This window comes from Pantoea sp. GABEPS69, from assembly GCF_045780835.1.
In the GTDB taxonomy this organism is placed as follows: Bacteria; Pseudomonadota; Gammaproteobacteria; order Enterobacterales; family Enterobacteriaceae; genus Pantoea; species Pantoea septica.
This window is the reverse complement of sequence record NZ_CP118618.1, coordinates 849,468-1,080,153: the sequence shown is the minus strand read 5'-3', so window position 1 is coordinate 1,080,153 and position 230,686 is coordinate 849,468. Positions and strand designations below refer to the sequence as shown.

General features: G+C 59.3%; 205 protein-coding genes, 2 tRNA genes, 3 rRNA genes, 1 other RNA gene, 7 pseudogenes and 1 other annotated feature (2 of these 219 only partly in view). Of the genes and pseudogenes, 100 read left to right on the top strand and 118 right to left on the bottom strand.

Features of this window, described 5'->3' with window-relative positions:
* The 4 genes in view from PVE98_RS05090 to PVE98_RS05075 are tightly spaced (at most 2 nt apart) and all read right to left on the bottom strand, a layout consistent with a single transcriptional unit that may run on beyond the window.
* Positions 1–385 carry the 5' portion of a sugar phosphate isomerase/epimerase gene (locus PVE98_RS05090; RefSeq protein WP_096073595.1) on the bottom strand. The gene continues 425 nt to the left of window position 1, outside the view, so only the first 385 of its 810 coding nucleotides appear in the window; the start codon lies at positions 383–385; the stop codon falls past the left edge of the window.
* Positions 382–1,155 carry a triose-phosphate isomerase family protein gene (locus PVE98_RS05085; protein WP_033753747.1) on the bottom strand — a complete coding sequence of 258 codons (774 nt, stop codon included), beginning with the start codon at positions 1,153–1,155 and terminating at the stop codon, positions 382–384. The genes PVE98_RS05090 and PVE98_RS05085 overlap by 4 nt, the downstream gene beginning before the upstream one ends.
* Positions 1,152–2,897 (bottom strand): dihydroxyacetone kinase family protein, encoded by a 1,746-nt coding sequence (locus PVE98_RS05080; RefSeq protein WP_407568551.1) that lies wholly within the window; start codon positions 2,895–2,897, stop codon positions 1,152–1,154. Before PVE98_RS05080 ends, PVE98_RS05085 begins: the two co-directional genes overlap by 4 nt.
* A 2-nt stretch (positions 2,898–2,899) precedes the next feature.
* Positions 2,900–4,231, bottom strand: coding sequence for an MFS transporter (locus tag PVE98_RS05075; RefSeq protein ID WP_096073597.1), 1,332 nt, complete (start codon positions 4,229–4,231; stop codon positions 2,900–2,902).
* A gap of 394 nt (positions 4,232–4,625) precedes the next feature.
* Between PVE98_RS05075 and rpiB the strand changes: the two genes are divergently transcribed.
* The 4 genes from rpiB (at position 4,626) to ampH (ending at position 9,701) form a co-directional block, all read left to right on the top strand.
* Positions 4,626–5,090, top strand: coding sequence for a ribose 5-phosphate isomerase B (gene rpiB / locus PVE98_RS05070; RefSeq protein ID WP_033753755.1), 465 nt, complete (start codon positions 4,626–4,628; stop codon positions 5,088–5,090).
* Between the two features lie 276 nt (positions 5,091–5,366).
* The gene (gene tal / locus PVE98_RS05065) at positions 5,367–6,317 is read left to right on the top strand and encodes a transaldolase (RefSeq protein WP_033753764.1); all 951 of its coding nucleotides are present in this window, start codon (positions 5,367–5,369) and stop codon (positions 6,315–6,317) included.
* 67 nt (positions 6,318–6,384) lie between these two features.
* Positions 6,385–8,385: a transketolase gene (gene tkt / locus PVE98_RS05060; protein WP_096073598.1), complete on the top strand. Its 2,001-nt coding sequence runs from the start codon at positions 6,385–6,387 to the stop codon at positions 8,383–8,385.
* Positions 8,386–8,531: 146 nt separating this feature from the next.
* Complete coding sequence (gene ampH / locus PVE98_RS05055) at positions 8,532–9,701, top strand: D-alanyl-D-alanine-carboxypeptidase/endopeptidase AmpH (RefSeq protein WP_096073599.1); 1,170 nt, start codon at positions 8,532–8,534, stop codon at positions 9,699–9,701.
* On the opposite strand, the gene PVE98_RS05050 is transcribed toward ampH, so the two are convergent.
* The 4 genes from PVE98_RS05050 to PVE98_RS05035 all read right to left on the bottom strand — a co-directional run bounded on the left by PVE98_RS05050 (position 9,698) and on the right by PVE98_RS05035 (position 13,749).
* Positions 9,698–10,759: a DUF1176 domain-containing protein gene (locus PVE98_RS05050; RefSeq protein WP_033753772.1), complete on the bottom strand. Its 1,062-nt coding sequence runs from the start codon at positions 10,757–10,759 to the stop codon at positions 9,698–9,700. The two genes, ampH and PVE98_RS05050, sit on opposite strands and share 4 nt — an antisense overlap.
* A 243-nt stretch (positions 10,760–11,002) precedes the next feature.
* On the bottom strand, positions 11,003–11,581 hold the full coding sequence (gene nudK / locus PVE98_RS05045) for a GDP-mannose pyrophosphatase NudK (protein WP_033753774.1): 579 nt from the start codon (positions 11,579–11,581) through the stop codon (positions 11,003–11,005).
* Positions 11,582–11,708: 127 nt separating this feature from the next.
* Positions 11,709–13,202 (bottom strand): L-asparagine permease, encoded by a 1,494-nt coding sequence (gene ansP / locus PVE98_RS05040; protein ID WP_033753776.1) that lies wholly within the window; start codon positions 13,200–13,202, stop codon positions 11,709–11,711.
* 274 nt (positions 13,203–13,476) lie between these two features.
* On the bottom strand, positions 13,477–13,749 hold the full coding sequence (locus PVE98_RS05035) for a YdgH/BhsA/McbA-like domain containing protein (protein ID WP_033753779.1): 273 nt from the start codon (positions 13,747–13,749) through the stop codon (positions 13,477–13,479).
* A gap of 254 nt (positions 13,750–14,003) precedes the next feature.
* On the opposite strand from PVE98_RS05035, the gene narQ reads away from it, so the two are divergent.
* The 3 genes from narQ to acrD all read left to right on the top strand — a co-directional run bounded on the left by narQ (position 14,004) and on the right by acrD (position 19,689).
* Positions 14,004–15,692, top strand: a complete 1,689-nt coding sequence (gene narQ, locus PVE98_RS05030; protein WP_096073600.1) for a nitrate/nitrite two-component system sensor histidine kinase NarQ — start codon at positions 14,004–14,006, stop codon at positions 15,690–15,692.
* 77 nt (positions 15,693–15,769) lie between these two features.
* Entirely contained in the window at positions 15,770–16,402 is a 633-nt protein-coding gene (locus PVE98_RS05025) for a response regulator (protein ID WP_048783895.1), read from the top strand.
* Between the two features lie 170 nt (positions 16,403–16,572).
* Complete coding sequence (gene acrD / locus PVE98_RS05020; protein ID WP_096073601.1) at positions 16,573–19,689, top strand: multidrug efflux RND transporter permease AcrD; 3,117 nt, start codon at positions 16,573–16,575, stop codon at positions 19,687–19,689.
* A 97-nt stretch (positions 19,690–19,786) separates the two neighbouring features.
* On the opposite strand, the gene PVE98_RS05015 is transcribed toward acrD, so the two are convergent.
* Positions 19,787–19,834 carry a hypothetical protein gene (locus PVE98_RS05015; protein ID WP_224481767.1) on the bottom strand — a complete coding sequence of 16 codons (48 nt, stop codon included), beginning with the start codon at positions 19,832–19,834 and terminating at the stop codon, positions 19,787–19,789.
* A 396-nt stretch (positions 19,835–20,230) separates the two neighbouring features.
* Between PVE98_RS05015 and PVE98_RS05010 the strand changes: the two genes are divergently transcribed.
* From PVE98_RS05010 to PVE98_RS05000, 3 genes are read left to right on the top strand one after another with little or no spacing between them, the layout of a single operon-like run.
* Positions 20,231–20,599, top strand: a complete 369-nt coding sequence (locus PVE98_RS05010) for an ArsC family reductase (RefSeq protein WP_096073602.1) — start codon at positions 20,231–20,233, stop codon at positions 20,597–20,599.
* Position 20,600: 1 nt separating this feature from the next.
* A complete protein-coding gene (gene dapE, locus PVE98_RS05005; RefSeq protein WP_033753788.1) occupies positions 20,601–21,728 on the top strand; it encodes a succinyl-diaminopimelate desuccinylase in 1,128 nt (375 codons plus the stop codon).
* A 23-nt stretch (positions 21,729–21,751) separates the two neighbouring features.
* The gene (locus PVE98_RS05000; RefSeq protein ID WP_033753791.1) at positions 21,752–21,940 is read left to right on the top strand and encodes a YpfN family protein; all 189 of its coding nucleotides are present in this window, start codon (positions 21,752–21,754) and stop codon (positions 21,938–21,940) included.
* 57 nt (positions 21,941–21,997) lie between these two features.
* Here PVE98_RS05000 and ypfH read toward each other — a convergent pair whose 3' ends face one another.
* The 6 genes from ypfH to dapA form a co-directional block, all read right to left on the bottom strand.
* Positions 21,998–22,681: an esterase gene (gene ypfH / locus PVE98_RS04995; protein WP_033753793.1), complete on the bottom strand. Its 684-nt coding sequence runs from the start codon at positions 22,679–22,681 to the stop codon at positions 21,998–22,000.
* A 73-nt stretch (positions 22,682–22,754) separates the two neighbouring features.
* Positions 22,755–24,725 (bottom strand): tRNA(Met) cytidine acetyltransferase TmcA, encoded by a 1,971-nt coding sequence (locus PVE98_RS04990; RefSeq protein WP_096073603.1) that lies wholly within the window; start codon positions 24,723–24,725, stop codon positions 22,755–22,757.
* Positions 24,725–25,585: a neutral zinc metallopeptidase gene (locus PVE98_RS04985; protein ID WP_033753800.1), complete on the bottom strand. Its 861-nt coding sequence runs from the start codon at positions 25,583–25,585 to the stop codon at positions 24,725–24,727. Before PVE98_RS04985 ends, PVE98_RS04990 begins: the two co-directional genes overlap by 1 nt.
* 125 nt (positions 25,586–25,710) lie before the next feature.
* Positions 25,711–26,424 (bottom strand): phosphoribosylaminoimidazolesuccinocarboxamide synthase, encoded by a 714-nt coding sequence (gene purC, locus PVE98_RS04980; RefSeq protein ID WP_033753802.1) that lies wholly within the window; start codon positions 26,422–26,424, stop codon positions 25,711–25,713.
* 146 nt (positions 26,425–26,570) lie between these two features.
* Positions 26,571–27,602 (bottom strand): outer membrane protein assembly factor BamC, encoded by a 1,032-nt coding sequence (gene bamC, locus PVE98_RS04975; RefSeq protein WP_033753805.1) that lies wholly within the window; start codon positions 27,600–27,602, stop codon positions 26,571–26,573.
* A gap of 14 nt (positions 27,603–27,616) precedes the next feature.
* Positions 27,617–28,495 carry a 4-hydroxy-tetrahydrodipicolinate synthase gene (gene dapA, locus PVE98_RS04970; protein ID WP_033753807.1) on the bottom strand — a complete coding sequence of 293 codons (879 nt, stop codon included), beginning with the start codon at positions 28,493–28,495 and terminating at the stop codon, positions 27,617–27,619.
* A gap of 143 nt (positions 28,496–28,638) precedes the next feature.
* On the opposite strand from dapA, the gene PVE98_RS04965 reads away from it, so the two are divergent.
* Positions 28,639–29,217, top strand: a complete 579-nt coding sequence (locus tag PVE98_RS04965) for a glycine cleavage system transcriptional repressor (RefSeq protein WP_033753810.1) — start codon at positions 28,639–28,641, stop codon at positions 29,215–29,217.
* A 142-nt stretch (positions 29,218–29,359) separates the two neighbouring features.
* Positions 29,360–29,827 carry a thioredoxin-dependent thiol peroxidase gene (bcp, locus tag PVE98_RS04960; protein ID WP_033753813.1) on the top strand — a complete coding sequence of 156 codons (468 nt, stop codon included), beginning with the start codon at positions 29,360–29,362 and terminating at the stop codon, positions 29,825–29,827.
* A 43-nt stretch (positions 29,828–29,870) separates the two neighbouring features.
* On the opposite strand, the gene PVE98_RS04955 is transcribed toward bcp, so the two are convergent.
* The 9 genes from PVE98_RS04955 to PVE98_RS04915 form a co-directional block, all read right to left on the bottom strand.
* Entirely contained in the window at positions 29,871–31,451 is a 1,581-nt protein-coding gene (locus PVE98_RS04955; protein ID WP_096073606.1) for a diguanylate cyclase, read from the bottom strand.
* Positions 31,452–31,617: 166 nt separating this feature from the next.
* Positions 31,618–32,448 (bottom strand): phosphodiesterase, encoded by an 831-nt coding sequence (locus tag PVE98_RS04950; RefSeq protein WP_096073607.1) that lies wholly within the window; start codon positions 32,446–32,448, stop codon positions 31,618–31,620.
* A 10-nt stretch (positions 32,449–32,458) separates the two neighbouring features.
* On the bottom strand, positions 32,459–33,448 hold the full coding sequence (locus PVE98_RS04945) for an ABC transporter ATP-binding protein (RefSeq protein WP_096073608.1): 990 nt from the start codon (positions 33,446–33,448) through the stop codon (positions 32,459–32,461).
* Complete coding sequence (locus tag PVE98_RS04940; RefSeq protein ID WP_096073927.1) at positions 33,445–34,260, bottom strand: ABC transporter permease; 816 nt, start codon at positions 34,258–34,260, stop codon at positions 33,445–33,447. Before PVE98_RS04940 ends, PVE98_RS04945 begins: the two co-directional genes overlap by 4 nt.
* Entirely contained in the window at positions 34,260–35,129 is an 870-nt protein-coding gene (locus PVE98_RS04935) for an ABC transporter permease (protein ID WP_187143660.1), read from the bottom strand. The genes PVE98_RS04940 and PVE98_RS04935 overlap by 1 nt, the downstream gene beginning before the upstream one ends.
* The gene (locus PVE98_RS04930) at positions 35,129–36,151 is read right to left on the bottom strand and encodes an ABC transporter substrate-binding protein (protein WP_033753828.1); all 1,023 of its coding nucleotides are present in this window, start codon (positions 36,149–36,151) and stop codon (positions 35,129–35,131) included. Before PVE98_RS04930 ends, PVE98_RS04935 begins: the two co-directional genes overlap by 1 nt.
* On the bottom strand, positions 36,130–37,167 hold the full coding sequence (locus tag PVE98_RS04925; RefSeq protein ID WP_051905647.1) for a substrate-binding domain-containing protein: 1,038 nt from the start codon (positions 37,165–37,167) through the stop codon (positions 36,130–36,132). The genes PVE98_RS04930 and PVE98_RS04925 overlap by 22 nt, the downstream gene beginning before the upstream one ends.
* Before the next feature lie 128 nt (positions 37,168–37,295).
* Entirely contained in the window at positions 37,296–37,904 is a 609-nt protein-coding gene (locus PVE98_RS04920) for a DsrE family protein (protein WP_033753830.1), read from the bottom strand.
* A 34-nt stretch (positions 37,905–37,938) separates the two neighbouring features.
* On the bottom strand, positions 37,939–38,544 hold the full coding sequence (locus PVE98_RS04915) for a DsrE family protein (protein WP_033753833.1): 606 nt from the start codon (positions 38,542–38,544) through the stop codon (positions 37,939–37,941).
* A 735-nt stretch (positions 38,545–39,279) separates the two neighbouring features.
* On the opposite strand from PVE98_RS04915, the gene PVE98_RS04910 reads away from it, so the two are divergent.
* Both PVE98_RS04910 and arsC read left to right on the top strand, forming a co-directional pair.
* Positions 39,280–40,743, top strand: coding sequence for a M48 family metallopeptidase (locus tag PVE98_RS04910; protein ID WP_033753836.1), 1,464 nt, complete (start codon positions 39,280–39,282; stop codon positions 40,741–40,743).
* A 6-nt stretch (positions 40,744–40,749) separates the two neighbouring features.
* The gene (arsC, locus tag PVE98_RS04905) at positions 40,750–41,091 is read left to right on the top strand and encodes an arsenate reductase (glutaredoxin) (protein ID WP_033753839.1); all 342 of its coding nucleotides are present in this window, start codon (positions 40,750–40,752) and stop codon (positions 41,089–41,091) included.
* On the opposite strand, the gene hda is transcribed toward arsC, so the two are convergent.
* The 3 genes from hda to upp all read right to left on the bottom strand — a co-directional run bounded on the left by hda (position 41,088) and on the right by upp (position 43,855).
* A complete protein-coding gene (gene hda / locus PVE98_RS04900; protein ID WP_222707497.1) occupies positions 41,088–41,789 on the bottom strand; it encodes a DnaA inactivator Hda in 702 nt (233 codons plus the stop codon). The genes arsC and hda overlap by 4 nt on opposite strands.
* A gap of 91 nt (positions 41,790–41,880) precedes the next feature.
* The gene (uraA, locus tag PVE98_RS04895) at positions 41,881–43,164 is read right to left on the bottom strand and encodes a uracil permease (protein ID WP_333620585.1); all 1,284 of its coding nucleotides are present in this window, start codon (positions 43,162–43,164) and stop codon (positions 41,881–41,883) included.
* A 64-nt stretch (positions 43,165–43,228) separates the two neighbouring features.
* Entirely contained in the window at positions 43,229–43,855 is a 627-nt protein-coding gene (gene upp, locus PVE98_RS04890; protein WP_033753846.1) for a uracil phosphoribosyltransferase, read from the bottom strand.
* Positions 43,856–44,094: 239 nt separating this feature from the next.
* On the opposite strand from upp, the gene purM reads away from it, so the two are divergent.
* Both purM and purN read left to right on the top strand, forming a co-directional pair.
* Positions 44,095–45,135 carry a phosphoribosylformylglycinamidine cyclo-ligase gene (purM, locus tag PVE98_RS04885; RefSeq protein ID WP_333620584.1) on the top strand — a complete coding sequence of 347 codons (1,041 nt, stop codon included), beginning with the start codon at positions 44,095–44,097 and terminating at the stop codon, positions 45,133–45,135.
* Positions 45,132–45,770 carry a phosphoribosylglycinamide formyltransferase gene (gene purN, locus PVE98_RS04880; RefSeq protein WP_096073610.1) on the top strand — a complete coding sequence of 213 codons (639 nt, stop codon included), beginning with the start codon at positions 45,132–45,134 and terminating at the stop codon, positions 45,768–45,770. The genes purM and purN overlap by 4 nt, the downstream gene beginning before the upstream one ends.
* 258 nt (positions 45,771–46,028) lie before the next feature.
* On the opposite strand, the gene pstB is transcribed toward purN, so the two are convergent.
* The 3 genes from pstB to PVE98_RS04865 are packed head-to-tail and all read right to left on the bottom strand — an operon-like array spanning position 46,029 to position 50,530.
* Positions 46,029–46,796, bottom strand: coding sequence for a phosphate ABC transporter ATP-binding protein PstB (gene pstB / locus PVE98_RS04875; protein WP_096073611.1), 768 nt, complete (start codon positions 46,794–46,796; stop codon positions 46,029–46,031).
* Between the two features lie 12 nt (positions 46,797–46,808).
* Positions 46,809–48,449: a phosphate ABC transporter permease PstA gene (gene pstA / locus PVE98_RS04870; RefSeq protein WP_096073612.1), complete on the bottom strand. Its 1,641-nt coding sequence runs from the start codon at positions 48,447–48,449 to the stop codon at positions 46,809–46,811.
* A complete protein-coding gene (locus tag PVE98_RS04865; protein WP_313619568.1) occupies positions 48,446–50,530 on the bottom strand; it encodes an ABC transporter permease subunit in 2,085 nt (694 codons plus the stop codon). The genes pstA and PVE98_RS04865 overlap by 4 nt, the downstream gene beginning before the upstream one ends.
* Before the next feature lie 151 nt (positions 50,531–50,681).
* Between PVE98_RS04865 and ppk1 the strand changes: the two genes are divergently transcribed.
* The 5 genes from ppk1 to mgtE all read left to right on the top strand — a co-directional run bounded on the left by ppk1 (position 50,682) and on the right by mgtE (position 56,774).
* Entirely contained in the window at positions 50,682–52,742 is a 2,061-nt protein-coding gene (ppk1, locus tag PVE98_RS04860; protein ID WP_096073614.1) for a polyphosphate kinase 1, read from the top strand.
* Between the two features lie 3 nt (positions 52,743–52,745).
* Positions 52,746–54,272, top strand: a complete 1,527-nt coding sequence (gene ppx, locus PVE98_RS04855) for an exopolyphosphatase (RefSeq protein ID WP_033753865.1) — start codon at positions 52,746–52,748, stop codon at positions 54,270–54,272.
* 38 nt (positions 54,273–54,310) lie between these two features.
* On the top strand, positions 54,311–54,904 hold the full coding sequence (tehB, locus tag PVE98_RS04850; protein WP_048783936.1) for a tellurite resistance methyltransferase TehB: 594 nt from the start codon (positions 54,311–54,313) through the stop codon (positions 54,902–54,904).
* Between the two features lie 121 nt (positions 54,905–55,025).
* Entirely contained in the window at positions 55,026–55,217 is a 192-nt protein-coding gene (locus tag PVE98_RS04845; protein ID WP_033753871.1) for a YfgG family protein, read from the top strand.
* 123 nt (positions 55,218–55,340) lie between these two features.
* A complete protein-coding gene (gene mgtE, locus PVE98_RS04840) occupies positions 55,341–56,774 on the top strand; it encodes a magnesium transporter (RefSeq protein WP_033753873.1) in 1,434 nt (477 codons plus the stop codon).
* On the opposite strand, the gene PVE98_RS04835 is transcribed toward mgtE, so the two are convergent.
* Entirely contained in the window at positions 56,768–57,289 is a 522-nt protein-coding gene (locus PVE98_RS04835) for an AlpA family transcriptional regulator (RefSeq protein ID WP_096073617.1), read from the bottom strand. The two genes, mgtE and PVE98_RS04835, sit on opposite strands and share 7 nt — an antisense overlap.
* A 294-nt stretch (positions 57,290–57,583) precedes the next feature.
* Between PVE98_RS04835 and PVE98_RS04830 the strand changes: the two genes are divergently transcribed.
* The gene (locus PVE98_RS04830) at positions 57,584–57,763 is read left to right on the top strand and encodes a hypothetical protein (protein ID WP_033753879.1); all 180 of its coding nucleotides are present in this window, start codon (positions 57,584–57,586) and stop codon (positions 57,761–57,763) included.
* A 15-nt stretch (positions 57,764–57,778) separates the two neighbouring features.
* Here the strand turns inward: PVE98_RS04830 and PVE98_RS04825 are convergent, their stop codons facing one another.
* The 3 genes from PVE98_RS04825 to guaB form a co-directional block, all read right to left on the bottom strand.
* On the bottom strand, positions 57,779–58,561 hold the full coding sequence (locus PVE98_RS04825; protein WP_033753881.1) for a DUF3750 domain-containing protein: 783 nt from the start codon (positions 58,559–58,561) through the stop codon (positions 57,779–57,781).
* A gap of 99 nt (positions 58,562–58,660) precedes the next feature.
* Entirely contained in the window at positions 58,661–60,241 is a 1,581-nt protein-coding gene (gene guaA / locus PVE98_RS04820) for a glutamine-hydrolyzing GMP synthase (protein WP_033753883.1), read from the bottom strand.
* 72 nt (positions 60,242–60,313) lie between these two features.
* On the bottom strand, positions 60,314–61,780 hold the full coding sequence (gene guaB, locus PVE98_RS04815) for an IMP dehydrogenase (RefSeq protein WP_033753885.1): 1,467 nt from the start codon (positions 61,778–61,780) through the stop codon (positions 60,314–60,316).
* Between the two features lie 169 nt (positions 61,781–61,949).
* Here guaB and xseA point away from each other — a divergent pair, with 169 nt between their 5' ends.
* The 3 genes from xseA to PVE98_RS04800 are packed head-to-tail and all read left to right on the top strand — an operon-like array spanning position 61,950 to position 64,725.
* Positions 61,950–63,323: an exodeoxyribonuclease VII large subunit gene (xseA, locus tag PVE98_RS04810; protein WP_033753886.1), complete on the top strand. Its 1,374-nt coding sequence runs from the start codon at positions 61,950–61,952 to the stop codon at positions 63,321–63,323.
* A gap of 47 nt (positions 63,324–63,370) precedes the next feature.
* Positions 63,371–64,384, top strand: coding sequence for a M4 family metallopeptidase (locus tag PVE98_RS04805; RefSeq protein WP_033753888.1), 1,014 nt, complete (start codon positions 63,371–63,373; stop codon positions 64,382–64,384).
* Positions 64,381–64,725, top strand: coding sequence for a protealysin inhibitor emfourin (locus PVE98_RS04800; protein ID WP_033753890.1), 345 nt, complete (start codon positions 64,381–64,383; stop codon positions 64,723–64,725). Before PVE98_RS04805 ends, PVE98_RS04800 begins: the two co-directional genes overlap by 4 nt.
* Before the next feature lie 101 nt (positions 64,726–64,826).
* Here the strand turns inward: PVE98_RS04800 and PVE98_RS04795 are convergent.
* The 14 genes and pseudogenes from PVE98_RS04795 to PVE98_RS04730 form a co-directional block, all read right to left on the bottom strand.
* Positions 64,827–64,928: pseudogene (locus PVE98_RS04795) on the bottom strand (hypothetical protein); the annotation flags it as partial.
* A pseudogene (locus tag PVE98_RS04790) lies at positions 64,886–64,981 on the bottom strand (Hok/Gef family protein); the annotation flags it as partial. The pseudogenes PVE98_RS04795 and PVE98_RS04790, both read right to left, overlap by 43 nt.
* Before the next feature lie 320 nt (positions 64,982–65,301).
* The gene (locus PVE98_RS04785) at positions 65,302–67,734 is read right to left on the bottom strand and encodes a glucose/quinate/shikimate family membrane-bound PQQ-dependent dehydrogenase (protein WP_096073618.1); all 2,433 of its coding nucleotides are present in this window, start codon (positions 67,732–67,734) and stop codon (positions 65,302–65,304) included.
* A gap of 385 nt (positions 67,735–68,119) precedes the next feature.
* The gene (der, locus tag PVE98_RS04780) at positions 68,120–69,610 is read right to left on the bottom strand and encodes a ribosome biogenesis GTPase Der (protein ID WP_033753898.1); all 1,491 of its coding nucleotides are present in this window, start codon (positions 69,608–69,610) and stop codon (positions 68,120–68,122) included.
* 164 nt (positions 69,611–69,774) lie between these two features.
* Positions 69,775–70,956: an outer membrane protein assembly factor BamB gene (gene bamB / locus PVE98_RS04775; protein ID WP_033753901.1), complete on the bottom strand. Its 1,182-nt coding sequence runs from the start codon at positions 70,954–70,956 to the stop codon at positions 69,775–69,777.
* Positions 70,957–70,975: 19 nt separating this feature from the next.
* Positions 70,976–71,593 carry a YfgM family protein gene (locus tag PVE98_RS04770; protein WP_096073619.1) on the bottom strand — a complete coding sequence of 206 codons (618 nt, stop codon included), beginning with the start codon at positions 71,591–71,593 and terminating at the stop codon, positions 70,976–70,978.
* A gap of 39 nt (positions 71,594–71,632) precedes the next feature.
* On the bottom strand, positions 71,633–72,907 hold the full coding sequence (gene hisS / locus PVE98_RS04765; protein WP_033791828.1) for a histidine--tRNA ligase: 1,275 nt from the start codon (positions 72,905–72,907) through the stop codon (positions 71,633–71,635).
* Between the two features lie 101 nt (positions 72,908–73,008).
* On the bottom strand, positions 73,009–74,130 hold the full coding sequence (gene ispG, locus PVE98_RS04760; protein ID WP_033753912.1) for a flavodoxin-dependent (E)-4-hydroxy-3-methylbut-2-enyl-diphosphate synthase: 1,122 nt from the start codon (positions 74,128–74,130) through the stop codon (positions 73,009–73,011).
* Between the two features lie 37 nt (positions 74,131–74,167).
* Positions 74,168–75,169 carry a cytoskeleton protein RodZ gene (rodZ, locus tag PVE98_RS04755; protein WP_033753914.1) on the bottom strand — a complete coding sequence of 334 codons (1,002 nt, stop codon included), beginning with the start codon at positions 75,167–75,169 and terminating at the stop codon, positions 74,168–74,170.
* Positions 75,159–75,890 carry a type IV pilus biogenesis/stability protein PilW gene (gene pilW / locus PVE98_RS04750; protein WP_096073620.1) on the bottom strand — a complete coding sequence of 244 codons (732 nt, stop codon included), beginning with the start codon at positions 75,888–75,890 and terminating at the stop codon, positions 75,159–75,161. Before pilW ends, rodZ begins: the two co-directional genes overlap by 11 nt.
* Positions 75,891–75,973: 83 nt before the next feature.
* Positions 75,974–77,143, bottom strand: a complete 1,170-nt coding sequence (locus tag PVE98_RS04745) for a bifunctional tRNA (adenosine(37)-C2)-methyltransferase TrmG/ribosomal RNA large subunit methyltransferase RlmN (RefSeq protein WP_033753922.1) — start codon at positions 77,141–77,143, stop codon at positions 75,974–75,976.
* A 186-nt stretch (positions 77,144–77,329) separates the two neighbouring features.
* Positions 77,330–77,761, bottom strand: coding sequence for a nucleoside-diphosphate kinase (ndk, locus tag PVE98_RS04740; RefSeq protein ID WP_003848684.1), 432 nt, complete (start codon positions 77,759–77,761; stop codon positions 77,330–77,332).
* A 160-nt stretch (positions 77,762–77,921) separates the two neighbouring features.
* Positions 77,922–80,246: a peptidoglycan glycosyltransferase PbpC gene (gene pbpC / locus PVE98_RS04735; protein WP_407568550.1), complete on the bottom strand. Its 2,325-nt coding sequence runs from the start codon at positions 80,244–80,246 to the stop codon at positions 77,922–77,924.
* A gap of 3 nt (positions 80,247–80,249) precedes the next feature.
* Positions 80,250–85,136 carry an alpha-2-macroglobulin gene (locus PVE98_RS04730; protein ID WP_096073622.1) on the bottom strand — a complete coding sequence of 1,629 codons (4,887 nt, stop codon included), beginning with the start codon at positions 85,134–85,136 and terminating at the stop codon, positions 80,250–80,252.
* A gap of 141 nt (positions 85,137–85,277) precedes the next feature.
* Between PVE98_RS04730 and sseA the strand changes: the two genes are divergently transcribed.
* A complete protein-coding gene (gene sseA, locus PVE98_RS04725) occupies positions 85,278–86,117 on the top strand; it encodes a 3-mercaptopyruvate sulfurtransferase (protein WP_096073623.1) in 840 nt (279 codons plus the stop codon).
* Positions 86,118–86,145: 28 nt separating this feature from the next.
* On the opposite strand, the gene sseB is transcribed toward sseA, so the two are convergent.
* The 5 genes from sseB to trmJ form a co-directional block, all read right to left on the bottom strand.
* Complete coding sequence (sseB, locus tag PVE98_RS04720) at positions 86,146–86,910, bottom strand: enhanced serine sensitivity protein SseB (RefSeq protein ID WP_333621038.1); 765 nt, start codon at positions 86,908–86,910, stop codon at positions 86,146–86,148.
* A 48-nt stretch (positions 86,911–86,958) separates the two neighbouring features.
* Positions 86,959–88,245, bottom strand: coding sequence for an aminopeptidase PepB (gene pepB / locus PVE98_RS04715; RefSeq protein WP_096073624.1), 1,287 nt, complete (start codon positions 88,243–88,245; stop codon positions 86,959–86,961).
* Positions 88,246–88,400: 155 nt separating this feature from the next.
* Entirely contained in the window at positions 88,401–89,567 is a 1,167-nt protein-coding gene (locus tag PVE98_RS04710; RefSeq protein ID WP_096073625.1) for an IscS subfamily cysteine desulfurase, read from the bottom strand.
* A gap of 89 nt (positions 89,568–89,656) precedes the next feature.
* Positions 89,657–90,154, bottom strand: coding sequence for a Fe-S cluster assembly transcriptional regulator IscR (iscR, locus tag PVE98_RS04705; RefSeq protein ID WP_033753949.1), 498 nt, complete (start codon positions 90,152–90,154; stop codon positions 89,657–89,659).
* A gap of 108 nt (positions 90,155–90,262) precedes the next feature.
* Positions 90,263–91,000: a tRNA (cytosine(32)/uridine(32)-2'-O)-methyltransferase TrmJ gene (trmJ, locus tag PVE98_RS04700; RefSeq protein ID WP_033753951.1), complete on the bottom strand. Its 738-nt coding sequence runs from the start codon at positions 90,998–91,000 to the stop codon at positions 90,263–90,265.
* 122 nt (positions 91,001–91,122) lie between these two features.
* Here trmJ and suhB point away from each other — a divergent pair, with 122 nt between their 5' ends.
* A complete protein-coding gene (gene suhB, locus PVE98_RS04695; RefSeq protein ID WP_033753954.1) occupies positions 91,123–91,926 on the top strand; it encodes an inositol-1-monophosphatase in 804 nt (267 codons plus the stop codon).
* Between the two features lie 50 nt (positions 91,927–91,976).
* Here suhB and PVE98_RS04690 read toward each other — a convergent pair whose 3' ends face one another.
* From PVE98_RS04690 to PVE98_RS04680, 3 genes are all read right to left on the bottom strand, one after another.
* A complete protein-coding gene (locus tag PVE98_RS04690) occupies positions 91,977–92,990 on the bottom strand; it encodes a TIGR04086 family membrane protein (RefSeq protein ID WP_033753956.1) in 1,014 nt (337 codons plus the stop codon).
* Positions 92,991–93,203: 213 nt separating this feature from the next.
* Positions 93,204–94,187 carry a nickel/cobalt transporter gene (locus tag PVE98_RS04685; protein ID WP_096073626.1) on the bottom strand — a complete coding sequence of 328 codons (984 nt, stop codon included), beginning with the start codon at positions 94,185–94,187 and terminating at the stop codon, positions 93,204–93,206.
* Positions 94,178–94,777, bottom strand: coding sequence for a DUF1007 family protein (locus PVE98_RS04680; protein WP_369826202.1), 600 nt, complete (start codon positions 94,775–94,777; stop codon positions 94,178–94,180). The genes PVE98_RS04685 and PVE98_RS04680 overlap by 10 nt, the downstream gene beginning before the upstream one ends.
* Positions 94,778–94,961: 184 nt before the next feature.
* On the opposite strand from PVE98_RS04680, the gene csiE reads away from it, so the two are divergent.
* Entirely contained in the window at positions 94,962–96,230 is a 1,269-nt protein-coding gene (gene csiE / locus PVE98_RS04675) for a stationary phase inducible protein CsiE (protein ID WP_096073628.1), read from the top strand.
* Here csiE and PVE98_RS04670 read toward each other — a convergent pair.
* Both PVE98_RS04670 and glyA read right to left on the bottom strand, forming a co-directional pair.
* Positions 96,227–97,366 (bottom strand): 3-phenylpropionate MFS transporter, encoded by a 1,140-nt coding sequence (locus tag PVE98_RS04670; protein ID WP_096073629.1) that lies wholly within the window; start codon positions 97,364–97,366, stop codon positions 96,227–96,229. The two genes, csiE and PVE98_RS04670, sit on opposite strands and share 4 nt — an antisense overlap.
* Before the next feature lie 116 nt (positions 97,367–97,482).
* Positions 97,483–98,736, bottom strand: coding sequence for a serine hydroxymethyltransferase (gene glyA, locus PVE98_RS04665; RefSeq protein WP_033753967.1), 1,254 nt, complete (start codon positions 98,734–98,736; stop codon positions 97,483–97,485).
* A gap of 331 nt (positions 98,737–99,067) precedes the next feature.
* Here glyA and hmpA point away from each other — a divergent pair, with 331 nt between their 5' ends.
* Complete coding sequence (hmpA, locus tag PVE98_RS04660; RefSeq protein ID WP_096073630.1) at positions 99,068–100,252, top strand: NO-inducible flavohemoprotein; 1,185 nt, start codon at positions 99,068–99,070, stop codon at positions 100,250–100,252.
* Between the two features lie 56 nt (positions 100,253–100,308).
* On the opposite strand, the gene glnB is transcribed toward hmpA, so the two are convergent.
* The 5 genes from glnB to purL form a co-directional block, all read right to left on the bottom strand.
* Complete coding sequence (glnB, locus tag PVE98_RS04655) at positions 100,309–100,647, bottom strand: nitrogen regulatory protein P-II (RefSeq protein WP_033753971.1); 339 nt, start codon at positions 100,645–100,647, stop codon at positions 100,309–100,311.
* 148 nt (positions 100,648–100,795) lie between these two features.
* A complete protein-coding gene (glrR, locus tag PVE98_RS04650; RefSeq protein ID WP_096073631.1) occupies positions 100,796–102,130 on the bottom strand; it encodes a two-component system response regulator GlrR in 1,335 nt (444 codons plus the stop codon).
* A complete protein-coding gene (gene qseG, locus PVE98_RS04645; protein WP_096073632.1) occupies positions 102,130–102,798 on the bottom strand; it encodes a two-component system QseEF-associated lipoprotein QseG in 669 nt (222 codons plus the stop codon). Before qseG ends, glrR begins: the two co-directional genes overlap by 1 nt.
* A 3-nt stretch (positions 102,799–102,801) precedes the next feature.
* The gene (locus tag PVE98_RS04640; RefSeq protein ID WP_096073633.1) at positions 102,802–104,229 is read right to left on the bottom strand and encodes a HAMP domain-containing sensor histidine kinase; all 1,428 of its coding nucleotides are present in this window, start codon (positions 104,227–104,229) and stop codon (positions 102,802–102,804) included.
* Positions 104,230–104,793: 564 nt separating this feature from the next.
* A complete protein-coding gene (purL, locus tag PVE98_RS04635) occupies positions 104,794–108,684 on the bottom strand; it encodes a phosphoribosylformylglycinamidine synthase (protein ID WP_096073634.1) in 3,891 nt (1,296 codons plus the stop codon).
* A gap of 265 nt (positions 108,685–108,949) precedes the next feature.
* On the opposite strand from purL, the gene mltF reads away from it, so the two are divergent.
* Positions 108,950–110,407 (top strand): membrane-bound lytic murein transglycosylase MltF, encoded by a 1,458-nt coding sequence (gene mltF, locus PVE98_RS04630; RefSeq protein WP_033753984.1) that lies wholly within the window; start codon positions 108,950–108,952, stop codon positions 110,405–110,407.
* Positions 110,408–110,438: 31 nt separating this feature from the next.
* Here mltF and tadA read toward each other — a convergent pair whose 3' ends face one another.
* On the bottom strand, positions 110,439–110,936 hold the full coding sequence (gene tadA / locus PVE98_RS04625) for a tRNA adenosine(34) deaminase TadA (RefSeq protein ID WP_096073635.1): 498 nt from the start codon (positions 110,934–110,936) through the stop codon (positions 110,439–110,441).
* A 71-nt stretch (positions 110,937–111,007) separates the two neighbouring features.
* Positions 111,008–111,646 (bottom strand): phosphatidylglycerophosphatase C, encoded by a 639-nt coding sequence (gene yfhb, locus PVE98_RS04620; protein ID WP_033753991.1) that lies wholly within the window; start codon positions 111,644–111,646, stop codon positions 111,008–111,010.
* A 170-nt stretch (positions 111,647–111,816) separates the two neighbouring features.
* Here yfhb and PVE98_RS04615 point away from each other — a divergent pair, with 170 nt between their 5' ends.
* Entirely contained in the window at positions 111,817–112,656 is an 840-nt protein-coding gene (locus PVE98_RS04615) for a MurR/RpiR family transcriptional regulator (protein WP_033753994.1), read from the top strand.
* 50 nt (positions 112,657–112,706) lie between these two features.
* Entirely contained in the window at positions 112,707–112,955 is a 249-nt protein-coding gene (locus tag PVE98_RS04610; protein WP_033753997.1) for a YfhL family 4Fe-4S dicluster ferredoxin, read from the top strand.
* On the opposite strand, the gene acpS is transcribed toward PVE98_RS04610, so the two are convergent.
* From acpS to rpoE, 11 genes are all read right to left on the bottom strand, one after another.
* Entirely contained in the window at positions 112,952–113,332 is a 381-nt protein-coding gene (gene acpS, locus PVE98_RS04605) for a holo-ACP synthase (RefSeq protein ID WP_033754000.1), read from the bottom strand. The genes PVE98_RS04610 and acpS overlap by 4 nt on opposite strands.
* Positions 113,332–114,063: a pyridoxine 5'-phosphate synthase gene (gene pdxJ / locus PVE98_RS04600; protein WP_096073636.1), complete on the bottom strand. Its 732-nt coding sequence runs from the start codon at positions 114,061–114,063 to the stop codon at positions 113,332–113,334. The genes acpS and pdxJ overlap by 1 nt, the downstream gene beginning before the upstream one ends.
* Positions 114,064–114,129: 66 nt before the next feature.
* Positions 114,130–114,858, bottom strand: a complete 729-nt coding sequence (gene recO, locus PVE98_RS04595; protein WP_033754006.1) for a DNA repair protein RecO — start codon at positions 114,856–114,858, stop codon at positions 114,130–114,132.
* A 4-nt stretch (positions 114,859–114,862) separates the two neighbouring features.
* Positions 114,863–115,768 (bottom strand): GTPase Era, encoded by a 906-nt coding sequence (era, locus tag PVE98_RS04590; RefSeq protein ID WP_033791871.1) that lies wholly within the window; start codon positions 115,766–115,768, stop codon positions 114,863–114,865.
* A gap of 45 nt (positions 115,769–115,813) precedes the next feature.
* The gene (gene rnc / locus PVE98_RS04585; protein ID WP_033754012.1) at positions 115,814–116,494 is read right to left on the bottom strand and encodes a ribonuclease III; all 681 of its coding nucleotides are present in this window, start codon (positions 116,492–116,494) and stop codon (positions 115,814–115,816) included.
* A gap of 133 nt (positions 116,495–116,627) precedes the next feature.
* Entirely contained in the window at positions 116,628–117,602 is a 975-nt protein-coding gene (gene lepB, locus PVE98_RS04580) for a signal peptidase I (protein ID WP_096073637.1), read from the bottom strand.
* Positions 117,603–117,611: 9 nt separating this feature from the next.
* Positions 117,612–119,411, bottom strand: coding sequence for a translation elongation factor 4 (gene lepA / locus PVE98_RS04575; RefSeq protein WP_033754017.1), 1,800 nt, complete (start codon positions 119,409–119,411; stop codon positions 117,612–117,614).
* Positions 119,412–119,628: 217 nt separating this feature from the next.
* Entirely contained in the window at positions 119,629–120,093 is a 465-nt protein-coding gene (rseC, locus tag PVE98_RS04570) for a SoxR-reducing system protein RseC (protein ID WP_096073638.1), read from the bottom strand.
* Positions 120,090–121,046 (bottom strand): sigma-E factor regulatory protein RseB, encoded by a 957-nt coding sequence (rseB, locus tag PVE98_RS04565; protein ID WP_033754023.1) that lies wholly within the window; start codon positions 121,044–121,046, stop codon positions 120,090–120,092. The genes rseC and rseB overlap by 4 nt, the downstream gene beginning before the upstream one ends.
* Positions 121,046–121,699, bottom strand: coding sequence for an anti-sigma-E factor RseA (gene rseA, locus PVE98_RS04560; RefSeq protein ID WP_096073639.1), 654 nt, complete (start codon positions 121,697–121,699; stop codon positions 121,046–121,048). The genes rseB and rseA overlap by 1 nt, the downstream gene beginning before the upstream one ends.
* Positions 121,700–121,726: 27 nt before the next feature.
* On the bottom strand, positions 121,727–122,305 hold the full coding sequence (gene rpoE / locus PVE98_RS04555) for an RNA polymerase sigma factor RpoE (protein ID WP_010617748.1): 579 nt from the start codon (positions 122,303–122,305) through the stop codon (positions 121,727–121,729).
* 430 nt (positions 122,306–122,735) lie between these two features.
* On the opposite strand from rpoE, the gene nadB reads away from it, so the two are divergent.
* Entirely contained in the window at positions 122,736–124,358 is a 1,623-nt protein-coding gene (nadB, locus tag PVE98_RS04550; RefSeq protein ID WP_096073640.1) for an L-aspartate oxidase, read from the top strand.
* Here nadB and trmN read toward each other — a convergent pair.
* Positions 124,343–125,092: a tRNA(1)(Val) (adenine(37)-N(6))-methyltransferase TrmN gene (gene trmN, locus PVE98_RS04545; RefSeq protein ID WP_033754032.1), complete on the bottom strand. Its 750-nt coding sequence runs from the start codon at positions 125,090–125,092 to the stop codon at positions 124,343–124,345. The two genes, nadB and trmN, sit on opposite strands and share 16 nt — an antisense overlap.
* Before the next feature lie 155 nt (positions 125,093–125,247).
* On the opposite strand from trmN, the gene srmB reads away from it, so the two are divergent.
* The gene (gene srmB / locus PVE98_RS04540; protein ID WP_048786761.1) at positions 125,248–126,576 is read left to right on the top strand and encodes an ATP-dependent RNA helicase SrmB; all 1,329 of its coding nucleotides are present in this window, start codon (positions 125,248–125,250) and stop codon (positions 126,574–126,576) included.
* Between the two features lie 217 nt (positions 126,577–126,793).
* Here srmB and grcA read toward each other — a convergent pair whose 3' ends face one another.
* On the bottom strand, positions 126,794–127,177 hold the full coding sequence (gene grcA / locus PVE98_RS04535) for an autonomous glycyl radical cofactor GrcA (RefSeq protein ID WP_096073641.1): 384 nt from the start codon (positions 127,175–127,177) through the stop codon (positions 126,794–126,796).
* A 260-nt stretch (positions 127,178–127,437) separates the two neighbouring features.
* Here grcA and ung point away from each other — a divergent pair, with 260 nt between their 5' ends.
* Positions 127,438–128,121, top strand: a complete 684-nt coding sequence (ung, locus tag PVE98_RS04530; protein ID WP_096073642.1) for a uracil-DNA glycosylase — start codon at positions 127,438–127,440, stop codon at positions 128,119–128,121.
* 55 nt (positions 128,122–128,176) lie between these two features.
* Here ung and grpE read toward each other — a convergent pair whose 3' ends face one another.
* Positions 128,177–128,758: a nucleotide exchange factor GrpE gene (gene grpE, locus PVE98_RS04525; protein WP_033754166.1), complete on the bottom strand. Its 582-nt coding sequence runs from the start codon at positions 128,756–128,758 to the stop codon at positions 128,177–128,179.
* A 123-nt stretch (positions 128,759–128,881) separates the two neighbouring features.
* Here grpE and nadK point away from each other — a divergent pair, with 123 nt between their 5' ends.
* From nadK to bamE, 3 genes are all read left to right on the top strand, one after another.
* Positions 128,882–129,760 (top strand): NAD(+) kinase, encoded by an 879-nt coding sequence (nadK, locus tag PVE98_RS04520; RefSeq protein ID WP_033754042.1) that lies wholly within the window; start codon positions 128,882–128,884, stop codon positions 129,758–129,760.
* Positions 129,761–129,843: 83 nt separating this feature from the next.
* On the top strand, positions 129,844–131,505 hold the full coding sequence (gene recN, locus PVE98_RS04515; RefSeq protein WP_033754045.1) for a DNA repair protein RecN: 1,662 nt from the start codon (positions 129,844–129,846) through the stop codon (positions 131,503–131,505).
* A 196-nt stretch (positions 131,506–131,701) separates the two neighbouring features.
* A complete protein-coding gene (bamE, locus tag PVE98_RS04510) occupies positions 131,702–132,049 on the top strand; it encodes an outer membrane protein assembly factor BamE (RefSeq protein ID WP_096073643.1) in 348 nt (115 codons plus the stop codon).
* Positions 132,050–132,120: 71 nt separating this feature from the next.
* Here the strand turns inward: bamE and PVE98_RS04505 are convergent, their stop codons facing one another.
* Positions 132,121–132,414, bottom strand: coding sequence for an RnfH family protein (locus PVE98_RS04505; protein ID WP_033754051.1), 294 nt, complete (start codon positions 132,412–132,414; stop codon positions 132,121–132,123).
* The gene (locus tag PVE98_RS04500) at positions 132,407–132,841 is read right to left on the bottom strand and encodes a type II toxin-antitoxin system RatA family toxin (RefSeq protein WP_033754055.1); all 435 of its coding nucleotides are present in this window, start codon (positions 132,839–132,841) and stop codon (positions 132,407–132,409) included. Before PVE98_RS04500 ends, PVE98_RS04505 begins: the two co-directional genes overlap by 8 nt.
* Before the next feature lie 159 nt (positions 132,842–133,000).
* On the opposite strand from PVE98_RS04500, the gene smpB reads away from it, so the two are divergent.
* The 3 genes from smpB (at position 133,001) to PVE98_RS04485 (ending at position 134,835) form a co-directional block, all read left to right on the top strand.
* Positions 133,001–133,483, top strand: a complete 483-nt coding sequence (gene smpB, locus PVE98_RS04495) for an SsrA-binding protein SmpB (protein ID WP_033754058.1) — start codon at positions 133,001–133,003, stop codon at positions 133,481–133,483.
* 44 nt (positions 133,484–133,527) lie between these two features.
* Positions 133,528–133,891: a transfer-messenger RNA gene (gene ssrA, locus PVE98_RS04490) on the top strand.
* Positions 133,892–134,232: 341 nt separating this feature from the next.
* The gene (locus PVE98_RS04485; protein WP_096073656.1) at positions 134,233–134,835 is read left to right on the top strand and encodes a serine acetyltransferase; all 603 of its coding nucleotides are present in this window, start codon (positions 134,233–134,235) and stop codon (positions 134,833–134,835) included.
* A 299-nt stretch (positions 134,836–135,134) separates the two neighbouring features.
* Here PVE98_RS04485 and PVE98_RS04480 read toward each other — a convergent pair whose 3' ends face one another.
* The 3 genes and pseudogenes from PVE98_RS04480 to PVE98_RS04470 form a co-directional block, all read right to left on the bottom strand.
* Positions 135,135–135,572 (bottom strand): hypothetical protein, encoded by a 438-nt coding sequence (locus tag PVE98_RS04480; RefSeq protein ID WP_096073657.1) that lies wholly within the window; start codon positions 135,570–135,572, stop codon positions 135,135–135,137.
* A gap of 140 nt (positions 135,573–135,712) precedes the next feature.
* Positions 135,713–135,931, bottom strand: coding sequence for a hypothetical protein (locus PVE98_RS04475; RefSeq protein ID WP_127908390.1), 219 nt, complete (start codon positions 135,929–135,931; stop codon positions 135,713–135,715).
* Positions 135,932–136,287: 356 nt separating this feature from the next.
* Positions 136,288–136,683: pseudogene (locus PVE98_RS04470) on the bottom strand (VENN motif pre-toxin domain-containing protein); the annotation flags it as partial.
* 71 nt (positions 136,684–136,754) lie between these two features.
* Between PVE98_RS04470 and PVE98_RS04465 the strand changes: the two are divergent.
* Positions 136,755–136,889: pseudogene (locus tag PVE98_RS04465) on the top strand (SymE family type I addiction module toxin); the annotation flags it as partial.
* Positions 136,890–136,931: 42 nt separating this feature from the next.
* Here PVE98_RS04465 and PVE98_RS04460 read toward each other — a convergent pair.
* The 14 genes and pseudogenes from PVE98_RS04460 to mgtA form a co-directional block, all read right to left on the bottom strand.
* Entirely contained in the window at positions 136,932–137,405 is a 474-nt protein-coding gene (locus PVE98_RS04460) for a hypothetical protein (protein WP_313621221.1), read from the bottom strand.
* Between the two features lie 214 nt (positions 137,406–137,619).
* On the bottom strand, positions 137,620–138,063 hold the full coding sequence (locus PVE98_RS04455; RefSeq protein WP_313621223.1) for a hypothetical protein: 444 nt from the start codon (positions 138,061–138,063) through the stop codon (positions 137,620–137,622).
* A 304-nt stretch (positions 138,064–138,367) separates the two neighbouring features.
* Positions 138,368–138,547 carry a hypothetical protein gene (locus tag PVE98_RS04450; protein ID WP_333620570.1) on the bottom strand — a complete coding sequence of 60 codons (180 nt, stop codon included), beginning with the start codon at positions 138,545–138,547 and terminating at the stop codon, positions 138,368–138,370.
* Positions 138,548–138,982: 435 nt separating this feature from the next.
* Positions 138,983–140,548 (bottom strand): annotated as a pseudogene (locus tag PVE98_RS04445) (VENN motif pre-toxin domain-containing protein); the annotation flags it as partial.
* Positions 140,549–140,796: 248 nt separating this feature from the next.
* A complete protein-coding gene (gene imm45, locus PVE98_RS04440; RefSeq protein WP_096073662.1) occupies positions 140,797–141,108 on the bottom strand; it encodes an Imm45 family immunity protein in 312 nt (103 codons plus the stop codon).
* Positions 141,108–142,379: pseudogene (locus PVE98_RS04435) on the bottom strand (VENN motif pre-toxin domain-containing protein); the annotation flags it as partial. The gene imm45 and the pseudogene PVE98_RS04435, both read right to left, overlap by 1 nt.
* Before the next feature lie 249 nt (positions 142,380–142,628).
* Positions 142,629–142,877 carry a hypothetical protein gene (locus PVE98_RS04430; RefSeq protein ID WP_096073663.1) on the bottom strand — a complete coding sequence of 83 codons (249 nt, stop codon included), beginning with the start codon at positions 142,875–142,877 and terminating at the stop codon, positions 142,629–142,631.
* Positions 142,874–144,829: pseudogene (locus tag PVE98_RS04425) on the bottom strand (VENN motif pre-toxin domain-containing protein); the annotation flags it as partial. The gene PVE98_RS04430 and the pseudogene PVE98_RS04425, both read right to left, overlap by 4 nt.
* Positions 144,830–145,068: 239 nt before the next feature.
* The gene (locus tag PVE98_RS04420) at positions 145,069–145,485 is read right to left on the bottom strand and encodes an Imm63 family immunity protein (RefSeq protein WP_096073665.1); all 417 of its coding nucleotides are present in this window, start codon (positions 145,483–145,485) and stop codon (positions 145,069–145,071) included.
* Between the two features lies 1 nt (position 145,486).
* Positions 145,487–155,428 (bottom strand): hemagglutinin repeat-containing protein, encoded by a 9,942-nt coding sequence (locus PVE98_RS04415; protein ID WP_096073666.1) that lies wholly within the window; start codon positions 155,426–155,428, stop codon positions 145,487–145,489.
* Positions 155,429–155,440: 12 nt separating this feature from the next.
* On the bottom strand, positions 155,441–155,968 hold the full coding sequence (locus PVE98_RS04410) for a toxin-activating lysine-acyltransferase (RefSeq protein ID WP_096073667.1): 528 nt from the start codon (positions 155,966–155,968) through the stop codon (positions 155,441–155,443).
* 2 nt (positions 155,969–155,970) lie between these two features.
* Positions 155,971–157,665 carry a ShlB/FhaC/HecB family hemolysin secretion/activation protein gene (locus PVE98_RS04405; protein ID WP_096073668.1) on the bottom strand — a complete coding sequence of 565 codons (1,695 nt, stop codon included), beginning with the start codon at positions 157,663–157,665 and terminating at the stop codon, positions 155,971–155,973.
* Between the two features lie 272 nt (positions 157,666–157,937).
* Entirely contained in the window at positions 157,938–158,024 is an 87-nt protein-coding gene (gene mgtU / locus PVE98_RS04400; RefSeq protein WP_369826203.1) for a magnesium transporter protection protein MgtU, read from the bottom strand.
* Between the two features lie 10 nt (positions 158,025–158,034).
* The gene (mgtA, locus tag PVE98_RS04395; RefSeq protein ID WP_096073669.1) at positions 158,035–160,731 is read right to left on the bottom strand and encodes a magnesium-translocating P-type ATPase; all 2,697 of its coding nucleotides are present in this window, start codon (positions 160,729–160,731) and stop codon (positions 158,035–158,037) included.
* A gap of 210 nt (positions 160,732–160,941) precedes the next feature.
* On the opposite strand from mgtA, the gene PVE98_RS04390 reads away from it, so the two are divergent.
* The 7 genes from PVE98_RS04390 (at position 160,942) to speG (ending at position 166,911) form a co-directional block, all read left to right on the top strand.
* The gene (locus tag PVE98_RS04390; protein WP_187143662.1) at positions 160,942–161,082 is read left to right on the top strand and encodes a hypothetical protein; all 141 of its coding nucleotides are present in this window, start codon (positions 160,942–160,944) and stop codon (positions 161,080–161,082) included.
* A 255-nt stretch (positions 161,083–161,337) separates the two neighbouring features.
* Positions 161,338–162,906 carry an ABC transporter substrate-binding protein gene (locus tag PVE98_RS04385; RefSeq protein WP_033754075.1) on the top strand — a complete coding sequence of 523 codons (1,569 nt, stop codon included), beginning with the start codon at positions 161,338–161,340 and terminating at the stop codon, positions 162,904–162,906.
* The gene (locus tag PVE98_RS04380; RefSeq protein ID WP_096073670.1) at positions 162,906–163,958 is read left to right on the top strand and encodes an ABC transporter permease; all 1,053 of its coding nucleotides are present in this window, start codon (positions 162,906–162,908) and stop codon (positions 163,956–163,958) included. Before PVE98_RS04385 ends, PVE98_RS04380 begins: the two co-directional genes overlap by 1 nt.
* Positions 163,955–164,812, top strand: a complete 858-nt coding sequence (locus PVE98_RS04375; protein WP_033754079.1) for an ABC transporter permease — start codon at positions 163,955–163,957, stop codon at positions 164,810–164,812. The genes PVE98_RS04380 and PVE98_RS04375 overlap by 4 nt, the downstream gene beginning before the upstream one ends.
* A complete protein-coding gene (locus PVE98_RS04370) occupies positions 164,802–165,635 on the top strand; it encodes an ABC transporter ATP-binding protein (RefSeq protein WP_096073671.1) in 834 nt (277 codons plus the stop codon). Before PVE98_RS04375 ends, PVE98_RS04370 begins: the two co-directional genes overlap by 11 nt.
* The gene (locus PVE98_RS04365; protein WP_096073672.1) at positions 165,628–166,305 is read left to right on the top strand and encodes an ABC transporter ATP-binding protein; all 678 of its coding nucleotides are present in this window, start codon (positions 165,628–165,630) and stop codon (positions 166,303–166,305) included. The genes PVE98_RS04370 and PVE98_RS04365 overlap by 8 nt, the downstream gene beginning before the upstream one ends.
* A 60-nt stretch (positions 166,306–166,365) precedes the next feature.
* Positions 166,366–166,911: a spermidine N1-acetyltransferase gene (gene speG, locus PVE98_RS04360; protein WP_033754086.1), complete on the top strand. Its 546-nt coding sequence runs from the start codon at positions 166,366–166,368 to the stop codon at positions 166,909–166,911.
* Between the two features lie 6 nt (positions 166,912–166,917).
* Here speG and PVE98_RS04355 read toward each other — a convergent pair whose 3' ends face one another.
* From PVE98_RS04355 to PVE98_RS04340, 4 genes are all read right to left on the bottom strand, one after another.
* Positions 166,918–167,337, bottom strand: coding sequence for a hypothetical protein (locus PVE98_RS04355; RefSeq protein ID WP_033754089.1), 420 nt, complete (start codon positions 167,335–167,337; stop codon positions 166,918–166,920).
* An 85-nt stretch (positions 167,338–167,422) separates the two neighbouring features.
* Positions 167,423–168,358: a homocysteine S-methyltransferase gene (gene mmuM, locus PVE98_RS04350; protein WP_033754092.1), complete on the bottom strand. Its 936-nt coding sequence runs from the start codon at positions 168,356–168,358 to the stop codon at positions 167,423–167,425.
* Positions 168,348–169,754 carry an S-methylmethionine permease gene (gene mmuP, locus PVE98_RS04345; RefSeq protein ID WP_333621201.1) on the bottom strand — a complete coding sequence of 469 codons (1,407 nt, stop codon included), beginning with the start codon at positions 169,752–169,754 and terminating at the stop codon, positions 168,348–168,350. The genes mmuM and mmuP overlap by 11 nt, the downstream gene beginning before the upstream one ends.
* Before the next feature lie 135 nt (positions 169,755–169,889).
* Entirely contained in the window at positions 169,890–170,225 is a 336-nt protein-coding gene (locus PVE98_RS04340; protein ID WP_033754097.1) for a DUF2002 family protein, read from the bottom strand.
* 152 nt (positions 170,226–170,377) lie between these two features.
* Here PVE98_RS04340 and PVE98_RS04335 point away from each other — a divergent pair, with 152 nt between their 5' ends.
* The 12 genes from PVE98_RS04335 (at position 170,378) to emrB (ending at position 183,589) form a co-directional block, all read left to right on the top strand.
* Positions 170,378–170,695, top strand: a complete 318-nt coding sequence (locus PVE98_RS04335; protein WP_033754100.1) for a DUF883 family protein — start codon at positions 170,378–170,380, stop codon at positions 170,693–170,695.
* A 297-nt stretch (positions 170,696–170,992) separates the two neighbouring features.
* The gene (locus PVE98_RS04330; protein ID WP_033754102.1) at positions 170,993–171,235 is read left to right on the top strand and encodes a redoxin NrdH; all 243 of its coding nucleotides are present in this window, start codon (positions 170,993–170,995) and stop codon (positions 171,233–171,235) included.
* Positions 171,236–171,239: 4 nt separating this feature from the next.
* Entirely contained in the window at positions 171,240–171,653 is a 414-nt protein-coding gene (nrdI, locus tag PVE98_RS04325) for a class Ib ribonucleoside-diphosphate reductase assembly flavoprotein NrdI (protein WP_096073673.1), read from the top strand.
* On the top strand, positions 171,623–173,761 hold the full coding sequence (nrdE, locus tag PVE98_RS04320; RefSeq protein WP_407568549.1) for a class 1b ribonucleoside-diphosphate reductase subunit alpha: 2,139 nt from the start codon (positions 171,623–171,625) through the stop codon (positions 173,759–173,761). Before nrdI ends, nrdE begins: the two co-directional genes overlap by 31 nt.
* Positions 173,762–173,769: 8 nt before the next feature.
* Positions 173,770–174,729, top strand: a complete 960-nt coding sequence (gene nrdF / locus PVE98_RS04315) for a class 1b ribonucleoside-diphosphate reductase subunit beta (RefSeq protein ID WP_096073932.1) — start codon at positions 173,770–173,772, stop codon at positions 174,727–174,729.
* A 385-nt stretch (positions 174,730–175,114) separates the two neighbouring features.
* Positions 175,115–176,311 carry a glycine betaine/L-proline ABC transporter ATP-binding protein ProV gene (gene proV, locus PVE98_RS04310; RefSeq protein ID WP_096073675.1) on the top strand — a complete coding sequence of 399 codons (1,197 nt, stop codon included), beginning with the start codon at positions 175,115–175,117 and terminating at the stop codon, positions 176,309–176,311.
* A complete protein-coding gene (proW, locus tag PVE98_RS04305; RefSeq protein WP_096073676.1) occupies positions 176,308–177,462 on the top strand; it encodes a glycine betaine/L-proline ABC transporter permease ProW in 1,155 nt (384 codons plus the stop codon). The genes proV and proW overlap by 4 nt, the downstream gene beginning before the upstream one ends.
* A 59-nt stretch (positions 177,463–177,521) precedes the next feature.
* Positions 177,522–178,520, top strand: a complete 999-nt coding sequence (gene proX, locus PVE98_RS04300) for a glycine betaine/L-proline ABC transporter substrate-binding protein ProX (RefSeq protein ID WP_096073677.1) — start codon at positions 177,522–177,524, stop codon at positions 178,518–178,520.
* Between the two features lie 162 nt (positions 178,521–178,682).
* Positions 178,683–179,870 (top strand): MFS transporter, encoded by a 1,188-nt coding sequence (locus PVE98_RS04295; protein ID WP_096073678.1) that lies wholly within the window; start codon positions 178,683–178,685, stop codon positions 179,868–179,870.
* Positions 179,871–180,186: 316 nt separating this feature from the next.
* Positions 180,187–180,717, top strand: a complete 531-nt coding sequence (gene mprA, locus PVE98_RS04290) for a transcriptional repressor MprA (protein WP_033754123.1) — start codon at positions 180,187–180,189, stop codon at positions 180,715–180,717.
* Positions 180,718–180,864: 147 nt separating this feature from the next.
* A complete protein-coding gene (gene emrA, locus PVE98_RS04285; RefSeq protein WP_096073679.1) occupies positions 180,865–182,037 on the top strand; it encodes a multidrug efflux MFS transporter periplasmic adaptor subunit EmrA in 1,173 nt (390 codons plus the stop codon).
* Positions 182,038–182,053: 16 nt separating this feature from the next.
* The gene (emrB, locus tag PVE98_RS04280; RefSeq protein WP_033754128.1) at positions 182,054–183,589 is read left to right on the top strand and encodes a multidrug efflux MFS transporter permease subunit EmrB; all 1,536 of its coding nucleotides are present in this window, start codon (positions 182,054–182,056) and stop codon (positions 183,587–183,589) included.
* 106 nt (positions 183,590–183,695) lie between these two features.
* On the opposite strand, the gene PVE98_RS04275 is transcribed toward emrB, so the two are convergent.
* Entirely contained in the window at positions 183,696–184,847 is a 1,152-nt protein-coding gene (locus tag PVE98_RS04275; RefSeq protein WP_096073680.1) for a tRNA/rRNA methyltransferase, read from the bottom strand.
* Between the two features lie 160 nt (positions 184,848–185,007).
* Between PVE98_RS04275 and trxC the strand changes: the two genes are divergently transcribed.
* The 4 genes from trxC (at position 185,008) to pssA (ending at position 190,469) form a co-directional block, all read left to right on the top strand.
* Positions 185,008–185,427, top strand: a complete 420-nt coding sequence (trxC, locus tag PVE98_RS04270) for a thioredoxin TrxC (RefSeq protein WP_096073933.1) — start codon at positions 185,008–185,010, stop codon at positions 185,425–185,427.
* A gap of 103 nt (positions 185,428–185,530) precedes the next feature.
* On the top strand, positions 185,531–186,229 hold the full coding sequence (locus tag PVE98_RS04265; protein ID WP_033754134.1) for a tRNA-uridine aminocarboxypropyltransferase: 699 nt from the start codon (positions 185,531–185,533) through the stop codon (positions 186,227–186,229).
* A gap of 109 nt (positions 186,230–186,338) precedes the next feature.
* Positions 186,339–188,996 carry a bifunctional acetate--CoA ligase family protein/GNAT family N-acetyltransferase gene (locus PVE98_RS04260; protein WP_096073681.1) on the top strand — a complete coding sequence of 886 codons (2,658 nt, stop codon included), beginning with the start codon at positions 186,339–186,341 and terminating at the stop codon, positions 188,994–188,996.
* A 117-nt stretch (positions 188,997–189,113) separates the two neighbouring features.
* Positions 189,114–190,469 carry a CDP-diacylglycerol--serine O-phosphatidyltransferase gene (gene pssA, locus PVE98_RS04255; protein WP_096073682.1) on the top strand — a complete coding sequence of 452 codons (1,356 nt, stop codon included), beginning with the start codon at positions 189,114–189,116 and terminating at the stop codon, positions 190,467–190,469.
* Positions 190,470–190,531: 62 nt separating this feature from the next.
* On the opposite strand, the gene PVE98_RS04250 is transcribed toward pssA, so the two are convergent.
* The 9 genes from PVE98_RS04250 to rluD all read right to left on the bottom strand — a co-directional run bounded on the left by PVE98_RS04250 (position 190,532) and on the right by rluD (position 202,253).
* The gene (locus tag PVE98_RS04250; RefSeq protein WP_033754143.1) at positions 190,532–191,839 is read right to left on the bottom strand and encodes an MFS family transporter; all 1,308 of its coding nucleotides are present in this window, start codon (positions 191,837–191,839) and stop codon (positions 190,532–190,534) included.
* A gap of 208 nt (positions 191,840–192,047) precedes the next feature.
* A 5S ribosomal RNA gene (gene rrf, locus PVE98_RS04245) occupies positions 192,048–192,163 on the bottom strand.
* Positions 192,164–192,363: 200 nt separating this feature from the next.
* Positions 192,364–195,270 (bottom strand): 23S ribosomal RNA (locus PVE98_RS04240).
* Positions 195,271–195,465: 195 nt separating this feature from the next.
* A tRNA-Ala gene (locus PVE98_RS04235) sits at positions 195,466–195,541 on the bottom strand.
* Positions 195,542–195,684: 143 nt separating this feature from the next.
* Positions 195,685–195,761: transfer RNA gene (locus PVE98_RS04230), tRNA-Ile, on the bottom strand.
* A 72-nt stretch (positions 195,762–195,833) separates the two neighbouring features.
* Positions 195,834–197,375, bottom strand: a 16S ribosomal RNA gene (locus tag PVE98_RS04225).
* Together the 16S, 23S and 5S rRNA genes with 2 tRNA genes alongside form the textbook arrangement of a ribosomal RNA operon.
* A 473-nt stretch (positions 197,376–197,848) precedes the next feature.
* Positions 197,849–200,422: an ATP-dependent chaperone ClpB gene (gene clpB / locus PVE98_RS04220; protein WP_033751987.1), complete on the bottom strand. Its 2,574-nt coding sequence runs from the start codon at positions 200,420–200,422 to the stop codon at positions 197,849–197,851.
* Positions 200,423–200,547: 125 nt separating this feature from the next.
* Positions 200,548–201,276 carry a purine nucleoside phosphorylase YfiH gene (yfiH, locus tag PVE98_RS04215; RefSeq protein WP_096073683.1) on the bottom strand — a complete coding sequence of 243 codons (729 nt, stop codon included), beginning with the start codon at positions 201,274–201,276 and terminating at the stop codon, positions 200,548–200,550.
* Positions 201,273–202,253: a 23S rRNA pseudouridine(1911/1915/1917) synthase RluD gene (gene rluD, locus PVE98_RS04210; protein WP_033751993.1), complete on the bottom strand. Its 981-nt coding sequence runs from the start codon at positions 202,251–202,253 to the stop codon at positions 201,273–201,275. The genes yfiH and rluD overlap by 4 nt, the downstream gene beginning before the upstream one ends.
* 131 nt (positions 202,254–202,384) lie before the next feature.
* On the opposite strand from rluD, the gene bamD reads away from it, so the two are divergent.
* The 4 genes from bamD (at position 202,385) to pheA (ending at position 205,130) form a co-directional block, all read left to right on the top strand.
* Positions 202,385–203,119: an outer membrane protein assembly factor BamD gene (gene bamD, locus PVE98_RS04205; RefSeq protein WP_096073934.1), complete on the top strand. Its 735-nt coding sequence runs from the start codon at positions 202,385–202,387 to the stop codon at positions 203,117–203,119.
* Between the two features lie 272 nt (positions 203,120–203,391).
* A complete protein-coding gene (raiA, locus tag PVE98_RS04200) occupies positions 203,392–203,718 on the top strand; it encodes a ribosome-associated translation inhibitor RaiA (RefSeq protein ID WP_033751998.1) in 327 nt (108 codons plus the stop codon).
* A gap of 98 nt (positions 203,719–203,816) precedes the next feature.
* Positions 203,817–203,941: a sequence feature (Phe leader region), on the top strand.
* Positions 203,818–203,865: a pheA operon leader peptide PheL gene (gene pheL / locus PVE98_RS04195; protein ID WP_100279143.1), complete on the top strand. Its 48-nt coding sequence runs from the start codon at positions 203,818–203,820 to the stop codon at positions 203,863–203,865. (Overlaps the previous feature by 48 nt.)
* Before the next feature lie 22 nt (positions 203,942–203,963).
* A complete protein-coding gene (pheA, locus tag PVE98_RS04190; RefSeq protein WP_033752000.1) occupies positions 203,964–205,130 on the top strand; it encodes a bifunctional chorismate mutase/prephenate dehydratase in 1,167 nt (388 codons plus the stop codon).
* Between the two features lie 67 nt (positions 205,131–205,197).
* On the opposite strand, the gene tyrA is transcribed toward pheA, so the two are convergent.
* On the bottom strand, positions 205,198–206,319 hold the full coding sequence (tyrA, locus tag PVE98_RS04185) for a bifunctional chorismate mutase/prephenate dehydrogenase (protein ID WP_033752002.1): 1,122 nt from the start codon (positions 206,317–206,319) through the stop codon (positions 205,198–205,200).
* Between the two features lie 6 nt (positions 206,320–206,325).
* Complete coding sequence (locus tag PVE98_RS04180) at positions 206,326–207,405, bottom strand: 3-deoxy-7-phosphoheptulonate synthase (protein WP_033752005.1); 1,080 nt, start codon at positions 207,403–207,405, stop codon at positions 206,326–206,328.
* Positions 207,406–207,692: 287 nt separating this feature from the next.
* Between PVE98_RS04180 and PVE98_RS04175 the strand changes: the two genes are divergently transcribed.
* The gene (locus PVE98_RS04175; RefSeq protein WP_333620493.1) at positions 207,693–208,232 is read left to right on the top strand and encodes a GNAT family N-acetyltransferase; all 540 of its coding nucleotides are present in this window, start codon (positions 207,693–207,695) and stop codon (positions 208,230–208,232) included.
* A gap of 181 nt (positions 208,233–208,413) precedes the next feature.
* Here PVE98_RS04175 and PVE98_RS04170 read toward each other — a convergent pair whose 3' ends face one another.
* Together PVE98_RS04170 and PVE98_RS04165 are read right to left on the bottom strand one after the other, a co-directional pair.
* Positions 208,414–209,445 carry a tyrosine-type recombinase/integrase gene (locus PVE98_RS04170; RefSeq protein ID WP_333620494.1) on the bottom strand — a complete coding sequence of 344 codons (1,032 nt, stop codon included), beginning with the start codon at positions 209,443–209,445 and terminating at the stop codon, positions 208,414–208,416.
* A gap of 258 nt (positions 209,446–209,703) precedes the next feature.
* The gene (locus tag PVE98_RS04165) at positions 209,704–210,543 is read right to left on the bottom strand and encodes a phage repressor protein CI (protein ID WP_312060157.1); all 840 of its coding nucleotides are present in this window, start codon (positions 210,541–210,543) and stop codon (positions 209,704–209,706) included.
* 128 nt (positions 210,544–210,671) lie between these two features.
* Here PVE98_RS04165 and PVE98_RS04160 point away from each other — a divergent pair, with 128 nt between their 5' ends.
* From PVE98_RS04160 to PVE98_RS04100, 13 genes are all read left to right on the top strand, one after another.
* Entirely contained in the window at positions 210,672–210,896 is a 225-nt protein-coding gene (locus PVE98_RS04160; RefSeq protein ID WP_225322654.1) for a helix-turn-helix domain-containing protein, read from the top strand.
* Between the two features lie 35 nt (positions 210,897–210,931).
* Positions 210,932–211,441 (top strand): phage regulatory CII family protein, encoded by a 510-nt coding sequence (locus PVE98_RS04155; RefSeq protein ID WP_333620495.1) that lies wholly within the window; start codon positions 210,932–210,934, stop codon positions 211,439–211,441.
* A gap of 9 nt (positions 211,442–211,450) precedes the next feature.
* Positions 211,451–211,654: a phage filamentation protein Fil family protein gene (locus PVE98_RS04150; RefSeq protein ID WP_333620496.1), complete on the top strand. Its 204-nt coding sequence runs from the start codon at positions 211,451–211,453 to the stop codon at positions 211,652–211,654.
* Positions 211,591–211,932: a DUF5347 family protein gene (locus PVE98_RS04145; protein WP_033755116.1), complete on the top strand. Its 342-nt coding sequence runs from the start codon at positions 211,591–211,593 to the stop codon at positions 211,930–211,932. Before PVE98_RS04150 ends, PVE98_RS04145 begins: the two co-directional genes overlap by 64 nt.
* A gap of 69 nt (positions 211,933–212,001) precedes the next feature.
* Entirely contained in the window at positions 212,002–212,229 is a 228-nt protein-coding gene (locus PVE98_RS04140; protein WP_333620497.1) for a DUF2732 family protein, read from the top strand.
* Entirely contained in the window at positions 212,229–212,456 is a 228-nt protein-coding gene (locus PVE98_RS04135) for a TraR/DksA family transcriptional regulator (protein WP_225322650.1), read from the top strand. Before PVE98_RS04140 ends, PVE98_RS04135 begins: the two co-directional genes overlap by 1 nt.
* The gene (locus tag PVE98_RS04130) at positions 212,453–213,316 is read left to right on the top strand and encodes a DNA adenine methylase (protein ID WP_333620498.1); all 864 of its coding nucleotides are present in this window, start codon (positions 212,453–212,455) and stop codon (positions 213,314–213,316) included. Before PVE98_RS04135 ends, PVE98_RS04130 begins: the two co-directional genes overlap by 4 nt.
* The gene (locus PVE98_RS04125) at positions 213,313–215,562 is read left to right on the top strand and encodes a replication endonuclease (protein WP_407568548.1); all 2,250 of its coding nucleotides are present in this window, start codon (positions 213,313–213,315) and stop codon (positions 215,560–215,562) included. The genes PVE98_RS04130 and PVE98_RS04125 overlap by 4 nt, the downstream gene beginning before the upstream one ends.
* A 199-nt stretch (positions 215,563–215,761) precedes the next feature.
* Complete coding sequence (locus tag PVE98_RS04120) at positions 215,762–215,947, top strand: hypothetical protein (RefSeq protein ID WP_069728934.1); 186 nt, start codon at positions 215,762–215,764, stop codon at positions 215,945–215,947.
* A 10-nt stretch (positions 215,948–215,957) separates the two neighbouring features.
* Entirely contained in the window at positions 215,958–216,191 is a 234-nt protein-coding gene (locus PVE98_RS04115; RefSeq protein WP_333620500.1) for a DinI-like family protein, read from the top strand.
* Positions 216,192–216,264: 73 nt separating this feature from the next.
* Positions 216,265–216,528: a hypothetical protein gene (locus PVE98_RS04110; RefSeq protein ID WP_333620501.1), complete on the top strand. Its 264-nt coding sequence runs from the start codon at positions 216,265–216,267 to the stop codon at positions 216,526–216,528.
* 511 nt (positions 216,529–217,039) lie between these two features.
* Positions 217,040–217,579 carry a hypothetical protein gene (locus PVE98_RS04105; protein WP_312157315.1) on the top strand — a complete coding sequence of 180 codons (540 nt, stop codon included), beginning with the start codon at positions 217,040–217,042 and terminating at the stop codon, positions 217,577–217,579.
* A 78-nt stretch (positions 217,580–217,657) separates the two neighbouring features.
* Positions 217,658–217,837 (top strand): hypothetical protein, encoded by a 180-nt coding sequence (locus PVE98_RS04100; RefSeq protein ID WP_333620502.1) that lies wholly within the window; start codon positions 217,658–217,660, stop codon positions 217,835–217,837.
* 53 nt (positions 217,838–217,890) lie between these two features.
* On the opposite strand, the gene PVE98_RS04095 is transcribed toward PVE98_RS04100, so the two are convergent.
* Positions 217,891–218,925: a phage portal protein gene (locus tag PVE98_RS04095; RefSeq protein WP_333620503.1), complete on the bottom strand. Its 1,035-nt coding sequence runs from the start codon at positions 218,923–218,925 to the stop codon at positions 217,891–217,893.
* Positions 218,925–220,691, bottom strand: coding sequence for a terminase ATPase subunit family protein (locus PVE98_RS04090; protein WP_407568547.1), 1,767 nt, complete (start codon positions 220,689–220,691; stop codon positions 218,925–218,927). The genes PVE98_RS04095 and PVE98_RS04090 overlap by 1 nt, the downstream gene beginning before the upstream one ends.
* A 143-nt stretch (positions 220,692–220,834) precedes the next feature.
* On the opposite strand from PVE98_RS04090, the gene PVE98_RS04085 reads away from it, so the two are divergent.
* The 17 genes from PVE98_RS04085 to PVE98_RS04005 form a co-directional block, all read left to right on the top strand.
* Entirely contained in the window at positions 220,835–221,689 is an 855-nt protein-coding gene (locus PVE98_RS04085; RefSeq protein ID WP_333620505.1) for a GPO family capsid scaffolding protein, read from the top strand.
* 15 nt (positions 221,690–221,704) lie between these two features.
* A complete protein-coding gene (locus PVE98_RS04080) occupies positions 221,705–222,766 on the top strand; it encodes a phage major capsid protein, P2 family (RefSeq protein WP_333620506.1) in 1,062 nt (353 codons plus the stop codon).
* A 3-nt stretch (positions 222,767–222,769) separates the two neighbouring features.
* The gene (locus tag PVE98_RS04075) at positions 222,770–223,420 is read left to right on the top strand and encodes a terminase endonuclease subunit (protein WP_333620507.1); all 651 of its coding nucleotides are present in this window, start codon (positions 222,770–222,772) and stop codon (positions 223,418–223,420) included.
* Positions 223,421–223,520: 100 nt separating this feature from the next.
* Positions 223,521–223,985 carry a head completion/stabilization protein gene (locus tag PVE98_RS04070; RefSeq protein ID WP_069728924.1) on the top strand — a complete coding sequence of 155 codons (465 nt, stop codon included), beginning with the start codon at positions 223,521–223,523 and terminating at the stop codon, positions 223,983–223,985.
* A complete protein-coding gene (locus PVE98_RS04065) occupies positions 223,985–224,188 on the top strand; it encodes a tail protein X (RefSeq protein ID WP_103794608.1) in 204 nt (67 codons plus the stop codon). Before PVE98_RS04070 ends, PVE98_RS04065 begins: the two co-directional genes overlap by 1 nt.
* A gap of 3 nt (positions 224,189–224,191) precedes the next feature.
* A complete protein-coding gene (locus PVE98_RS04060) occupies positions 224,192–224,404 on the top strand; it encodes a hypothetical protein (RefSeq protein WP_333620508.1) in 213 nt (70 codons plus the stop codon).
* On the top strand, positions 224,385–224,900 hold the full coding sequence (locus tag PVE98_RS04055) for a lysozyme (RefSeq protein ID WP_333620509.1): 516 nt from the start codon (positions 224,385–224,387) through the stop codon (positions 224,898–224,900). The genes PVE98_RS04060 and PVE98_RS04055 overlap by 20 nt, the downstream gene beginning before the upstream one ends.
* Positions 224,897–225,331 carry an Rz-like lysis system protein LysB gene (gene lysB / locus PVE98_RS04050; protein ID WP_333620510.1) on the top strand — a complete coding sequence of 145 codons (435 nt, stop codon included), beginning with the start codon at positions 224,897–224,899 and terminating at the stop codon, positions 225,329–225,331. Before PVE98_RS04055 ends, lysB begins: the two co-directional genes overlap by 4 nt.
* Positions 225,225–225,464 carry an Rz1-like lysis system protein LysC gene (lysC, locus tag PVE98_RS04045; protein ID WP_239315417.1) on the top strand — a complete coding sequence of 80 codons (240 nt, stop codon included), beginning with the start codon at positions 225,225–225,227 and terminating at the stop codon, positions 225,462–225,464. The genes lysB and lysC overlap by 107 nt, the downstream gene beginning before the upstream one ends.
* A complete protein-coding gene (locus PVE98_RS04040; RefSeq protein WP_333620511.1) occupies positions 225,427–225,858 on the top strand; it encodes a phage tail protein in 432 nt (143 codons plus the stop codon). Before lysC ends, PVE98_RS04040 begins: the two co-directional genes overlap by 38 nt.
* Positions 225,851–226,309 carry a phage virion morphogenesis protein gene (locus PVE98_RS04035; protein WP_333620512.1) on the top strand — a complete coding sequence of 153 codons (459 nt, stop codon included), beginning with the start codon at positions 225,851–225,853 and terminating at the stop codon, positions 226,307–226,309. The genes PVE98_RS04040 and PVE98_RS04035 overlap by 8 nt, the downstream gene beginning before the upstream one ends.
* Positions 226,310–226,382: 73 nt before the next feature.
* The gene (locus PVE98_RS04030; protein WP_333620513.1) at positions 226,383–227,606 is read left to right on the top strand and encodes a DUF262 domain-containing protein; all 1,224 of its coding nucleotides are present in this window, start codon (positions 226,383–226,385) and stop codon (positions 227,604–227,606) included.
* A 6-nt stretch (positions 227,607–227,612) separates the two neighbouring features.
* A complete protein-coding gene (locus PVE98_RS04025) occupies positions 227,613–228,410 on the top strand; it encodes a HEPN domain-containing protein (protein ID WP_333620514.1) in 798 nt (265 codons plus the stop codon).
* 80 nt (positions 228,411–228,490) lie between these two features.
* Positions 228,491–229,069 carry a phage baseplate assembly protein V gene (locus PVE98_RS04020; RefSeq protein WP_407568546.1) on the top strand — a complete coding sequence of 193 codons (579 nt, stop codon included), beginning with the start codon at positions 228,491–228,493 and terminating at the stop codon, positions 229,067–229,069.
* Complete coding sequence (locus PVE98_RS04015; RefSeq protein WP_333620516.1) at positions 229,066–229,422, top strand: GPW/gp25 family protein; 357 nt, start codon at positions 229,066–229,068, stop codon at positions 229,420–229,422. Before PVE98_RS04020 ends, PVE98_RS04015 begins: the two co-directional genes overlap by 4 nt.
* A complete protein-coding gene (locus PVE98_RS04010) occupies positions 229,409–230,323 on the top strand; it encodes a baseplate J/gp47 family protein (RefSeq protein WP_333620517.1) in 915 nt (304 codons plus the stop codon). The genes PVE98_RS04015 and PVE98_RS04010 overlap by 14 nt, the downstream gene beginning before the upstream one ends.
* A protein-coding gene (locus PVE98_RS04005) for a phage tail protein I (RefSeq protein ID WP_407568545.1) crosses the window boundary here: on the top strand, positions 230,320–230,686 show its 5' portion. It continues 245 nt past the right edge of the window; only the first 367 of its 612 coding nucleotides appear in the window; its start codon is at positions 230,320–230,322; its stop codon lies off the right edge, out of view. Before PVE98_RS04010 ends, PVE98_RS04005 begins: the two co-directional genes overlap by 4 nt.

The following is a 230,686-nucleotide window of genomic DNA, read 5'->3' as shown; positions in this document are numbered from 1 at the left end:
CCTGCTGACGTTCGAAAGCGGGCAGCACATCGGCGATAAGCTGCTGCGCCTCGGCAGGCGACGGACGATGGCTGGCGGTAAAACACATCGAGCGGATGACTTTCGCCTCCAGCAGCGACGCCATATGCAGATAGCGCTGCAGATGGTCAGTGGCGAGGCCGCGCGTGCCCAGCTCCAGCGTGATGCCGAGGGCGTCGGCCTGCTGCTTCAGGGCACACAATTGCGCGTCGCTCCAGCTTTCAATCGCCGGGTAGTCGCAAATCTGAAACACCGGCACGTCGAGGTCGGCGGTCTGCTGCAGCATTTGCGCCAGCGTCAGCGGCTGTGGCGCGCGATCCGACAGGCGCCAGAAAAAGGCGTAGGTGCTTAATCCAATCCGGCTCATACGCTCTCCCTCGCCAGCAGCGCGTCGGCTTCATCAACTATCTGCGCCAGCGCGGCGGGATCGTGGGCGAAGCGGCCGAGAAACAGGCCGTCGACGCTCTCTTCCAGCCGGCTCAGCAGGCCAGGGCCGGCGCTGCCGCCGTAGATCACCTGCAGCGTGATGCCTGGCGGCAGCGGCTGCTGGCGCAAGGCGCGGCACACCGCGCGAATATGGCCTTCCGGCGCGGGCTGCGGCGCGCCGATCGCCCACTGCGGCTCGTAGGCGAGCAGCAGGCTACCGTGCAGCGACTGCGCCTCGGCCAGCGCGCGCCTGAGCTGGATGGCGCACGCCTCTGCCGCCGCGTCGGGCGTATCCTGCTGCGCCTCGCCGATGCACAACACAGGCGTCAGCTGGGACTGCAACGCCAGCGCGACTTTTGCAGAGATCTGCGCATCGCTTTCCGCAAAGTGACGTCGGCGTTCCGCATGGCCAATCTCCGCCAGCGTTCCGCCCAGCTCCTGCACCATGCTGGCGCTCACCTCGCCGGTCCAGGCGCCGCTGGCGGCGGGCGCGATATTTTGCGCGCCGACGCGCACCGGCGTATCGGCAAACAGCGCTTTTACCGCCGGCAGCGTCGGAAAAGCGGGCAGTACAAACAGGCCGACGCGCCCGTCGCGCACCGCAGGATGCTGGCGCGCAATCTGCGCGACCGCACGGCACCATGCCAGCGTCTGCGCGTAGCTGAAATACATTTTCAGGCTGGTTCCCAGCCAGATAGCGGGCTGCGTCATACCGAGGCTCCCTGCGGCTGGATTGCGCGCAGACGCTCTGCCACCGTGGCGACAATCAGCGCCAGCGACACCGTGCCGGCGTCCGGCGTGCCCAGGCTTTTCTCCGCCAGCGGACGGGCGCGGCCCATCTTCGGCAGCAGCTGTGCGGTAGCCTGCGCGGCGGCCTGCGCTGTTTCCGCCGCCAGCTGCCAGGCGTCAGGCAGCGCCTCCCCGCGCGCGACCGCCGCGCTCAGGCTGTCGCTGAACGGCACCAGCACATCGACCATGGTTTTGTCGCCGGGTTGGGCTTTGCCAAAGTGCATAATCCCCTCTTTGGCCTGTTTCACCCCTTCGGCGACGCGCTGCGCGTCGGGTTTGCTTTCGTCGCCGAGCGCGGTGCCGATGGCGGTCAGCGCCACGCCCCACAGCGCGCCCGAGGTGCCGCCCGCCTTATCTGCCCAGGCTTCGGCGGCCTGACACAGCAGCGTGCCCGCCCCCGCGCCCTGCGCCGCAGCGTCACGCGCCTGCGCCAGCGCGCCCAGCACGCCGCGCTCCATGCCGATGCCGTGATCACCGTCGCCGGCAACGGCGTCGATGCGCCCCAGCTGTTCAGCATTGCGCTGTATCACGGCAGCAATGGCGTCGAGTATCGCCAGCACGCGCTGCGCGCTCTGCTGCGACGCGACGCTGGCGGCGGGGATGGCGTTCTGCGTCGCCTGCTGACACTCGCTGGCCTCCAGCGGTTCGGCGACGATCACGCTGCCTTTGCGAAAGGCCGGTGCGTTGGCCGGCGCGCGCCAGCACTCTTCCAGCGCCTCATCCAGCCACATCAGCGTCAGCGATGCGCCTGCCATATTGAAGCTGGTGACGAATTCGCCCACTTCGGGCTCGACAATCTCCAGCTGCTGTTCGCGCAGCAGCTGCGCCACGCGGCGATAGACCACGAACAGCTCTTCATATTTCACCGATCCTAGCCCGTTGAGGATCGCCGCCACGCGCGTGCCTGGCTGCAGTTTGACGCCCGGCGGCAACTCGCTCAGCAGGTTGTCGACGAAAATTTCCGCCAGCACGTCGGCGCGCGGCACGTCGCTTTCGCTGATGCCTGGCTCGCCGTGAATACCCATGCCGAGCGCCATGCGTCCGGCGTCGATGCGGAACAGCGGCTGCGTCGCCCCAGGCAAGGTACAGCCGGAAAATGCGACGCCAAAAGAACGCGTGCGCTGGTTGGCATGACGCGCCAGCGCGGCCACCTGCGCCAGACTGTGGCCCGCTTCGGCCGCGGCGCTGGCGACTTTGAATACGGTTAAATCGCCTGCGACGCCGCGGCGCTTTTCAATCTCTTCCAGACTGGCGCTGGAGATATCGTCGGTGACCGTCACCACTTCGCAGGCGATGCCTTCGGCCCTCAGACGCTCGCACGCCTGACCGAAATGCAGCACGTCACCGGCGTAGTTGCCAAAGGTGAGCAGCACGCCGCCGCCGTTGTGCGCCGCGCGCGCCACGTTAACGATTTGCTGCGCCGAGGGCGAAGCGAACAGATTGCCCATGGCGGCGCCGTGCGCCATGCCCTGGCCTACCAGTCCGGCGAAAGCAGGATAGTGGCCAGAGCCGCCGCCCACCACCACCGCCACCGTGCCGGGCTGGCTGCGCGTGCTGCGCACCACGCCGCCGGGCACCTGACGGACTTTATCCGCGTTGGCCGCGACAAAACCTTCGATCAGCTCCGCCGCAAAGGCAGAGGGCTGGTTATAGAGATACGTCATGATTAATGCTCCTGAGCAAGTGAGGAGGCCAGCGGTTCAGCGCGGCGGCGGTTCAGCAGCAGCATCAGCAGGGCTGACAGCAGCATAAAGCCGCCCACCACCATCATCGGCAGCGTGTAACTTTGCGTGGCGTCGTGCAGCGCGCCGGTGATGTAGCCCGCCGAAAAGCCCGCCACGTTGCCGAGCGTATTGATCAGGGCGATGGCGGCGGCGGCCGAGGCGCCGGAGAGAAACTGCGTCGGCAGGGTCCAGAAGTTGGGCAGCGCGGCAAAGATAGAGCTGGCGGTAACGGCGATAACCAGCATGGTGCTGAGCGGCGAGTTCATATAGAGCGCCAGCGGCACGCTGATGCCGCCCGCTAGCGCAGGCAGCGCGATATGCCAGGTTTTACAGCCGCGGCGCGAGGCGTCACGCGACCAGAAAAACATCACTACGGCCGCCACCAGATAGGGCGCGCCGGTGATCAGCCCTTTTTGCATCACGTTAAAGGTGGTGCCGAACTGCTGCTGAAAGCCGCCGATGATGGTCGGCAGGAAAAAGGCGAGCGCGTAAAGGCCATAGATAAAGCCGAAGTAGATCAGGCAGAGCAGCCAGACGCGGCCGTTGCCCAGCACGGTGCGCACGCCAGGATGCGCGTTTTGCTTGGCGGCGTGCTCGCTCTCCAGCTCGCGCGTCAGCCACTGTTCCTCTTCGCCAGTAAGCCAGCGCGCGTCGCGCGGCGCATCCACCAGCCAAAATAACGTCACAACGCCGATCAGGATGGCGGGCACCGATACGCCGATAAACATCAGACGCCAGCCCTCCATGCCAAACAGGCCGTGCTGCTCGATCATGCCTGCCGCCAGCGGCGCGCCGAATACCACGGTCAGCGGCTGGGCCAGGTAGAACAGCGAAAGGATTTTGCTGCGATGGCGTGCTGGCACCCACAGGCTGAGATAGAGGATCGCGCCGGGAAAGAAGCCCGCCTCCGCAATGCCAAGCAGCAGGCGCAGCGTATAAAGGCCCTCGACGCTGCTTACCCAGGCGAACAGCAGCGACACCACGCCCCAGCTCACCATAATGCGCGCCAGCCATTTACGCGCGCCGAAGCGGTGCAGCGCAAGATTGCTCGGCACCTCCAGCAGGATATAGCCAATAAAAAAGATGCCCGAGGCGAGCCCAAACTGCGCGGCGCTCAGCCCCAGATCCTGCGTCATGCCGTTCGGCCCGGCGAAGGAAATGGCAGTACGGTCGAGAAAGTTGATAAAGAACATCAGCGCCACGAACGGCACCAGTCGCCAGGAGATTTTGCGAATGGTGGACTGTTCGATCTGCGCCTGCGTCTGTTGCGTCATGTTACGCCTCCACAGCGCGACGAAGCGCGCTGGTTTCCTGGTAAGCGCGCCGCAGGGCGCGCAGTCGGGTCGGTAAGTGTCATGGCGGTCACCTCGAAGGATCTTATTGTTGCTGCCTGCCTGAACAAATGAACACTAAACGATTAAATGAACATCTCTCAAGCGCAGTTTGCAAAAATGTGATCGCTCTCAAATGAAACGTTTTTCCACAACATTTAAGAAAAATGCCCGATAAGGTGCCGTTTTACAGCGGTTAACGGCGCGTCGCCCTCGCCTGAGCCGCCAAAAACAAATGAAACAAACTTGAACATATGAACATAAGTGTGGCAGGCTGAAATCGAGCATCACTTTCTGCCCGGCTTGCGGGCCCTGTTAAATACCTGGAGAGAACCGGATGAGCACCATTGCGATTGGCGCCGATGACGCGGCGCTGGAACTGAAAAACCTGATCAAACGCCACCTTGAATCGCTGCACTACGAAGTGGTGGATTACAGCAACGACGCGCGCCAGGACCTGCCAATTTATCCCGATATCGCCTGGAGCCTGGCGAACGCCATCAGCGACGGCAAGTTCGCCCGCGGCATTCTGGTGTGCGGCACCGGTATCGGTATGGCGATCGTCGCCAACAAGGTGCCGGGCATTCGCGCGGCGCAGTGCCACGACACCTACTCCGCCGAACGCGCGCGCAAAAGCAACAATGCGCAGGTAATGACGCTGGGCGCGCGCGTCGTCGGGCCAGAACTGGCGAAATCGATCGTCAACGCCTGGCTGGCGTCGGAGTTTGAAGGCGGCGGATCGACGGAAAAAGTGGAAAAGATCGGCTTTTACGAACAGACGGCGCAAAACGCCTGCCGCTAAAACACCTGACCGGGCGGAAAGTGCGGTTCATCCGGCAGAACCTGTCAGTTCTGCTAACCTTTGTGATGCGCGATTTTCGCCCCCCGGCTCGCTGACAGGATGTTGCAGCACGCTCTCCCTGTTTGACGTCACGCTGTTTTCGCCGTGCGGGGCCCCGATGAGTTCAACCCATCGCAATAATCAGAAAAAGAGTATTTTCATCATCGAACGCCTGATGCACTGTGTTGCAGGGTGAAATCATTCGCAATAAAGAATTGCTCATCAAGGAGTTAAAAGATGAACCAGCTAGAGGCATTAAAACAGTTTACTACCGTCGTGGCGGACAGCGGCGATATCGAATCCATTCGCAACTACCATCCTGAAGACGCGACCACCAATCCTTCTCTGATCCTGAAAGCTGCCGGCCTCGAAGGCTACAAGCACCTGATCGACGACGCTATCGACTATGCGAAAAAGCAGGGCGGCAGCAAAGAGACGCAGATTATCAACGCCAGCGATAAAGTCGCCATTAACCTCGGTATGGAAATCCTGAAAAGCGTACCGGGCCGTGTTTCGACCGAAGTAGATGCGCGCCTCTCTTTCGATCGTGGCATGTGCGTGACCAAAGCGGAAAAACTGGTTCGCCTGTATGAAGAGCACGGCATCGACCGCTCGCGCATTCTGATCAAGCTGGCGTCTACCTGGGAAGGCATCAAGGCGGCCGAGGAGCTGGAGAAAAACGGCATCCACTGCAACCTGACGCTGCTCTTCTCCTTCGCCCAGGCACGCGCCTGCGCCGAAGCGGGCGTCTTCCTGATTTCGCCGTTCGTCGGCCGTATCTACGACTGGTACAACAGCCGCAAGCCGCTCGACCCGTATGTGGTCGACGAAGATCCGGGCGTGAAATCGGTGCGTCGCATCTACGACTACTACAAAAAGCACCGTTACAGCACCATCATCATGGGTGCGAGCTTCCGTAAAGTAGAGCAGATTATCGCGCTGGCGGGCTGCGACCGCCTGACTATCTCTCCGAACCTGCTGGAAGAGCTGCAGAACAGCGACGCGCCAGTTGAGCGCAAGCTGGAACCGTCGACCGAAGGTTTCCACCAGCCTGCATCGCTCTCTGAAGCGGAGTTCCGCTGGGAGCACAACCAGGATCCGATGGCGGTCGAAAAACTTTCCGACGGCATCCGTCAGTTTGCCGTCGATCAGCAGAAACTCGAAGACGTGCTGGCCGCGCGCCTGTAGTTTTTGCCTGTTAATTTTGTCGGGCGGTTTTGCCGCCCGCACTTCTGCTCAACGAAGGGAGAACCCTATGTCATCACGCAGAGAGCTGGCGAACGCGATTCGTGCGTTAAGTATGGATGCGGTACAAAAAGCGAACTCAGGTCACCCGGGCATGCCGATGGGCATGGCGGACATCGCCGAAGTGCTGTGGCGCGACTACCTGAAACATAACCCGACTAACCCCGCATGGGCCGACCGAGACCGTTTTATTCTTTCCAACGGCCACGGCTCGATGCTGCTCTATAGCCTGCTGCACCTCACCGGCTACGATCTGCCGATGGAAGAGCTGAAGAACTTCCGTCAGCTGCACTCTAAAACGCCGGGTCACCCGGAAATCGGCTACACGCCGGGCGTCGAAACCACCACCGGCCCGCTGGGCCAGGGGCTGGCCAACGCCGTGGGTCTGGCGATCGCCGAGCGCACGCTGGGCGCGCAGTTCAACCGTCCGGGTCACGATATCGTCGACCACTTTACCTATGTGTTTATGGGCGACGGCTGCCTGATGGAGGGGATCTCCCACGAAGTCTGCTCGCTGGCGGGCACGCTCGGCCTCGGCAAGCTGATCGGCTTCTATGATCATAACGGCATCTCTATCGACGGCGAAACCGAAGGCTGGTTTACCGACGATACCCATAAGCGTTTCGAAGCCTACAACTGGCACGTCGTCGGCGAGATCGACGGCCACGACGCCGAGGCGGTGAGCCGCGCGATTAAAGAGGCGCAGAGCGTCACCGACAAGCCGTCGCTGATTATCTGCCGCACCGTTATCGGTTTCGGTTCGCCGAACAAAGCCGGTAAAGAGGAATCGCACGGCGCGGCGCTGGGCGACGCGGAAGTGGCGCTGGCGCGTAAAGAGCTGGGCTGGACCTCTGCACCCTTTGAAATCCCGCAGGAGATCTATCAGCAGTGGGACGCCAAAGAGGCGGGCGCCGAGCGCGAGCGCGCCTGGAACGACAAGCTGGCGGCCTATAAGCAGGCGCATCCGGAGCTGGCTGAGGAGTACCAGCGCCGCATGAACGGCGAAATGCCGTCGACGTGGGAGAGCGAGACCCACAAGTTCATCACCGACCTGCAGGCCAATCCGCAGAAGATCGCCAGCCGTAAGGCGTCGCAAAATACGCTGGAGCACCTTGGCTCGCTGCTGCCGGAGCTGCTGGGCGGATCGGCGGACCTCGCGCCGAGCAACCTTACTATCTGGTCAGGCTCGAAGCCGATTAAAGAAGATCCGGCGGGCAACTATATTCACTACGGCGTGCGCGAGTTCGGTATGACCGCCATCGCCAACGGCATCGCCCATCACGGCGGCTTCGTGCCCTACACCGCCACCTTCCTGATGTTCGTGGAGTATGCACGCAACGCCGCGCGTATGGCGGCGCTAATGAAAGCGCGTCAGATCATGGTCTATACCCATGACTCTATCGGCCTGGGCGAAGACGGCCCGACGCACCAGCCGGTCGAACAGCTCGCCAGCCTGCGCCTGACGCCGAACTTCAGCACCTGGCGTCCGTGCGACCAGGTCGAGACGGCAGTGGCGTGGAAAGCCGCGATTGAGCGCCATCACGGCCCGACAGCGCTAATCCTGTCGCGCCAGAACCTGCTGCAGCCGGAACGTAGCGCGGCGCAGGTCGAAAATATTGCGCGCGGCGGCTACGTGCTGAAGGACAGTGACGGCACGCCGGATATCATTCTGATTGCCACCGGTTCCGAAGTGGAGATCACACTGGGCGCGGCGGAGAAGCTGACCGCCGACGGCCACAAAGTGCGCGTGGTGTCGCTGCCGAGCACCGACGTATTCGACAAGCAGGATATCGCCTATCGCGAATCGGTGCTGCCGTCGACGGTGCGCGCGCGCGTCGCGGTTGAGGCGGGCATCGCCGACTACTGGTACAAATATGTCGGCATCGACGGCAAAATCGTCGGCATGACCACCTTCGGCGAATCCGCGCCGGCAGGCAAACTCTTCCCTGCCTTCGGTTTCACGGTGGAAAACGTCGTGGCGCAGGCGGAGTCGTTACTCAAGCCAGCGTAATGCTTTAGGCCCTTCCTCTTCTGCGGGAGGGGCCTCTCTTTCTCACAGCCTGAAACAGAAAAAAATCCTCCTCGCCCCCTTCACCGCTTGCGTAAACCCATTACTATAGGATCTTTCCCTTATTCCTCTCGCTGGATGCTTTTCCGTTGAAAAAACGTACGCCCTATTTACTCGCCTTAATGGTTTCGCTGATGCCATTCGCAGGCAAGGCGCAGATCGCGCCCGATCCGCTGCTCTCGTCCCAGATCGTCGATCGCTACGCTGAACACATTTTTTACGGCAGCGGCGCCACCGGCATGGCGCTGGTCGCTATCGACGGCAATCAGCGCGTTTTCGCCAGCTTTGGCGAAACGCGCCCCGGCAATAACGTGCGGCCGCAGAAAGATTCTCTGATCCGCATCGCCTCGCTCAGCAAGCTGCTGACCAGCGAAGTAATGGTGAAGATGGCGGAGCGCGGGCAAATTCGCCTTGACGATCCGCTGAGCAAATATGCACCGGCGGGCGGGCGCGTGCCGAGCTACGCCGGGCAGCCGATTCGCCTGATTAATCTCTCGACCCACACTAGCGGCCTGCCGCGCGAGCAGCCCGGCGGCAAGCCGCATCGCCCGGTGTTTGTCTGGCCGACGCGCAGCGACCGCTGGCAGTGGCTGGCCGGCGCGAAGCTGAAAGCCGCGCCTGGCACCGACGCTTCCTATTCGAATCTGGGCTACGACCTGCTGGGCGATGCGCTGGCGCGCGCCGCCGGCATGCCCTATCCGGCGCTGCTGCAGCAGCTGATTACCCGCCCGCTCGGCATGAAAGACACTACTTTTACGCCTTCGCCTGAGCAGTGCGATCGGCTGATGGTGGCGGAGAAAGGCGCCAGCCCCTGCAATAACACGCTGGCCGCTATCGGCAGCGGCGGCGTCTATTCGACGCCGGACGATATGGGCCGCTGGATGCAGCAGTTCCTCGACTCGGCCATCAGCCCGCGTTCGCCGCAGGTGGACCGTATGCAGACGCTCATCTATCGTCGCGATCAGCTGGCGAAGGTGGAAGGCATGGACGTGCCGGGCAGAGCCGACGCGATTGGCATGGGCTGGGTCTATATGGGGCCGAAAAACGGTCGTCCCGGCATTATCCAGAAAACCGGCGGCGGCGGCGGCTTCATCACCTACATGGCGATGGTGCCGCAGCATAACGTCGGCGTATTTGTGGTGATCACCCGCTCGCCGCTAACGCGCTTTACCGCCATGAGCGACGGCGTTAACGATATGCTGGCGGAGCTGGTCGGCAACCAGAACGGCTCGCCGATGATGGTGCAGGCGATTCGCTAGGGCGCGGGCGGCGGCTGGGAGACCCACAGTGTCGGCCAGTCGTCGCTGCTGTGCCAGGCGTCGCAGGTAGACTCTTCGGCATATTCCGCCAGCGTGAAGTCGGTGCCGTTAAAGCGCCAGCGCGTGGCGGAGCCGCAGTCGCCCAGCCCGCGTCCTTTGCTGAAGGTGTAAAGCTGGCCGGTGCTGGCGTCATAGTCGGCGTTGATCAGCTCCAGCTGGCGTTCGCCGCGCGGCGGCGTAAACGGCAGCGTCAGGGTGATGCCGCGTGCGACATAGGGCGCGGCGCGCGTCACTTCGAACGCCAGATCGATCACGTTATAGGCGCCCATCTCGCAGCTCACCATCAGCAGCGCTTTGCTGTCGGTCAGCGGCGCGACGTTGACTTCGCGCCGCATCGGGTCGAGCGAGCAGGCGTCGCTGTTAAGCCGCCAGGTGCCGTAATCGAGCAGTCCGCTGGTTTCCTCGCGCGTCAGTGCGGCAGGCGGCGCGCCCATGTCGGGCAGCTGCGGCAGCGGCGGCTGAGGCGGCACATCCCATAGCGCGCGCGAACCGCGTTTTATCCATGCGCTCATGCCGTTGACCCTGCCCTGCACGTCATCCACCAGCAGCAGCGCCGCTTTCAGGCCATGCAGCGAAATAGCCGCCTGCCCGTTATAGGTCAGCTGGATCGCGTCCGCGTCGAGAATTTGCGCGAGAAATTCGTCAATGGCGATAGCGTTGCTGGTGGCGAGGTGGTGCGGCTCAACCGTCCAGTGTTTGAAGTCGGGACGCAGACGGCGCTGATCGAGCAGCAAATTATCCTGCAGCGGCCCACCGGGCAGCTCGCCGCTGTAGGCGCTGCCGTAGTCGATACGCAGCAGCGGGCGATCGTTGACGCCGGCATGGCGCGCGATGGTCATGACCAGTCCTTTGTCGCCTGGTATATTGCGCGCCACGCAGAACGCGGCGTTATTGCAGGTCACCTGCCAGTCGGAAAACGACTTTTGCAGTGGATCGGCTTTAACGCAGGCAATGAAAAAGAATGGCAATACCAGCAGTGACTTCGTCCAGGTCGGCATCAGGAAAAACGGTCCCCAAAATCTCAGAGTGGAGATGATAGCGCAACGGCCGGACATCGGGTGGACCTAAACTGTGACCACGTCCGGAAAGCGCACTTAACTGCTGAAAAAGCATACGATAATGCGATACGGCGCCACAGAAATCACCTTTTTCATCATCGGGAGCGCACGGGTTTATCTCAATCGGATTTATCGGACAATGCGCGGCGACGCGTCGCCCTGCCCCGCGCGTCATCCCCTTCGTCAGGCCTTCAGCCAGCCCGCCAGCTGGGCATGCTGCAGCAGCATAATGGTTTTACCATCGCGGATACGGCCATCTTTCACCATCGCCAGCGCCTCCGGGAACGGAATCTCCAGCACGTCGATATCCTCATCCTCTACGCCGCCGCCGGCGTTATCGCGCAGCGACTCGTTATATTCGGCGGCGAAAAAGTGAATCAGCTCGGTGACGCCGCCCGGCGACATATAGGCTTCATAGAGTTTCTCTACCTCGCCCACCGCATAGCCCGTCTCTTCGATCGCCTCTTTGCGAATGCAGACTTCCGGAGTGTCATTATCCAGCAGCCCGGCGCAGGCCTCGATCAGCATGCCGCTGGCGTTGCCGTTGACGTACGTGGCGATTCGAAACTGGCGGGTCAGCACGACGCTGTTTTTCTCGCGGTTATAGAGCAGGATGGTGGCGCCGTTGCCGCGGTCATAGACTTCGCGCTTGTGGCGCACCACCTCGCCGCTTTTGGTAGCGAGCTCGTAGGTGAAGTTGCGCAGGATAAAGTAGTTTTCGGAGAGAAGTTTGTCTTTGATGATGTTGATCTTGAACGACATGATGGCTCCACTGCCGATTTGAGGGAGCCTGCCATCATAGGGGGAAGCGCGCGGGAAAACTATAAGCGGCGGGAATAAAAAAAAGCCTGCCGTTAGCGGGCAGGCTTTTCAGCATGGACGCTTGCGCTTAGCGCGCGGCGTCATCCGCTAGCGCGTGCGGCTTTTCGTCGTGCAGGTGATCGTGCTCGGTCTGCGCGACAGCGGCCACGCGCTTGCGCACGCCGAACCAGCCCAGCACCAGAATCACCGCCAGAATCGGGATAGCGGCGATGGTGTAGGTGCCGTTCGGGTAATCGAACGCCATCAGCACCAGCACGCTCAGCAGGAACAGCAGCGTCAGCCAGGAGGTGACCGGCGCGCCCGGCAGCTTAAAGCTGACGTCGTCTGCTTTGCCTTCCTTAATCGCTTTGCGCAGACGCATCTGGCAGATCACGATAAAGCCCCATGAGGCGATAATGCCCAGCGATGCGACGTTCAGCACGATCTCGAAGACCTGCGAAGGCACGTAGTAGTTGAGCACCACGCCGATGACATAGACCGCGATGGTGACCAGAATACCGGCGTAAGGCACCTGCTGGCCGTTCATTTTCGCCATGAACTTCGGCGCCGAACCGCCCATCGCCATCGAACGTAGAATACGGCCGGTAGAGTAGAGGCCGGAATTCAGACTGGAGAGCGCCGCGCTCAGCACCACGATGTTCATGATGCTGCCGACGTAAGGCACGCCCAGCTTCGAGAAGAAGGTCACGAACGGGCTCTGGCCTGCCTGGTAGGCGTTCCACGGCAGCAGCAGCACCAGCAGCACCACCGAACCGACGTAAAACAGGCCGATTCGCCAGATCACGCTGTTGATCGCTTTCGGCAGCATGGTTTCCGGATCTTTACACTCGCCTGCGGCGGTGCCCACCAGTTCGATAGAAGCGAAGGCGAACACCACGCCCTGCACCAGCACCAGCGCCGGCAGCAGACCGTGCGGGAACAGGCCGCCGTTGTCGGTCACTAAGTGGAAGCCGGTGGCGTTGCCGTCCAGCGGTTTGCCGGTGCCGAGAAACACCACGCCCACGACCAGGAAGATGGCGATCGCCAGCACTTTTACCAGCGCGAACCAGAACTCCATCTCGGCGAACCACTTCACGCCGATCATGTTCATGGTGCCGACAATGGCCAGCGCGCCGAGCGCGAAGACCCACTGCGGCACATCGCCGAACGCGCCCCAGTAGTGCATATAGAGCGCGACGGCGGTGATGTCGACAATGCCGGTCATCGCCCAGTTAACGAAGTACATCCAGCCTGCGACGTAGGCGGCTTTTTCCCCGAGGAATTCGCGCGCGTAAGAAACGAAGCTGCCGCTGGAGGGACGGTGGAGCACCAGTTCCCCCAGCGCTCGCAGAATAAAGAACGAGAAGATGCCGCACACCAGATAGATTAACGCCAGCGCCGGTCCCGCCGCCTGCAGTCGTCCGCCTGCGCCGAGGAACAGGCCGGTGCCGATTGCGCCGCCGATGGCAATCATCTGAACGTGACGATTGCCCATCGCCTTGTGGTAGCCGGTGTCATGTGAGTTCAGCCAGCGTCTTTTCGCAGCACGCATTTCGGCTGCGGTTTTTTTAGTAGATTTCATAGCCTTCCTGTTTGTCCTGACCATCAATCACGGCGATCACAAACGATTGCGTGCGCCATGCGAAATGGGGTAATCACCCTGTTATCTGCCTGTGAGTTATTAGTAAAAAGGCAGGGGAAATTACGGCGATGAATCCTACCCGTTCTGCGTGAACGAAGCAAAAGATACCGGCGAGGCGCACAAAGTGTTTTGTAATAATCGGGTTTGTTGCACAAAAAAACCGGCCATTGGCAGGCCGGTAAGTGCTACAGGGATGGAAGGGTATGGCTGAGGGTTAGCGATAAATCTCTGCGGTGCCGCGCCACAGGCTGGAGTCGCCCGGGTTTTCGACGCCGATAACGCGGTAGTGGCTTGCGCCCATCTCTTCTGCTTTTTGCGACAGCTGACGCGTGGCGTCATCCAGCGAGCCGCGCGCGTTCGAAACGGAAACGCTGCCGATGCTTTGCAGACCCTGCGCCTGGTCCTGATCTACCGGCGTGGCCGCCAGCGTAGTGAACGAAGCGGTTGCCAGCAGGGCACCGGCCAGAATCACAATACCTTTTTTCATAGCATGCTCCTTCAAGGGGTTGCAGGTGACGTGTTTAATTCTGCTTAGAATTATTAGCGCCGTAATGAAAGCCAACATCCGGCCGATGTAAACCTGTCTGCTTTTTACACGCCGCGCCGTACGCTCTCCTGGGTTATGTCAGAAGAGTTCATTTTTTGTGCAGACTGTAACCCGGCGTGTCGATACTTTGTATGGGCCTGGCAGCTTGCTGCCCTCTCCTTTATAATGCCCGCACCGAAAACAGGGATATTGCCGTGATTGTTAAACGTTCCGTAACCCGCAGTATCGCCCAGGCGCTGAGCGCCATCGTGCTGCTGGCGCTGCTGACGACCGGGCTGGCGCTGATGACCCTCTCCAGCAGCCTGCGCGACGCCGAGGCGATCAACCTGGCGGGTTCGCTGCGCATGCAGAGTTACCGGCTGGCCTGGGACAGCGCCAGCGCGCCGCAGCAGCTTCGGCAGCATCTGCTGGAATATGAAGAGACGCTCAATAAACCTGCGCTGCGCGACCTCGATCGTCCTTGGGTGCCGCAGGAGGTCGTCAACCGCTATCGCCATCTGCGTACCGCCTGGCCCGCGCTGCAACAGCAGCTGCAGCGCGGCGAGGCTGTGCTCTATCAACAGCAGGTGGCGAACTACGTCGGCGAGATCGATCGCTTTGTCATGGGGCTACAGCGCTACAGCGAAAGAAAAATGGAGCTGGTGGCGGCCAGCAGCCTGCTGGGCGTGGTATTGATTGTGGCGCTGGCGCTGGGCACGATTCGCTTCAGCCGTCGTCAGGTGGTGCGTCCGCTCAATGCGCTGGTGACCGCCAGCCGCTACGTTGAAAGCGGCAACTTCGCTTTTCCGCCGCTGGTGGTGGAGCAGAATAATGAACTGCGGGTGCTGGCGCAGACCTTTAGCGCCATGGCGGCGCGTCTGCATTCGCATCATCAGGCGCTGGCCAGCGCAGTAGAAGAGAAGACGCGCGATTTACAGGAAGCGAACCGCACGCTGTCGCTGCTGTATGAAAGCTCGCAGATGCTGACCGTCCGACCGCTCAATGCAGCGCTGTTTGAAAGCGTGATGGCGCAGGTGCGCGAGCGCGAAAACCTGCGCGCGCTGGTGCTGGAGAGCGAGCATGGCCGCTTCAGCGTCGGGGAAAGCGACGCGGCGCTAAGCTGGCATGGCGTCACGCTGCAGCAGGATGACGAACAGGCTGGCGCGCTGCGCTGGCAAAGCGATCAGCCGCGGCCGCGTCAGGCGCTAATGCAGAGCCTGGGCAATATGCTGTCGCGCGCCGTCTGGATCTGGCAGACGCAAAAGCAGGTTCAGCAGATGCTGTTGATCGAAGAGCGCGCCACTATCGCCCGCGAGCTGCACGATTCGCTGGCGCAGGCGCTCTCTTTTATGCGTATTCAGTTTACGCTGCTGCGCCGTACGCTCGGCCCCTCCAGCGCGGAGGCGCAAAGCATTATCGCCGACGTCGACCGCACGCTTTCCGACGCTTATCGCCAGCTGCGCGAACTGCTGGCCACCTTCCGCCTGACCATTGAGCAGGCCGATCTGGTGGCGGCGATGCAGGCGATGATCGCTTCGTTGCAGGAGCAGGTTACGGCTAAAATTAGCTTTAGCTTCCAGCCCGGTCTGGAAACGCTGGATGCGCAGCAGCAGGTTCATCTGCTGCAGATTGCCCGCGAGGCGGTGTTGAACGCCATTCGCCACGCCGACGCCGCAACTATCAGCGTGCGCTATGAGCGTAATGCGGAAGGTGAGCATTTACTTACGGTGACGGACGACGGCGTCGGCATCGCCAGCACCGAGGAGCCGCAGGGCCACTACGGCCTGACCACCATGTCGGAACGCGCCGCGCGGCTGGCGGGCGAGCTAAAGATTCAGGCGCAGGCGCGCGGCACGCAGGTCGCGCTGCGTTTTCCGCCGCGGCCCGCCACGCCGCTAACGTAATAGTATCGCGTTGACGCACAACGTCCCTTTTTAACCTTTTCAGACGCGCTTTTTTGCGTTTTTCGCCGGGAGTCACTATGCAACAACCTACGCTGACGGTCATGATTGTGGACGACCATCCGCTAATGCGCCGCGGTATTCGCCAGCTGCTGGCGCTGGAGCCGCGGCTGGACGTTATTGCCGAAGCGAACAACGGCACCGAAGCGCTGGCCGAGGCGCGCCGTCTGGCGCCGGATATCATTCTGCTCGATCTCAATATGAAAGGCATGTCGGGCCTCGATACGCTGAAGGCGCTGCGCCATGAAGGGATCAGTTCGCGCATTTTGATCTTTACCGTGTCGGATGCGCGCAGCGATATCGACGCGATGGTCGACGCCGGCGCGGACGGCTATCTGCTCAAAGACAGCGATCCGGAGCTGCTGCCCGGCCAGATCCTGCAGGCGGCAAGCGGCGAAAAAATATTCAGCGACGCGGTGCGCGATTATCTCGCTACGCGCCAGCACAGCGCCAGTCCGTTTCGCCAGCTCACCGAGCGCGAACGGGACGTGCTGCAAGAGGTGGCGCGCGGCCTGTCGAATAAAGAGATCGCCGCCGCGCTGCATATCTCGGAAGAGACGGTAAAAGTGCATATCCGCAATCTGCTGAAAAAACTCGACGTGCGCTCGCGCGTCGCCGCAACCGTTATGTGGCTGGAAAACCGCCATAGCTAACCTGACGAGGGTTTTACACTTTCTCCACAATTTCTCCACGATTTCCTAATTTGCAGCACGTAGAGTAAGTTTCGGCGAAAGAGTGACTTTTCCCTGCCCGCACGACCCGCGCAAAGCGCGGGCCGCATTCAGATAATAAAAGCGAAACGCTGCTGAGGAGTGTCGATTCGATGTCGAATTTTTTCATCGACCGTCCCGTTTTTGCCTGGGTGCTGGCGATTTTAATCAGCCTGTGCGGCACGCTGGCGATTATTTCCCTGCCCATTGAGCAATATCCCGACCTGGCGCCACCGAACGTGCGCATCACCGCCAATTATCCGGGCGCCTCGGCCGAAACGCTGGAAAACACCGTCACTCAGGTTATCGAGCAGAACATGACCGGTATCGACAATCTGATGTATATGTCGTCCAACAGCAGCAATACCGGTCAGGCGCAGATCACCCTCACCTTCTCGGCCGGCACCAATCCCGACGAAGCGCGCCAGCAGGTACAGAACCAGCTGCAGTCGGCGCTGCGCAAGCTGCCGCAGGCGGTGCAGTCGCAGGGCGTGACGGTCAATAAAACCGGCGACAGCAATATCCTGATGATCGCTTTCGTCTCTACCGACGGCAGTATGGATAAACAGGATATTGCAGACTATGTCGCCAGCAATATTCAGGATCCGCTGAGCCGCATCGACGGCGTCGGCCAGGTCGACGCCTATGGATCGCAGTATGCGATGCGTATCTGGCTCGATCCCGCCAGGCTTATCGCCTACTCGCTGACCACCGACGACGTGGTAAGCGCCATCGAGGCGCAAAACGCGCAGGTTGCCGTCGGCCAAATCGGCGGCCTGCCTTCGGTGGACAAGCAGGCGCTGAACGCCACGGTCAACGCGCAGTCGCTGCTGCAGACGCCGGAACAGTTTAAGGCCATTACCCTGAAGACCAACCCCGACGGCTCGGTGGTGACGCTGAGCGACGTGGCGCAGGTGGCGCTGGGCGCGGAGAAATATGATTATCTGAGCCGCTATAACGGCCAGCCGGCGTCGGGCCTGGGCATCAAGCTCGCCTCCGGCGCCAACGAGATGAACACCGATAAGCTGGTGCGTCAGCGCGTGGAAGAGCTGTCGCACTTTTTCCCGCACGGGCTGGAAGCCAAAATCGCCTATGAAACCACGCCCTTCGTCAAAGCCTCGATTACCGACGTGGTGAAAACTCTGCTGGAAGCGATCGTGCTGGTGTTTGGCGTGATGTATCTGTTTATGCAGAATTTTCGCGCCACGCTGATCCCCACTATCGCCGTGCCGGTAGTGCTGCTCGGCACCTTTTCCGTGCTCTACGCCTGCGGCTTCAGCATCAATACCCTCACCATGTTCGCCATGGTGCTTGCTATCGGCCTGCTGGTGGACGACGCCATCGTGGTGGTGGAGAACGTCGAGCGAATTATGAGCGAGGAAGGCCTCTCGCCGCGCGCGGCGACGCGTAAGTCGATGGGGCAAATTCAGGGCGCGCTGGTGGGGATCGCGCTGGTGCTGTCGGCGGTTTTCGTGCCGATGGCCTTTTTCGGCGGCACGGTCGGCGCGATCTACCGTCAGTTCTCCATTACCATCGTATCGGCGATGGTGCTGTCGGTGCTGGTGGCGATGATCCTGACGCCGGCCCTGTGCGCCACGCTGCTGAAGCCGCTGGCGCAGGGAGAACATCACGGCCGCCGCGGCTTTTTCGGCTGGTTCAACCGTCACTTCAACCGCAACGCCGACCGCTACGAGCGCGGCGTCGCGCGCATTCTGCGCAAAGGCGGCCGCTGGCTGCTGCTCTACCTCGCGATTATCGGCCTGATGGCGTTTCTGTTTATCCGTCTGCCCACCTCGTTTCTACCGCTTGAGGATCGCGGCGTCTTTCTGACCCAGGTGCAGCTGCCGCCGGGCGCGACGCTGCAGCAAACCTCCGCCGTAGTGGCGAAAGTTGAGCGCTACTATATGACCCAGGAGAAAGAGAACGTGCTGTCGGTGTTCTCCACTATCGGCTCAGGGCCGGGCGGCAACGGTCAGAACGTGGCGCGCCTGTTCGTGCGTCTGAAAGACTGGGAAGCGCGCCCCGGCGCAGATCGCACCTCTTTCGCCATTATCGAACGCGCCACCAAAGCTTTCCGCGACATCAAAGAGGGCCGCGTTATCGCCAGCAGTCCGCCAGCGATTACCGGCATGGGCAGCTCCTCTGGTTTTGATCTGGAGCTACAGGATCATGCCGGTATTGGCCACGCCTCGCTGATGGCGATGCGCGATAAACTGCTGGAGATGGCGGCGGCGGATCCGGCGCTGTCGCGCGTGCGCCACAACGGTCTGGACGACAGCCCGCAGCTGCAGATCGATGTCGATCAGCGCAAAGCGCAGGCGCTGGGCGTCTCGATCGACACGATCAACGATACCCTCACCACCGCGTGGGGTTCGACCTACGTTAACGACTTCCTCGACCGCGGACGCGTAAAGAAGGTTTACGTGCAGGCCGCGCCGGCTTTCCGCATGCTGCCGGACGACATCAATAAGTGGTACGTGCGCAACAGCAGCGGCGGCATGGTGCCCTTCTCCGCCTTCGCCACCAGCCGCTGGGAGACCGGCTCGCCGCGCCTGGAACGCTACAATGGCTACTCGTCGATCGAGATCGTCGGCGAGGCGGCGCAGGGCGTCAGCAGCGGCGCGGCGATGGACGCCATGGAACACCTGGTCGCGCAGCTGCCGCTCGGCGTCGGCTTCCAGTGGACCGGCGCCTCTTATCAGGAGCGCCTGTCTGGCTCGCAGGCGCCGGCGCTCTACGCGATTTCGCTGCTGGTGGTATTTCTCTGCCTGGCGGCGCTCTATGAGAGCTGGTCGATCCCCTTCTCGGTGATGCTGGTGGTGCCGCTCGGCGTAGTTGGCGCGCTGGTCGCTACCTGGCTGCGCGGGCTGGAGAACGACGTCTACTTCCAGGTGGGGCTGCTGACGGTGGTGGGCCTGTCGGCGAAGAACGCCATACTGATTGTGGAGTTCGCCAACGAGATCAACAGCAAAGGCGGCGAGCTGGTCGGGGCGACGCTCTCCGCGTCGCGTCAGCGTCTGCGCCCGATTCTGATGACCTCGCTGGCCTTTATCTTCGGCGTACTGCCGATGGCCATCAGCGCGGGCGCCGGCTCCGGCAGCCAGCACGCGGTCGGCACCGGCGTGATGGGCGGCATGATCTCCGCCACGCTGCTGGCGATCTTTTTTGTGCCGCTGTTCTTCGTGCTGGTGCGCCGACGTTTCCCGCTAAAGGCGAAGCCGCACGACTGAGTAAAAAAGTAAAGGCAGCCACCGAAGTGGCTGCCTTATTGCTATGTGTGGTCGGAATCAGAGCAAGGGGGAAGTCTCCTGCCTTTTCCGCCGCGCGTTACTTGTTGCGTAACATCGCCGCGATGAATTCTTTCCAGTTCCCCATTTCAGCGTCAATCATATAAACCCTCTCTTATTGTGCTGACGATTTTACGCATAAATTTTCGCCATGTGAATACGGTTACACCACTTTTCACTATCGGCAGAGTCGATTAATTACTGTAGTTTTTCGTTCTGCTAGCTGACGCACATTTCAGCAACCTACTATAAACGTGAAAGAAACAGGGAAAAGATTCGGACCACCCGGTCTGGATGCGTACTAAGATAATTCTTAACAGGCTCATGATAAACTGCGTGACAATAACCGTTCAAATGAAAGCGGTTACTAAGACAAATCCTAATGATTTTATTCCAGTTATTTCTCCGCTTTTCTTTTCACACCGCTTAGCACCCCGGCTCTCTGTGTTAAACTGACCGCCTCATTTTCAGACGAGGAATCCTGATGACAGCGCAGTGGGTGATGTACGGCATAAAAAATTGCGACACCATAAAAAAAGCGCGCCGCTATTTAGAAGCCGCCGACATCAACGTTGAATTCCATGACTACCGCGCCAGCGGGCTGAGCGATGCGCTACTGTCGCAGCTTATCGATCGGTCCGGCTATCAGACGCTGCTTAACACCCGCGGTACCACCTGGCGCAAGCTGACGGACGTCGAACGCGACGCCGTTATCGATGCTGAGAGCGCTAAAGCGCTCATGCTGGCGCACCCCGCCGTCATCAAGCGGCCCGTACTGCGCGCGCCGGACGGCGCGCAGCTTGTCGGCTTCAGCGAAGCCGCTTACCAGGCGTTTATCCAGGAGAAGTCATAATATGTTCTGTCCTGTAATCGAACTGGCGCAGCAGCTTATCCGCCGCCCTTCGCTCAGCCCGGATGATGCAGGCTGTCAGGCGCTGCTGATTGCGCGTCTGGAGGCGATTGGCTTTCAGGTCGAGCCGATGCTTATCGACGATACGCTCAACTTCTGGGCGACGCGCGGTCAGGGCGAAACCCTGGCGTTCGCGGGCCATACCGACGTGGTGCCGCCGGGCGACGCCAGCCGCTGGATCAATCCTCCTTTCGAGCCTACGATTCGCGACGGCATGCTGTTTGGCCGCGGCGCGGCGGACATGAAAGGTTCGCTGGCGGCGATGGTGGTAGCGGCAGAGCGCTTCGTCGCCGCGCACCCCAACCATAAAGGCCGCCTGGCGTTTTTGATTACCTCTGACGAAGAGGCGAGCGCCAAAAACGGCACGGTGAAAGTGGTAGAGCGTCTGATGGCGCGCCATGAGCGCGTGGATTACTGCCTGGTGGGCGAGCCGTCCAGCACCGAAGTGGTGGGCGACGTGGTGAAAAACGGGCGTCGCGGCTCGATGACCGCGAACCTGACCATCCACGGCGTGCAGGGTCATGTCGCCTATCCGCATCTGGCGGACAATCCGGTGCATCGCGCGATGCCGGCGCTCAACGCGCTGGTCGCCACCGAGTGGGACAGCGGCAATGCCTTTTTCCCGCCGACCAGCATGCAGATCGCTAACGTGCAGGCAGGCACCGGCAGCAATAACGTCATCCCGGGCGAATTTTTCGTGCAGTTTAATTTCCGCTTCAGCACCGAACTCACCGATCAAATGATTAAAGATCGCGTGGCGGCACTGCTCGACAGCTATCAGCTGCGCTATACGCTGGAGTGGAACGTGTCCGGCCAGCCCTTCCTGACCTCGCGCGGCAAGCTGGTCGACGCCGTGATCAGGGCGGTCTCGCACTATAATGAAATTAAGCCGCAGCTATTGACCACCGGCGGCACCTCAGACGGGCGCTTTATCGCGCGGATGGGCGCGCAGGTGGTGGAGCTTGGCCCGGTGAATGCCACTATTCACAAAATCAATGAGTGCGTGAAGGCAGCCGATCTGCAGACGCTGAGCCGCATGTATCAGCGCATTATGGAACAGCTGGTCGCCTGATCGCGATCGAGAGGAGCAGGCAAATGGAATTTATTAAAGATTACTGGTGGATCCTTGTGATCCTGTTACTGGTCGGCGTGTTGATGAACGTTTACAAGGATCTGAAGCGCATCGATCATAAAAAATATATGGCGAACAAGCCCGACCTGCCGCCGCATCGCGACTTTAACGATAAATGGGACGATGACGACAACTGGCCGAAAAAGAAGTAACCGGCTCTTTTCGTCGCGTCACCGTCCTGCAACGCCCTCGCCTGCGCGAGGGCGTTTTCACATCATCATAATGACGTCGTCATCGCCGGGTTTCGCACCGCTTAGCGCCTCATCGAAGTAGCGCTTCGGCACGGTATAGTGCAGATGCTTCAGCGCCAGCGCCATGCTGCGGTCATCGACCGCGTGCGGCAGATCTTCAACGATATCGAGCGTCACGTCGCCGCCCAGTGCGGTCAGCCGCTGCGCTGCCTGTTCGGCGTGCTGCATCGGTATCTGCTCGTCATACTCGCCGTGGATCAGATGGATGGTGGTGCGCGTCGAGGCGTGCTCCGGCAGCGTCGCATAGCGGCCGCTGAACGCCACGACCCGGCCCGCCAGATCCGGCTGCGCCTTCACGCCCTCCAGCACCATGGTGCTGCCCTGCGAAAAGCCCACCAGCGCGGTCGCATCGGCGCGCACGCCGCTTTGCTCTTGCCAGTGCCGCACCGAGTCGACGAACTGCGGCAGCACGGCGTTAACCCGCTGCTGCTCGCTCTGATCGTGCTGCGCGGTTTCGCTGAACCAGTAGTGGCCCGGCGACGGCGCCCCTACTGCCACCACCTGCGCCTGCGGGAATTCGCGCGCGAACCAGCCGCCCAGCTGCGCCATAGAGTGGGGGTTGTCGCCGACGCCGTGATAGAGCAAGAACAGCTGTTGCGCTTCCGCGCTCGGCTGCTGAACAATAACGTATTGCAGTGTCATAGTGACCTCCTTTAATCACTATACGCTGCCCTGCGCAGAGCGCTATTGGGAAAATTTGAACAAGTTTGTGGATTTATTCTACTTGCCGACGCAGCTGCTCGGCCCGCGCCGCATCCAGCGCCATCAGAACGGCGCCGGTCTCAAGGCGCAGCCGGGCGATCAGCGCCTTGCGCCCGGTCAATCCGGCCTGCCGCGCCAGCGTGCCGGGCGCCGCCTCGGGCTGCAGCGCGGCCTGCAGCAGCGGCGGCACAGCGGCGCAGGCCGCGAGCCGAGATAAAACCGGCAGGCTCGCCTCCAGCGGCCGCTGCGCCCAGGCGAACCCCGCCGCCAGCCAGGCATCCTCATCAGTAAACGTCAGCGGCGCCTCCGGCAGCGCGATCGACTCGGCAACCTGCAGGCGCAGCTGCGGCCAGTCGCGCGCCAGCCGCGTCGCGGCGCGCTGCTGTAACGCCCTGCCTGCAGGCGTCAGCGGCAGAATCGCCATCGCCGCATAGCAGCCGCTGCTCGCTTCGCGCTGGGTGCCGATACGCGCCAGGCTAAAGCCGCAGGCGCGCCAGAAGGCCCATAGCGCCTCGGTGTAGCCGAAGCTGACCGAGAGAAAATCCACATCCTGCTGACGCTGGGCGGCAGCGACTAACGCCTGGCCGATGCCCTGTCTGCGCTGTTCCGCCGCCACCGCGATACGGCTGATGCGCCTGGAGCGCAGCGTCGCCGCCTCGACGAATCCGGCGTGCGCCGCCAGCGACTGCGCGACCAGATTGCCGCGCGGACGTCGTTTGCCCGCCCAGACCGCCTGCGCCAGCTCGGGCGTTAAGCCGCCCTCCTCGACCAGCCAGAGCGCGCCCTGCAGCGCGGGCGCTTCGCCGCTCAGCCACAGGGTCATGCCTGGCGCATCCATCAGGCGTCGCAGATCGAGCGGCGAGGTGCGGTAGTGGGCGCTGGCCAGCAGGCGATAAGCGGCCGCCGGCTGCGCGGGATCGCGCCGCCAGGCGTCGTCAGGCATACGACGCGGCGCACCGGCCGCGGCGTGCGGCGCGGGTGCGGCGTCCTCAAACAGCAGCGCCTGATTAAGCCAGGCCTCCAGCGGATCGTGCCGCGACCAGCGCAGCGGCTCATCCAGCGTGAAGTAGCGCACCTGTTCCAGCCCGGCGCAAAACTTCAGGATAAAGCCGCGGCCGGTGCCTTCGTAGCCCTGCACCGTGGTGGTCAGCAGCACGCGCGGGAAGCGCGCCACCAGCTGCGTCAGTATCGGCGCCGGGATCGCCGCGGCCTCGTCGACGATTAGCCAGTCGACAGCGGGCAGATCCGGCTGGGCGAGAATGGCGTCGGGCGCCATAAAGTGAAAGTGGTTCTGCGCGAAGCGCGTCAGCACGTCGATGGCGGCCTTCGCGGGCGCAGCGATCAGCGCGCGCGGGATCTGCCGCGCCAGCATGCCCGCCAGCGCCGACTTGCCGCGTCCGCGCGGCGCGGTAAGCACCGCGACGCCTGATGTCATCGTCAGCAGCTGATGGACAATCGCCCGCTGCTGCTCCGGCGCGCGACACTGCCAGCGCGGCAGCGGCGCCAGCGGCGAGATACGCGGCGGCGCGTCCTGACGCAGCAGCGCCACGGCGGGATCGGCTAGCAAACTCGCCTGCAGATGGCGCACAAAGTGCGGCGTCGGGAGCGGTTCGGCGACATCGGCCCAGCGCAGACTGTCCTCGTCAGGCTGTTGCGCCCAGCGCGGCCACAGCGGCGTCAGCAGCAGCAGCCAGCTTCCGGCGCGCAGCGTGCCCGCCAGCGCGGCGAACGCCTCGGCGTGGAAACCGCGGCGCGCGTCGAAAATAGCGTGGGTGAATTCGCGCCCCAGCAGGGTGCGCAGCGCCAACGGCGCGCAATGAGGCAGCCCCTCGATCGGCGCGTCGCCCACTACCAGCCAGTCGCCCGGCAAGTCGGCGCGCCACTCCGCGGCGCGCGCCAGAGTCCACTCTTCGTCGCCGCTGATGGCGCAAAGCCGCCGGACGCCTGCCTGCTGCATCTGGCGGCTGAGCTGCTCAGGCGACATCAGTTAGCAGCGAAGGTGTTGCACTGTCCCGGATCGCCGCTGTCGAATCCGCGTTTAAACCAGGTGTAGCGCTGCTCCGAGGTGCCGTGGGTAAAGCTGTCGGGCACCACGCGTCCCTGGCTGCGCTGCTGCAGACGGTCATCGCCGATCGCCTGCGCCGCATCCAGCGCCTGCTGCAGGTCGCCGGTTTCCAGCCAGTTATCTTTGCTGACGTAGTGGCCCCAGACGCCGGCGAAGCAGTCCGCCTGCAGCTCCATTTTCACCGACAGATGGTTGATTTGCGTCTGGCTGGCGCCCTGCTGCATTTCGCGCACTTTAGGTTCGATGCCGAGCAGATTCTGCACGTGGTGCCCCACTTCATGCGCCACCACGTAGCCCTGCGCGAACTCGCCGCCCGCGCCGAGCTTGTTTTTCATCTCATCGTAGAAGGAGAGGTCGATATAGACGCGTCGATCCGCCGGGCAGTAGAAGGGGCCCATCGCCGTCTGGCCGGTGCCGCAGCGGGTCTGGGTCGCGCCGCGGTACATCACCAGCGTCGGCGCGGTGTACTCTTTGCCCATCTGCTGGAACAGTTTGCTCCAGGTATCTTCCGTGGAGGCCAGGATAACGCGGGTAAATTTCGCCGCTTCGTCGTCATTGGTGCTGACGCGCTGCTGCTGGCTGGTGGGGGCGACATCGCCGCCGGTCAGCAGCCCCGTCAGGTCGTAACCGTAATAGCCGGCAACCGCGACCACGACTAACAGAATAATGCCGCCCTTTCCGCGTGGAATACGAATCTGACGTCCGCCGCCACCGTAAGCTGGGCTTTGATCTCGACGGTCTTCTACATTGTCGCTCTCGCGACGTCCTTGCCAGCGCATAATCTGCTCCTGATTGAGATAGTTTCCCGTGATTTTAGTTGCGCGCGGAGACAACTACCAGCCTTGCGGCCAAATGAAAAAAGGAGAGCCGCGGCTCTCCTTTCTCTGTCTGGCAGGCGATTAGCTTAGTCGAGCTTAACGCCCAGACGCTGCGCCACCTCTTCATAGGCCTCGATCAGACCGCCCAGGCTCTGGCGAAAACGATCTTTGTCCATTTTATCCATCGTCTGCTTGTCCCACAGGCGCGCGCCGTCCGGCGAAAATTCGTCGCCCAGCACCACTTCGCCTTTAAACAGGCCGAACTCCAGTTTGAAATCGACCAGGATCAGGCCCGCGTCGTCAAACAGTTTGCTCAGCACTTCGTTGGCTTTAAAGGTCAGCTCCTGCATACGCGCCAGGTTCGCTTTGCTTACCCAGCCGAAGGTTTCGCAGTAGGATTCATTAACCATCGGGTCGTGCTTCGCGTCGTCTTTGAGGAAGAGATCGAACAGCGGCGGATTGAGGATCATGCCCTCTTCCACGCCGAGACGTTTTACCAGCGAGCCGGCCGCGCGGTTGCGCACCACGCACTCTACCGGCACCATCTCCAGCTTTTTCACCAGCGCTTCGTTGTCGGAGAGCAGCGCTTCCATCTGGGTCGGAATGCCCGCTTCCTGCAGTTTGGTCATAATGAAATGGTTGAACTTGTTGTTTACCATTCCTTTGCGATCGAACTGCTCGATTCGGGCTCCGTCGCCTGCTGACGTATCGTTGCGGAACTCGAGTACCAGCAGATCCGGATTGTCGGTGCTGTATACGGTTTTCGCTTTACCGCGATACAACTCAGCTCGCTTTTGCATCTTGTTAACTCCAGACTTGAAAATTTCGGGTGTTCTGCGACGGCGGGCCGCTGGGGGATTGCCGCGACGCAATCGTTTACTTCGCCGCGCGCTATTATGCCAGAGACGAAAAAAAAAGGCCGGAGAATCTCCGGCCCTGAGGCGATTTATTTGTTGAGGGCCGCCTGGAACACGGCCACCAGCGCATCGTTCTGCGACTGGGTGAGCACATGCCCTTTCGGATCGATAAACTGCAGGCTGCTGCGGTTATCGAGATCGCCGACCTGCACTTTATAGTCGCCGTTCGGCAGTTCCGGATCTTTCGCGCCGACCTCATCCCACGCGCCGCTGCCCGGCGACTTGTAGGTCACGTTCATGCTGCCCTGCGAGCGGTTGCTGTCGGTCACTTCCATGCCGACGCGCTGCATCGCCTGCGGCAGACGCTGCCAGGCGACGCTGAACGGCGTGCGCAGCACCAGCATCGGCAGGCCGGTATCGTCCGCGCCGCTCTGCACGTCGATGCTGCCGCTGACGCGGCCCGCCGCCGCGTTTTCGCTGGCGACGTCGATTTTATCCAGGCCGGCGCTGATGGCGTTGAGCATCTGCGCGGTGTAGCGCTGGATCTGCACCGGCGCGGTGACCGCTTTGCCTTCCTGCTGCAGCTCCAGCAGGCGCACCGTCAGCACCTGCTGATAGCTCTGCGACTGTACGCTGATCTCGTAGCGGCCGCGATACTGATTGTCTTCGTCGGCGCGGTTCCACTGTACCCAGTCGGTGGTGAGCTGCTGACGCGCATCGTTGCGCTGCGCAATGGGGAAGTTGCTCGATTCAACGACTTTGGTTACCTGCGACCAGACCGCGCCGCGGCTGTTTTCCAGCATCAGCACGCCGGTGTTGCCGGTAAACTGCGCGCGCGCGCCGTTGACCAGCGCCAGCGGCTGAGCCGGCGGACGAATGTCGAGCTGCTTGCCGACGTTGCCGCTGGCGGCGGTGTGCGGCACGTCGTAATCGCCGTGCGCCACCGGCAGGATCATACCGGCGGGCGCCTGCAGGTCGTGCAGCTCGCTGGCCTGTAAATAGGACTCGTCACCGCTTACCTGACGTTTATAACGCTGATCGCTAGAGCACGCCGTTAACAGCATCGCAGTAGACAGCGCCACGACGGTCGCAACCGTTGAGCGCTTTACAGAATGATTCATTGAAACTCCCTAACTTATCGCAAACCCGCTTTAATCAGCGCCTGCTCAACTTTTGGTATGGCCGCTGAACTCAGCGGCGTCATCGGCAGACGCAGCGTGTCACTGGCGATTAATCCTAACTGTTTCGCCGCCCATTTCACTGGGATCGGATTGGGTTCGCAGAAAAGCGTCTGGTGCAGATGCATCAGACGCTGATTCAGACGACGCGCCTCGACGAAGTTGCCCTGTTGCGCCAGCGCGCACAGCTCAGCCATTTCACGCGCCGCGATGTTGGCCGTGACCGAGATAACGCCCTTGCCGCCCAGCTGCATCAGGTCCAGCGCGCTGGCGTCGTCGCCACTGACGATTATAAAGGCCTCATCGACCAGTGCTTGGATCTGGCTAACGCGCGATAAGTTCCCGGTCGCCTCTTTGATTCCGATAATATTTTTGATTTCAGCAAGGCGCGCGACGGTTTCCGGCAGCATGTCGCAGCCGGTGCGTGAGGGGACGTTGTATAACATTTGCGGCAGCGCCGTGCTTTCCGCGATCGCTTTAAAGTGCTGGAACAGCCCTTCCTGCGTCGGACGGTTATAATAGGGCGTCACGGTCAGGCAGCCGACTACGCCGCTGTTTTCGAAGCGTTTGGTGAGAGAGATGCCTTCTGCGGTGGCGTTGGCGCCGGTGCCGGCGATTACCGGAATACGGCCGTCCGCCAGATCGAGCGTCAGCATCACTACGTCGCCATGCTCTTCATGGCTCAGGGTCGCGGATTCGCCGGTGGTGCCGACGGAGACGATCGCCGCGGTGCCGCTGGCGACGTGATAATCAATTAGTTTTTTCAGACTCGCACGGCAGACATTACCTTTGTCATCCATTGGCGTAACGAGTGCAACAATACTTCCCGTGAACATTGGCGATCCCCTCGACAAACAAGTGCTTCATGGTACGTTTTACTTCTGTTGAAAAGCAAGCAGGCCACGCCCCTCCTGCGCTTGTCAGCAGTTTTTTTTATGTTTACCTTATAGTTATTAGCGAATGAACAGGAAATCCCACTTTGCCGCAGTCTCAGCCCCACCATTTGGTGATCACCGCACTGGGTGTTGACCGTCCGGGTATCGTCAATACTATTACCCGTCACGTCAGCAGCTGCGGATGCAATATCGAAGACAGCCGTCTCGCCATGCTCGGGGATGAGTTCACCTTTATTATGCTGCTCTCCGGCAGCTGGAACGCCATTGCGCTGATTGAATCGACGCTGCCGCTAAAAGGCGCGGAGCTGGAGCTGTTGATCGTCATGAAGCGCACCAGCGCCAGAATGCGCCCGCCGATGCCGGCGACGGTGTGGGTGCAGGTCGAAGTGCCGGATTCGCCCCACCTGATCGAGCGCTTTACCGATCTGTTCGACAAACATGCGATGAACATCGCTGAACTGGGATCGCGCATCAAGCCGGGTCAGGCGGATCAGACGCCGACGCTCTATATTCAAATTACCGCGCACAGCCCGGCGGGCGTCGGCGACTCTCAGTTTGAGCAGGCGTTTTACGCCCTGTGCCGTGAACTCAACGCCGACGGCACGCTGCGTTTCTACAGCCTGGCCGACGACGATGCGGCGACGCTGCAGGGTTCACGCTAAGCTGTAAACAAGCCGGGGCTATTCCTCCACATCACTGTTGTCTGGCTATGTGGCGCAATATCCCCTGATGGCGGCTTTTCGCCTGACGCGGTTCGTCAGACGACAGGTCGCCCACAGCATAAAGAAAAAATGGAGAGTAGTGATGAATCCACTGAAAGCCGGTGATACCGCACCGAAATTTAGCTTGCCCGACCAGGATGGCGAACAGGTAAATTTAACCGACTTCCAGGGACAGCGCGTTCTGGTCTATTTCTACCCGAAAGCGATGACGCCGGGATGCACCGTGCAGGCCTGCGGCCTGCGCGACAATATGGATGAGCTGAAGAAAGCGGGCGTGGAAGTGCTCGGTATCAGCACCGACAAGCCTGAAAAGCTGTCGCGCTTCGCCGAAAAAGAGCTGCTGAACTTTACGCTGCTCTCTGACGAAGATCATCAGGTCTGCTCCGCCTTCGGCGTCTGGGGCGAAAAGACCTTTATGGGCAAAACCTATGACGGCATCCACCGCATCAGCTTCCTGGTGGGCGTCGACGGTACGATTGAAAAAGTGTTCGACGACTTCAAAACCTCTAACCATCACGACATCGTGATGGATTATCTGAAGTCGGCGTAACGCGGCGCGGATGCGGCCCTGCGCCGCATCCCGCCTCTTCTCTTTACGGGGCCAGGCTTTTCGACGCCTCCGCCACTCGTACGCAGTTGCGCCCGTCATGCTTGGCCTGATAGAGCGCGGCGTCAGCCTGTTTCAAGCTCTGCTCCAGCGGCATCGCCTCCTCCTGCCAGGCCGCGACGCCGACGGAAAGGGTAATGGCGCCGACGTCGGCTATCGACGCGGCGGCGATGCTGGCGCGTATGCGCTCGGCGAGACGGCTCGCCTCATCAATATCGGTCACTGGCAGCAGCATCAGAAACTCCTCTCCGCCGCTGCGGCACACCACATCGCTCTGACGCGCGCTGGCGCTTAACGTCTCCGCTACCTGCTTGATCACGCGATCGCCGACGTCATGTCCCCAGCTATCGTTAACCCGCTTAAAGTGATCGATATCGAGCGCCAGCACGGCAAAGGGCTGACGCATCGTCTGATAGAAGTCGAGCACCGCGCTGAGGCCGCGCCGGTTGAGGAGCTGCGTCAGCGGATCGGTCTGCACCTCTGACTTCAGGCGGCCGATCTTGTCCTGCACCAGCCCGATGCCGGTCAGCAGCGCGCGCTTCACCTGCGCCGCCTCGAAATACCAGGCGTGAATCATGCCGAGCTCCAGCGAGACGCCGGGCGCATCCATCTGGCGCGCCTTACGCGCCAGCTGCCAGAGCGGCAGCGCGATCAGCCGCGCCAGCACCACCGCCACCAGCAGCGTCAGCAGCGCGAAAGGCACCGAGTGCTTCAGTACCTGCATCAGCAGACCGGTGAGCGGCTCCAGCGTTACCGCAGTCGGCTTCAGCGCCACCACCGTCCAGCCGGTGGTCGGCACCATAGCGTATCCGGCAAGGCGCGGCGGTTCGCCCGCCGTCTGCAGCTGCAGCGAGCCGTTGCTGTTTTCGTCGCGGCCGCTCAGCAGCGCAGGCAGCGTTTTGCCAATCAGCTGCCCGTTCTGGTGATAGAGCACCTGACTGGCGCTGTCGAGCACGTAGACGCTGGTGCCGTCGCGATAGTACTGCTCGCCAAGCAGCGTATTTAAGATGCTTTTCTTTTTCAGGTAGATGGTGCCGCCTACGTAGCCGAGATAGTGCCCGTCGCGGCTCCAGATCGGCCAGGAGACGAAGATAATCAGATTGTTGGCCGCCGAAATGGTCGGCTTGCTGATGGCGGGCTGCCGCGCGCTGAGCGCTTCGCGCGACGCATCGCTGGTCAGGTGCATGCCCTGCAACATCAGAGATTCCGGTGAGATAGCCTTTACCACGCCGCTGGCGTCGACCACCGCCACCGAGTTAAAGCTGGTGGTCTGCTCGCGCAGGCGATCGACCTCCTGACGCAGCAGCGTGGGATCGTCAAAGTTTTCGCCGAGCAGCCTGGCGCTGTAGTGCAGCTGCGACTGCGCCAGCTGGAAAAAGATTTCGGTGGTGGAGGCGAGCTTGGTGGCGTAGGCGCGATTCGCCTCCAGCGTGCTGTCGATCAGCGCCATACGCTGCACGCGCCAGGTGGCATAGAGCGTGTTGGTCAGCGTAACCACAATGCTGACGATAGCGAGCAACGCGATAAGCGTACGCAGATCGGTTCGGGGACGCAGGCGCATTAACATAGCGCGCCCGCTGCAAAAGATAAGTACATGCTGAAAGGCCTGAGAATGTCGTTATTGTTGGAGATTATCTGCCCTGGTGAGGCAACCGCCAAGTGTACACGCTGTCGCCCTCCTGAGCACCTTTCCCACCGCGACATTCTCAGAAACCGTTTATTTACGCCTGGCGCTAATCGATCAGTCCGTGCCGATCGTAGAAGGGCCAGGGACCGGAGTAGTCGCCGATGGCGCACTGGTGCGTCACCATGCCCTGCCCCGGCTGCCAGCGGTGCAGCAAAAAACCTGGCGGCTCCAGCACGAAATGGGCCGGGCCGTCGGGCTGCAGGTCAAAGGCCACCTGGTGAGAGAGGCCCGGCGCGCACACCGCCAGCGTGCCGGCGAAACGCGTTTGCAGGCTGCGATGCAGATGGCCGCACAGCACGCGCTCAACCTGCGGATGCCGGGCGATCACCATCGCCAGCGCGTCGGGGTTGCGCAGCCGCTGGCGATCCATATGGTCGATGCCGCAGATAAAGGGCGGATGGTGCAGCATCACCAGCGTCGGCGCGGCGGGTTCACGCGCCAGGTTTTGCTCCAGCCACGTCAGCTGATGCTCATCGACATAGCCCCAGGGCTGCTGCGGCACGCTGGAGTCGAGCGCAAGCAGCTGCAGCGGCCCGACCTTTAGCTGCCAGTTCAGGGTGGCGCCGTGCTGAAGATAGGCGTGATCGACAAACACCGCGCGCAGCGCCTGGCGATCGTCATGGTTGCCCGGCATCAGGCGAAACGGCAGCTGCAGACGACGCAGCGCCAGCCGCAGCGTCTCATACTCCTCGATCGTGCCGAAATCGACCAGATCGCCGGTGATCACCACCATATCCGGCTGCGGCCGCAGCGCGTTAAGCGTGTCGATGGCGCGCAGCAGCGCGGCCTGGGTATCGACTTTTTTATAGGACAGGCGACCGTTCGCCTTGATATGCAAGTCGCTGATCTGCGCAATCAGCGTCGAATTGTCTGACACAGAGCTCTCCTTAATAACCGGTAAAATCCAGCGCGGCGCGCGGCGCCAGCGTCCAGGTGACGCGCTGCCCGGCGTGCCAGGCCTCCCGCGCATGGCGCTCGACCTGAATCGGCGCGGCGAGACCGATATCGATCTGCAAACGCTGCATGGCGCCTAAAAAGGTATTGCCGACGATATAGCCCTGACGCGCATAGCGATTGTCGTCCGCCAGCAGAATATCTTCCGGTCGGCAGAACTGACGCGGTTCGCCGCGGGCGTCGGTCTCAACGCAGTTGATGGCGCCGACGAAATCGGCGACGAAGCGCGTCGCCGGACGCTGATAAATCGCCTGCGGCGTGTCGATCTGGGCGATGCGCCCCTGCTCCATCACCGCGATACGATCGCCGAGCGCCATCGCCTCCTGCTGATCGTGCGTCACGTAGACGGCGGTAATGGCGAGCTTTTTCAGCAGCGCGCCGATCTCAATGCGCAGACGCTCGCGCAGTTTAGCGTCGAGCGCCGCCAGCGGTTCGTCGAACAGCAGCACTTTCGGCCGTGCGGCCAGCGCGCGCGCCAGCGCCACGCGCTGCTTCTGTCCGCCGGAAAGCTTGTCGATGGCGCGGTTCGCCAGCGCGCTGAGATCCACCAGCGCCAGCATCTCTTTGACGCGCGCTTCACGTTCGCCGCGCGCCACGCCCTGCACTTTGAGGCCATACTCGACGTTCTGCGCCACGTTCATATTGGGAAACAGCGCGTAGTTCTGGAACACCATGCCGACGTTGCGCTTCTCGATCGGCAGCGCGGTGACGTCACGATCGCCAAACCAGACCTCGCCGCCCTCGTCGCTGCTTTCCAGACCACTGATAATGCGCAGCGTGGTGGTTTTGCCGCAGCCGGACGGTCCGAGCAGCACCAGGGTTTCGCCGGCGTGAACGGTGAGATCGAGCGGGTGCAGGGCGGTGTGTTGATGAAAGCGGCGCGCGCAGCGGCGCAGCGTGACGGTAACGGCATCGTTATTCATGCCTGCTCCTTAAGGGCGTTCCGCGTCGCCTGGCGCTCGAGCCAGTGATTGCAGGCGTTGAGCATCAGCAACAGCGGTAAAATCATGACGATAAAGATCAGCGTATAGGCCGATCCCACTTCCAGCCGCATCGAGGCGTAGCTGTCCGCCAGCCCGACTGGCAGGGTTTTGGTCAGCGGCGTATGCAGCATCCAGGTAATATTGAACTCGCCTACCGACAGCGTTATCACCATAAACGCCCCCGCCAGAATGCCGTTGCGGCAGTTCGGCACCACCACGGTGAAAAAGCGGCGCCAGAAACCGGCACCGAGGCTGGCGGCCGCCTCTTCGAGGCGCGGCAGCTGAATCGCCTGCATCACCGCCAGCACCGGACGGATCATAAAGGGCAGCGTAAAGAGCACATGGCCGATCAGGATAAACAGCCAGCTGTCGCGCAGGCCGTTAAACCGGCCGTAAAGCAGAATAATGCCGAGCGCAGTGGCGAGGCCCGGCAGCGCCACCGGCAGCATCAGGCACTCTTCGATGCGAGCGGCCCAGCGCGGCGGCGCCTTCAGCAGGCCCCAGGCGGCGGGCAGTCCGATCGCGACGGTGATCGCCAGGCAGCAGAGCGCAATCAGCAGCGACAGCCAGAAAGTGTCGGCGTAGAGCGCCCACACCTGATCAACCCACTTCAGCGTCAGGCCGCTGCGCAGACCGATAAAGTAATTCTCCGTGACGCCCGCCAGCATCGACAGCACCACCGGCACGATCATAAACAGCGCCGTCAGCGCGGTAACGCCGACCTGCAGACAGAACAGCGCGCGACGTTTCATCATGGTTGCTCTCCTCCAGCGTGCGTCAGCGCGCGCGCCAGCATCAGGCCCAGCCAGGCGACCGCGCCCATCACCACCGACAGCGCCGCCGCGGTGGCGAAATTGGCGTAGTTGGTGAACTCGCCGTAAATGGTCAACGGCAGCACGCTAAGGCTGGTGCCGAGCGTAAAGGCAGTGCCGAATGCGCCCATGCTGGTGGCGAAGCAGAGTGCGCCGCTGGAGAGCAGCGCCGGCTTCAGTCCCGGCACGATAACGTCCCAGGTGATACGCCACTGGCTGGCGCCCAGCGAGCGCGCCGCCTCTTCCAGCGAACGATCCAGCTTTTCGCTGGCCGCCACCAGCGTGACGATGGCGCGCGGCAGCGAAAAGTAGAGGTAGCCGATAAAGAGACCGCTGAGCGAATAGGCGAGCGTCCAGCGCTCGTGGAACAGGCTCATGCTCAGCTGCGCCAGTACTCCCTGTCGCCCCGCCAGCATCACCACCAGAAACCCTACAACCACGCCGGGAAAGGCGAGCGGAAAGGTCAGCAGCGCCAGCAGCGTGCCGCGTCCGGCGAAGCGCTGGCGCGCCAGGAAACAGCCGACCACGGCGGCGATCAGCAGCGTTATCAGCGTCACCGCCAGCGACAGCAGCAGGGTGTTGAGCAGGCTTTGCAGATACTGCGGCTGGCTCACTACCGTCCAGTAGCCGCTCTGCTGCGTGGTGCGATCCGGCGAGAGCCCGATCTGCAGCAGACGCGCGAAAGGCAGCAGCCAGAAGGCCGCGAGAAACAGCAGCGCAGGCAGCAGCATCCAGGGCCAGCGCGCGCCATGATGCGCCCGACGGCGCAGGGCCGTCGGCGCGCGGCCGCGGGTTTCCAGCAGCGACATTAACGGATCTCGCTCAGGTAGCGGGCGGAAAAGGCTTTCTGCGCATCGGCCATCTGCTGGTAATCCACCGTCGTGGCGCGAGCATAGTCGCTGTCAGGCAGGAACTTCGCCTTCGCCTCGGCGGACATCGCCGACGGACGCACCGGACGCAGATAAGCGTTGGCCCAGATAGCCTGACCTTTATCCGACAGCACGTAGTCGATCACTTTTTTGCCGTTGGCGGCGTGCGGCGCGTTCTTCACCAGACTAATGACGTACGGCACCGTAACCGTGCCCTCTTGCGGGATCACGAAGGCGACGTTGGCATGGTCTTTATACTTCGCGCGGTAGGCGTTGAAGTCGTAGTCGAGCAGAATGGGGATCTCGCCGGAAATCAGGCGCGCGTAGGCGGTCTGCTTCGGCACGATCGGCTGGTTGGCCTGCAGTTTTTTGAACCAGCTCAACGCCGGCGCGAAATTCTGCAGTGTGCCGCCTTTTGCCTGGTTAACCGCCACGGCGGCGACGTAGCCGACGAAGGCGCTGGAGGGATCGAGATAGCCCACCATGCCTTTATATTCCGGCTTCAGCAGGTCATCCCAGGATGTCGGCAGCGGCGCGCCGCCCAGCGCATCGACATTGACCATAAAGCCCATGGTGCCCGAGTGCAGCGCTACCCACTTGCCGTCAGGATCCTTCATGCCTGTTGGCACCTCATCCCAGTGCGCCGGTTTGTAGTCGGCGATAACGCCGGCGCCCGCCGCCTGGATGCCGAAGCTGACGCCGTAATAGACCACGTCGGCGACCGGATTGCCCTGCTCGGCGACCATCTGCGCCAGCGCCTGGCCGGAGTTTTTATTGTCCTGCGGCACCTGGATGCCGGTGTCGCGCGCGATGGCTTTCAGCTGCGTTCCCCAGTCCGCCCACTCCGGCGGGCAGTTGTAGCAGATGGCGCTTTCCGCCGCGTGGGCGGCCTGGCTCGCCATGCCGCATGCAGCCAGCAGCGCCGCAGCGGTTAATCTCTTTATTCTGTTGTGCGTTGACATGTGGATTCCCTGGTGTTGACAAAGGTAGAGCGCGGCGCGGGCGCGATGCTTTCGCCCAACCGCAGGTGGTGCGCCAGCATGCGAGATCCGCCGCTGGCGTGTTGTAAAAGCATATCGATGGCGCAGGCGCCGAGCAGATCGCTGGGCTGTACCACCGAGGCCAGCGACGGCGTCAGATGTTCGCCGGTCTCAATACCGTCGAAGCCCATAACGGAAAGCTGCGTCGGCACCTGAACGCCCGCGCGCGCGGCAGCGCCCATCAGGCTGATGGCCAGCAGGTCGTTGCTGCAGATCACTGCGGTCAGCGGATTCGCGCCCTGCAGGCGCGGCCGCAGCTGCTGAAAGTCGGAGCGCGTGTGGCTCGGCATCTCAATCAGCGGAAAGGGTTTCAGTCCGGCCTGCTGCATGGCGTCGCAGTAGCCGAGGAAGCGCTGCTGGGCGCGATCGGACTGCCAGACCGGCCCGGTCACCATGCCGATATGGCAGTGGCCCAGCGCCAGCAGATGTCCGGCCGCTTCGGCCATCGCGCGCCGGTTATCGACGCACACGCTCGGCCAGCTGGCGCTCTGCGGCACGTTGTGCGCCAGCACGAAGGGCATCTGCGCGGCGGCCAGCGTCGGCAGCACGGCGCTACGGTCCGCGTCGGCTACTGTCAGCACCAGCCCGGCGACGCGCTGACGCAGCATATGCTCGACAATCGCCGCCTCGCGTTCCGCCTGATAGTCGCTGGTGGCGACCAGCAGCCCGAAGCCAGCCAGCCGCGCCTGACGCTCCATCGCCTGTAGCTGCTGGGCGAACACCGGATTAAGCAGCGAAGGCAGCAGCACGCCGAGGGTGGTGGAGCTCTGAGTGCGCAGCTGGCGCGCAATATGGTTAGGACGGAAGCCGAGCTGGTCTGACGCCGCCAGCACGCGCTGTAGCGTGCTCTCTTTCAGCAGATGGGGATCGGAGAAGGCGCGCGCCGCCGTGGCGCGCGAGACGCCCGCCAGTTTCGCTACGCTGACTAAATCCGTCATTTTTCTCCCCTTATGCGCTAATGAGAACGATCTCACTGGCGCTCAAAGTAAAGGGGTTGTATGACAGAACAATCGCAGCGGAATGACAAACAGATGACAGCGGCGCGCGGCCGCTGTCGGGAGAGGGTTTACAGCATCAGGAAGGCGTAGCCTTCGTTTTGCAGCGTCGCCACCGTGGTGCCGCTGGAGATGGTGTGGGTCACGCGCTGATCGATCCAGTCGCGCTGCAGATTGTGGAAGGCCACCGACTGGTCGCAGATCGAGACCTGCACGCCCGCCTTTTTCAGCTCGTCGATCAGCTTCAGGTTGGGGTTATCCACGCCGTAGGCTTTATGGAACTGATCGTTATTCAGCGCCGCCGGTACCGCATCGCTGTTGATAGACACCACGAACTTCAGCTGATCCAGCGGCACGCCTGCGGCGTAATAGAGGTTGGTCACGCGGGCGACGCGCTCCAGCCCGAGATTCGGCTGACGAATATCGCCTTCATTACGGTTAATCTGGAAAACGATTTTATTGCTCAGGCCCGGCACGGTGCCTGGTTTAAAAGCGGGCGTGTCGACATAGTGAATTTTGCCGAAGCCTTCAATCGCAGGCGTACTCCAGAAATCCGCTGGCTGTGTGGTGTTACCGGCAAATTTGCCGCTCACCTTGTCATATAATTCCGGCAGCTGTAACACATTGCCGCCAATAAAACCGGCTATCGCCGCCACCACAATATAGGCCGCTGGACGCATCGTTATTCTCCTGCTTGTTATTTTTGAAGTGTGATTACATCTGTAGCCATGCGTAACCCTGATTTTCCAGGGTTGAGACCGTGGTCGGGCTGGAGAGCGCATGGACGACCGATTTATCGATCCAGTCGTTAGGGTAGTGATGGAAAGCCACCGACTGATCGCAGACGGAGACCTTTACGCCCAGCTTATCAAGCTGGTTGATAAGCTTGAGGTTGGGATTGTCTACGCCGTAGAACTGTTTGAAGTGGGCGTTATCCAGCATCGCAGGCGTCGCGTCGCCCGTTACCGAGACCACGAATTTCAGCTCTTCCGCCGGCACACCGGAGGCGACATAGAGATTGACCACGCGCGCCACGCGCTCAAGGCCGAGATTGACGTCGGTCATCGCGCCGTCGCTGCGGGTAATCTGGAAAACGATCTTATTGCTCAGGCCCGCGACCGGTTTAAAGGCGGCGTCCGGCTCGTAATGAATCTTGCCGTAGCCGTCGACGGCGGGCGTGCTCCAGAAGCCGTCGGGATCGCTGGGTTTGGCGGCAAAATGGTTAACGACTTTTTGATAGAGCGCGCCGCTCTGGGTAACGCCCGCGCCAACAGCACCGCCTATAATGGCGATGAGCGCGTAAGATACAGCTGAACGCATAAATTATCTCCGGACAACAGCGTAGCGCTGGTTCACATCCCGAATTGGGTGAGCTATCTATACCACAGCCCCGGCGCGGCAAAAGGGCGCGGCGCTGACCGCCAGCGGCGCGTTAATTTCAAAGGGAACTATTAATAAAGCTAATTGATGAACACTTTCGATGGCGAAGTGTGTGTTGGTCAGGATTGAAGTGGATCGATATTAAAGAAGAGAACAGCGTTAAATAAAATTTAATGCCCTGAATAACGTACCAGCTATTGATATTCCCCAAAGAGTCTTTGCTGGCGTCATAATAAAAATTATTGATTTTCGCTTTCGCTCGCTAAGGCATTTTAGGGCGTTTTTTTCAGAGTAAGCCTGGAAAAAAACATGCCACCTTCAATTTTTTTGAGTAAATTTACATATCTTTAATTAAAAAGCGTGTTGGCTATCTCAGCTTTATATCACTGTTCGCTATCCCGTGCGGTTCGCTTAAAAAAGCGACGCCTGTTGCAGCGCTGCTATAGCGCCGTTTCCTGTTGATGAAATAAATGCGCGTTTTGTTTTTCAACGAAAGCGCGCCTGCGCTTAACGTTCAATTTTTTACTGCAAAAGCGCCGCTGCGGCGCGTGCTAATAGCAGAGCAGACCGTTTCTTTCTCTTAAGGCTCTGGTTAAGATAGGCGCGACGCGTCTTTTACCCTGAAAAAGCACAATGTACTTTCCAGGCCTCAGAGTTTCTCTACAGGATCCAGGCATGTTGAACCGGTTAAAGAAAACGCTACTCGCCGCGCTGATTCCCACCCTGATGTTGATGCCGCACGCGTCCGCCTGGGCCGACGTCAGCGACTCGCTGCCCGATATGGGCACGACCGCAGGCTCGACGCTCTCTATCGGTCAGGAGATGCAGATGGGCGACTTTTACGTGCGTCAGCTGCGCGCCAGCGCGCCGCTGATCAACGACCCGCTGCTTAATGAGTACATCAACCAACTCGGCCAGCGTCTGGTCGCCCATGCCGATTCGGTGAAGACGCCCTTCCACTTTTTCCTGATCCAGAACGACGAGCTTAACGCCTTCGCCTTCTTTGGCGGCAACGTAGTGCTGCACGCCTCGCTATTCCGCTTTACCGAAAATGAGAGCCAGCTGGCGTCGGTGATGGCGCATGAGATCTCGCACGTTACCCAGCGCCATCTGGCGCGCGCGATGGAAGATCAGAAGCGTAACGCGCCGCTGACCTGGGTCGGAGCGCTGGGGTCGATTCTGCTGGCGATGGCCAGTCCACAGGCGGGCATGGCGGCGCTGACCGGCACGCTGGCGGGCACCCAGCAGGGTATTATCAGCTTCACCCAGGGCAACGAGCAGGAGGCGGATCGCATCGGCATTCAGGTGCTGCAGCGCGCCGGATTCGATCCCGAGGCGATGCCCAATTTTTTACAGAAGCTGGCCGATCAGAGCCGCTTCTCGTCGAAGCCGCCGGAGATCCTGCTGACGCACCCCCTGCCCGATAGCCGCCTGGCGGATGCGCGCAACCGCGCCAACCAGATGCGTCCGGTGGTGGTGCAGTCATCACAGGATTACTACATGGCGAAAGTGCGCGCGCTTGGCATGTACGCCACCGGCCGCAACCAGCTGACCGACGAACTGCTGGACAGCTATAGCCACGGCAACAGCCGCGAGCAGCAGGCGGCGCAGTACGGCAAAGCGGTGCAGTTTTTACAGGCGAAGAGTTTCGCCAACGCGAGAAAGATCATTGAGCCGCTGCTGGCGAAGCAGCCCGATAACGTCTGGTATCTCGACATCATGACCGATATCGATATCGGCCTGAATCAGCCGCAGCAGGCGATCGCCCGTCTGAATGCCGCGGGCGCGGCTAAAAACAGCCCGGTAGTGCAGCTAAACCTGGCGAATGCTTACGTCGAGGCGAAACAGCCCGCCAACGCCAGCCGCATCTTGAATCGCTATACCTGGTCGCATCCGGACGATGTCAACGGCTGGGAACTGCTGGCGCAGGCGTCGGCGCAGCAGGGACTGAATGATGAAGAGATGTCGGCGCGTGCCGAAACGCTGGCGCTTAATGGCCAGCTGGATCAGGCGATTACCACGCTGAGCAGCGCCAGCGCGCAGGTGCCGGTCGGCAGCCTGAAGCAGGCGCGCTACGACGCGCGTATCGACCAGCTTCGTCAGCTGCAAACCCGCTTCAAGCAGTATCAAAAAGGATAACCCAGCATGGTCACCATTTATCACAATCCGCGCTGCAGCAAGAGCCGCGAAACCCTGGCGCTGCTGGAGGCTAACGGCGTTCAGCCGGAGATCGTCCGCTATCTGGAGACCCCGCCGGATCGCGAGACGCTGCAAATTCTGCTGCAAAAACTCGGCATGAGCAGCGTCCGGCAGCTGATGCGCACCAAAGAGGAGCTTTATAAAACGCTGCGGCTGGAAGATGCCGACGAAGCGCAGCTGCTTGAGGCGCTGACCGTGTATCCGGCGTTGCTGGAGCGTCCGGTGGTGATCAACGGCGATCGGGCGCGCATCGGCCGGCCGCCGGAAGCGGTGCTGGAGATCCTTTAAAGCCCGAGCGTCTCTTTTACGAAAGGAATGGTGAGCTTGCGCTGCGCGCTAATCGAAGCGTGATCGAGGCGATCCAGCGTTTCGAACAGCGTGCGCATTTCGCGATCGAGGCGTTTCAGCATGAAACGGCCGACATCTTCCGGCAGCTCAAAGCCCCGCATACCGGCGCGCAGCTGCAGCGCCTGCAGCTTATCTTCGTCGCTCAACGGCTGCAGACGATAGATCTGCCCCCAGTCGAGACGCGACGCCAGATCGGGCAGGTTGAGGTTGAGCTGCCGCGGCGGCCGATCGCCAGTGATAAAGAGCCGGGTTTTGCCGGTTTCCAGAATGCGGTTATAGAGATCGAAGATCGCCATTTCCCACGCCTCTTCACCGGCGATGCACTCGATATTATCGATGCAGACCAGCGCCAGATGCTCCATGCCGTCCAGCACGTCCGGCACAAACCAGGTGCGTTTATCCAGCGGCACATAGCCGACCGCTTCGCCGCGCGCCGACATCTCCGCGCACGCCGCGTGCAGCAGATGGCTGCGGCCGCCGCCTTCGCGCGACCAGAAATAGAGATAGCTGCCGTGTTGCTGACTGAGGGCGCCTTTCAGCGCGGCAATAAGCGACGGATTTTCCCCCGGCCAAAAGCTGGCGAACGTCTCGTCGTCCGGTAAGTAAAGTGGCAGTGACAGTTGTGCCGGCGTGTTCAGAAGCACCTCAAAAGGAACAGGCAAAAAACGGGGCAAGTCTACCACAGTTTTCACCGGGTGAGGATAACGGGCGTCCCTGCCCGCGCGGGGTTTAGTGACCGCGCTTCTCTTCGGCGTCCAGCACCACTTCTTCCGGGCGCAACAGCGAGATAACGCGGAAGATCAGCGCCAGCAGCACGCCGACCAGCGTCGCCAGCGCCATGCCTTTCAGCTCCGCGGCGCCGATGTGCACTTTCGCTCCGCTGACGCCGATGATGAGGATTACCGAGGTGAGGATCAGATTTTGCGCCTTGCTGTAATCCACTTTGGATTCAATCAGCACGCGGATACCTGACGCGCCGATGACGCCATAGAGCAGCAGCGACACGCCGCCCATGACCGGCACCGGGATCGCCTGAATCGCCGCCGCCAGCTTGCCGACGCACGAGAGCAGGATCGCGATGATCGCCGCGCCGCCGATCACCCAGGTGCTATAGACGCGGGTAATCGCCATTACGCCGATATTTTCGCCGTAGGTGGTGTTCGGCGTCGAGCCGAAAAAGCCGGAAATCACGGTGGAAAGGCCGTTAGCGAACATCGAGCGATGCAGGCCGGGATCGCGGATCAGATCTTTTTTCACGATATTGGCGGTCACCACCAGATGCCCGACATGCTCGGCGATCACCACCAGCGCGGCGGGCAGAATGGTCAGCATCGCCGCCCACTCGAAGCGCGGCGTATAGAAAGCCGGCAGCGCGAACCAGGGCGCGTTGTAGACCGGCGTCCAGTCGACGATGCCCATAACAAACGAGAGCGCGTAGCCTGCCACCACGCCCACCAGAATAGGGATAATGGCGAGGAAGCCGCGGAACAGCACCGAGCCGAACACCGTCACGCCCAGCGTCACCAGCGAGATAGTCACGGTGGTGCTGTCGGGACTCGCGCCTTCTGCCGGCAGCAATCCCGCCATATTGGCCGCCACGCCCGCCAGCTCCAGACCGATAACCGCCACGATCGCGCCCATCGCCGCCGGCGGAAACATTACGTCGATCCAGCCAGTGCCGGCCTTTTTCACAATCAGCGCCACGATGCAGAACAGCACGCCGCACAGGATAAAACCTCCCAGCGCCAGTTCATAGCCGAGCGGCAAGAGCAGCAGCACAGGCGAGATAAAGGCGAAGCTGGAGCCGAGATAGGCAGGGATTTTGCCTTTGCAGATAAAAAGGTAAAGCAGCGTGCCGACGCCGTTGAACAGCAGCACCGTCGCCGGGTTGATATGAAACAGGATCGGCACCAGCACCGTTGCGCCGAACATGGCGAACAGATGTTGCAGGCTGAGCGGTATGGTTTGCAGTAGCGGCGGTCGTTCGCTGACGCCAATGGCGCGACGAGTCATCATTTATCCCCTTCAACGTTTATTTTTGCCAAAAAAAAGCCGACTCTCTGGTCGGCTGATTCAGTTACTTCGTTCCGAAAATCTTGTCGCCGGCATCGCCCAGCCCTGGAATGATATACCCCTTTTCATTCAGGCCGCGATCCACCGACGCGGTGTAGAGCTCAACGTCCGGATGCGCCTTCTCCAGCGCGGCGATGCCTTCCGGCGCGGCGACCAAAACCAGCACCTTGATGCTGCTGCAGCCCGCTTTTTTCAGCAGATCGATGGTGGCGATCATCGAGCCGCCCGTGGCCAGCATCGGGTCGACCACCAGCGCCAGGCGCTCTTCGATGTTGGAGACCAGCTTCTGGAAATAGGGCACCGGCTCCAGCGTCTCTTCGTCGCGGTAGACCCCGACCACGCTGATGCGCGCGCTTGGCACATGCTCCAGCACCCCTTCCATCATCCCCAGACCGGCGCGCAGAATCGGCACAACGGTGATTTTTTTACCTTTGATTTGATCGATTTCCACCGGACCGTTCCAGCCTTCGATGGTGACGCGCTCGGTTTCCAGGTCGGCGGTGGCTTCGTAGGTCAGCAGGCTGCCGACTTCCGACGCCAGCTCGCGGAAGCGCTTGGTACTGATATCGTGCTCACGCATCAAGCCCAGTTTATGTTTGACCAGCGGGTGTTTGACTTCCACGATCTTCATTGGTGTTCTCCCGGAATGAGTTGAGCTAAAAAAAAATCGCGGGATTATACCGCCTTTTCGCAGGCGCGCCATATGTCGTTGCGCAAAGAGGCTAAGTTTTGATCCGTCATTCAAGGATTGATGAAAATCGTCCGGCGCGCAATTTGACCAGGCAATGGGACTCGCAAACGTTTGCCTGCGCTGTTAGAATTGCCGCGCTTTTTGTTAACCACCAACCGCAATCGCGTGGGGATTCCGCAGTGACCGACAAGACCTCTCTCAGCTACAAAGACGCCGGCGTTGATATCGATGCTGGTAATGCTCTGGTTGATCGTATTAAAGGCGTGGTGAAAAAGACCCGTCGCCCGGAAGTAATGGGTGGGCTGGGCGGTTTCGGCGCCCTTTGCGCGCTGCCGCAGAAATATCGCGAGCCGGTGCTGGTCTCCGGAACCGACGGCGTCGGCACCAAGCTGCGTCTGGCGATGGATCTGAAGCGCCATGACGCTATCGGCATCGATCTGGTCGCCATGTGTGTGAACGATCTGGTGGTTCAGGGCGCGGAACCGCTGTTTTTCCTCGACTATTACGCCACCGGCAAGCTGGACGTCGAGACCGCCTCTTCCGTTATCACCGGCATCGCCGAGGGCTGTCTGCAGTCCGGCTGCGCGCTGGTAGGCGGCGAAACCGCTGAAATGCCGGGCATGTACCACGGCGAAGATTACGACGTGGCGGGATTCTGCGTCGGCGTGGTTGAGAAATCTGAAATTATCGACGGTTCAAAAGTACAGGACGGCGACGTGCTGATCGCGCTGGGCTCCAGCGGCCCGCACTCTAACGGCTATTCGCTGGTGCGCAAAATCCTCGAAGTGAGCCAGACCGATCCGCTGACGAAACAGCTGGACGGCCGCCCGCTGGCGGACCACCTTCTGGAACCGACCCGCATCTACGTGAAAAATATTCTTAGCCTGATCGAGCAGGTGGATGTGCATGCGATTGCCCATCTGACCGGCGGCGGCTTCTGGGAAAATATTCCGCGCGTGTTGCCGGATCATACCCAGGCGGTGATCGATGAGAAGAGCTGGGAATGGCCCGCTGTCTTTGACTGGCTGCAGCAGGCGGGCAACGTCAGCCGCCACGAGATGTACCGCACCTTTAACTGCGGCGTCGGCATGGTGATCGCCCTGAGCGCCGCCGAAGCCGACAAGGCGGTAGAGCTGATGCGCGCCGCGGGCGAAAAAGCCTGGCAGATCGGCGTGATCAAGGCGTCAGATGCGGAAGAGCGCGTGGTTATCAACGCATGAAAAAGCTGGTTGTACTGATCTCCGGCAACGGAAGTAATCTTCAGTCCATCCTCGACGCCTGCGCAAGCGGGCGGATTAACGGCAGCGTCGCTGCCGTTTTCAGTAATAAATCGACCGCTTACGGCCTGACGCGCGCGCGCGACGCGGGCGTGCCGGCCCATGCGCTGGCGGCGGGCGATTTCCCCGATCGCGAAGCCTTTGATCGTCAGCTGATGCGGGAGATCGACGCGTACGCGCCGGATCTGGTGGTGCTGGCGGGTTATATGCGCATCCTGAGCAGCGCCTTTGTCGCGCATTATCAGGATCGCCTGCTCAATATCCACCCTTCCCTGCTGCCGAAATACCCTGGCCTGCACACCCATCGTCAGGCGCTGGCGAACGGCGACGCCGAACACGGCACGTCGGTGCATTTCGTGACCGACGAGCTGGACGGCGGCCCGGTGATACTGCAGGCTCGCGTGCCGGTTTTCCCTGACGACAGTGAAGACGAGGTTACGGCGCGCGTGCAGCATCAGGAGCATGCGATCTATCCGCTGGTGATTAGCTGGTTTGTCGAGGGTCGGTTAGCGATGCGCGAAGGCAAGGCCTGGCTGGATAATCAGCCGCTGCCGCCGCAGGGCTACGCGTACGACTAGGGCATAAAGCTGTTTGATTTATCCGTGCTTACGTAGAGGGCATGGATCGATCGCCAGGCCGCTCAAGGTATCCATACGCGCTCGGCCTGCGCGGACACGCACCTCCTCCCTGAGGTGCGCCCGTAAACGGGCCAGCGCTCTGCGCTGTTCAAAAACGCTCCCGGCGTTTTTGTCCCTGCCGCAGGACGCTTTGCTCTTCTGCCCATGCCAGCTACGTTTTGACTTTGTTAGCTACCTGTGAGAACACGTACCGCTACCTCAGCCGTAGCGCCCGGTAATGTAATCCTCGGTGCGCCGGTTGCGCGGCGAGGTAAAGATGCGATCCGTTTCATCGAACTCCACCACCGCGCCCTGATGCATAAAGGCGGTGTAGTCGGAGACGCGCGACGCCTGCTGCATATTGTGGGTGACCAGCACCAGCGTAAAGTGCTGCTTCAGCGTGGTCATCAGCTCTTCAATCACCAGCGTCGAGATAGGATCGAGCGCCGACGTCGGCTCGTCCAGCAGCAGGACTTCCGGTTCGATAGCGATGGCGCGCGCGATCACCAGCCGCTGCTGCTGGCCGCTAGAGAGCGTCAGCGCGTTTTGTCCCAGCTGATCCTTCACCTCGCCCCACAGCGCCGCGGCACGCAGCGCGCGTTCGCACGCCTCGTTCAGCACTCGCCTGTCGCGCACGCCCTGCAGCCGCAGGCCGTACACCACATTTTCATAAATCGACTTAGGAAACGGATTGGGACGCTGAAACACCATGCCGATCCGGCGGCGCAGCGCCGAGAGATCCTGCGCCGGCTGCATAATGTCGTGGCTGCCCAGCAGAATTTCGCCTTCGATACGGCAGCTGTCCACCACGTCGTTCATGCGATTAAAACAGCGCAGCAGCGTCGATTTGCCGCAGCCGGAAGGCCCAATCAGCGCGGTAATGCGCTTTTCGGGAATACGCAGCGAAATATCATGCAGCGCCTGACGGTCGCCATACCATAACGAAAGGTGGTTTAGCGTCAGCGCCGTTTCGGTGTCGGGCATCATAGTCATCATCTTTTATTGGGTCATCAGCCGGTAGCGTTCGCGCAGCCGATGGCGCAGCGCCATCGCCAGCAGGTTAAGCGACAGAATAATGGTCACCAGCAGCAGCGCCGTGGCGTAAACCAGCGGGCGATCCGCCTCGACGTTGGGACTCTGAAAGGCGAGATCGTAAATCTGGAAGCCGAGGTGCATAAATTTGCGGTCAAGATGCAGCCAGGGAAAGACCGCGTCGACCGGCAGCTCCGGCACCATCTTGACTACGCCCACCAGCATTAGCGGCGCGGTCTCTCCCGCCGCGCGCGCCACTGCCAGAATCAGGCCGGTGAGCATCGCCGGCAGCGCCATCGGCAGCACCACGTGCCATAGCGTCTCCGCCTGGGTGGCGCCCAGCGCCAGCGAGCCCTGACGCAGCGAGTCGGGGATGCGCGACAGTCCCTCTTCGGTGGCGACGATCACCACCGGCAGCGTCAGCAGCGCCAGCGTCAGCGACGCCCACAGCAGCCCCGGCGTACCGAAAGTGGGACTGGGCAACGAGCGGGAAAAGAAGAGCTGATCGAGCGTGCCGCCAGCCAGCCAGACGAAAAAGCCCAGCCCGAACACGCCATACACGATCGACGGCACGCCCGCCAGATTGACCACCGCGATGCGCACCAGCCGCGTCAGGGCGTTGCGCCCGGCATACTCATGCAGCCAGATAGCGGCGATAACGCCCAACGGCATCACCACCAGCGACATCAGCAGCACCATCAGCACGGTGCCGAAAATCGCCGGAAACGCGCCGCTGTCGCTCTCGCCCTCTGCGGGCGAATCGCTGACGAAATGCCAGATCTGACGCAGCGCGTGCGTCAGCTTCTGCTGCGCGCTCATGGCGTTAGGACGCCAGGCTTCGACCACCTGCGCCAGCGGGATGGCGTGCTCGCGGTGCTGCGCGTCGCGCAGGATCACCACGTCGCGCTGGCTCTCGCGCTGCAGATCGGCCAGCCGGCTGCTGAGACGGGCGAAACGGCGCTGCAGCGCCGCCTGGTTCGCCTCGAACTCCGACAGCGCGCGCGTATCGAACTGCTGCCGCTGCCGCAGCCGATCGGCGCGCGCATCCAGCGCCGCCAGCTGATCGTTGAGCCGGGTCAGATCGACATGACGGATGCGATGAATTTTATGCAGCAGTTCGCGCACCTGCCCCAGCCGCTGATGCAGCAGCGCATCGGGATCGCGCGCCGTCAGCGCCTCATTATCTTCACGCAGGCCGGCGAACCAGCCGTAAGCATTGCCGCCGCTGCGCCGCTGCAGCACCATCACCTCTTTCGGCTGGCTGACCCTGAGCGCCTCGCGCGCATAGATCACGCGGAAATCGGGCGCGTCCCAGTCGCGGTTGCCGGTTTTGATCAGGTAGCGGTGAACGTGGCTGACCGGTGGCAACGCCTCACCTTGCGCCGCGGGCGCAGGAAAGTTCGGCTGATGCTCCAGGGTTTCGCCCAGCAGCGCCGTGGTCTGCCCTTCCGGCTGCGTCAGCTGGTAGAGGTCGACGCGCTGCGGCCAGAAGGCGCGCATTCCCTGCCACGCCAGCAGCGCAATCAGCAGGGTAAAGGCCAGCAGGCAGACGGCGACCGCGCCTGCGGTCAGCCAGCGCCAGCGGTCGTTTTGTCGCATCGTCTTCATGCCTGGCCCTCATGCTGCCCGTATCGCTGGCGCAGGCGCTGGCGGATCAGCTCGGCCAGCGTATTGATGATCAGGGTAAAGATCAGCAGCATCAGCGCGCTGAGAAAGAGTATTCGGTAGTGCGCGCTGCCTGCCGCCGCTTCCGGCATCTCGATGGCGATATTAGCGGAAAGCGCGCGTAGCCCGGAAAAGAGCCCGCCCTGACTCTGCGGCGTGTTGCCGGTCGCCATCAGCACAATCATGGTTTCGCCGACCGCGCGGCCAAAGCCGATCATCAGCGCGGCGAAAATCCCCGCCGACGCCCCCGGCAGCACCACGCGCGTCAGGGTCTGCCACGGCGTGGCGCCCAGCGCCAGCGACCCTTGCCCCAGCGCCGCGGGCACGCTGAACAGCGCATCCTCCGACAGGGTGAAAATCAGCGGCACCAGCGCAAAGCCCATCGCCAGCCCGGCCACCAGCAGGTTGCGCTGCTCGTAGTGCGGCAGCCACTCCGCGGCGTCGCGCATCAGCAAGGTCGGAACGATCAGGGTGCCCAGCGTCACGACCAGCAGCAGCGGCAGCAGCAGCATCACCTCGCGTCCCGGCTGACGCCAGCGCGGCGGCAGATGTCGGCTGAGCGCGCCGCAGATAAGCAGCGTGGCCGCCAGCGTCAGCGGCAGCAGCAAGACCCCGAGCAGCGCCTGGCTGATATGCGGCGCCAGCCAGAGTCCGGCGATAAGCCCGATCACCACGCTGGGCAGCGCGCCCATCATTTCAATCGCCGGCTTGACCCAGCGGCGCAATCCTGGCGCCATAAACCAGGCGGTGTACATCGCGGCCGCCAGCGCCAGCGGCGTGGCGAACAGCAGCGACAGCGCCGCTGCTTTCAGCGTGCCGACGACCATCGGCATAAAGCTAAACTTGGCCTGATAGCTGTCTGCGGCGTTGGTGGACTGCCAGACCCAGTCCGGCGCGGGATAGTTTTCATACCAGATTTTTTGCCAGAAGCTGCGCCAGCTGACGTCCGGCCAGGGATTATCGATACGCAATACCTGCCAGCTTCCGGCACGCTCCAGCAGCAGCGCGTCGCCGCGCGGCGAGAAGGAGGCGCGCGTGACGCCGGGCGCCAGCTGACGCTGCAGGATCGGGCCGGGCTGCTTGCTGGCGAACAGCTTCAGCGCGCCGTCAGGCTCCAGGGTAGCGAAGACGCGACGCTGCGGTTCCGTAATAATCGCCGCGGTCGGGCTGCTGCCGACGAAGGTGCGGATTTCATGCAGCCGCGGCCCTTCCTCGCCAGCGATGGCAAACCACTGCGTTACGCCGCGTCCATCCTGAATTAACAAACTTCGCCCGCCCGCCAGCAGATGCAGGCTGCGCGGCGGCTGCGCCAGGGTTACGGTTTCGCGTAGGGTCGCGCGCTCGTCGTCGAGCTGCCAGACGCGCAGCACATTGCCTTCGCTGGCATAGAGCAGATCGCCCTGCGGCGACAGCAGCAGATGGTCGGCATGCCCCTGCGGCAGCTCGACCGCGCGCGGCGCCTGCTGAGACGCGAGCGTCATGACGCTGAGCCCCTTTTCGGTCAGAAAGGCGATCCGCCATTTATTTTCATTCAGCGTCGCCAGCGCCATCGTTTTCACCGCGCCACCAGGCAGGCTCAAAGGCGTATCGCCGAGCGGAAAGCGCCAGTCGCCCTCTGCGGGCTGCAGCAGCAGCATCCCGCTTTGTGCGCTCAGCAACAGCGTGCGGCCATCGGCGCTGCTCACCACCTGCTGCGGCGTCGGGCGCAGCATCAGCGGCGTTTCGGCGGGCTGACCGTCAAGCGGAATAAAGCGCGCCGCGCCGTCGCGTCCAATACGCCAGCCCCGATCGCCCTGATTACCGACTATCAGCGCGGGCTGGCTGTCCCATAGCTGCTGTGTGGCCTGCGTATGAAGGCCCGGCGCGACGAACAACGGCAGGACCACCCAAATCAACCAGAAAAAGAGCAGCAGCATCAGCAGCAGAATAGCGATGCCGCAGGACGTGACCATGCGCCGCGTAAAGCGATCGATAGCGCGGCGACGGCGGTCGCTGAAGTTGACGGGAATATGCTTTAGGCTCATGCGGCTCTGAATGAGATCGGTATTAAGCCGCTATGTTGCCCGTAGCTGGTTGATAAGACAACTATTGACGTTGGACAAGGTTGCCATACTCTCGCCATAATGATGATGGACACTGGTTCTTTAAGTCCTGCGAACGCGATATGGAGTCAGAATGGGTCAGGAAAAGCTGTATATAGAAAAAGAATTAAGCTGGTTATCCTTCAACGAGCGCGTTTTACAGGAAGCGGCCGATAAAACCAACCCGCTGATTGAGCGTATGCGATTTCTGGGGATCTATTCCAATAACCTTGATGAGTTCTATAAGGTACGCTTTGCCGACCTTAAACGCCGCATCCTGATCGGCGAGGAGCAGGGATCGCCTGGCCTGCCGCGCCATCTGCTGAAGAAAATTCAGCAGCGCGTGATGAAGTCGGAACAGGAATTCGACGGCCTCTATAACGAACTGCTGCTGGAGCTGGCGCGCAATCAAATCTTTTTGATTAACGAACGCCAGCTTTCCGCCAATCAGCAGGTGTGGCTGCGTCACTATTTCAAACACGATTTACGCCAGCACATCACGCCGATTCTGATTAATCACGACACCGATCTCACCGAATTCCTGAAGGATGATTACACCTATCTGGCGGTAGAGATCATTCGCGGCGACGATATTCGCTATGCGCTGCTGGAAATCCCATCCGATAAGGTTCCGCGCTTCGTTAATCTGCCGGCTGAATCGCCGCGCCGCCGCAAGCCGATGATCCTGCTGGACAACATTCTGCGTTACTGTCTCGACGATATCTTTAAAGGCTTCTTCGATTACGATGCGCTGAACGCCTACTCGATGAAGATGACGCGCGACGCGGAATACGATCTGGTGACGGAGATGGAGTCGAGCCTGCTGGAGCTGATGTCCTCTAGCCTGAAGCAGCGTCTGACCGCCGAGCCGGTGCGTTTCGTCTATCAGCGCGATATGCCGGACGCCATGGTGGAGCTGCTGCGTAATAAGCTGACTATCTCCAACTACGACTCCATCGTGCCGGGCGGCCGCTACCATAACTTCAAAGACTTTATCGGCTTCCCGGACGTCGGCAAAAGCAACCTGGTCAACCGGCCGCTGCCGCAGATCCGTCACATCGGCTTTGACGGCTTTCGCAACGGCTTCGACGCCATTCGCGACCGCGATATTCTGCTCTACTACCCCTATCACACCTTTGAGCATGTGCTGGAGCTGCTGCGTCAGGCGTCCTTCGATCCAAGCGTGCTGGCGATTAAAATCAACATCTATCGCGTGGCGAAACGCTCGCGCATCATGGATGCGATGATACATGCCGCCTATAACGGCAAAAAGGTCACCGTGGTGGTGGAGCTGCAGGCGCGCTTCGATGAAGAGGCCAATATTTCGTGGGCCAAGCGCTTAACCGAAGCGGGCGTGCACGTTATTTTCTCCGCGCCAGGCCTGAAAATTCACGCCAAGCTGTTTCTGATCTCGCGTCGGGAAGGCGACGAAGTGGTGCGCTACGCCCATATCGGCACCGGCAACTTCAATGAAAAAACCGCGCGCCTCTATACCGACTATTCGCTGCTCACCGCCGATGCGCGCATCACCAATGAAGTGCGTCGGGTGTTTAACTTTATCGAGAACCCCTATCGTCCGGTAAGCTTCGAGCATCTGATGGTCTCGCCGCAAAACTCGCGCCAGATGCTCTATCAGCTGGTTGATGCGGAAATCGCCAATGCGCAGCAGGGTCGTCCGTGTGGGATTACGCTGAAAATTAACAACCTGGTGGATAACGGTCTGGTCGATCGCCTCTATGCGGCGTCGGGCGCAGGCGTGAAGGTGAATCTGCTGGTGCGCGGCATGTGCTCGCTGATCCCCGACTTGCCTGGGATCAGTGAAAATATCCGCGTGATCAGTATCGTTGATCGCTATCTCGAGCACGATCGCGTCTATATTTTCGAGAATGGCGGCGACAAAAAAGTCTTCCTTTCTTCCGCTGACTGGATGACGCGCAACATCGATCATCGCATCGAAGTGGCGGTATCGATCCTCGATCCGCGCGTGAAGCAACGCATTCTGGACATCATCGCTATTCTGTTTAGTGATACGGTGAAAGCGCGTATCGTTGATAAAGAGTTGGGGAACCGCTATGTTCCGCGCGGCAATCGTCGTAAGGTCCGCTCTCAACTGGCGATTTATGATTACATTAAGAAACTGGAACAGCCTGAATAATCTATGCCCATATCTCATAAAAGTACGCCGAGACCGCAAGAGTTTGCGGCAATCGATCTTGGCTCAAACAGCTTTCATATGGTCATTGCGCGCGTGGTGGATGGCGCTCTGCAGGTGCTTGGCCGTCTGAAGCAGCGCGTGCATCTGGCTGACGGTCTCGACAGCAAAAATCGCCTGAGCGAAGAGGCGATAGAGCGCGGGCTGAGCTGCCTGGCGCTGTTTGCCGAGCGGTTGCAAGGCTTCAGCGCCAGCAACGTCACCATTGTCGGCACGCACACGCTGCGTCAGGCGGTGAATGCGGAAGAGTTTCTGCGGCGCGCGGCCGAGGTGATCCCCTACCCTATCGAGGTCATCTCCGGCCATGAAGAGGCGCGCCTGATTTTTATGGGCGTCGAACATACCCAGCCGGAAAAAGGCCGCAAGCTGGTGATCGACATCGGCGGCGGATCGACCGAACTGGTGATCGGCGAGAACTTCGAACCGCAGCTGGTCGAGAGCCGCCGCATGGGCTGCGTCAGTTTCGCCCAGCTCTACTTCCCTAACGGCGAGATCAGCCGCGAAAACTTCCGCCGTGCCCGTCTGGCGGCGGCGCAGAAGCTGGAGACGCTGGCGTGGCAGTATCGCCTGCACGGCTGGCAGTACGCGCTGGGCGCGTCGGGCACCATTAAGGCGGCGTGCGAAGTGCTGCTGGCGATGGGCGAGAAAGAGAAAATGATCACGCCAGAGCGGCTGGATATGCTCTACGACGAGGTGATGAAGCATAAATCTTTCAGCGCGCTGAGCCTGCCGGGCCTCTCTGAAGAGCGAAAATCGGTATTCGTGCCGGGCCTGGCCATTATCTGCGGCGTGTTTGACGCGCTGGCGATCCGCGAGCTGCGCCTCTCGGACGGCGCGCTGCGCGAAGGCGTGCTTTACGAGATGGAGGGCCGCTTCCGCCATCAGGATATCCGCAGCCGTACGGCGCAGAGCCTGGCGAACCACTACGCGATCGATAACGACCAGGCGCGTCGCGTGCTGGATACCACCGATCAGCTCTATCTACAGTGGCGCGATCAAAATCCTAAGCTGGCGAACCCGCAGCTGGCGGCGCTGCTGAAGTGGGCGGCGATGCTGCACGAAGTGGGCCTCACCATCAACCACAGCGGCATGCAGCGCCACTCCGCCTATATCCTGCAAAACACCAATCTGCCTGGCTTTAACCAGGATCAGCAAACGCTGCTGGCGGCGCTGGTACGCTTTCATCGCAAAGCCGTCAAGGTCGAGGATCTGCCGCGCGTGACGCTGTTCAAGAAAAAACAGTTCCTGCCGCTGCTGTTCCTGCTGCGCCTTGGCACCTTACTCAACAATCAGCGTCAGGCGACAACGCGTCCCGACTCGCTTAAGCTGACCACCGACGAAGGCCACTGGACGCTGACGTTCCCGGCGGGCTATTTCAGCCAGAACAACCTGGTGCAGCTCGATCTGGAGCGTGAGCAGACCTACTGGACCGAGGTCACCGGCTGGAAGCTGACGCTGGAAGAAGAAGCCTGAGGAGATGGGCGCCTGCGCCCATCTGATAAAAGCGAACCATGATTAAAGAAAACTATTTTGCCGAAACCTATGGCCTGACGCCGACCCACTCTGAAGTGCTGGCGGCGCTGCCGCATCTGAATCCAGGCAAAGCGCTGGATCTCGGCTGCGGCAACGGCCGCAACAGCCTGTTTCTCAGTCAGAACGGCTTTGACGTCACCGCCTGGGATCACAATCCCGCCAGCCTGGCGCGTCTTGAGCAGATCGTCGCTCAGGAAGGCATTACCAATATTCATAGCGAGCAGCGCGACCTCAACCAGACGCGTTTTAACGGCGGTTACACCTTCGTGCTCTCCACGGTGGTGATGATGTTCCTGCAGCCGGAGACCATTCCGCAGCTGATCGCCGATATGCAGGCGAGCACGGTGAGAGACGGGCATAACCTGATTGTCGCAGCGATGAGCACTGACGATTACCCCTGCCCGCTCGCGTTCCCCTTTACCTTTAAATCGGGCGAGCTGAGCCACTACTACCGCAACTGGCACATCCTGAAATATAACGAACATGTCGGTCAGCTGCATAAGCGCGACGAACAGGGCAACCGTATCAGCTGCCGCTTCGCCACGCTGCTGGCGCAAAAAGCCAGCCTGTAAAGCGGGGCTGCGCACGCGGCCCCTTCACCCTGCTCTTTTTTTAATCATTGATTGATTTCGACGCAGCGATATGACTAAATATTGCCATCGCCCAACAGGGTCATTACAGGAAACACCTCGCGTGAACAGCGCCATCCCTTCCCGAAGACGTGCCAAAACCAGTTCCTTTACCCGGATCGTTTTACTGATTAGTTTTATTATTCTCTTCAGCCGCCTGATTTTTATCCTGCCTGCCGCTTTTGAACATCATCAGCAGAAAAAAGCAGCGCCGGACGCCGCCCCGTTGAGCACCGCTATCCGCGACAGCCGTTAACCTTTTATGTCCTCTGCATCTTCCAGCTAAACGCAGTCTGAATAACCGCGTCTTTTTTTGCGTCCTTTTGCGAGGCGAAACGCTACACTTCGTGCTGTAACTTTCAGACACAAAGGACTCGTTATGTCTGCCTCGCATACTCAACGTTTAAGTGAAATTCGTCATCGCATTCTGACGCTGCTGCTCAGTGAGCCGGATCTGGTGGATGCGCTGCTGGAGAAATCCGGCGATCGCAGCCCTGAACAGCAACGTGAAAATGCGGCGCATCAGGCTGCGCTGGAGCAGGATATCGCTCAGCTGCACGCAGCGGATTTAGCCGATATCCTCGAAGCGCTGCCGGAAGAGGCGCGCCAGGCGCTGTGGCGGCTGGTGCCCGTCGCGAAACGCGGCCATGTGCTGGTTGAAGCGTCGGAAACCGTCTGGGCCAGCCTGACGGAAGAGATGAGCGACCGCGATATTCTGCGCGCCATCGAACCGCTCGATATTGACGATCAGGTGTGGCTGGCGCGCTACCTGCCGCGCGATCTGACCGGTCGTCTGCTCGCTTCGCTGGAGCCAGGCCAGCGCGCGCGCGTGCTCAGCGTGGTCGATTTCGATCGCGATCGCGTCGGGCGCATTATGGATTTCAATATCCTGACGGTGCGCGCCGACGTCACGCTGGCGACGGTGCAGCGCTATCTGCGCCACCGAAAAAGCATGCCGAACGGCACAGACAAGATTTTTATCACCGATGATGACAACCTGCTGCTGGGCGAGCTCTCACTGACCGATATTCTGCTCAACAAGCCGAAAAAACGCGTAGAGGAGGTGATGAATACCTCACCCACCACCTTCCAGCTCAACGACAAGGCCGAAGACGCAGCGGGCGCTTTTGAGCGCTATAACCTGATCTCCGCCGCGGTCATCGACGCCAAAGGCAAGCTGATCGGACGCGTCACCATTGAGGACGTGGTCGACCTGGTTAACGAAGAGAATGAGAGCAATATTCGCCGCATGGGCGGTATCAGTCAGGAAGAGGATGTGTTCGCGCCGGTGCGCAAAGCGGTGCGCCGCCGCTGGGCCTGGCTGGCGATCAATCTCTGTACCGCCTTTATCGCGTCGCGCGTTATCGGTTTATTTGAAGATACCATTTCGCAGCTGGTGGCGCTGGCGACGCTGATGCCGATTGTCGCCGGCATCGGCGGCAACACCGGCAATCAGACCATTACCATGATTGTGCGCGCGCTGGCGCTGCATCAGGTCGAACCGGGCAACTTCTCGTTTCTGATTGCGCGCGAGCTGGGCGTGGCGCTGCTTAACGGCCTGTTCTGGGGCGGCACCATGGGGCTGATCACCTGGCTGATGTATGACAATCTGGAACTGGGCGGCGTCATGATGCTGGCAATGGTGCTGAATTTGCTGCTGGCGGCGCTAATGGGCGTCTTGATCCCGCTGATCATGACCAAACTGAAGCGCGACCCGGCGGTAGGCTCCAGCGTACTGATTACTGCCATTACCGATACCGGCGGCTTCTTTATTTTCCTTGGTCTGGCGACGCTGTTTCTGCTGCATCACTGATTGCCGACCTCAGCGGCGGCGAGGCAGTGCGCATAGCGCTGCATCGCCTGCTGCAGGTTGAGCCGCAGCGTCACCTGCGCCAGATCGCGCGTCCCGGCAGGAATGGCGTAGCTGCCGCGCTGCTCCAGCCATTCCAGCACGTCCGCCAGATGCCAGAGCGCGGTTTTGCCGTCGTGTACCGGCGGTGGGAAGTGCGGGCTGTGGCTCAGCATCAGCTTGCGCATATTCTGGCGAGAAACGCCGATGATGTCGGCCACATCGGTCAGGCCGACAAAATCGGGCGCCGCTTCGATGAGCTGCGCATCCGGCAGCGCGCTCTGCACCTCCTGGATGGCGCTCAGTACCGCCCGCTTCGCGCTGGGGGCCTCACGCGTAAACTCCAGCGCCACTTTTCCTGGCACCCCTGACCCTACCAGCGCATCGTCGCAGCCCGCTTCGATGAGCCGCTGCAGCAGTTGTTCTTCCGACAAAAGCGGTTTCGGCAACTGAAAACGCAGCGTAAAGATATATTCCATGCTGGCTCCTTAATGCAGTTTGCGCACTGCAATGCACTTATCGACTACCCGGCGCAGCGCCGCTTCAATCCCTTTATCTGGATGCCGTCTTCTTTCCATTTGCCTGTACCTTACGCCGAACCCACTAGGTTGTCAAATGACAACCATGCCAGTCAGTTCTGTCTGCGCAGCAGCATGCCTCGAACGGTTTTACAGCGGGAATTTCCTGGAAAATCATGGAAGAGGCGCCGCAAAAAATGTTATGCAGGGGCCCGCGGCGCGCCCTACACTTCCTTAAAACCCAAGGAGAAAAGCATGTTTAAACCCGATGATTTTGTGCAGTCGAAAACCGGCGGCCCGAAGATGCTGGTGCTGCGCGTGGAAGGCGAGACGTTATGGTGCGCGCGCGTCGATGACGCCACGAAAAAAGAGATCGAGGTAAAGGCGGACAGCGTCAACCTCTACCATGAAGAGGGCGATTTCGGCGTTTGCTGACGCCTGCGCCGGGCGTCAGCCCGGCGGATTGTCCTGCTGCACGTTGTCGCCGCCGATGCCGCCAATAAATGGCAGACGCAGGCGCAGCGGCGTAAAATCCACGCCCATATTCAGACCCAGCACGTTCAGCTCAAAGCCCTCTTCCGCGCCGAGCGTTACGCCTGCGACGCCCAGTACGGAAACCTGAATGCCGCGTCCCGACGGCGGCAGGCCAATCGGACGCCACAGCGGCCGGTAATCTTTGCCGAGCGCGTTAGCGGGCATGTCGAGTTTCAATGCCGGCACTTCACGTCCGATATGGGCGAGAAAGGTATTGCTGTTCGGTCCTGGCCAGGCGTGATAAGTATTCGGCCAGGGATAGGAGCGGATCGCCGCCTCGATGCGCGGGATCATCGCCTCCGCCGCCTCGCCGCGGTGCTCCACCAGCAGACGCGGTTTCGCCCCATACCAGTAGCCGTCCGGCAAATTGCTGTTGCGCCGCACTTTATCGCCGCTGCCCCAGCTAATCACCTCATAGCGGTTGTAGCGCGTCTCGCCTGCGCGCTTGAAGATAATCCACGGATGCACCGCCACCGCGCCTTTCCAGCCGTAGGTCGGCGCGGCGTAGACCTGCACGATCGCCTGCGCCGCGTAGCGCTGCGGATCGGGCGCCAGACCAGCGGAGTCGCGCCGCGCCGACCACCAGCCGCCCTGCCCGCCTGATAGGTCGCCGTGGCGCGTCGCCTGCGCCAGGCTGGCGCCCAGCGACAGCAGGATCACCAGCAGAATGCAGAGGCTCACGGCCTTAAGTGGCAGCATAGGTATTTCCTGGAGTGAAAAGCGGAAAGAAAATCGCCAGCCTCTCTGACGACAGGCTGGCGAGGAATTAATCAACGCGCTTCAGTGTAAGCGGAAAGCTTATTCCCACTCAATGGTCGCCGGCGGCTTGCCGCTGATATCGTAGACCACGCGGGAGATGCCGTTGACTTCGTTGATGATGCGGTTAGAGACGCGGCCGAGGAAATCATACGGCAGATGCGCCCAGTGCGCGGTCATAAAGTCGATGGTCTCGACTGCGCGCAGCGAGACGACCCAGTCATATTTACGACCGTCGCCCATCACGCCCACGGAACGCACCGGCAGGAAGACGGTGAACGCCTGGCTCACTTTGTTGTAGAGATCCGCTTTGCGCAGCTCTTCGATAAAGATCGCATCGGCGCGACGCAGCAGATCGCAATACTCTTTTTTCACTTCACCCAGCACGCGCACGCCGAGGCCCGGGCCCGGGAACGGATGGCGATAGAGCATATCGTACGGCAGACCCAGCTCCAGGCCGATCTTGCGCACTTCATCTTTGAACAGCTCTTTCAGCGGCTCGACCAGGCCCAGCTTCATCTCTTTCGGCAGGCCGCCCACGTTATGGTGGGATTTGATCACGTGCGCTTTACCGGTCGCGGAGGCGGCGGACTCGATCACGTCGGGATAGATGGTGCCCTGTGCCAGCCATTTCACGTCGGTCAGCTTGCTCGCCTCTTCGTCGAACACTTCGACGAACACGCGGCCGATGATTTTACGCTTGGCTTCCGGATCGTTTTCGCCCGCCAGCGCGTCGAGGAAGCGCGCCTCAGCCGGAACGTGAACGATATTCAGACCGAAGTGATCGCCGAACATATCCAGCACCTGCTCCGCCTCGTTCAGACGCAGCAGACCGTTGTCGACGAAGACGCAGATCAGGCGATCGCCGATGGCGCGGTGCAGCAGCATTGCGGTCACGGAAGAGTCCACGCCGCCTGACAGGCCGAGAATGACTTTATCGTTGCCGATTTGCTCGCGCAGACGCTCAACCGCATCTTCGATAATTTTCGCCGGCGTCCACAGCGCTTCGCATTCGCAGATGTCGAGCACGAAACGCTCCAGCATGCGCAGACCCTGGCGAGTATGCGTGACTTCCGGATGGAACTGCACGCCGTAGAAACGCTTCTCTTCGTTAGCCATGATGGCGAACGGACAGGTTTCAGTGCTGGCAACGGTGACGAAGTCGGACGGAATAGCGGTCACTTTATCGCCGTGGCTCATCCAGACGTCGAGCAGCGGTTTGCCTGCGGCGCTGATGGCGTCTTCGATGTCGCGGATCAGCGCGCTCGGCGTCAGCACTTCCACCTGCGCATAGCCGAACTCACGCTCGTTAGAACCTTCGACTTTGCCGCCCAGCTGCATCGCCATGGTCTGCATGCCGTAGCAGACGCCGAGCACCGGTACGCCCGCATTGAAGACATACTCCGGCGCGCGCGGGCTGTTGAGTTCGGTGGTGCTTTCCGGGCCGCCGGAAAGAATGATGCCGTTCGGGTTGAACTGGCGGATCTGCTCTTCGGTGACATCCCATGCCCAGAGTTCGCAGTACACGCCCAGCTCGCGTACGCGGCGCGCGACCAGCTGCGTGTATTGAGAACCAAAATCGAGAATCAGAATGCGATGCTTATGAATATTTTCCGTCGTCATTGAGGCGTTTCCAGAGCGGGTAACTTGATAATGAAAGCGCCCGGCTTATGCCGGGCGATAAATCTTACGGGATCAGGATCCCATACGGTAGTTCGGTGACTCTTTGGTGATGGTCACATCGTGCACGTGGCTTTCGTTGATGCCGGCGCCGCTGATGCGGACGAACTCTGCTTTGGTGCGCAGGTCATCGATGGTCTGGCAGCCGGTCAGGCCCATACAGGAGCGCAGGCCGCCCATCTGCTGGTGAACGATCTCTTTCAGGCGGCCTTTATAGGCGACGCGGCCTTCGATGCCTTCCGGAACCAGTTTGTCAGCGGCGTTATCGCTCTGGAAGTAGCGGTCGGAAGAGCCTTTGGACATCGCGCCCAGCGACCCCATGCCGCGGTAAGATTTGAAAGAGCGGCCCTGATAGAGTTCGATTTCGCCCGGCGACTCTTCCGTACCGGCCAGCATAGAGCCGACCATAACGGCTGCCGCGCCCGCGGCGATCGCTTTGGCGATGTCGCCGGAGAAACGGATACCGCCGTCGGCGATAACCGGAATGCCGGTGCCTTCCAGCGCTTCCACCGCGTCGGAAACGGCGGTGATCTGCGGCACGCCCACGCCGGTGACGATACGGGTTGTACAGATAGAACCCGGGCCGATACCGACTTTCACCGCACTCACGCCCGCTTCCGCCAGCGCCAGCGCGCCAGCGCCGGTCGCGACGTTGCCGCCGATGATCTCCAGGTCAGGATATTTTGCGCGGGTTTCGCGGATGCGCTGCAGCACGCCTTCTGAATGACCGTGCGACGAGTCGATCAGCAGTACGTCGACGCCAGCGGCGACCAGCGCGTCAACGCGCTCTTCGTTGCCTGCGCCCGCGCCCACTGCCGCGCCAACGCGCAGACGGCCCTGCGCATCTTTACAGGCGTTCGGCTTACGTTCGGCTTTCTGGAAGTCTTTAACGGTGATCATGCCGAGCAGATGGAAGCTGTCGTCCACCACCAGCGCTTTCTCGACGCGTTTTTCGTGCATTCTCTGCAGCACGACGTCACGCGCCTCGCCCTCTTTCACCGTGACCAGACGTTCTTTCGGCGTCATCACCGCGGTAACCGGCTGCGTCAGATCGGTAACGAAGCGCACGTCGCGGCCGGTGATGATGCCGACCAGTTCGTTGCTTTCATTCACGACCGGATAACCGGCAAAGCCGTTGCGCTCGGTCAGGGCTTTCACTTCCGCCAGCGTCGTGGTCGGCAGGACAGTTTGCGGTTCGGTTACCACGCCGCTTTCATGTTTCTTCACCTTGCGAACTTCATCCGCCTGGCGCTCAATCGACATGTTTTTGTGGATAAAGCCCAGACCGCCTTCCTGCGCCAGCGCAATAGCCAGTCCCGCTTCGGTTACGGTATCCATAGCGGCGGAGAGCATCGGGATGTTCAGACGAATGTTTTTCGTCAGCTGAGTGCTGAGATCGGCCGTGTTAGGCAGAACGGTGGAGTGAGCAGGAACGAGCAGAACGTCGTCGAAAGTAAGGGCTTCTTTAGCGATTCTTAGCATGGCAATATCTCAACCTGGGGTGAATGAGAACAGATAAAATATTGCCGCGGCATTATACAGGCCGTAATCGTTTGCCTCCAGCATTATTTTAGAAAAAGTCTTGATCCTCGCCAGCAGCCATGTAGTATCGGTTAATTAACCCTCTGATTTACTATTTGATCTCCATCACATGTCGCTACCGCCAGTCGCCAATGTTTTTACCGTCAGCCGCCTGAACACCACGGTGCGCCAGCTCCTGGAGCAGGAGATGGGATCGGTGTGGCTGAGCGCGGAGATCTCCAACTTTTCTCAGCCCGCGTCGGGCCACTGGTACTTCACGCTGAAGGATGACGGCGCGCAGGTGCGCTGCGCGATGTTTCGTAACAGCAACCGCCGCGTCACCTTCCGTCCGCAGCACGGCCAGCAGATTCTGGTGCGCGCCACCATTACGCTTTATGAGCCGCGCGGCGACTATCAGCTGATTATCGAAAGCATGCATCCGGCGGGCGAAGGCGCGCTGCAGCAGCAGTTCGAGCTGCTGAAGGCGAAGCTGGCGAGCGAAGGCCTGTTCGACCAGCAGCATAAACAGCCGCTGCCCGAGCCAGCGAAACAGGTCGGCGTGATCACCTCGGCGACCGGCGCGGCGCTGCATGACGTGCTGCGCGTGCTGCACCGCCGCGATCCTTCGCTGCCGGTGATTATCTATCCTACGCCGGTCCAGGGCGCCGACGCGCCGGCCGCTATCGTGCGCGCGATTGAGCTGGCGAACCAGCGCGCAGAGTGCGACGTGCTGATCGTCGGCCGCGGCGGCGGCTCGCTGGAAGATCTCTGGAGCTTCAACGAAGAGCGCGTCGCGCGCGCTATTTTCGCCAGCCGTATTCCGGTGGTGAGCGCCGTCGGCCATGAAACCGACGTTACTATCGCCGATTTCGTCGCCGACCTGCGCGCGCCGACGCCGTCCGCCGCTGCTGAAATTGTGAGCAGAAATCAGACGGAACTGCTGCGACAGTTGCTCTCACAGCAACAACGCCTGGAAATGGCGATGGATTACTATCTGGCGCAGCAACAACGCCGCTTCTCCCGTCTCGATCATCGCCTGCAACAGCAGCATCCGCAGCTCCGCCTGGCGCGCCAGCAGACCGCCCTGTTCCGCCTGCAACAGCGGTTGAACGAGGCAGTGGAAAACCGGCTGCGTCAGAGCCTGCGGCAGCAGGATCGTCTCGCGCAGCGGCTCGCCGCGCACCAGCCGCAGCCGCGTCTGTTTCAGGCGCAGCGCCAGCTGGAACAGATGCGCTATCGCCTGCAGCAGAGCATGGAAAAGATGCTTAACCGTGACAGACAGCGCTTTGCGACCCTTGCCGCGCAGCTGGAAGGCGTCAGCCCGCTGGCGACGCTGGCGCGCGGCTTCAGCGTCACTACCGATAGCACCGGCCAGGTGGTGAAAAAAACCGCCCAGCTGCAGAGCGGCGATACCCTGCGCACCCGTCTCGACGACGGCTGGGTGGAAAGCCAGGTGACCAGCCTGCTGCCGGAAAAAAAACGCCGCCGTAAAACCGCTTCCTGAACAAAGACTATACTTTTTGGCACATTACTTGTGCCAAGGAGTCGGGTATGTCTTATAGCGTTATTCCTCCCTATATCTTGCGTAACATCGTCACCCACGGTTCCAGTCATCAACAGGACTATGCGCGCCGTACGCTGATGCACGTTCAGCATCTGATGGCGGAGAACTGGCAAAAGCCGGTTGCGCCGCAGACGGCGACGGGCGGTCATGTCGAGCGTGAAATCTACGATGCGAAAAACACCCAGAACCTGCCAGGCGAGCTGCTACGCAGCGAAGGTCAGCCTGACACTGGCGATGTCGCCGCCCGAGAAGCCTGGGATTATCTTGGCGTAACCTACGACTTCTTCTGGCAAACCTATCAGCGCAACTCCCTCGACAATCAGGGGCTAAAGCTACTCGGCACCGTCCACTACGGCAAGGCGTATCAAAACGCCTTCTGGAACGGACAGCAGATGGTGTTCGGCGACGGCGACGGCGAAATCTTTAATCGCTTTACTATCGCCATCGACGTAGTGGCGCACGAGCTGGCGCACGGCGTTACCGAGACAGAAGCCGGATTAATCTATTTCGAGCAGGCGGGCGCGCTAAACGAGTCGCTGTCAGACGTCTTCGGCTCACTGGTGAAGCAGTTCCATCTGAAGCAGAGCGCGGACCAGGCCGACTGGATTATCGGCGAAGGTCTGCTGGCGAGCGGTATTAACGGACGCGGGCTGCGCTCGATGGCGGAGCCGGGCACCGCCTATGACGATCCGATGCTGGGCAAGGATCCGCAACCTGCGCATATGGATCACTATATTAAGACGCGTGAAGACAACGGCGGCGTGCATCTGAATTCCGGCATACCCAACCGCGCCTTTTACCTGGCGGCGAAAGCGCTGGGCGGCTATGCCTGGGAGCAGGCGGGTCAGGCCTGGTACGATACGGTGTGCGACAAATCGCTGCCGCAGGACGCCGATTTTAGCACCTTCGCGCAGCTGACCATTCAGCACGGCGAAAGCCGCTTTAATCGTTCAGTGGCGCAGTCGATCGAACAGGCGTGGAAGGAGGTTGGCGTGCTATGAGTTCTCTTCCCGAGCTGACCGACGACGCGGTGATTGAAGTCGAGCGCGAAGGCGGACTGGCCTTTATTCCCGGCCTGCGCGGCGCGCGGCGTTTCGCGCTGGCTCAGCTGCCGCAGCCGCAAAAGCAGCGCGTCTGTCAGGTTCTGGAACAGGCGCTGCCGCTGGGCGAACCTGAAGATAAAGCGCCGGAGATCGGGCGTAGCGATCAGCGCTACTTCCGCATACAGATCAGCTACGCCACGCACCGCGAAGTCGGCACTATCGTTTTGCTAATTCCGGAGCAGGTCGCGCCGCCGGAGCTGGAAGCGCTCTGGCGAGACGGCGACGATCCGGCGCAATAAAAAAGGCCGCCACAGAGATGGCGGCCTTATGAAGGCGCTTCAGGCCTGTCCAGCCAACAGCCGGTAAAGGCGGGGATCATTCCCCGCCTTCCGGTTGCTACTTACCAGATTCGTAAGCCATCGAAGCAGCCACCTCGCGCTGGTTGTCCCGGTAGCGGATTTCGCACAGCGATTTCCGCGTCAGCCAGGTAAAGATTAAAAGTGTGAGACACACCAGTAATACGCAAAAAACCAGCGTTAGCTGTGGCAATTTCATGGTCACTCCTCCTTGCGCAGAGCGCGGTAAGAGGCTACCCTGCTGTTGTTGGGACAGTTGGGCAGCCTCGTGGGTTAATGAAAATTAACTACGGGGCTTTCTCTTTTCTGCCTCACAATCAGCTTGCCGATCGCTCAAGGCAGAAACCTCAAGCGCCGTCGCGATTATAACCTCTTCTCTTTCCTGCCCAACCGGCACGCCGCCACTTAGCGACCCGCTTCCCATACGCTTTTGCAATTGCCGCCACGCTTACACTTTATTGCGCGCCAAATAAAAAACCCCACGCCGGAGCGCAGGGTTTTGTTAATGACGCTTTGCCGTTACGGCAGCGCGTAGGCAATCACGTAATCGCCGCGATCCGGCGACTGACGCGCGCCGCCTGCGGAGATCAGAATGTACTGTTTACCGTTTTTCGGTGAAACATAGCTGATCGGACCGCCCTGGCTACCCACCGGCAGACGGGCTTTCCATACCTCTTTACCCGTAGAGCTGTCGAAGGCGCGCAGATAGTAGTCCTGCGTACCGGCGATAAACACCAGTCCGCCCTGCGTTGCCAGCGTACCGCCCAGCGTCGGCATGCCGATCGGCATCTGCGCGTGCATTTTAATACCGAACGGACCGGTATCCTGCACGGTGCCGACCGGTACCTGCCAGACGATTTTACGCGTCTTCATATCGATCGCCGACAGCGTGCCGAACGGCGGCGCCTGACAAGGAATGCCCAGCGGCGACATAAAGCGGTTTTTGTTGACCGCGTATGGCGTGCCTTTCAGCGGCACCGCGCCCATGCCGGTATTGATCGCTTCGCCGCCGTTGCTGCCGCGAGAGATTTTACTGGTATCTGCCGGGATCATCTGCACCCACAGGCCGAGACGCATATCGTTGACGAACATGTACTGGTTGTTCGGATCGAACGACATACTGCCCCAGTTCATACCGCCGAGGGAACCCGGGAAGCTGAGCGACTTATCGGTATCCGGCACGGTGAACAAGCCGTTGTAGCGCATCGATTTAAAGGCGATGCGGCACGCCAGCTGATCGAACGGCGTCGCGCCCCACATGTCCGACTCGGTCAGCGTCTGGTTGCCGATCTGCGGCATCTCGGTCGAATGCGGCTGCGTTTTGGTGTACTGCTCGTTCGGGATATGGCCCTGCGGCATCGGCAGCTCTTCGACTTTCGTCAGCGGCTTGCCGGTTTCGCGATCCAGCACGAAAATCATGCCGGTTTTCCCGCCGATAACCACCGCTGGTTTGGTGGTGCCGTCTTTCATCGGGAAATCGACCAGGCTCGGCTGCATCGGCAGATCGAAGTCCCACAGATCGTTATGAACGGTCTGGTAGACCCACTTCTCTTTGCCCGTGGTCGCATCCAGCGCCAGAACGGAGGCGCCATATTTATGGTCCAGTTCGGTGCGGTTCGCGCCCCACAGATCCACCGAGGAGCTGCCCATCGGGATGAATACCGTGTTCATCGCCGGATCGTATGACATCGGCGCCCAGGAGTTCGGGGTGCTGCGTTTGTAATCCTGGCCCGGCATCAGCACGGCGTTCGGATCGACATTGCCTGGGTCAAACGCCCAGCGCTGCTTGCCGGTGATCACATCGAAACCGCGCAGCACGCCGCCCGGCATATCTGTCTGGACATTATCCGCGACGCGACCGCCCACGACTACCGTGGTGCCTGCCAGCGTCGGCGCTGACGTCAGCTGATATTTCGGATCCTGCGCTTCGCCCAGCCCCTCTTTCAGGTTAACCACGCCATGGTCGCCGAAGTTTTCGCAGAACTCGCCGTTGTCGGCGTTAATCGCGATCAGACGCGCATCGATGGTGTTCATCAGAATACGACGCTGGCAGGTATCGCCTGCCGCCAGGCTAACTGCCGGTACCGGCGTCGAGCCAGGTTTGCTCGGCTGAGTCAGCGGTTTGGTGGCGTCAAAGTAGGCCAGGCCGCGGCAGCGCGGCCAGACTTCCGCTTTCGCGTTGATTTCGCGTTTCCAAATCTGCTTGCCGCTGTCCGCTTCTACCGCAATCACGTTGTTGTGCGGCGTACAGAGATAGAGCGTGTTGCCAATCTGCAGCGGCGTTTGCTGATCTTCCGCCCCGTTGCCGGTCGGGCTGATCGGCGTATCGCCAGTGTGGAAGGTCCAGGCTACTTTGAGATCTTTTACGTTATCGCGCGTGATCTGATCGATAGCGGCAAAACGGTCGCCGCCCGGCGTGCGGCCATAGTTATTCCAGTCCTGCTGCGGTTTGCTCTTATCGACCGGGATCAGCGGCAGCGCTTTGCCGGTGAAGGCCACGGTGGGATGCGGCTGGAACATCTGCACCAGCGTGCCGACCATGCCGACGGCGATCACCGCTGACAGCACGTAAGAGACCTTCGCCAGCGAGGATTTACCTTCGCGCTTGCGCAGCGCAGGCCAGGTGAGAAACGCCAGCAGCATCAGGCCCGACGGCACCATCAGGCGCGATACCAGCGGCCAGAAGGACCAGCCCGCATCCGCCAGCGCCCAAATCAGCGTGCCGACGAAAACCACAATAAACATCACGACGGCTGAGGACTTGCGGCGGAAGAACTGGATCGCCGACAGCAGCATCACAATGCCTGCAATCAGGAAATACCAGCTGCCGCCCAGCGAGACCAGCTTGCCGCCGCCAATTGCAAAGAACAGGCCGATCGCCAGCAGCACCAGCCCCAGCAAAATCGACCAGATACCCAATCCTTTGCCGGATCGGGAGGATGTTTCAGCCATAACACTTACTCTCCTGGAAAAATAAAGCCACCGCGCCTCAGCCTTCTGAAGCGTGACGACGTCTGATGCGTCGGATATCGCTTTATTTTAATTCGTAATGGTACGGACCTGTGTCCGGGATGCAGGCATTGTGAACAAGGAGACAATGAGGTGTGGACGCTCCCGTCGCAATACGGGGCAGGATTGTACCACCTGGTACATTATGAGGTGAACATCTATAACGTGCAGTACACGCGACAATAGCATTTTTGCTACAAACTCAGCGTTAAGCGGCTCAATTTTCACGCGCTCTGGTGCAGGCCTGCCGTTAAACCATATGTGTTAACGACGCGCCGCCTGTTTGCCGTTCCCGAAAACAACAAAGGGACCTTTCGGTCCCTTTGGTTTAACGCTTGTTCTTCTTCAGATGCGAAAGCAGACGCTTACGCTTGCGCTGCTGCGTCGGCGTCAGCAAGTTGCGCTTGCCCGCAAAGGGGTTATCGCCCTCTTTGAACTGAATACGGATCGGCGTGCCCATCACGTTAAGCGAACGACGGAAGTAGTTCATCAGATAGCGCTTGTAAGAGTCAGGCAAATCTTTCACCTGGTTACCGTGGATCACCACGATCGGCGGGTTGTAACCGCCGGCATGCGCATACTTCAGCTTCACGCGGCGACCACGCACCAGCGGCGGCTGATGATCTTCGGCGGCCATGTTCATGATGCGCGTCAGCATAGAGGTGTTAACGCGTTTGGTCGAGCAGTCGTAGGCTTCGGTAACCGATTCAAACAGGTTGCCAACGCCGCTGCCGTGCAGCGCAGAGATAAAGTGTACGCGAGCAAAGTCGATAAAGCCGAGACGATAGTCCAGCGTCTCTTTGACCTCGTCCTTGATCTCCTGCGTCAGTCCGTCCCACTTGTTCACCACGATCACCAGCGAACGACCGCTGTTGAGGATAAAGCCGAGCAGCGACAGATCCTGATCGGAGATGCCTTCGCGCGCGTCGATCACCAGCAATACGACGTTGGCGTCTTCAATCGCCTGCAGGGTTTTAATGACCGAGAATTTTTCCACCGTATCGGTGATTTTGCCGCGCTTACGCACGCCCGCGGTATCAATCAGGATATATTCGCGGTCGTCACGCTGCATCGGAATGTAGATGCTGTCGCGCGTGGTGCCCGGCATATCGTAAACCACAACGCGATCTTCGCCGAGAATACGGTTGGTCAACGTGGATTTGCCGACGTTAGGACGACCGACGATAGCCAGCTTAATCGGCAGGCCGGTGGGATCGAACGCCTCTTCTTCCTCTTCTTCCGGCGCTTCGCCGCTCTCTTTCGCCGCCAGCGCCGCCCAGTAGGCTTCGTTCTCGTCCTCTTCCGTCACTTCGCGCGGATCGACTTCGTCCATCCACGGCAGCAAAGCGGTTTCCAGCAGGCTGGTTACGCCGCGACCGTGCGATGCCGCGATAGCATGGATCTCACCCAGACCCAGCGAGTAGAAGTCGACAACCGCTGAATCGGGATCGAGGCCGTCGGTTTTGTTCGCCACCAGGAACGTCGGTTTCTGGCGCGAGCGAATATGGTTAGCGATCTGCTTGTCTGCCGGCATGACGCCCGCGCGCGCATCCACCATAAACAGCACCACGTCCGCCTCTTCAATCGCCAGCAGCGACTGTTCAGCCATACGCGTTTCGACGCCCTCTTCAGTGCCGTCGATACCGCCGGTATCAATAACAATAAATTCGCGCCCTTCCACTTCGGCGCGACCATATTTGCGATCGCGTGTCAGTCCAGGAAAATCCGCCACCAGCGCATCACGAGTGCGCGTTAAGCGGTTAAACAGCGTGGATTTCCCCACATTGGGACGCCCAACCAGCGCGACCACAGGTATCATAACAGTGCCTCAATAAAAAAATTAATCGCCCGAATGGCGTGATTATAACGGTTTTAACCGCCGGGTTCAGGCTGAAGGCGCTAAGAATATCATGCCTGACTAAAAACGAAACGGCTCCTGACGCGTCAGGAGCCGTTATACGGAAGGCAAATTCCGGTGGCGCGTTAACGCGTAATCGCGTAAACCTCGCCGCCTTTGGCCTGAATGATCAGCTTATCGCTGGCGACGACCGGCTCGCTCTGGAAGCCATCGCTGTCGACTTTCTGCTGCGCCACGAAACGACCGTCCGAGGTATTGAGCCAGTGCAGATAGCCCTCGCTGTCGCCGACCACCAGATAGCCGTTATAGAGCACCGGCGCCGTCAGGTTGCGGTGCAGCAGATCGCTCTGACGCCAGATGGCGACGCCGCCGTCGGCATTCAGCGCGATCACGCGGTCATCCTGATCCACCAGATAGATGCGGCCGGCATCGACGATCAGATCTTTCACGCCGCCGATTTCACGCTTCCACAGGATCTGGCCGGAGCGCAGATCGAGCGCGGTCAGGTTGCCGTTATACGCCAGCGCGTAAACCACGCCGTTGACGATAACCGGCGTCGTATCGACGTCGTTCAGGCGATCGATTTCGGTCGCGCCGCTCGGCTGAGAGATACGCTGCTGCCAGATAAGCTGGCCCTGATTCATAATCACCGCGCTGACGCGGCCGTTATCGCCGCCGACAATCGCGCCGCCGAACGCGGTCGCTGGCGCAGATTCGCCGCGCAGCGACAGCGCAGGCATGTCGAGGTTAACGCTCCACTTCACCGCGCCGCTGCTTTGATCCAGGCCCTGCAGCATGCCGTTGCTGGTATGCACCAGCACCAGGCCGTCGCTCACCACCGGACGCGACAGCGCTTCGCCGGCGACTTTGGTCTGCCAGGCGATACTGCCGTCGCTGCTGTTCAAGGCGAACAGCTGACCGCGCTCGCTGCCGATATAGAGGTGATCGCCCGCCGCGGTCACGCCGCCGGAGAGCAGAGCCGAGATGTTTTTCGAGAAGAAGCCGGTTTTCTCAGAGAGATCGACTTTCCATTTTTCTTTGCCGTTGGAGGCGTCCAGCGCTTTTACTACGCCGAAACGATCCGCCGCAAATACGGTATTATCCTGCCATGCCGGATGCAGGTTAGAGTAGAAATCGCCAATGCCGTCACCGACCGACGTGCTCCACACTTCCTGGGGATTAAACTGGTTTTCCACCTTTGGCAGCGGGGCCATTTTCACTACATCTTCTTCGCCGCTGAACAGCGAACAACCGCTGAGCAAAGTGACTGAAATCAGTCCTGGCAGCAGGTATTTACGTAATTCCATGCGCTCTCTCTTGACTGGCTTAGCTTAAGTTATTCATCTTCATCTGCATCATTTGCTTCAGCGCTGGAGAAGCGTCTGACTCGACGCCTTTGCTCCACGCATCGCGCGCGCCCTGCTTGTCGCCTTTGCTCAGCAGCGCTTCGCCGCGAATATCCGCCACAATGGCTGTCCAGCCATCGCCCTTGACAGCGTCAAGGGTTTTAAGGGCGGCATCCGCCTGATTCTGTTGCAGTTGAATGCGCGCCAGCCGCAGGTTGATAACCGCCTGCAGATTGGCATCTTTGGTATTCTTCAGACCGTTTTCCAGCAGGGAAGACGCTTTATCAAGCTGGTTGGCGTCGACATATTGCTTCGCCGCGTCCATCGCCGCCAGCGCGCCGTAGGTATTGCTGTTTTCGCTGACGAATTTCGCTACCGCATCCAGCGTGGCTGGCTGCTCGGCTTTCATGGCGGTGGTCACTTGCTGATACTGGGCCGAAAGCGCTTTCGACGAGCCCTCTTCGTGACTGGCCCAGTAGCGCCAGCCGCCGAGTGCGGCAATACCGATAATCACGCCGACCGCCAGCGCCTTGCCGTTGCTGGCAAAAAAGCGACGTACCGCGTCAACCTGCTCGTTTTCGTTGCTATAAACTTCCACGCGATCCCTCTCCTTTCTCTGGTTGGTGCCGTGCCACGCTTACTTTAACAGCGTGCGCAATGCAGCAGCAGCCTCTGTCTGCGCCAGCGTTTGCTGATCGCCGCTGCGCAGATCTTTAATCACTACCTGACCGGCTTTCACTTCGTCTTCGCCTACCACCAGCGCGACGCGAGCGCCCCACTTGTCGGCGCGTGCAAACTGCTTCTTGAAGTTGCCGCCGCCGAAGTTGGTCATCAGCTTCAGTTCCGGCGCTTCGTCACGCAGTTTTTCCGCCAGCTGCATCGCAGCGGACTGAACGCCCTGCCCCGAAGCGATAACATAGACATCAACAACGCGCGTCGGTTCAAATTCAGGATTAACCGCCTGAACCAGCAGCACCAGACGCTCCAGACCCATGGCGAAACCGACCGCCGGCGTGGCGCGGCCGCCCAGCTGTTCGACCAGGCCGTCATAACGGCCGCCGCCGCACACCGTGCCCTGCGCGCCGAGGCTCTCGGTCACCCATTCGAAAACGGTGCGGTTGTAGTAGTCGAGGCCGCGCACCAGACGCTGATTGACGCGATAGGCGATGCCCGCGTCGTCCAGCAGGGCGCACAATCCCTGAAAATGTTCGCGCGATTCGTCGTCGAGATGATCCATCAGCTGCGGCGCGTCGTTAAGCAGCGTCTGCACCTCGGGATTTTTGCTGTCGAGCACGCGCAGCGGGTTGGTGTACATGCGGCGCTTGCTGTCTTCGTCCAGCGTCTCTTTGTGCTGCTCAAGGAAGGCCACCAGCGCTTCGCGATAGTTGGCGCGCGCCTCCAGCGAACCGATGGAGTTGAGCTCCAGACGCACATGGTCGGCGATGCCCAGCGCTTTCCACCAGCGAGCGGTCAGCATAATCAGCTCGGCGTCCACGTCCGGGCCCTGCAGGCCGAACACCTCGGCGCCCAGCTGGTGGAACTGACGATAGCGGCCCTTCTGCGGACGCTCGTAGCGGAACATCGGTCCCATATACCACAAACGCTGCTCCTGATTGTAGAGCAGGCCATGTTCAATGCCGGCGCGCACGCAGCCTGCGGTGCCTTCGGGACGCAGCGTCAGGCTTTCGCCGTTACGGTCGTCAAAGGTGTACATCTCTTTTTCGACCACATCGGTTACTTCGCCGATGGCGCGTTTAAACAGCGGAGTCTGCTCGACGATCGGCATGCGAATTTCGCTATAGCCGTAGCTGGCCAGCACCTGCTTGAGCGTACCTTCGATGCGTTGCCAGATAGCCGTATCCGCCGGCAGGTAATCGTTCATGCCGCGGATAGCTTGAATATTCTTCGCCACGTTAAAATCTCTTAATGCAAAAAAACCTGTCCGGCATCATACCTTATGAGGATGAAACCGCACAGGTTCATTGAACAAAGTCGCGCTGCGCGCGCCGACGCTTAGTTTTCCAGCTGCTGAACGTTGATGCGACGATTTTCGTCCAGCATGGTCGCTTTGGCGCGGATGCGCGCTTCCAGCTGATCGATCATATCGTCGTTATCAAGACGATCGCGCTGGCGCACGCCATCTTCATAGAAGCCGCTTTTCTTGTTGCCGCCGGTGACGCCCAGCGTCGATACCGTCGCTTCGCCAGGACCGTTCACCACGCAGCCGATAATCGAGACGTCCATTGGCGTGATGATATCTTCCAGCCGCTGTTCAAGCGCGTTAACCGTGCCGATAACGTCGAACTCCTGACGCGAACAGGTCGGGCAGGCGATGAAGTTGATGCCGCGCGCGCGAATGCGCAGCGACTTCAGGATGTCGAAGCCGACCTTCACCTCTTCGATCGGATCGGCCGCCAGCGAAATACGCAGCGTATCGCCGATCCCTTCTGAGAGCAGCAGCCCCAGACCGATGGCCGATTTCACCGCGCCCGCGCGCGCGCCGCCCGCCTCGGTTATGCCGAGGTGCAGCGGCTGGTCAATCTGCTTCGCCAGCAGGCGGTAAGATTCGACGGCCAGGAAGACGTCTGACGCTTTTACGCTCACCTTGAACTGATCGAAGTTGAGGCGATCGAGATGATCGACGTGGCGCATTGCCGACTCCAGCAGCGCCTGCGGCGTCGGCTCGCCGTACTTTTCCTGCAGATCTTTTTCCAGCGAACCGGCATTTACGCCGATACGGATCGGAATATTGTGGTCGCGCGCGCAGTCCACCACCTGGCGGATACGTTCGTTATTGCCGATGTTGCCTGGGTTGATACGCAGGCAGTCGACGCCATATTCGGCGACTTTCAGCGCGATGCGGTAGTCAAAATGGATATCCGCCACCAGCGGCACGTTGACGCGCTGCTTGATGAGCTTAAAGGCTTCGGCGGCATCCATGGTCGGCACGGAGACGCGGACGATATCGACGCCGACGCGCTCAAGCGCCTTGATCTGATTGACCGTCGCGTCTACGTCGGTTGTGCGGGTATTGGTCATCGACTGGACGGCGATAGGCGCGCCGTCGCCGACAGGCACCTTGCCGACATAAATCCGGGTCGATTTACGACGGATAATGGGTGCTTCGTTATGCATATTCTTTCTCCACAATTGCCCCGGGCGCGATGCAGCGTTATTGCGCACCCAACGTCAGGCGAGCAACCTGGTTATTACGGATAAAACGACTTAAATCAACCGGCTGGTTCTGATATTGCACCTGCACCGCCGAAGGTGCGCCGATTTTCAGGCGATAGGGCGCAGTGCCGGAAAGGCTGAGTTTACCACCGCTGCGTTGCATTCCGCTGAAGAGTTTTTTACCGGTCGCGTCGCTCACTTCCAGCCAGCAGTCGGCGTTGAAGTTCATGACCACGGTATTAGGATCGGCGGCCGCTTCGCCAACGGCAGCGCCGCTGGTCGGCAGCTGACCGGCTGTGGCCGACGGGCTGGCCGCGTTATCGACCGGTGCCTGGCTCGGCGACACCACGGCGCTGTTCGCCGCAGTGGCGGCCGGCGCCGCGTTGTTAGCAGCGCTCTGCGCGGGCGCGGTGCTGGAAGGCTGGCTGGCGGCTGGCGCCGCCGCGCTGGCGTCCGCGCCGTTGGTTTCGTCCGGCGCGGCAGGCGCCGCCGTCTCGTCGCTGGCGCCGCCGTCGAGCGGAATAGACTGGCTCGCGTCGCCGCTGCTGCCGTTTTGATCGGCCATCGAGACCAGATCCTCCTGCGACGCCTTATGGTTTTGCCACCACCAGGCGCCGGTCAGGCCTACCACCACGAAGAGCACCAGCCAGGTGAAAATCATCAGCCAGCCGTCGCGTTTCTTGCGGCGTTTGCCCAGCGAGAAGTGCTGCATCGGTTCGATTTTGGCCGCACGCACCGGGGTCTGCTTCGCCATCATCGGCAGCAGCTCCTCTTCAGGAATGTGCACCAGACGCGCATAGGAGCGAATGTATCCACGCAAAAAGGTCGACGCCAGATCGGCAGGCGCTTTGTCCTCTTCGATATCGCGTACGGTCGTAAGTTTCAGGCACAGGCGTTCAGCCACGTTTTGCTGAGTCAGCCCCATTTGCTCACGGGCCAGACGCAGGCGTTCGCCTGTGGAATGTACTGCAGAGTTGTCTTGAGTGGCTTCAGTATTCATTAGCTAAATAACGCTGGTACTGTATCGATTGTGGAAAACTTCGCGCCAACCGGTCGCCATAACGTGTAACGTCAGCAGCGTTTCCCTGTTGCGCGGCGAAACGTATCTGTAACTCTAAGCTGCGCGCCGTAGCAGGCAGATATTGCTGATAAAGCTCTATTAACAGTAGAGCACGCGCCGGAGAGAGGAGACGTTGTTTTTCCGCCTCGTCCAGCAGAGCGTCGCCTTTCGCGTGATCCGCCTCCAGCGCCCGACTCAGCGCTGCTCGCGCGGCCAGCGTCTCGTCTGCCTGAAGATAGCAATATCCCGACAGTTCCCACGCATCGATGCGCGCTTCATTTTCCGATGCGCTCATCGCCTGCTTAAACTGTTGATGCGCTTCGTCATACTGCCCTAAAGCGCAGAGAAACGCACCGTAATTGTTAGCGACAAAGCCATTTGCCGGCGCCAGCCGCTGCGCCTGTTGGTAGCTGCGCGCCGCCTCATCGCGACGGCCCTGTTTCTCCGCCAGTCGCGCCAGCGCCAGGGCCATTCGATAGTCGCGGGGCGCGGCGGCCTGTGCCCGCTGGAAGTTGCGGCGCGCGTTGGCGTAATCCTCCGCCGCCAGATAGTGCATTCCCAGCGCCAGACGCGTTTCCGCCGCGCCGGAATGCGGCTGCTGGCTGACACACCCGGTTACAACAATCAGGGCCAGCAGGCTGGCCGGTAATCCTTTACCCATTTCGTTCTCCTGGTCGCAAGAGAGATTGCGTGGCAGCAGCCTGCCACGCGTCGCGACCCGGTCAAAACGATCTGTTCCCGGTTTCAGAGCGCCTTCACAGATATGGCTTCGCCCGCCATTTTTTTACGCATGGTACGCTTGGTGCGGTCAATTACGTCGCCCGCCAGCTGTCCGCAGGCCGCATCGATATCGTCGCCGCGCGTTTTACGCACGATAGTGGTAAACCCGTATTCCATCAATACCTTAGCGAAGCGGTCAACGCGGCTGTTGGAGCTACGGCCGTAAGGCGCGCCCGGGAAGGGGTTCCAGGGGATCAGGTTGATCTTGCTCGGCGTATCTTTCAACAGCGCCGCCAGCTCGTGCGCATCGTCGGTGCTGTCGTTCACGTGGTCCAGCATCACATATTCGATGGTCACGCGCCCCTGATTGGCGTTCGACTTCGCCAGATAGCGCTTCACCGCGCCGAGGAACATCTCGATATTGTACTTTTTGTTAATCGGCACGATATCGTCGCGCAGCTTATCGTTCGGCGCATGCAGCGAAATCGCCAGCGCAACGTCAATCATATCGCCGAGCTTATCAAGCGCCGGCACCACGCCTGAGGTCGACAGGGTAACGCGACGCTTTGAGAGGCCGAAACCGAAGTCGTCCAGCATGATCTCCATCGCCGGCACGACGTTGTTGAGGTTAAGCAGCGGCTCGCCCATGCCCATCATCACCACGTTGGTGATAGGACGCTGGCCGGTGACTTTGGCGGCGCCGATAATTTTCGCCGCGCGCCATACCTGGCCGATAATCTCGGAGACGCGCAGGTTGCGGTTGAAGCCCTGCTGCGCCGTCGAGCAGAACTTGCACTCCAGCGCGCAGCCCACCTGCGAGGAGACGCAGAGCGTGGCGCGATCGTCTTCCGGGATATAGACGGTTTCCACCAGCTGATCGCCGACGCGTATCGCCCATTTAATGGTGCCGTCGCTAGAACGCATCTCTTCCGCCACTTCCGGCGCGCGGATTTCCGCGATCTGGCTCAGTTTGCCGCGCAGTACCTTGTTGATGTCGGTCATCTGCTCGAAATCGTCGCAGCAGTAGTGATACATCCACTTCATCACCTGATCGGCGCGGAACGGCTTTTCGCCCATCGAGAGAAAGAGCTCGCGCATCTGCTGGCGGTTAAGATCGAGCAGGTTAATTTTTTCGCTTTTGGGGGCAACAGCAACGGGGGAAGCGGACGACGGCGTCACAATCAGTTCGGACATAATATTCTCTGGCCTCGTTATTACACGTTATGGCTCTGGTTAAGGATAGAAAAAAAAGACGCCCTTGCTGAGACTAGCTCAACAAGGGCGCGATATTGTACAACATCTGCGGTGTGATGCCAGGGTAGAGGGCGACGCGTTAGCGAGAAATTTGTAAAGCGCGCGCTCCGGCTGGCCTCTACGCGATTAACGCGTGCGCGGGCAGATCTCGTTTTCGCCGAAGAAGTAGGCGATTTCACGCGCGGCAGACTCAGCGGAGTCAGAACCGTGGGTGGCGTTTTCGGTGAAGCTGTCGGCGTAGTCAGCGCGCAGCGTGCCAGCCAGCGCGTTCGCCGGGTTGGTCGCGCCCATCAGATCGCGGTGACGCTGAACGGCGTTTTCGCCTTCCAGCACAGATACCACAACCGGACCAGAAGTCATGAACTCTACCAGACCGTCGAAGAACGGCTTGCCCTGGTGCTCAGCGTAGAAACCTTCAGCCTGCTCTTTGCTCAGCTGCAGCATTTTAGCGCCAACGATTTTGAAGCCAGCGCTTTCAAAACGGTTGTAGATGGCGCCAATCACGTTTTTAGCAACGGCGTTTGGTTTAATGATGGAGAAGGTACGTTCGATTGCCATGTTGACCTCTGTCTTTAGCATCCTGAAGAAACCGGGAACCCGCTCCCGGTAAGAAAACGCGCCGATTATAGGGAGATCAACGGGCGTTGCCTATTAGCTATCGTATGATTTATTGAAAATTATTGATATCTGTCGATGCAGGCAGGCAAATAATGTGCATTCAGTCGCGGATAAAGGAAACGGCCGCCAGCTCTCCCGCCTCATCCATCACCACCAGCTGACAGGGGCCGGCATCGCGCAACGCCAGCTGTACGCGGCTGTTCTCCTCGCCCTGCTCTAGCGGCTCGCCGTTTAAAAACCACCAGCGACGCGCGCCCTGACCGCCCTGCACCGCCACCGGCACCATCAGCACGGCTTTGCCGGGCAGCGGCTGCAGATGCTGCCCGTTGATGACGCCGGTTATCACCATCGGCGCCGCATTGCCCTGGCGCAGCGGCGGACAGGCGGCGTCGACCGGCGGCAAACGCTGCGCGCGCTGCTCGCTGCTGGGCAGCCAGGGTTCCAGCGGCAGCGGCCACAGCAGCCGTTCGCGGCTCTGGGCGCCGGGACAGTCCGCTGCCACCCGCCTTCCCTGCGCGTTTTGCCAGTAGCGCAGCCGCAGTCCGTTCACGCCTTCCTGTCCCGGCGCCAGCAGCGTCGGCGGCAGGGTCTGATTCAGCACCCAGCTCTGTCGGCGCTGGCGACAGTTCTCATCCCCTGTGGGCAGCGGCTGGCCGCCGGGCCAGCAGATGCTCTGCGCGCTGACCGAGGCGGGACGCGGATCGCGCGGCGTGCCGCCGATCGGCATATGGCCAGCCAGCAGGTTCGCCACCTGATGCATCACCGGCACCGCCGAGGCGAAGCCGACCTGCCCCGCGACCGGCGTGGCGTCCGGTCTGCCGACCCAGACGCCGATGAGATAGCGCGGCGTGACGCCGATGCTCCAGGCGTCGCGGTAGCCGTAGCTGGTGCCGGTTTTCCACGCCAGCGGCACGATGTTGCTTGTCGCGCCGCTGGCGACAGGCTGCGCATCGCCCGCCAGCATGCGCCGCACGATCCAGGCCGCGCCCGGCGACAGCAGGCGACGCTGCCGCAGCGGCTGATCCGCGAGGTAGCGCAGCTGCGCGGCGTTGCCCTGGCGCGCAAAGGCGCTATAGGCCGCCACCAGCTCATCCAGCCGCGCGCCGGTTCCGCCTAACGCCAGCGACAGGTTTGGCTCGTCGCCGGCCGGGAAGCGCAAATTCAGGCCCACGTTGCGCAGCCGCGCCGTCACGCTTTTTGGGCCAAGCGCGTCCAGCAGCTGGACGGCCGGCAGATTGAGCGAGCGCTTCAGCGCTTCGCTGGCGCTGACCGGCCCGTGGAAGCCGCTGTCAAAATTGCCGGGCCGGTAGTCGCCAAAGCGGCGCGGCACGTCCTGCAGCAGCGATTCACCGTGGATCAGGCCGTCGTCCAATGCCATGCCGTAGATAAAGGGTTTCAGCACCGAGCCGGGCGATCGCACGCTGGCGACCATATCCACATGACCGAAGCGCCTGTCGTCGCGAAAATCCACCGAGCCGACGTAGCCGCGTACTTTCATATCGGTGTGATCCGCCACCAGGATCGCCAGCGAGGTGCGCGGCGGCAGCTGCGGCTTAAGGGCGGCGGCAAGATTTTCCAGCTCGCGCTGCAGCGAGAGATCCAGCGTCGAGACGATTTTAGCGTCGGCCGAGAGCGACAGCAGACGGCGCGCCAGCAGCGGCGCGGTCTGCGGCATCTGGCGCGGCGGCAGCCAGACCGGCTCCTGCAGGATCTCGTCGACCTCCTGCTGCGGCCAGACACGGTGTTCAGCCAGGCGCTGCAGCACCTTATTGCGCGCCGCCTCGGCGCGCTGCGGCCAGCGATCCGGGCGCAGGCGGCCAGGCGCCTGCGGCAGCACCGCCAGCAGCGCGGCCTCGCCTTTCGTCAGCTGCGAGGGCGGCTTACCAAGCCAGATCCAGCTTGCCGCGCCCACGCCCTCGACCGTGCCGCCAAAAGGGGCACGATTGAGATAGAGCGTCAGAATCTCGCGCTTCGGCAGGTGCCACTCCAGCTGCAACGCCCGCCACGCCTGCACCGCCTTGCCGGAGAAGCTGCGCGGCTGCGGATCGATCAGGCGCGCCACCTGCATGGTCAGCGTGCTGCCGCCGGAAACGATGGCGCCAGCGCGCAGATTCTGCCCGGCCGCGCGCAGGACGGCGATGGGATTGATGCCGGGATGACGCCAGAACCAGCGATCTTCGTAGTTGAGCAGCGCCTCAAGGTAGGCGGGCGCGACCTCCTCTGTCGTGACCGGATAGCGCCAGACGCCCTGCTTATCAGCGAAGCGCCAGAGCGGCGTGCCATCTTCCGCGACCACCACGCGCGCCGGCTGCACCTCGCGCAGCGGCAGCGGAAACAGCCGGTCGAGTCCGAAAAGCGCCAGCGCCAGCGCTAAAAGAACAAGCGGCGGCCAGAGCCACCGCTTTTGTCCGCCTTTCAGCTTCATGCCTTAACGCACACTGATTTTCTCCGGCGTCGCGCCCACGGCGCGCCACTCCGGCACGTACATCGACTCGACCTGCGGCGGCGGCAGGCGATAGCTGCCCGGCGTCACCGCGCGCGCCAGATAGAGCAGCGTCTCGGTTTTGTAGCCGCTCAGCGCCAGCGCCGCGACAAAGCGATCGTCGCGGAACTCGATATGGCGGATATCCGCCTGCTGCATATCCATCATGCTCTCTTTCAGCGCATCCGCGCCGTCGCCGAGGCTGGCGCTGCTGTCGCTGAGGTTCTGGTTTTCCAGCTCCAGACCGGCAGGCAGCAGATCGACCACCAGCGCGTCGCTGACGCGCTTGCTGGAGGAGACCTTGAGCCGCACCACCAGCAGCTGACCGCTGCTGAGGTTATCCAGATCCGCCGGTTTGCCGTCGAGCGTGAAGTATTCGCGCGTCAGGTTAAGCACGTTGTGCATCGGCTTCGGCGCGGCAAGCGGATAACCCGTGACGTTGAGCGCGCCGTAGAGTGGCACCTGGCCGCTGTTGGTCAACGTAACGCCATGCTGCAGCTGACTTTGGTTCATGCCCTGCGTCAGCGGGCCGCTGCCTGCCAGCGGCTGGGCGTCGCCCGCCAGCGTCGCCTGCCAGGCTTCGCCTTTATGCTGCTGCAGCGTGCGCGCCGCCAGGAACAGGGCGTTATTCTCCTGGGTAGAGAACCAGGCCTGGCCATACGCCGCTTTCGCCAGCTCCGACAGCAGCGCCGGCTGCATCTCCGGCAGCAGCTGGTTTTCCGCAAGCAGCGCTACCGTCAACGCGCGATCGCGCAGCGCGCTGCCGTAATCGCCCAGCCAGCCGTCTGCTTCGCGCGTCAGGCCGACGCCCTGCGCCAGCGCCAGCTGCGCGCGCTGCGGATCGCCCATCAGCTTCAGCGCCACGCCGAGCTGCACCAGCGCCAGTCCCGATTTGGCCTTGTCGCGCTTCTCATAGAGCGCGCGCAGCGCGCCGAGCGGCGCCTGCTGCTGACGCGCCAGCACCATGCCCGCGTAGGCCTGCACGCTAAAGCGCATCGCCTCCTCGTTGCTGCTCCAGCGGGTTTCGATCTGCGCCGGATCCTGCAGATAGCGCAGCAGGCGCTCGTCGGCGCGCGCGATCGTCTCCGTCGGCACGCTGTAGCCCGCCTCGCTGGCGCGCAGCAGGAAATCGGTGACGTAGGCGGTCAGCCAGAACTCCTCTTCGCTCTCTTTGCTCCAGAGGCCGAAGCTGCCGTTGCCGCGCTGCATGCCCGCCAGGCGCGCGATGCCGGTATCGACGGCGGCGCGCCGCGCCTCGTCGCTGCTGGTTTTGATGCCCATCGCGGCGAGCTGCGCCTGGCTGGTGAAAATCGACGGCCAGATACCGCTGGCGGTCTGCTCAAGGCAGCCGTACGGATAGGCGTAAAGCGCGCTGATATAGCGGCCGATATTGAGCGGCGGCTGATTGCTGAGCGAGAGCTGTCCGCTTAGCGTTTCAGGCTGCAGCCCGCTAAGGGCGGCGGCCTGAACCTGCCAGCTCTGCCCAGCCTGCATCATGCCGTCGAAGCTCAGCGTTTGCGCCGGATAAGCCGGACGCACGCCGATTTTCCAGCTACGCTGGCTGTCGGCCAGCGCTTCGCCCGCGATCGCCAGGCCGGAGACCCGCACCTGCACCGCGCCTTCGCCGAAACCGCCCTGCGCCTTCACCGGTATATGCAGCGTGGTACGCGCCCCTTTCGCCAGCTGAACGCGGTGCGAGGCGCCGCCGCTCAGCGCGATCTGGCCCTGGGTCTGCACATCGACTTTCAGCGCCTGAGGCTGCTCCGTGAGATTGGTGAGATCGAGCGCCAGCATCGCCTGATCGCCGCTCGCCATAAAGCGCGGCGTCGCCAGCTCGCTGATCAGCGGCGCGGCCACCACCACTTTTCGATCCGTCGAACCGAAGCTGTCGGCGCTCCACGCCTGCGCCATCAGACGCAGTTCGCCGTTGAACTGCGGGATCGGTAGCTCCAGCGTGCCCTCGCCGTTTTTATCCAGCGTGACCGGCTGAAGCTGCTGCGCCACGATATTGACCTCGGTGAGCGGCTTTTTGCCGCCGCGCGACGACGCTTCATCGTCGCCGTCGCCGCCGAAACGCAGCGTCGCCAGGCGTCCACCGCCCTCGATGAGCTGGCCGAAAACGTCATACTGATCGGCGTTGTAGCGCTTGCGGCCAAAGAAGCCTTCCCAGGGATCGGGGGTTTTGTAGTCGTTGATATTCAGTACGCCGCTGTCCACCGCCGACAGCAGCACCTGGATAGTCTGCGGCAGCTCGCCGCCGACGCGGCTGGCTTTGACCTTAACCTTCAGCGTCTGTTCAGGGCGAATTTTTAGCGGCGCGTCCAGCGTCAGATCGAGGCGACGCGCGTCGGTCGCCATCGGCAGCGGCAGCAAACCGACGGCGCGCTTGGGCGTGGCGCCGCTGGCCTTATCGCCGTCGCGCACCACGATAGCGCTGAGGTAGAGATCGTGGCGCTTCCAGCTGGCGTCAAGCGGCACATCGATAGTCGTGCCGCCCGCAGGCACCACTATCGGCTGCCGCCACAGAGTGCCGCTGCTCGACTCCACCATCAGATAACCTTTGCCCGCTGCTGGCGACTCCACCTGAACATGGGCGGTCTCGCCGGGCCGCAGCGCGGTTTTATCCAGTTTGAGCTTCACCTGATCGGGCCGCAGCGCGCCGGTGCCGTTGGTGTTGTCCTCCCACCAGTAGCCGGCGCGGAACTGCACGCTGGAGATAATCTTCTCGCCAGCCTGCACTTCGAGGCGATAGGCGCCCCACTCTACCGGGAAACTCACCTTTCGACTGCTGCCGGCGGCCAGCGAAATACGCTGCGCGTCCTCCTGCAGATCCTTCTCGTCGTGGCGCATCTGCCAGCCTTCGCTGTCGGAGAAGCTCCAGTAGTAGTCGCGCCGCTCGTGGATCAGGCGCACCTCAAGATCCTTCGCCGCCAGCTTCTCCCCTTTGCTGTTGGCATAGACGATATCGAAGTCGGCAACGCTGTTCTCCGGCACCGTCGGCTGCTGGGTGTAACGATCGTAGCGGTAGTCATAGACCGATTCGCTGTTGAACAGCGGCCGGATGCCGGGCAGCGCGGGCGCAGGCCAGATCGCCTGCGTGACGCGGCGCGTGACCGGCCGTCCGCCCGTCTCCAGCAGGCTCGCCTGCAGGATAAGGTTAAGCGGCGAGTGGATTTGCGCCCATTCGCTCTCTACCGTCAGCTGCAGTTTGCCCTCGTCGTCCAGCGTGTCGTCGATATCGTCCAGGTTGCGTTTACTCTCCTGCTCCATCACGTCGCCGAACTGGTAGCCCGGCAGCGCGGCGACCGCTTCGCGCGCCGGCCGCAGCATCAGCTGCGCCTGCAGTTCGTTGCCCGCCGCGGGCGCGCCGTAGAGGTAGCGGCCCTCGATATTGAAAACGACGTCGTCGTCAGGCGAGAGCGGGCTGTCGCTGTTTTGCAACGTCAGCGCCATGCGCTCCGGCAGGAAATCTTCTACGTGAAAGGTCCAGCTGCGCGGCTGGCTGTCGCCGCTGTTCAGGCGCAGCGTCCAGTCGCCGGTCATCGCGGAGGAAGGCAGCGCAAAGCGCTGCTGATAGAAGCCGCTCTCCGGCTGCCAGAGAAAGGTTTGCGCCACTTCGCCGTTGGGCTGCACCACTTCCGCCTTCAGCGGCTGCGCGGGCAGCGGCTTGCCGTCGGCATCGCGCAGCAGCGCGTTAACGATGACCGTTTCGCCGGGACGATAGAGATCGCGCGGGCCGAAAACGAACAGCTGCTTGTCGTAGCCCTGAGGGCCGCCGACGGGAAACTCCGCCAGATCCAGCGCCGGCAGGTTGAGATCGATAAGCGAGGTCTCTTCTTTTTGCGTGGCGATTAACACTTTGCCTTTCGCCTGCGTCGGCAGACGCAGATAGCCGCTGTCGTCGCTGACGCCGCTGGCAAGCTGTTTTCCCTTTTCATCCAGCAGCTGCACGCTGACGCCAGCCAGCGGCGCGCCGCTCGCCAGACTCTGGGTAAAGAGCGCCATTTCACCAGGGAAACGATGCAGCGACAGCCCGATATCGCTCAGGGTAAACAGCGTGGCGGGCAGCGTATAATTATAGGAACCCGCCTGTTTCATCACCGCCAGATAGACGCCCGGCTGTTTCAGCGGCGCTACCTCCGCCAGCGGCAGCTGCAGTTTCTCTCGCGTATTGCGCGCCGGATTCAGGTCGAAGCGCCCGGTGTAGACAAGGTCGGCATGATTAAGCAGTTCGCGCGACGACCAGTAAGAGAGATTGTTGCCGTAGTTCCACTGGGCGAGAAAATCGTTTAGCGAGGCGGCTTTAACGCGAAAGAAATCGACGTCGACGCGCGCAACGTTGAGCGCCAGTATCGGCAGCCCCTGGGTCAGACGCAGCGGCAGCAGCGAGCCGCGGCTGGCGAAACCCACCATCGGCTGAATATCGCGCGTGGTCAGCGACTGGCTAAAGGGCGTGGCTAAGGTGGTGCCGTTGGCGGCGCGCAGGCCGGCCTCTACGCTGACCGTCAGCTTGCGCGAGGGTTCGGGATGGCGAAAACGCAGCGACTTGCCGTTCTGCGCCAGCTCCCAGCCGCCGTCGACCTTGCCGCTTTTGTCGTCGATGAGCGCGACGCGCGCGGCAAAATCCTGTTTGTCGTCGAGCGGCGTATTAAAGGTAAGCACCAGCGCGGCCGCGCCGTCCAGCTGCAGCTCGGAGAAGTCGATAACCGAGAGCGCTTTCGCCGCCGGCTGCGTCGCGGCAGGCTCTGCAGCGGCCAGCATAAAGGTGCCGCTGCCCAGCAGCGCTGCGCCCAGCGCGACGCCAGCGAGCAGACGTTTGATAACTCTTTCCATGGTAAATCCCTCGCCCGTCCCAGATGGGTTAATTTCGCTGCGCAATTTCACCGCAAACCCGCGATTTTAGCAATGCCGCCCTTGAGATAGCCTTCACATTCCCCGACACTGGACTTTTCCTGACGATAAGAAGAGGTTGCAATGACAGCCATATTTGTCTCCGCTGACTGGTTAAATGAACACTACGCCGACGAGAACGTGCAGGTGCTGGACGCCCGCATGCTGCCGCCGGGCCAGGAGGCCGTGCGCAATATCACGGCGGAGTATCTGGCGGGCCACCTGCCGGGCGCGCCGTTCTTCGATATTGAAGCGCTTTCCGACCACACCAGTCCTTATCCGCATATGATGCCGCGCGCCGAGCGTTTCGCCGTGGCGATGCGCGAAATGGGCGTCCACAGCGACAAACATCTGGTGGTCTACGACGAGGGCAACCTCTTCTCTGCGCCGCGCGCCTGGTGGATGCTGCGCGCGTTCGGCGTGGCGCAGGTGTCGATCCTGGCGGGCGGCCTGCAGGGCTGGAAAGCGGCGGGTCTGCCGCTGGCGACCGGCCAGGTCGCGCTGCCGGAAGGAGAGTTCGAGGCGACATTTGATGAGGCGCAGGTAAAACGTCTGACCGATGTGCTGCTGATCAGCCATGAGGGCGGCGCGCAGATCGTCGACGCGCGTGCGGCGAACCGCTTCAACGCCGAAGTCGATGAGCCGCGTCCGGGCCTGCATCGCGGCCATATTCCCCGCAGCCTGAACGTTCCCTGGAACGATCTGGTGGCGAACGGCGCCCTGAAGCCAGAAGCCGAGCTGCGCGCGGTTTTCGCCAGAGCGGGCGTGAAGCTGGATGAGCCGGTGGTGGCGAGCTGCGGTTCAGGCGTGACCGCCGTGGTGGTGATCCTGGCGCTGACCGTGCTGGGCGCGCGCGACGTCACGCTCTATGACGGCTCCTGGGGCGAATGGGGCAGTCGGGACGATCTGCCGATCGAGAAATGATCGGGGTGCGGCATCGCGCCGCACCCGATTAGATAATGCGCGGACTGCCTTTAAAATCGCGCAGAAAACTGCCCCAGCGACGCTCGTAAAAAGGCGTAATGTGGGCGGTGAAAAAGTGGCTGATGCCCTTCTCGTCCGCCACCACTTCACAGATATCGATCGGCGCGTCGTCCGGCAGCGTATCGGTCGCAACGCTGCCCGCCGCCTGAATAATCGCTTCAATATCGCTTTCCGCCTCAATGCCGATCAGCAGATTCGGCTGCTGGTCCGCGCTTTCGCGAATGCCGGCGATAAAGGCGCGGCGCACCTGTTTGTATTTGCTGAACAGCTGGGTCAGCGAGTCGATCATCTGCGCGGGCGGCGTCTCCACCTCCGACAGCAGCAGCGCGTGGCCGCCTTCCAGCACGGTTTGCTGGCTTAGCGCGTCGCCCTCTTCGCCCAGCAGATGGGCGATCTCCGCCGGAGAAAACTCCTTGCCGGTGGGCAGTTTGGGATTCAGGAACAGCGTTTCGCCGCGCGTCATCTCAAACAGCGTGCGCACCGGCAGGCGCAGATAAGCCTGTTCGCCCGCGATCGCTTCGCTCATCGCCTCCTGCGAGGTAAAAAACGGAATGACGCTGCGGCCATCCTCTTTTTCCCAGTGCTGCAGATCGACCGGCGTATCCGCCGCGAACTGCGTCTCGGTGCTTTCGCCCGGTACCCAGACGTCGGCGGCCAGCAACAGCTGAAAAAACTCCGGACGGTGCGCCGGCTCGGTTGCCGCCAGCTTCAGCACCTCTTCAAGACGGTTCATGTTTTGCCTTTCTCACTAAGGCGACGGTCAACGCCGTCGCCGGATCCTTTACTTGAGCAGCAGATTCGCCAGGGTACGCACGCCAATGCCGGTTGCCCCTGCCGACCACTGATCCACCGCGCCTTTGCGGTAGGTCGCCGAACAGTCGATGTGCAGCCAGCCTTCCTGATAGCGGGTGACGAAGTGCGACAGAAACGCCGCCGCGCTGCTTGCGCCCGCCGAATGCGCCGCGCTGGCGATATTATTGAGATCGGCGAAATTCGAAGGCAGGTGGTTGCGGTGGAACTCCGCCAGCGGCAGACGCCAGAACGGCTCGTTCTCGCTGGTGGCGCTGCCCATCAGCGACTGCGCCAGCACGTCGTCGAAGGTGAAGAGCGCGTGATAGTCGTTGCCCAGCGCGGTTTTCGCCGCGCCGGTCAGCGTCGCGGCGTCAATCAGCAGCGTCGGCTGCTGTTCGCTGGCGTCGATCAGACCGTCGGCCAGTACCAGGCGCCCTTCCGCATCGGTGTTCATCACTTCGACCGATTTGCCGTTGCGGTAGCGGATGATGTCGCCGAGGCGGAAAGCGTTGCCGCTGACCATATTGTCGGCGCAGCAGAGGAACAGCTTGACGCGCTGCTTCAGGCCGCGCGAAATCGCCAGCGCCAGCGCGCCGGTCAGGGTCGCCGCGCCGCCCATGTCAGACTTCATCGAGTCCATAAAGGCGCTCTGCTTCAGGCTGTAGCCGCCAGTATCGAAGGTGATGCCTTTGCCGACCAGGCAGGCGTACACCGGCGCGCTGTCGTCGCCGGTCGGGTTGTAGTCCAGCGCCAGCAGCACCGGCGGACGGCTGGAGCCGCGTCCAACGGTATGCAGGCCGAGATAGCCCTGCGTGCGCAGATCGTCGCCGCGCGTAACGCGATAGCTGACCGCGTCGCCGCCGACTTCTCTGATAAGATCGATAGCGCCGTGCGCCAGATCTTCCGGACCCAGCTCTTCCGCTGGCAGGTTAATGGTGTCGCGCACCCAGTCGATAATGCGCAGACGGCGGGAAAACTCCGCCTGATCCTGTTCGTTCAGGGTCGGCCAGACGACGTTGCGCTCCCCTTTCGGGCTGCGATAGCCCTGCCAGAACGCCCAGCACGGCTCCAGATCCCAGCCTTCGCCGCTCAGGGCGACATGGCGAATGCCCTGCCCGTCGATCTTGCGCGCCGCGCGCTGGATAGTAGTGAGCTGATCCGCGCCGTGCAGGTGAATGGTCATGCCGTCGTCGTTGCTGGTCAGAATCGCTTTTTCGCCCCAGCGCGCATCAGCGGGCTGGTGGCTCAGCGTAATGTTCATCGGTTGTGTTGTCATCGCGAAACTCCATATGCGTTATAAGTATCATCCAGCCAGAAGCGCAGGCTTTAGCCGTTAAACGTCAGACCTGATAACAGATATTGCCGGGTGACGCCAGCGGATCTAACTGGAGGCGCGCCGTTTCCGGATTTCCCCGGAACAGGGCGCAGCCGTTAACGTGAGGCGGACACCGGCGCGCGCAGGCGAGAGACCACCTTTTGCACCAGCGCAATGGCGTAGTCGATCTCTTCTTCGGTGGTGAAGCGGCCGAGCGAAAAGCGCAGCGAACTGTGCGCCAGCGCCTCATCAAGGCCGATGGCGCGCAGCACGTAGGAGGGTTCCATGCTGGCGGAAGTACAGGCCGAACCCGATGAGAGCGCCAGATCTTTCAGCGCCATAATCAGCGACTCGCCGTCGACGCCAGCAAAGCTGATATTGAGAATATTGGGCGCGCTCTGCGCCAGATCGCCGTTAAGCTGCACGCCGTCCAGCGCGCTCAGCCCCTGCCACAGTCGTGCGCGCAGCGTCGCCAGGCGCGCCATCTCGCTTTCCTGCGCCTCGCGCGCGAGATGAAAAGCTTCGCCCATACCGACGATTTGGTGCACCGGCAGCGTGCCGGAGCGCATGCCGCGCTCGTGTCCGCCGCCGTGCATCTGCGCGTCGATGGTGACTTTGGGTTTGCGTCGCACGTAAAGCGCGCCGATGCCTTTCGGGCCGTAGAGTTTGTGGGCGGAGAACGACATCAGATCGACCTTGAGCTCGCTCAGGTCAATCGGCAGCTTGCCGACGCTCTGGGTGGCGTCGACGTGGAAAAGAATATCGCGCGCGCGGCACAGCTCGCCGATGGCGGCGATATCCTGAATCACGCCGATTTCGTTATTCACGTGCATCAGCGACACCAGCACGGTGTCGTCGCGCAGCGCGGCGCGCACGGCGTCAGGCGTGATAATGCCGTTGGCGGGCGGCGTCAGATAAGTCACCGTAAAGCCTTCGCTTTCCAGCTGTTTGCAGCTGTCGAGCACCGCTTTATGTTCGGTCTGGCTGGTGATGATATGTTGACCGCGCGCGCGCTGGGCATGCGCGGCGCCTTTCAGGGCGAGGTTGTCCGATTCAGTCGCGCCGGAGGTGAAGATGATTTCACGCGGGTCGGCGTTGACCAGTTCCGCCACCTGATTGCGCGCCACGTCGACCGCCTCTTCCGCCTGCCAGCCGAAACGGTGCGAGCGCGAAGCCGGATTACCAAAGGTGCCGTCCAGCGTCAGGAAATGCATCATTTTGCTGGCCACACGCGGATCGGCCGGCGTGGTCGCGGCGTAATCCAGGTAAATCGGTAATTTCATTGCGCTAAAGCTCCGTATCAAAAATCATACGTCTTTATAGCAGATTCGGCCCTCACCGCGTTAGCAGTAAGGGCCGCAGAGAAAGGGGATTAAGAGGCGCGCAGATTGACGTTAATTTCCTGAACGCGGTTGTTCTGGAAACGACGATTGTCCTGTGAGTTCTGACGGTCCGCCACGTCAAGGATCTCCTGATTGTTCACCAGCTCGGCCAGCGTAATATTGTTCAGGAAATCGCTGATGCGCACGCTAAGATCGCGCCACAGCACATGGGTCAGGCAGCGTTCGCCGCCCTGGCAGCCCTCTTTGCCCTGACACTTGGTGGCGTCGACGGACTCATCCACGGCGGTAATCACTTCGCCTACCGCAATTGCGCTGGACTCTTTGCCCAGCAGATAACCGCCGCCCGGACCGCGCACGCTGGCGACCAGACCATGTTTACGCAGACGCGAGAATAACTGCTCCAGATAGGAGAGCGAAATGCCCTGACGCTCGGAAATATCAGCCAGCGGAACCGGCCCCTGATGGGAATGCAGGGCAACGTCCAGCATCGCGGTAACGGCGTAACGTCCTTTGGATGTCAGTCTCATAGCGTACTACCTCAATAGCGTCCGGTTATCGGAGGATTAGCAAAAGATAGCCGAAGTCTGACATTCCCGAGTATTTTGGTCAACTATTTAACCGAGTAATTTACTCAACTACTCTTTTTCGCCTTTGCGCTTCTCAAACGAGGCCAGCATGCCGCGCAGAATATTCAGCTCGTCGCGCTCTGGACGAGCGCGCGTGTAGAGACGGCGCAGCTTGCTCATGACCTGTCCCGGGTTGCCTTCGCGGATAAAGCCGCTGGTCAGCATCATCTGTTCCATGTGCTGATAGAAGCGTTCCAGATCGTCTACCAGCGGGTATGGCGACTCAGCGTATACCGGCGCGGGCTGCGCTTTTTCCTGCGCCGCCAGCCACGCCATACGCACCTCGTAGGCGATGATCTGCACTGCCATCGCCAGGTTGAGCGAGCTGTATTCCGGGTTCGCCTGAATGGCGACGTGGTAATGGCATTTCTGCAGCTCTTCATTGGTCAGCCCGACGCGTTCGCGCCCGAAGACCAGCGCCACCGGCGCCTGCTGCCCCTCTTCCACGCTTTTTACGCCACATTCGCGCGCGTCGAGCATCGGCCAGGGCAGCGAGCGCGAGCGGGCGCTGGTGCCGACCACCAGGCTACAGCCGGCGATGGCGTCGTCGAGCGTGTCAACGATCTGCGCGTCGCCGATCACGTCGCTGGCACCCGCCGCCAGCGAGATCGCCTGCGAGTCAGGCTTCACCAGCGGATTAACCAGATAGAGATTGCTTAAGCCCATGGTTTTCATGGCACGGGCCACGGAGCCCATGTTGCCGGTGTGAGAGGTTTCCACCAGTACGATTCGGATATTTTGCAGCATTAGATTGGCGTCAGTGAGGAAATGATGGGCAGCATGCTAACATAACTCGAGACATTTAAAGAATGCGCTGCTATACTCCGCGCCGTTTTTCCTCGTTCTTTAACATCCAGTGAGAGATACCGATGCATCCGATGCTCAACATCGCCGTGCGCGCTGCGCGCAAGGCCGGCAACCTGATTGCCAAGAATTATGAAACCCCGGACGCGGTCGAAGCGAGCCAGAAAGGCAGCAACGACTTTGTTACCAATGTTGACCGTGATGCAGAACGACTGATTATCGAAGTGATTCGCAAATCCTACCCGCAGCACTCCATCATTACTGAAGAGAGTGGCGAACTGGCGGGCGACGATCAGGACATTCAATGGGTTATCGATCCGCTGGATGGCACCACCAACTTTATCAAACGCCTGCCGCACTTCTCTGTTTCTATCGCCGTACGCATTAAAGGCCGTACCGAAGTGGCAGTGGTTTACGATCCGATGCGCAACGAACTCTTCACCGCCGTACGCGGTCAGGGCGCGCAGCTTAACGGTTACCGTCTGCGCGGCAGCACCGCTCGCGATCTCGACGGCACGATTCTCGCCACTGGTTTCCCGTTCAAAACCAAGCAGCACGCTCCGGCCTTTATGAATGTGGTCACGAAGCTGTTTACCCAGTGCGCCGACTTCCGCCGCACCGGCTCCGCTGCGCTGGACCTGGCCTACGTCGCCGCCGGCCGCGTTGATGGCTATTTTGAAATCGGCCTGAAGCCGTGGGATTTTGCTGCCGGCGAACTGCTGGTGCGTGAAGCAGGCGGTCTGGTCACGGACTTTACCGGCGGTCACGGTTATATGCACTCGGGCAATATCGTGGCGGGCAACCCGCGCGTGGTGAAATCGCTGCTCTCCAGCATGCGCGACGAGCTGAGCGAAGCGCTGAAACGCTGATATGAAAAAGGCGGCTTTTCAGCCGCCTTTTTATTAACTCAATCTCAATCTTAACGACGTTCGTGGCTCAGCACCTGACGCGGTTGAGTGCGACGACCAATGCGTCCCATCACGCCAGCCAGCACCGCTTCAATCAGCAGCATAAAGAAGGCGTACCAGCTCGCTTTCGCGGTTGCCGCAGCAGCCTGCTCAGCCGCCTCGCGCGCTTTCTGTTCTGCCTGCTGTTTCAGCTGTTGATACTGCTGCATCGCTTTTTGATAGCTCTGTTCGGTCTGGCTAACGATCTGCTCAACTTCCTGATCGCTCTTACCGGTGCGCGCCTTGATGATATTTTTCAGCGCGTCGCGGTCAGCCGCCTGCAGAGTATCGGCATGACGATTCATTACGCCGCTAATCCAGTTGGTAATATCGGTATCGGCGTTCTGCGGATTTTGCGCGGTATTTTTCGCCTGATTTTCGGCATTATTCGCTTCGCTATTCGCATCCTGCTGTAAATTTTCCGGCTGCAATTCCGGCTTGCCGGTCTGGCGCAGCGTGGTAGTCAATTCATTCTGCAAATCATCGAGGTTGATATTATTTTCCTGCAGCTTCTGTTTGGCAAAGTCGGTCACTGCCGGCGCCGCTGCGGAAATACCGTTACCTGCCGCCTGGAAGCCTGCGCCAATAATATTAAATGCGCCGCCGATCAGGCTACTGGCAAGAGACACGGCCAGCCAGATAGTAAATAACGTGCTCAGGCCAAACATCAGCAGACCATGCAGAGCGCCTTCACGCTGCGCCAGACGGCCTGCCAGATAGCTACCCACCGCCATGGCGATCAACATGCTCAGACCGGTCCACACCAGGGCGCCGGTGCCAAGATGCTGCAGCGGATTTTGCTCCTGCTGCGGATCGACGGTGGTGGCGCCAATCGCGGTGCCGAGCAGCGTCAGTAAAATATGCACAATCAGCGCGCCAATTACGCCAGCGAATACGGCGCTCCATGAAATACGCTTTAACGGTAATCCCGCGTGCGTTTCAGTAATGGTTTCTGTTGTGCCATTATTAATCCGGGTTTCGTGCATGGTGGTTCTCCTCGCAACAGACAACGTTAAATAATCAATATTAAAAAAAGACAATACATGTGGTTGTTGTTATTTAGCGTAGACGAGAAAACTATTTTCACCAGAGTAAGCGGCAATATAATGCAGTTAGCGAAGCGTGAATATTTGAGATAAGCAAAGCGGAATAAAGCAAGGACGCAAGATAATATTTTTTTGCGTCCCCTGTTGCGATTGTTATCCGAACGGACGAAGACCGCCGCCGACGCCGGGTGCGGCGCTTTGCCACAGCGCCAGCCCCGCCGCGATCAGCAGCGCGCTGCCGATCAGCGCCAGCAAAGGCATCGCCAGCGCCGCCGTCGAGGCCGCGCGGCTTTCACCGCCCAGCCGCTGCGCCAGCGTTCGAGCGCGCTGCACCAGCAGGCCGATGGCGGAAATGGTTAACGCGGTGCCCAGCGCCATCACGACGGCCGACAGGACGCCCCAGAGATAAACGCCGATAACGCGCGAAAAGAGCAGCATCATGATCGCGCCCGAACAGGGACGCAGCCCCATTGACGCTATCAGCAGCAGCTGGGTTTTCACGCTGACCGCCTCAGCGACCTGCTGCGCGTCCGGCAGATGCGCATGGCCGCAGCCGCAGTGCGCGTGGTGCTGATGATCGGCGCGCAGCGCGCGGATCGTTATCGGCGAGCGCGGACGTAGTTGACGAAGCAGCGTCTTCAGGGCACGCACGCCGATCCATATCCCTAACCCGATCACCAGCAGATAGCTGCCCTTCTCCAGCCAGTAGCTGCTGAGATGCAGCTGGCGCGAAGAGGTCTGCAGCACTACCAGCATCAGCGTCACCAGAACAATGGCTACGCTGCCCTGCACCAGCGACGCCAGCAGCGTCAGCCTGAGGGTGAGATTGAGGCGCGCCGGATGAGTCGCGAGGAAGGTGGTGATGACCACTTTGCCATGGCCGGGCCCCAGCGCATGCAGCACGCCATAGGCCAGGCTGAACAGCACCAGCAAACCGCCAGCCTGTCCGGGCGCGGTTTTAACCTGCTGCAGCAGCTGGGTCATCTGCTGATGAAGCCCTTTCTGCCAGATGGCGCTTTGCAGCAGAATTTGCGGCCAGTATTGCCACAGCGTCAACGCGCCCGCCGCCAGCGCAAGGGCTAGCAGCCACAGCGGCCAGACGCGACGCGCGCGGCGTTGAGAAAGCATCAATGACATGTCAGCGTCACCTTTTGCGCAAACTGACGCCCCAGGTCCATCTGTTCAGACGGCGCGTCGGCTTTATCGAGCGACAGCGCGTACTGCTTCAGCGAGCTGTCAGGTTTCGGCGTCTGCAGCGCCACCTGACAGCGGTCCTGCAGCGCGGCGGGCAGGCTAAGCGCGCGGGCGTCGCGATAGGTCATATCGACGAAATAGGTGGGATCGAACGTCAGGATGTCGAAACGCTGTCCGGCCAGCTGCGGCGGCTCTGCCAGCGGCAACACAAACTCCAGCACCGCTTTATTACCGCTGCGCGACAGCGCATAGGACTTCGGCAGGTTAAGGAATTTCACGCGCTGGCCGTTGTGCCAGACTTCGGAAAAGTAGTGCTGGCCCAGCACGTTCGCCATTACCTCCGCCGCCAGCTTTTTCCAGGTTTCGCTGCCGGGCTTCGCATCGCCTGCGTCGTAAAGCAGATCGGCCGAGGTAATCTCGTCCATGGTCCAGCGCATTTTCAGGCCGGTCAACGCATCGCCGTCGGCGAGCAGCTCGGTTTGCATGTCGATAAAGCTGTGCGGATGCGCATAGCTACCGGCGCTCAGCGCCATTAGTAAGGTAAAAAGCGCGCTTCTTTTAAAGTTAAAAAGAGACATACCAGGTTAAACGCTCCGGTGAATGACAAAAAAATTGTGACCCGTCCTGAAGCATTGCACAAAAAACCAGCCGAAAGCCGCGGCCTTATTCGCCATTGGCTATTCTTAGCGCAATACCGGACCGCTGGAATCTAGACTGATGAGTTCTGCTCCCTCTTCGGCACCACTCTTCACCCGTTCACAGCGTCGTTGTCATCTGCTGCTGCTACTGTATCTGCCCACTCCCGCGCTTACGCTCGAAAAACTCTGTCAGCTGAACGGGGTCGAGGCCGCTGTCGCCCGACAGGATATCGAAGATGTCAGGGATGAGATACAGCGTTATCACCAGCTGGAACTGCATCATATGGTGGACGGCAGCTTTCGCATTCACGGCACCGAGCTGGATCGGCGACTTTGCCTGCTGCACTGGCTGCGGCGCGGGCTGCGCTTGTCGGAAAACTTCGTGCGCGACCACTTCGCCGCGCCGCTGCGCCAGCGGCTGAAAGCGATGAAAATAGAAAAAGCGCTCTACGACGAAACCAATCTGCAGGCGCTGATCAAGCACTGCAGCCTGAAGCTCTGCCGCGACTTCAGCGCGCGCGATCGCCTGTTTCTGCAAATCTTTATGAAATATGGCCTGATGCAGCGTCAGCCCGCGCTGTTCAACGAGCGCCAGCTCGCCTGGCTGCAGCAAAAGTATGAGCGCGAGGCGGCGATGGACGTCATTCTGCACTGGCAAAAGCGCTGCCATTTGGCGCCGCATATCAGCGAAGCGGAATTCTGGACGCTGCTGTTTAGCATGATCCACGCGCCAGCGCCTGACGCGCTCGACCATCCCTGCAGCCAGCGGCTGATGCAGGCCACCAGACAGCTGGTCGCCGCCTTCGAACAGCTGGCCGAACTGCGCTTCGAGGCGCCCGAGGAACTGACGGAGCAGCTCTATACCCATCTGGCGCAGGCGCTGGATCGCGCTCATTTCGGCATCGGTATCGATAACAGCGTGGCGCTGGACGTTACCAGGCTCTATCCGCGTCTGCTACGCACTACGCAGCAGGCGCTGCGCGATTTCGAAACTGCGTACGATTTGCGCTTTAGTCAGGAGGAGGTGAGCCTGATTGCGGTGATCTTCGGCGCCTGGCTGATGCAGGAGAACGCGCTGCAGGAGAAGCAGGTATTGCTGCTGACGGGCGATAACGCCCGGCTTGAGCAGCAGATCGAGCAGCAGATCCGCGAAATCTCGCTGCTGCCGATCAATATCAAATATCAGGAAATGAGCGACTTTCAGCGCGAGGGCGCGCCGCGCGAAATCGCGCTGGTGATCTCGCCTTACGCCACCTCGCTGCCGCTCTATTCGCCGCCGCTAATCCACGCCGAACTGCCGCTGAGCGAACATCAGCAGCAGCGCATCCGGGCGCTGCTGGAGGCTTAAACCGCGCGCGGCCGCAAGAAGAGCGCCGGCAGCGCCACCAGCGCCATCACCCAGAAAAGATGGCCCTGCAGATGCGCGAACAGCACGCCGCAGATCATGGTCATCACCGCAATACCGCCGCCCATCGCCAGCGCTGAATAGATCGACTGCAGCCGAATCACGTCCGGGCCGCGGCGCGCGGCGATAAAACGCATCGCCGCCAGATGACAGACGGTAAAGCTGCCGCAGTGCAGGATCTGCCCCACAATAAGCCACGGCAGCTCAACGGTCGCGCCCAGCAGCGTCCAGCGCGCCAGCGCGCAGAGGCCGGAGAGCAGCAGCAGATCGCGCGCGCGCCAGCGGCGAAACAGGCGATTGCTCAGGGCGAAAACCACAATCTCCGCTACCACGCCGAGCGACCACAGATAGCCGACCACCGAAGCGGAATAGCCGCTCTGCTGCCACCAGATGGCGCTAAAGCCGTAATAGGCGGCGTGCGCCCCCTGCATCAGCGTGACGCACAGCATAAAGCGCCATACGCTGTTTTCTCGCAGCAGATCGCGCCACGCCTGCCAGCCGCCGCTCGCCGCGCTGTGCCGCTCTTCGCCCTGCGGTCGGGTATGCGGCGGCAACAGCATACCGCCCAGCATCGCCAGCACCCCGACGGAGAGCAGCGCCAGAATCGCCTGCGATGACCAGTGGTTCACCAGCAGCCCGGTGAGCGCGGAGCTGATCACGAACGCCAGCGATCCCCACAGCCGCACCGGCCCATACTTGAGTCCGATCTGCTGCGTCCAGGTGGCGGCCAGCGCATCGCTGAGCGGCACCAGCGGCGAGAAAAAGAGGTTGAAGCCCACCATAACGAAGAGCAGCCACAGCCACTGCTGCCCTATCCAGTAGCCGGCGGCAAACAGGCAGGTCATCAGTGCCAGCAGCCGCAGCGCGGTAATCAGCTGCGCCGGATGTTTGACCTGTGAAGCGATCAGCAGGCTGCCCACGAAGCGCGCCACCATGCCGCAGCCCAACAGCAGGCCGATTTTTTCCGCGTCGAGGCCGGTCTCTTTTAACCAGACGCCCCAGAAAGGCAGATAGATGCCGTAGCAAAAAAAGTAAGTGAAATAGCCAAGACCGAGCCATTTCGCCGAGCCGATGGTCATTCTGCCTCCCGCAGCAAAGCGTCCATGATAAGTAAGTGCGCGCGATTTTAGCCTAAAAACGGCAATAAAAAAGGATGGCCGAAGCCATCCTCAATCACGATCGCGCAGGCGTACGCTTACGCGTAAACCGGCAGGCGCGAGCAGACTTCCAGCACTTTCTGTTTGGTGCGTTCGATAGTCGCTTCGTCGTTGACGTTATCCAGCACGTCGGCGATCCAGCCGGCCAGCTCGCGGACTTCCGCTTCTTTAAAGCCGCGACGGGTCACGGCAGGCGTACCGATACGCACGCCGGAGGTAACGAACGGGCTTTTCGGATCGTTCGGCACGCTGTTTTTGTTAACGGTGATGTTGGCGCGGCCCAGCGCGGCGTCCGCCTCTTTGCCGGTCATGTTCTTGCTCACCAGATCGATCAGGAAGAGGTGGTTATGAGTGCCGCCGGACACGATGTCGTAGCCGCGCGCGATCAGCACTTCCACCATCGCTTTGGCATTTTTCGCGACCTGCTGCTGGTACGCTTTGAACTCCGGCTCCATCGCCTCTTTAAACGCTACCGCTTTACCGGCGATAACGTGCATCAGCGGACCGCCCTGCCCGCCCGGGAAGACGGCAGAGTTAAGTTTCTTGTAGAGATCTTCGTCGCCGCCTTTCGCCAGGATCAGGCCGCCGCGCGGGCCCGCCAGAGTTTTATGGGTGGTCGAGGTGACGATGTGCGCATGCGGCACCGGGTTCGGATAGACGTCAGCGGCGATCAGACCAGCCACGTGCGCCATATCGACGAACAGGTAAGCGCCGACGCTGTCAGCGATTTCACGCATTTTCGCCCAGTCGCAGACGCCGGAATAGGCGGAGAAGCCGCCAACGATCATTTTCGGCTGATGGGTTTTCGCCAGTTCCGCCAGCTCGTTGTAGTCGATTTTGCCGCTCTCATCGATGCCGTAAGGTACGACGTTGTAGAGTTTGCCGGAAAGGTTGACCGGCGAACCGTGAGTCAGGTGACCGCCGTGCGCCAGGTTCATGCCCAGAATGGTGTCACCCGGCTGCAGCAGCGCGGTATAGACGGCGAAGTTAGCCTGAGAGCCGGAATGCGGCTGCACGTTGGCAAAGTCGGCGCCGAACAGCGCTTTCGCGCGATCGATGGCCAGCTGCTCAACGATATCGACATATTCACAACCGCCGTAGTAGCGTTTTCCCGGATACCCTTCCGCGTATTTATTGGTGAGCTGCGAACCTTGCGCCTGCATTACACGTGGGCTAGTGTAGTTTTCAGAAGCAATCAGTTCAATGTGCTCTTCCTGACGCACTTTCTCTTGCTCCATCGCCTGCCACAACTCGGCATCATAATCGGCAATGTTCATTTCACGCTTTAACATCCGCATCTCCTGACTCAGCTAACTTTTTAACGGCGGTTTAGGCTCCCTTACGGAGCAAAGGCCAACAGTGTAAACCGTTTTGCCAGGTGACGGTAGCGCCAATTCCGCTTTGCACGCAAACGATTGGCTCGGCGCTGGCAAAGGTTTTTTACGCTTTTCTCTATGCCAGGCTCTTCACGATTTTTCATCAGGTTGTGACGTAGATTTTTTCAATTTGTACTTAAACCTTGCCAGCGAGATCGCCCGATTTAGCAGCGGGTTATTTACAACCTCAGGGGTACGATTATAACATGCATTTAAAATGCAACTTTACGCAGCCTGAGGTATTCCCATGCTTGACGCACAAACCATCGCCACCGTGAAATCTACGCTTCCCGCCGTCGCCGCCGTAGGACCAAAGCTTACGGCTCACTTCTACGACCGCATGCTGTCGCAGCATCCCGAACTCAAAAACGTCTTCAATATGAATAACCAGCGCAACGGCAACCAGCGCGAAGCGCTGTTTAACGCCATCTGCGCCTATGGCGCGAATCTCGATAACCTGGCGGCGCTGCTGCCCGCCGTCGAAAAGATCGCTCAGAAGCACGCCAGCCTGGCGATCAAGCCGGAACAGTACGCGATTGTCGGCGAGAACCTGCTGGCAACGATTGAAGAGCTGCTAAATCCAGGCGATGAGGTGCTGGCGGCATGGGGCCGTGCTTACGGCGTGCTGGCCGATGTCTTTATCCAGCGCGAAGAGGCGATTTATCAGGAAACCGAGCAGCAGGCAGGCGGCTGGCGCGGCACGCGCCCCTTCCGCATTGCCGCTATCGAAGCGCAAAGTTCCGTTATCAAAAGTTTTACACTGACCCCGGTCGACGGCGGCGCGGTTGCGGCATTTAAACCAGGTCAGTATCTCACCGTGCATCTGCATCCCGCCGAATTTGAGTTTCAGCAGAATCGCCAGTATTCGCTGACCCACACCAGCAACGGCAAAAGCTACCGCATTGCAGTGAAGCGCGACGCGCAAGGCACCGTCTCCGGCTGGCTGCATGAAAAAGCACAGGTCGGCGATGTGCTGGATCTGACCGCGCCGCACGGCGACGTATTTATGGAAGTCGATACGGAGACGCCGGTAGCGCTGATCTCTGCGGGCGTCGGCGTAACGCCGACGCTGGCGATGCTGCATGCGCTGGCCGAACAGCAGCATGCCGCGCCGGTGACCTGGCTGCATGCGGCGGAAAACGGCGCGCAGCACGCCTTTGCAGAAGAAGTGGCCGAGACGGGCGCTCGTCTGCGCGACTTTGAGAAACGCGTCTGGTATCGCGTGCCGGAGGCGGCCGACGCCGGCCGTTTCGATGCCGAGGGCGTGATGGATTTGGCTGCCGAATCCGCGCGATTACAGGATGCGCGCAAGCAGTTCTGGCTGTGCGGTCCGATCGGCTTTATGCAGTTCATCGCCGGTCAGCTGCGCGATGCGGGCGTCGACGCCTCTCGCATTCACTATGAAGTGTTTGGCCCGCATAAGGGGCTGTAACAGAAAGTGAGTAAAAGGCCGCTTATAAAGCGGCCTTTTATCTGTTAAAGCCTGTATTAAATCGCCTCTTCGTCCTCTTCGCCGGTACGAATACGCACCACGCGCGACACGTCGAAAACAAAAATCTTACCGTCGCCGATTTTACCGGTCTGCGCGGTTTTCATAATGGTTTCCACGCAGGTGTCGACGATGTCGTCGCCTACGACCATTTCGATTTTCACCTTAGGCAGAAAATCGACCATATATTCCGCGCCGCGATAGAGCTCGGTATGACCTTTCTGACGACCAAAGCCTTTCACTTCAGAGACCGTCATCCCGGTGATGCCGACTTCGGCTAAGGCTTCGCGCACATCGTCGAGTTTGAATGGTTTGATAATCGCATCAATCTTTTTCATGTCAGACCCTTTTCTCACTCCCTCCGTGGCCGGATGGGGTGCTGTAAGTATAGACCCGCAGCCGCAGGCTACAGGCGCGTTGCCCGCAACGCATCCTGGCCGCAGGGGCATTCGTCGACGCTCTCAGGCGCTTCATCGCGCCAGAAAGCTACTCTTTAAAATCGCTGGCGTCCAGTTCATGTCGGGACAGCAGCTTATAAAACTCGGTGCGATTGCGCCCGGCCAGCCGGGCGGCATTGGTGACATTGCCTTTGGTCATCTGCAACAGCTTACGCAGATAGTTCAGCTCAAACTGGTTTCGCGCCTCGACAAAGGTCGGCAATACGCTGTTCTCGCCGCTCAGCGCCTGCTCGACCAGCGCATCGCCGATCACCGGCGACGAGGTGAGCGCGACGCACTGCTCGATCACGTTTACCAGCTGGCGAACGTTGCCCGGCCAGCTTGCCGTCATCAGCCGTTTCATCGCATCCACGGAAAAGCTGCGCACAAAGGGTTTATGCCGATCCGCCGCCTGGCGCAGCAGATGGCCGGCGAGCAGTGGAATATCTTCGGTGCGCTCGTGCAGCGCCGGCAGCTTAAGATTGACCACGTTGAGGCGGTAAAAGAGATCCTCGCGGAACTCTTTCTTCTCCATCGCCTTCGGCAGGTCGCGATGAGTGGCGGAGATAATGCGCACGTTAATGTCGATATCGTGATTGCTGCCGAGCGGACGGATTTTGCGCTCCTGCAGCACGCGCAGCAGCTTTACCTGCAGCGACGGCGGCATATCGCCGATTTCGTCCAGAAACAGCGTGCCTCCTTCCGCCGCCTGAAACAGTCCTTCGCGCGCGCTTACCGCGCCGGTAAAGGCGCCGCGGGCGTGACCGAACAGCTCTGATTCCAGCAGCTGCTCCGGCAGCGCGCCGCAGTTTATGGCGATAAAAGGTTTGCCCGCGCGCGGGCTGGCGGCGTGGATCGCCTGCGCCAGCACCTCTTTGCCGCTGCCGCTCTGGCCGTTAATTAAGACGCTAACGTCGGACTGCGCCACCATGTGCGCCTGCTCCAGCAGCCGCAGCATAATCGGGCTGCGGGTGACGATCGCTTCTCGCCAGCGGTCATCGCTGGCTGGCGCGCGCTGCGCCAGCGCATCGTCGATCGCTTTATAGAGCGCGTCGCGGTCTACCGGCTTGGTGAGGAAGCTGAATACGCCCTGCTGCGTGGCGGAGACGGCGTCGGGGATCGAGCCGTGCGCGGTGAGGATAATCACCGGCAGGCTGGGGTTACGCTTCTGAATTTCCCCGAACAGCGCCAGCCCGTCCATCTCATCCATGCGCAAATCGCTGATGACGAGATCGATCTGCTCTTTTTGCAGCAGGCGCAGCGCTTCCGGCCCGCTGGCGGCGGTAGTGACCTGGTAACCTTCGCTGCTGAGGCGCATCCCCAGCAGCTTTAACAGGCTGGGATCGTCATCCACCAGCAGCAGACGTGCGGATTGTCTGGCCATTAAGGCTCCTCATGTGGCGAGGTTTCCGGCGCATGGCCGCTTTCGGTGACGTCCGGCGCTTTGCGCGAAGAGAGCTGACGTTCAATATCCGTCAGGCGCTCAAGCTTATGCTGCGTGTCGTTAAGGGTCTGGCGCATTTGCGTCTGCTGCTGACGTAGCGCGTCGAGCTGCGCATCGCTGCTCTGCTGCAAATGCGCGAAGCGCGTGCGCGTTTCGCTGAGATCAAGCTGCGCGACCTGATTGCCGCGCCACAGCTGAATCAGCGGACGCACGGCGCCGGGAAAGCGGCTGCTGTACGCATCCAGCGCGTCGACGTAATCGCGGCGTTCCAGCGGCGTGACGTTGCCGTTAGCCATCAGGATGCCGTTTTTAAAGGCGCGCGCCCAGCCTTCCACCGGCCAGCGATGCGCTTCGCCGCGCGCCTCTGCGGGCGACAGGCGCTCGGCGCAGTCGATGGCGCGCAGCCAGTAGAGCGGATTCCCCGTTGCTGTCGCGCTTTCGTTGCGCCAGACGCTGGCGCAGTCGGTCGCCAGATAATCGGGAAGCCTGACCTCCGGCTCGGCGACGACGGCGTCGCGATGCGCGGACGAAGCGGCCGGGGAGGCGCTGCAGCCGCTGAGCGAAAGGCTCAACAGCGCGGTAAAAAGTGAGGCGAAGACGATATTCATCTGTCAGTGATTCCCGGCTGTGTGATTCAGTACAATACGAAAACAAACGTCGGCTTCTTTGCTGTCGATCAGCAGCAGATCCCCCTGCATGCGGCGCAGACAGTCTTTGGCGATGCTCAGTCCCAGCCCGCTGCCTTTAACCGGCCCTTTGCGCTGCAGACTACCCTGGAAAAAGGGTTCGAAGATCATTTCCCGTTCTTTAGCGGGAATCGGCGTGCCGCTGTTGGCGACCTCTATCCACACCTTGTCGCCGTGCAGCTGGCTGCGCAGCCAGATGCTACCGGATTCGCCGCCATAGTTCACGGCGTTAGAGTATAAGTTGTCGATAACGCGCATCAGCAGCACAGGCTCCGCCAGACAGCTTTTCACCTGGAGATCGTAGTGCACATGCATCAGCTTAGCGCGCGCCGGCAGCGCATGGGCGCTGACCACCATATCTACTAGCTCGCCGATATCTACCGTCTCTAGCGTCGTCGGCCCCTCCACCAGCTTGCGGTTGTAGTCGAGCAGCTGCTCAATCAGGCGCTGCAGATGACGGCTGCTGGTATCGAGGATCGCCACGACCTCTTTCTGATCGCCGTTCAGCGCGCCCACCACCTCGTCCGCCAGCAGCTCCGTGCCCTCGCGCAGGCTGGCGAGCGGCGTCTTCAGCTCGTGGGAGAGATGACGCAGGAACTCATGGCGCTGCGTCTCCAGCCACGCCAGCCGCTCGCTGAGCCAGACGATGCGCTGCCCTAAAGAGCGCAGCTCGCGCGGGCCGCGGAACGCCACGGTCGCGCCCAGCTCGCGCCCTTCGCCGAGCCGGTTAATCATGCGTTCGACGCTTTTTACCGGCCCGATAATCATGCGGGTGAACAGCAGCACCAGCGCCAGGCTGACGATAAACAGGATAAGCGCCTGCCAGCCGAAAAACTGGCCGCGATCGGCAATTTCGCGCTGCAGCTGCAGCCCGCGCGCGAATACCACTTCGCGCGTCTCCTGCACCAGCTGCGCGTTAACGGCGGAAAAGCTCTCCAGCGCCTGCGAGGCGGCGGCGGCCGGGTTGCCGTTATCACACTTGAGTTCGGCAAGCTGCGGCAGCGTCGCGCGCAGCGTCTGAAACGCCGCCAGCGCGGGCAGGCTGGAGGCGTGAGAGTCGAGGATCTGGCTGTAACGCGCGCGCTGGGTTTCATAGAGACGCGCCAGAGTGGCGTCGCCCAGCACGCAATATTGTCGGTAGCTGCGCTCCAGCTCCAGCGCGGTGCGCGCCATCGCTTCGCTGCGGCGCACGTCGGTGAAGGTGTTGCGGTTGGTGTCGGCGGCCTGATCGCTCAACGCCGATAAACTTTCCCAGGCCTGCCAGGCCAGCACCAGCAGCGGCAGCAGCACCAGCAAAAAGGCCATCAGCACCAGCTGGCGCAACGATCGGGGAAATAAACGCCATCTTCTCACGCGGTCGCTTCCTGTAATAAACGCTGTGAGAATGCTAGCGAAGTCCGCCGGTGGAAGATAGAGCGGAAATGAAAACGGCAGGCCGTTCGGCCTGCCGTGAGAGCGACGCCGCAGCATCGCCTGAAAAGAAGGTGGAGCCTAACTCAACGTTGCGCCCGATGCTTGATAACGTTGCAGAGCAAACGATTATCGGTTGGTGGACGGCAGGCTCCGTTTGGTGCGTCATTCAGTTTTTATGAGCTCTGCCGCCGTAGCGGGGCAATCATAAACAGGAGAATGAGCCACGCAGTAATATTAGCAAACTTCGTGCCAAAAAAGAAATAACATTCTTTTTCAGAGGGTTGTCAGGTTATTTCTCGTTGGCTGTAGCCTGAAGCGCCGCCGCGCGCGCCCTTCTGTCGCTAAAACCCAACACTTCAACAACCTGGATATTAATCGTTTATTTATCATTAGGATAAATGTCTCCTTTTAGAGACAGCAGAGAGAGACATCTGTCGCCATTTGCCAACAGACATAAAAAAGGAGACATCGCTGTCTCCTTTTGTCTTGTCGCACTGGGCGGGTTTAGCCCAGCTGCTTACGCGCGTTGCGGAAGATGCGCATCCATGGGCTATCCTCGCCCCACTCGGCCGGATGCCAGGAGTTGCTTACCGTACGGAAAACGCGCTCCGGGTGCGGCATCATGATGGTCACGCGGCCGCTTTCGTTGGTCACCGCCGTAATGCCGTTAGGCGAGCCGTTCGGGTTAGCCGGGTAAGTTTCGGTCACCTTGCCGTAGTTATCGACAAAGCGCAGCGCAACCACTCCTTTGGACTCCAGCGCTGCCAGATGCGCGCCGTCGCGTACTTCCACAAAACCTTCGCCGTGAGAGACCGCAATCGGCATATGCGAACCAGCCATGCCGTCCAGCAGCAGCGACGGGCTGGCGGCCACTTCCACCAGGCTGAAGCGCGCTTCGAAACGCTCCGACTGGTTGCGCACGAAGCGCGGCCAGAGTTCGCTACCCGGGATCAGCTCGCGCAGGTTCGACATCATCTGACAGCCGTTGCAGACGCCCAGCGCCAGCGTCTGAGGACGATGGAAGAAGTTCTCGAACGTATCGCGCACGCGGTTGTTGAACAGAATCGATTTCGCCCAGCCTTCGCCGGCGCCCAGCACGTCGCCGTAGGAGAAACCGCCGCACGCCACCAGCGCCTGGAACTCGTCCAGACCGCGACGTCCCGCCAGCAGATCGCTCATATGGACGTCAACCGCCGTAAAGCCTGCGCGATGGAACGCCGCCGCCATTTCGACGTGGGAGTTGACGCCCTGCTCGCGCAGCACCGCAACGCGCGGACGCGCGCCGGTGGCGATCATCGGCGCGGCGACATCCTCTTCCGGATTAAAGGTCAGATGGACGTTGAGGCCAGGATCGTTGTCGTCTTTACGCGCTTCATGCTCCTGATCGGCGCAGATCGGGTTATCGCGCAGGCGCTGCATCTGCCAGCTGGTTTCGCCCCACCAGGTACGCAGCGTGGTGCGGCTTTCGCTGTAGACCGCGCTGTCGCCGGAGCGAATCACAAAGCGGTCACCGCGCTGCGCGCGGCCGATAACATGACTGCACGCTGCCAGTCCCTGCTCCGCCAGCACCTTTTCCACCGCCGCGCGATCTTCGGCCTTAATCTGAATCACCGCGCCCAGCTCTTCGGTAAAGAGCGCGGCCAGCGCGTCGCTGCCCAGTGCGGCGATATCGACCTCAACGCCGCAGTGGCCGGTAAAGGCCATTTCCGCCAGCGTGACCAGCAGGCCGCCGTCTGAACGATCGTGGTAGGCCAGCAGCTTCTGCTGCGCCACTAGCGCCTGAATCGCGTTAAAGAAGCCCGCCAGCTGTTGCGCATCGCGCACGTCGGCCGGCTTGTCGCCCAGCTGACGATAGACCTGCGAGAGCGCGGTGGCGCCCAGCGTATTGGCGCCGTTGCCGAGATCGATCAGCAGCAGCAGGTTTTCGCCGTCCGCCTGCAGCTCTGGCGTGACGGTGCGGCGCACATCTTCCACGCGGGCGAAGGCGGTGATCACCAGCGACAGCGGCGAAGTCATTTCGCGCTGCTCGATGCCTTCCTGCCAGCGGGTTTTCATCGACATCGAGTCTTTACCGACCGGAATCGTGATGCCGAGCGCAGGACAGAGCGCTTCGCCTACCGCCTTGACCGCTTCGTAGAGGCCGGCATCTTCGCCAGGGTGGCCTGCCGCCGCCATCCAGTTAGCGGAGAGCTTCACGCGCTTGAGATCGCCAATCTGCGTCGCCGCCAGGTTGGTCAGTGCTTCACCCACGGCCAGACGGCCGGAGGCGGCGAAATCGAGCAGCGCAACCGGCGCGCGCTCGCCCAGCGCGAAGGCCTCGCCGTGATAGCTGTCGAGGCTGGCGGTGGTGACCGCGCAGTTCGCCACCGGAATCTGCCACGGACCGACCATCTGGTCGCGCGCCACCATGCCGGTGACGGTACGGTCGCCGATGGTGACGAGGAAGGTTTTCTCCGCCACGGTCGGCAGGTGCAGCACGCGGTTTACCGCGTCGCTAAGGGTAATACCGTCGCGCAGCAGCGGCTCGCCTTTGGCCTGCTGCGTGGCCACGTCGCGCGTCATCTTCGGCGTTTTGCCCAGCAGCACGTCCAGCGGCATATCGATAGGCGTGTTGTCGAAGTGGCTGTCGCTCAGGCTCAGGTGTTGCTCTTCGGTCGCTTCGCCGATCACCGCGTAAGGCGCGCGCTCGCGCTGGCAGAGCGCATCGAACTGCGCCAGCTTCTCCGGCGCCACCGCCAGCACGTAACGCTCCTGCGACTCGTTGCACCACACTTCCAGCGGGCTCATGCCCGGCTCGTCGTTCAGGATGTCGCGCAGGTTGAAACGGCCGCCGCGGCCGCCGTCGCTCACCAGCTCCGGCATGGCGTTGGAGAGGCCGCCCGCGCCCACGTCGTGAATAAACAGAATCGGGTTCTCTTCGCCCATCTGCCAGCAGCGGTCGATCACCTCCTGACAGCGGCGCTCCATTTCCGGGTTGTCGCGCTGTACGGAGGCGAAATCGAGATCGGCGTCAGACTGGCCTGACGCCATGGACGAGGCCGCGCCGCCGCCCAGACCGATATTCATCGCCGGGCCGCCCAGCACGATCAGTTTCGCGCCCAGGGTAATCTCGCCTTTCTGCACGTGATCGGCGCGGATGTTGCCGATGCCGCCCGCCAGCATGATCGGCTTATGGTAGCCGCGCAGTTCGACGCCGTTATGGCTGTTTACTCGCTCTTCATAGGTGCGGAAGTAGCCGTTCAGCGCCGGACGCCCGAATTCGTTATTGAACGCCGCGCCGCCCAGCGGGCCTTCGGTCATGATGTCCAGCGCGCTGACGATGCGCTCCGGCTTGCCGAAATCCTCTTCCCAGGGCTGTTCAAAGCCGGGAATACGCAGGTTTGACACTGAGAAACCGACCAGGCCGGCTTTCGGCTTCGCGCCGCGTCCGGTCGCGCCTTCGTCGCGGATCTCGCCGCCGGAGCCGGTCGCGGCACCGGGCCACGGCGAGATCGCCGTAGGATGGTTATGGGTTTCTACCTTCATCAGGATATGCGCCGCCTCCTGATGGTACTCATACTCGCCTTTTTGCGCGTCGGCGTAAAAGCGTCCCACTTCCGAGCCTTCCATTACCGCCGCGTTGTCTTTGTAGGCTGACAGCACGTGGTCCGGCGTGGTCTCGAAGGTGTTTTTAATCATTTTAAACAGCGATTTCGGCTGTTTTTCGCCGTCGATAATCCAGTCGGCGTTGAAAATTTTATGACGGCAGTGCTCAGAGTTGGCCTGCGCGAACATATAGAGTTCGATGTCGTTGGGGTTGCGCCCGAGGCGCTGGAAAGCCGCCAGCAGATAGTCGATTTCGTCGTCCGCCAGCGCCAGCCCCAGCGTGCGGTTCGCCTCTTCCAGCGCCTGACGGCCGTTATTCAGCACGTCGACGCTTTTCAACGGCTGCGGCTCGTGATGCGCGAACAGCGCTTCCGCCTGCGACAGATCGCTGAAAACCGTCTCCATCATGCGATCGTGCAGCAGCGCCTGAAGCGTCTGCCACTGCGCGTCGGTAAGCTGCGGCGCCTGCACGTAGAAGGCCAGACCGCGCTCCAGGCGGCGCACCTGCGGCAGATCGCAGTTGTGCGCGATATCGGTCGCTTTGGAAGACCAGGGCGAGATGGTGCCGGGACGCGGCGTTACCAGCAGCAGGCGGCCTTGCGGCGCATGTTCGGCGAGAGAAGGACCGTATTTCAGCAAGCGCTGGAGGCGCGCTTTTTCATCAGCGTTCAGCGGTGCGCTGACATCGGCAAAATGGACGTACTCGGCGTAAATGTCACTCACCGGCAGGTGAGCGTCCTGAAAGCGGGTCAGCAGTTTGTTTACACGAAATGCCGACAGGGCGGGCGAACCACGCAGAATTTCCATCATTTAATCTCTCGTCAGAGCGCCGTGCGACGCTTCAAGGGGCACAACAGCAGAAAACGGGCGGTATTATAGAGAAACACCCCGCTCGACGAAACCGTTTGCGCATAATTTCTCTGCCTGCGGAATTGCCTGAATTTTGCGCAAAACCTGCTTTATAAGTTGCTCTACGCTGCCGAGTTGCGCAAAATGCCCCTCGCTCTGGGAGTTCAAAAAAGATCAATACTGCCTTTAAAAGACAGAGGCCTTAGAGCCAGCGAGAGACAACTATTTGAAACGCCTAAAATTAAATTATCTGCTGATCGGTCTCGTCACCCTGCTGCTGGCGATGGCGTTATGGCCATCGATCCCGTGGTACGGCAACGGACAGGATGCGATTTCGCAGATAAAATCACGGGGAGTGCTGCGTATCAGTACCATCAACTCCCCGCTGACTTACTACACCATCAATAAAGCCCCGGCCGGCATGGATTACGAGCTGGCGAAGCGCTTTGCCGACTATCTGGGCGTTAAGCTCAAGGTCACGGTGCGCCCGAACCTCAGCGATCTGTTTGACGATCTCGACGACGGCAAGGCGGACCTGCTGGCGGCGGGGCTGATTTACAACGATGAAAGGCTGGCGCGCTATAAAACCGGGCCGAGCTACTACTCCGTGTCCCAGCAGCTGGTCTATCGCGTCGATAAGCCGCGCCCGAAAAATCTCGGCGATCTCAAAGGCGAGCTCAGGGTCGCTTCCGGCTCCGCCTATCTGTCGTCGCTGAAAACGGCGCGCGATAAGCAGTATCCCGATCTTAACTGGGTCATCTCCACCGATCAGGCGCCGAAAGCGCTGCTGGAGGCGGTTGCCGACGGCAAGCTCGACTACACCATTGGCGATTCCGTCACCATCGCCCTGCTGCAGCGCATCCATCCGCAGCTGGCGGTGGCGTTCGACGTCACGGATGAAGAGCCGGTCACCTGGTATGTGCCGCACAGCGACGACAGCAGCCTGAACGCCGCGATGCTCGACTTCTTTAACTCGATGGGTGAAGAAGGCGTGATGGCGCGCCTGGAGGAGAAGTATCTCGGCCACGTCGGCACCTTCGACTATGTCGATACCCGAACCTTCCTGCGCGCCATCGACGTGACGCTGCCGGAGATCAAACCGCTGTTTGAGAAGTATGCGGCCAGCATCGACTGGCGGCTGCTGGCGGCGATCTCCTATCAGGAGTCGCACTGGAATCCGCTGGCGACCTCCCCGACCGGCGTGCGCGGCATGATGATGCTGACGCGCAACACCGCCGACAGCCTGAACGTCGAGGATCGAACCGACACCGAGCAGAGCATTCGCGGCGGCAGCCTCTATCTACAGCGCATGATGGAAAAGGTGCCCGCCACCATTCCCGAAGATGAGCGCATCTGGTTCGCGCTGGCGGCCTACAACATGGGCTATGCCCATATGCTGGATGCGCGCAAGCTCACGGCGAAACAGGGCGGCAACCCCGACAGCTGGGCCGACGTCAAGCTGCGGCTGCCGATGCTGAGCCAGAAACGCTACTATGCGCAGACCACCTACGGCTATGCGCGCGGTCACGAAGCCTATAACTACGTCGAGAACATCCGTAAGTATCAGCTGAGCCTGGTGGGATATTTGCAGGAGCAGGAGAAACGCCTGGCCCAGCAGGCGGCGCAAGAGGCGGAGCTGGGCAGCGGCTATCCGGCGGTGGCGCCGGAAATCGCCATGAACTAGGCAATGTGTGAAGCGCGGCGTCGACGCCGCGTTAGTCCGTTCCGCGCTGCGCCTGACGCAGCGCTTTTTTTTGCTCGCGCCGCATGCGGAAAAAGTCGCTTAGCATCGCCGCGCACTCCTCCGCCAGCACGCCGCTCTGCAGCACCACCTGATGATTCATGCCGGGATGGCCGAGCACGTCCATAAGCGAACCCGCCGCGCCGGTTTTCTCATCGCTGGCGCCGTAGACCAGCCGTGCGATGCGGCTGTGCACCATCGCGCCGGCGCACATCACGCAGGGCTCCAGCGTCACGTAGAGCGTGGTAGCCAGCAGGCGATAATTCTCCAGCACCTTGCCGCCCTGACGCAGCGCCATCATTTCGGCGTGCGCAGTTGGGTCGTGCTGGCCGATGGGCCGGTTCCACCCTTCGCCGATAACGCGATCGCCCTGCACCAGCACCGCGCCGACCGGCACTTCGCCCTGTTCCCAGGCGATGCGCGCCAGCCGCAGCGCATGGCGCATCCAGTATTCGTCTTGAGATTGATTCACGCAGGCTCACTCCCGGCAGCAGCAAAGCGGCGCATTATAGCGATCCCGCGCGCAGAATCGAAGATGCAACCCTACTCCAGCTGCTGAAGTTCGCCGCGCGGCGTGACGCGCCAGCGGTGCTGGCAGAAAAAGAGCAGCGGGTTATCCTGCTTACTGTCGCTGTAGCCGCTATAGAGCTGCAGCGGCGTGCCGATCTGCTCTTCGAGCTGAACCACTTTCTCATGGCCGAGGCAGCGCATCGCCAGCACGCGACCGCCGAAGCCGCGCCGCATCTGGCTGGCGATCAGTTTGACGCGCGGCAGGAACGCCGAGTCGAAGTAGACCTGCTCTACCAGCGGCTGCGGCGAGCCGGTAATCAGCCAGACGTCGGCATCATCGCTACCCAGATAGTCGGTCAGGCGCTGCTGCACCACCGGAAACGCGGTCACCCGCTGGCGAAACCACTGCGCAAAGGCCGCTTCGCGCCGCAGCAGCGTGCGCTCCGAGCGGCCAAAGGTAATCGACCAGAGCAGCAGGCTCATCGGCCAGCGCGCCGCGCGCCCTTTAATCAGCAGCCCCAGCCCGACCACCGGCAACAGCGGTACCACCAGCAGCAAATTGAGCGGCTGACGCCAGAGCAAATAGCGCATGAAGGTGCCGAACATATCCTGCTGATGCAATGTGCCGTCCAGATCGAAAAACACCACGCGACGTTGTGTACCCTTGGTCAAAAAACGCTCCTTTCTGATTTGTTCGCCCTATGGTTCCTTATTGTAGCCATCAACCGCGGCAGCGGCGAAAAGGGCTATTTTTAATTCCAGTGGCTACAATGCCAGATGAATAGTTTATTCTTCAGCAGAGAGAGGCATCTTACGGCAGGCTACTTAAACGAGGACCAGGCATGAGCTCATTGCTGCGCATTCGTCAGCTCTATCCGCGTCTGGCGCTAAACGAGCGTCGGCTGGCGGACTTTCTGTTGTCACAGCCGGATCGGGCGCGCCATCTCAGCTCGCAGAAGCTGGCTGAAGAGTCGGGCGTTAGCCAGTCGAGCGTGGTGAAATTCGCGCAAAAGCTGGGCTATAAGGGCTTTCCGGCGCTCAAGCTGGCGCTGAGCGAATCGCTGGCGGATCGCGACGCCATTACCGTGCATAACCATATTCTCAGCGACGACTCGCTGAAAACCGTGGGCGAGAAGCTGCTGACCGAGAAGCTCTCCGCGATTCGCGCCACGCTCGATATCAACAGCGAAGAGAAACTGAACGCGACGCTACACCTGCTGAAAAATGCCCAGCGCATCGTGCTGGTAGGCATCGGCGCGTCAGGGCTGGTGGCGAAAGACTTTTCCTGGAAGCTGATGAAGATCGGCATTAATGCGGTGGCGGAGCAGGATATGCACGCGCTGCTCTCCAGCGTGCAGGCGATGCGTCCCGGCGACGTGCTGCTGGCGATCTCCTATACCGGCGAGCGTAAAGAGATCAACCTGGCGGCGCAGGAAGCCGCGCAGATCGGCGCGTACGTGCTGGCGTTTACCGGCTTTACGCCCAACAGCCTGCAGCAGACCGCCACGCACTGTCTCTATACCGTAGCGGAAGAACAGAGCACGCGCAGCGCCGCCATTTCGTCGACCACGGCGCAGCTGGCGCTCACAGACCTGTTGTTTATGGCGCTGGTGCAGAACGATCCAGAGCGCGCCGCCAGCCATATCCGTCACAGTGAAGCGCTGGTGAAAAAGCTGAACTAGGCGGCGAACACGAGTATAATGGCGCCGTTTTTAGCTGATCAGGTGAAATCATGGCGCTGCTGATTACCGCCAAATGCATTAATTGCGATATGTGCGAACCCGAATGCCCTAACCAGGCGATTACGCTCGGCGCGGCGATTTACGAGATCGACGCCAGCCGCTGCACCGAGTGCGTCGGGCACTACGATGCGCCGACCTGCCAGAGCGTCTGCCCTATCGATAACACTATTATTATCGATCCACAGCACATCGAATCGCGCGATGCGCTGTGGGAGAAGTTTGTGGTGCTGCACCACTAGTTTTCGATAATCACCGTTGCGCAGGCGTAGTGACGCTCATCCGCCAGCGTGACGTGAACCTGCCTGACGCCCAGCTTTTCCGCCACTTCGCTGGCGTGGTTGAAAAAGCGCAGTCCTGGCTTGCCCAGCTCATCGTTGTAAACTTCAAACTGATTGAACGCCAGACCGCCGCGAATGCCGGTGCCGAAGGCTTTGGCCGCCGCTTCCTTGACGGCGAAGCGCTTAGCCAGAAAGCGCACCGGCTGCTGATGCCGCTGATATTGCTGCCACTCGGCTTCGCTCAGCACGCGCCGCGCCAGGCGGTCGCCGGAGCGCTCAATCACGCCGGCGATACGCTCGATTTCGACGATGTCGGTGCCCAGTCCGAGAATAGCCATTAGCGACGCGCTTCCCGCATCAGCAGCTTCATCTCTTTTACCGCGTCGGCCAGGCCGCTGAACAGCGCGCGGCCGATAATGGCGTGGCCGATATTCAGCTCGTGCATCTCCGGCAGCGCGGCGATCGGCTGGACGTTATGGTAGGTCAGGCCGTGGCCGGCGTTGACCTTGAGGCCCAGGCTGGCGGCAAAGGTGGCGGCGTGACGGATGCGCGCCAGCTCGGCCTCGCGCGGCAAACCTTCCGCCGCCTCGGCGTAGGCACCGGTATGAATTTCGATATAGGGCGCGCCGCTGGCGACCGCCGCCTCAATCTGGCGATGGTCGGGGTCGATAAACAGCGAAACCTGAATGCCCGCGTCGCTCAGCTGCTTCACCGCCGCGTTGATTTTTTCCTGCTGCCCCGCCACGTCGAGGCCGCCTTCGGTGGTGACCTCTTCTCGCTTCTCCGGCACCAGACAGACGAAGTGCGGCTGGATATCGCAGGCGATGCCCACCATCTCGTCGGTAACCGCCATCTCCAGGTTCATGCGCGTCTGGATGGTGTCGCGCAGAATACGCACGTCGCGATCGGTGATATGGCGGCGATCTTCGCGCAGATGCACGGTAATGCCTTCCGCGCCCGCCTGCTCGGCGACGAAAGCCGCCTGAACCGGATCGGGATAGTGGGTGCCGCGCGCGTTACGTACCGTGGCGATATGATCGATGTTGACCCCTAACAGCAACTCAGCCATGACAATCCTCAGCTTAACTATGTCGAAAAATCAGAGTGTACCGCGGCGCGCGGCGCAGGCACAGCGCTACGGGCTAGCGGCATCGGGCCGCTTTTTCGGCACGAACTGGCGAAACAGCTCGGTGCTCTTTAAGGGCTTGCCGCCCAGGTAGGGTTTCAGCGCGATGCGGGTAAAGCGCTTGGCGGCGCGCAGCGTATCGGCATCGGGAAAATCGCGTTCCCACAGCGCGCGCAGCTGGCGGCCGGTGAAGCTGCGCTGGCCAGCGACCAGACTGGCGATAAAGCCCTTCTCTTCGCGGTAGCTGTAGGTCATGTTGTCGGCGACCGGCTCGCCGCTGCCGGCGCAGTGCAGAAAGTCGACGCCATAGCCGAGATGGCCGAGCAGCGCCAGCTCAAAACGACGCAGCGCCGGTTCGGGCGAGCTGTTGGCCGCCGCCAGCGTTTGCAGACAGTTCAGATAGTCAAAGAAGAGTTCAGAGAAGGGAAATTCCTGCTCCAGCACGCGCGATACCAGTTCGTTAACGTAGAGGCCGCAGTAGAGCGTAATGCCGCTGAGCGGCAGCGCCAGCGACACCGCTTCGGCTTTGGTCAGGGTTTTGACCTCGCCGCGCCCGGTCCAGCGCACCAGCAGCGGCGTAAAGGGCTGCAGCGTGCCTTTCAGCTGCGAGCGGCGCGCGCGCGCGCCTTTCGCCAGCACCCTGACGCGCCCGTGGCTTTCGCTGAAGAGATCGAGCAGCAGGCTGGTTTCGCTGTAAGGGCGACTATGCAGCACAAAGGCGCGTTGCCAGCCTTCCATAGGATCAGAGGTCGTCTACGTAGCCCAGGCTGCGCAGCGCACGTTCGTCGTCGGCCCAGCCCGATTTCACTTTGACCCAGAGTTCGAGATGCACTTTGGCTTCGAACATCTCTTCCATATCTTTACGCGCTTCAATACCGATGGTTTTGATTTTGGCGCCTTTGTTGCCGATCACCATCTTCTTCTGCCCTTCGCGCTCGACAAGGATCAGGCCGTTAATATCGTAGCCGCCGCGATCGTTCGCCACGAACTGCTCGATTTCCACGGTTACGGAGTACGGCAGCTCGGCGCCGAGGAAGCGCATCAGCTTCTCGCGGATAATTTCCGAGGCCATAAAGCGCTGCGAGCGGTCAGTGATGTAATCTTCCGGGAAGTGGTGATCCGCCTGCGGCAGACGCTTGCGCACGATCGCCGCAATCGTATCGACGTTTTTTCCGCTTTCGGCGGAGATCGGCACGATGTCGAGGAAGTTCATCTGCTGGCTGAGGAACTGCAGATGCGGCAGCAGGATGCTTTTATCCTGAATGTTGTCCACTTTGTTGATGGCCAGCACTACCGGCACTTTGTTGTCGCGCAGCTTGTTGAGCACCATCTCGTCGTCCGGCGTCCAGCGCGTGCCTTCGACCACGAAGATCACCAGCTCGACGTCGCCGATGGAGCTGCTGGCCGCGCGGTTCATCAGGCGGTTGATGGCGCGCTTCTCTTCCATGTGCAGCCCGGGCGTATCCACATAGATGGCCTGATATTCGCCTTCGGTGTGAATGCCCATAATGCGGTGACGCGTGGTTTGCGGCTTACGCGAGGTGATCGACACCTTCTGCCCCAGCAGCTGGTTCAGTAAGGTGGATTTGCCGACGTTGGGTCGGCCGACAATCGCGACAAAGCCGCAATAGGTATTCTGTTCGCTCATTCGAGTCCTGACTTTTTCAGCGCCTGTTCAGGCACCGGGATGTTGCTATTCGAGTCCAAGCTTAATTAGCGCCTGTTCGGCAGCAGCCTGTTCTGCTTTACGGCGGCTGGAGCCTACGCCCACCACCGGTTCAGCCATGCCACTCACCTGACAGTGAATGGTGAATTCCTGATCGTGGGCTTCGCCACGCACCTGCACCACCAGATAGGACGGCAGCGGCAGATGACGCCCCTGCAGATACTCTTGCAGGCGGGTTTTCGGATCTTTTTGTTTGTCGCCCGGGCTAATCTGCTCGAGGCGCGACTGATACCAGTCAAGGATCAGCTTTTCCACCGTCTGGATATTGCTGTCGAGGAAGATGCCGCCGATCAGCGCCTCCACCGTATCCGCCAGGATGGATTCACGGCGAAATCCGCCGCTTTTCAGTTCGCCCGGCCCCAGGCGCAAACATTCGCCGAGGTCAAACTCTCGCGCCATCTCCGCCAGCGTGTTGCCACGTACCAGCGTCGCGCGCATGCGGCTCATATCGCCCTCGTCGACGCGAGGAAAGCGATGATAAAGCGCATTGGCGATCACATAGCTGAGAATGGAATCGCCGAGAAATTCGAGACGCTCGTTGTGCTTACTGCTGGCGCTGCGGTGCGTTAGCGCCTGTTGCAAGAGTTCCGGGTGAGTAAAAGTGTAGCCCAGTTTGCGCTGAAGCTTATTAATGAGGATGGGGTTCATGCGATTCCAGTTCTTTTGTGCGTCTGTGACTCTGCATACGAAACAGGGCTGGCTTTCCAACGCATTCTGTTTAGTGTGCAGTGGCCCCCCTCAGGAGGCCAACCGTTTTGCCCGTTTATCCGGGCCAGATTACTCAGTGAATGCCGCCGATACGGCTCAGGCGTACGCCCGTCGGCCACTGACCTTCCTGCTTATCGAAGCTCATCCAGATGGCGACCGCTTTACCGACCAGATTGCGTTCCGGGACAAAGCCCCAGTAGCGGCTGTCGGCGCTGTTGTCGCGGTTATCGCCCATCATGAAATATTGCCCCTGCGGCACGATCCAGGTCGCCTGCGGCTGGCCCGGCTGCTGATAATACATGCTCGCCTGACTCTGCGCTTCGTTTACCAGCAAAATATCGTGCGTGACGTTGCCCAGCGTCTCTTTACGGGTACCGAGACGCAGTCCGCCGCGCATGGTTTCGCCCTGCGGCACCTGATAGAACCCGTTGCCCGCTTCATTGCCGTCGAAACCGCTGAAGGTCTGGATAAAGTCGCTCGGCTCGATATTGGTGTAGGTAATCGGCAGCGCGCTGGCGCAGCGCTGGCCGGCAGCGCAGTTCGGGCTGACGGTCAGGGTTTTGCTGTAGGGATCGAACACCACTTTGTCGCCCGGCAGGCCGATCACGCGCTTAATGTAGTCCAGGCTCGGATCTTTCGGGTATTTAAATACCGCGATATCGCCGCGCTGCGGATGACCGGTCGGGATCAGCGTCGTCTGGGTGATGGGATCTTTGATACCGTAGGCAAACTTCTCCACCAGAATAAAATCGCCGATCAGCAGCGTCGGCATCATGGAGCCGGACGGGATCTGGAATGGCTCATAGATAAACGAGCGCACCACGAACACCACCAGCAGCACCGGGAAGACCGACGCGGCGGTCTCTACCCAGCCAGGCTGCCCGTTGACTTTCGCCAGCGTTTTCTCGTCGAGGGTATGACCGGCCGCAGCCTGCGCTTCCGCTCGTTTAGCCCGGCGCGCCGGCGCCCATTTAACGCGATCGATACACCAGATAATACCGGTAATCAGCGTCGCGAGCGCCAGAACCAGGGCGAACATATTAGCCATTAGGGATCCTTATTTGCTGTCCTTGCCGACATGCAGAATAGCGAGGAAGGCTTCCTGCGGCAGCTCAACGTTGCCGACCTGCTTCATACGCTTCTTGCCATCTTTCTGCTTCTGCAACAGTTTCTTCTTACGGCTGACGTCGCCGCCGTAGCATTTGGCCAGCACGTTTTTACGCAGCTGCTTCACGGTTGAGCGAGCGATGATGTGGGTGCCGATCGCCGCCTGAATCGCAATGTCGAACTGCTGACGCGGGATGAGCTCTTTCATCTTCTCAACCAGCTCGCGGCCGCGATACTGCGAATTGTCGCGGTGGGTAATCAGCGCCAGCGCATCGACGCGCTCGGCGTTGATCAGCACGTCGACGCGCACCATGTCGGAAGCCTGGAAACGCTTAAAGTTGTAATCCAGCGAGGCGTAACCGCGCGAGGTCGACTTCAGACGGTCGAAGAAGTCGAGCACCACTTCCGCCATCGGAATATCGTAGGTCAGCGCGACCTGGTTGCCGTGGTAGACCATGTTGGTCTGCACGCCGCGCTTCTCGATGCAGAGCGTGATGACGTTGCCCAGATACTCCTGTGGCAGCAGCATATGACACTCGGCGATCGGCTCGCGCAGCTCTTCGATATTGTTCAGCGGCGGCAGCTTAGAGGGGCTGTCGACGTAGACGATTTCGCCGCTGGTGGTCTCCACTTCGTACACCACGGTCGGCGCGGTGGTGATCAGATCGAGATCGTATTCGCGCTCCAGGCGCTCCTGAATGATCTCCATATGCAGCAGACCGAGGAAGCCGCAGCGGAAGCCGAAGCCGAGCGCGGTAGAGCTTTCCGGCTCGTAGAACAGCGAGGCGTCGTTCAGGCTCAGCTTGCCGAGCGCGTCGCGGAAGGCTTCGTAATCGTCGGAGCTGACCGGGAACAGGCCGGCATAGACCTGCGGCTTCACTTTTTTGAAGCCTGGCAGCGCTTTATCCGCCGGGTTGCGCGACAGCGTCAGGGTATCGCCCACCGGCGCGCCAAGAATATCTTTGATGGCGCAGACCAGCCAGCCTACTTCGCCGCAGTTCAACTGCGTGCGGTCAACCTGCTTCGGCGTGAAGATGCCGAGGCGATCGGCGTTGTACACCTGGCCGGTGCTCATCACTTTGACTTTGTCGCCTTTGCGCAGCGTGCCGTTTTTCACGCGGATCAGCGAGACCACACCAAGGTAGTTATCGAACCAGGAGTCGATAATCAGCGCCTGCAGCGGGCCTTCCGGATCGCCTTCCGGCGGCGGAATATCGCGCACCAGGCGCTCCAGCACTTCCGGCACGCCGACGCCGGTTTTTGCCGAGCAGCGCACCGCATCGGTGGCGTCAATGCCGACGATATCTTCAATCTCCTGCGCCGCGCGTTCCGGATCGGCGGCAGGCAGATCGATTTTATTCAGTACCGGCACAACTTCCAGATCCATCTCAATCGCGGTATAGCAGTTCGCCAGGGTCTGCGCTTCCACGCCCTGTCCTGCGTCCACCACCAGCAGCGCGCCTTCGCAGGCCGCCAGCGAGCGCGACACTTCATAGGAGAAGTCGACATGCCCTGGGGTATCGATGAAATTGAGCTGGTAAGTTTCGCCGTCGAGCGCTTTGTAATCGAGCGTCACGCTCTGCGCTTTAATGGTAATGCCGCGCTCGCGCTCCAGGTCCATCGAGTCGAGAACCTGCGCCGCCATCTCGCGATCGGTCAGGCCACCACAGATTTGAATCAGGCGGTCAGAGAGCGTCGATTTACCATGGTCAATGTGCGCGATGATGGAGAAGTTTCTTATGTGCTTCATTTATATGAATATCTTCACGTAGAAAAACAGTTGAGAACCTGAGCACAGACACATTCAGGAAGATCGCTCTTTACCTACAATCCTGTCAGCCTCATTAATGACGACGCATATTACACTGTTAAGGCCGCGCATAAAAGAATGGAACGTTGCGGAATCACAACACTTTTTGGCGAGAAACAGGCGCTAAAAGGCCGCGATATACGCGGCCTGCAGAGGATTAGGCTTCGCTTTCCACGCGCAGGGCGTCAGGCGGAAGCGCCACGCTCAGAATGACCGGCTGAAAAGCGGCGCGATCGCCGACTTTCAGCGACACGCCTTTGGCGACGATAAAGCCGCCGATGCCGCCGAGCAGCGCGCCGCAGGCCGCCGCCAGATCGCTGTGAAACAGCGCCTGGAACAGGCCCGCCAGCAGAAACAGTCCAAACAGCGGCGTCATATAGATCAGCAGCGCCGAACCGAGCAGGCTGCTCTCTTTGATGCCGAGTTCAATGCGCTGACCGGGCTGAAGCGGCGTCGCGCTGGCGATTTCCATCACGTGAGCGTCTTTCGGCCCCAGTTTGTTCAGCATGTGGCTGCCGCAGCCTTTACGCGCCGAGCAGCTGTTGCAGGAGGTTTTCGCCTCCGTATGCAGCGTGGCGATGCCATCATGCCATGCCACCACCGTGGCCCACTCTCTCATCATCGTTGCGACCCCAAATCAATACTGTCCGCTATGCGTTTTGCCGTGGCGGGCGGCAGTTCGCCCACCACGGTGATTTCGCTATTATTGCGCACTTCGGTCTGCACCGTACGACGTCCTGTGCGCAATGTCTGCGTGACGCTGCTTTTGTCGGCCGGAGTAATATTGATGGCGAAGCTGAAGAGTCCATCGCTGTATAGACGCGACTCAACGGTTTTATTCATCGCCGGAATATCGCGTCGGCTCTGCGACACCAGCTTCATGCCCGCCGGCACCCAGGCTGGCTGCCAGCTGAGCTTGACCTTCTCGCCTTCCGGCACTGAGAGCGACGGCGGCAAATTGGCCTTTTGCAGCCCCTGCATTAGATTGCGCACGCCTTCGTCGACCGCAAAGCTAATCACGCGGAACTGCTCCAGCGTTTCGCCGTCGCGATCCAGCAGATCGATGCGCAGCGGCAGCTTGGTGTCCACATCGAGCCACACCACATAGCTGTAGCGCGTGCCGTCGCGCGAGACGATACGGATCACCTCGCACAGCTGATCGGCGATGCGCGAACGCCCTACCGGGATAAAATCCCATGCGCTGGCGAGCTGAGTGAAATCAGCGAAGATAGGCGACGGCAAGGCGTCGATAATGTTTTGACCGGGCAGAGAGAAAGGATCGAGGCCGGGTTCGAAATAGCTGATATCGCCGCCGCGCTGGATGACCTCGCGGCGCGGGCCGTCCATCTGCAGCAGTTGCGCATAGACGCGATTATCGATCACCGCGTGACGATAACGCAGCGACTCGATGCCGATGCGCGAGACGTTGATATAAGCGAATTCGTAGTTGAGGTTCTGGCTTGCCTGCTCCATCTGCTGTAACAACGCCCCGGACGCAGATGTCTGCGCCGGGGCGGTAGATGACCAAAGCAGGCTGCCTGCCAGCAGGCTAACGGCGCACCAAAGCTGCTTCATTACTGCTGTTGCGTACCTAAGGACTGGTTGCCGGGAACGTTCGCCTGCGCCTGCTGCGGCGCATTGGTTTCGAACTGCAGACGATCGGAATGCAGACGACGCTGTAGTTCGTAATCCTGCAGCATCGCGTTAACGCGACGGCGTTGCTCCTGAACCTGCTGGCTGGAGCCGCTGGTGTCGAAGGCATCAGACGGCACGCCCAGGCTGACCGGCGAAGCCTTGCCCATCATCGGCAGCGTGTTAAACACCGGCGAATCAGACGGTTCTGCAGTGGTACCGCTCGGCTGGTTGTAGTGCTGTACGCCCACGATAACCGCCAGCGATACGCACGCCGCTACGCCAACCTGAGTCAGCTGCGCCGCCCAGGGACGCATTTTGCGCCAGAAAGGCATCGTCGCAACGCTGGCCGGTTCAGGCTGAGATTCGACGATCAGCGGCGTCACCTTACGGGCCGGCTCTTGTTCAAGGGCCGCCGCAACGCGCGCGGAGATATCGAAGTGCAGCACATCTCCTACATCACCGCGCATGGTGTCGCGGATAAGATGATAGCTAGTCCAGCGCTGTTGCAGCTCTGCATCCTGAGATAGTGCTGACAGCAGCGCGTTATCGAGCGCCTCGCCATCCATCAAAGCGGAAAGTTGTTCTTTCTGCATGCCTAAGTACCCTTCCAGTAGCCGTTATCACTGACGTTGGATAAGCGGTTGAACTTTATTATCAATGGCCTCTCGCGCACGGAAGATACGTGAACGCACCGTACCGACCGGGCAATCCATGATGGCGGCGATCTCTTCGTAGCTCAGTCCGTCCAGCTCCCTGAGCGTGATTGCCATACGCAAATCTTCAGGGAGTGCCTCAATGGTGCGAAAGACGATTTGTTTCAGTTCATCTGACAACATTAAGTTCTCAGGGTTCGAAATTTCTTTTAACGCGCCAGCACTTTCGAAATTTTCTGCATCGATCGCATCCACATCGCTGGATGGCGGGCGACGCCCCTGAGCAACCAGATAATTTTTTGCGGTATTGACCGCGATACGATAAAGCCAGGTGTAGAACGCGCTGTCGCCGCGAAAGGATTCCAGCGCGCGATACGCTTTGATAAAGGACTCCTGCACGACATCAGGCACGTCTCCCGACGGGACGTAGCGGGAAACCAGGCTCGCCACTTTATGCTGGTAGCGAATAACCAGGAGGTTAAATGACTTCTGATCTCCCTTCTGCACCCGCTCTACGAGTACCTGATCCGTTAACTGCTCGCTCATCCGAGGTAATGTCTCCCCAAATTCTTTTAAATGCGTAAAGGAACTGCCAGCACATCTTCATGGTTCTGAGCAAGCATGCGCTTAGAGTGGTGGTGCGGCAAAAAGTTCACTTAACGCGCTGATGATGACTCTTCCGGAGGCGCTGTCATTTGTTTTTCATTCTCAAGACAGTGTAATCCAGACTGCGGCTATCAACGCAGAATCGCAGGCAGAGTACCTTATGACAGAGGCTTTTTCATCTTTAAATCCTGTCTATGCGCCAGGTTTTATATAAAAAACGCGCCTCCGATGCACTTTTATGTAATCTGTTGTTTTTACGCTTATCTGCCGGTTAATTGATCTGACAGGGCAGGCTGTGCGTTTAAAATACTTCACAACCCTGCGCGAAACGCCTATTCTCAAGCCACCCTTGTTTAGTAAATTAAACACCATGGCACACTCATTCTCTCCAGATTATCAGTGCGATGTTTTGATTATCGGCAGCGGCGCGGCGGGTTTATCGCTGGCGCTGCGGCTGGCGGCGCATTACGAGGTGCTGGTACTGAGCAAAGCGCAGGTCAGCGAAGGCTCGACCTTTTATGCCCAGGGCGGCATCGCCGCAGTGTTTGATGAGAGCGACAGCATCGAGTCGCATGTGGAAGATACGCTGATCGCCGGCGCCGGCCTGTGCGAGCGCGAGGCGGTCTCGTTCGTCGCCAGCAACGCGCGTCACTGCGTGCAGTGGCTGATTGACAACGGCGTCGCCTTCGATCGCGATCCGCAGGCAGCGGGCGATATGCCTTATCATCTGACGCGCGAAGGCGGCCACAGTCATCGGCGCATCCTTCACAGCGCCGATGCCACCGGGCGCGCCGTCGAAACTACGCTGGTGAGCCAGGCGCTGAGTCATCCCCGCATTCATATTCTCGAGCGCAGCAACGCGGTCGATCTGATCCTGTCGGACAAACTGGGCCTGCCCGGTCCGCGCCGCGCCGTCGGCGCCTGGATCTGGAACCGCAACCGCGAGCGGGTAGAAACCTGCAGCGCTCGCGCGGTGGTGCTGGCGACCGGCGGCGCGGCGAAGGTCTATCAGTACACCACCAATCCCGACGTCGCGTCCGGCGACGGCATCGCCATGGCGTGGCGCGCCGGCTGTCGCGTCGCCAATCTGGAATTCAACCAGTTCCATCCAACGTCGCTGTTTCATCCTGACGCGCGCAGCTTTCTGCTGACCGAAGCGCTGCGCGGCGAAGGCGCCTGGCTGCTGCGGCCCGACGGCAGCCGCTTTATGCCCGACTTTGACGTGCGCGCCGAACTGGCGCCGCGCGATATCGTGGCGCGCGCCATCGATCACGAAATGAAGCGGCTCGGCGTCGACTGCGTCTATCTGGATATCAGCCACCAGCCGGCGGAATTCATCCGCGCCCATTTCCCGACGATTTATGAAAAACTGCTGACCTTCGGCTTCGACCTGACGCGGGATCGCATTCCCATCGTGCCCGCCGCGCACTACACCTGCGGCGGCGTGATGGTAGACGCGCGCGGCCGCACGGACGTCGACGGGCTCTACGCTATCGGCGAAGTGAGCTATACCGGGCTGCACGGCGCAAACCGCATGGCCTCTAACTCCCTGCTGGAGTGTCTGGTCTACGGCTGGTCGGCTGCCGAGGATTTGATTCAGACGCTGCCGCAAAAAGCCGCGCCCGACAGCCTGCCGGCCTGGGATGAAAGCCGCGTAGACGATGCGGACGAGCGCGTGGTGATCCAGCATAACTGGCACGAGCTGCGGCTATTTATGTGGGATTACATGGGGATTGTACGCACCACGCGCAGGCTGGAGCGCGCGCTGCGTCGCATTAACCTGCTGCAGCAGGAGATCGACGAGTACTACGCGCATTTTCGTCTCTCCAGCGATCTGCTGGAGCTGCGCAACCTGACGCAGGTGGCCGAACTTATGGTGCGCTGCGCGCTAGCGCGCAAAGAGAGCCGCGGGCTCCATTTTACCCGCGACTATCCCGATATGCTGCCCGATGCGAAGCCGACGATCCTGACGCCCTGTTACATAAAGAGGTAAAAGTCGCGGGTCAGGCTGCACCAGGCTTCCGAATAGTGCGTATCCTGATTGCGGATCGCCATGCGCTCCAGCAGCGTTTCGCCCGCGCTAGGAGAAAAACCGAGCAGCACGCGATGCGGCGGACGATGCGCATATTCCGCCACGTCGATACGAAAACGCAGATGCCAGCCCGATTCTTGCGCCAGCGTCATCATGGTTTGCCCTACCGTTTCCGGCAGCACGACGCAGAAGAAGCCCTCTTCGTCGATCAAACGTGCCGCGTAACGCAGCAGGCTGGCGTGATCCAGCGTCGCCGTCGAGCGAGCCGCGTCGCGCGCCGGCGTGGCGCAGGCGACATCGGGCGGATAATAGGGCGGATTGCTGACGATCAGCGAATAGCGCTGGCCGCAGCTGTCGGCGAAAGCGGCGATATCCTGCTGATGGACGCGAATGCGCGCCGCCCACGGCGACTGCGCCGCATTCTCCTGCGCCTGCTGCGCGGCGGCAACATCCAGCTCAACCGCGTCGATAAGCACCGTATCAGAGGTACGCTGCGCCAGCATCAGGGCGATAAGCCCGCTGCCGCTGCCGATATCGAGCACCCGGCGCGCGTTAGCGACCGGCGCCCAGGCGCCCAGCAGAATGGCGTCGGTGCCGACTTTCATGGCGCAGCGGTCGTGCGCCACGAAAAATTGTTTGAAGGTGAAACCGTTTCTTTTTAACACCGGCCGCACATGCGGCTTTTCCTGCGTCATACTCTGCAACCATTACCTTTTTTCCTGCCGTGCGGCAGCGCTTCAGTGTAACGTGACGGCGTGAGGAATACACGTAATGGGCTGGCCGGCGCGGATTAACAGATGAAGATTGCGTGCGATCTGTCTATAATCAGCGCCCCAAACTGAGGTAGACCATGACAGTAACCACATTCTCCGAACTCGAACTCGACGAAAGCCTGCTGGAAGCCCTGCAGGATAAAGGCTTTACGCGCCCCACCGCCATTCAGGCCGAGGCGATCCCGCCCGCGCTGGAGGGCCGCGACGTTCTGGGTTCGGCGCCTACCGGCACCGGGAAAACCGCCGCGTACCTGTTGCCGGTACTGCAGCACCTGCTCGATTTTCCGCGCAAGAAATCGGGGCCGCCGCGCATCCTGATCCTGACCCCTACGCGGGAACTGGCGATGCAGGTCGCCGATCACGCGCGCGAGCTGGCGAAACATACCCATCTCGATATCGCGACCATTACCGGCGGCGTGGCGTATATGAACCACGCGGAAGTGTTCAGCGAGAACCAGGATGTGGTCGTGGCGACCACCGGACGTCTGCTTCAGTATATTAAAGAAGAGAACTTCGACTGCCGCGCCGTCGAGACGCTAATCCTCGACGAGGCGGACCGCATGCTGGATCTGGGCTTCGCGCAGGATATCGAAACCATTGCGGGCGAAACCCGCTGGCGTAAGCAGACCATGCTCTTCTCCGCGACGCTGGAAGGCGACGCGATTAAAGATTTTGCCGAGCGCCTGCTTAACGATCCGGTTGAAGTCGAAGCCGATCCCAGCCGTCGCGAGCGTAAAAAGATCCAGCAGTGGTACTACCGCGCCGACGATCTGGAGCATAAAACCAAACTGCTGATCCACCTGCTGAAGCAGCCTGACGCCACGCGCTCTATCGTCTTCGTGCGCAAGCGCGAGCGTCTGCATGAGCTGGTGCAGTGGCTGCACGATGCGGGGATCCGCTGCTGCTATCTGGAAGGGGAAATGGTGCAGGCTAAACGCACCGAGGCGATCAAACGCATTACCGACGGTCGCGTCAACGTGCTGGTGGCGACCGACGTCGCCGCGCGCGGCATCGATATCGAAGATGTCAGCCACGTCATTAACTACGATATGCCGCGCACCGCCGATACCTACCTCCACCGTATCGGCCGTACCGCGCGCGCCGGACGTAAAGGCACCGCGCTGTCGCTGGTGGAAGCGCACGATCATCTGCTGCTGGGTAAAATCAGCCGCTATCTGAATGAGCCGCTGAAACCGCGCGTGATCGACGAGCTGCGTCCGGTAACGCGCGCGCCAAGCGCGAAAACCACCGGAAAACCGTCTAAAAAGGCGCTGGCGAAACGCAAAGAGAAAAAAGAGAGCGAAGCGGAAAAACCGCGCGTGAAGAAACGTCATCGCGACGCCAAAAACGTGGGCAAGCGCCGCAAGCCCAGCGCTGCCGCGCCAGCCAGCGGCGATGCGGAATAAATCAGCATCGTTATAAAAAAATCGCCTCGAATGAGGCGATTTTTTTTAGTTAAGCGCTCAAAACGGCGCTTACTCCCTTTGGATAAAGGCTAATAGCCAAAGCGCTGAGTTGTTATCGCGCCGCCAGCGTTGAAAAAGTTAAATATTACCTATTTTCAATAACCTGCTATTAACAATGCGGTGGGCGCTTTTTCCGCACGCGCCCAAAGTTGCCAGATTACAGGCTTTCGGTAAAAGTGCGGGTAATCACGTCACGCTGCTGTTCCGGCGTCAGCGCGTTAAAACGCACCGCGTAGCCTGAAACGCGAATCGTCAGCTGCGGATATTTCTCCGGATGTTTAACCGCATCTTCCAGCGTTTCACGGCGCAGCACGTTAACGTTCAGGTGCTGGCCGCCTTCGATGCGTACCTGCGGTTTCATTTCCATTGGCACTTCGCGCCAGGCGAATTCACCCAGTTCACTCACGGCGACAACCTGATCTTCTTCGTAACCCGCTTTCACACACAGGCAGCGCGCTTCCGCTTTTTCGTCGTCGATCAGCCAGAAAGAGTTCATCAAATCGGGGTTATTAGTTTGAGTAATTTGAATGCCAGTGATCATAATCAGTTCTCCAGAACATGGCGCTATCCTGCTTGGCGCGGTGAGTAAATCAAATTATCGCCCTGATATAACACTCGCCTCTTGCAGAGGTTTTGACCTCGGTCAATTTTCACAGCCACGCTTTTCACTGCTAATTTCAATTAATTGATTCAGATAAATTTTTACCTAAAAAATATTTTGTAAATTTCAAATATTTTTTACCTTCAACCTGGTGCGGCGAACCGTTAAGCTAACGGCATCGTTCTATAAGGGAGCAGACCATGACGGACAAACTGACCTGGCACGACGTGCTGGCCGAAGAGAAAGAGAAGCCCTACTTTACCGAAACCCTGAAACTGGTGGCGAACGAACGGGCGGCTGGCGTAACGGTTTATCCGCCGCAGAAAGACGTTTTTAATGCGTTTCGCCTCACTGAACTGGGCGACGTCAAGGTAGTGATTCTCGGACAGGATCCCTATCACGGCCCGAATCAGGCGCACGGTCTGGCCTTCTCGGTGCTGCCCGGCGTGCCGGTGCCCCCCTCTTTACAGAATATGTATAAAGAGCTGGAGCAGGAGTTTCCCGACTTTAAGCGCCCGCAGCACGGCTTCCTTGAAAGCTGGGCGAAACAGGGCGTGATGCTGCTGAATACGGTGCTGACCGTGGAAGCGGGCAAGGCGCATTCCCATGCGCGCTTCGGCTGGGAAACCTTTACCGATAACGTTATTGCCGCGATTAATGAACATCGCGAAGGCGTGGTGTTTTTGCTCTGGGGATCGCACGCGCAGAAGAAAGGCAGCATTATCGACCGGCAGCGCCATCACGTGTTACAGGCGCCCCATCCTTCGCCGCTTTCCGCCCATCGCGGCTTCTTTGGCTGCGGCCATTTCGCGCAGGCCAACGACCTGCTGACACAGGCGGGCGAGCAGCCCATCGACTGGATGCCGCAGCTGCCCGCCAGCTGAGCCGCAAATAAAAACGGCCGCATCACCGTGCGGCCGTCTGACGTGCATTGACTGCTTAGCTTTTCGCTTTTGCGACCGCAACCATCGCCGGACGCAGCAGGCGACCGTTCAGAGTATAGCCGCGCTGCATCACCATCATCACATGGTTAGGCGCCACGTCATCTGACTCCATCATCGACATCGCCTGATGGATTTCCGGGTTGAACGGCACGTTGGTGTCGCCGACCACTTCAACGCCGAATTTGCGCACGGCACCCAGCAGCGATTTCAGGGTCAGTTCGATCCCTTCAATCATCGATGCCAGCTCCGGGTTCTCTTTGTCTGCGACTTCCAGCGCGCGCTCAAGGCTGTCGATAACCGGCAGCAGCTCGTTGGCGAATTTTTCCAGCGCGAATTTATGCGCTTTCTCAACGTCAATTTCGGTGCGACGGCGGATATTTTCCACTTCCGCCTGCGCGCGCAGCTGAGCGTCGCGTACGCCGGTCTGCAACTGAGCCAGTTCAGCTTCCAGCTGCGCAATACGCTCATCACGCGGATCCACCTCTACTGCCGTCTCCGCTTCCTGAGGTTGCTGCTGATCCTGTTGAATTTCGTCTGAGACTTGCTCGTTTGGGGTGTTCTGTTCTTTACTACTCATGAATTTCTCCGCGTTTTGCACATTCATCTCGCCAGTCCGCTTATTATGGGGATCGGTTTGACGGTTTCAAGGGAACCCATCACATTGCCTTGCCGTTTTGGCTTATGAGGAAAGACCCACCAAATGAACAAACACTTTAACTGCATTGGTATTGTAGGCCATCCGCGTCACCCTACCGCTCTCACCACGCATGAGATGCTGTGGCGCTGGCTGACGTCCAAAGGTTATCAAGTGATTATTGAGAAGCAGATCGCGCAGGAGCTCAACCTTCAGGATGCCCAGACTGGCACGCTGGCGGAGATTGGACAGCAGGCGGACCTTGCCGTGGTGGTCGGCGGCGATGGCAATATGCTCGGCGCGGCGCGCGTGCTGGCGCGCTACGATATCAAAGTGATCGGCATTAACCGCGGCAACCTCGGCTTTCTCACCGACCTCGATCCCGACAACGCGCAGCAACAGCTGGACGAGGTGCTACAGGGAAACTATTTCGTTGAAAGCCGCTTTCTACTCGAGGCGCGCGTTTGCAAAGATGAGTGCTCGCCGCGGCTCGGCCTGGCGATCAACGAGGTGGTGCTGCACCCTGGCAAAGTGGCGCATATGATCGAGTTCGAGGTCTATATCGACGAGGTGTTCGCCTTCTCTCAGCGTTCTGACGGCCTGATTATCTCTACGCCGACAGGCTCGACCGCCTATTCGCTGTCGGCGGGCGGCCCGATTTTAACCCCTTCGCTTGACGCCATCGCGCTGGTGCCAATGTTCCCGCATACCCTGTCGGCGCGGCCGCTAGTGATCAACAGCAGCAGCACTATCCGGCTGCGCTTTTCGTCGCGTCGCAGCGATCTCGAGATTAGCTGCGACAGCCAGATCGCCCTGCCGATTCAGGAAGGAGAAGATGTGTTGATCCGCCGCAGCGAGAACCATCTGAACCTGATCCACCCTAAAAACTACAGCTATTTCAATACGCTAAGCTCAAAACTAGGCTGGTCGAAAAAATTGTTCTAATTTCAGCGCGCCCTCTTTACTGGATAAAAAACCAGTTTATACTGTACGAAAAACCATATCTGTTTTTCCATACAGGTGATTCTATGCTGGCACAGCTGACCATCAGTAATTTCGCTATCGTTCGTGAGCTCGACATTGATTTCCAACGCGGTATGACGGCGATTACCGGTGAAACCGGCGCGGGTAAGTCTATTGCCATCGACGCCCTCGGTCTGTGCCTTGGCGGTCGCGCCGAAGCGGACATGGTGCGTCAGGGCGCCGCGCGCGCCGACCTCTGCGCCCGCTTCAACCTCAAGTCCTCGCCCTCTGCGCAGCGCTGGCTGGAGGAGAATCAGCTGGATGACGGCAACGAGTGTCTGCTGCGCCGCGTCATCAGCGCCGACGGCCGCTCACGCGGCTTTATCAACGGTACCGCGGTGCCGCTGTCGCAGCTGCGCGATCTGGGTCAGCTGCTGATTCAGATCCACGGCCAGCACGCGCACCAGCTGCTGCTTAAATCCGACCATCAGAAACACCTGCTTGACGCCTACGCCGGCCATGACGATCTGCTGCGCCAGATGCGCAGCGACTATCAGGCCTGGCATCAGAGCTGTCGCAATCTGGCGCAGCATCAGCAGCTGTCGCAGGAGCGCGAGGCGCGTCGCGAACTGCTGCAGTATCAGCTGAAAGAACTCAACGATTTTGCGCCGCAGGCGAACGAGTACGAGCAAATTGATGAGGAGTACAAGCGCCTCGCCAACAGCGGTCAGCTGCTCTCTACCAGCCAGCAGGCGCTGCAGCTGCTCGCCGACGGCGACGACAGCAACCTCAATAGCCTGCTCTACACTGCGCGTCAGATGGTGACCGAGGTGGTGACGCTGGACGACAAGCTGAGCGGCGTGCTCAACATGCTGGAAGAAGCGGCGATTCAGCTCAGCGAGGCGAGCGATGAGCTGCGCCACTACGTTGACCGGCTCGATCTCGATCCCAACCGCCTGTATGAGCTGGAGCAGCGCATCTCGCGCTATATTGCGCTGGCGCGTAAGCACCACGTCGCGCCGGAAGGTCTGGCGGAGCTGCATCAGCAGTTGCTCACGGAAGCGGAGCTGCTTTCGCAGCAGGAGAGCGATCAGGAGAGCCTGCAAGAGTTAGTAAGCGAACACTATCAAGCTGCTCTGCGCAGCGCTGAGCGTTTACATCAGCAGCGTCAGCAGTACGGCACCGAACTTGAGCAGCTAATCACGCAAAGTATGCATCAACTCTCTATGCCGCACGGCCGTTTTACTATTGCGCTGGCGTTTAATCCCGACCATCTCACGGCGGACGGCGCGACGCGCATCGACTTCCAGGTAACCACCAACCCAGGCCAGCCTCTGCAGCCGCTGGGTAAAGTGGCGTCCGGCGGCGAACTGTCGCGTATTGCGCTGGCAATCCAGGTGATTACCGCGAAGAAGATGGAAACGCCGGCGATGATCTTCGACGAAGTGGACGTCGGCATCAGCGGCCCGACCGCCGCCGTCGTCGGACGCCTGCTGCGCCAGTTGGGCGAATCGACCCAGGTGATGTGCGTTACTCACCTGCCGCAGGTGGCGGGCTGCGGCCATCAGCACTTCTTTGTCAGCAAAGAGACCGACGGCGCGATGACCGAAACCCATATGCAGGCGCTGGACAAGCGCGCGCGTCTGCAGGAGCTGGCGCGTCTACTGGGCGGCAGCGAGGTCACGCGTAATACCCTTGCTAACGCGAAAGAACTTTTAGCGGCGTAACGGCCGCACTTTCTTCCCGCTGCGTGGTCATATGCTTGCTCTGTCGATGTAGAGGTTTCCAATAGCGAAAAGGTTTATTATCATCGGCTACTTATGTCGCCTGAATAATAAAGCCTGCCGCAGGCAGAGTTCAGAATTTGATGGCAAAAAAACAGCCTGAGAAAAAGGCGTTTGGCCCCAGAAAAGGAATGTAGAGATGCGCTGTAAAACGCTGACTGCCGCGGCAGTGGTAATGTTGATGATGACCGCCGGATGCTCCACTCTTGAGCGCGTGGTTTACCGCCCAGATATCAACCAGGGCAACTACCTGGTCGCCAACGATGTGGCGAAAATCCACAACGGCATGACGCAGCAGCAGGTCGCCTATACGCTCGGTACGCCGATGATGCGCGATCCCTTCGGCAGCAACGTCTGGTATTACGTGTTCCGTCAGGAGCCAGGCCATGAAAATGTGAAGCAGCAGACGCTGACTCTGACCTTCGACAGCAACGGCATACTGACCAATATCGACAACAAGCCGAATCTGACTACATCGAAGGACTGATCGAACACGCAACAAAAAAGGCGCCGCTGGCGCCTTTTGCTTTTCTGGCTGGTCTGTTGTGGTGACTGACGCTATTTTTTGCCGCCGGCTGAACGCTCAGCGCGCTGACGACGCAGCTCTTTGGGATCGGCGATCAGCGGACGGTAGATCTCTACCCTGTCGCCTTCCTGCAGCGTATCGCCCAGCTTGACCGGGCGGCTAAAGACGCCCACCTTGTTTTGGCTGAGGTCGATATCACGGCGCAGCTCAAGCAGCCCGGATGCGACGATCGCCTGCTCGACGGTGCTTCCCTCTTCCAGCGTGACAACGCGCTGATATTGCTTCTCCGGCAGCGCGTAAACCACCTCAACGGAAATCTCAGGCACTGTAGACCTCTTTGGCGCGCTGAGTGAACGCCTGCACCATGCTGTTGGCCAGCTCTTTGAAGATGCGCCCGAACGCCATCTCCACCAGCATGTTGGTGAATTCAAAATCGAGGCTCAGCTCAACCTTGCAGGCGTCATCGCCCAGCGAGATAAACTGCCATCCGCCAGTAAGCTTGCGGAACGGCCCGTCGACCAGCTGCATATGGATGCGCTGGTTGTCGGTAAGCGTGTTGCGCGTAGTGAAGGTCTTACTGATGCCCGCTTTTGAGACGTCTACCGAAGCCGTCATCTGATTTTCAGAGGATTCCAGCACGCGACTGCCGGTACAGCCCGGCAAAAACTGTGGATAGGCATCCACATCGTTGACCAGTTGGTACATTTGCTCAGCGCTGAAGGGCACCAGCGCTGAACGACTAATCTGAGCCATAATGGTTCCTGTTCATCACAAAACCGCTGAATTGTAGCATTTCCAGCGATCAAACAAAAATTCCCCGCATTGAGAGGTGTGCTAGAATATCCCGTTTCCCGGTGCCCCGCTGGACAAGGGGTGCGATGGCCGCCTAAGTGATGTAAAATACGCCGCACTATGACAAAGAAAAAAGTACATAAACCCGGTTCTGCCACTATTGCCCTTAACAAACGCGCCCGTCATGAATACTTCATTGAAGAGGAATTCGAAGCGGGATTGTCGCTACAAGGATGGGAAGTCAAATCGCTCCGTGCAGGTAAAGCCAACATCAGCGACAGCTACATTCTGCTGCGCGATGGCGAAGCTTATCTGTTCGGCTCAACCTTCCAGCCGCTGGCCGTCGCCTCAACGCACGTTGTCTGCGATCCGACGCGCAACCGTAAGCTGCTGCTTAATCAGCGCGAGCTCGACTCGCTCTATGGCCGCGTTAACCGCGAAGGCTATACCGTAGTCGCGCTGTCGCTTTACTGGAAGAACGCCTGGTGCAAGCTGAAGATCGGCGTTGCGCGTGGCAAGAAAGAGCATGACAAGCGCGACGACATTAAAGAGCGCGAGTGGAAGCTCGATAAAGCGCGCATCATGAAAAATCGCAACCGCTAATCGCTGGATAGTTTTAAAATTTTTTGCTAGAGTAGTTGGTTCCTGGGGCTGATTCTGGATTCGACGGGATTTGCGAAACCCAAGGTGCATGCCGAGGTGCGGTAGGCCTCGCTAAAAAACCGCAAAAAAATAGTCGCAAACGACGAAAACTACGCTTTAGCAGCTTAATAACCTGCTAAGAGCCCTCTCTCCCTAGCCTCCGCTCTTAGGACGGGGAACAAGAGAGGTCAAACCCAAAAGAGATCGCGTGGATGCCTTGCCTGGGGTTGAAGCGTTAAATCTAATCAGGCTAGTCTGTCAGTGGCGTGTCTGTCCGCAGCTGCCAGGCGAATGTAAAGACTGACTAAGCATGTAGTACTGAGGATGTAGGAATTTCGGACGCGGGTTCAACTCCCGCCAGCTCCACCAAAATTCTTCAAAGATGATTACCAGAGTCATCTGTAGAAGTCCTGAAAGCCCGCACGGCGCAAGCCTGGCGGGCTTTTTTGTGTCTGTAATTCTTCATGCATAGCTTCTACCCTGTCCCCAGGTTTTGTTTCTAATCACCTCACAGGTGCATTTTTCAGCGCCATTCAGAGTGAAGCCGCCTCCTCATGGAGTGATGGAGTGAACTTTAGTACTTATCCGTCACGCTTCCACGATGACAAACAACACGCCGTAAAACGTCGTCTTCAGGCTAGCGGCTAACGTATAATGCTCAAAATCCTTAACCTCTTCACAAAAAAATAAGACTTCACAATGGAATGCTGATGAAAGCCCAAAACGACAAAAACCTTCTGCTTCTAAAAGAGTCTCTTCAGAAAGAGGTGATGATGAACGCTAAGCCTTTCTCCTGGGCCAGCGTTATTCACAAAGCCATCAAATGCCCCAAGCGACGCTACTATTTCTGGTGGCGTATCGCCTCCTACTGGTATCAGAACAAAACAGGCGTTTTGAAGCAGGCCGCGCTTCGAATCAACCGGAAGCTGACGTTGAAATACGGTACAGAGATTGAGTTAGGCGCGAGGATATTACCCGGACTTGTCATCACTCATCATCCAGGGATCGTCATCAACGGGTCTGCCGTTATTGGGCATTCATTCCGTATCAGGCAGAACACCACGATTGGCATAACAGGCAGTAATCCTTCTAAGCTGCCAATTTCAATCAAGTTAGGCAATAACGTTAGCATTGGTGCTAATAGCTGCATTATCGCCGACCAGATTGTTATTGGAGATAACGTGGTGATTGGGGCCATGTCATTTATTAATAAAGACCTGCCTGATAATAGTAATGTGATAACGGAGAAGACGATGAGGATTACTATAAGAGAAACAGAATCGCAGGATTTAAAGACTGGAAAGGATAGTTAGACTGGTTTCATCCGGGAAGCTCTGGTGGAGGGTGCTGCGGGTTCCTTACTGCTGCTGAGCAGCCTTATCGCTTTGAACCGCAGTCAGCATTGCGCTGTGATTGTCCGACTTTTCCTTCGACACGCCCTCGTCCGGTCTTTAATATTTTTCGCGGGCAGCTCCGCCTTACCGGCGTTCGTGGCCCGTATCTGCCCCTCCGTCCGGGCGATATCCGCCGCCTGATTGCCAATCTCACCAATCAGTTGCGCCTCCTGCAGCCGGTTCTGCTCACGCTCTTTGTCGATTATATGATATAAATATTAATACTTAAGGTTACAGAAGAAATCATCTATATCAATAGGATATCGCCAACTTTCTGTAGAGGAGAATTTTGACACTTCGTATGATTCACCTGCTTTACCAATATAAACTTCCGGAAAATCGTTTCCCCGCGTCGCAAATCTTAAACAATGTCCACTTCGATAGTTATACATTTTATCCACAAGCTCATCGTCATCAGTATCTAATTTGTTATACGCATCATAAATAATTTCTGCTAACGAATTACCTCGGGATTTATCAAATGGTATTTCATCCTCTCTAATTTCTTTTTCATGCTCTAATAACCACCCTGTAAATTCGTTTAGATTGACTCTTCCAACGAAAAGAGAATGCTTTACTCCGTCCTCAACCACTGATAAGTCAATAAATTGAGCATCGTCGCTTTCATTGTGTTTTTTAAGTATTAATTTATTCATTATTGTCCTTTGATTAATTTGTTGTACTCAGCTTTATTAACGTCACCTCGATTTAAAAATTCACGTAGAACCTTTGGCGATGCTTCAGTACCGGTTATAAAATAGCCATGCCACCCTCCGACATTATCAGGTTTAAATTCTTACACTTTTCCATCACTTATCCCATAGCGTTGCTTACCGCTCTGAATCGAGTTATTCAGGACTTCCTGGGCTTTTACATCACTTAGATTCATTGGAGCGCCCCATCCGCCGGGAGTATGTTTAGGACTAGGTACATATTTTCCTTCGTTACTCTCAGAAGAATAAATCAGTTCCTCTTTATTTTGCTCAGGAATCGGCGTTACCGTAATGCTCCCCATGTATCAGGCGCACCTTCAGTATTTCCTGTATGGCTTACTCTCTGTCCCGGCGACCGATCCGGCGTAACCAGTGACGTTCCTTTAGTTTCATCCGCTGCCGGATTCACCAGCTTTCCTCCGATCAGATCGTCATTCACCGGCACTGTTTCAGTTTTACTGCCTGCTCCGTCGATGTGTTGCTGCGCTGCAACCACCACCATCAGTACACAGCTTGCACTTTGCAGACAGGCTGCATCAAGACCCTGCTTAACGGCTTTGGTCAGCGCCAGCGCCGCCTGCTCGTTTGCACCACCTTTGCCCGCTTCGGCCATGGCCGCTGAATCCAGCACCGCCTTAGCCTTCATCAGCTCCAGCATGCCCTTGCTCATCATATTATTGCTGACTTCGTTCTGTCCTGCCTGTGCACCCGCAACCGCATCCACCGTGCCGCTTACGATGAGGCCGCCCGCTAGGCCTGCCGCCAGCGTACCCAGCGCGCTTATCGTCTGGCGCTGCTCTTCCGTCAGGTCCTCACGCTTAACCCCCGGATACATCTGCTGCGCGATATATTCGCCCATCGCCGCGCCCGAGGCGCCCGCCAGCGCACTGTTGCCCGCCGCGTAAGCCGTTACCGCGCCCACCACTGCGTGGGCCATCAGGTTCGCCTCGACGTTCACCACCTCTTTGCCGTTCGCATCCTTCGTGGTGGTCATGTTATGGATGACCTCCGCCAGGTAAGGCGCCGCCGCCCCGCTGGCCGTCTGCGCCAGGTTGCACGCCGGAAAAGCCAGAGACACTCAGACTCACAACCGCCGCCAGCGGATCGCGGGCGCATTATTACAAAGTGGGATACCGGCCTAACAGAGGCCAGCCGAATCCGCTGCCACAGCTCACGATCAAAGGCCGCTGGCTGGAAGCGCTGGGCTTTACGACCGGGCAGAAGATAGAGGTAATCAGCTGGCGACTGAAGGGTAGCTGACTGATAAATTAAAATCCCGGCGCGGTGGCCGGGATTAACCATTTATAACTCTTGATATTTGATACCTTCATCATGTTCGTATGATGATGATAAAAAGTCACTAATATTTAGTTCATCACCAACATTTATAGCAATCAAACACAAACCACTTTCAAAAACCAACCTGATGCCTATATAGGCATCCTCTACCGAAGAAAATATCGAATAAACTTTCAATAAGGATTTTCCGATATAATCAACAAATGGCGGTAAATTTGAAACATCCATAATTACTTCCTTGCCATATTCTCCAAGATCATTTCCCTGAACAGGAAAGTCTGTTACTTCCAGAGTTGAACCATCTTTACCACACCTGAAACTGGCTATGTTCTCAGTATTGGAAAAAATAAACTGTAATTGCTGTGGATGTTCAAAGTCAGGTGTTTCAAAAGCATAGATTAACCCTCTCACTCCTGAGAGTCTCTTACCAATAGCATAGCTAACCCATTCTTGATATTGTCCTAAAGGATTTATCATTTCGGATCGCCCTTAAGTGCATTTTTCACCGATGTATTATTAACCCCATCCTTAAGGATAGTGACAAAACTGCCATCTGGCTTAGTAACAACAACATCATTCCCTTTAATTCTGAAGAATACATCTCCGCGACTAGCGCCTTGTGATACGCCTTGACCTGCAAATTTACTGGCGACGACCTTATCAGGATTAGAACCGATATCATTTATTATATCTAATACACGTTGCCTGTCTGCTGCATTCGATGCATTACCACCGAAATCTTCAAAATGCTTTCCAAGTTTTTACCTAATTGCGCACTGGTAACTGAAAATGCAGCATTAGATCCGATGCCAGAACTGGGTAAAGATGTATGTCCGGGACTCGGTAAATAGCCTGATATCTCATTACTGGCCCTATTAATCAGTTTCGATGCTTCAGCCACATCACCTTTAGCCAGCGCTTTTTCTGCTGTTTTCAGCACCCCCGTAGCAACACGCTCTCCCGGTATCACGGATGCGGCGGCCAACAGATAATCCAGCACACTCTTAGCTTCCGCAACACTTTTCAGGGTTCCCACGACCGGCACCGGCACGAAGTCAGCACCCTGTGATACCGTATCTTTCAGCGCTTCGCGCCGCTCCATGTACATCTTCACCGAGCAGGCTTCGGCACTCATGCCGCCGCAGTTTGCTTTCTTATAGCGCTCGTTTTATGCCTCAACGTACTCACCCGCCTTCTGATCCAGCGTCTTGCCTTATTTTTTTAATAAAGATACAAGATAATAAAAAAGCCAAAAAATAAAGCTAGCGGGAACAACTCCAAACAACGCGCCTTTTAAACCTCGCCATAGCTTATCAAAACTAAAGACATCTTCAGAAAAATAACTTACCCCTTCAAAAAAGAAGAAGAAAGCTGAAACCATAAGACCCATGACTAATAATAACAGTAAAAAATTTTAACTAGCACTAAGAGGCTCTTTATCATTTACCGGCATCCTCTTTTTTCTCTAAATAACTTGGCACCAAACCTGATGCTATAGAATCTCCAATATTCCCCGCAACTGATGGTAAAGGATGCTGGGATACAGATTTCGTAATCGTCCACACGCCAGACGGTACCCATTCATATTGTTTCGATACAGTATTTAATATTTTATCCATCGGGACCTTGATAATATTACCAGCCGCAGATACAGGTCTTTGTAAATCAGAGAGATTATGCAAACGCTGTGGAAGGTCTGTAAGTTCTCTGCCCGTGAACAAAGGCAGGTCACGGATCTGATCGCAGTGATCGGTTAGTCGCCGGTAAGATCCGGCGGCTGAAGAAGGGTATATAAGAAGATCCCGGCCGCTGAGGGCTGGGATTCACAAAAATTTATCGGTAATAAAAATACCAAAAAATAAATCCAGTCGGGGGCCCCATCCAGGTTAGCTTGAGGCAAATAAATAAATCCTCTGATGAAAATGGAAATTTATCATTCATATCCCAAGCCAACCATGCTCCGAGTAAGCGACCCAAAATTGTCAAAATAAAAATCACAATGGCCATTGAGCAACATAGATACAAAAGGTTAAGTAATGACTTGGTGCTATTTTTCATTGCTTACCTCCGACATCTTTCAGCTTATCTTGAACCATCCCAGATGCAACAGAATCACCGAAGTTACCTACTATTGATGGCAATGGATTTTGCGGAGCTGGTTTTGTTATCGTCCAGACACCTGTCGACACCCATTCGTACTGCTTAGAAATTGGGTTGAGCTTTTTATCAAAAGGAACCTTGATCACATTACCCGCCGCATATCCAACCGATGCCCCTGTTTTACTCAGCAATGCCGCCATGAAGGGATCATCACCGCTGATTTCAGCTTGGTAATAACCGCCTGCCGCATTCCATACCATCGTCGGGTTGTAGCCCTTACTGGCTGTAATCGCACCAATAACGCCTGAACCAATCACGTCTGATAATTTCACTTCGCCTGTGGTTCCGTACTGAATACCTGCACCTAAACCGGCCCCCATACCTACCGCAATAAGCTGCTCTTTGGTGTTATTGACAGCGTTGGTCATTATCGCTTTCCCTCCCATAACCAGAACAGGCCATGAAGTCGGATCTATAACTACGGACATCACACGGTCGCCTGTGGTGATATTTTCCTTCAGGAATTTCAGATCCGTGCCGTTCAGATAATTCACCAATGCCGCCGCAGACGGATCTTTCAGTTTCTCACTCAGCCGAAACTGGCTGTGACTGGCATCACGGGCAACGTTGGTATCGGCCTGTATCAGCTCTTCCCATGTCACACAGGCAACACCGCCGCCGGTACAGGCTTCCTTAAGCTCTTTACTGTTTTTATTACTGATATTGATGTATTTCTCGACAACCTTATTACAGTCGCCACCGGATTTCTTGCAGTCCTGCATTTCCTTATCAAGCTGGCGTGATTCATCTTCGTGTAGCCAGTTATTCTCAACCGCGTTCCTCCCCGCCTGCGCCCCGGCCACCGCACCTGCCGTGCTGTCACCCGTCACGCCGCCCGCCAGTCCCGCCGCCACCGTGCCCAGCGCGCTTATCGTCTGGCGCTGCTGCTCCGTCAGGTCCTTGCGGTCCACGCCCGGGTACATCTGCTGCGCAATATACTCGCCCATCGCCGCGCCCGAGGCGCCCGCCAGCGCGCTGTTGCCCGCCGCGTAAGCCGTTACCGCGCCCACCACCGCGTGCGCCATCAGGTTCGCCTCGACGTTCACCACCTCTTTGCCGTCCGGGCCTTTCGTGATGGTCATGTCGTGGATGACCTCCGCCAGGTAAGGCACCGCCGCCCCGCTGGCCGCCTGCGCCAGGTTGCCCCCCGCCAGACCCTGCACCGCCGCCGTCGCCGCCTGAATTGCCTGCTGGAGCTTCCCGCCGGTGCCGAACCCGCTCTCTTTGAACGCCTGGTTATAGAAGGTCTGGTAAGCCTGCCCGCTGATGTCGCTGGCCGTCGGCTCTTTCCCCGGGTTCGCCTTCCGCCATTCCGCTTCCGCCGCCTTCAGCTGTCCCGGCGTGACCCCCTTCATCCGCTCATTCGCGGCTTTCGTCGCCGCTATCTGCCCCTCCGTCCGGGCGATATCCGCCGCCTGGTTGCCGATTTCCCAATTAGTTGATGCCGTACTGATTGATTGTCATCTAAAAGGAACTACTGCCGGAGGAGGCTATCATGCTAAATCGAGCCAGTAAGAAACTGTCTGAACGTAAGCAATGGGAGATAACCGCGTTTATTGTATTGGCTGCCACTCCGAAGAAACGCCACCCAAGAGTTGGATGGGTTACAGCGTGACGCTTCAACAAAACATACCCTGTTCCACGTACAGCCATAGCAACCGCGAAGCATAAAACAGGCGAAAAAATCCCGGCTCGTGGCAAGACTAAATTAATCAATAGGTGTTGCCACATATTCATCCAAAATGTGTACATTCTCCACATCGCACTCTGGGTAAATCCATTCTGCCCAGTTGTTGATAATCCATTCGGTACTTAAAGCCCTACCTTCAACTGAACCACTTTCAGGCGGTAACGATATTAAAATCAATCCGGCTTTGCCCCCTGAAGATACAACTAATCCATGCGTATCAAATAAGTCAATAACCATAAAATCTACCCATGATTCATAAGGCCAGACTGCTGGCAATCTAAAGACTGAACCTCGTTTTATAGATTTATTTTTATAATCAAGTAACTTCATTATTTCACCTTTAAATTATGTCTACCGGATTTATCTATTGTGTTAGGGATTTTTTGCATCGAGAAATCGACCTCACCTAAATGCTTACCCTCTGATGTCACAACCTCAAATCGTCCATGTTGTGTATCAAGAGCATAAAGGTTTCCATCAAGACCACGGTATACATCGCGATTATTTAGTTTGGTCAGCTTGTTGTCTTTAATCATTCCGTTTACTGCTGCTACCTGTGGTGCTGCTTCTTTAACCAACACAACTCGCTCTCTGGGAGAAAGGAACGCCAAGTTTTTCTCGAAAGCGCCCACCGTTTGACCTGTCGCGATTTTTATTCCTGGATTGACTTCAGGTATCTTACCGGCTTTACCCATCCCACCGGTAACAGCCGCTAACGCTACTCCTGCTAAAATCTCAGCCCGTTGGGTATCCAGCCCAAATTGTTTTTCCAGCCTTTGAGCAAAGTCCGTACTGCTAACAATTCCTGACTCATCCATCTGCTGCATTAACAGAACGGACAAATCATTCTTCATAGCGGTTGGTATATCTTCACCCCGCGCACGATCTATCGCTTCGTGAACTAACATGGTGTTAGCAGGAATATCACCATATTTCGCTTTGCAGGCAGCAGGGTCAGAAGCACAGGTTACAATTAACTCATTACGTTGCTTCAAACTCAGATCTTCCATCTCCTTCACGATCTGGCCGCAGTCACCGCAAGCTTCACACCCTTTCGCTCTCGCCGCAAAATCGTCTATTTGCTCGGCCTTAAGATGGTTATTCTCAACCGCATTCCTCCCCGCCTGCGCACCCGCCACCGCACCTGCCGTGCTGTCACCCGTCACGCCGCCCGCCAGCCCAGCCGCCAGCATCCCCAGCGCGCTTATCGTCTGGCGCTGCTCCTCCGTCAGGTCCTCACGCTTAACCCCCGGGTACATCTGCTGCGCGATATACTCGCCCATCGCCGCGCCCGAGGCGCCCGCCAGCGCGCTGTTGCCCGCCGCGTAAGCCGTTACCGCACCTACCACCGCGTGCGCCATCAGGTTCGCCTCGGCGTTCACCACCTCTTTGCCGTTCGCATCCTTCGTGGTGGTCATGTCGTGGATGACCTCCGCCAGGTAAGGCGCCGCCGCCCCGCTGGCCGCCTGCGCCAGGTTGCCCCCCGCCAGACCCTGCACCGCCGCCGTCGCCGCCTGGATACCCTGCTGGATGGCGCTGCCCGTGCCCCACTGTTGTTGGGCGGCCTTATAGCTGTCGGTTGCCACCAGCGCTTCATTGTAGGCGGCCCACTCTTCCTTCGATGCGCCCTCGCCCGGTTCCTTAATGCCTTTCCGGTGCAGTACTGCGTTACCGGCGATAGAAGCTGTTAGTTGCTTTTGGAGCGTATAAAATTTGCCGCAATACAGCTAAATACATTAACCAGCTATGACTCTATTCTGGTTTTTCTCTTTTTCGAAGGTTTAATGTAAAGTTTTGCTTATGCAATAAAATCCCGAACCATAATGATGCTAGCCGGGATTTTTTTGGCATTAATCAGGGTTTGATGGAGGAGACTTACGATTATTAAATCTATCTATAATATTGAAAACGATTGTAGCCAATGTAATTGCAATTCCTGCAATGCATCCAAAGGCGATTGCTCTTTTTATTTGCCCTACAGGAATAAGGAAATAACCGTTCTTAACATATACAATAAATGATGCCCCCACACCTAAAGCAAAACAAAAAACAACACAAAAAACACAAGAATAAATCAACAACTTAACATATGAAATCATTTCCCATCCTCTTTTACCTTACCCTCAGAACTCTTTCTTTGGGGAGCAGTTAAAATTTCTTTTGTGTACCCATTCAAATATTCGGTCCCAAGAGAACCAACTGCATCAATAATAAACCTTGGAGTATCCCTGCCAGTAAGTGAATTAATAAACCCTGGTGCATATTCTCCAAAATAGCCACCAGCTATGGCTCCGGTAACTGAACCACCAACGGCAATCGGATCAGCGCCATCTGTAAATATTGTAGCAGCTGCTGATATCCCTACGTTCTGCCAAATACTACGCCCTGGTGCCAGCCCACCAGTTATAGCTACAGAAGCACTCCCCCAGTAATCCCATGTCTTTTGCTGATTTACAGGCAGGGTTTTATTCTTATCAGTGTTAATATCAAACCACTGGTAAGTACCATTCGCTATTTCAGATATTGCCGCTCCTGCCACAACTTTTCCGACACTCGCGGCCGGCCCTAAATAAGCTGCTCCTGCTATCAGCACACCGTCTTTATAGCTATCTACAATAACTTTGGTGATATTCGCGCCTTCCGGTAAATCACCTTTCGCATTCTTACTCAGCGCCGCATTGAATTCTTCTGTCGTCGTTCCGGCTTCAGTCATTGAGGTTCCCAGCGATGCCGAAGCCTGGCCGTAGCTATTCAGTCCTGACGGCAGGTTAAACATGTCGTTGTTCTCAGACGTGTTCTTTCCTGCCTGTGCTCCTGCCACGGCTGAAGCCGCGCTGTCTGCAACAAGTCCGCCCGCCAAGCCGCTTGCCAGCATGCTCAGCGCCGAGATGGTCTGTTTCTGCGTCTCATCCAGTTTGCTGTAATCGTCCGTGCCATACAACGTTTTCGCTATCATGGATGTCCCGGCCGCTGCAGTCGCGGCACCTGCCGCTCCGGCCAGCGCTGAGTTACCTGATGCCTGCGCCACTACTGCCCCGACAACCGCATGCGCCATCGCCTGCGCTTCCGGGTTGCTTTCCGTCAGCTTGTGGATTTCCTCAGCAAGATACGGTGCCGCCGCACCACTCACCGCCTGGGCGATATTGCCCCCCGCCAGACCCTGCACCGCCGCCGTCGCCGCCTGAATGCCCTGCTGGATGGCGCTGCCCGTTCCCCACTGCTGCTGCGCCGCCTTATAGCTGTCCGTCGCCGTCAGCTTCTCGTTGTACCTTGCCCACTCTTCCTTCGACGCGCCTTCGCCCGGCTCTTTGATATTTTTCGCCGCCAGCTCCGCCTTACCGGCGTTCGTGGCCCGTATCTGCCCCTCCGTCCGGGCAATATCCGCCGCCTGGTTGCCAATCTCACCAATCAGCTGCGCCTCCTGCAGCCGGTTCTGCTCCTTCTCCTTGTCGAATATCGGCGAGAGCGTCTGGTTGGCGTGCTCCACGTCCCGGCTCAGCCCGCTCACGTCCTGCGTCTGGTTATCCCGGTCGCGGATAACTATCGCGCCCTCGCTCATCGCCGCCTTCGTCACCGAGCTGTCGCTGCCGCTGTGGTTCGCCCCCACCAGCAGCCCGTTCGCCATGTTTCCGGCAAACTGACCGGCGATGCTGCCGCCCGTGCTGATGCCCGCGCTCTGGTGCTCTACCTTATAGTCCGCGTGGTTCTCAATGTCATCCCAGCCCAGCGTCCCCGTCTCCAGCCGGTTTTTATCCGCCGCCGCGGTCGAGCCGATTACCGCCCCGTCCAGCTGCGTGTGCTCTCCGACGCTCACGTCAAAGCCGCCTTTGCCCGCGAAGATGCCGGTCTGCTCCTCCACGCTCTGCCAGGTGCTGTGCATCCTGTCGCGCGAGGCGTTAATGCTGGCCGAGCCAGTCATTGAGCCGAAGGTAAAGCTGCCGCCCGCGCTGGCGCTCTGCTGCTTCGAGTCGTAGCGGTCGCTGTCCTGCTCGCTCGCCAGCGTCAGGTTGCGGCCGAAAATACCAGAGACACTCAGACCCATAACCGCAGCCAGTGAATTGTAAGCACATTATTAAAAAGTGGTATACCGGCCTGATACAGGCCAAGCTAACCCACTGCCACAGCTCCCCATCAAGGGCGCTGGCTGGAAGTGCTTGGCTTTATTAACGTGCAGAAGAAAGAGGTGATCTCTGGGTCGCAACAGTTGCTCCCTCCGCCAGAAGGTGAAGGGTAATAACTGACTGCTAACATTAAAATCCCAGCCGGGTGGCTGGGATTAATTGGGTTGATTTATAAGTAGATACTATCGTCGTAAGGGCTGTCAGCAAGAACGTCTTCCAAGTGTTTTCGAGATTTTATTCCCCAGTCGATGTTGATTTTGCTCATAAGCTCGATAATCTTTGGAAAATAAATACGCCTACAATCTTTACCAGGAATCCGATTATTTAATTCGTATTCTACTGCCACAGCATGTACAAAATCATACATAATCCAATAAAGTAACTCATCTGTTGAATCTGTAATCCTTCTGGAGAACTCAACACCCCTCTCGGAATAGATATAGTTATAAATGCCATTCTCAAATGAAATATAAGGCGTCCCATCACCAATAGGTGCTGAACAAAGGTTTATAGAGTGAACTGGAAAACCTAATATCGAAACTAGTCCATCTACTTTTTTCTGAAGATCATCAATACTCAACAGCATTTTAATTAACCTTCTCAATGTATTTGTTGTCTAACAACCATTGTACGTTTACTCGTTCCTGCATATTAGGCAGGATCTGGACACCTCCGCCAGGCTCACCAAAGGCAGGAGCTATTTTCCCTTGCATAACAGGTAACGGTTTGATGACAACGTATTCATGGTACTGATCCGCTAAGGAGCCAGGTGCTAAAGCACGCTGTTCCTGCGGCGTACCCTGTGGTGCCAGGAAAGAACCATTTGTCTTCCCATACCTATCCAAACGAGTGCCTACAGGAAGCGTCGTTTTAATTGGCTCTTCAGCAAAACCTAACTTTGCAGGCCAGTTCCAGTCTCCGCTTTCGTTCCGATATTTATCGTATTGCGACCACCCTGAAGCTTCCTCATCAGCAGCAATCCTATTCGGCTCTGCCGTTCTTCCGGCTGAAGGCTGAGATTGTTGTTTAACTGCACTCTCTTTTGTCGGTTCCTTAATTACACTTTTGAGCCCATAAGAACCAGCCAGAGCGGCAACCAGCTCTTGAGTCTGCATGGCAGTATCATATCGACTTGCTGCTTTTTCCCAGCTTACCCCAGAAGCCTGTGCTATTGCCGTTACTGCTCGGTCGCGGTTGATACCTCCCGCATCCAGCCCCTGAAGTATAGCTGCAAGATTCGCCGCATCCTGCGGATACAGATCTTTATAAATCAGCGAATAAGTAACGTTTTCACCATACTTTTTCAAAGCTTCCTGCGCCGGGCCAACCAACGCCCCACAGGCCTGACCACCTTTATTTCCCTCGGTACAGACGGCTTTGATCGCCTGATTACGCGCTTTATCTGTCTGGTTGATTGTGCTTAGTTCATTTTTTTCATCCGCCGTAATCGTCCCGGCTCGTTCTTTACGTTCCAGAACCGCTTTCCTGTCTGCTTCTTCAACACTCAGCCAGTTATTTTCAACCGCATTCCTTCCCGCCTGCGCCCCGGCCACCGCGCCGGCCGTGCTGTCACCCGTCACGCCGCCCGCCAGCCCGGCCGCCAGCGTGCCCAGCGCGCTTATCGTCTGGCGCTGCTCTTCCGTCAGGTCCTCACGCTTAACCCCCGGATACATCTGCTGCGCAATATACTCGCCCATCGCCGCGCCCGAGGCGCCCGCCAGCGCGCTGTTGCCCGCCGCGTAAGCCGTTACCGCGCCCACCACCGCGTGCGCCATCAGGTTCGCCTCAACGTTCACCACCTCTTTGCCGTTCGCATCCTTTGTGGTGGTCATGTCGTGGATGACCTCCGCCAGGTAAGGCGCCGCCGCCCCGCTGGCCGCCTGCGCCAGGTTGCCGCCCGCCAGACCCTGCACCGCCGCCGTCGCCGCCTGAATGCCCTGCTGGATGGCGCTGCCCGTTCCCCACTGCTGCTGCGCCGCCTTATAGCTGTCCGTCGCCGTCAGCTTCTCGTTGTACCTTGCCCACTCTTCCTTCGACGCGCCTTCGCCCGGCTCTTTGATATTTTTCGCCGCCAGCTCCGCCTTACCGGCGTTCGTGGCCCGTATCTGCCCCTCCGTCCGGGCAATATCCGCCGCCTGGTTGCCAATCTCACCAATCAGCTGCGCCTCCTGCAGCCGGTTCTGCTCCTTCTCCTTGTCGAATATCGGCGAGAGCGTCTGGTTGGCGTGCTCCACGTCCCGGCTCAGCCCGCTCACGTCCTGCGTCTGGTTATCCCGGTCGCGGATAACTATCGCGCCCTCGCTCATCGCCGCCTTCGTCACCGAGCTGTCGCTGCCGCTGTGGTTCGCCCCCACCAGCAGCCCGTTCGCCATGTTTCCGGCAAACTGACCGGCGATGCTGCCGCCCGTGCTGATGCCCGCGCTCTGGTGCTCTACCTTATAGTCCGCGTGGTTCTCAATGTCATCCCAGCCCAGCGTCCCCGTCTCCAGCCGGTTTTTATCCGCCGCCGCGGTCGAGCCGATTACCGCCCCGTCCAGCTGCGTGTGCTCTCCGACGCTCACGTCAAAGCCGCCTTTGCCCGCGAAGATGCCGGTCTGCTCCTCCACGCTCTGCCAGGTGCTGTGCATCCTGTCGCGCGAGGCGTTAATGCTGGCCGAGCCAGTCATTGAGCCGAAGGTAAAGCTGCCGCCCGCGCTGGCGCTCTGCTGCTTCGAGTCGTAGCGGTCGCTGTCCTGCTCGCTCGCCAGCGTCAGGTTGCGGCCCACCTCCGCCTTCACCTTCTCGCCGCTCACCTGCGCGCCCTGCAGCAGGGTGTCGCGCCCGCTCACCATCGTTACCTGGCTGCCCGCGCTTACCTGGGTCTCGGTATGGGTGACGCCGCTGCCCTGCTCGCTGCCTTTGCCCTTGTTGACGCTGGCGGAGACGCTGATGCCCATGCCGCCCTGGCCCGCGCCGATGCCCACGCCCAGGCTGCCGCCGTGGCTCTCGTTTTTCCCCTCCAGCGAGGAGGTATTGGCGGCCGACAGCAGGTTCAGGTCCCGGTTCGCCGACAGCAGCACATCCTTGCCGGCCTGCAGCTGGCTGCCCTGCACCGTCAGGTCGCCGTCGGCGCCTTTCACGCCGCTGCCGCGCGCCACCACGCTCAGGTTGTCCCCCGCCGTCAGGCTGCTGCCCTGGGCGGTGCGCTGCTCGCTGCGCTGCGTGGAGGTAGAGGACTGGCTGCCGTAAGAGAGGCTGACCCCGATGGCGTTGTTGTTCTCCGGGCTGTTGCCCTGCGCCGCCGCCAGGCGCGCGGCCTGCGTCGCCTGCACGCCGCTGAGCGCGGCTTTGGTGCCCTGCAGCGCCGCCAGCCGTCCGCTGTCGGCGGACTTCGCCTCCTGCACCGTCTGCGCCGCCGTATTGAGCGCGCTGCCCACCGTGCCGGAGAGCGCCAGCGTCAGGCCGGAGGTTTTCTGCTCCACCTTATGGGTCTGGCTGCTCTGGTTCTCCGCCGCGGTGACGCTGACGTCGCGCCCGTCCAGCGTCAGGTTTTTGCCGGCGATAAGCTCGGAGCCGTTCACGTCCAGACGGTTGCCCGCCTCCAGCGTCACGTTGCCGTTCACGCTGCCGACGGTGCTGCCCTGGTTCGTCACATCCTGCGCCGTGTCGGTAGTTTTCAGGCTCTGCGTGCCGTAACTGAAGCCGATGCGACCGGTGCCCGACAGGCCGCTCTTTTTCTCCTGCGCCAGATGCTGTTCGCTGTTGCGCTCCGTCGCGCCCGCCACGCTGAGATCGTTGCCCGCCTGCAGCGCGACGTCGCGCGTGCCCGCGATCTGGCTGCCCTGCACGCGCAGGTCGTTGCCTGCCGCAACCGTGACGCTGTCGCCGCTCAGCGCGCTGCCCTGCGCCGTCTGGCGCGCAATCTGGTCACGCGTGGTGGTGGTGCTCTTCGACAGCCAGCCGCTGCTGCCGGTCACCTTATGCCGCTCGTCCAGATCCTGGGTGTTCTCACCATTCGTCAGCGTAACATCCTGTCCGGCGGTCAGCGCCAGCGCGAGGTCGGCCGACAGGGTGGCGGCGCGCGCCTTAAGATCGTTGCCTGCCAGCAGCGAGACATCGCCTTTGCCCACCACTTCGCTGCCGATCTCCTGCGTATTGCCCTGCTTCAGACTGTTGTCGCCGTCCCAGACGATATCGTCGCGGCTTGCGGTGGTGACGGTATTAAGGCTGAGGTCGCGGCCCGCATGAAGCACCGTCTGGCTTGACTTGCCGCTGTTGACCACCTGCGCCGCCGTCAGGTTGATATCGCGTCCCGCCTGCAGGATCAGCCTGCCGTCGTCGCCCTGCACGTACATGCCCGCCACGCTGTCGACGGTGGTGCGCGCAAAGCTGTTGTCGCCGCTGCGGCTCTCAACGCTGCGCGTGGTGCTGATGGCGTTGATATCCCGTCCGGCGCTGGCCAGCAGCGAGTCGGTGCCCTGGATCACGCCGCCGATGTTGTTGATATCAGTGCGGGCAGCGAGATCGACGCTGGCGCCCTTGATGGTGCCCGCCAGGTTAGTGATGTTGTCGGCGCTCAGCTTCACCACTTCGCGTCCGGCCAGCGTGCCGCTGTTGAACAGGCCGCCGCCCAGGTTGAGGTTGAGGTTGCGGCCCGCAATCAGCGCGCCGCTGCCGTCGACATCGCCAGGCTGAACGCGCGCGTAAACCTGCGGCACCAGCACCGTCTGGGTGGAACCATCCGGCAGCCTGACCTGCGCGTTCACCAGCCAGACGATATCTTTGGTCAGCAGCGCCATCTGCTGCGGCGTCAGCGCCACGCCGAGCGTCAGGTGGTATTCCTGACTGAAGTCGATGGCGTTGTTCATCAGCGCCTTGTACTGGTCTTCGTCGTTGCTGTAGCCGTCCAGATAGCGCTGCCCCGTCAGGTTAATCACCTGTTCCCGGATCAAACGCTGCTCGTAGTAGCCGTCGCCCAGGCGCTTCAGGACGTTGTCGCTGTTCTGCGTCAGCCTCTCCTGCATATAGTCGCTGCTCAGCCACTGCTTCTCCTGGGTAAAGCGCGGATCGGTCTCCACCAGGTATTTGCCGCCGGGCGACGGATTGGTTTTAAACAGGCTGTTGTCCGGCAGGCGCGTATCCGGCCCGACGATGCGCACCACGCGCGCCGCTTCGCCCTGCTGCGGCGCGACGCTGCTGGGGACTTCAAAACGCTGCCCCGGCTTCAGGGCGGCGACGGTGATAGCGGGCAGCGCACCGCTATCGACCGCCTGCCAGTCAGGCGTAAGCGCGCTGCCCGCCACGGCGGCGCTGACGTCGCCGGTATGGCCGATCGCCGCGTCGGTGCCCTGCGCGCTCTGCGGCGCCAGCGAGACTGGCGTGCCGCTAATGTCGCCGTGATCGACCAGCTGGCCTGGCTTCAGCGCAATCGTCTCAATCACCTCCGGCGGCGTATAGGCTGACTGTTTTTTGCCCTGGCTGTCGCCGCCTTTATGGCGGATGCGGTAGTAGCTGGTGACTTTACCGTCGTCGGTGGTGATGCGCTGGCCCGCCACCTCGACGTTTTCAACCTCGCCCGCGTTCATCGTCAGCGTGTTGCCCGCTATGATTTGGCTCTTATCGTTGAACACCTTATCGGCGTTCACCGTCATATTGCCGCCCGCGATGATCTTCGCCGGATCGCTTTCGGCGATCTGCGTCTCCTGCACCGTGCGGGTGTAGTCATACTGGGTGAAGCGGTCGTGGTTGCTGCCGGTTTTGCCCGGCGTGTTGAGGTTCCGCAGCGAGTCGGCGGAGTTGCGGTCGACAAACACGCCCGGCTCGCCCGCTTTCCAGCGCACGGTGTCGCCCGACTGCTGATACTCGGTGATCGCCTCAGTGGAAACGGTCGCCAGCTCGGTGCTGAAATGGTCGTTGACGTTATTGATCTGCCCGGCGTCGATCTGCATATCGCCCGCCGACTCGATGGTGGCGCTGTGGTTGTTAAGGGTGTCGGCCCTGCCGGTCGCCAGCCCGCTGGCGTCCAGCTGCCCGCCCAGCGCCATATCCCCCGCGCTGTAGATCAGGCCATGATCGCGGTTGTTCAGCGTCTGAACGCCGATATCGACCCGCTCGCGCCCCGCCAGCGTGGCGGCGGTGCCGTTTTCCGCCAGGTTATTGAAGGTGCCGGCCTGCACGCCGACCGTATCGCCGTAAATCCGGCCGCTGCCGATGTTGGTTAAGGTGCCGGCTTTGAGCAGCGTCTGCTTGCCGTCGATCAGGCCGTAGTTGGTGAGCTGCCCGTTAAGGGTCAGCCAGTCCTGCCCGGCATTGATTTCGCCGCTGGCGGCGTTCAGCAGATTGCTGGCGCGCAGATCCAGCTTGCCGCCCGCCAGCAGTTTGCCGCTGTTGACGACGTCGCCCGGCGTGGTGAAGTTGAAGCTGCCGTTGGCGATCATCTCGCCGCTGTTGTTCAGGCTCTGCTGGCTGACCAGCGTGATATCGCCGCGGGAGAGGATCTGGCCGTCGCCGCCGATGCGATCGGCACGGATCGTCAGCGATCGGCCCGCCTTGACGCCGCCCGCGCTGTTGGTCAGCGCCAGGCCGTCGCCCTGCAGCAAAAGATCCTCTCCGGCAGAGAGTTCGCCCTGGCTGTTGTCGACGCTGCCCCGGCTGTTGATGGTCAGCTGCCGGTCGGCCAGCAGCGTGCCGCGCTGGTTGGCGATGCTGTCGCTGGTGACGTTGAGGCTTGCCGCTTCGATGCCCTGCTGCGCGCCCTGGGTATCCTGATTATTGAGCTGCAGCGCGTTGATCACGGCGGTCGCGCCGCTGCGGATAAGGCCAGCGGCGTTATCAATAACGCCCTGCGCGCTCGACAGCAGCAGATCGCCGACGCTCTGGATCTGCCCGCCGCGGTTATCCAGATGCGCGGTGGTGAGGCTGGCCGCCTGCTCGCTCACCACGCGCCCGCCATTGCGGTTATCCAGCTCGCCGCTTTGCTGGCTGAGGTCGCCTTTCGCGCCCAGCGTGCCGCCCTGATTGTCGATATCGCCGCCTTGCAGGCTGAGATCGCCCAGGCTGTAGAGGGTGCCGTTCTGGTTGTCGACGCCCTGGCCGTGGCTGTCGACGAGCACGCTACCGCCCTGCAGCAGGCCTGCCCGGTTATTCAGCGCCGATGCGGTATCGAGACGCAGCGCGTTTAGCATTGATGTGGTGTTGAGGCGCAGCGCGTCCTGCGGCGATGCGATGTCCAGGCGAAGCTGATCCTGCGCTACCAGCGTACCAGCTGCATTATTCAGGCTGCCCGCCGCCAGCTGCAAGGCTTTTCCGCTCAGGGCCAGCCCCTGCGCGTTCTCCATCCGCCCGGCGCGGATCAGCATCTCGCCCTGGCTGGTCAGCCCGCCTTTCTCGCCGCTGTTCTGGTTTAGCAGCGTATCTACGCCGATATCGAGACCATCGCCGCTCTGGATAAGACCGCCGTCGCTGTTGTCGAGCGTGCCGCCGCGCAGCGTCAGCGCCTGCTGCGCCGCCAGCTGCCCGCCGCGGTTATCCAGCGCGTCGACGCTCAGGCTACCTGTGTCGCCGCTCGCCAGCACGCCCTGGCCGTTAAGCAGCTCGCCGGCCGTGACGCGCAGCGCCTTACCCGCGCCGATCGTGCCGCCCTGGTTATCGAGCCGCTGCGCAGCCTCCAGCGTTAGCCCCTGGCCCGCCTTGATGGCGCCGCTCTGGTTGCTGACGCTCGCCGCAGCGGCGGAAAGCGCCGCCTGCGAGGCGAGCGTGCCGCGCTGGTTATCCAGCTGTGCGCCGTCTAGCTGGAGATCGCCCTGGCTGGCGATAAAGCCCTGCTGGTTGTCGATCGCCCCGGCGTTAAGCGTAAGCGCGCCCAGGCTGCTGATGCCGCCTTTGCTGCCGCTGTCGCGGTTGCTCAGCGCATAGCCGTGCGTGTCGATACGGGCGTCGCCGCCCGACTGCAACAGGCCCGCGTCGTTGGTCAGCGCGCCGTCGCTCTCAATCCGCAGCTGCTGTTTGCCCACCAGCGTGCCGCCGCTGTTGTTCAGCGCCTGCGTGGTTAGCTGGGCAGCGCCGCCGCCCGCCAGCATCCCCTGGCGGTTATCCAGCTCGCCGCTGCGCAGCGTCAGCGCGCCGGCACTCAGGATGCCGCCGCTGTCGCCGCTCAGCTGATTGCTCAGGCGCGCGCCGTGCGTGTCGAGCAGCAGATCGCCGCCCGCCTGCAGCAGCCCGCCGTCGTTGTTGAGCGCACCGCTGTCGCTGCGCAGCGCGCCTGACGCGGCGATGACGCCGCGCTGGTTATCCAGCGCGCGCTGGCCCAGCCCCAGCTGAAGGTTATCGCCCAGCAGCGTACCCTCCTGATTGTCCAGACCGGCGGCGCTGAGGGTCAGATCGCCCTTCGCCTCAATACGGCCCGCCTGATTCGCCAGCGCCTGCTGCGTGGCGAGGCTGGCGGCGCCGGTTGCCGCCGACGCGCGGCCCTGGCTGTTGTCCAGCCGATCGGCGTTCAGCCTGAGGTCGCGGCTGGCCGCCAGTTCGCCCTGGCGGTTGTCGACCACGCCGCTGACCTGCGCCGTCAGGCTGCCCTGCTGTGCGGCGACGATGGCGCCGGAGCGGTTATCCAGCGCCGCAGCTTTGAGGTCGATATTGCCGTTGCCCGCCAGCTGGCCGCCCTGGTTATTCAGGGCGCCGCGCGTATGCAGCCGCATCTCGCCGCTGCCGCTCTGCACCAGCTGGCCCTGCTGGTTCGACAGGCTGTCGACATCGGCGTCGATCTGCTGCGCGGAGGTCGTTCCCTTGTCGAGGTTAAACTCGCCGCCGCGCAGGCTGAGCTGACCGTTGGAAAGCAGCTTGCCGCCTTCGCCCTGCAGACTGCGCGCGTCGATGGCCAGCGCGCCGCTGCCGGCATGGGCGATCTCGCCGGACTGGTTATCGAGCGTATCGGCGTTCAGGGACAGGCTGCCGCTGTTGCTGGCAATGCGTCCGCCGCGGTTATTCAGGCTGCCCGGCAGCGCGATAGCGAGGTCGTCGCCGCCGGTTTGCGTAATCTGGCCCTGCTGGCTGGAGAGATCGTGCGCCAGCAGCTCGAGCTTGCTGGCGGTCAGCGCGCCGCCGTCGTTATCCAGCGTTTTGCCGGTGCGGGCAGCGAGCTGCTGCTGCGCCACCAGCGTGCCGCCGCGCGTAGCGATGTCGCCGTCGCGCGCCTCGAGAGTGATGTTTTTTCCCTGCGTACGGCTGCCGCTGAGATCCAGACGCTGGCCGCGCGCGGTCAGGCTGCCGCCCGCCAGGTTCTCGCCCTGGGCGCTCAGCGCGCCATCGGCCGCGAGCGTCAGATCCCCTGACTCGCCGAGCCTGCCGTCATCCTGTACGCCTGCGGCAAGGATGCCCGACGTCGCGCTGTTGAGACGAGCGACCTGCAGCGTAACGTTATTGCGCGCGGCGACGGAGCCGCTGTTTTGCAGCTCTGCCGCGCTGGCGACCGTGGCGCTGCCGCCGGCGAAGAGCGCGCCGCTGTTGCTCAGGCCCTCTCTGGTGGCGACCTGCAACTCGCCGCTGCTGCGTATGCTGCCGCTGTTTTCGATGCGGCCGTCGGCGGTGATGGTTACCGCGCCGGCCTGAGCGCCGATGTTGCCCGCGTTGCGCACGCCGACGCCCGCTTCGGTGCCGATCAGGCGGATTTTCCCGGCATACATGCCGCCGAGGCTGGAGACGTCCAGCGCCACCTGCGGACGCGAAGCGGCATCGTCGCCCTGTTTCGCGACCTGCTGATGCGCCGCATCCACCTGGTTGCGTCCGGTGGTGATGTTCAGATCCTTAGCCCAGACGCTGGCGTTAATTTTCACCGAGCGGGCGATAATGTCGGTGTAGTCCTGGCGTGAGCTGTCCATGCCCGCGCCTTCGACCGCCACCTCGCCGCGCTCGACGTTAAAACCGGTGAGGTTGCCGTTATTCATCTGCGCCTGACCGGTGGTGAGCGTGGCGCGGTTGGCATTGATAAATCCGCAGCCGTTGCAGGTGATGCCGGACGGGTTAGCGATCACCACCTGCGCTTTTTGTCCCGCCACTTCGACAAAGCCGTTCAGGCGGCTGGGATCGCGCGAGTTTACCTCGTTGAGGATCACTTTGGCCTCGCCGCGGGCGAGCCAGGGGTTGCCGCTCACCATGCCGCCCAGTTCGGTCTGCACGTTTTTGTGGGAGTTATTGAGAATGGCGCCCTGCTGCCCGACGTCGAATTGGCTATAGCTGTTGCGCGACACGCCGCCAGCGGAAGGGGTCTGAATATTGATCTGCGGCGTGCCGTTGGCGCTGTTGATAATGGTCGGCTGCTGACCGCCCGGCGCCTGCGGATCGGCGACGATGGCGGCGCTGGCGGGCTGGATGACGCCCATCGCCAGCCAGAGGCTGAAGCTCAGCGCGCCAACCCGGCCGATGAGTCGGCTGAGCGTGCGGCCCAGGCCCGATGCGCGTGCGCCGCCTGCGCGGCCTGAACCGGCAATATCGGCCACCACCATCAGCATGCCGCGCGCTTTGTTGAAAATAATGCGGTAGAGGTTTCTGTTCATCTAATGTCCCTATCAGATTTGCGGTAACGCCACGGCGAGCGGATGCTCCTGTCGCCACTTTTTTGCCGCCTCGCGGTTAACGCTGGCGCCATGAAAATTCAACACGCGCTTGCCGCGCTGTTCGCCGCGATGGTCTAACGCCCGCCAGCAGGCGTGAGGAAAGAGGTCGCGGCGCACCAGACGGCTCATCGACGCGGTATGACCAAACGGCGCGATCCAGTCGCAGCACCACATGCGCTCGCCGCTGTTCCAGTCCTCGGGCGGGAAATGGATCGCAGGCAGCGTGAGATAGCGCGCCTCGGCCTCTTCGTTCAGCCAGGCCCAGCTAAAGAAAAAAACCGGCTCGCCCGCTTCGGCGACCAGCACGTACTGCTGCCTTTTGACGATCGGCAGCAGCAGCGTCGGCAGCGCGTGCAGCGGCGCGTCGCGATGCAGCGGCGAGTGCATCCAGAGCCAGACCGCGGCGCCCAGCACTTCCGCTTCGCTCTCTTCGCCGCCGAGGATCAGCGGCGATTTAATCTCATAGTTTCCCGCGCGCATGCTCAGTAGCTCCAGTTGAGGTTGAAGCCGAGCGTGACGTCGCTGGTGCGCAGGCCGTCCGGTTTAGAGAGCGGCGTGCCGATAAACAGGTCATAGCCGGTGTTAAAGGCCTGCCCGCGCAGCCCTGCCACTCCGCCCGCCAGGTGCTGGCCGGTGAGCAGTTCGCTGCCTGCCCCGCTCACCTCGCCATAGTCCACGCCAAGATAAAGCTCTTGCGCGGGCAGCGGCGTGCTCCAGGCGATGTCATTGCGCAGATACCAGCCGCGGCTGGCGTTGAGCGTGCGCTCGCCGTCGAAGCCGCGCACCGTCCAGCGGTTGCCGATGGAGAACTGCTCCTGCGGCGTGAGCGGCGTGCTGCTCATCTGGCGCAGATACTGCATGTTGTAACGAAAACGCTGATCGCCGATGCGGAACGGCAGGTTGAACTGCGCGTTAAGCTGCACGATTTTGCTCAGCGCCGTCGCCTCGCCGAAATACTCCTCCGGCGCAGGCTGAGCGCCGAACCAGCGCGTGCCGCGCTGATAGCTGACGCCCGCGTCCAGCGTCGCCTGGCGGATATAGTGGCGGTGCTGCAGGCCGATACGCCAGGCGGCGGTCTGTCGCCGCTGCACCTGCACCTCGGTGTCGTTGATATAGTTGCGGGTTTCGCGCGTCAGCACGTCATAGGTCAGCGACGTTTTCTGCGAGCCGCTGCGGTGCAGCACGCGGCTGAGCTGCAGATCGAGGCTTTTGCTTTTTCCGCTATAGCGGTAATCCTGATTCGTGCCGGCGACCGTCTGGTGATAGTCGTAATCGCTGCCCGTTACGGAGAACATCCAGTAGCCGAACGGCACCGAGTAGTGGCCGGTGAAGTTTTTGTTGCCCTTGCCGCCCTGGCCTTGCAGATCGTGCGTGGCCGACAGATAAAAGAGATCGCTCAGCGCAAAGGGATTGTCGAGCGACAGCGTGACGCCGCCCAGGTAGCGGCCGGTGCTGCGGGTGCCGGAGTCGTCCAGCGACAGGCCGACACGCCACATTTTTTGCTGCTTCCAGCGCACCTGGATATCGCTTTCGCCTGGCTGTTCGCCGGGCACCACCGACATATCGGCCTCCACGGTCGGCAGCCGCTGCAGGTTTTCCAGCCCCTGCTCGATATCGCGTAAATCAAGCAGGTTGCCGGCGTGCGCGGGAAAAGCGCTGTAGAGCCAGAGATGACGATCGCTCTCCGGCGTCAGCTTCGCCTCCCGCACGTAGCCGGGCAGGATCACCAGCCGCAGCGCGCCGCTGTTGAGATCCTGCGAAGGCGCCAGCACGCGCGTAGTGACATAGCCGTGATCCACCAGCCGGTTTTGCAGGGCGCTCATCAGCAGGTTAATGCCCTGCGCGCCCAGACATTTTCCCTGCGCCTGGCTGGCGATGCGACGCAGCGGCAGCCAGTGCGGCAGCGCCTGCTGTCCCTGCAGCTCGACGCGCGCGATGGGAAAACAGGGTTTTTCAGCGGGAAAGTCGATGCGTCCGAAGCTGGAAGCGGGCGGCGAGAGCCGCACGTCGGGTGCCTTCGGTTCAATTTGCTGCTCCAGCGCCTGCTGGCGCTGTTGTTGCTGGCGGATCTGTTCGTTAGCGTCAGGAAACGCGTCGGCGGCAGCGGCCTGCGCGGTTAAAAAAGCGCCAGCCAGCAGAGAAAAAGAGAGCGGAATAGATTTGTGCCGAAGATGCATCAGACAGTCCCTGTCGCGTAAAGTAATCGTAAATTATGTTAATTTAAGTAAAACTGGCTGCGTATTATCCATAAATTCGGGTTAGCGACAACTCTCTTCTGATGAATTTTCAGGCGGATTGTTTAATGGATTTTACAATTTTGTATAGAGATGGGCGGTCAGAGCGGCATCGCTGGAAGAGAAGAGCCAGGTGGAAAAATTAATACCAAAAATATCTACAGCCCGGCTGAAGTAGCAGAAAAACGGCGGCGAGTCGCCTCGCCGCCCGCGAGTTAGCGCACTATCATCGTCAGCAGGATCAGCGCGATGGCGATAAGCGCGACGCTGATAAATGCCCGGTCGAGTCCTCTTCTTTTCATGTTCGCCCTCCTAGAACCACTGACCGAAACGGCGGATATAGATCCGCTTCATGCCCTGCGCCACCAGGCAGTAGCCGAACAGCGTCGCCGCCAGCCAGGGGAAATAGGCGAGCGGCAGCGGCACCAGGCCGACCATCGCGCCGAGCGGCGAGAAGGGAATGGCGATGCCGAGCGCCATAATGGCGAAGGTGGTCAGCAGCACCGGCAGCGCCGCGCGGCTCTGAATAAAAGGGATCTTCTGCGTGCGCAGCATATGCACCACCAGCGTCTGCGACAGCAATCCTTCAACGAACCAGCCGGACTGAAACAGCGACTGCGCGCCCGCATGATTCGCGCCGAAGACGTACCACATCAGCGCGAAGGTGGTGATATCGAACAGCGACGAGGTCGGCCCCATCCACAGCATAAAGCGTCGGATATTGCCGGCGTCCCATTTGCGCGGCTTGCGCAGGAACTCCGGATCCATTTTATCCCAGGGCAGCGCCAGCTGAGAGATGTCGTACATCAGGTTCTGCAGCAGCAGGTGAATCGACAGCATCGGCAGAAACGGAATAAAGGCGCTGGCGATCAACACGGAAAAGACGTTGCCGTAGTTAGAGCTGGCGGTCATGTTCAGGTACTTGATGATATTGCCGAAGGTTTCGCGCCCTTTCAGCACGCCCGCTTCCAGCACGCGCAGATCTTTCTCCAGCAGAATAATGTCGGAGGACTCTTTGGCGATATCCGCCGCGCTGTCGACCGAAATACCCACGTCGGCGTCGCGCAGCGCCGGGGCGTCGTTGATGCCGTCGCCGAGGAAGCCGACCGTATGGCCGCTCTGCTGGAACAGCCGCACCAGACGCGCTTTCTGCGGCGGCGTCAGCCTGGCGAACAGGCTGCTGCGCTCGGCGGCCTGCGCCAGCTCGATGTCGCTCATCGCCTCGATCTCATCGCCGGTCAGCATGCCGCTGGCGTCCAGCCCCACTTCGCGGCAGATGCGCGCCGTGATCGTCGGGTTGTCGCCGGTCAGCACCTTGACCGCCACGCCGCTGGCACGCAGCGCCTTAATCGCTTCGCCTGCGCTCGCTTTCGGCGGATCGAGGAAGGTCAGCATCCCTTCCAGCGTCAGCTCGCGCTCCTCCGCCTGCGTCAGCGGCAGCGCAATCTCGCCCGCGCGCGTCGCCACCAGCAGCACGCGGAAGCCCTGCTGGTTATAGGTTTCAGCCAGCTTTTGCAGCGCCGTGCGGCGTGCGGCGCAGAGCGGCACGCATTCGCCGTTGACGCGCACGCGGGTTGATACGGCGAGCATCTCCTCAACGGCGCCTTTGCATACCAGCAGCGATTCGCCCTGCTGCAGATCTTCCAGCAGCACCGACAGGCGACGCCGCGCAAAATCGAAAGGCAGCTCATCCTGTTTGTGATAGCGGCTGCGCTGCGCCTCGCTGATGCGTCGCGCGCCCGCGCGCACCACCGCCCGATCCATCGGGTTTTTGCCGCCCGTCTGGCTGCTGCTGTTCAGCCAGCCGAGCAGCAGCACGCGTTCATCCTCTTCGCCGTCGCAGTTGAGGACGTGCGACAGCTGGATCTCATCCTGCGTCAGCGTGCCGGTTTTATCGGTGCAGAGCAGATCCATCGCGCCGAGGTTCTGGATGGCGTTAAGGCGTTTGACGATCACCTTGCGGCGCGCCATCGCCATCGCCCCTTTCGCCAGGTTCGAGCTGACGATCATCGGCAGCATCTCCGGGGTTAGCCCCACGGCGACGGCCAGCGCGAACAGCGCGGCGTCGGTCCAGTCGCCTTTGCTGAAGCCGTTAATCAACAGCACCACCGGCACCATAATCAGCATGAAACGGATCAGCAGCATGCTGACGCTGTTGACGCCGCGGTCAAACGCGGTCTGAGCGCGGCTGCCGACCAGCGATTTCGCCAGCGAGCCGAAATAGGTCTGACTGCCGGTCGCCACCACCACGGCGCAGGCGCTGCCGCCCGAAACGCTGGCGCCCATCAGGCAGATGTTGTCCTGTTCCAGCAGGCTTTTGCCCGCCGACCGACCGCTGCTGCTTTTGGCCGCCACCTCGGCGCTGAGATCGACCTTCTCGACCGGCAGCGACTCGCCGGTCAGCACCGCCTGACTTACGCAGAGATCGCGTGAACGCATCAGACGCACATCGGCAGGCACCAGATCCCCCGCGCTGAGCAGTATGATATCGCCGGGCACCAGCTCGCGCATGGCGATCTCCTGCGGCGCGCCGTCGCGCATTACGGTCGCCGTGGTGCGCACCAGCGACTTCAGCGCCTGGGCGGCGCGATTGGTGCGAAACTCCTGCCAGAAACGCAGCAGCGCGCTCAGCGTCACCATGGTGCAGATGATGATGACGCCGGTAAGATCGCCCTCGTCCCCGGCGCGCAGCGGCAGCCAGTAGTCGGTGAAAAAGCTCACCGCCGCCAGCGCCAGCAGCACGTAGATAAAGGGGTTATGAAAGGCCATCAGCAGCTGCAGCAGCGCAGGCGGCGCTTTCTCCTGCGCCACCTCGTTAGGGCCGAACTGCGACAGACGGCGTTCCGCTTCCTGCTGGCTCAGCCCGTCAGCCTGACTGTGCAAGTGAGCCAGCGTCGCCTCGACCGTGCGATCCGCTTCCTGCTCGATTAAATAATGTTTTGCGCCGCTTCGCGCGGCGCGGCGGCTATTTTTCGCCAGCGTCTGGCTTTCCAGTTTTAATTCGGACATGGTGAGTTCTCCCTGTAACAGGCAAAGCAATCCCGGCACGCGAAGTAAGGCGTGCGTAATCAAAGAAAATATTTAAGGGAGTGCGTAGCGTGACGGGCGAATAAGCCGCAGGCGCGAACCGCTCGCCGCAGTTATCTGTCGACGCGGTGAGAAGACGCAGGCGCAGGGCGCAGCCGGTCAGCTACGCGAGCGAGGTGGAGGAAAAAGTGCGTGAGTGAAAAACAGCATAACGATCGCCTTATAATAAATAGCGTTTTCAGGGAGCAATCGTTATTAAAGAGGATCGCTGCCCGCCGGATGGCAAGCAGCATGGAAATTCAGCTTGCCGGTGTCAGTAACCAAATCGAATGACTGTCCAAGTGAATTCTCCAGTAGAAAGTTGCCGCTATTATAAGCGCGGCGAAAAAAGGATAAAGAATAAATTAAGGCTAAATACGCTTCGTTGAGGTTCTGTTTCTCTATACTTAGTTAACACCGCTTTGCGTCTCTTATAACCAGAGCGCCACCCTTATAACCTTTCTGCATAAGGTTAGCCAATAATAGACTATTCTTCCTTTAAGCCCTCTCGTACACTCGCGTGACTACTTTATAAGGCAAGGAATTACCATGAAAAAAACCGCTGCTTCTCTGTTGGCGCTTTCGCTGACCGCCGCCTTTGCCGCACAGGCCGCCACGCCAAAAGATACCCTGGTGATCGCTCAGTCTATCGATGACGCCGACAGCTTCGATCCCGCTAAAGGGTTTGAACTGACCAGCGTGCAGGCCTTTACCAATATCTATCAGCGCCTGGTCCAGTCCGATCCGCAAAACCCGACGGATCTGAAACCGACGCTCGCCAGCAGCTGGCAGCCGGGCAGCGATAACCGCAGCCTGACCTTCGAACTGCGCAAAGACGCTAAATTCTCCAGCGGCAATCCGCTGCGCCCGGAAGATGTCATCTTCTCGCTGGGCCGCGTGGTGAAGCTCAACCTCGATCCCTCTTTTATTCTGACGCAGCTCGGCTGGACCAAAGAGAACGTCGACACCTTCCTGAAGAAAGTCGACGACAACCACGTGCAGATCAGCTGGACCGCCAACGTCAGCCCGACCTACGTGCTGAGCCTGCTCTCCGCGCCGGTCTCCTCTATCGTCGATGAAAAAACCGTGATGGCGAACGCGAAGAACGGCGATCTGGGCAACGGCTGGCTGGCGACAAACTCGGCGGGCAGCGGTCCCTATCAGATCCGCAAAGTGGTGCTGCATCAGGTGGTGCTGCTGAGCGCTAACCCGACCTCGCCGGCCGGCGCGCCGAAGCTGAAAAACGTGCTGATTAAAAACGTGCCGGAGCCGGCGGCGCGCCGTCTGCTGCTGGAGCAGGGCGACGCGGATATCGCGCGTAACCTCGGCGCCGATCAGATCGCCGCGCTGAAAGGCAAAGCGGGCGTGAAGACGGAAGCCTACCCGATGGCGTCGCTCTACTACATTCAGTTCAACGTCGGCGGCAACGAGACCCTGAAGAATCCGGCGCTGTGGGAAGCGGCGCGCTACCTGTTCGACTATAAGGGCATCGCCAACGACCTGCTGAAAGGCCAGTTCGACGTGCATCAGACCTTCCTGCCGAAAGGCTTCCTCGGCGCGGTCAACGATACCCCTTACAGCTACGATCCTGAAAAAGCAAAAGCGATTCTGCAGAAAGCGGGCCTGACCAACGTCAGCTTCGATCTCTCCACCAGCAATCAGCCGCCCTACCTCGATATCGCGCAGGCGCTGCAGGGCAGCTTCGCCAAAGGCGGCGTGAAGATCAACGTGCAGCCGGGCCTGAGTTCGGAAGTCTCCACTAGCGTGAAGGCGCATAAGTATCAGGCGACGCTGAACGCCTGGGGCGCGGACTACTTCGATCCCAACACCAACGCCGCCTCTTTCGCCTATAACCCGGAAGACGGCAGCAAAACCATCGCTTACCGCTCCGACTGGCATATTCCCGAGCTAAACAAGCAGGTGCTGGCGGCGACCGCGGAGAGCGATCCGCAGAAGCGCGTGGCGCTCTACAAAGCGATGCAGGAATCGGTGCTGAAAAACTCGCCGTACGTCATCGGTCTGCAGGCGCGCAACCTGGTCGCGCTGCGCGACAACCTGAAAGGTTACGTGCAGGGCATCAACCCTGACATGGTCTACTACTCGCAGGTCAGCAAATAATGGCGCAGTCAGCCTCGGAGGCCGGGTTCGCCCGGCAGCTCTGGCCGCGCCTGTCGCGGCTGGTCACCAGCCTGCTGTCGCTGCTGGTGACGCTGCTTGGGCTGCTGGCCTTTACCTTTATGCTCTCCCACCTGTCGCCGGTGGATCCGGTGCAGCAGATCGCCGGCGATCACGCCAGCGAAGCGACCTACGCGCAGGTACGCCACGAGCTGGGACTGGATCAGCCGGTGCTGGTGCAGTTCTGGCGCTACCTCGAACATCTGGCGCGTGGCGATCTCGGTCTTTCCCACCTGACGAATCAGCCGGTGGCGAACGATCTGATGCAGACCTTTCCCGCCACCATCGAGCTGGCGACCTGCTCGATGATCTTCGCTGCCCTGTTCGGCGTTAGCCTGGCGCTGCTCGCCGCCTGGAAGCCCGGCAGCGTGATCGACAACGTGGCGCGCTTCGTCTCTCTGCTCGGCTACTCGGTGCCGGTGTTCTGGCTCGGCCTGCTCGGGCTGCTGCTGTTTTACGCCGTGCTGCACTGGTCGGCCGGTCCGGGACGGCTTGACGATCTCTACGTCTATACGCTGGAGCCGAAAACCGGCTTCGTGCTGATCGACAGCTGGCTCTCCGGCGATCCGGAGATGTTCCGCAACGCCATCGCCCACCTCTGGCTGCCGGTGGTGATCCTCGGCCTGCTGGCGATGGCGGGCATTACCCGTCTGCTGCGTGCCGCGCTGCTGGAAGAGAGCAGCAAAGAGTATGTGACGCTGGCGCGCGCCAAGGGCGCCGGTCGCGGCCGCATTATGCTGCGCCATATTTTCCCTAACGTGCTGGGCACGCTGGTGACGGTGATCGCCCTCTCCTACGCCACGCTGCTGGAGGGCTCGGTGCTGACCGAGACCGTTTTCGCCTGGCCAGGCGTCGGACGCTACATGACCAACGCGCTCTTCTCGGCCGACGTACCGGCCATCCTCGGCTCTACGCTGCTGATCGGCGCCTGCTTCATACTGCTTAACGCCGTGGCGGACGCCCTAACCTGGTTAACCGATCCGAGAACCCGATGACGCAACAACTCTCTGAACTCGAAACCGTGCGGCCGCGCCGTCGCCGCCGCCGCGTTACCTCGCTCACCATCGGCCTGACCCTGGTGGCGATCCTGGTGCTGACCGCCCTGTTCGCGCCGCTGCTGGCGCCTGTCGATCCCAATCTGCAGACCATATCGGCGCGCCTGCTGCCGCCGTCGGCGCAGCACTGGTTCGGCACCGACGGCTTCGGCCGCGATCTGCTGTCGCGCGTGATCTACGGCGCGCGCCCGACGCTGCTGCTGGTGTCGCTGATCCTGGTGCTGACCATTCCGGTCGGCCTGCTGGTCGGCATTACCGCCGGCTATGTTGGCGGCTGGACGGAGCGCGTGCTGATGCGCATTACCGATATCTTTCTTTCGCTGCCAAATCTGGTGATCGCGCTGGCGCTGGTGGCGATGCTCGGTCCCGGCCTGATGAACGGCGCGCTGGCGCTGGCGCTCACCAGCTGGCCGCCCTTCGCCCGCCAGGCGCGCGCCGAAACCCTGGCGCTGCGCCGCAGCGACTATCTGGCCGCCGCGCGGATGCAGGGCATCACCGGACTGCGCCTGATGTTCGGCCATATTCTGCCGCTCTGCCTGCCCACCGCCGTGGTGCGCGCCGCGCTCAGCCTCGGCGGCATTATTCTTTCCGCCGCCGGCCTGGGCTTCCTCGGCATGGGCGTACAGCCGCCGACCGCCGAATGGGGTTCGATGGTAGCGGAAGGCAGCAAAGTGATTTTCGACCAGTGGTGGGTCGCCGCCGCCCCCGGCGCGGCGATTCTGTTCGCCAGCCTGGCCTTTAACCTGACAGGCGACGGCCTGCGCGACCGTCTGGATACCCGCCATGCCAAATGATCTGTTACTTCACGCCGAGTCGCTGAGCATCCGCAGCGACGACGCGCTGCTGGTGGACGACATCAGCTTTTGCATCGGCCGCGAGCGCGTGGCGCTGGTGGGCGAATCGGGCTCCGGCAAATCGCTGACCGCGCGCTCGCTGATGGGGCTGCTCTCTCCTGCGCTGCACCTGCACGCGCAGAAACTGGAAGTGGCCGGGCACGACGCGCTGCGCCTGAGCGAAAAAGCCTGGAGCGCGCTGCGCGGCGATACGGTGGCGATGGTGATGCAGGACCCGAAATATGCGCTTAACCCGACGCGCACCATCGGCTGGCAGGTAGAGGAGCCGCTGCTGCTGCACCGCCGCCTGAGCCGCAGCGAGCGCAAAGAGAAAGTGTGCGAGATGCTCGACGCCGTGGGCCTGCCGCAGCCGCGCCAGCTGATGCAGCGCTATCCGCATCAGCTCTCCGGCGGCATGGGCCAGCGGGTGATGCTGGCGATCGCGCTGATTACCGATCCCGCCTTTTTGATCGCCGACGAGCCGACCTCGGCGCTCGATCACGCCATGCGCGATCAGGTGCTGGCGCTGATCCGTCGCCTGGTCGAAGCGCGCAATATGGGTCTGCTGCTGATCAGCCACGATCTGCAGCAGGTCTCTGAACACTGCGAGCGCGTGATGGTGATGTACAAAGGCCGCGTGCTCGATACGCTGCCCGCCGCCGATCTGCCGCGCGCTACCCATCCCTATACGCGCACGCTCTGGTCGTGCCGTCCGAGCAAAGCGACCCACGGCCAGCCGCTGCCGGTGCTGGATCGCGCCGCGCTGGAGACGAATCATGATTAATCTTCAACGGCTGAGCGTCGCGCACAAGCAGGGCTATGAGCTGCGCACCGTGGTGCACGAGGTCGACCTGCAGGTTAACGCCGGCGAGTGCTTCGGCCTGGTGGGCCCTTCCGGCTGCGGCAAGTCGTCGCTGCTGTGGGTGATGGCCGGGCTAAATCCGCACTGGCAGGGAAAAATGGCGCTGGCGGGCAGCGACGTCGCGCCGGGCAAGCCCTTTACCGGCCAGCTGCGCCGCGACGTGCAGATGGTGTTTCAGGATCCCTACGCCTCGCTGCATCCGCGCCACCGCCTGCGCCGCACCCTGGCGGAGCCGCTGAAGCTGCTGCGCCGCGACAACATCGACGACCGCATCGATCAGGGCTTTCGCCACGTCGGCCTCGATCCGGCGCTGGCGGAGCGCTATCCGCATCAGCTCTCCGGCGGCCAGCGCCAGCGCGTGGCGATCGTGCGCGCGCTGCTGCTGGAGCCGAAGATCCTGCTGCTGGACGAGCCGACCTCAGCGCTCGATATGTCGGTGCAGGCGGAGATCCTTAACCTGCTGAACGATCTCAAGCGCGACGACGGTTTGACCATGGTGCTGGTCAGCCACGATCCCGACGTGATCGACCATATGTGCGACCGCGCCGCGCGCATGGCGCAGGGGCGCATCGTCGAGCAGATCGGCGCATGATGGATCGCGCGCGAGCCAGCACGCTATACTCGCGCGTAATCTATCTGCAAAGAGGTGACCATGACGGTTAAGCTACGCCCGCTGGAGCGGGAAGATCTGCACTTCGTTCATCAGCTGGATAACAACGCCAGCGTCATGCGCTACTGGTTCGAAGAGCCTTATGAGGCCTTTGTCGAACTCTCCGATCTCTATAACAAGCACATTCACGATCAGAGCGAGCGCCGCTTCGTCGTGGAGCACGACGGCCAGAAAACCGGGCTGGTAGAGCTGGTGGAGATCAACCACGTGCATCGCCGCGCCGAGTTTCAGATCATTATCGATCCGGCACATCAGGGCAAAGGGCTGGCGAGCCAGGCGGCAAAGCTGGCGATGGAGTACGGTTTTTCAGTGCTGAATCTCTACAAGCTCTATCTGATTGTCGATCAGGAGAACGAGAAGGCGATTCACATCTACAGCAAGCTGGGATTTGAGACGGAAGGGGTGCTGAAGCACGAGTTCTTTATCAACGGCGAATATCGCAACACCATCCGCATGTGTATTTTCCAGCATCAGTTTCTGGAAAGGTTCCGCTCAGGCGGCGCGATGGTGAAGCCCACCGCGCAGTAGTCGCCGCTAGCCGCGCGCGCCGACCGGATTAAGGAAGGGCCGCGGATGGTCCGGCTGGAGGTTGTACATTCCGCCGTTAAAGGGGTCGACCAGCAGCCAGCCGGGAAAACCGCCCAGCGGAATATTGCCCAGCAGATACCAGAGATTCGCTTTGCCTTCGATCGGCAGCGTCACCGGCACGTAGCCCGGACTCTCCAGCATCACCTGATAGTGCTTCTTGCCGAAATAGCGGCCGGTCGACTTCGCCAGCTCCACGGTTTGCGGCGTATAGCCTTCCGCCACGGAACGTCCATCCTCATCCTGTACGGTAAAGCGCGCGCCCTGCGGCAGCGAGTCGATGCGCACCGCCTGGGTCGACGAGCCGACAATCGAGGCGCAGCCGCTAAGCAGCAGCGCGGCGGCAAGGATAAGAAGTCGCTGTTTCATGAAGGGATCCGCTTAAGAGTCAGAAAAGGCAGTGTAAACCGCCCTTGCGTAGTTAATCGCCCTATCATCGCCTGTTTTCTGCGCTTTATTGCGGTTGACAGCCGTGCGCAATCGCCGCGATATCCTGCGGCGTGGTGCGGCAGCAGCCGCCGATAAGCCGTGCGCCGGCGGCGCGCCACTCGGGCAGCTTGTCGCGCAGCGTGCAGCCCGACGGCGCGGAGTGCCAGGTTTTGCTGGCGGCGTCGTACTGCTCGCCGGAGTTGGGATAGACCACCAGCGGCTTGCTGGTCAGCGTCTGCAGCTGCTGGAGCGCCGGCGTCGCCTGCTCCAGCGCGACGCAGTTGATGCCCAGCGCGACGATCTGCGGCTGCGCCTGCAGGAAAGCCGCCACCTCGCGCAGCGGCGTGCCGTCGCTGATGTGCGCCGCGTCGCGCAGCGTAAAGGAGAACCAGGCCTGCGCCGCAGGGAACTCCGCCAGCAGCGCGGTCAGCGCCCGCGCTTCGGCAAACGAGGGCAGCGTTTCGCACGCCAGCAGGTCGGCGCCCGCCGCCAGCAGCGCCTGCACGCGCGGACGGTGAAACGCCTTCATCTCTTCCTCCGGCAGCGCGTAGTCGCCGCGATATTCCGCCCCGTTGGCGAGAAAGGCGCCGTACGGCCCGACCGATCCCGCCACCAGCAGCGCGGCCTGACTGCCGCTGGCTGCGCGATAGTCATCGCGCGCGCGCCGCGCCAGCTCAACGCTGCGGGCAATGAGCTGCAGCGACTGCGCCTCGTCCAGCCCGCGCGCGGCGAAGCCCTGCGGCGTCGCCTGATAGCTGGCGGTAATGGCGACGCGCGCCCCGGCGGCGAAATAGTCGTAGTGCACCTGATAGATCAGCTCGGGATTTTCCATCAGCACCTTCGCGGACCAGAGCGCGTCCGCCAGGTTGCAGCCGCGCGCCTCAAGTTCGGTCGCCAGCGCGCCGTCCAGAATCAGCATGTCGCTTTCAGCCAGCGCCTGCGCCACAGAATTATGCTGCATCTTTGGCCTCCTCAGCCTGCGATTTTTTATGGGTAACAGCGTAAACCGCATAGCAGAGCAGCACAAAGGGAATGCCGCACCAGAGCGCAATGCGCTGCGAAGGGTCGAACGCCAGTCCGACGCACGCCAGCAGACAGAGGGCGAAGCCCAGTATCGGCGTCAGCGGATAGAACGGCGCGCGGTAGAGCAGCTCGCCCAGCGCCCTGCCCTGCGCCAGATGACGGCGGCGGAACATGTAGTGCGACGCGCAGATGCTGAGCCAGACGGCGACCACCGCGAAGCCGGAGATGGCCGACAGCGCGACGAACACCGTGTCCGGCGCGATAACGCTGGAGAGCAGCGCCAGCACGCCGCCCAGCATGCTGACGGTGATCGCCAGCTGCGGCACGCCGCGTTTATTGACGCGGGCGAAGCAGCGCGGCAGCGTCTTTTCATTCGCCAGCGACCAGAGCATGCGTCCCGAGGCGTAGAGTCCGGAGTTCGCCGCCGAGAGGATCGCCGTAAGAATAACGAAGTTGACGATATCGGCCGCGTAAGGAATACCGATCTTCTCAAACACCACGACAAAAGGGCTTTTGACGATGCCCGCCTGATCCATCAGGATCAGCGCCGCCAGCACCAGCACCGTGCCGACAAAGAAGATGATCAGCCGCGCCACCGTGGTGCGGATCGCCAGCGGCAGCACCTTCTGCGGATTTTCGGTTTCGCCTGCGGCGATGCCGATCAGCTCGGTGCCGGAAAAGGCGAAGTTGACCGCCACCATAGTCATGATAATCGGCAGCACGCCGTGCGGCAGCCAGCCGTGCTGGGTGAGATTGCCCAGTCCCGGCGCGGCGCTGCCGTCTTTCAGCGGGATAAAGCCGAACATCGCCGCCGCGCCCAGCACGATAAAGGCGATGATGGTGACCACCTTGATCAGCGAGAACCAGAATTCCCCTTCGGCGAAGAAGCGCGTGGAGATGATATTCAGTAAGTAGATAGCGACGCAGAACAGCAGACACCAGATCCATATCGGCACCTGGGGAAACCAGTACTGCATGCAGAAGCCCGCGGCGGTAAAGCTGGAGCCGAGCGCCACGGTCCAGGTGAGCCAGTAGAGCCAGGCGACGGTGTAGCCGGTAGCTGGACTAAGATAGCGCGCCGCGTAGACGTGAAAGGCGCCGGTTTCCGGCATCGCCACCGACAGCTCGCCGAGGCAGACCATCACCAGCCAGACCACCAGCGCGCCGATCAGGTAGGCGAGCAGCGTGCCCGCCGCGCCGGTAGTGGAAATGATATAGCCGGTATTAAAAAACAGCCCGGTGCCGATCACGCCGCCCAGCGATAGCATCACCAGATGGCGCGTTTTCATCGTACGTTTGAATTGATCCCGTGACGGGTTTTCCTGCTCGCTCATCTTTTCATCCATATGGACGTCTAAACATCTATATGGCAGGGTTATACGCGTCGCCGCCGGGAATTGCAACGTGATAAAAGATAAGGTTTTGCTAAAAAAAGACGCCGTGCCCCGCGCTGACGGGGCTGGCCGCCGTCAGCCGAAGACGCTTTGCAGATAGCGCTCCAGCGCGATGCGCGAACTGAATCCGTGGGGAATGCCGTAGTGCTCCTGCGACTCGCCCGCCAGATAGAGCGGAAACCGCGTGTAGTGATCGCAGGTCTTCATCTCTGACGCCGGTTCGGCGAACGGCTGACTCTTCTCTTTTAGCGTGGGGTGGATCACCAGCGCCGTGCGTCCCATACGGGCTTCGCGATTAACATAGACATAGCTGTCGCCACGGCGATAGCCGTAAGCTTTGGGCGTGACCTCGTCTACTTCGAATCCCGCCTTCTCCAGAACGCGCGCTACCTCATCGGGTCGTAAATACATGCTCTCTCCTCTCTTCTTTCAAGCCTCGCAACCTTACAACAGCACGCCGCCGTGCGGCTTTCGGAATTTCCCTAAACCCCAGATGTGCCGATGCGTTTATCTGTGCATCGTCTACACTCAGTATTACGTTTAAAATCAAAGGGAGCGAAAAAATGTTTAATCGAACCACTAAAAACGATGACATTGATGTTAACCAGGATGTGAACGATCTCGCTGATTCGCTGGAAGCGCTGCTGAAATCTTACGGCAGCGAAGCGAAAGATGAGGTGGACTCTGCGCGCAGTCAGGCGCAGGCGCTGCTGAAGCAGACGCGTGCGAAACTGAACGGCGGTCATGGACGCGTTTCTCAGGCGGCACGCGATGCGAGCTATCAGGTTGACGCCTACGTGCACGATAAACCCTGGCACGGCGTGGGCATCGGCGCTGCGGTCGGCCTGGTATTAGGCGCGCTGCTGGTCGGTCGCCGCTAATCTCGTCAGAACCCTCAAGGCCTCGCGCAAGCGGGGCTTTTTTTCGCCCTTTTCCTGCCTCGATGTCTTTACAAAATTCTTTCCCCTACCCCGATCCCCATGCCGCCTGGCGTTAGCCGTTTTTTGCCGATGGTTTGCCGGAAACCCTATATATAGTGTGCTTGAATTTTTAAACCGCTATATCTAGTATCTTCTCTATCATCCAGACACAAGATGCGAGCCGCGACGCCGTCCAGAATAAAGGCCTTCGCCTGCGGATCACACCACGTGGCCCATGACTTAAGGGAAATACGAATCATGCGCATTATTATTTACACTAAAGATAACTGTGTCCAGTGCAACGCGACGAAGCAGGCCATGGATCGTCACGGCATCGCCTATCAGCTGATCAATCTCGACGCGCAGCCTGAAGCCGCCGACAGCCTGAAAGCGCTCGGCTACCGTCAGGTGCCGGTGGTGATGGCGGACAACGACCACTGGAGCGGTTTCCGTCCGGATAAGATCGCCGGTCTGCGCCAGCTTGCGGCGGCGGGAGAGTAGCGCCATGTTTCCACTGGTCTACTTCTCCAGCCAGTCGGAAAACACCCATCGGTTTATTACCCGTCTGGGCTTGCCGGCGCGGCGCATTCCGCTCGATCTGGCCGCGCGCCTGCAGCAGCAGCAGCCCTATATTCTGGTGGTGCCCAGCTATGGCGGCGGCGGCAGTCGCGGCGCGGTGCCCAGACAGGTTATTCACTTTCTTAATGATGAATCGAACCGGCGCGGCATTCGCGGCGTGATCGCCGCGGGGAACCGCAATTTCGGCGAGGCTTACTGCCTGGCGGGCGACATCATCGCGCAAAAATGCCAGGTTCCCGTGCTCTACCGCTTTGAGCTGATGGGAACGCCGGACGACATCACCACGGTTAAAGCGGGAGTAACCCAATTTTGGCAACAACAGACACCCTCAATGGCGTAACGCTCGACTATCACGCGCTCAACGCCATGCTGAACCTTTATGATGCCGATGGCCGCATCCAGTTCGACAAAGATCGCGAAGCGACGCGCCAGTTCATTCTGCAGCACGTCGCGCCGAATACGCTCGCTTTCGCCAGCGCGGCGGAGCGCCTGCGCTATCTGGTCGAAGAAGGCTATTACGAAGCGGCGGTGCTGAACCAGTACGACTTCGACTTTCTGTGCCGTTTTCATGACGAGGCGGCGGCCTGGGGCTTTGAGTTTAAAACCTTTCTCGGCGCGTGGAAGTGCTACACCAGCTATACGCTAAAGAGCTTCGACGGCAAACGCTATCTGGAGAGCTTCGAACAGCGCGCCTGCATGGTGGCGCTGACGCTGGCGCAGGGCAGCGAGACGCTGGCGCGATCGCTGCTGGAGGAGATGCTGAGCGGCCGTTTCCAGCCTGCGACGCCGACCTTCCTTAACTGCGGCAAACAGCAGCGCGGCGAGCTGGTCTCCTGTTTCCTGCTGCGCATCGAAGACAATATGGAGTCGATTGGCCGCGCGGTAAATTCCGCGCTGCAGCTCTCCAGGCGCGGCGGCGGCGTGGCGCTTCTGCTCTCGAACCTGCGCGAAAACGGCGCGCCGATCAAACGCATCGAGAACCAGTCTTCGGGCGTGATTCCGGTGATGAAGATGCTGGAGGATGCCTTCTCCTACGCCAATCAGCTTGGCGCGCGTCAGGGCGCGGGCGCGGTATGGCTCAACGCGCACCATCCCGATATTCTGCGCTTTCTCGACACCAAGCGGGAAAACGCCGACGAGAAGATCCGTATCAAGACGCTGTCGCTTGGCGTGGTGATCCCCGATATCACCTTCCAGTTGGCGAAAGAGAACCGCCAGATGGCGCTCTTTTCTCCCTACGACGTTGAGCGCATTTACGGCCAGGCGTTCGGCGACATCAGCATCAGCGAAAAGTATGAGGAGATGGTGGCGGACGACCGCATCCGTAAGCGCTGGATCCAGCCGCGCGATTTCTTCCAGACGCTGGCGGAGATCCAGTTCGAGTCCGGCTATCCCTACATCATGTATGAGGACAGCATAAACCGCAGCAACCCGATCGCTGGCCGCATCAATATGAGCAACCTCTGCTCGGAGATTTTGCAGGTCAACAGCGCCAGCGAGTTCAACGAGGATCTCAGCTATCGCCGCGTCGGCAAGGATATCTCCTGCAACCTCGGCTCGCTGAATATTGCGCACGCTATGGACTCGCGCGACCTGGCGCGTACCGTGGACGTAGCCGTGCGCGCACTGACCGCCGTTTCTGATATGAGTTTTATCGGCTCGGTGCCGTCGGTAGCGGAAGGCAACCAGCGTTCGCACGCGATTGGCCTTGGCCAGATGAACCTGCACGGTTATCTGGCGCGCGAAGGCATCCCCTACGGATCGCCAGAAGCGCTCGACTTTACTAACCTCTATTTCTACTGCGTCACCTTTTACGCGCTGCGCACCTCAAACCAGCTGGCACGCGAGCGCGGGCAGCGCTTCGACGGCTTCGAGCAATCGACCTATGCCAGCGGCACGTACTTCGACAAATATGTCGAGCGCGACTGGCTGCCGCGCACCGAGCGCGTGGCGCGGCTGTTCGCCGAGGCGGGAATTTCCCTGCCGACGCGCGCCGACTGGCAGGCGCTGCGCGAGGCGGTGATGGCGCACGGGTTATATAACCAGAACCTGCAGGCGATTCCGCCGACCGGCTCTATCTCCTATATCAACCACGCCACCTCGAGCATCCACCCGATCGTGTCGCGCATTGAGATTCGTAAAGAGGGCAAAACCGGACGCGTTTACTATCCCGCGCCCTTCCTTACCAACGAGAACCTTGCGCTCTATCAGGATGCGTACCAGATCGGGCCGGAAGCGATCATCGACACCTATGCCGAAGCGACGCAGCATGTCGATCAGGGCCTGTCGCTGACGCTCTTTTTCCGCGACGACGTCACCACCCGCGACATCAACAAAGCGCAGATTTACGCCTGGAAGAAAGGCATCAAAACGCTTTACTACATTCGACTGCGCCAGATGGCGCTACAGGGCACGGAGGTGCAGGGCTGCGTTTCCTGCGCCCTGTGATGAAAACTATGCGACTACAACAGATTCAGGCGATTAACTGGAACCGTCTTCAGGACGAGAAAGATCTTGAGGTGTGGAACCGTCTCACCAGCAACTTCTGGCTGCCGGAAAAGGTGCCGCTGTCGAACGATCTGCCCGCCTGGCAGACGCTGGACAGCCAGCAGCAGCAGCTCACGATTCGGGTGTTTACCGGGCTGACGCTGCTCGACACCATTCAAAACGTGATCGGCGCGCCGGGCCTGATGCCGGACGCGCTGACACCGCATGAAGAGGCGGTGCTCTCTAATATCAGCTTTATGGAGGCGGTGCATGCGCGCTCCTACAGCTCCATCTTCTCCACGCTCTGCAACACCAGCGACGTCGACGCCGCCTATCAGTGGAGCGAGGAGAACGAGGCGCTGCAGAACAAGGCGCGCATTATTCTGCAGCACTACCGCGCCGACGATCCGCTGAAGAAAAAGATCGCCAGCGTGTTTCTCGAGTCATTTCTCTTCTACTCCGGCTTCTGGCTGCCGATGTACTGGTCAAGCCGCGGCAAGCTGACCAATACCGCCGATCTCATTCGGCTGATCATCCGCGATGAAGCGGTGCACGGCTACTACATCGGCTATAAATATCAGCAAGCGCTGGAGCAGGTTGATGACGCGCGTAAAGAGGCGCTGCAGCAGTTCGCCTACGATCTGCTGCTGGCGCTGTATGACAACGAGGTCGCCTATACCGAGGCGCTCTACGCCGACGTCGGCTGGGCGGAAGAGGTGAAGACCTTTCTGCACTATAACGCCAATAAGGCGCTGATGAACCTGGGCTATGAGGCGCTTTTCCCGGCGGAACTCACCGCCGTGAATCCGGCGATTCTCGCCGCTCTTTCGCCCAACGCCGACGAAAACCACGATTTCTTCTCCGGCTCCGGCTCCTCCTATGTGATGGGCAAAGCGGTAGAAACCGAAGACGAAGACTGGGACTTTTAATCGACCTGCGTCGGGCCCGTCGCGGCCCGACAATATTATTTTTTCCCGCCCCGCTGGCCGCCGATTATTTCGCAAAAGCGCCGTTTTTATTTCGCCATCATTTCTCTTTAAAGAGACGTTAATTGCCTTTTTCAGGCATGTTCTTTTCTGACAATTTTGCCGCTAACGACGCTAAATCGCCATAAATCGGGATCGCGCCGATAAAAAATTATTCTGCCCTCATCCCTTGTGAGCACTGGAAATTCTGCCGATCGCGCCGTTTATCTCGCTATGAATATTGTCATCCAGGGTTGTCAGATAGTGTCAGTATGTTACGGTATGACCCGCTTAAATTTCACCAGGAAAACTGAACTTCAAAATAATTTAACCAGGATTTTATCACTGCATGGCAATTAAACTTGAAGTAAAAAATCTTTATAAAATATTTGGGGATAATCCCGACCGCGCGTTTAAATATATTGAAAAAGGGGAAAGCAAAGAGACAATACTGGTGAAAACCGGTTTGTCGCTGGGCGTCAAAAACGCCAGTCTGGCCATTGAAGAAGGCGAGATATTCGTCATCATGGGACTTTCCGGCTCTGGAAAATCGACCATGGTTCGCCTTCTCAATCGTCTGATCGAGCCCACACGGGGCCAGGTAATTATTGACGGCGTCGATATCGCCAAAATATCCGACAGCGAACTGCGCGAAGTGCGCAGAAATAAGATCAGTATGGTATTTCAGTCATTTGCGCTGATGCCGCATATGAACGTGCTAAATAATACCGCCTTCGGCATGGAATTAGCCGGCGTGCCGCTGGCAGAACGTCAGGAAAAAGCGCTGGATGCGCTGCGTCAGGTCGGGCTGGAAAATTATGCCCACGCTTATCCCGACGAACTTTCCGGTGGTATGCGTCAGCGCGTGGGATTAGCGCGTGCGCTGGCGATCAATCCTGATATTTTGCTGATGGACGAAGCTTTTTCCGCGCTCGATCCGCTGATCCGCACCGAAATGCAGGATGAGCTGGTGAAGCTGCAGGCGAAACACCAGCGCACCATTATTTTTATTTCCCACGATCTCGACGAAGCGATGCGCATCGGCGACCGCATCGCCATTATGCAGGGCGGCGAAGTGGTGCAGGTCGGCACGCCGGACGAAATTCTGAATAACCCCGCCAACGACTATGTGCGCACCTTTTTCCGCGGCGTCGATATCAGCCACGTCTTCAGCGCGAAAGATATCGCCCGTCGCAGCGCGGGATCGCTGATCCGCAAAGCACCCGGCTTCGGCCCGCGCTCCGCTATCAAGCTGCTGCAGGATGAAGATCGCGAATTCGGCTATGTGCTGGAGAAGCAGAAATTTATCGGCGTGGTCTCGACCGACTCGCTGAAAGCGGCGCTGGCGGCGGGCGAAGGGCTGGATAGCGCCCTGCTCGACGCACCGGCCGCCGTTCCCTCCGATACCTCGCTGAACGATCTGCTCGGCCACGTCGCGCACGCGCCCTGCGCCGTGCCGGTAGTGGGCGAAGAGGATCAGTACGTCGGCATCATTTCCAAAGGCATGTTGTTACGCGCTTTAGATCGTGAGGGAGCTTCGTCATGAGTGAACAGAACAGTAATCCGTGGGAGGACACGAGCGCCGCGTCTCAGACCGACGCCGCCGCGCAGGCGAGCAGCGATCCCTGGGCCGGCGCGGGAGATGCCGCCATGCAGCACGCCGCGCCAGCCAGCCAGGGCGCTGACGCCTGGGGCACGCCTGACGGCGGCGGCACGCATGATGCCGCCGCCAGCGGCAGCGACTGGCTGAGCAGCGCGCCTGCGCCGCAGCCGGAGCATTTTAATCTGCTCGATCCCTTTCATAAAACGCTGATCCCGCTCGATCGCTGGGTGACCGAAGGCATCGACTGGGTGGTGAATCACTTCCGTCCGCTGTTTCAGGGCGTGCGCGTGCCGGTGGACTATATCCTGAGCGCCTTTCAGCAACTGCTGCAGAGCCTGCCCGCGCCGGTGGCGATTGTGGTGTTCGCCCTGATCGCCTGGCAGATCGCCAGCCCGGCGATGGGCGTCGCGACGCTGATCTCGCTGGTGCTGATCGGTGCGATCGGCGCCTGGTCGCAGGCGATGGTGACGCTGGCGCTGGTGCTGACCGCGCTGCTGTTCTGCATCGTCATCGGGCTGCCGCTCGGCATCTGGCTGGCGCGCAGCGAGCGTGCGAGCCGTATCATCCGGCCGCTGCTGGACGCGATGCAGACCACGCCGGCGTTTGTTTATCTGGTGCCGATCGTCATGCTGTTCGGCATCGGCAACGTGCCCGGCGTAGTGGTGACCATTATTTTCGCCCTGCCGCCGATGGTGCGCCTGACGATCCTCGGCATCAAGCAGGTGCCTGCCGATCTGATCGAGGCCAGCGAATCCTTCGGCGCCAGCCCGCGTCAGATGCTGTTTAAAGTGCAGCTGCCGCTGGCGATGCCGACCATTATGGCGGGCGTCAACCAGACGCTGATGCTGGCGCTGTCGATGGTGGTGATCGCCTCGATGATCGCCGTCGGCGGGCTCGGCCAGATGGTGCTGCGCGGTATCGGCCGTCTCGATATGGGACTGGCCACCGTGGGCGGCGTCGGCATCGTAATCCTCGCCATTATCCTTGACCGTCTTACCCAGTCCGTGGGTCGCGACGGCCGCAGCCGCGGCAGCCGCCACTGGAGCCACACCGGCCCGGTTGGGCTGCTGACGCGCCCTTTCCGCAAATCCTGATTTTTTCGGGCGGCCCGTCGCGGCCGCTCGCCTCGCAACGCCGACAATAAGGAATAACTATGCGCAAGACCGCACCTCTCCTCGCCGCCGTGCTGACCACGTTCACCTTTTCCCAGGCTTTTGCCGCCGATCTGCCGGGCAAAGGCATCACCGTTAAGCCCGCGCAGAGCACCATCGCCGAAGAGGGCTTCCAGACGCTGCTGGTGAGCCGCGCGCTGGAAAAGCTGGGCTATACCGTCGAAAAGCCGAGCGAAATTGACTATAACGTCGCCTACACCTCTATCGCCGCCGGCGACCTCACCTTTGTCGCCACCAACTGGCAGCCGCTGCATGACGATATGTACAACGCCGCAGGCGGCGACAAGAAGTTCTACCGCGCAGGCACCTACGTCTCCGGCGCGGCGCAGGGTTATCTGATCGACAAGAAGACCGCCGAGCAGTATCACATCACCAATATCGCGCAGCTGAAAGACCCGAAAATCGCGCAGCTGTTCGACAGCAACGGCGACGGCAAAGCAGATATGACCGGCTGCACGCCCGGCTGGGGCTGCGAAGCGGTCATCAATCATCAGAACGCCGCGTTCGGCCTGAGCGATACCGTGACCGCCAATATGGGCAACTACTCGGCGATGGTCGCCGATACCCTGGCGCGCTTTAAGCAGGGCAAGCCGATCCTTTACTATACCTGGACGCCCTACTGGCTCAGCGACGTGCTGAAGCCGGGCCGCGACGTGGTGTGGCTGCAGGTGCCGTTCTCGTCGCTGCCGGGCGCGCAGAGCAAGGTCGACACCAAACTGCCGAACGGCGCCAACTACGGTTTCCCGGTCAATACTATGCATATCGTGGCCAATAAAACCTGGGCGGAGAAGAACCCGGCGGCGGCGACGCTGTTTGCCGAGATGAAGCTGCCGATTACCGATATCAATGCGGAAAATGCGGCGATGCATGCCGGTCAGGCGTCTGAAGCGGATATCAACCGCCATGTCGACGGCTGGATCCACGCCCACCAGCAGCAGTTCGATCGCTGGATTCAGGACGCGCTCGCGGCTGCCAAATAAATCACGACTCACTCCAGGGGCAGTATGCGCTGCCCCTCTGCCTTCCCTGCCCTCTCTTTCTGCCGAACCGACTGGTACGTCCTGTCAAATTACACATCAGCGAAATAGTTTTTTGGGTTACTATTACCCGATTATGATTATTACTCTCTGCGCTCCTGATAAATGAATGCTCATCGCCATACGCTGACGCCTGCGCTGGTGTTGCTGATGTCTGTCGCCACAGGTCTCTCTGTAGCCAGCAACTACTATGTGCAGCCGCTGCTCAATACCGTCGCCCAGAACTTTAACCTCTCCGTCAGCATGGCGGGCTTTATCGTCACCACGGCGCAGCTTGGCTACGCCTGCGGTCTGCTGCTGCTGGTGCCGCTTGGCGATATGCTTGAGCGCCGCGCCCTGATCGTCGGCATGAGCCTGCTGGCGGCGGGCGGCATGGTGATGACCGCCACCTCCTCCTCTTTTACGCTGCTGCTGCTGGGCACGGTGCTGACCGGCCTGTTCTCGGTGGTGGCGCAGATCCTGGTGCCGCTTGCCGCGACGCTGGCGCCGCCGGAGAAGCGCGGCAAAATCGTCGGCACGGTAATGAGCGGGCTGCTGCTCGGTATTCTGCTGGCGCGTACCGTCGCGGGCGCGCTGGCGCAGCTGGGCGGCTGGCGCACCGTTTACTGGACCGCCAGCGTCCTGATGGTGCTGATGGCGCTGGCACTGTGGCGCTTTCTGCCGCAGGTTAAGCCCACGGTGTCACTGAACTATCCGCAGCTGCTGAAATCGATTTTCCAGCTCTATCGGGCCAATCGCGTGATTCGTACCCGCGCCTGGACCGGCTGTCTCTCTTTCGCCAACTTTAGCGTGCTCTGGACGTCGATGGCGTTTCTGCTCGCCTCGCCGCCTTACGGTTACTCTGAAGGGGAAATCGGCCTGCTGGGGCTGGTCGGCGCGGCGGGCGCGCTGGCGGCGCGTCAGGCCGGATCGCTGGCGGATAAGGGCAAAGCCAAGCTAACCACCACGCTGGGCCTGCTGATTATGCTCGCCTCCTGGGGGATGACCGCGCTGGGCGCGCACTCTCTGGCCGCGCTAATTGTCGGCATTCTGCTGCTCGACCTGGCGGTTCAGGGGGTGCATATCACCAATCAGAGCGTGATCTACAGTCAGATGCCCGAGGCGCGCAATCGCCTTACCGCTGGCTATATGACCAGCTATTTTATCGGTGGCGCGTTTGGTTCGGTGCTCTCCGCCAACGCCTTTCACTTCGCCGGCTGGTACGGCGTATGCGCCGCTGGCGTGGTGATGACGCTGCTCAACCTGCTGATTTGGTGGCGCGGTTACCGCTTCGAAACCCACTTTAGTAAGTAAATAAAATACCAAACATGTGATTGAGTCTGGTCACGAATGGTTAGTTTTGTTATGGTTAGCAACAAACCTATTCACACAAGTTATTTTTTCTTGCGAAATTATTTAGCAAACAAAAAGTTTCTTCCCGTTTAGATATCGTGCCCTGCAGCGATAAGCAGCAGTGGACGAGGGTTTCGTGCCCAAGGTCAGGGAGCGGCCTGGAACCACCTGATGACGACAGTGTGATCTTCTGAACAATTGCGCGGAGTAAAAATGACTACGCTTAATCTGTCACCATCGTTACTATATTAGTTGCAACTAGTGAGGTTTTTTTATAATGGAAAGTTCGTTTACTCCCATTGAACAGATGCTTAACATCCGCGCAAATCGCCACAAAGATTTCCCGCTGCACGAAATCATTCTGACGCGTCTGTGCATGCACATGCAGGGAAAGCTGCTGGAAAATCGCAATAAGATGTTAAAGGCGCAGGGAATTAACGAAACCTTATTCATGGCGTTGATTACGCTGGATGCGCAGGAAAACCAGAGCATTCAGCCCTCCGAGCTGAGCGCCGCGCTGGGTTCTTCGCGCACCAACGCCACGCGTATCGCCGATGAGCTGGAGAAGCGCGGCTGGATCGAGCGTCGCGAGAGCGATAACGATCGTCGCTGCCTCCATCTGCATCTCACCGAAAAAGGGAACGAGTTCCTGCGTCAGCTGCTGCCGCCTCAGCATCAGAGCCTGCAATATCTCTGGTCTTCGCTGTCGAACGACGAGAAATCGCAGCTGGAAGGCATCACGCGTAAATTGCTCAATCGTCTCGACAAAATGGACGAAGACCAGGTCATCGCCTCCCTCTCTCGCTAATAGCAAGAACTGCGACACAATCACCTGTCGAAACCGTTATTTTAATCCCCTTTTATCCGGCCAGCGCCTTGTCGCTGGCTTTTTTCGACTCGGGCTCCGTGAAAAGGGACAATCGCGCCCCGGCATATGAAACAGTTGGAGACAGAGATGAGTGCAACAGCGGAGGCGCAAAGCCCGCAACAGCCAGCCCAAAAAAAGAAGACGCGTAAAAAAGTGCTGATTCTGCTGGCGCTGCTTTTTGTGCTGGCTGGCATCGCCTGGGGTGTTTACTGGTTCCTGGTGCTGCGGCATTTTCAGGAAACAGACGACGCTTACGTGGCCGGAAATCAGGTGCAGGTCATGGCGCAGGTGTCGGGCAGCGTTAATAAAGTCTGGTTCGACGATACCGATTTCGTGAAGAAAGGCGACGTGCTGGTTTCGCTGGACAAAACCGACGCCGAGCAGGCGTTTGAAAAAGCGCAGACCGCGCTGGCCACCAGCGTGCGTCAGACCCATCAGCTGATGATCAACGCGAAGCAGTATCAGGCGAGCATCGCGCTGCAGCAAACCGCGCTGGCGCAGGCGGAAGCGGATCTGAAACGCCGCGAGCCGCTGGGAGCGTCTAACCTGATCGGCCGTGAAGAGCTGCAGCACTCGCGCGACGCGGTGGCGACCGCGAAAGCGCAGCTCGACGTGGCGGTGCAGCAGTACAACGCCAACCAGGCGATGATCCTCAACACTTCGCTGGACGAGCAGCCGGCGGTAAAACAGGCCGCCGCGGAACTGCGCGACGCCTGGCTGGCGCTGCAGCGTACCGATATTCGCAGCCCGATGGACGGCTACGTGTCGCGCCGCAGCGTGCAGGTCGGCTCGCAAATCAGCACCAGCACGCCGCTGATGGCGGTGGTGCCCGCCACCAATCTGTGGATCGACGCTAACTTCAAAGAGACGCAGCTGGCTGGCGTGCGCATCGGACAGGACGCCACGGTGGTGGCCGATATCTATGGCGACGACGTGGTCTATCACGGCAAAGTGGTCGGTCTGGATATGGGCACCGGCAGCGCCTTCTCGCTGCTGCCTGCGCAGAACGCCACCGGCAACTGGATCAAAGTGGTTCAGCGTCTGCCGGTGCGTATCGAGCTTAATCAGGACGATATCGCGAAACATCCGCTGCGTATTGGTCTGTCGACGCTGGTGAAAGTCGACACCACCAGTAAAGACGGCAGCGCCCTCGCCACCAGCGTTCGTCAGCAGGCCGCCTATAGCAGCAATGCGCTGGCGATCGATCTGGCGCCGGTGAACCAGCTGATCACTGATATCGTTCGCGCCAACGCCGGATGATCACGCGGAGGCTGTCATGGCACAAAAACCGCTAGAAGGCGCGCCGCTGGTCCTGATGACCATCGCGCTGTCGTTGGCGACCTTTATGCAGGTGCTGGATTCGACCATCGCTAACGTGGCGATTCCGACCATCGCAGGCAATCTGGGCGCCTCCAACTCGCAGGGCACATGGGTCATTACCTCGTTTGGGGTGGCGAACGCCATCTCCATTCCGATTACGGGCTGGCTGGCGAAGCGCGTCGGCGAGGTGAAACTCTTTACCTGGGCGACCATTCTGTTCGCTATCGCCTCCTGGGCGTGCGGCATGTCGGAAAGCCTGGAGATGCTGATTTTCTTCCGCGTCCTGCAGGGCGTGGTGGCAGGTCCGCTGATTCCGCTCTCCCAGAGCCTGCTGCTCAGCAACTATCCGCCTGCCAAGCGCAGCATCGCCCTCTCGCTGTGGGCGATGACGGTGATCGTTGCGCCCATCTGCGGGCCGATTCTCGGCGGCTGGATCAGCGATAACTACCACTGGGGCTGGATCTTCTTTATCAACGTGCCGATCGGCGCGGTGGTGGTGATGCTGACGCTGCAGACGCTGCGCGGCCGCGAAACCCGCACCGAGGTTCGCCCTATCGACGTGGTGGGCCTGGTACTGCTGGTGGTGGGCATCGGCTGTCTGCAGGTGATGCTGGACCGCGGTAAGGAGCTCGACTGGTTTAACTCTACTGAGATTGTGGTGCTGACGGTGGTCGCCGTGGTGTCGCTGGCGGTGCTGCTGGTGTGGGAGCTAACCGACGATCACCCGATTGTCGATCTGGCGCTATTTAAGTCGCGCAACTTCACCATCGGCTGCCTCTCTATTAGCCTGGCCTATATGCTCTACTTCGGCTCGATCGTTCTGCTGCCGCAGTTGTTGCAGGAGGTATACGGCTACACGGCGACCTGGGCCGGTCTGGCGTCCGCGCCGGTAGGGATTATTCCGGTGATCCTGTCGCCGATTATCGGCCGCTTCGCCCACAAGCTGGATATGCGTCGGCTGGTGACCTTCAGCTTTATCATGTATGCCGTCTGCTTCTACTGGCGCGCCTATACCTTCGAACCCTCGATGGACTTTGGCGCGTCGGCCTGGCCGCAGTTTATCCAGGGCTTTGCGGTCGCCTGCTTCTTTATGCCGCTCACTACCATTACCCTTTCGGGACTGGCGCCTGAGCGGCTGGCGGCAGCGTCGAGCCTGTCGAACTTCGTGCGTACGCTGGCGGGCTCGATCGGCACTTCGATTACCACCACTATGTGGACTAACCGGGAATCGATGCACCACAGCACCTTTACCGAGTCGATTACGCCCTACAACCCCAATGCGCAGCAGATGTATACGCAGCTGGAAGGCATGGGGATGAGCCATCAGCAGGCATCGGCCTATATCGCGCAGCAGATCACCAACCAGGGGCTGATTATCTCCGCCAACGAAATCTTCTGGGCCTCGGCCGGCGTGTTTTTGATTCTGCTGGTGCTGATCTGGTTTGCCCGCCCGCCGTTTGGTTCCGGCAGCGGCGGCGGCGGCGCGCACTGATTTAAGACGTTAGTAAACAGCGCTGACATGAAAAAGTGGGTGGTCTGGGCAGAAGAGCAAAGCCTCACAAGCACAGAAACAAAAACGGGCCTTTCGGCCCGTTTTTTTATGCGTTCTGGCGCCACCATTCAGCAAGCAGAATGCCGGTAGCCACCGAGACGTTAAGACTCTCGACGTTGCCAGTGCCGCCAATCGACAGGCTGATATCGCCCTGCTGGAACGCGCTGTCGGACAGGCCTTCGCTCTCCTGCCCCAGCACCAGCACCATCTTCGCCGGCAGCTCGGCTTTCGCCAGCGGCGTGCCTTCATGGCTAGAGGTGGTGACAATGGTATAGCCCGCCTTGCGGAACGCTTCCAGACCGGCGGCAAAGCTTTCGCCGCTGATCGCCTGAACGTGTTCTGCGCCGCCTTCAGCGGTACGCACCGCCGCGCCCGACTCCAGCAGCGAGGCGTCGTTCACCAGCAAACCTTTCACGCCGAAATGCGCGCAGCTGCGCATAATGCCGCCCAGGTTGTGCGGGTTGCTGACATCTTCCAGCGCCAGCACGCAATCTTTCTCACCGGCCTGGCTCAGCCACTCGCTGACCGCCATGCCCATGCGTTTTTTGATAATGAAGCAGACGCCGCCGTGGTGTTCGGTGCCGGAGGCCTTCGCCAGCTCGGCATCCTCAACGACGTGATAGGCTTTGCGGTTCGCCGCCAGCCAGCGCAGCGCTTCGCGGAAACGCGGCGTTACGCTCTGCACGAACCAGGCGCGCACGATCGCTTCGGGGCGGCTCTGGAACAGCGCCTGACAGGCGTTTTCGCCGTAGACGCGCGTCTCTTCCTGACGCTGACGACGGATCACTTCCGGATCGATAGCGACTTTGCCACCCTGCTCCGGCTGTTTCTCTTCTACCGACGCGCGCTCGCTCGGCGGACGCGACACGGTGCGCCAGGGCGAGAAGGCTTCGTCGCTGCGTGGTTTGCGGCTGCCTTCGTCGCTGCGAGAACGACGGCTGCCTTCATCGCTGCGCGGACCACGGCTGCTTTCATCACGGCGAGAACCCCGGCTACCTTCATCGCTGCGCGGCTTGCGGCTGCCGCCCTCTTCGCTGCGGCGGCCTGGGCCAGAAGAACGACGAGAATCTTCCTGACGGGCTGGGCGGCCACCCCCTTTACCGGTACGCGGATTCGGCGCGCGTGAGCCTGACTCGCCCTCATCTCGCACGTACATCACTTTTACCTTGCCACTTTTGCCTTTAAATTCGTCGTTCATCTGTTCCTCCTGCATTGAGAGCGCGCAGATTACCTGATGTATTAGCGCTTAGCTATCAACTATTGAACCTATTGGACAATCCAGTTTGAGGGCGGTTCGCAACCTTCTCATAATGGGCAATATTTACAAGAATGGCACCTGCAAACCCTTTGAGGTAATTATGAATACGGTATGTGCTTCCTGTCAGGCAACCAATCGCGTTCCGCCTGAGCGCGTCGCCGATGGAGCGAAATGCGGCCGCTGCGGCAGCGATCTGTTTAATGGCGAAGTCGCAAACGCGACCGCCGATACGCTGGATAAATATCTGCAGGACGATCTGCCGGTAGTGGTCGATTTCTGGGCGCCCTGGTGCGGCCCCTGCGTTAACTTCGCGCCGGTGTTTAAAGAGGTGGCGCAGGAGCGCAGCGGCCAGGTGCGTTTCATCAAGGTGAACACCGAAGCGGAACCTTCGCTGAGCGCGCGTTTTCGCATCCGCAGCATTCCGACCATTATGATCTTTAAAAAAGGCGAGATGGTGGACATGCTGAACGGCGCGATGCCGAAGGCGCCTTTCAACGAATGGCTGGATGAATCGCTGTAAGTCTCTCCGGACCTTTTCTCCCCATTCTCAGGCCAGCCGCGCTGGCCTTTTTCATTTCGCACGCGCTTCGATTACACTAGCGTTTTACTTTTCTCCCTAAGCCATGACTGATAACGCCGTTCTTCGCCTGCGTGCGCAACGCCTTGCCCGCGCCACTCGCCCTTTTCTCGCCCGAGGCAACCGCGTCGTGCGCTGTCAGCGCTGCTTGCTGCCGCAGAAAAACTGCCTGTGCGCCACTATTAAGCCGCAAAGCGCGCGCAGCCGCTTTTGCCTGGTGATGTTCGATACCGAGCCGATGAAGCCCAGCAACACCGGGCGGCTGATTGCCGATATCCTGCCGCAGACCGACGCGTTCGGCTGGTCGCGCACCGAGCCCGATCCGGCGCTGCTTAGCGCCGTCGCGCATCCCGACTATCAGCCGATGGTGGTATTTCCCGCCTCCTATGCCGATCCCGGCCGCGAGGTGCTGACCGCGCCGCCGCTGAGCGGCAAGCCGCCGCTGTTTATTATGCTCGACGGCACCTGGACCGAAGCGCGCAAAATGTTTCGCAAAAGCCCCTGGCTCGATGCGCTGCCGGTGATGTCGCTCAACGTCACCGCGCCGTCGCGCTATACCCTGCGCGAAGCCCATGGCGAAGGCCAGCACTGTACCGCCGAAGTGGCCGCGGCGCTGCTGGAGCAGGCGGGCGATCTGGCGGCGGCGCAGGCGTTGCGACAGCACTTCGAGCATTTCCGCCACGCCTACCTGGCGGGCAAACCGCATCATCCCGCCCATCAGAGCGTCATCGCCGAAAGCCTGTAGCGCGCCTGCGCGGCGGAAATACCGGTGCGGCTCTCAGCCTGCGATCGCTGGACCGGCAAACCGCGTTAAAAGCGATTACAATCATGCCAGTCGACTTCGGGAGAGTGGGATGAGCCAACGCGGACTGGAAGCGCTGTTACGACCTAAATCCATTGCGGTGATCGGCGCCTCGGACAGGCCGGGACGCGCGGGTCACTTTATGATGCGCAATTTGCTGGCGGGCGGTTTTAGCGGCCCGGTGCTGCCGGTGACGCCCAAATATAAAGCTGTCAGCGGCGTGCTCGCCTGGCCCACCATCGACAGCCTGCCGTTCGCGCCCGACCTGGCGGTGATCTGCACCCATGCGAAACGTAACCTCGAACTGCTGCAGCAGCTGGGCGAAAAAGGGTGCAAGGCCTGTATTATCCTCTCCGCGCCCGCCAGCCAGCTGGACGAGCTCAAAAGCTGCGCCGCGCAGTGGCAGATTCGCCTGCTCGGCCCTAACAGCCTCGGGCTGCTTGCGCCCTGGCAAGGGCTTAACGCCAGCTTCTCGCCGGTGCCGATTGAAAAAGGACGCATCGCCTTTATCTCTCAGTCGGCGGCGGTCTCCAATACGATTCTCGACTGGGCGCAGCAGCGCAGTCTGGGCTTCTCCTGGTTTATCGCGCTGGGCGACAGCCTGGATACCGACGTTGACGATCTGCTCGATTTTCTGGCGCGCGACGGTAAAACCAGCGCCATTCTGCTCTATCTCGAACACCTGAGCGACGCGCGGCGCTTTGTCTCCGCTTCGCGCAGCGCCTCGCGTAATAAACCCATTCTGGTGATCAAAAGCGGCCGCAGCCATCAGGCGCAGGCGCTGCTCGGCACCCACAGCGGGCTGGACGCCGCCTGGGATGCGGCGATCCAGCGCGCCGGCCTGCTGCGCGTGCAGGATACTCACGAACTCTTCACCGCCGTAGAATCGCTCAGCCATATGCGCCCGCTGCGCGGCGACAGGCTGATGATCGTCAGCAACGGCGCCGCGCCTGCTGCGCTGGCGCTGGATGAACTCTATGCGCGTAACGGCAAGCTTGCCGTGCTGAGCGAAGAGATGCTGGCGGCGCTGGCGGCGCTGCTGCCGGAAGGTGTCGGACGCGGCAATCCGCTCGACCTGAAAGATGACGCTACGCCGCAGCGCTATGTCGACTGCCTGAATATCCTGCTGGGCAGCCATGAGCTCGATGCGCTGATGATTATCCATGCGCCCAGCGCGGTAGCGCCCGCCACCGAATCGGCGCAGCAGATCATTCAGGCCATTGCCGCCCATCCGCGCGGCAAGCAGGTAACGCTACTGACTAACTGGTGCGGCGAGTTCTCCTCGCAGGCGGCGCGGCGTGCCTTTACTCAGGCGGGCATTCCCACCTGGCGTACCCCGGAAGGCACGGTCACGGCGTTTATGCACCAGGTGGAGTACCGCCGCAATCAGAAACAGCTGCGCGAAACTCCGGCGCTGCCCGCCAGCCTGACGCAGGACAGCGCCCAGGCGCATCAGCTCTTGTCGCAGGCGCTGGCGAAAGGGGTTACCACGCTCGACACCCATGAGGTGCAGCCGGTGCTGCAGGCGTACGGGCTGGCGACGCTGCCGACCTGGATTGCCAGCGACAGTCTTGATGCGGCCGCTATCGCCGAACGTATCGGCTATCCCGTGGCGCTCAAGCTGCGCTCGCCCGATATCGCGCATAAATCAGAGGTTCAGGGCGTGATGCTCTATCTGCGCAACGCTGCGGAAGTGCAGCAGGCGGCCGAGGCGATCGTCGATCGGGTAAAACAGACGCTGCCGCAGGCGCGCATCGAAGGGCTGCTGGTGCAGAGCATGGCGAACCGCGCCGGGGCGCAGGAGCTGCGCGTCGTGGTGCAGCAGGATGCGCTGTTCGGTCCGGTGATTTTGCTGGGCGAAGGCGGCGTAGAGTGGCAGGCGGACAAGCAGGCGGCGGTAGCGCTGCCGCCGCTTAATATGACGCTGGCGCGCTATCTGGTGATTCAGGCGATCAAAAGCGGCAAGATCCGTAGTCGCGGCGGGCTCGACACGCTGGATATTCCTGCGCTTAGCCAGCTGCTGGTGCAGGTCTCTAACCTGGTGGTGGACTGCCCGGAGATCCAGCGGCTCGATATCCATCCGCTGCTGGCGGCGGGCAGCGAATTCACCCTGCTGGACGTCACCCTCGATCTGGCGCCGTTCAGCGGCGACAACGAAGCGCGGCTGGCGATACGCCCCTATCCGCAGCAGCTTGAAGAGCGGGTGACGCTGAAAGATGGGCAGAGCTGCTTGTTCCGCCCTATCCTGCCGGAAGATGAGCCGCTGCTGCGCGCCTTTATCGCACAGGTTACCAAAGAGGATCTCTACTACCGTTACTTTAGCGAGATCAACGAGTTCACCCATGAGGATCTCGCCAATATGACGCAGATCGACTATGACCGCGAGATGGCCTTCGTCGCGGTGCGACAGCAGCAGGAGAGCAGCGAGATTATCGGCGTCACGCGCGCGATTTCCGACGCCGACAACATTGACGCCGAGTTTTCCGTACTGGTGCGATCCGATTTAAAAGGGCTCGGCATGGGACGGCGGCTGCTGGAAAAAATGATCCGCTATACCCGCGATCATGGCCTGCAGCAGCTCAACGGGATCACCATGCCGCATAACCGCGGCATGATTACCCTGGCGCGCAAGCTGGGGTTTGGGGTGGAGGTTCAGCTCGATGAAGGTATCGTCAGCCTCAATTTACCCTTACACAGGGACATCAGCTAACCTTGTAGAGAAAGGTAAAAAATGGCCGACCGCACCAGGTTGATGTTATTATTTACCGTTATGACCCTGATTTGATGGCAAAAGGCCATGCAATGAAACGAGAAGAAGCGCACTGCGATGCTGACTAAATTCAAACGCAATAAGCATCAACAACACCTCGCACAGTTGCCGAAGCTGTCACAGTCCCCTGCGGACGTGACAACGCTCTACTCGCCAGCCGACTTCCGTCGCACGCTGCTGGAAAAGATCGCGGCGGCACAGCACCGTATCTGCATTGTCGCGCTCTACATGGAAAACGACGATGCCGGCCGCGCGGTAATGGATGCGCTCTATGCGGCGAAACGCGCGCAACCTGAGCTGGATGTCAGCATTCTGGTCGACTGGCATCGCGCCCAGCGCGGACGCATCGGCGCGGCGCGCGGCGTCACTAATGCCGACTGGTATTGCGAGATGGCGACGCAGCATGCGGATATCGCCATTCCGGTTTACGGAATCCCGGTCAATACGCGCGAAGCGCTCGGCGTGCTGCATCTGAAAGGCTTTATCATCGACGATACGCTACTCTACAGCGGCGCCAGTATTAACGACGTTTACCTGCATCAGCACGATAAGTATCGCTACGACCGCTATCAGCTGATTCGCAACCCGCAGTTGGCCGACACCATGTATGAGTGGATTAACGTCAACCTTAAGCAGTCGGAAGCGGTCAACCGTCTCGATCGCGAAGAGCGTCCCTCCAGCCCGGAAATCAAAAATGAGACGCGCCAGTTCCGCCAGGATCTGCGCGGCTTCAACTACCAGTTCACCGGCGATGGCCATAATGAAGAGCTGACCGTTACCCCGCTGGTTGGGCTAGGCAAACGCAGCCTGCTCAATAAAACCATTTTTCACCTGATGCCCTGCACCGAGCAGAAGCTCACCATTTGTACCCCTTACTTCAACCTGCCGGCCATCCTGGTGCGCAGCATTATTCATCTGCTGCGCGAGGGCAAAGAGGTGGAGATTATCGTCGGCGATAAAACCGCCAACGACTTTTATATTCCGCCTGAGCAGCCGTTCAAAATTATCGGCGCGCTGCCCTATCTCTATGAGATCAATCTGCGCCGCTTCCTCAGTCGTCTACAGTACTATGTCGATAACGGACAGCTGGCGGTACGCCTGTGGAAGGATGGCGAGAACAGCTTTCACCTGAAAGGCATTTGGGTCGATGACGAGTGGATGCTGATTACCGGCAATAACCTCAACCCGCGCGCCTGGCGTCTCGATCTGGAAAATGCGGTGCTGATCCACGATCCGCTGCAGCAGCTCGCCGAGCAGCGTGAAAAAGAGCTGGCGCTGATCCGCACGCATACGGAGGTAGTGAAGCATTTCCGCGATCTGGAAAGCATTTCTGACTATCCCGCTAAGGTGCGCAAGCTGATTCGTCGTCTGCGCCGTATTCGTATCGACCGTCTGATTAGCCGTATTCTGTAATGCTTTGCCTGCGGCGTCTGTCGCCGCAGGCCATCGCTCCTGCCAGAAGGCCCTGCCAACCTTTACAGCTTAATGCCCTTGCCGCGCTTGTGCAGCAGCAGCGACACCAGAAACGCCAGCGCGCCCATTGCCGAAACATACCAGAAGAAGGTGGTTTCGATCCCCTGCTGCTTCATCAGCAGCGCGACATATTCCGCCGAGCCGCCGAAAATCGCATTGGCTACGGCATAGGATAAGCCGACGCCAAGCGCACGCACCTCAGGCGGAAACATCTCGGCCTTGAGGATGCCGCTGATAGCGGTATAGAAGCTGGTTATCAGCAGCGCCAGCATAATCAGGCAGAAGGCGACGGTCGGACTCTGCACACTTTGCAGCGCGGTAAGAATGGGAACGGTGCAGACAGCGGCGCCCGCGCCGAAAATCAGCATCGAACCCCGACGGCCAATTTTATCGGACAGCGCGCCGATAACCGGCTGTATCAGCATAAATACCAGCAGCGCGGCGGTCATCAGGCCGCTGGCGCTTTTCGCATCCATGCCCGCCGTGTTCACCAGATACTTTTGCATGTAGGTGGTAAAGGTGTAGAAGCTCAGCGAGCCGCCAGCGGTGAAACCCAGCACCATCAGGAAAGCGCGCGTATGGTTGCGCAGCAGTCCGGTAATGCTGCCGGCGTCTTTATGATGACGACTCTGATTATCTGAGGTTTCATGCAGCGATCGGCGCAGCCAGAGAGCTACAACCGCCAGGATGGCGCCGAGGAAAAAGGGGATGCGCCAGCCCCAGCTGCGTAGATCCTCTTCGCTAAGGATAAACTGCAGCACCACCACCGTCAGCACTGCCAGCAGCTGGCCGCCGATAAGCGTAACGTACTGGAAGGATGCGTAAAAACCTTTGCGCCCTTCCAGCGCAACCTCGCTCATATAGGTGGCGCTGGTGCCATATTCGCCGCCCACCGACAGTCCCTGAAACATGCGCGCCAGCAGCAGGATCGCCGGGGCCGCGATGCCGATAGAGCCATAGCCAGGCAGGCAGGCGATGACCAGCGAGCCGAAGCACATCATGCACACCGAGATAAGCATCGATTTTTTACGACCGTGCCGATCGCCGATATAGCCAAATAGCCAGCCGCCGATGGGACGCATTAAAAACCCTGCAGCGAATACCCCTGCGGTTTGCAGCAGCTGCGTGGTGGTATCGCCTTTAGGAAAAAAGATATGCGCAAAATAGAGTGAGAAGAATGAGTAGACGTAGAAGTCGAACCATTCGACCAGATTACCCGACGATGCGCCGACGATCGCCCAGACGCGTTTCTTGCTGATCCCCGACTCTTCTACCCCAGTTCGGGATGAGCGCGAATTAAATTCTGCCATGCTTTACCTCAAGTTCCTTGCTGATAAGCAGCGTTAAAACAATGAGTAAAGCATTTCATTCGGGACAACGAAACGTTATCGCGGTTGCGCTGCGGTAAATGTGATGCGCAAGAGGTTTAGTTGTAACACGTGTAACTGAGAAAGTGTTTTTTTCTGGTCTGAAAAGCAAAAAACCCTGACCGTGAGGTCAGGGTTATCGCAGTTGGATGCCTGGCAGTTCCCTACTCTCGCATGGGGAGGCCCCACACTACCATCGGCGCTACGGCGTTTCACTTCTGAGTTCGGCATGGGGTCAGGTGGGACCGCCGCGCTAAGGCCGCCAGGCAAATTCTTGTGCACGGAACGAATCTTTTACGCTGCTGCTGCGTTGGCTGCTCTCGTAACGTCAGTCACATACCTCAGTATGCTCCTTCCTTTACCGCGCTTGCCGCCTTGCTTCAGCGCAAAATCTTTCGTTCCCGCTAATTCTTTATCCGTTAACAAGCTGAAAATCTTCGCGTCTCACAAAACGCCTCTGGCGTTGTAAGGTTAAGCCTCACGGGTCATTAGTACCGGTTAGCTCAACGCATCGCTGCGCTTACACACCCGGCCTATCAACGTCGTCGTCTTCAACGTCCCTTCAGGAGCATCAAGTGCTCAGGGAAAACTCATCTCGGGGCAAGTTTCGTGCTTAGATGCTTTCAGCACTTATCTCTTCCGCACTTAGCTACCGGGCAGTGCCATTGGCATGACAACCCGAACACCAGCGGTGCGTTCACTCCGGTCCTCTCGTACTAGGAGCAACCCCCCTCAGTTTTCCAGCGCCCACGGCAGATAGGGACCGAACTGTCTCACGACGTTCTAAACCCAGCTCGCGTACCACTTTAAACGGCGAACAGCCGTACCCTTGGGACCTACTTCAGCCCCAGGATGTGATGAGCCGACATCGAGGTGCCAAACACCGCCGTCGATATGAACTCTTGGGCGGTATCAGCCTGTTATCCCCGGAGTACCTTTTATCCGTTGAGCGATGGCCCTTCCATTCAGAACCACCGGATCACTATGACCTGCTTTCGCACCTGCTCGAGCCGTCACTCTCGCAGTCAAGCTGGCTTATGCCATTGCACTAACCTCCTGATGTCCGACCAGGATTAGCCAACCTTCGTGCTCCTCCGTTACGCTTTGGGAGGAGACCGCCCCAGTCAAACTACCCACCAGACACTGTCCGCAGCCCGGGTAACGGGCCTACGTTAGAACACCAGCCATTAAAGGGTGGTATTTCAAGGATGGCTCCACGCAGACTGGCGTCCACGCTTCAAAGCCTCCCACCTATCCTACACATCAAGGACCAGTGTTCAGTGTCAAGCTGTAGTAAAGGTTCACGGGGTCTTTCCGTCTTGCCGCGGGTACACTGCATCTTCACAGCGATTTCAATTTCACTGAGTCTCGGGTGGAGACAGCCTGGCCATCATTACGCCATTCGTGCAGGTCGGAACTTACCCGACAAGGAATTTCGCTACCTTAGGACCGTTATAGTTACGGCCGCCGTTTACCGGGGCTTCGATCAAGAGCTTCTCCTTGCGGATAACCCCATCAATTAACCTTCCGGCACCGGGCAGGCGTCACACCGTATACGTCCACTTTCGTGTTTGCACAGTGCTGTGTTTTTAATAAACAGTTGCAGCCAGCTGGTATCTTCGACTGGCCTCGGCTCCGGGAGCAAGTCCCTTCACCTACGCGCCAGCGTGCCTTCTCCCGAAGTTACGGCACCATTTTGCCTAGTTCCTTCACCCGAGTTCTCTCAAGCGCCTTGGTATTCTCTACCTGACCACCTGTGTCGGTTTGGGGTACGATTTCGTGTTGCCTGGAGCTTAGAGGCTTTTCCTGGAAGCAGGGCATTTGTTGCTTCAGCACCGTAGTGCCTCGTCGTCACGCCTCAGTGTAAAGTGCACCGGATTTGCCTGGAGCACACACCTACACGCTTAAACCGGGACAACCGTCGCCCGGCCAACATAGCCTTCTCCGTCCCCCCTTCGCAGCAACACCAAGTACAGGAATATTAACCTGTTTCCCATCGACTACGCCTTTCGGCCTCGCCTTAGGGGTCGACTCACCCTGCCCCGATTAACGTTGGACAGGAACCCTTGGTCTTCCGGCGAGCGGGCTTTTCACCCGCTTTATCGTTACTTATGTCAGCATTCGCACTTCTGATACCTCCAGCATGCCTCACAGCACACCTTCGACGGCTTACAGAACGCTCCCCTACCCAACAACGCTTGCGCGTCGCTGCCGCAGCTTCGGTGCATGGTTTAGCCCCGTTACATCTTCCGCGCAGGCCGACTCGACCAGTGAGCTATTACGCTTTCTTTAAATGATGGCTGCTTCTAAGCCAACATCCTGGCTGTCTGGGCCTTCCCACATCGTTTCCCACTTAACCATGACTTTGGGACCTTAGCTGGCGGTCTGGGTTGTTTCCCTCTTCACGACGGACGTTAGCACCCGCCGTGTGTCTCCCGTGATAACATTCCTCGGTATTCGCAGTTTGCATCGGGTTGGTAAGCCGGGATGGCCCCCTAGCCGAAACAGTGCTCTACCCCCGAGGATGAGTTCACGAGGCGCTACCTAAATAGCTTTCGGGGAGAACCAGCTATCTCCCGGTTTGATTGGCCTTTCACCCCCAGCCACAGGTCATCCGCTAATTTTTCAACATTAGTCGGTTCGGTCCTCCAGTTAGTGTTACCCAACCTTCAACCTGCCCATGGCTAGATCACCGGGTTTCGGGTCTATACCCTGCAACTTAACGCCCAGTTAAGACTCGGTTTCCCTGCGGCTCCCCTATACGGTTAACCTTGCTACAGAATATAAGTCGCTGACCCATTATACAAAAGGTACGCAGTCACCCCATAAAAGAGGCTCCCACTGCTTGTACGTACACGGTTTCAGGTTCTGTTTCACTCCCCTCGCCGGGGTTCTTTTCGCCTTTCCCTCACGGTACTGGTTCACTATCGGTCAGTCAGGAGTATTTAGCCTTGGAGGATGGTCCCCCCATATTCAGACAGGATACCACGTGTCCCGCCCTACTCATCGAGCTCACAGAATGTGTGTTTTCGTGTACGGGAGTGTCACCCTGTACCCTGCGACTTTCCAGACGCTTCCACTAACACACAAGCTGATTCAGGCTCTGGGCTGCTCCCCGTTCGCTCGCCGCTACTGGGGGAATCTCGGTTGATTTCTTTTCCTCGGGGTACTTAGATGTTTCAGTTCCCCCGGTTCGCCTCGCAACACTATGTATTCATGTTGCGATAGTGTGTCGAAACACACTGGGTTTCCCCATTCGGACATCGCCGGCTGTAGCGGTTCATATCACCTTGCCGGCGCTTTTCGCAGATTAGCACGTCCTTCATCGCCTCTGACTGCCAGGGCATCCACCGTGTACGCTTAGTCGCTTAACCTCACAACCCACAGGCGTCTTGCGACGTCGCGGATGTGATTAATTGAGAGACTCGAACGCGCTGCCTTTATTCCTTATTACGGAGGAATAACGCGACGCGTCGTTTCAATTTTCAGCTTGTTCCGGATTGTTAAAGAGCATAATACTTCGCAGCCCGCCGTCGCCGGCGCGCTCTGAAGTATTTCAGAAAACAGTATGGTGGAGCTAAGCGGGATCGAACCGCTGACCTCCTGCGTGCAAGGCAGGCGCTCTCCCAGCTGAGCTATAGCCCCATACAGTTACTGCAGAGACCGTCTACATACCAGGAGTGGCATTCTTCGTTCGAGGAATGCGATTTTTTCTCAGGCAAGGCGTGGCGATGCGAAGCATAGTTCACTATGCGAGCCGTCGTCACAACGCAGCATGAGGGAAAATCTGGTAGGCCTGAGTGGACTTGAACCACCGACCTCACCCTTATCAGGGGTGCGCTCTAACCACCTGAGCTACAAGCCTGTAGAGGTTTTTCTGCTCGTTACTTTCTATCAGACAATCTGTGTGAGCACTTCGAAAGGCAGTATCTTCAGGTAAGGAGGTGATCCAACCGCAGGTTCCCCTACGGTTACCTTGTTACGACTTCACCCCAGTCATGAATCACAAAGTGGTAAGCGCCCTCCCGAAGGTTAAGCTACCTACTTCTTTTGCAACCCACTCCCATGGTGTGACGGGCGGTGTGTACAAGGCCCGGGAACGTATTCACCGTGGCATTCTGATCCACGATTACTAGCGATTCCGACTTCACGGAGTCGAGTTGCAGACTCCGATCCGGACTACGACGCACTTTATGAGGTCCGCTTGCTCTCGCGAGGTCGCTTCTCTTTGTATGCGCCATTGTAGCACGTGTGTAGCCCTACTCGTAAGGGCCATGATGACTTGACGTCATCCCCACCTTCCTCCGGTTTATCACCGGCAGTCTCCTTTGAGTTCCCGACCGAATCGCTGGCAACAAAGGATAAGGGTTGCGCTCGTTGCGGGACTTAACCCAACATTTCACAACACGAGCTGACGACAGCCATGCAGCACCTGTCTCAGAGTTCCCGAAGGCACCAAGGCATCTCTGCCAAGTTCTCTGGATGTCAAGAGTAGGTAAGGTTCTTCGCGTTGCATCGAATTAAACCACATGCTCCACCGCTTGTGCGGGCCCCCGTCAATTCATTTGAGTTTTAACCTTGCGGCCGTACTCCCCAGGCGGTCGACTTAACGCGTTAGCTCCGGAAGCCACTCCTCAGGGGAACAGCCTCCAAGTCGACATCGTTTACGGCGTGGACTACCAGGGTATCTAATCCTGTTTGCTCCCCACGCTTTCGCACCTGAGCGTCAGTCTTTGTCCAGGGGGCCGCCTTCGCCACCGGTATTCCTCCAGATCTCTACGCATTTCACCGCTACACCTGGAATTCTACCCCCCTCTACAAGACTCTAGCCTGCCAGTTTCGAATGCAGTTCCCAGGTTAAGCCCGGGGATTTCACATCCGACTTGACAGACCGCCTGCGTGCGCTTTACGCCCAGTAATTCCGATTAACGCTTGCACCCTCCGTATTACCGCGGCTGCTGGCACGGAGTTAGCCGGTGCTTCTTCTGCGGGTAACGTCAATCGACGCGGTTATTAACCGCGTCGCCTTCCTCCCCGCTGAAAGTACTTTACAACCCGAAGGCCTTCTTCATACACGCGGCATGGCTGCATCAGGCTTGCGCCCATTGTGCAATATTCCCCACTGCTGCCTCCCGTAGGAGTCTGGACCGTGTCTCAGTTCCAGTGTGGCTGGTCATCCTCTCAGACCAGCTAGGGATCGTCGCCTAGGTGAGCCGTTACCCCACCTACTAGCTAATCCCATCTGGGCACATCCGATGGTGTGAGGCCCGAAGGTCCCCCACTTTGGTCTTGCGACGTTATGCGGTATTAGCTACCGTTTCCAGTAGTTATCCCCCTCCATCGGGCAGTTTCCCAGACATTACTCACCCGTCCGCCACTCGCCACCCAAAGAGCAAGCTCTTCTGTGCTGCCGTTCGACTTGCATGTGTTAGGCCTGCCGCCAGCGTTCAATCTGAGCCATGATCAAACTCTTCAATTTAAGTTTGATTTGCTTAAACCAGTTAAGCGGTGCTCATCTGTAAAACGTCATAATGAATGTCATTATGTGTCCACTCGTGAGGCTTGATATTTTTTAAGCCCGAAGGCTTTTGATATCTGCTCCCGAGTGCCCACACAGATTGTCTGATAAATTGTTAAAGAGCGGTGCAGTCAGCGGCCGAGCCTGCTGCTGCGAGGTGGCGTATATTACGCTACTCTCCTTCGGAGTCAACCCCTTTTTTCAGGGATTTTATCCGGCGACTCAGCGAACCGAATATCCTGAACACCGCATTCCGTAAGCCGTTGTGCCGTGTCAGTGGAGGCGCATTATAGGGAGTTCTTCCGGGCTGACAAGTGCTAATTTAAACTTTTTTACCAACCGCCTGTTTTCCAGGCAATGCGCTGAAAATTGCGTCAAAATAGCGCTTTTTAGCATAAAAAAACGGGCCCGCAGGCCCGTTTCGCTGATGTCAGTTACTGATGAGCGACGATTTCGCCCTCTTTGACGTCCATTTCGATAGTTTTGCCCGGCACCAGCTGACCGGAAAGGATCTGCTGCGCCAGCGGGTTTTCGATCTGCTGCTGAATCGCACGTTTCAAAGGACGCGCGCCATAGACCGGATCGTAGCCGTTTTCCCCCAGCAGCTTCAGCGCTTCGTCAGAGATATGCAGCTGGTAGCCGCGTTCATCCAGACGTTTATACAGACGCTGCAGCTGAATCTGCGCAATAGAAGCAATATGCTGCTCGCCCAGCGGATGGAACACCACCACTTCGTCGATACGGTTGACGAACTCCGGACGGAAGTGATGGCCGACCACATTCATCACCACATCTTTCATTTCCGCGTAGTTCAGTTCGCCGAAGCGTTCCTGAATCAGATCGGAGCCCAGGTTCGACGTCATGATTACAACGGTATTGCGGAAGTCGACGGTGCGCCCCTGTCCATCCGTCAGACGTCCGTCGTCCAGCACCTGCAGCAGAATGTTAAACACATCCGGATGCGCTTTCTCTACCTCATCCAGCAGAATGACCGAGTAAGGACGACGACGCACCGCTTCTGTCAGATAGCCGCCCTCTTCATAACCGACATATCCCGGAGGCGCGCCCACCAGCCGCGACACGGAATGTTTTTCCATGAATTCCGACATGTCGATGCGCACCATAGCGTCGTCGCTGTCGAAGAGGAAATTCGCCAGCGCTTTGCAGAGCTCGGTTTTACCCACCCCGGTCGGGCCAAGGAACAGGAACGAACCGATGGGACGATTTGGGTCAGATAAGCCTGCGCGACTACGACGAATCGCGTTCGATACCGCTTCCACCGCCTCGTTCTGGCCGATAACGCGCGCGTGCAGATCCTGCTCCATACGCAGCAGCTTATCGCGCTCGCCTTCCATCATGCGCGCCACGGGAATGCCGGTCCAGCGCGCCAGCACGTCAGCGATCTCGACATCGGTAACGCGGTTGCGCAGCAGCTTCATGGTCTTACCTTCAGACTGCGTGGCGGCCGCCAGCTGTTTTTCCAGCTCCGGGATCTTGCCATACTGCAGCTCGGACATTTGCGCCAGGTCGCCCACGCGACGCGCCTGTTCCAGCGACAAGCGTGCCTGCTCCAGTTCCGCCTTGATATTCTGCGTGCCGGTAAGAGAGGCCTTCTCCGCTTTCCACTCCTCTTCCAGCTCCGCGTATTCGCGCTCTTTCTGGTCGAGTTCGCTTTCCAGCATTTCTAGACGCTTAATGCTGGCGTCATCCGACTCTTTCTTCAGCGCCTGCTGCTCCAGCTTCAGCTGAATGATGCGGCGCTCCAGGCGATCGAGCGGTTCCGGTTTCGAGTCGATCTGCAAACGGATGCTGGACGCGGCCTCGTCGATCAGGTCAATGGCTTTATCCGGCAACTGACGGTCGGCGATGTAGCGATGCGACAGTGTCGCCGCCGCGACAATCGCTGGGTCGGTAATTTGCACATGGTGATGCAGCTCATAGCGCTCTTTCAGACCGCGCAGAATAGCGATAGTATCTTCCACGCTCGGTTCGGCGACGTAGACTTTCTGGAAACGGCGCTCCAGCGCGGCATCTTTTTCGATGTACTGCCGATATTCGTCCAGCGTGGTCGCGCCGACGCAGTGCAGCTCGCCGCGCGCCAGCGCCGGCTTCAGCATATTGCCGGCATCCATCGCGCCGTCCGCTTTACCGGCGCCGACCATAGTATGCAGCTCATCGATAAACAGGATAACGTTGCCTTCCTGCTTCGACAGATCGTTAAGTACGCCTTTTAAACGCTCTTCAAACTCGCCGCGGTATTTTGCGCCCGCCACCAGCGCCCCCATATCCAGCGCCAGTACGCGACGGCCTTTCAGCCCTTCCGGCACCTCGCCGTTAATGATGCGCTGCGCCAGGCCTTCCACGATGGCGGTTTTACCCACGCCAGGTTCACCAATCAGCACCGGATTGTTTTTGGTGCGGCGCTGCAGCACCTGAATAGTGCGGCGAATCTCTTCGTCACGGCCGATGACCGGGTCGAGCTTGCCCTGTTCGGCGCGCTCGGTCAGGTCGATGGTGTATTTCTTTAATGCCTGGCGCTGATCTTCAGCCCCTTGATCGTTCACGTTGTCGCCTCCACGCAGCTGCTCAATCGCTTTGGTTAGCTTGTCAGTGGTCGCACCGGCCGATTTCAGCAGATCGGCTAAAGAGCCGCGCGAGTCGAGGGCAGCCAGAACAAAGAGTTCAGATGAGATAAAATTGTCGCCGCGCTTCTGCGCCAGCTTGTCGCACAGGTTAAGCACGCGAACCAGGTCAGCGGACGGTTGAACATCCCCTTCGCTGCCCTCTACCTGGGGCAAACGGTTGATAGCCTGCTCGACGCCGTTGCGCAGAGCGGCAACGTCAACGCCTGCAGAGGCTAATAACGGACGAACGGATCCACCTTCCTGATTGAGCAGCGCGCTCATCAGATGCAGAGGTTCAATAAATTGGTTGTCGTGTCCCAGAGCAAGGGACTGCGCGTCGGCAAGGGCCAGTTGGAATTTGTTGGTAAGACGATCCAGACGCATGATTCCTCCCATTACAGGTCAAAATGCTACTGGAGATTAAAATGAGGTCATCCCTCAAATTTTCAAGGTTAATGACCTGCATCATGAGCAAAAAATACGCTACTGGATCGTCTTGTGGCGTAAGGTTATCTCAGCCAAATTAAAGAAGCCATACGCCCGGTGGTTCCGTCGCGTCGGAAGGAGAAAAAATCGCCACTCTCATGAAAGGTGCAGCGGCGCGTCATGCTCACGGAGGTGACGCCCGCCGCCTGCAGCCGCTGCTGCGCAAGCAGCCAGATATCAGCGAAATACTTAGCGCCCGCCGGACGAAAGGCCTGCTGAGCACGGTTGTCATGCGCCATAAACGCATCGCGCACTTCGCTGCCGACTTCAAAGGCGTCAGGACCGATTGCCGGCCCAAGCCAGGCGTGTATCTGGCTGGCTGGCGCAGCGAACCGCGCCAGCGTATTTTCCAGCACCCCCGCGCACAGGCCGCGCCAGCCGGCATGCGCCGCGGCAACTTCGCTGCCGTCATAAGAGCAGAACAGCACCGGCAGACAATCCGCCGTCATCACCGCGCACACCACGCCCGCTTCGCGCGTGATGCAGGCATCCGCCCGTAAGGGCTCTGTCTGCTCAGCTGGCAGTCGAACCACATCGGTGCCGTGAACCTGCTCAAGCCAGTGCGGCATCGCCGGCAACGCAGCGCGCGTTACCAGGCTCTGTCGGTTGGCAGCCACGTGTGCCGGATCGTCACCGACATGGCTGCCCAGGTTGAACGCATCCCAGGGTGCCAGGCTGGCGCCATCGCCGCGTAGCGTTGAGCAGGCACCTACGCTGGCGGGCGCGGGCCAGTCCGGCAGGACCCAACTCATAGCCAGTCCATCTGATCGCGGAACTCTTCAGTATCCGCTTTCAGTACCTCAATCAGCTCTACCATGTCCTGCGGCAGCGGCGCATGCCACTCCATCTCGATTCCGGTAATCGGATGGTAAAGACGCAGCATGGTCGCGTGCAGCGCCTGGCGATCGAACGCGCGTAGCGTAGCGATGAACTGGTCCGAAGCGCCTTTCGGCGGACGCGGACGACCGCCGTACAGCGGGTCGCCCACCAGCGGATGGTTGATGTGCGACATATGCACGCGAATCTGATGCGTACGGCCGGTTTCGAGACGCAGACGCAGACGCGTATGGGCGCGGAAGTGCTCCATAATACGGTAGTGCGTTACCGCCGGTTTCCCCATCGGATGCACGGCCATATGGGTGCGTTTGGTCGAGTGACGGCTGATGGGCTCGTTTACCGTGCCGCCCGCCGTCATCGTTCCAATTGCCACCGCTTCGTACTCGCGGGTGATTTCGCGCAGCTGCAGCGTTTCCACCAGGTGGGTCTGCGCCGGGACGGTTTTCGCCACCACCATTAGCCCGGTGGTGTCTTTATCCAGTCGATGCACGATACCGGCGCGCGGCACGTCGGCAATGGCGGGATAGTGATAAAGCAGCGCATTCAGTACGGTGCCGTCGGGGTTGCCGGCGCCGGGATGCACCACCAGATCGCGCGGCTTGTTGATCACCAGAATATCGTCATCTTCATACACGATGTTCAGCGGGATGTTTTGCGCTTCCCAGCGCTGCTCTTCTTCGATTTCTGCATCGATAGCGACCTGTTCGCCGCCCAATACTTTCTCTTTCGGTTTATCGACGATCGCGCCGTTAACGCTGACGCGCCGGTCAAGGATCCACTCTTTTATGCGCGAGCGTGAATAATCGGGGAACAATTCCGCCAAAGTTTGATCTAAGCGTTGTCCCAGCTGCGCTTCGGAGACCGTTGCGGTGAGTTGAACTTGTTGTGCCATATACAGCTTCTTCGTTAACGTTGGGTTTTCACGGCGATGCCGTTTAATATAATGTGCTATCGTACCTGGTCATTACCGGGAGCTATACGGACAGCTTCCGCCATAACAAATTTGAGGATAACCATTTCGTCATGACGCGTATGAAATATCTGGTGGCTGCTGCCACACTGAGCCTGGCCCTTGTGGGTTGTTCCAGCTCAAAGGACACAGTACCGGACAGCCCGCCTTCCGAAATCTACGCTACCGCTCAGGAAAAGCTGCAGGACGGTAACTTTAAAGCGGCGATTAAGCAACTGGAAGCGCTGGACAACCGTTATCCTTTTGGTCCTTATTCTCAGCAGGTACAGCTTGATTTGATCTATGCCTACTACAAAAACGCCGATTTGCCGTTGGCGCAGGCTGCCATAGATCGCTTTATGCGTCTTAACCCGACCCATCCGAACATCGATTACGTTATCTATATGCGCGGCCTGACGGATATGGCGCTGGACGACTCTGCGCTGCAGGGCTTCTTCGGCATCGACCGTTCCGATCGCGATCCGACCCATGCTCGCGACGCGTTCCGCGACTTCTCGCAGCTGCTGCGTAACTATCCAAACAGCCAGTATGCAGCCGATGCGCAAAAACGCCTGGTCTATCTGAAAGACCGCCTGGCGAAATATGAGCTGTCGGTGGCGCAATTCTATACTAAGCGCGAAGCGTATGTCGCGGTTGTTAACCGCGTTGAAGGCATGATGCGCGATTATCCTGATACGCAGGCCACGCGCGATGCGCTGCCGCTGATGGAAAAAGCCTATCGCAATCTGCAGCTGAATGCCGAAGCAGACAAAGTGGCGAAAATTATTGCCGCAAATAGCGCCAGCTAAAACTGAGTCCGAAAAAATGAAAAAGCAGCCGTAATGGCTGCTTTTTTATGGGCGAAAAATCGACGATTTTGTGAATTCCTCGCTGATGCAACCCGTCAATCATGCGCCTCTCCGCGCACCGATTCAAGGCATTTCGGCTGCATTCCCAGCCTTTCTCACAAATCATTGCCATTGACAAAAAGTGACATTTTTTCGTGATCAAAATCACACATTTCATTGTTCAGCGCGTTATGCTGGATCTACCCAGACGGAAATGACAGAGAGGTAGACCTATGATTCTGAACATTACCAGCAAACAAATGGAAATCACCGCGGCTATCCGCGACCATGTCGAAGACCGTCTCGCCAAGCTGGAAAAATGGCAAGCTCATCTGATAAATCCGCACATCGTTCTCTCTAAAGCGCCGAAAGAATTCGTGGCCGACGCCACGATCAATACGCCCAACGGCACGCTGGTGGCCAGCGCTAAGCACGAGGATATGTATACGGCGATTAACGATCTCATCGGTAAGCTTGAGCGTCAGTTGAATAAGGTTCAGCATAAGCCTGAAGCCCGTCGGGCAGCGACCAGCGTGAAAAATTTCACGCCGGCCACCTGATACATACAGTTTTAGCAAACGCGCCTGCGGGCGCGTTTTTTATTGACAGCCTTAAATCAGTACGGGTACTCTCAAATCACCTTTTGAATGGAAATCACCATGAAACGTCTGCCGTTTTTCTTCGCTTTCTTTTTTACCTTCCCCTGACTGGGAGGCGATTCGTCGTGTGAAAACGAAAGCGAAGACGAACAACAAAGCCTCCCAACCGGGAGGCTTTTTTATTGGACAGCTTACAGGTGAGCCCTATGAATCCCGATAATCCCTTGCTGGCGCTGCGTGACCAGATCAGCGCCGTAGATGAGAAACTGCTGACGCTGCTGGCTGAGCGTCGCGCGCTGGCTGTGAAGGTCGCCGAAGCGAAACTGGCCACACACCGGCCGATTCGCGATATCGAACGCGAGCGTGCGCTGCTGGAGCACCTGATCGTGCTTGGCAAGAAACATCAGCTGGATGCGCACTACATCACGCGCCTGTTTCAGCAAATCATTGAAGATTCCGTCCTGACGCAGCAGGCGCTGCTGCAGAAAAACCTGAACCATGCTCATGCGCTGGCGGCGCGCATCGCTTTCCTTGGCCCGAAAGGTTCCTATTCCCATCTCGCCGCACGCCAGTATGCCGCGCGCCACTTCGACAATATGGTAGAGATCGGCTGCCTCAAGTTTCAGGATATTATTCGTCAGGTTGAAAACGGCCAGGCTGATTACGCGGTGCTGCCGATTGAAAACACCAGTTCTGGCTCGATCAACGACGTTTACGATCTGCTGCAGCAGACCAGCCTCTCGATTGTGGGCGAACTGACCCAGCCTATCGAGCACTGCGTGCTGGTAACAGGCGATACCGATCTGCAGCAGATTGAAACCGTTTATAGTCACCCGCAGCCGTTCCAGCAGTGCAGCCAGTTTATTAGTCGTTTCCCGCACTGGAAGATCGAATATACCGAGAGCACCGCTGCCGCTATGGAAAAAGTCGCGGCGCTGAACTCACCGAAAGCGGCGGCGCTGGGCAGCGAGGCAGGCGGCGAGCTCTATCATCTGCAGGTTCTGGAGCGCAATCTGGCGAATCAGCAGCAAAACCATACTCGCTTTATCGTGCTGGCGCGTAAGGCCATCGCCGTCTCCGATCAGGTTCCGGCGAAAACCACGCTGCTGATGGCGACCGGCCAGCAGGCGGGCGCGCTGGTGGAAGCGCTGCTGGTGCTGCGTCAGCATAACCTGATTATGAGCAAGCTGGAGTCGCGTCCGATTAACGGCAACCCGTGGGAAGAGATGTTTTATATCGACGTGCAGGGCAATCTTGAGTCAGACAGCATGCAGCAGGCGCTGCAGGAGCTAAAAGGGCTGACCCGCATGCTGAAAGTGCTGGGATGCTATCCTGGCGAGAATGTTGTCGCGGTGGAGCCTCGCAGCGCATAACTGAACGGCATCCGTAAGGATGCCGTTTTTGATTGCGAGTCAGGGGCTGGCATGCGTGAGCCGTTTTTTACGGTCTACTGTCGTTAGCGGAGCGCAGCAGGCTACGGCTTTCAACCATAAAGCGTTTAGCGTGATCGCCAAACCAGTGTTCGACGCGGTTGAAGCTGGCGATAAATGCCTGCTTATCGCCCTGTTCCAGCAGCTTAATAGCTTCGCCAAAGCGCTGGTAATAACGTTTAATCAGCGCCAGATTGCTTTCGGAGGACATAATGATGTCCGCATAGAGCTGAGGATCCTGCGCGAACAGCCGTCCCACCATCGCCAGCTCGAGACGATAAATCGGCGATGAGAGCGCCAGCAGCTGATCGAGGTTGACGTTCTCTTCCGCGAGATGCAGACCGTAGGCGAAGGTCGCGAAGTGGCGCAGCGCCTGTATAAACGCCATATTCTGGTCGTGCTCAACCGCGCTGATGCGATGCAGCCGCGCGCCCCACACCTGAATCTGCTCCAGGAACCACTGATAGGCTTCAGGCTGGCGTCCGTCGCACCAGACCACCACCTGTTTCGCCAGACTGCCGCTGTCCGGCCCAAACATGGGATGCAGACCCAGCACCGGGCCCGCATGCGCCGCCAGCATTGCCTGCAAAGGACGGTTCTTGACCGAGGCCAGATCCACCAGAATACAGTCTTCCGGCAACGGCGGCAGTTGTGCGATCACCTGCTCCGTAAGATGGATCGGCACGCTGATAATCACCATGCCGGCATCGCTCAGCAGCGACGGCGCGCGATCCCAGTCCTCTTTATCCAGCGTCTTCACGTTGTAGCCCGACAGCGTCAGCATGCGCGCAAACAAGCTGCCCATCTGCCCTTTTCCGCCAACGATCACTACTGGACGCAGCGCTGGGTTAAGGGTTTTAAAGCCTTTATCGTTCTCGCTGGTATAGGACTCGCGCATCACGCGGCGCAGGATATCTTCAATCAGATCGGGCGGAACGCCGAGCGCTTCCGCCTCTTTACGGCGCGAAGCCAGCATTGACGCTTCGCGCTCCGGTACGTAGATAGGCAAGCCGTAGCGGCTCTTTACTTCGCCAACTTCAGCCACCAGCTCCAGGCGTTTCGCCAGCAGATCCAGCAGCGCCTTATCGACAGTATCAATTTGATCGCGCAGCGCGGTCAGTTCAGCCACCATTGCTCATTACACCTCGTGTGACAGACGCGCCGACAGCACCTCTTGCAGATCCTGATGCATCTCGCGCAGCAGCGTTTCGGTGGTTTCCCAGTTGATGCAGGCATCTGTCACGGAAACACCGTATTTCATTTCGCTGCGCGGCTGCTCGGAAGACTGGCTGCCTTCATTAATATGGCTCTCCAGCATCAGGCCAATAATCGAGCGGTTGCCATCTTTGATCTGGGCTATCGCCGATTCGGCGACGCCAGGCTGGCGGCGGTAGTCTTTGTTAGAATTGCCATGGCTGCAATCTATCATCAAGGCCGGGCGCAGTCCCGCTTTGACCATCTCTTTTTCACACTGCGCCACGTCTTCCGGACCGTAGTTCGGCGCTTTGCCGCCGCGCAGAATAACGTGACCATCTGGGTTGCCCTGCGTCTGCAGCAAGCAAACCTGCCCCGCCTGATTAATGCCAACGAAACGGTGCGGCATCGCGGCGGCGCGCATGGCGTTGATCGCGGTGCCGAGGCTGCCGTCGGTGCCGTTCTTGAAGCCGACCGGCATTGAGAGGCCTGACGCCATTTCGCGATGCGTTTGCGACTCAGTAGTGCGCGCGCCAATCGCCGACCAGCTGAAGAGATCGCCGAGGTATTGCGGGCTATTTGGATCGAGCGCTTCGGTGGCGAGCGGCAGCCCCATCTCTACCAGGTTCACCAGCAGCTGGCGCGCAATGTGCAGACCCGCTTCCATATCAAAGGAGTTGTCCATGTAAGGATCGTTGATCAACCCTTTCCAACCGACGGTGGTGCGGGGTTTTTCAAAATAGACGCGCATAACGATATAGAGCTGATCCTTCAGCTGGTCAGAGAGATCTTTCAGGCGACGAGCGTAATCCAGAGCGGCTTCGGTGTCATGGATCGAACAGGGACCGCAAACCACCAGCAGGCGCGGATCGCGGCCGGCGATGATGTCGGAAATGGTCTGGCGCGAAGCGGCGATCTGCGCTTCCTGCTGGGCGGTCAGCGGAAATTTCGCTTTCAGCTCTTCCGGCGTAATTAAAATCTGTTCATTCGCAATGTGGACATTGTTCAGCGCGTCTTTTTGCATGGCTACGATCCTTTTTTCCTCGTTATGCGGTGAATGATCCTCTGACAGGATAGAGGACACTCTATCACAGAACGTAAAACAAGCAATCCATTGATGTACACTTTTATTACCACGCAAGAATATTGTATGCGCGCCTATTTAAAAAAATCATAATTTTCATTTAATTAAATACAAACCTAACAAAACGAACCCCAAACAAGTGTAAATAATAAATTACACCACAAGTTTAGCATTCTCTCTTATCGCCTGATACGCTTTGCTAAAATCCCTTTTCCATCAGGTACTTTATGACTTCTCTGGCCTCTTCGATTCGACTGCGTCCTTTTACCCGCGACGACATCCCTTCCTTTACCGCTGCCGTCAACGCCTCGCTGAATACGCTGCAGCCCTGGATGGTATGGGCGCATCCAGACTATCAACCCGAAGAGGCAGCGAGCTGGATCGCTTTTACGCAGCAGCAGCGAATAAAGGGCGAAGCGGAAGAGTTCGCCATTGTTGACGATCGGGATCGTTTGCTGGGCGGCGCCGGGATCCGTTTTGCCCGCGAACCGGGTCAGTTTGCCGCGCTAGGATACTGGGTACGTAGCGATATGCAGCGACAGGGCGTCGCCAGCCGCGCCGTTGCACTGCTGCTTGAGATGGGATTTGCACGACCGGAGGTGAAGGTCATCGAAATTCTTGCGGCGGAAGAGAACCGCGCCAGCCGCGCGGTAGCGGAGCGCTGCGGCACGCGCTTTATCGATATGCGCTACGGTTTAATCGTGCTGGAGAGCGGGCCGGTGAATACAGCGATATACCATGTGCATCGTCCCGAGGCGCAGGCATAAAAAAAGGGGCTGGCATCACGCCAACCCCTTGTTTGCTATTAACTTTTAGATGTCGCTTTAGCGATACCTTAGTTAAGACGCTTTTACCTGACACCATTGATACATAAGCATTTTATTGATAAAACAGTTAGTTAGGCCTATATCTGGTGCAACCAAATGCGGCGGCGTTCATGCTGGGTAGTCAGTTTGTGGACACCAAACTGGCCAGAGGGTTAAGCGCTGCTGCTTCTTCTAAATGGTCAGGAGCAAAGTGGGCATACTTCATAGTTTCACGGATGTTCGCATGACCGAGTATTCTTTGCAGCACCAGAATATTTCCCCCATTCATCATAAAGTGGCTGGCAAACGTGTGGCGCAGAACGTGGGTTTTCTGACCCTCTATAAGCTGAATTGTTGTGGTAGCCAGCATCTTCTTGAAGTCCTGATAGCATGGCTTAAACATCCTGCCCTGCCGTTCCTTCAGCTCATCATAAAGCCACTGCGGGATCGGAACCGTTCGGTTTTTCCCGCCTTTAGTTTTGAAGAATGACAGTTTGTTAGGTGACAGCTGAGAGCGGGCTAAGGTTTCAGCTTCAGTCCAGCGCGCGCCGGTAGCCAGGCAAACTTTGCATATCATAGTTAAATCAGGCTTGCCGTAGCGCTCGCAGCCGTTCAGCAGCTCGGTGATCTGCCTCAAGGTCAGCCAGGACATTTCCTTTTCATCTTCCCGAAACGTTCTGACACCATCGAGGGGATTGGGCAAATTCCATTCCCCGAGCCGCTTTAGTTCATTGAATACCGCCGACAGATAGTTTTGCTCTCTGTTGACCGTGATGGGCTTTACTTTCCACTTAGATTCATCATCGTGATAGCCATTAGAAATTTTACCCTTTAAGCGCTGATCGCGGTAATGCGCCCAATCTTTCGCGGTGAGCTGAGAAGCTATCGGATCTCCTAAGCCCTTGCATACGATTTCCAGCTTAGCTTTGCGAGATTTAACTGCTTTAAGTGATTGTCCGTGGAGAGAATCCCAAAGCTCTATAAGCTCGCTCAGCTTACGACGGTCCTCTTTTTCTTTAATCCACGGTTTATTTTCTGCCTCAGAGCGGGTGTAATCCTCAAAAGCTACGGCCTCTCCCTTAGTTACAAAGGTTTTGCGGATACGACGACTGCCCCGCCCGTTCAAGTAGAAGTCTGCAAGCCACTCACCAGTGGGTAACTTTTTTATTGCCATAATTATTTAGCTAATCGCTTTTGATAATCGGAGATAATCCCGAATGTAAAAAAGATAACTAAAGCAGCGTATATATAAGAAATAAACATAGGGGCAAAAAAGGTTGCAAGCATGATCACTGTGAAAATCGCAGTCCCGAAGCATAAGGTTACAAAAGCCATAAAGCCTTTTGAGCCTACAGTTTTGAGCCTGTAATGCGTAGCTACCGCGCCAAAGATAAAAGATAGTAATATCAGAATTAAATGGGCCATAGAAAACCTATATATTTTTAGTAAGCGTTAAAATAACCATGCCTATTGACGTCACATCACTAACTGAGCACTCAAATGATGATGAATTATTAACAACCTTTAGTCTATTTCCGGGTAAGCGTGAAACGCTATAAACATCTTTATTCCCATCTATATCTAAGAGCCAGTCTCCGTTGCCAACTGTTTGAGAGTCCTCTTCAATAATCCAAGAAACAGTGCCCCTTTCTACATATACCGGCTTTTTCATTGATAAGCCCAGCAAAGCCAAATCTAATTTAATATCGGGTTGTTTCTCAAGGTTTCCGCCAATAAGCTTAAACTTAGGTATCCCATCGGGCTGAAAATTCTGTGGGCTTTCGGCTGGCACTTCATCTTGTAAACCAGTCGATAACCACATAAGGGAAGCGCCTGTGTCCAAGGCACAAGCTATAACGACATCCCCAGGAAAATATTCACGGCGAACCCATGCGCTCATGGTGCCTGAAGGTATGCCGAGCAAATCACCTAGTTCTTTCTGCATGGTAAAACCATATGCATGCAGTATGCGCTGCAGTACGGTTTTTCCTCCATTAGCGGCCATATGCTCAAGCAGTGCTTGCCCTTTGAGCTGATGCGTTCGAGGCTGCGAACTTACATTTTTAAGTTTACCATTCACTAACCAGTCTAAATCTGCCCCTGTATCCAGTGCGCACCTGATTATGTAATCGCCAGGAACGCTGCCGCGACTGACCCAATTCCCAATCGTTCCAAGCGGTACACTCAACCGCTCAGAGTACTCTTGCCTTGAGCTAACTCCATAAGATGAAAGGATTCTTTCTAAAACTTCCTTTGCGTTGTTCGATTCCATAGGCATGAGAACCCCTAAAATTTTCAATTGGGTGGTTTACAGTTAGCAAAAAGAGAAGTAGGATTCCCAAAACCAAAACAAAATGCACGCCAATGCACTAGAATCACTACAACCGGAGATAATCTCTTATGACCCCTCAAATTACAATACCAAGCGGCCCCGATCTGATGACCTATGAACAGTTCGCACAGGCCTATGGTTACAGCCTTCGCACCGTAAAACAGATGGTTGCAGATGGCGATCTTCTTGTTATGCCACGCAAAAAAGATGGTGGCGCTGCCCGAATCAACATGGTTGCCTTCCGCGCGCGTTTGCTCGCTCAAGGTGTCAATTGCAGATACGTAGCTGCGTAACAACTTAATTATTTAAGTTGAGCAAAGGAATGACCATGTTTGATTTTAAGACTTCCACCCATAACGAATATGACGACGCCTGCCGCAAGTTTGCGCTTACGCACAACATGACGGAGCTGGCGCAGCGGGCAGGTTTGAAAGTGCAGACCCTGCGCAACAAGCTGAACCCGGATCAAATGCATCAGCTGACCGTTCCTGAAGTGCTGTTGCTTACCGATCTGACCGAAGACGCCACGCTGATGGACGGGATGCTGGCGCAGCTGCAATGTCTGCCGTGCGTGCCGGTTAACGAGCTGGCAAAAGAGAAGTTTCCGACGTACGTGCTGAAGGCGACCGCCGAAGTCGGGCATATGGCCGCTAATGCCGCGAACCCGGAGCGTATTACGGCAACCTGCCGCCGCGGCATTCTGGAAGCTGCCAATACCGGGATCCGCTGCATGATGCTGGCCGCGCTGGCCGTACAGAATCGCGTTCACTCTAACCCGACTTTAGCCTCAACCGTTGACGCTATCAGCGGGCTGGGTGCTTCGATTGGCATCAGCTGAGGGCGCACGATGATTTCATTTGCGGCACGCCTCAAGCGTCAGAGTCCGTCAATGTCATACGGACATGGCTGGATTATGGGCGAGAACGGCAGGCGCTGGCATCCGGTACTGAGCCAGCAGGTACAGGTTAAAGAGCAAAGAGGTAAAGCATGGCTATCGAGGGCGATTCAATGCTGGTCGAGCTTTCTGCCGGCCAACGGGTTTCGGCGCTGAATCACGTTGCCTTAATCCGCGCGCAACTGATGGGCGGCAACTGTGAAAAAGATATGACCCGTTTTTTCTCTGAAATGCGCGATGTGACAGACAGTAATTACCAGGACAACAAGCGCGCACTGAGCGCGATTCTCTTCCTGGCAAACATCGGTAAAGACAGGCACGAGGCTGAATTTAGTGAACTGACTACTGATGAAAGAGCGGCGCTTATTCGTGCAATGAATCATCTAAAAGCAGTCGTGAGTTTATTTCCGAAGCGAATGGCTCTGCCTAATTAATTAACCCCAAGCAAATAAATGGCGTAAACCCGCCGGGCATTCTTTTGCCCAAATTCAGGAGAAAGTGAAATGCGAAATATCGAGAAATTTAATTTTGACGCTGATACCGAGGCGCTGGCTGCAGTTATTACCAAGGCGCGCCTTGAAGAGCGCAAAGACCGCGCGCTGGCAGTGTCAGAGCGCCTTGTTGAGCTGGCCGTGCATGTACATCAGCAGGAGCTTTCTTCTGTCGAGGCTGCTGACCTGATCCGCCGCGAGGCAGAGCGTTATCAGAACGAATCGCAGGAGCTGCACTAATGGCCGACTCTATCGACATGGCGCAGCAGCGCGCCGACGAGCTGCTGGCACGCAACATCGCCAGCGTGGTTAACCGCCCGGTCAGCGTGGGGGCTTCATTCTGTGAAGACTGCGACGCGCCGATCCCGGAACAGCGCCGCCGCGCCGTGCGTGGCGTTACCCGCTGCGTCAGCTGTCAGGACATGGCCGAACGGTACGCGAAAGTTTCAAAAGGCGGTGCGGTATGAGCGCGATCCTGAAATGGGCAGGCAGCAAGACCCGCGTAATGCCGGAGCTGCTGGCACACCTGCCAGCAGGCGATCGCCTGGTCGAACCCTTCGCCGGTTCATGCGCAGTGATGATGAACACCGATTACCCTTCCTATCTGGTTGCGGATATTAACCCCGACCTGATCAACCTGTACCGCCAGATAAAGGAGCACGCCCGCCCCTTTATCGTTATTGCGGCCAGCCTGTTCAATCAGAACACCACAGGCGAAAGTTATTATTCTGTCCGTGAGACGTTCAACCATAACCCCGCGCTACCCCTGCTCGAGCGCGCCGCGCACTTCCTGTATCTGAACCGCCACGGCTATCGCGGCCTGTGCCGTTACAACCGTAGCGGTGAATTTAATATACCTTTTGGTCACTACAAAAAACCCTATTTTCCACTGGCTGAGATCGAGGCGTTCGCCGAGAAGGCGCAGCGCGCGACGTTTATCTGCGCTGACTTCCGCGAGACGCTGCCACTGGCTAAAGCCGGGGATGTGGTGTACTGCGATCCGCCGTATGACGGGACGTTTTCGGACTATCACTCGGCGGGCTTTGACAAGGATGAGCATCACGATCTGGTCAGCATGCTGATGGACGTCTCTGAGCGCTGCCCGGTAGTCGTTTCAAACAGCGATACCCTCTACACCCGCAGCATTCTTCGCGCGTTCGACATTACCAAAATCAGCGTAGCCCGCTCGGTTGGCGTAGCCGCCGGTGAGGGCAAGCGCGCCTCGGAAATCATCGCCGTGCGCCGTCCACAGGAGAGCGCGGTATTTGTCGGCGTTGATCCGGCGGCAGGCGCTGGCCGGTCTGCAGAAGTGCAGGCGGTTCAATGATTCAGGAATACGCTTACCCGTGGAATGCTCCACGGGAAGCCATCGCCAGCCCGTATCCCACCTATGAGGAAATGCACAGCCGCAGTCAGATGATTGCGGCTTTAGCGCGTGCGCAGGAGTTACTGGAAAAGCAGCCGACGCTGATCCAGCTCGACGTTAAACGCCGCGTCGGCGAGCTTGAAAAGACCCAGGGCATTGCCCGTGCCAATGCGTACTTAGCAAAAACCTTTGTTGAGCGCACATTGCCACGCGTTGAATGCGTCAGCGAGCAGTACCGCCTCGGCGAAATGAGCAGCGGCACGTTTAACCTGCTGGCAGGCAATGCCGCGCAACAGGCCGGCGCAGCCAGCGCGGGCGGTACTCTGTGGGAGCTGATGCGCCGCTTTAACCGCCTGCCTGATATGGCGCGCGCTGACGTCGATCTGCTGGCTGGCGATGTGGCTAATTTCATCCTCGCCGAGCTGGTACAGGCGCACGCGCAGGCCAGCGACGAGTCGGATTACCAGTATACGCACCGCATTTACATGACCGCTGCCACCATCACCCGCGAGCTGAGCCAGACCCCGCCGCTGTGGGAGAAGGTCACGTCCCGCCTGTTCGACCCGGAGGAAGTGACCCCGGCGATCATGCGCATGCAGACCGAAAAGTGGTGGAAGGGCCGCCTGCGCCGCGTCGTCGCGTCATGGCGTGAACACCTGCAGATCGCCCTGGCTAACGTCAGCAAAAAGCATACTCCCTATGCCAGCAGCATGACCGTCTCAGAGTGGCGCGAGCAAAAGCGCCGCACCCGTGAGTTTCTGAAAGGCATGGAACTGGAAGACGAGGAAGGCAACCGCATCAGCCTGATCGAGAAGTACGACGGCAGCGTGGCTAATCCGGCGATCCGCCGCTGCGAGCTGATGACCCGCATTCGCGGCTTCGAAAACATCTGCAACGAAATGGGATTTATCGGCGAGTTCTACACGCTGACCGCCCCGGCGCGCTATCACGCCACAATCAAAACCGGTCATCGCAATCGCAAATGGAACGGCGCCAGTCCGGCCGACACCCAGCGCTATCTCTGCAGCGTCTGGCAAAAAATCCGCGCCAAACTGCACCGTGAGGAAATCCGCATCTTCGGGATCCGCGTTGCCGAGCCTCATCACGACGCGACCCCGCACTGGCACATGCTGATGTTTATGCGTCCTGAACAGGTTGAGCGCGTGCGCGAGATTATGCGCGACTACGCCTGGCAGGAGGACAGCGGCGAGCTGACGACCGACAAGGCCCGCAAGGCCCGCTTTCACGCGGAGGCCATCGACCCGGAGAAGGGCAGCGCGACGGGCTACGTCGCTAAGTACATTTCCAAAAATATCGACGGCTACGCGCTGGACGGCGAGACGGACGACGAAAGCGGCAAAGACCTGAAGGAAACCGCCCCGGCCGTTTCCGCCTGGGCGGCCCGCTGGCACATCCGGCAATTCCAGTTTGTGGGCGGCGCGCCGGTGACGGTTTACCGCGAGCTGCGCCGCATTGCTGACAGCGAAACCGCCCATGGCCTCAGCGTTGAGTTTGCGGCCGCGCATGACGCTGCCGACGCAGGAGACTGGGCAGGATACGTTAACGCACAGGGCGGCCCGTTCGTGCGCCGCGACGAGCTGGCCGTGCGCACCTGGTATCAGGCCAGCGAAGACGTGAACGAGTACGGCGAGGAAACCGTGCGCATCAGGGGCGTTTACGCAACGGAAGTGGGCGAAGACACCCCGATCCTCACCCGTCTGGCGCAGTGGAAGATTGTCCCGAAACGTGCCGTTGATTTGGGTTTTGAATTTAAGGACGCGTCTGCGTCCTCTCGGAGTTCTGTCAATAACTGTACGGGAGGTTTGAGATCTGAGGATTCGAACCCGCCGGAAAGTTTCGACAATATCGACCTGGACGGCATGAGCAGGAGAGAAAGGAGACAGCTGCTGAGCCGGATCAGGGCGCAGGAGCCAGAAAAGCGGCACCTGCAGCTGAGACGGTCGGACAAAATTGAGGCCGCGTGCGACAACGTGATAGGCCAGGTGAAGGATTTATGCGGCGAAACCATCAGCCGCGGGCTGGCCGTGCGCCTGATTGGCGGCACGCAGACCAAGATCGCCGGCCGCCTGTTCCGCAGCTCGGCTTATGGCGAACTGTTCCGCCCAATAATAGAGCCAAAAAAGCCAAGCGCATTGGAACGCTTTAACCGTCTGGCGCAAATTTCACGAGCAAAAAACAATCAATAATGAGCTAAATTTAATGATTAGCGGGCTACTGATAGTCTGAATATTATGTGTTGAGCTCATCCGTGCATAGCTTGAGCAGAAAAGGAAAGTTGTTGCGTATCAGCCAGATAAAAAAAGGATCTGGCTCAGACATTTTTCTTTCTCTACTTATAAATGCTATGCTACTGTATAAATACACAGTAAAATTTGGGGAGGGAAAATGACGGCTCAGGAATCAAGCCAGATGCATAAAAAAATGGCGTGCATGCAGTTTATTGCGGAGGTTTCGCTGATTGCTAACTGCAAGCCGTCTGACCTGAAACTGGCACTCACCATTATTGCCGAATTGGCAAACTCAGAAACTCGTCAGGATGCTGATGAGGAAATCTTCTACGCTGCTGAATAAGGAGATTGCGATGCAAATTGAAATCATGCTCGATAAAAACCACAAAATAAGCCAGCCGGTCCTTGATGCTTTCCATGCTGAAGTTAACAGACGCGTAGTTGCGCTTTTTCCTGATGCTGTGGTGCGAGTTCGTCAGGGTAGCTACACCAGAATAGAAATGCCCGGCCTCAAAATTGATGAGGACAGGCGACGAGTGAATGATCTGCTCCAGAACGTCTGGGAAGATGACAGCTGGCTACACTGATAACCGTGCAGACGTCAAAAGCTCGATTTTGACGGCAGCGGGGTTGAACAACGAGCGCGCGAGGCGTTAGGTTATGGGTGGACGCGACTCTGAATTTCAAATTGTTTACCGTGGTGAAGCCCTCCCCTATTTCCGTCCCGGTGGATGGGTTATGTTTCAACGGTCGCGCGAGTCCGGCGGCGGTTTCTGGCTGGGGCAGACTTTCGAAAATGCGTTTATCTTTGGCCGGCCGTTTCCCCTGACTTACCGGGAGGCTCTTCTGCTTGCCGCGGACTTCACAAGACGAAAAGTTGAAGTAACAGAGTCAGAACCTGATGACCAGTTGCCTCTGTTTTGATATTGCCCGGCACTGCATGACTATGCCGCATGAATTCGCATGATCCCAAAAGGATCGTTTATGCCCCGGCCCGCCAGTAATGGCGGGCTTTAGCTTATGTCATGCACCTGCATGAAAACCACTACATAAAGCGGGCAGGCGTGGCGGGGGTACGAGCGCGCGCTGCGGGGTGCAGGTGGTCAAAATCCGGCGCAATTTCCGGGCCGCTGGCGCGTCGGCGACACGGGGCCGATGCAAGGGTGCAAAAAAAAGAACGCCCCGCAGAATGCTGCTGAGGCGCTATGATGAGGTTTCAATGTTGATACAAATTGTGCGCGTTGCTTCGGGACGCTCACAAAAGTATTGTGTTTGTTCTGAGATTCGCTGTAGATTTTGTGCTCTGTACTTACTTGCAGTGATAGGTGGCGGGACTTGAAAATCCTCTGCTAAGATCCCATTAAAGTTTTATGGTCTTTGTCCGAAAATGACATTAAAGTAGTTCGCCATTAATGTCGTTAGTAAGGACAGAGAATTGAACTTAGAGCAGATTGCCAGTCAAAGTATCAGCAACCTTCAGTTTCTTCTCGATACCTTGAAGATGCCGTTGGCTGTAGGTCCCATCAACGATGAGGACTATGTGATCCTGACGACAGGGTATGCGCAGCTAGAATGGGACTACGGATTTTCACGTTTTGGCAATCGAGAAGACAAGTTTGAGTTTTGTCTGAAACTCCTTGCCGGACCGTTAAGGCATATTCCTTCTGGCGCTGCTTTGTGTACCTTTGATGAGGACACTGGCGTAATCGAGATTCACTTCGTTGAGTCTTTTGTGAAGGATGATGACGTAGAGCATCCGCTCTATGGCAACATGTTTATGATTACGCTGTGGGCAGTTTATCTTTTTGGTAACGCAGTGGATTGTAGAGAGATTCGCATTCCCGAGACGCTAAATCAGAAGGTGGCTGACCACTATAAGAAGTTTGGCTTTAAAGGTGACATCAGCTTGCTTTCGGCACCATTTGCTACAATAACTGATGTAGTACGACGCTACATTACATCTAAGAAACAGTAGATAATTTTTTGCGCAGTGGTAGAATGCTGCGCCTGACATCCACCCCGGATGACGAGGCTTGACCTCTAAGAGGAAATCATGACTATGACGCATAGTGACAAGAAAACTCAGAAGCATTACGCAGTCTCTGACGTTTTCACCCGTATGGGCGTCGCAATGGAAGAACTACTTCAAGCGGCCCCACATATGCTACAGGACGGCAAGTTTGAAGGTAATGAGCTGCACGGTAAGCTCAAAGAAAAGCAGAAAGCTGCTTAATTCCATAGTGCGTTTTGCATGAAGCCCGGCTAAGCCGGGCTTTTTTATGCCTGCTATTCGGCACCCAATACGTAAGGGTTGAACCGGATCACCTCTTCACCCAGCCATGCATTCAGCTCTTCGAAGCGTTTTTGCAGCGGCATCAGTTCATTGCGCACGAACACGCGGCTGGCCTTCTCCACGTCACCGAACCCGCCAGTGTTGTTCGGGATAATGCCCATCATCTGCGGCGGCACCCGGTGCGCGGCCAGCATGTCATCCCGGCTCACGTTCTTGATGTTCAGAAACTCATCCTTTGCCGCTACCTCTGACAGAGGGATGATCTGGATACCGTCCTTTTTACCGCTCGGCGAGTACATGAACAGGTTGCGGAAATTGCCAAGGCCCTTCGTGCTTTTCATGGCTTTGCGCATGGCGTCCACATCTTCCTGATTCTGCGCGGGGTCAGTAACGTACATGATGTAACCCGCGTGGCTGCCGTTTAGGTAATACTTGCGGCGGAACAGCGTCGCCGACTCGTTCAGCAGCGTAGACGGGATGGCCGAAAGATATTCCGGCAGGCCGTAAACTTCCTGATTCAGATCCGGCTCCATCAGGTGGAAGACGTTGCCCGGCGTGAACTGGTAAGGCTGCGTGCTCAGGCCGTACTGCACAAACCAGTAGGTATCGAGATCGGTTCCGCGCCGCGTAAACTTAGCCAGGGCAGGCTCCAGCCCAATCACCCCGCCGAGGCGGTTGGTACGCTTCTCCAGATACGTATTGCCGAACACCAGATAGTCCTGCACAAACCGGCTGAATGCCTGCTGGCTCAGCAGCGGGTGCGGGATAAACGAGCTGGTCAGGATGTTGCGCTTCACGTTGAGCGGCGAGCTGTGATGCACGGCTGCGCGGAAAGTGCGCGCCAGCCCGTCAAAACTCACCGGCGGTTCATACCAGCGATCGTTGATGACGCACTCCACGTAGTCGAGCAGCTCGCGGCGGTCCAGTACCGGCACCGGGTCGCCGAAGGTAAAAGCCTCTGCCGCCGCGCCGCCGGTCATCTGCTGCTGCACGGGCTGGGTGCGCGTGCGGTTCCTGCGTTTGCTCATCAGTAAATCTCCATAATGTTGCGGCTGTGGGCGGCTTCGCCCTGCAGCGGTTCGTTTGCCAGCGCGTGCATCGTCGCCCAGGCGAGATCGGCGTGGCTTGCCTCTTCGCTGCGGCTGGCTTCGTAGGTCGGTCGGTTGCCGCTGGCCGTGGTGGCGCGACGGATTGCCATGAATGACTGTGCGATGTCGAGGTGCCCGGCGTCGAACTCCAGACGGCCGCTGCTGATGATGTCGAACGCCTTCAGCACCAGGGCGTTTTTCACGTTCGGGTTGTAGACGAACTCTTTCACCGCCGGGAAAAACATCTTCACGTTTTCATAGACGCCGAGGCCGACGCCGGTGGAGTCGATGCCGATATAGGTGACGTTATATTGCTGCGTGAGCTTTTTGATGGACTCGGCCTGCGCGCGGAAGTCCATACCGCGCCACTGGTGGCGCTCCAGGATGCGGAACTTGCCGCCCGGCACGGCAGGCGGTGCGATAACCACGCACCCGGCGCTGTCGCCGTTCTGCGTGCCCTTCGCCGGGTCATAGCCGATCCAGACTTCGCGCCAGCCGAACGGGCGCAGCGCCAGCGCCTCGAAGTCGTTCCAGACTTCCCAGCTGTCTACCATGCACTTCTGCAGCAGCTGCAGCGGGAACACGGACGCCAGGTCGTCCACGAATTCGCACATCAGCAGGTTCTGATATTCCGGCGGGCTGTACTCCAGGCGCAGCTGATCGAGGTCGAACAGGTTACAGCCGCCGCGCACCGCATCTTCAACCGTGACAATCTGGCGGAACTGGCCGTCATCGCAGAAGCGGCCCGGCGACAGGTTGCCGTGGGTCAGGTCGATGTCCACGCGGTCCGCCTTAGCGCGCCCGCGGTTGAAGAGCGCGCCGGACCAGAACGGATAGGCGCTGTGCGTCAGGCTGGACGGGGTGGAAAAGTAGGTCTGCCGCCATTTTTTGTGCAGGGCCATGCCGGACGCCACCTTGCGCAGCTCCTGAAACTTCGGGATCCAGAAATATTCATCCAGGTAGAGATTGCCGTGATAGCTCTGCGCGGTGCGGGCGTTGGTGCCGAGGAAGTACAGGCACGCGCCGTTGCTGAGCGTCATCGGGTCGCCTTTCAGCTCTACATCCACCTCTTTGGCGAACTCCATGATGTACTGCTTGAAGACGTGCGCCTGCGCCTTGCTGGCTGAGAGGAAAATCTGGTTGCGCCCGGTGGTCAGGGCATCGATCAGCGCCTCGCGGGCAAAATAAAACGTCGCGCCGATCTGACGGGATTTAAGCACGTTGCGGATGCGGTGCTTGTTGCCCGCATCCCACCACTGGCGCTGATAGCCGAACATCGAGCCGTGGAAAATCTCCTGCAGCTTCTCGATCTGTTCGTCGCTGAATACGTTTTTTTCCGGTGGCTTGCGGGGGCCGCTGTTTCGGTTTGCCACCTTCGGGTTAAGGTCCGCCTCGTTCCCGCCGTTGCTGAACTTGCCGATGCGGGCGTGGCGCTCGGACTGGCGCGCCAGCAGGTCAATTTCCTTGTAGTCCTTCCCTTCTTTCGTCTCCTTCATGACCAGCTGACAGTAGCGCGCGGCGGTGGTGAGCTGCATCTGGTCAAGCGGGCCGTAGTCGTTCCACTTGTCGCGTTTCTTCCAGCTGTGAACGGTTGCGGGTTTCTCTCCCAGCATTTCAGCAATGCGGGCGATACGGTATCCCTGAAAGTACAGGAGCAATGCCTGCCTGCGGGGATCGAGGTCTTCGGGGGCGAGTGTCGTTGTCATGGCCCCAAAATACGGCCCCGGCGGTCCCTTTTCCGCCGCCCCTCATTGTGTGGTTTTCCGCACAATGGCCCCGCGTTGTTTCAATATCCCTCCCGCCGCAAACATAGAGCCTCAAAGCGATTTTTCACAACGGAGCCTGGCTCATGACAGTAACTGCAAAGCGTTTTCGGATCGGGGTGGAAGGTGCCACCACGGACGGGCGCGAAATTTCCCGCGAGTGGCTCGTGCAGATGGCCGCCGCTTACAACCCGCAGGTCTACACCGCGCTGATTAATCTGGAGCACATCAAGTCTTACGCCCCGGACAGCACCTTTAACCGCTACGGCTCGGTGAGCGCGCTGGTTGCGGAGGAGATCACCGACGGACCGCTGGCCGGGAAAATGGCGCTTTACGCCGACATCCTGCCAACGGATTCGCTCGTTGAGCTGGTCAAAAAGGGCCAGAAGCTTTTCACCTCCATGGAGGTCAGCACCAAATTTGCCGACACCGGCAAAGCCTACCTGGTCGGCCTGGCTGCCACGGACGATCCGGCGAGCCTCGGCACCGAAATGCTGGCGTTCAGCGCGTCGGCGGAAAAAAACCCGCTGGCAAACCGCAAACAGCACCCGGACAACCTCTTTACCGCCGCCACCGAAACCGTGATCGAGCTGGAAGAGGTGCCGGAGGAAAAGCCCGCCCTGTTTACCCGCATCAAGGCGATGTTTGCCAAACAAAAGCAGACCGATGACGACCGTTTCAGCGACGTGCATCAGGCGGTCGAGCTGATTGCCAGCGAGCAGCAGAACTATGGCACCCGCACCGACAGAATGCTGGGCGAGCAGGCCGAGCGCCTGAGCCAGCTGGAAAGCAGCCTGCAGTCGCAGCTGGATGAACTGTCGGCGCAGAAGGAAGCCTTTAACGAACTCAAAGAGCAGCTGGAGCGCGCAGACAGCCGCCCCGACTACCGCCAGCGCGCACCGGGCGGCGATGCGCCGGCCGCTCACCTGACCAACTGCTAAGGAGCAGTACACCCCATGAAAAAACAGACCCGTTTTGCCTTTAACGCCTACCTGAGTCAGCTGGCGCGCATCTATTCCGTGGAGATTACGGAGCTTTCCAGCAAGTTCAGCGTGGAGCCGTCCGTGGCGCAGACGCTGGAGGACACCATCCAGCAGAGCACCGCGTTTCTGACGCTGGTTAACGTTATCGCCGTATCCGAACAGTCCGGCCAGCTGCTGGGCCTCGGCGTCGGCAGCACCATCGCAGGCACCACCGATACCAGCTCTAAGGACCGCGAGCCGACCGATCCAACGGCGATGACCGGCACCGAGTACAAGTGCGAGCAGACCAACTTCGACACGGCCATTACCTACGCGAAGCTGGACATGTGGGCGAAGTTTCAGGACTTCCAGACCCGCATCCGCGACGCCATCGTGAAGCGCCAGGCGCTGGACCGCATCATGATCGGCTTTAACGGCGTGAAGCGCGCCAAAACCTCTAACCGCGCAGAGAACCCGCTGCTGCAGGACGTCAACAAAGGCTGGCTGCAGAAGCTGCGCGAAGACGCCCCGGACAACGTGATGGGCAGCACGACTAAAGACGGCGAAACCACCGCCGGATCGGTGAAGGTCGGCAAAGGTGGCGCATATTTCAACCTGGACGCGCTGGTCATGGATGCGGTTAACGAGCTTATCGATCCCATCTTCCAGGACGATGACGAAATGGTGGTTATCTGCGGGCGCGAGCTGCTGTCTGACAAGTATTTCCCGCTGGTCAACAACGAGCAGGCCAATACCGAAAAGCTCGCCGCCGATCTCATCATCAGCCAGAAACGTATGGGCGGCCTGCAGGCGGTGCGCGCGCCGTACTTCCCGGCTAATGCCCTGCTGATCACCCGTCTGGATAACCTGTCGATTTACTGGCAGGAGGACACCCGCCGCCGCTCGGTTATCGACAATCCGAAGCGCGACCGCATCGAGAACTACGAGTCGGTTAACGAGGCGTACGTGGTGGAGGATTACCGCTGCGCCGCGCTGATCGAAAACATCACTATTGGCGACTTTAGCGCGCCCGCTGATGCCGGTGCCGGAGCGTAAACCATGAGCCTGAGTCCCGCACGGCAGCACCGCCTGCGCGTTCAGGCTGAGCAGGCCGCCCGCACGGGCGGCTCTGCCCGGCACGCGAACGGCTACGAGCTGATGCTGATGCAGCTGGGTGAAGACCGCCGCCGCCTCAAGGGCATTCAGTCCAACGTCAAAAAAGCCGAAATCAAGGTAGAAGTACTGCCGAAATATGCCGCCTGGGTAGACGGCGTGCTGGCCGCCGACGGCGCGCAACAGGATGACGTGCTGATGTACGTGATGCTGTGGCGCATTGACGCCGGGGATTATGCCGGGGCGCTGGCCGTTGGCCGCCATGCCCTTAAGCACGGCTGGTCTATGCCGCAGGGATTTAACCGAAACGTGCAGACCCTGCTGGCCGAAGAGATGGCCGACGCCGCTAAAAATGCCCTGATGGCAGAAAGCGACTTTGATCCTGCCCTGCTGATGCAGACGCTGGAGGCAACCGACGGGATGGATATGCCGGACCAGTCGCGCGCCCGCCTGCACAAGTCCATCGGCTACGTGCTCACCGGCAGCCAGCCCCAGATGGCCCTGAATCATCTTAAGCAGGCGCTGCAGCTCGACGAGCGCTGCGGCGTGAAAAAAGACATTGAGCAGCTGGAGCGGAAAATCCGCAACGCCAGCTGATAACCGGACGTGCCCACGCGCGGGGCGGCACGGGGTGGCGACAGGCTGAGCCTTATCAAAACCCCGTCCACCGCCCAACCTTTTCAGGAGTATCAAGGCTATGGAATTTGTAGCGCCGCAGAAGGCGACGGGAACGCCGGAAATTATCCCCAACAACTCGTTCTGGCCGGACGTCGATCTGGCGAAGTTCAGAGCCGCAATGCGCGTAGACGGCACCGTGACGCCGGAGCGCTTAAAGCAGGTGGTGCTCACCGCGATGGCGGAGGTTAATACCGAACTTTATTCGTGGCGCGAGCGTCAAGAGCTGCGCGGGTTTAACACCCTGGCCGACGTGCCAGCGGAAAAGCTGGCCGGTGAGAGCGTGCGCCTGCATCACTACTTTAACGCGGTGTGGTGCTGGACCCGTGCGGTGCTTAACGAGCGCTACCAGGACTTTGACGCGACCGCCGCTGCGGCGAAGCGCGGCGAGGAGCTGGCCGACACGACCGGCGACCTGTGGCGGGACGCGCGCTGGGCCATCAGCCGCGTGCAGAACCTGCCGCACAGCACCGTGGAGCTTATCTGATGAAAGTGCGTGCGCAGCAGTACGACACGGTGGACGCGATCTGCTGGCGTCACTACGGACGCACGCAGGGCATGACCGAGCAGGTTATACGGGCGAATCCGGGGCTGTCTGAGCATGGCCCCATCCTGCCGCACGGGCTGGAAGTGGAATTGCCGGACGTGACGACGACGGCAACCGTGCAGGCCGTCCAGCTTTGGGACTGAACTATGTGGGAAAAAATCAGCACCTTTATCACCTGGTGCGTGGCGGTAGTGATGGCATGGCTGGGTGGCATGGACCTGAAGGACGTTTCTACCGTGGGCGGTGTCTTCATCGGCCTGCTGATGGCGCTTATCAGCTGGTACTACAAGCACAAAACCTACCTGCTGCTGGCAAGCGGGCGCATCACGCGGGAGGAGTATGAATCTGCAAACCGTTAAGCGCTGCGCCGTGGGCGTGGTGCTGGCGCTGGCCGCCACGCTGCCCGGCTTTCAGCAGCTGCACACCTCCGTGGAGGGGCTGAAGCTCATCACGGACTATGAGGGCTGCCGCCTGCAGCCGTACCAGTGCAGCGCCGGCGTCTGGACCGACGGGATCGGCAACACGCGCGGCGTAGTGCCGGGTAAATCCATCACGGAACGGCAGGCGGCGGGCAACTTCATCACCAACGTGTTACGCGTCGAGGCGGCACTGGCGCGCTGCGTGGCGGTATCAATGCCGCAGCAGGTTTATGACGCGCTGGTGTCGCTGGCGTTCAACGTCGGCACCGGCAACGCCTGCGGTTCAACCATGGTCGCGCTGCTGAAGCAGGGGCGATGGCGTGAGGCCTGCGGACAGCTGCCGCGCTGGGTGTACGTAAAAGGCGTATTTAATCAGGGGCTGGATAACCGCCGCCAGCGTGAAATGGCGTGGTGTCTCAGGGGAGCGGGCGCATGAAGCGGGTGCTGCTGGCAGCAGCGCTTGCCCTTCTTATGCTGGCCGCGCTCGGCGTGCAGTCATGGCGGCTCAGCAATGCGCACCACACCATCAGCACGCAGCAGGCGGCGATTGCGGACCAGGGAAAAAAGCTGTCGCAGAAGAACGGCCAGCTGATCGCCCTGAACATTCTTACGCAGACGAACAGCCAGGCGCAGACGCAGCTTTATGCCGCCGCCGAGCAAAACGGCAGGCTGCTGCGCGACCGGCAACGCACCATTGAGGAGCTTAAACGTGAAAATGAAGACCTGCGCCGCTGGGCTGATTCCCCTCTGCCTGATCCTGTTGTCCGGCTGCGCCAGCGACCGGCCCTCGCCGGAGGTGAATCTTACCGTGAGTGGCTGTCCCAAAATCACCCGCTGCCAGCTGGACCCGGCCTCGCCGCGCAGTAACGGCGACCTGAATGCCCTGCTGGATGAAACCGAGGCCGCCTGGGCGGCGTGCGCGGACAAGGTCGATACCATTATCAGCTGTCAGGAAAAAGACGATGAACAAGCCGCAGTCCTTGCGAAGCGCCCTGAATAAAGCCGTGCCCTACGTGGCGGACAATCCCGACCGGCTGCACCTGTTCGTGGATAACGGCGCGCTGGTCGCCACGTCCGCCGCGTCGATCTCATGGGAATACCGCTACACCCTGAACGTGGTGATTACCGACTTTACCGGCGACCAGAACCTGCTGATGGCCCCGGTAATGTTTTGGCTGCGGCAAAATCAGCCGGACGCCCTGCAGAACCCCGGCGAGCGGGAAAAGCTCTTCACCTTTGAGGCCGACATCCTCGGCAATGACCGCTGCGACATTAGCATGAACCTGAAGCTGACCGAGCGGGTGCTGGCGCGGGAGGTGGACGGAAAAATGACGGTCGAGGCCATACCGGAGCCGGACGTGCCGCAGGAATTTTGGACGGCACGCCATGGCTGAACTGCATGAGGTTGACGCCTGGCTGGATGCGCTGCTGGCGCAGCTTGAGCCGTCAGCCAGGGCAAGGATGCTGCGCGAGGTCGCGCGCGACGTGCGCCGCATTCAGCAGGCAAACATCACGGCGCAGCGCGCCCCGGACGGCACCGCATGGGAACCCCGCCGCGCCACGGCCCGCACCAAGCCCGGCCGGATCCGGCGCAAGATGTTTGCGAAGCTCAAAACCACGAAATACCTGAAGACGCGGGCCAATGCTAAGCAGGCTGAACTTTCTTTTTCGCCATTCGTTCAGCCGCTCGCTCGCGTTCATCATTATGGTTTGAGGGACAAATTTAACAGAAACAGTAAAGTTGAAGTAAAATATCCTGAAAGGCCTATCATTGGCATTAATCTTGAAGTCGAAAAGAAAGTAAGTGATTGTCTCCTCAAAAACCTTAAATCTAAAAGCAAGTAGTTGCATTTTCTTCAAATTAATGAATATATTATGTGGGTATGGTCGGGTTTTATATAAACATTAAGGAAGGTCTATGTCTAGTTTCAAATTAGATTTGGGTTTTGATCAAGACTCTGAAAACATTAAAAAGGATGACTTTATCGAAGATGAAGGCCTAGACGAAAATGGAGATGATAACAAATGGACTGATCAACAAAAGCGTGAGGTTGGCAATGCGGTTGTTTTCTCTACAGACTGGACTACAGAGACGATCGTTAATCAAATTCATAAGGGTAATATTGAATTAAATCCTAACTTCCAAAGGCGTGACGCTTGGACGACAAAAGAAAAGAGTCGTTTTATCGAATCTTTGGTTTTAGGATTCCCCATTCCACCAATTGTGCTGGCAGTAAATAACAACGACAGAGGAAAGTACATAGTATTAGATGGCAAGCAAAGACTGCTTTCCATTTATAGTTTTTTTGCTAGCAAGGGTTCGGAGGTGACCCCACTTAAACTTACAGGAATGAAGGTTAAAGACGAATTAAACAACTTCACCTTCGCGCAATTAAGCACCATCCCTGAGTTCGCTAATGACATATCATTTTTAGAAAATCAGCCTATTCGAACTATTGTTATAAAAAATTACCCACACGAATCTTTTTTATATGAGGTTTTCTTAAGGTTGAATACTGGAAGTAAACCTCTTTCACCTCAAGAACTCCGACAGGCATTGCATCCAGGCGACTTTACCACCTATCTTGATAAATTTGCTGCATCGAGCGAATCGCTAAGAAATATTTTAAATAAGAAAAACCCTGACTTTCGTATGAGAGATGTTGAATTGTTGTTGAGGGAGCTATCATACCAATTTTTCCTATCAGACTATGAGGGCGATCTTAAAAAATTTCTTGATGACGCCTGCAAGAACCTTAATAAAACATGGCACATCAATAAAGATAAAGTGGAAAATTATTGTAATGAATTCGAAAATGCACATAATTTTACCATTTCAGTATTCCAGAAAAATGCTTATAGGAAATATATTAGAGGTGAATTTGTAAATAGGTTTAACAGGGGGGTTTTAGACTCAATGGCATATTACTTTGTACACAAGGATGTAAGAGATTCTTTACAAGGGAAGCACGAGGAAATAGTAAGTGCATATATAGAACTTTGCGAAAAAGATTCTACTTACATGGATGCAATTGAATCAACAACCAAAACCATACCTGCGACTTTTTATAGATTGACTGCATGGGGCCAAGCTTTACAAAACCTTGGAGCCCCAGTCCAAATTCCAGAGTTTAAAGGATGAAATCAAATGGCATCCTTATCGAAGATTGAAATAGAAATCTTACGCTCCTGTGACATTACAAAGTCATCAGAGCTTTTTATTAATTTTTTTTATAGAACGGTGGAGCTAGAGAAAAAATTCATCGATGAAAGCGTCATTCTCTTGGCGTTATCATCAGAGGATTATGACCAAGATCCTACAAATATATTTGACCAAGATTTGTTACGCGCCTTTCGATTATTGTGTCATTCAGAAACCGAGCACCTACTTGAAAATTTAGCTGACAAGTTAAGCGACGAAGAATACAAAAGCTGGAAGTTGAATGGTATTCCAAGTGATATAGTGGTTAACATAGTTGCTTGTCACTATTCAGGTTGGGATAAGTTAGATTGTAGTGTGAAAGAGTACAAACCTTTTACAGATAATCAGCTGAAAAAACATGACGGCCAAGTCACCATGGCTGCAACGGAGAAAGCATATAGTGCATACAAATATAGCCTTTTAAAGAATCACGGCGTTAAAGAGGATAATTTCAGGAGCATGTTTATTCCTCTTGGTATATCTGAAAAAAATCATCAAACCTTAATGCAGCAACTTGAAAACTTCGGTGGATTGCGTGGAATGGTAGCGCATACAGGAAATGCAGTAAATACACCAATAAACCCCATCGATGAAAAAAAATTAATTATAGATATTGTCAAGGGGATATATTTGCTTGACAAAGAAATAGATGCAAGGCTTAAGGAGCAAGGCCGAGCGATGATTGCTCGCATTAATGAAATGCAAAATACGTTATCTCAACTTCAACAATCTCAGCCTCAGTGATATTCCAACTCAGCTTTGTGTGATTTAACAAACAAAGCTGAGTTCTTCAAATAATTATCCATTTCACAGAAAGTTAAGTTATGGATAAAAAACTTACCGAAATCATGCGCCTCATCACCAACCTGATCCGCACCGGCACCGTGTCCGAAGTGGACCCGGTCAACTGGCTGTGCCGGGTGAAAACGGGCGACATCGAAACCAACTGGATTAACTGGCTCACCACGCGCGCCGGCAGCACCCGCACATGGTGGAAACCCACCGTCGGCGAGCAGGTTGTGCTGCTGAGCCTGGGCGGCAACCTCGAAACCGCGTTTGCGCTGCCCGCCATTTATTCCGACGCCTTTCCGCCACCGGACTACTCAGAAAATGGCGCGACAACCGTGTTTCAGGACGGCGGCTGGTTTCAGTACGAGCCGGAAACCGGCCAGCTGCTGATAAAGAACATCAAAAGCGTGCGCATTGAGGCGGCGGACGGGATTCAGCTCATCACTGAGCAGTTTGGCGTGGACGCTGACCAGACCCGGATCAACAGCGAAACCGTGATGAACGGTGCGGTGACGCAGGGCGGCGGCGGCATGAGTTCAAACGGCGTCGTGGTGCATACCCATCAGCACGGCGGCGTGAAGTCCGGCACCGATATGTCAGGAGGTCCGCAATGATGTATCTCGGCATGAACCGCGACACCGGCGAGGCGATCACCGACATCGACCATATCCGCCAGAGCGTGCGCGACATCCTGATGACGCCGGAAGGCAGCCGCCTGCAGCGCCGGGAATACGGCTCGCTGCTGTCGGCGCTGATTGACCAGCCACAAAACGACGTGATCCGCCTGCAGGTGATGGCGGCGGTGTATACCGCGCTCAGCCGCTGGGAGCCGCGCATCAGGCTGAACACCGTCAACATTACCAGCGCTTTTGACGGCTCAATGGTGGTTGAACTGACCGGCCAGCGGGATGACGGCTCGCCGGTTGCCATGTCTGTTTCAACGGGGGTGAACAGTGGCAGTAATTGACCTTTCCCAGCTGCCCGCGCCTGAAGTGATTGAGGTGCCGGACTTTGAAACCCTGCTGGCCGAGCGCAAGGAGGCGCTGATCGCGCTCTACCCGACGGAGGAGCAGGCGGCGGTGCGCCGCGTGCTGGCGCTGGAGTCCGATCCGATGGTGAAGACGCTGCAGGAAAGCACCTACCGGGAAATCCTGCTGCGCCAGCGCATCAACGAGGCGGCGCAGGCGGTCATGGTGGCGTACGCGCTCGGCAGCGATCTGGACCAGCTGGCCGCAAGCTATAACGTCCAGCGCCTGACCGTGACCCCGGCTGACCCTGACGCGGTGCCGCCGGTCGATGCCGTGAAGGAAACTGACGATGCCCTGCGCGTGCGCGTGCCGGAGGCGTTTGAGGGACTGAGCGTGGCCGGGCCGACGGCGGCCTATGAGTTTCACGCAAAGAGCGCGGACGGTCGCGTCCAGGACGTGTCGGCAACCAGCCCGTCACCGGCCAGCGTCGTGATCACCGTCCTGAGCCGTGAAGGCAACGGCGAAGCGGCAGAGGATTTACTGGCTACAGTGAACACCGCCCTGAACGCGGAAACGGTGCGGCCCGTAGCGGACCGCGTCACCGTGCAGGGCGCGACCATTCATGACTACAGCGTGAAGGCAACGCTGCACCTGTTTGATGGCGTGGCGGCTGGCCCCTGCCTTGAGGCGGCAAACGCGCAGCTGGCCGCTTACCTCACCGAGCAAAAAAAGCTGGGCCGCAGCGTGCGCCGCGAGTCCTATGGGGCGGTGCTGCGCGTGCCCGGCGTGGACTGGGTGGAAATGATCGAACCGGCTGCGGACATCATCCTGGACCGCACGGCGGCGGGTAACTGCACCGGCACGGACATTTCGGTGGCGGCTGACGAGGTGCTGACATGAGCAACAGCAGCCTGATGCCGTCCGGCTCGTCCGCGCTGGAGCGCCGCCTGGCGGAAGCCTGCAGCGGCATTACCGGTCTGAACGTGCCCCTGCGTGACCTGTGGAACCCGTCAGCCTGCCCGGTCAGCTTTTTGCCGTATCTCGCCTGGGCGTTTTCGGTGGACCGATGGGACGAAGGCTGGGCGGAAAGCGTCAAGCGTCAGGTAGTGCTCGATGCGTTTTATATTCATCAGCACAAGGGAACCATCAGCGCTATCCGGCGCGTAGTGGAGCCGTTCGGGTTCCTGATCCGCGTGATTGAGTGGTGGAAAACCGGCGAAGCACCCGGCACGTTTCGTCTGGACATCGGCGTGCAGGACCAGG

Coding starts and splice junctions, on each gene's coding strand:
- PVE98_RS04930 (WP_033753828.1), bottom strand. CDS start 36,151: ATGTCAACGCACAACAGAATAAAGAGATTAACCGCTGCGGCGCTGCTG.
- PVE98_RS04785 (WP_096073618.1), bottom strand. CDS start 67,734: ATGGCTGAAACATCCTCCCGATCCGGCAAAGGATTGGGTATCTGGTCG.
- PVE98_RS04170 (WP_333620494.1), bottom strand. CDS start 209,445: ATGGCAATAAAAAAGTTACCCACTGGTGAGTGGCTTGCAGACTTCTAC.
- PVE98_RS04150 (WP_333620496.1), top strand. CDS start 211,451: ATGATTTCATTTGCGGCACGCCTCAAGCGTCAGAGTCCGTCAATGTCA.
- PVE98_RS04455 (WP_313621223.1), bottom strand. CDS start 138,063: ATGAGTGCCGAAGCCTGCTCGGTGAAGATGTACATGGAGCGGCGCGAA.
- rseC (WP_096073638.1), bottom strand. CDS start 120,093: ATGATGAGAGAGTGGGCCACGGTGGTGGCATGGCATGATGGCATCGCC.
- xseA (WP_033753886.1), top strand. CDS start 61,950: ATGTCGCTACCGCCAGTCGCCAATGTTTTTACCGTCAGCCGCCTGAAC.
- PVE98_RS04070 (WP_069728924.1), top strand. CDS start 223,521: ATGGAATTTGTAGCGCCGCAGAAGGCGACGGGAACGCCGGAAATTATC.
- rodZ (WP_033753914.1), bottom strand. CDS start 75,169: ATGAATACTGAAGCCACTCAAGACAACTCTGCAGTACATTCCACAGGC.
- raiA (WP_033751998.1), top strand. CDS start 203,392: ATGATTCTGAACATTACCAGCAAACAAATGGAAATCACCGCGGCTATC.
- ppk1 (WP_096073614.1), top strand. CDS start 50,682: ATGGGTCAGGAAAAGCTGTATATAGAAAAAGAATTAAGCTGGTTATCC.
- PVE98_RS05000 (WP_033753791.1), top strand. CDS start 21,752: ATGGAATTTATTAAAGATTACTGGTGGATCCTTGTGATCCTGTTACTG.
- PVE98_RS04075 (WP_333620507.1), top strand. CDS start 222,770: ATGAGCCTGAGTCCCGCACGGCAGCACCGCCTGCGCGTTCAGGCTGAG.
- pepB (WP_096073624.1), bottom strand. CDS start 88,245: ATGACAACACAACCGATGAACATTACGCTGAGCCACCAGCCCGCTGAT.
- hmpA (WP_096073630.1), top strand. CDS start 99,068: ATGCTTGACGCACAAACCATCGCCACCGTGAAATCTACGCTTCCCGCC.
- PVE98_RS04120 (WP_069728934.1), top strand. CDS start 215,762: ATGACGGCTCAGGAATCAAGCCAGATGCATAAAAAAATGGCGTGCATG.
- imm45 (WP_096073662.1), bottom strand. CDS start 141,108: ATGAAGTTACTTGATTATAAAAATAAATCTATAAAACGAGGTTCAGTC.
- mgtE (WP_033753873.1), top strand. CDS start 55,341: ATGTCTGCCTCGCATACTCAACGTTTAAGTGAAATTCGTCATCGCATT.
- PVE98_RS04830 (WP_033753879.1), top strand. CDS start 57,584: ATGTTTAAACCCGATGATTTTGTGCAGTCGAAAACCGGCGGCCCGAAG.
- PVE98_RS05085 (WP_033753747.1), bottom strand. CDS start 1,155: ATGACGCAGCCCGCTATCTGGCTGGGAACCAGCCTGAAAATGTATTTC.
- PVE98_RS05025 (WP_048783895.1), top strand. CDS start 15,770: ATGCAACAACCTACGCTGACGGTCATGATTGTGGACGACCATCCGCTA.
- der (WP_033753898.1), bottom strand. CDS start 69,610: ATGATACCTGTGGTCGCGCTGGTTGGGCGTCCCAATGTGGGGAAATCC.
- bamE (WP_096073643.1), top strand. CDS start 131,702: ATGCGCTGTAAAACGCTGACTGCCGCGGCAGTGGTAATGTTGATGATG.
- PVE98_RS04865 (WP_313619568.1), bottom strand. CDS start 50,530: ATGAGCCTAAAGCATATTCCCGTCAACTTCAGCGACCGCCGTCGCCGC.
- acrD (WP_096073601.1), top strand. CDS start 16,573: ATGTCGAATTTTTTCATCGACCGTCCCGTTTTTGCCTGGGTGCTGGCG.
- grpE (WP_033754166.1), bottom strand. CDS start 128,758: ATGAGTAGTAAAGAACAGAACACCCCAAACGAGCAAGTCTCAGACGAA.
- PVE98_RS04025 (WP_333620514.1), top strand. CDS start 227,613: ATGGCATCCTTATCGAAGATTGAAATAGAAATCTTACGCTCCTGTGAC.
- PVE98_RS04365 (WP_096073672.1), top strand. CDS start 165,628: ATGATTAATCTTCAACGGCTGAGCGTCGCGCACAAGCAGGGCTATGAG.
- rseB (WP_033754023.1), bottom strand. CDS start 121,046: ATGAAGCAGCTTTGGTGCGCCGTTAGCCTGCTGGCAGGCAGCCTGCTT.
- mmuP (WP_333621201.1), bottom strand. CDS start 169,754: ATGAGCGAGCAGGAAAACCCGTCACGGGATCAATTCAAACGTACGATG.
- PVE98_RS04610 (WP_033753997.1), top strand. CDS start 112,707: ATGGCGCTGCTGATTACCGCCAAATGCATTAATTGCGATATGTGCGAA.
- qseG (WP_096073632.1), bottom strand. CDS start 102,798: ATGAATATCGTCTTCGCCTCACTTTTTACCGCGCTGTTGAGCCTTTCG.
- PVE98_RS04080 (WP_333620506.1), top strand. CDS start 221,705: ATGAAAAAACAGACCCGTTTTGCCTTTAACGCCTACCTGAGTCAGCTG.
- tehB (WP_048783936.1), top strand. CDS start 54,311: ATGATTAAAGAAAACTATTTTGCCGAAACCTATGGCCTGACGCCGACC.
- rnc (WP_033754012.1), bottom strand. CDS start 116,494: ATGAACCCCATCCTCATTAATAAGCTTCAGCGCAAACTGGGCTACACT.
- yfiH (WP_096073683.1), bottom strand. CDS start 201,276: ATGAGTTGGGTCCTGCCGGACTGGCCCGCGCCCGCCAGCGTAGGTGCC.
- PVE98_RS04115 (WP_333620500.1), top strand. CDS start 215,958: ATGCAAATTGAAATCATGCTCGATAAAAACCACAAAATAAGCCAGCCG.
- sseA (WP_096073623.1), top strand. CDS start 85,278: ATGACAGCCATATTTGTCTCCGCTGACTGGTTAAATGAACACTACGCC.
- suhB (WP_033753954.1), top strand. CDS start 91,123: ATGCATCCGATGCTCAACATCGCCGTGCGCGCTGCGCGCAAGGCCGGC.
- guaB (WP_033753885.1), bottom strand. CDS start 61,780: ATGCTAAGAATCGCTAAAGAAGCCCTTACTTTCGACGACGTTCTGCTC.
- PVE98_RS04945 (WP_096073608.1), bottom strand. CDS start 33,448: ATGAATAACGATGCCGTTACCGTCACGCTGCGCCGCTGCGCGCGCCGC.
- rpiB (WP_033753755.1), top strand. CDS start 4,626: ATGAGCACCATTGCGATTGGCGCCGATGACGCGGCGCTGGAACTGAAA.
- PVE98_RS04250 (WP_033754143.1), bottom strand. CDS start 191,839: ATGGCAGAATTTAATTCGCGCTCATCCCGAACTGGGGTAGAAGAGTCG.
- PVE98_RS04670 (WP_096073629.1), bottom strand. CDS start 97,366: ATGACCATCGGCTCGGCGAAATGGCTCGGTCTTGGCTATTTCACTTAC.
- bamC (WP_033753805.1), bottom strand. CDS start 27,602: ATGAATCATTCTGTAAAGCGCTCAACGGTTGCGACCGTCGTGGCGCTG.
- ung (WP_096073642.1), top strand. CDS start 127,438: ATGACGGACAAACTGACCTGGCACGACGTGCTGGCCGAAGAGAAAGAG.
- pssA (WP_096073682.1), top strand. CDS start 189,114: ATGCTGACTAAATTCAAACGCAATAAGCATCAACAACACCTCGCACAG.
- ispG (WP_033753912.1), bottom strand. CDS start 74,130: ATGCATAACGAAGCACCCATTATCCGTCGTAAATCGACCCGGATTTAT.
- PVE98_RS04055 (WP_333620509.1), top strand. CDS start 224,385: ATGAATCTGCAAACCGTTAAGCGCTGCGCCGTGGGCGTGGTGCTGGCG.
- PVE98_RS04710 (WP_096073625.1), bottom strand. CDS start 89,567: ATGAAATTACCGATTTACCTGGATTACGCCGCGACCACGCCGGCCGAT.
- iscR (WP_033753949.1), bottom strand. CDS start 90,154: ATGAGACTGACATCCAAAGGACGTTACGCCGTTACCGCGATGCTGGAC.
- PVE98_RS04145 (WP_033755116.1), top strand. CDS start 211,591: ATGGCTATCGAGGGCGATTCAATGCTGGTCGAGCTTTCTGCCGGCCAA.
- dapE (WP_033753788.1), top strand. CDS start 20,601: ATGTTCTGTCCTGTAATCGAACTGGCGCAGCAGCTTATCCGCCGCCCT.
- PVE98_RS04100 (WP_333620502.1), top strand. CDS start 217,658: ATGACTATGACGCATAGTGACAAGAAAACTCAGAAGCATTACGCAGTC.
- tal (WP_033753764.1), top strand. CDS start 5,367: ATGAACCAGCTAGAGGCATTAAAACAGTTTACTACCGTCGTGGCGGAC.
- PVE98_RS04375 (WP_033754079.1), top strand. CDS start 163,955: ATGACGCAACAACTCTCTGAACTCGAAACCGTGCGGCCGCGCCGTCGC.
- PVE98_RS04125 (WP_407568548.1), top strand. CDS start 213,313: ATGATTCAGGAATACGCTTACCCGTGGAATGCTCCACGGGAAGCCATC.
- PVE98_RS04825 (WP_033753881.1), bottom strand. CDS start 58,561: ATGCTGCCACTTAAGGCCGTGAGCCTCTGCATTCTGCTGGTGATCCTG.
- pstB (WP_096073611.1), bottom strand. CDS start 46,796: ATGATGCCCGACACCGAAACGGCGCTGACGCTAAACCACCTTTCGTTA.
- tkt (WP_096073598.1), top strand. CDS start 6,385: ATGTCATCACGCAGAGAGCTGGCGAACGCGATTCGTGCGTTAAGTATG.
- PVE98_RS04180 (WP_033752005.1), bottom strand. CDS start 207,405: ATGCAAAAAGACGCGCTGAACAATGTCCACATTGCGAATGAACAGATT.
- purL (WP_096073634.1), bottom strand. CDS start 108,684: ATGATGGAAATTCTGCGTGGTTCGCCCGCCCTGTCGGCATTTCGTGTA.
- PVE98_RS04175 (WP_333620493.1), top strand. CDS start 207,693: ATGACTTCTCTGGCCTCTTCGATTCGACTGCGTCCTTTTACCCGCGAC.
- PVE98_RS05075 (WP_096073597.1), bottom strand. CDS start 4,231: ATGACGCAACAGACGCAGGCGCAGATCGAACAGTCCACCATTCGCAAA.
- sseB (WP_333621038.1), bottom strand. CDS start 86,910: ATGAACCGTCTTGAAGAGGTGCTGAAGCTGGCGGCAACCGAGCCGGCG.
- PVE98_RS05050 (WP_033753772.1), bottom strand. CDS start 10,759: ATGCCGACCTGGACGAAGTCACTGCTGGTATTGCCATTCTTTTTCATT.
- ppx (WP_033753865.1), top strand. CDS start 52,746: ATGCCCATATCTCATAAAAGTACGCCGAGACCGCAAGAGTTTGCGGCA.
- PVE98_RS04340 (WP_033754097.1), bottom strand. CDS start 170,225: ATGTATTTACGACCCGATGAGGTAGCGCGCGTTCTGGAGAAGGCGGGA.
- PVE98_RS04920 (WP_033753830.1), bottom strand. CDS start 37,904: ATGCGTCCAGCGGCCTATATTGTGGTGGCGGCGATAGCCGGTTTTATT.
- PVE98_RS04335 (WP_033754100.1), top strand. CDS start 170,378: ATGTTTAATCGAACCACTAAAAACGATGACATTGATGTTAACCAGGAT.
- grcA (WP_096073641.1), bottom strand. CDS start 127,177: ATGATCACTGGCATTCAAATTACTCAAACTAATAACCCCGATTTGATG.
- trmN (WP_033754032.1), bottom strand. CDS start 125,092: ATGACGCAGGAAAAGCCGCATGTGCGGCCGGTGTTAAAAAGAAACGGT.
- dapA (WP_033753807.1), bottom strand. CDS start 28,495: ATGTTCACGGGAAGTATTGTTGCACTCGTTACGCCAATGGATGACAAA.
- PVE98_RS04085 (WP_333620505.1), top strand. CDS start 220,835: ATGACAGTAACTGCAAAGCGTTTTCGGATCGGGGTGGAAGGTGCCACC.
- PVE98_RS04370 (WP_096073671.1), top strand. CDS start 164,802: ATGCCAAATGATCTGTTACTTCACGCCGAGTCGCTGAGCATCCGCAGC.
- rluD (WP_033751993.1), bottom strand. CDS start 202,253: ATGGCACAACAAGTTCAACTCACCGCAACGGTCTCCGAAGCGCAGCTG.
- ndk (WP_003848684.1), bottom strand. CDS start 77,761: ATGGCAATCGAACGTACCTTCTCCATCATTAAACCAAACGCCGTTGCT.
- PVE98_RS04480 (WP_096073657.1), bottom strand. CDS start 135,572: ATGAATAAATTAATACTTAAAAAACACAATGAAAGCGACGATGCTCAA.
- recN (WP_033754045.1), top strand. CDS start 129,844: ATGCTGGCACAGCTGACCATCAGTAATTTCGCTATCGTTCGTGAGCTC.
- nadB (WP_096073640.1), top strand. CDS start 122,736: ATGGCACACTCATTCTCTCCAGATTATCAGTGCGATGTTTTGATTATC.
- purN (WP_096073610.1), top strand. CDS start 45,132: ATGAAAAAGCTGGTTGTACTGATCTCCGGCAACGGAAGTAATCTTCAG.
- PVE98_RS04985 (WP_033753800.1), bottom strand. CDS start 25,585: ATGCGCTGGCAAGGACGTCGCGAGAGCGACAATGTAGAAGACCGTCGA.
- rpoE (WP_010617748.1), bottom strand. CDS start 122,305: ATGAGCGAGCAGTTAACGGATCAGGTACTCGTAGAGCGGGTGCAGAAG.
- PVE98_RS04940 (WP_096073927.1), bottom strand. CDS start 34,260: ATGAAACGTCGCGCGCTGTTCTGTCTGCAGGTCGGCGTTACCGCGCTG.
- PVE98_RS04020 (WP_407568546.1), top strand. CDS start 228,491: ATGGATAAAAAACTTACCGAAATCATGCGCCTCATCACCAACCTGATC.
- PVE98_RS04330 (WP_033754102.1), top strand. CDS start 170,993: ATGCGCATTATTATTTACACTAAAGATAACTGTGTCCAGTGCAACGCG.
- speG (WP_033754086.1), top strand. CDS start 166,366: ATGACGGTTAAGCTACGCCCGCTGGAGCGGGAAGATCTGCACTTCGTT.
- PVE98_RS04065 (WP_103794608.1), top strand. CDS start 223,985: ATGAAAGTGCGTGCGCAGCAGTACGACACGGTGGACGCGATCTGCTGG.
- trmJ (WP_033753951.1), bottom strand. CDS start 91,000: ATGCTGCAAAATATCCGAATCGTACTGGTGGAAACCTCTCACACCGGC.
- PVE98_RS04430 (WP_096073663.1), bottom strand. CDS start 142,877: ATGATTTCATATGTTAAGTTGTTGATTTATTCTTGTGTTTTTTGTGTT.
- PVE98_RS04475 (WP_127908390.1), bottom strand. CDS start 135,931: ATGGGGAGCATTACGGTAACGCCGATTCCTGAGCAAAATAAAGAGGAA.
- mgtA (WP_096073669.1), bottom strand. CDS start 160,731: ATGTCCGAATTAAAACTGGAAAGCCAGACGCTGGCGAAAAATAGCCGC.
- PVE98_RS04355 (WP_033754089.1), bottom strand. CDS start 167,337: ATGAAACAGCGACTTCTTATCCTTGCCGCCGCGCTGCTGCTTAGCGGC.
- nrdF (WP_096073932.1), top strand. CDS start 173,770: ATGCGACTACAACAGATTCAGGCGATTAACTGGAACCGTCTTCAGGAC.
- PVE98_RS04485 (WP_096073656.1), top strand. CDS start 134,233: ATGAAAGCCCAAAACGACAAAAACCTTCTGCTTCTAAAAGAGTCTCTT.
- PVE98_RS04130 (WP_333620498.1), top strand. CDS start 212,453: ATGAGCGCGATCCTGAAATGGGCAGGCAGCAAGACCCGCGTAATGCCG.
- nudK (WP_033753774.1), bottom strand. CDS start 11,581: ATGTCGTTCAAGATCAACATCATCAAAGACAAACTTCTCTCCGAAAAC.
- PVE98_RS05080 (WP_407568551.1), bottom strand. CDS start 2,897: ATGACGTATCTCTATAACCAGCCCTCTGCCTTTGCGGCGGAGCTGATC.
- pstA (WP_096073612.1), bottom strand. CDS start 48,449: ATGAAGACGATGCGACAAAACGACCGCTGGCGCTGGCTGACCGCAGGC.
- uraA (WP_333620585.1), bottom strand. CDS start 43,164: ATGACTCGTCGCGCCATTGGCGTCAGCGAACGACCGCCGCTACTGCAA.
- PVE98_RS04160 (WP_225322654.1), top strand. CDS start 210,672: ATGACCCCTCAAATTACAATACCAAGCGGCCCCGATCTGATGACCTAT.
- pilW (WP_096073620.1), bottom strand. CDS start 75,890: ATGGGTAAAGGATTACCGGCCAGCCTGCTGGCCCTGATTGTTGTAACC.
- PVE98_RS04095 (WP_333620503.1), bottom strand. CDS start 218,925: ATGAGCAAACGCAGGAACCGCACGCGCACCCAGCCCGTGCAGCAGCAG.
- lepA (WP_033754017.1), bottom strand. CDS start 119,411: ATGAAGCACATAAGAAACTTCTCCATCATCGCGCACATTGACCATGGT.
- PVE98_RS04835 (WP_096073617.1), bottom strand. CDS start 57,289: ATGGAATATATCTTTACGCTGCGTTTTCAGTTGCCGAAACCGCTTTTG.
- bamD (WP_096073934.1), top strand. CDS start 202,385: ATGACGCGTATGAAATATCTGGTGGCTGCTGCCACACTGAGCCTGGCC.
- PVE98_RS04935 (WP_187143660.1), bottom strand. CDS start 35,129: ATGTCGCTGCTGGAAACCCGCGGCCGCGCGCCGACGGCCCTGCGCCGT.
- proV (WP_096073675.1), top strand. CDS start 175,115: ATGGCAATTAAACTTGAAGTAAAAAATCTTTATAAAATATTTGGGGAT.
- PVE98_RS04265 (WP_033754134.1), top strand. CDS start 185,531: ATGACTGATAACGCCGTTCTTCGCCTGCGTGCGCAACGCCTTGCCCGC.
- upp (WP_033753846.1), bottom strand. CDS start 43,855: ATGAAGATCGTGGAAGTCAAACACCCGCTGGTCAAACATAAACTGGGC.
- PVE98_RS04415 (WP_096073666.1), bottom strand. CDS start 155,428: ATGAACAGAAACCTCTACCGCATTATTTTCAACAAAGCGCGCGGCATG.
- PVE98_RS04685 (WP_096073626.1), bottom strand. CDS start 94,187: ATGTCATTGATGCTTTCTCAACGCCGCGCGCGTCGCGTCTGGCCGCTG.
- PVE98_RS04800 (WP_033753890.1), top strand. CDS start 64,381: ATGAGTTCTCTTCCCGAGCTGACCGACGACGCGGTGATTGAAGTCGAG.
- PVE98_RS04450 (WP_333620570.1), bottom strand. CDS start 138,547: ATGGATAAAATATTAAATACTGTATCGAAACAATATGAATGGGTACCG.
- PVE98_RS04690 (WP_033753956.1), bottom strand. CDS start 92,990: ATGCACGAAACCCGGATTAATAATGGCACAACAGAAACCATTACTGAA.
- PVE98_RS04680 (WP_369826202.1), bottom strand. CDS start 94,777: ATGGCGCTGAGCGCCGGTAGCTATGCGCATCCGCACAGCTTTATCGAC.
- PVE98_RS04090 (WP_407568547.1), bottom strand. CDS start 220,691: ATGACAACGACACTCGCCCCCGAAGACCTCGATCCCCGCAGGCAGGCA.
- PVE98_RS04035 (WP_333620512.1), top strand. CDS start 225,851: ATGGCTGAACTGCATGAGGTTGACGCCTGGCTGGATGCGCTGCTGGCG.
- PVE98_RS04030 (WP_333620513.1), top strand. CDS start 226,383: ATGTCTAGTTTCAAATTAGATTTGGGTTTTGATCAAGACTCTGAAAAC.
- srmB (WP_048786761.1), top strand. CDS start 125,248: ATGACAGTAACCACATTCTCCGAACTCGAACTCGACGAAAGCCTGCTG.
- proW (WP_096073676.1), top strand. CDS start 176,308: ATGAGTGAACAGAACAGTAATCCGTGGGAGGACACGAGCGCCGCGTCT.
- PVE98_RS04910 (WP_033753836.1), top strand. CDS start 39,280: ATGTTGAACCGGTTAAAGAAAACGCTACTCGCCGCGCTGATTCCCACC.
- tyrA (WP_033752002.1), bottom strand. CDS start 206,319: ATGGTGGCTGAACTGACCGCGCTGCGCGATCAAATTGATACTGTCGAT.
- arsC (WP_033753839.1), top strand. CDS start 40,750: ATGGTCACCATTTATCACAATCCGCGCTGCAGCAAGAGCCGCGAAACC.
- PVE98_RS04460 (WP_313621221.1), bottom strand. CDS start 137,405: ATGATAAATCCTTTAGGACAATATCAAGAATGGGTTAGCTATGCTATT.
- PVE98_RS04155 (WP_333620495.1), top strand. CDS start 210,932: ATGTTTGATTTTAAGACTTCCACCCATAACGAATATGACGACGCCTGC.
- acpS (WP_033754000.1), bottom strand. CDS start 113,332: ATGGCTATTCTCGGACTGGGCACCGACATCGTCGAAATCGAGCGTATC.
- glrR (WP_096073631.1), bottom strand. CDS start 102,130: ATGGCCAGACAATCCGCACGTCTGCTGCTGGTGGATGACGATCCCAGC.
- PVE98_RS04385 (WP_033754075.1), top strand. CDS start 161,338: ATGAAAAAAACCGCTGCTTCTCTGTTGGCGCTTTCGCTGACCGCCGCC.
- nadK (WP_033754042.1), top strand. CDS start 128,882: ATGAACAAACACTTTAACTGCATTGGTATTGTAGGCCATCCGCGTCAC.
- era (WP_033791871.1), bottom strand. CDS start 115,768: ATGAGCGAACAGAATACCTATTGCGGCTTTGTCGCGATTGTCGGCCGA.
- PVE98_RS04730 (WP_096073622.1), bottom strand. CDS start 85,136: ATGGAAAGAGTTATCAAACGTCTGCTCGCTGGCGTCGCGCTGGGCGCA.
- pheA (WP_033752000.1), top strand. CDS start 203,964: ATGAATCCCGATAATCCCTTGCTGGCGCTGCGTGACCAGATCAGCGCC.
- mprA (WP_033754123.1), top strand. CDS start 180,187: ATGGAAAGTTCGTTTACTCCCATTGAACAGATGCTTAACATCCGCGCA.
- purC (WP_033753802.1), bottom strand. CDS start 26,424: ATGCAAAAGCGAGCTGAGTTGTATCGCGGTAAAGCGAAAACCGTATAC.
- PVE98_RS04135 (WP_225322650.1), top strand. CDS start 212,229: ATGGCCGACTCTATCGACATGGCGCAGCAGCGCGCCGACGAGCTGCTG.
- rseA (WP_096073639.1), bottom strand. CDS start 121,699: ATGCAGAAAGAACAACTTTCCGCTTTGATGGATGGCGAGGCGCTCGAT.
- PVE98_RS04260 (WP_096073681.1), top strand. CDS start 186,339: ATGAGCCAACGCGGACTGGAAGCGCTGTTACGACCTAAATCCATTGCG.
- glyA (WP_033753967.1), bottom strand. CDS start 98,736: ATGTTAAAGCGTGAAATGAACATTGCCGATTATGATGCCGAGTTGTGG.
- PVE98_RS04925 (WP_051905647.1), bottom strand. CDS start 37,167: ATGACGGATTTAGTCAGCGTAGCGAAACTGGCGGGCGTCTCGCGCGCC.
- mgtU (WP_369826203.1), bottom strand. CDS start 158,024: ATGAAAAGAAGAGGACTCGACCGGGCATTTATCAGCGTCGCGCTTATC.
- PVE98_RS04500 (WP_033754055.1), bottom strand. CDS start 132,841: ATGGCTCAGATTAGTCGTTCAGCGCTGGTGCCCTTCAGCGCTGAGCAA.
- bamB (WP_033753901.1), bottom strand. CDS start 70,956: ATGGAATTACGTAAATACCTGCTGCCAGGACTGATTTCAGTCACTTTG.
- glnB (WP_033753971.1), bottom strand. CDS start 100,647: ATGAAAAAGATTGATGCGATTATCAAACCATTCAAACTCGACGATGTG.
- bcp (WP_033753813.1), top strand. CDS start 29,360: ATGAATCCACTGAAAGCCGGTGATACCGCACCGAAATTTAGCTTGCCC.
- PVE98_RS04915 (WP_033753833.1), bottom strand. CDS start 38,544: ATGCGTTCAGCTGTATCTTACGCGCTCATCGCCATTATAGGCGGTGCT.
- PVE98_RS04420 (WP_096073665.1), bottom strand. CDS start 145,485: ATGCTGTTGAGTATTGATGATCTTCAGAAAAAAGTAGATGGACTAGTT.
- PVE98_RS04040 (WP_333620511.1), top strand. CDS start 225,427: ATGAACAAGCCGCAGTCCTTGCGAAGCGCCCTGAATAAAGCCGTGCCC.
- PVE98_RS04060 (WP_333620508.1), top strand. CDS start 224,192: ATGTGGGAAAAAATCAGCACCTTTATCACCTGGTGCGTGGCGGTAGTG.
- recO (WP_033754006.1), bottom strand. CDS start 114,858: ATGGAAGGCTGGCAACGCGCCTTTGTGCTGCATAGTCGCCCTTACAGC.
- emrB (WP_033754128.1), top strand. CDS start 182,054: ATGGCACAAAAACCGCTAGAAGGCGCGCCGCTGGTCCTGATGACCATC.
- PVE98_RS04410 (WP_096073667.1), bottom strand. CDS start 155,968: ATGCGCGCGGGAAACTATGAGATTAAATCGCCGCTGATCCTCGGCGGC.
- PVE98_RS04615 (WP_033753994.1), top strand. CDS start 111,817: ATGAGCTCATTGCTGCGCATTCGTCAGCTCTATCCGCGTCTGGCGCTA.
- PVE98_RS04165 (WP_312060157.1), bottom strand. CDS start 210,543: ATGGAATCGAACAACGCAAAGGAAGTTTTAGAAAGAATCCTTTCATCT.
- PVE98_RS04380 (WP_096073670.1), top strand. CDS start 162,906: ATGGCGCAGTCAGCCTCGGAGGCCGGGTTCGCCCGGCAGCTCTGGCCG.
- PVE98_RS05035 (WP_033753779.1), bottom strand. CDS start 13,749: ATGAAAAAAGGTATTGTGATTCTGGCCGGTGCCCTGCTGGCAACCGCT.
- PVE98_RS04275 (WP_096073680.1), bottom strand. CDS start 184,847: ATGAACGACGAATTTAAAGGCAAAAGTGGCAAGGTAAAAGTGATGTAC.
- pdxJ (WP_096073636.1), bottom strand. CDS start 114,063: ATGGCTGAGTTGCTGTTAGGGGTCAACATCGATCATATCGCCACGGTA.
- guaA (WP_033753883.1), bottom strand. CDS start 60,241: ATGACGACGGAAAATATTCATAAGCATCGCATTCTGATTCTCGATTTT.
- PVE98_RS04955 (WP_096073606.1), bottom strand. CDS start 31,451: ATGTTAATGCGCCTGCGTCCCCGAACCGATCTGCGTACGCTTATCGCG.
- nrdI (WP_096073673.1), top strand. CDS start 171,240: ATGTTTCCACTGGTCTACTTCTCCAGCCAGTCGGAAAACACCCATCGG.
- lysB (WP_333620510.1), top strand. CDS start 224,897: ATGAAGCGGGTGCTGCTGGCAGCAGCGCTTGCCCTTCTTATGCTGGCC.
- PVE98_RS04015 (WP_333620516.1), top strand. CDS start 229,066: ATGATGTATCTCGGCATGAACCGCGACACCGGCGAGGCGATCACCGAC.
- PVE98_RS04110 (WP_333620501.1), top strand. CDS start 216,265: ATGGGTGGACGCGACTCTGAATTTCAAATTGTTTACCGTGGTGAAGCC.
- trxC (WP_096073933.1), top strand. CDS start 185,008: ATGAATACGGTATGTGCTTCCTGTCAGGCAACCAATCGCGTTCCGCCT.
- PVE98_RS05010 (WP_096073602.1), top strand. CDS start 20,231: ATGACAGCGCAGTGGGTGATGTACGGCATAAAAAATTGCGACACCATA.
- ypfH (WP_033753793.1), bottom strand. CDS start 22,681: ATGACACTGCAATACGTTATTGTTCAGCAGCCGAGCGCGGAAGCGCAA.
- emrA (WP_096073679.1), top strand. CDS start 180,865: ATGAGTGCAACAGCGGAGGCGCAAAGCCCGCAACAGCCAGCCCAAAAA.
- csiE (WP_096073628.1), top strand. CDS start 94,962: ATGAGTTCTGCTCCCTCTTCGGCACCACTCTTCACCCGTTCACAGCGT.
- PVE98_RS04140 (WP_333620497.1), top strand. CDS start 212,002: ATGCGAAATATCGAGAAATTTAATTTTGACGCTGATACCGAGGCGCTG.
- PVE98_RS04745 (WP_033753922.1), bottom strand. CDS start 77,143: ATGTCCGAACTGATTGTGACGCCGTCGTCCGCTTCCCCCGTTGCTGTT.
- PVE98_RS04990 (WP_096073603.1), bottom strand. CDS start 24,725: ATGTCGCCTGAGCAGCTCAGCCGCCAGATGCAGCAGGCAGGCGTCCGG.
- smpB (WP_033754058.1), top strand. CDS start 133,001: ATGACAAAGAAAAAAGTACATAAACCCGGTTCTGCCACTATTGCCCTT.
- pbpC (WP_407568550.1), bottom strand. CDS start 80,246: ATGAAGCTGAAAGGCGGACAAAAGCGGTGGCTCTGGCCGCCGCTTGTT.
- PVE98_RS04805 (WP_033753888.1), top strand. CDS start 63,371: ATGTCTTATAGCGTTATTCCTCCCTATATCTTGCGTAACATCGTCACC.
- PVE98_RS04405 (WP_096073668.1), bottom strand. CDS start 157,665: ATGCATCTTCGGCACAAATCTATTCCGCTCTCTTTTTCTCTGCTGGCT.
- mmuM (WP_033754092.1), bottom strand. CDS start 168,358: ATGCAGCATAATTCTGTGGCGCAGGCGCTGGCTGAAAGCGACATGCTG.
- PVE98_RS04295 (WP_096073678.1), top strand. CDS start 178,683: ATGAATGCTCATCGCCATACGCTGACGCCTGCGCTGGTGTTGCTGATG.
- lepB (WP_096073637.1), bottom strand. CDS start 117,602: ATGGCTAATATGTTCGCCCTGGTTCTGGCGCTCGCGACGCTGATTACC.
- ansP (WP_033753776.1), bottom strand. CDS start 13,202: ATGAAATCTACTAAAAAAACCGCAGCCGAAATGCGTGCTGCGAAAAGA.
- clpB (WP_033751987.1), bottom strand. CDS start 200,422: ATGCGTCTGGATCGTCTTACCAACAAATTCCAACTGGCCCTTGCCGAC.
- proX (WP_096073677.1), top strand. CDS start 177,522: ATGCGCAAGACCGCACCTCTCCTCGCCGCCGTGCTGACCACGTTCACC.